General features: G+C 71.8%; 118 protein-coding genes and 3 pseudogenes (1 of these 121 cut by a window edge). 66 read left to right on the forward strand and 55 right to left on the reverse strand.

Features of this window, described 5'->3' with window-relative positions; all coding sequences use genetic code 11:
* The 9 genes and pseudogenes from C8E87_RS45085 to C8E87_RS00325 form a co-directional block, all read right to left on the reverse strand.
* Window positions 1-23,973 (reverse strand): type I polyketide synthase (locus tag C8E87_RS45085; protein ID WP_279536844.1); only part of this gene is annotated, 23,973 nt, incomplete at its 3' end.
* A 54-nt stretch (window positions 23,974-24,027) separates the two neighbouring features.
* Window positions 24,028-24,243, reverse strand: a pseudogene (locus C8E87_RS47070) (phosphopantetheine-binding protein); the annotation flags it as partial.
* Window positions 24,238-42,708, reverse strand: a pseudogene (locus C8E87_RS45095) (type I polyketide synthase); the annotation flags it as partial. The pseudogenes C8E87_RS47070 and C8E87_RS45095, both read right to left, overlap by 6 nt.
* A gap of 53 nt (window positions 42,709-42,761) precedes the next feature.
* Window positions 42,762-85,520, reverse strand: coding sequence for a type I polyketide synthase (locus C8E87_RS45100; RefSeq protein WP_243755135.1), 42,759 nt, complete (start codon window positions 85,518-85,520; stop codon window positions 42,762-42,764).
* A 50-nt stretch (window positions 85,521-85,570) separates the two neighbouring features.
* Window positions 85,571-86,899 (reverse strand): crotonyl-CoA carboxylase/reductase, encoded by a 1,329-nt coding sequence (ccrA, locus tag C8E87_RS00300; RefSeq protein ID WP_133871194.1) that lies wholly within the window; start codon window positions 86,897-86,899, stop codon window positions 85,571-85,573.
* A gap of 15 nt (window positions 86,900-86,914) precedes the next feature.
* Window positions 86,915-87,253 carry a hypothetical protein gene (locus C8E87_RS00305; protein ID WP_133871195.1) on the reverse strand — a complete coding sequence of 113 codons (339 nt, stop codon included), beginning with the start codon at window positions 87,251-87,253 and terminating at the stop codon, window positions 86,915-86,917.
* Window positions 87,254-87,700: 447 nt separating this feature from the next.
* Window positions 87,701-88,471 (reverse strand): hypothetical protein, encoded by a 771-nt coding sequence (locus C8E87_RS00315; RefSeq protein WP_133871196.1) that lies wholly within the window; start codon window positions 88,469-88,471, stop codon window positions 87,701-87,703.
* 203 nt (window positions 88,472-88,674) lie between these two features.
* Window positions 88,675-89,544, reverse strand: a complete 870-nt coding sequence (locus C8E87_RS00320; protein ID WP_133871197.1) for an oxidoreductase — start codon at window positions 89,542-89,544, stop codon at window positions 88,675-88,677.
* 2 nt (window positions 89,545-89,546) lie between these two features.
* Window positions 89,547-90,299 (reverse strand): alpha/beta fold hydrolase, encoded by a 753-nt coding sequence (locus tag C8E87_RS00325; protein WP_133871198.1) that lies wholly within the window; start codon window positions 90,297-90,299, stop codon window positions 89,547-89,549.
* A gap of 95 nt (window positions 90,300-90,394) precedes the next feature.
* On the opposite strand from C8E87_RS00325, the gene C8E87_RS00330 reads away from it, so the two are divergent.
* Window positions 90,395-91,288: a LysR family transcriptional regulator gene (locus C8E87_RS00330; RefSeq protein ID WP_133871199.1), complete on the forward strand. Its 894-nt coding sequence runs from the start codon at window positions 90,395-90,397 to the stop codon at window positions 91,286-91,288.
* Window positions 91,289-91,722: 434 nt separating this feature from the next.
* Here the strand turns inward: C8E87_RS00330 and C8E87_RS00335 are convergent, their stop codons facing one another.
* The 3 genes from C8E87_RS00335 to C8E87_RS00345 form a co-directional block, all read right to left on the reverse strand.
* Window positions 91,723-92,193 (reverse strand): SRPBCC family protein, encoded by a 471-nt coding sequence (locus tag C8E87_RS00335; RefSeq protein ID WP_133871200.1) that lies wholly within the window; start codon window positions 92,191-92,193, stop codon window positions 91,723-91,725.
* 172 nt (window positions 92,194-92,365) lie between these two features.
* Window positions 92,366-92,602, reverse strand: a complete 237-nt coding sequence (locus C8E87_RS00340) for a hypothetical protein (protein WP_133871201.1) — start codon at window positions 92,600-92,602, stop codon at window positions 92,366-92,368.
* 242 nt (window positions 92,603-92,844) lie between these two features.
* Window positions 92,845-93,813, reverse strand: coding sequence for a glycoside hydrolase family 6 protein (locus tag C8E87_RS00345; protein WP_133871202.1), 969 nt, complete (start codon window positions 93,811-93,813; stop codon window positions 92,845-92,847).
* 544 nt (window positions 93,814-94,357) lie between these two features.
* Here C8E87_RS00345 and C8E87_RS00350 point away from each other — a divergent pair.
* The 3 genes from C8E87_RS00350 to C8E87_RS00355 all read left to right on the forward strand — a co-directional run bounded on the left by C8E87_RS00350 (window position 94,358) and on the right by C8E87_RS00355 (window position 98,741).
* On the forward strand, window positions 94,358-95,329 hold the full coding sequence (locus C8E87_RS00350; protein WP_239080637.1) for a LacI family DNA-binding transcriptional regulator: 972 nt from the start codon (window positions 94,358-94,360) through the stop codon (window positions 95,327-95,329).
* A gap of 111 nt (window positions 95,330-95,440) precedes the next feature.
* Window positions 95,441-95,563 (forward strand): hypothetical protein, encoded by a 123-nt coding sequence (locus C8E87_RS46220; RefSeq protein ID WP_275409159.1) that lies wholly within the window; start codon window positions 95,441-95,443, stop codon window positions 95,561-95,563.
* Window positions 95,564-95,696: 133 nt separating this feature from the next.
* A complete protein-coding gene (locus C8E87_RS00355) occupies window positions 95,697-98,741 on the forward strand; it encodes a putative bifunctional diguanylate cyclase/phosphodiesterase (protein ID WP_133871203.1) in 3,045 nt (1,014 codons plus the stop codon).
* 4 nt (window positions 98,742-98,745) lie between these two features.
* On the opposite strand, the gene C8E87_RS00360 is transcribed toward C8E87_RS00355, so the two are convergent.
* Both C8E87_RS00360 and C8E87_RS00365 read right to left on the reverse strand, forming a co-directional pair.
* Window positions 98,746-99,420, reverse strand: coding sequence for a class F sortase (locus tag C8E87_RS00360; RefSeq protein WP_133871204.1), 675 nt, complete (start codon window positions 99,418-99,420; stop codon window positions 98,746-98,748).
* Window positions 99,417-100,238: a DUF4397 domain-containing protein gene (locus C8E87_RS00365; RefSeq protein WP_133871205.1), complete on the reverse strand. Its 822-nt coding sequence runs from the start codon at window positions 100,236-100,238 to the stop codon at window positions 99,417-99,419. The genes C8E87_RS00360 and C8E87_RS00365 overlap by 4 nt, the downstream gene beginning before the upstream one ends.
* A gap of 159 nt (window positions 100,239-100,397) precedes the next feature.
* On the opposite strand from C8E87_RS00365, the gene C8E87_RS00370 reads away from it, so the two are divergent.
* From C8E87_RS00370 to ctaD, 3 genes are all read left to right on the forward strand, one after another.
* Window positions 100,398-100,976, forward strand: a complete 579-nt coding sequence (locus tag C8E87_RS00370; RefSeq protein ID WP_133871206.1) for an RNA polymerase sigma factor — start codon at window positions 100,398-100,400, stop codon at window positions 100,974-100,976.
* On the forward strand, window positions 100,930-101,658 hold the full coding sequence (locus tag C8E87_RS00375) for an anti-sigma factor (protein ID WP_133871207.1): 729 nt from the start codon (window positions 100,930-100,932) through the stop codon (window positions 101,656-101,658). The genes C8E87_RS00370 and C8E87_RS00375 overlap by 47 nt, the downstream gene beginning before the upstream one ends.
* Window positions 101,659-101,819: 161 nt before the next feature.
* Window positions 101,820-103,562: an aa3-type cytochrome oxidase subunit I gene (gene ctaD / locus C8E87_RS00380; protein WP_133871208.1), complete on the forward strand. Its 1,743-nt coding sequence runs from the start codon at window positions 101,820-101,822 to the stop codon at window positions 103,560-103,562.
* Here ctaD and C8E87_RS00385 read toward each other — a convergent pair.
* Window positions 103,544-104,767: a PP2C family protein-serine/threonine phosphatase gene (locus C8E87_RS00385; protein WP_239080638.1), complete on the reverse strand. Its 1,224-nt coding sequence runs from the start codon at window positions 104,765-104,767 to the stop codon at window positions 103,544-103,546. The two genes, ctaD and C8E87_RS00385, sit on opposite strands and share 19 nt — an antisense overlap.
* An 86-nt stretch (window positions 104,768-104,853) precedes the next feature.
* Window positions 104,854-105,705 carry a universal stress protein gene (locus tag C8E87_RS00390; protein WP_133871209.1) on the reverse strand — a complete coding sequence of 284 codons (852 nt, stop codon included), beginning with the start codon at window positions 105,703-105,705 and terminating at the stop codon, window positions 104,854-104,856.
* 144 nt (window positions 105,706-105,849) lie between these two features.
* Here C8E87_RS00390 and C8E87_RS00395 point away from each other — a divergent pair, with 144 nt between their 5' ends.
* From C8E87_RS00395 to C8E87_RS00420, 6 genes are all read left to right on the forward strand, one after another.
* Window positions 105,850-108,549, forward strand: a complete 2,700-nt coding sequence (locus C8E87_RS00395) for a cation-translocating P-type ATPase (RefSeq protein ID WP_133871210.1) — start codon at window positions 105,850-105,852, stop codon at window positions 108,547-108,549.
* A gap of 31 nt (window positions 108,550-108,580) precedes the next feature.
* Window positions 108,581-108,814: an acyl-CoA dehydrogenase family protein gene (locus C8E87_RS46745; protein WP_133871211.1), complete on the forward strand. Its 234-nt coding sequence runs from the start codon at window positions 108,581-108,583 to the stop codon at window positions 108,812-108,814.
* Window positions 108,732-109,166, forward strand: a complete 435-nt coding sequence (locus tag C8E87_RS00405) for an acyl-CoA dehydrogenase family protein (RefSeq protein WP_275409160.1) — start codon at window positions 108,732-108,734, stop codon at window positions 109,164-109,166. Before C8E87_RS46745 ends, C8E87_RS00405 begins: the two co-directional genes overlap by 83 nt.
* A gap of 89 nt (window positions 109,167-109,255) precedes the next feature.
* Window positions 109,256-110,413: a tellurite resistance TerB family protein gene (locus tag C8E87_RS00410; RefSeq protein WP_133871212.1), complete on the forward strand. Its 1,158-nt coding sequence runs from the start codon at window positions 109,256-109,258 to the stop codon at window positions 110,411-110,413.
* Complete coding sequence (locus tag C8E87_RS00415) at window positions 110,403-111,782, forward strand: hypothetical protein (RefSeq protein ID WP_133871213.1); 1,380 nt, start codon at window positions 110,403-110,405, stop codon at window positions 111,780-111,782. The genes C8E87_RS00410 and C8E87_RS00415 overlap by 11 nt, the downstream gene beginning before the upstream one ends.
* A 217-nt stretch (window positions 111,783-111,999) precedes the next feature.
* Entirely contained in the window at window positions 112,000-114,351 is a 2,352-nt protein-coding gene (locus tag C8E87_RS00420; RefSeq protein WP_133871214.1) for a glycoside hydrolase family 65 protein, read from the forward strand.
* A 328-nt stretch (window positions 114,352-114,679) separates the two neighbouring features.
* Here C8E87_RS00420 and coaD read toward each other — a convergent pair whose 3' ends face one another.
* Entirely contained in the window at window positions 114,680-115,093 is a 414-nt protein-coding gene (gene coaD, locus C8E87_RS00425) for a pantetheine-phosphate adenylyltransferase (protein ID WP_133871215.1), read from the reverse strand.
* Window positions 115,094-115,132: 39 nt separating this feature from the next.
* On the opposite strand from coaD, the gene C8E87_RS00430 reads away from it, so the two are divergent.
* Window positions 115,133-116,977: a serine/threonine-protein kinase gene (locus tag C8E87_RS00430; protein WP_133871216.1), complete on the forward strand. Its 1,845-nt coding sequence runs from the start codon at window positions 115,133-115,135 to the stop codon at window positions 116,975-116,977.
* Window positions 116,978-117,191: 214 nt separating this feature from the next.
* On the opposite strand, the gene C8E87_RS00435 is transcribed toward C8E87_RS00430, so the two are convergent.
* Genes C8E87_RS00435 through C8E87_RS00445 form a run of 3 tightly spaced genes read right to left on the reverse strand, consistent with a single transcriptional unit; the run spans window position 117,192 to window position 121,237 of the window.
* Window positions 117,192-117,860, reverse strand: coding sequence for a response regulator (locus tag C8E87_RS00435; RefSeq protein ID WP_133871217.1), 669 nt, complete (start codon window positions 117,858-117,860; stop codon window positions 117,192-117,194).
* The gene (locus C8E87_RS00440; RefSeq protein ID WP_133871218.1) at window positions 117,857-119,014 is read right to left on the reverse strand and encodes a sensor histidine kinase; all 1,158 of its coding nucleotides are present in this window, start codon (window positions 119,012-119,014) and stop codon (window positions 117,857-117,859) included. Before C8E87_RS00440 ends, C8E87_RS00435 begins: the two co-directional genes overlap by 4 nt.
* Window positions 119,015-119,047: 33 nt before the next feature.
* On the reverse strand, window positions 119,048-121,237 hold the full coding sequence (locus C8E87_RS00445) for an MMPL family transporter (protein ID WP_133871219.1): 2,190 nt from the start codon (window positions 121,235-121,237) through the stop codon (window positions 119,048-119,050).
* Window positions 121,238-121,415: 178 nt separating this feature from the next.
* Between C8E87_RS00445 and C8E87_RS00450 the strand changes: the two genes are divergently transcribed.
* Genes C8E87_RS00450 through C8E87_RS00460 form a run of 3 tightly spaced genes read left to right on the forward strand, consistent with a single transcriptional unit; the run spans window position 121,416 to window position 123,911 of the window.
* Entirely contained in the window at window positions 121,416-122,537 is a 1,122-nt protein-coding gene (locus C8E87_RS00450) for an acyltransferase family protein (RefSeq protein ID WP_133871220.1), read from the forward strand.
* Window positions 122,538-122,568: 31 nt separating this feature from the next.
* Window positions 122,569-123,123 (forward strand): RNA polymerase sigma factor, encoded by a 555-nt coding sequence (locus C8E87_RS00455; protein WP_133871221.1) that lies wholly within the window; start codon window positions 122,569-122,571, stop codon window positions 123,121-123,123.
* Window positions 123,120-123,911, forward strand: coding sequence for a hypothetical protein (locus tag C8E87_RS00460; RefSeq protein ID WP_133871222.1), 792 nt, complete (start codon window positions 123,120-123,122; stop codon window positions 123,909-123,911). The genes C8E87_RS00455 and C8E87_RS00460 overlap by 4 nt, the downstream gene beginning before the upstream one ends.
* A gap of 7 nt (window positions 123,912-123,918) precedes the next feature.
* On the opposite strand, the gene C8E87_RS00465 is transcribed toward C8E87_RS00460, so the two are convergent.
* Window positions 123,919-124,332, reverse strand: a complete 414-nt coding sequence (locus tag C8E87_RS00465; RefSeq protein ID WP_133871223.1) for a DUF3052 family protein — start codon at window positions 124,330-124,332, stop codon at window positions 123,919-123,921.
* Window positions 124,333-124,582: 250 nt separating this feature from the next.
* Between C8E87_RS00465 and C8E87_RS00470 the strand changes: the two genes are divergently transcribed.
* The 4 genes from C8E87_RS00470 to C8E87_RS00485 all read left to right on the forward strand — a co-directional run bounded on the left by C8E87_RS00470 (window position 124,583) and on the right by C8E87_RS00485 (window position 130,427).
* Window positions 124,583-125,353 (forward strand): CAP domain-containing protein, encoded by a 771-nt coding sequence (locus tag C8E87_RS00470; protein WP_133871224.1) that lies wholly within the window; start codon window positions 124,583-124,585, stop codon window positions 125,351-125,353.
* 210 nt (window positions 125,354-125,563) lie between these two features.
* Entirely contained in the window at window positions 125,564-127,669 is a 2,106-nt protein-coding gene (locus C8E87_RS00475; protein ID WP_166661001.1) for an MMPL family transporter, read from the forward strand.
* Window positions 127,670-127,887: 218 nt separating this feature from the next.
* Window positions 127,888-129,111: an epoxide hydrolase family protein gene (locus C8E87_RS00480; RefSeq protein WP_133871226.1), complete on the forward strand. Its 1,224-nt coding sequence runs from the start codon at window positions 127,888-127,890 to the stop codon at window positions 129,109-129,111.
* Window positions 129,108-130,427 (forward strand): epoxide hydrolase family protein, encoded by a 1,320-nt coding sequence (locus C8E87_RS00485; RefSeq protein ID WP_133871227.1) that lies wholly within the window; start codon window positions 129,108-129,110, stop codon window positions 130,425-130,427. The genes C8E87_RS00480 and C8E87_RS00485 overlap by 4 nt, the downstream gene beginning before the upstream one ends.
* A gap of 162 nt (window positions 130,428-130,589) precedes the next feature.
* On the opposite strand, the gene C8E87_RS00490 is transcribed toward C8E87_RS00485, so the two are convergent.
* From C8E87_RS00490 to C8E87_RS00505, 4 genes are read right to left on the reverse strand one after another with little or no spacing between them, the layout of a single operon-like run.
* A complete protein-coding gene (locus tag C8E87_RS00490; RefSeq protein ID WP_166661002.1) occupies window positions 130,590-131,033 on the reverse strand; it encodes a GNAT family N-acetyltransferase in 444 nt (147 codons plus the stop codon).
* The gene (locus C8E87_RS45110) at window positions 131,030-132,754 is read right to left on the reverse strand and encodes an ATP-binding cassette domain-containing protein (RefSeq protein ID WP_239080639.1); all 1,725 of its coding nucleotides are present in this window, start codon (window positions 132,752-132,754) and stop codon (window positions 131,030-131,032) included. Before C8E87_RS45110 ends, C8E87_RS00490 begins: the two co-directional genes overlap by 4 nt.
* Window positions 132,751-133,716 (reverse strand): ABC transporter substrate-binding protein, encoded by a 966-nt coding sequence (locus tag C8E87_RS00500; RefSeq protein WP_166661003.1) that lies wholly within the window; start codon window positions 133,714-133,716, stop codon window positions 132,751-132,753. Before C8E87_RS00500 ends, C8E87_RS45110 begins: the two co-directional genes overlap by 4 nt.
* Window positions 133,713-136,496, reverse strand: coding sequence for an ATP-binding protein (locus C8E87_RS00505; RefSeq protein WP_133871230.1), 2,784 nt, complete (start codon window positions 136,494-136,496; stop codon window positions 133,713-133,715). Before C8E87_RS00505 ends, C8E87_RS00500 begins: the two co-directional genes overlap by 4 nt.
* 123 nt (window positions 136,497-136,619) lie before the next feature.
* On the opposite strand from C8E87_RS00505, the gene C8E87_RS00510 reads away from it, so the two are divergent.
* Window positions 136,620-137,987 (forward strand): dihydrolipoyl dehydrogenase family protein, encoded by a 1,368-nt coding sequence (locus C8E87_RS00510; protein ID WP_133871231.1) that lies wholly within the window; start codon window positions 136,620-136,622, stop codon window positions 137,985-137,987.
* Window positions 137,988-137,989: 2 nt separating this feature from the next.
* Here the strand turns inward: C8E87_RS00510 and C8E87_RS00515 are convergent, their stop codons facing one another.
* The 4 genes from C8E87_RS00515 to C8E87_RS00530 form a co-directional block, all read right to left on the reverse strand.
* A complete protein-coding gene (locus C8E87_RS00515; RefSeq protein WP_133871232.1) occupies window positions 137,990-139,048 on the reverse strand; it encodes an LCP family protein in 1,059 nt (352 codons plus the stop codon).
* A 2-nt stretch (window positions 139,049-139,050) separates the two neighbouring features.
* Window positions 139,051-139,839 (reverse strand): polysaccharide deacetylase family protein, encoded by a 789-nt coding sequence (locus C8E87_RS00520; RefSeq protein WP_166661004.1) that lies wholly within the window; start codon window positions 139,837-139,839, stop codon window positions 139,051-139,053.
* Between the two features lie 152 nt (window positions 139,840-139,991).
* Window positions 139,992-141,611, reverse strand: coding sequence for a methyl-accepting chemotaxis protein (locus C8E87_RS00525; RefSeq protein WP_239080640.1), 1,620 nt, complete (start codon window positions 141,609-141,611; stop codon window positions 139,992-139,994).
* Window positions 141,612-141,700: 89 nt separating this feature from the next.
* Window positions 141,701-143,338 (reverse strand): methyl-accepting chemotaxis protein, encoded by a 1,638-nt coding sequence (locus tag C8E87_RS00530; protein ID WP_133871234.1) that lies wholly within the window; start codon window positions 143,336-143,338, stop codon window positions 141,701-141,703.
* A 124-nt stretch (window positions 143,339-143,462) separates the two neighbouring features.
* Here C8E87_RS00530 and C8E87_RS00535 point away from each other — a divergent pair, with 124 nt between their 5' ends.
* From C8E87_RS00535 to C8E87_RS00545, 3 genes are all read left to right on the forward strand, one after another.
* A complete protein-coding gene (locus C8E87_RS00535) occupies window positions 143,463-143,687 on the forward strand; it encodes a hypothetical protein (RefSeq protein ID WP_133871235.1) in 225 nt (74 codons plus the stop codon).
* Window positions 143,688-143,786: 99 nt separating this feature from the next.
* Entirely contained in the window at window positions 143,787-144,377 is a 591-nt protein-coding gene (locus C8E87_RS00540; protein ID WP_133871236.1) for a TetR/AcrR family transcriptional regulator, read from the forward strand.
* A gap of 79 nt (window positions 144,378-144,456) precedes the next feature.
* On the forward strand, window positions 144,457-144,828 hold the full coding sequence (locus C8E87_RS00545; RefSeq protein WP_133871237.1) for a hypothetical protein: 372 nt from the start codon (window positions 144,457-144,459) through the stop codon (window positions 144,826-144,828).
* A 35-nt stretch (window positions 144,829-144,863) separates the two neighbouring features.
* Here the strand turns inward: C8E87_RS00545 and C8E87_RS00550 are convergent, their stop codons facing one another.
* The 9 genes and pseudogenes from C8E87_RS00550 to C8E87_RS00585 form a co-directional block, all read right to left on the reverse strand.
* Window positions 144,864-145,334: a hemerythrin domain-containing protein gene (locus C8E87_RS00550; RefSeq protein WP_133871238.1), complete on the reverse strand. Its 471-nt coding sequence runs from the start codon at window positions 145,332-145,334 to the stop codon at window positions 144,864-144,866.
* Complete coding sequence (locus C8E87_RS00555; protein WP_133871239.1) at window positions 145,327-146,547, reverse strand: MFS transporter; 1,221 nt, start codon at window positions 146,545-146,547, stop codon at window positions 145,327-145,329. The genes C8E87_RS00550 and C8E87_RS00555 overlap by 8 nt, the downstream gene beginning before the upstream one ends.
* Before the next feature lie 102 nt (window positions 146,548-146,649).
* Entirely contained in the window at window positions 146,650-147,360 is a 711-nt protein-coding gene (narI, locus tag C8E87_RS00560; RefSeq protein ID WP_133871240.1) for a respiratory nitrate reductase subunit gamma, read from the reverse strand.
* A complete protein-coding gene (narJ, locus tag C8E87_RS00565) occupies window positions 147,360-147,986 on the reverse strand; it encodes a nitrate reductase molybdenum cofactor assembly chaperone (protein ID WP_133871241.1) in 627 nt (208 codons plus the stop codon). The genes narI and narJ overlap by 1 nt, the downstream gene beginning before the upstream one ends.
* On the reverse strand, window positions 147,983-149,662 hold the full coding sequence (gene narH / locus C8E87_RS00570; protein ID WP_133871242.1) for a nitrate reductase subunit beta: 1,680 nt from the start codon (window positions 149,660-149,662) through the stop codon (window positions 147,983-147,985). The genes narJ and narH overlap by 4 nt, the downstream gene beginning before the upstream one ends.
* The gene (locus tag C8E87_RS00575) at window positions 149,662-153,321 is read right to left on the reverse strand and encodes a nitrate reductase subunit alpha (protein ID WP_203720971.1); all 3,660 of its coding nucleotides are present in this window, start codon (window positions 153,319-153,321) and stop codon (window positions 149,662-149,664) included. The genes narH and C8E87_RS00575 overlap by 1 nt, the downstream gene beginning before the upstream one ends.
* A 240-nt stretch (window positions 153,322-153,561) precedes the next feature.
* Window positions 153,562-153,708: a hypothetical protein gene (locus C8E87_RS43420; RefSeq protein WP_166661005.1), complete on the reverse strand. Its 147-nt coding sequence runs from the start codon at window positions 153,706-153,708 to the stop codon at window positions 153,562-153,564.
* Between the two features lie 47 nt (window positions 153,709-153,755).
* Window positions 153,756-154,766, reverse strand: coding sequence for a zinc-dependent alcohol dehydrogenase (locus tag C8E87_RS00580; protein WP_133871244.1), 1,011 nt, complete (start codon window positions 154,764-154,766; stop codon window positions 153,756-153,758).
* Window positions 154,767-155,153: 387 nt separating this feature from the next.
* Window positions 155,154-155,506: pseudogene (locus C8E87_RS00585) on the reverse strand (IS701 family transposase); the annotation flags it as partial.
* Between the two features lie 551 nt (window positions 155,507-156,057).
* Between C8E87_RS00585 and C8E87_RS00590 the strand changes: the two are divergent.
* Window positions 156,058-156,975, forward strand: a complete 918-nt coding sequence (locus tag C8E87_RS00590; protein WP_133871246.1) for a phosphotransferase enzyme family protein — start codon at window positions 156,058-156,060, stop codon at window positions 156,973-156,975.
* A gap of 839 nt (window positions 156,976-157,814) precedes the next feature.
* Window positions 157,815-158,231: a GNAT family N-acetyltransferase gene (locus C8E87_RS00595; protein ID WP_239080641.1), complete on the forward strand. Its 417-nt coding sequence runs from the start codon at window positions 157,815-157,817 to the stop codon at window positions 158,229-158,231.
* A gap of 228 nt (window positions 158,232-158,459) precedes the next feature.
* Here the strand turns inward: C8E87_RS00595 and cydC are convergent, their stop codons facing one another.
* The 4 genes from cydC to C8E87_RS00615 are packed head-to-tail and all read right to left on the reverse strand — an operon-like array spanning window position 158,460 to window position 164,504.
* Window positions 158,460-160,118, reverse strand: coding sequence for a thiol reductant ABC exporter subunit CydC (gene cydC, locus C8E87_RS00600; protein WP_133871247.1), 1,659 nt, complete (start codon window positions 160,116-160,118; stop codon window positions 158,460-158,462).
* Window positions 160,115-162,112 (reverse strand): thiol reductant ABC exporter subunit CydD, encoded by a 1,998-nt coding sequence (cydD, locus tag C8E87_RS00605; RefSeq protein ID WP_133871248.1) that lies wholly within the window; start codon window positions 162,110-162,112, stop codon window positions 160,115-160,117. Before cydD ends, cydC begins: the two co-directional genes overlap by 4 nt.
* Window positions 162,109-163,104: a cytochrome d ubiquinol oxidase subunit II gene (cydB, locus tag C8E87_RS00610; protein WP_133871249.1), complete on the reverse strand. Its 996-nt coding sequence runs from the start codon at window positions 163,102-163,104 to the stop codon at window positions 162,109-162,111. Before cydB ends, cydD begins: the two co-directional genes overlap by 4 nt.
* An 11-nt stretch (window positions 163,105-163,115) precedes the next feature.
* Complete coding sequence (locus C8E87_RS00615) at window positions 163,116-164,504, reverse strand: cytochrome ubiquinol oxidase subunit I (protein ID WP_133871250.1); 1,389 nt, start codon at window positions 164,502-164,504, stop codon at window positions 163,116-163,118.
* A 255-nt stretch (window positions 164,505-164,759) separates the two neighbouring features.
* On the opposite strand from C8E87_RS00615, the gene C8E87_RS00620 reads away from it, so the two are divergent.
* From C8E87_RS00620 to C8E87_RS00635, 4 genes are all read left to right on the forward strand, one after another.
* A complete protein-coding gene (locus C8E87_RS00620; protein ID WP_239080642.1) occupies window positions 164,760-165,713 on the forward strand; it encodes an Acg family FMN-binding oxidoreductase in 954 nt (317 codons plus the stop codon).
* Window positions 165,714-165,822: 109 nt separating this feature from the next.
* Window positions 165,823-166,413 (forward strand): DoxX family membrane protein, encoded by a 591-nt coding sequence (locus C8E87_RS00625; protein ID WP_133871251.1) that lies wholly within the window; start codon window positions 165,823-165,825, stop codon window positions 166,411-166,413.
* A gap of 63 nt (window positions 166,414-166,476) precedes the next feature.
* Entirely contained in the window at window positions 166,477-167,364 is an 888-nt protein-coding gene (locus tag C8E87_RS00630) for a universal stress protein (protein WP_133871252.1), read from the forward strand.
* Window positions 167,361-168,224, forward strand: a complete 864-nt coding sequence (locus tag C8E87_RS00635) for a universal stress protein (protein WP_133871253.1) — start codon at window positions 167,361-167,363, stop codon at window positions 168,222-168,224. The genes C8E87_RS00630 and C8E87_RS00635 overlap by 4 nt, the downstream gene beginning before the upstream one ends.
* Before the next feature lie 4 nt (window positions 168,225-168,228).
* Here the strand turns inward: C8E87_RS00635 and C8E87_RS00640 are convergent, their stop codons facing one another.
* Entirely contained in the window at window positions 168,229-169,320 is a 1,092-nt protein-coding gene (locus C8E87_RS00640; RefSeq protein ID WP_133871254.1) for a response regulator, read from the reverse strand.
* A gap of 105 nt (window positions 169,321-169,425) precedes the next feature.
* On the opposite strand from C8E87_RS00640, the gene C8E87_RS00645 reads away from it, so the two are divergent.
* Both C8E87_RS00645 and C8E87_RS00650 read left to right on the forward strand, forming a co-directional pair.
* Window positions 169,426-170,559: an FIST N-terminal domain-containing protein gene (locus C8E87_RS00645; protein WP_133871255.1), complete on the forward strand. Its 1,134-nt coding sequence runs from the start codon at window positions 169,426-169,428 to the stop codon at window positions 170,557-170,559.
* Window positions 170,560-170,567: 8 nt separating this feature from the next.
* The gene (locus C8E87_RS00650) at window positions 170,568-172,760 is read left to right on the forward strand and encodes a PAS domain-containing sensor histidine kinase (RefSeq protein ID WP_133871256.1); all 2,193 of its coding nucleotides are present in this window, start codon (window positions 170,568-170,570) and stop codon (window positions 172,758-172,760) included.
* A gap of 18 nt (window positions 172,761-172,778) precedes the next feature.
* Here the strand turns inward: C8E87_RS00650 and C8E87_RS00655 are convergent, their stop codons facing one another.
* From C8E87_RS00655 to C8E87_RS00670, 4 genes are all read right to left on the reverse strand, one after another.
* Window positions 172,779-173,975 (reverse strand): HDOD domain-containing protein, encoded by a 1,197-nt coding sequence (locus tag C8E87_RS00655; RefSeq protein ID WP_133871257.1) that lies wholly within the window; start codon window positions 173,973-173,975, stop codon window positions 172,779-172,781.
* Window positions 173,972-176,065: a two-component system sensor histidine kinase NtrB gene (locus C8E87_RS00660; protein WP_133871258.1), complete on the reverse strand. Its 2,094-nt coding sequence runs from the start codon at window positions 176,063-176,065 to the stop codon at window positions 173,972-173,974. The genes C8E87_RS00655 and C8E87_RS00660 overlap by 4 nt, the downstream gene beginning before the upstream one ends.
* 136 nt (window positions 176,066-176,201) lie before the next feature.
* Window positions 176,202-176,528: an HPF/RaiA family ribosome-associated protein gene (locus C8E87_RS00665; protein WP_133871259.1), complete on the reverse strand. Its 327-nt coding sequence runs from the start codon at window positions 176,526-176,528 to the stop codon at window positions 176,202-176,204.
* Window positions 176,529-176,739: 211 nt separating this feature from the next.
* Window positions 176,740-177,354 (reverse strand): helix-turn-helix transcriptional regulator, encoded by a 615-nt coding sequence (locus tag C8E87_RS00670; RefSeq protein ID WP_133871260.1) that lies wholly within the window; start codon window positions 177,352-177,354, stop codon window positions 176,740-176,742.
* Window positions 177,355-177,453: 99 nt separating this feature from the next.
* On the opposite strand from C8E87_RS00670, the gene folE reads away from it, so the two are divergent.
* From folE to C8E87_RS00715, 9 genes are all read left to right on the forward strand, one after another.
* Window positions 177,454-178,044 carry a GTP cyclohydrolase I FolE gene (folE, locus tag C8E87_RS00675; RefSeq protein WP_133871261.1) on the forward strand — a complete coding sequence of 197 codons (591 nt, stop codon included), beginning with the start codon at window positions 177,454-177,456 and terminating at the stop codon, window positions 178,042-178,044.
* A gap of 184 nt (window positions 178,045-178,228) precedes the next feature.
* On the forward strand, window positions 178,229-179,470 hold the full coding sequence (locus C8E87_RS00680; RefSeq protein ID WP_133871262.1) for an NAD(P)/FAD-dependent oxidoreductase: 1,242 nt from the start codon (window positions 178,229-178,231) through the stop codon (window positions 179,468-179,470).
* A 4-nt stretch (window positions 179,471-179,474) separates the two neighbouring features.
* Window positions 179,475-179,888 carry an adenylate kinase family protein gene (locus C8E87_RS00685; protein ID WP_133871263.1) on the forward strand — a complete coding sequence of 138 codons (414 nt, stop codon included), beginning with the start codon at window positions 179,475-179,477 and terminating at the stop codon, window positions 179,886-179,888.
* 247 nt (window positions 179,889-180,135) lie between these two features.
* On the forward strand, window positions 180,136-181,491 hold the full coding sequence (locus tag C8E87_RS00690; protein WP_133871264.1) for an extracellular catalytic domain type 1 short-chain-length polyhydroxyalkanoate depolymerase: 1,356 nt from the start codon (window positions 180,136-180,138) through the stop codon (window positions 181,489-181,491).
* 102 nt (window positions 181,492-181,593) lie between these two features.
* On the forward strand, window positions 181,594-182,574 hold the full coding sequence (locus tag C8E87_RS00695) for a PaaX family transcriptional regulator (RefSeq protein WP_133871265.1): 981 nt from the start codon (window positions 181,594-181,596) through the stop codon (window positions 182,572-182,574).
* A 336-nt stretch (window positions 182,575-182,910) separates the two neighbouring features.
* On the forward strand, window positions 182,911-184,008 hold the full coding sequence (locus C8E87_RS00700; protein WP_438865997.1) for a ricin-type beta-trefoil lectin domain protein: 1,098 nt from the start codon (window positions 182,911-182,913) through the stop codon (window positions 184,006-184,008).
* A gap of 2 nt (window positions 184,009-184,010) precedes the next feature.
* Window positions 184,011-185,645, forward strand: a complete 1,635-nt coding sequence (locus C8E87_RS00705; protein ID WP_133871266.1) for a glycoside hydrolase family 27 protein — start codon at window positions 184,011-184,013, stop codon at window positions 185,643-185,645.
* Entirely contained in the window at window positions 185,642-187,009 is a 1,368-nt protein-coding gene (locus tag C8E87_RS00710) for a glycoside hydrolase family 43 protein (RefSeq protein WP_133871267.1), read from the forward strand. Before C8E87_RS00705 ends, C8E87_RS00710 begins: the two co-directional genes overlap by 4 nt.
* Window positions 187,010-187,099: 90 nt before the next feature.
* Entirely contained in the window at window positions 187,100-188,317 is a 1,218-nt protein-coding gene (locus C8E87_RS00715; protein WP_133871268.1) for an alpha/beta hydrolase family protein, read from the forward strand.
* 28 nt (window positions 188,318-188,345) lie between these two features.
* On the opposite strand, the gene C8E87_RS00720 is transcribed toward C8E87_RS00715, so the two are convergent.
* Window positions 188,346-189,971, reverse strand: coding sequence for a PQQ-dependent sugar dehydrogenase (locus C8E87_RS00720; RefSeq protein ID WP_133871269.1), 1,626 nt, complete (start codon window positions 189,969-189,971; stop codon window positions 188,346-188,348).
* A 226-nt stretch (window positions 189,972-190,197) separates the two neighbouring features.
* Window positions 190,198-191,367 carry an SMP-30/gluconolactonase/LRE family protein gene (locus C8E87_RS00725; RefSeq protein WP_239080643.1) on the reverse strand — a complete coding sequence of 390 codons (1,170 nt, stop codon included), beginning with the start codon at window positions 191,365-191,367 and terminating at the stop codon, window positions 190,198-190,200.
* 211 nt (window positions 191,368-191,578) lie between these two features.
* On the opposite strand from C8E87_RS00725, the gene C8E87_RS00730 reads away from it, so the two are divergent.
* From C8E87_RS00730 to C8E87_RS00775, 10 genes are all read left to right on the forward strand, one after another.
* Entirely contained in the window at window positions 191,579-192,988 is a 1,410-nt protein-coding gene (locus tag C8E87_RS00730; protein ID WP_133871270.1) for a non-reducing end alpha-L-arabinofuranosidase family hydrolase, read from the forward strand.
* A gap of 133 nt (window positions 192,989-193,121) precedes the next feature.
* Window positions 193,122-194,114 carry a LacI family DNA-binding transcriptional regulator gene (locus tag C8E87_RS00735; RefSeq protein WP_133871271.1) on the forward strand — a complete coding sequence of 331 codons (993 nt, stop codon included), beginning with the start codon at window positions 193,122-193,124 and terminating at the stop codon, window positions 194,112-194,114.
* A 368-nt stretch (window positions 194,115-194,482) separates the two neighbouring features.
* Window positions 194,483-195,823, forward strand: coding sequence for an ABC transporter substrate-binding protein (locus C8E87_RS00740; RefSeq protein ID WP_239080634.1), 1,341 nt, complete (start codon window positions 194,483-194,485; stop codon window positions 195,821-195,823).
* 3 nt (window positions 195,824-195,826) lie between these two features.
* Window positions 195,827-196,753, forward strand: a complete 927-nt coding sequence (locus C8E87_RS00745; RefSeq protein ID WP_239080633.1) for a carbohydrate ABC transporter permease — start codon at window positions 195,827-195,829, stop codon at window positions 196,751-196,753.
* On the forward strand, window positions 196,750-197,574 hold the full coding sequence (locus C8E87_RS00750) for a carbohydrate ABC transporter permease (RefSeq protein ID WP_133871272.1): 825 nt from the start codon (window positions 196,750-196,752) through the stop codon (window positions 197,572-197,574). The genes C8E87_RS00745 and C8E87_RS00750 overlap by 4 nt, the downstream gene beginning before the upstream one ends.
* A 16-nt stretch (window positions 197,575-197,590) precedes the next feature.
* Window positions 197,591-198,424 carry an SGNH/GDSL hydrolase family protein gene (locus C8E87_RS00755; protein ID WP_133871273.1) on the forward strand — a complete coding sequence of 278 codons (834 nt, stop codon included), beginning with the start codon at window positions 197,591-197,593 and terminating at the stop codon, window positions 198,422-198,424.
* 47 nt (window positions 198,425-198,471) lie between these two features.
* Window positions 198,472-199,011, forward strand: a complete 540-nt coding sequence (locus tag C8E87_RS00760) for a DM13 domain-containing protein (protein ID WP_133871274.1) — start codon at window positions 198,472-198,474, stop codon at window positions 199,009-199,011.
* A gap of 96 nt (window positions 199,012-199,107) precedes the next feature.
* Entirely contained in the window at window positions 199,108-200,097 is a 990-nt protein-coding gene (locus C8E87_RS00765) for a carboxypeptidase-like regulatory domain-containing protein (RefSeq protein WP_239080632.1), read from the forward strand.
* A 127-nt stretch (window positions 200,098-200,224) separates the two neighbouring features.
* Window positions 200,225-201,436 carry a pectate lyase gene (locus tag C8E87_RS00770; protein WP_133871275.1) on the forward strand — a complete coding sequence of 404 codons (1,212 nt, stop codon included), beginning with the start codon at window positions 200,225-200,227 and terminating at the stop codon, window positions 201,434-201,436.
* Window positions 201,437-201,580: 144 nt separating this feature from the next.
* Window positions 201,581-202,783, forward strand: a complete 1,203-nt coding sequence (locus C8E87_RS00775) for a PQQ-dependent sugar dehydrogenase (RefSeq protein ID WP_133871276.1) — start codon at window positions 201,581-201,583, stop codon at window positions 202,781-202,783.
* 100 nt (window positions 202,784-202,883) lie between these two features.
* Here C8E87_RS00775 and C8E87_RS00785 read toward each other — a convergent pair whose 3' ends face one another.
* The gene (locus C8E87_RS00785) at window positions 202,884-204,053 is read right to left on the reverse strand and encodes a hypothetical protein (RefSeq protein WP_133871277.1); all 1,170 of its coding nucleotides are present in this window, start codon (window positions 204,051-204,053) and stop codon (window positions 202,884-202,886) included.
* Window positions 204,054-204,149: 96 nt separating this feature from the next.
* Here C8E87_RS00785 and C8E87_RS00790 point away from each other — a divergent pair, with 96 nt between their 5' ends.
* The 4 genes from C8E87_RS00790 (at window position 204,150) to C8E87_RS00805 (ending at window position 213,157) form a co-directional block, all read left to right on the forward strand.
* Window positions 204,150-209,402: a diguanylate cyclase domain-containing protein gene (locus tag C8E87_RS00790; protein ID WP_133871278.1), complete on the forward strand. Its 5,253-nt coding sequence runs from the start codon at window positions 204,150-204,152 to the stop codon at window positions 209,400-209,402.
* Window positions 209,403-209,548: 146 nt separating this feature from the next.
* Entirely contained in the window at window positions 209,549-211,828 is a 2,280-nt protein-coding gene (locus tag C8E87_RS00795; RefSeq protein ID WP_239080631.1) for a putative bifunctional diguanylate cyclase/phosphodiesterase, read from the forward strand.
* A 151-nt stretch (window positions 211,829-211,979) separates the two neighbouring features.
* Window positions 211,980-212,777 (forward strand): hypothetical protein, encoded by a 798-nt coding sequence (locus tag C8E87_RS00800; RefSeq protein ID WP_133871280.1) that lies wholly within the window; start codon window positions 211,980-211,982, stop codon window positions 212,775-212,777.
* A gap of 5 nt (window positions 212,778-212,782) precedes the next feature.
* The gene (locus C8E87_RS00805; RefSeq protein ID WP_133871281.1) at window positions 212,783-213,157 is read left to right on the forward strand and encodes a GntR family transcriptional regulator; all 375 of its coding nucleotides are present in this window, start codon (window positions 212,783-212,785) and stop codon (window positions 213,155-213,157) included.
* On the opposite strand, the gene C8E87_RS00810 is transcribed toward C8E87_RS00805, so the two are convergent.
* Window positions 213,154-213,564: a DUF6326 family protein gene (locus tag C8E87_RS00810; RefSeq protein ID WP_133871282.1), complete on the reverse strand. Its 411-nt coding sequence runs from the start codon at window positions 213,562-213,564 to the stop codon at window positions 213,154-213,156. The genes C8E87_RS00805 and C8E87_RS00810 overlap by 4 nt on opposite strands.
* Window positions 213,565-213,726: 162 nt before the next feature.
* Here C8E87_RS00810 and C8E87_RS00815 point away from each other — a divergent pair, with 162 nt between their 5' ends.
* Complete coding sequence (locus C8E87_RS00815) at window positions 213,727-214,842, forward strand: sensor histidine kinase (protein ID WP_133871283.1); 1,116 nt, start codon at window positions 213,727-213,729, stop codon at window positions 214,840-214,842.
* Window positions 214,839-215,492, forward strand: a complete 654-nt coding sequence (locus C8E87_RS00820) for a response regulator (RefSeq protein WP_133871284.1) — start codon at window positions 214,839-214,841, stop codon at window positions 215,490-215,492. Before C8E87_RS00815 ends, C8E87_RS00820 begins: the two co-directional genes overlap by 4 nt.
* A gap of 43 nt (window positions 215,493-215,535) precedes the next feature.
* Here C8E87_RS00820 and C8E87_RS00825 read toward each other — a convergent pair whose 3' ends face one another.
* Window positions 215,536-216,033: a hypothetical protein gene (locus C8E87_RS00825; protein WP_133871285.1), complete on the reverse strand. Its 498-nt coding sequence runs from the start codon at window positions 216,031-216,033 to the stop codon at window positions 215,536-215,538.
* A 208-nt stretch (window positions 216,034-216,241) separates the two neighbouring features.
* Between C8E87_RS00825 and C8E87_RS00830 the strand changes: the two genes are divergently transcribed.
* The 3 genes from C8E87_RS00830 to C8E87_RS00840 all read left to right on the forward strand — a co-directional run bounded on the left by C8E87_RS00830 (window position 216,242) and on the right by C8E87_RS00840 (window position 219,162).
* Window positions 216,242-217,987, forward strand: a complete 1,746-nt coding sequence (locus tag C8E87_RS00830) for a sensor histidine kinase (RefSeq protein WP_166661007.1) — start codon at window positions 216,242-216,244, stop codon at window positions 217,985-217,987.
* Window positions 217,978-218,649 (forward strand): LuxR C-terminal-related transcriptional regulator, encoded by a 672-nt coding sequence (locus C8E87_RS00835; RefSeq protein WP_133871287.1) that lies wholly within the window; start codon window positions 217,978-217,980, stop codon window positions 218,647-218,649. Before C8E87_RS00830 ends, C8E87_RS00835 begins: the two co-directional genes overlap by 10 nt.
* Window positions 218,650-218,742: 93 nt before the next feature.
* Window positions 218,743-219,162: a hypothetical protein gene (locus C8E87_RS00840; protein ID WP_133871288.1), complete on the forward strand. Its 420-nt coding sequence runs from the start codon at window positions 218,743-218,745 to the stop codon at window positions 219,160-219,162.
* Between the two features lie 7 nt (window positions 219,163-219,169).
* On the opposite strand, the gene C8E87_RS00845 is transcribed toward C8E87_RS00840, so the two are convergent.
* Together C8E87_RS00845 and C8E87_RS00850 are read right to left on the reverse strand one after the other, a co-directional pair.
* Entirely contained in the window at window positions 219,170-222,034 is a 2,865-nt protein-coding gene (locus tag C8E87_RS00845) for a PE-PPE domain-containing protein (protein WP_133871289.1), read from the reverse strand.
* 207 nt (window positions 222,035-222,241) lie between these two features.
* Entirely contained in the window at window positions 222,242-224,440 is a 2,199-nt protein-coding gene (locus C8E87_RS00850) for an MMPL family transporter (RefSeq protein WP_133871290.1), read from the reverse strand.
* A gap of 172 nt (window positions 224,441-224,612) precedes the next feature.
* Between C8E87_RS00850 and C8E87_RS00855 the strand changes: the two genes are divergently transcribed.
* The gene (locus tag C8E87_RS00855; RefSeq protein ID WP_166661008.1) at window positions 224,613-226,643 is read left to right on the forward strand and encodes an ATP-binding protein; all 2,031 of its coding nucleotides are present in this window, start codon (window positions 224,613-224,615) and stop codon (window positions 226,641-226,643) included.
* Entirely contained in the window at window positions 226,640-227,320 is a 681-nt protein-coding gene (locus C8E87_RS00860; RefSeq protein ID WP_133871292.1) for a response regulator, read from the forward strand. The genes C8E87_RS00855 and C8E87_RS00860 overlap by 4 nt, the downstream gene beginning before the upstream one ends.
* 275 nt (window positions 227,321-227,595) lie before the next feature.
* Here C8E87_RS00860 and C8E87_RS00865 read toward each other — a convergent pair whose 3' ends face one another.
* A complete protein-coding gene (locus C8E87_RS00865) occupies window positions 227,596-228,777 on the reverse strand; it encodes an MFS transporter (RefSeq protein ID WP_133871293.1) in 1,182 nt (393 codons plus the stop codon).
* Between the two features lie 77 nt (window positions 228,778-228,854).
* Between C8E87_RS00865 and C8E87_RS00870 the strand changes: the two genes are divergently transcribed.
* The 3 genes from C8E87_RS00870 to C8E87_RS00880 all read left to right on the forward strand — a co-directional run.
* On the forward strand, window positions 228,855-229,442 hold the full coding sequence (locus C8E87_RS00870) for a CGNR zinc finger domain-containing protein (RefSeq protein WP_133871294.1): 588 nt from the start codon (window positions 228,855-228,857) through the stop codon (window positions 229,440-229,442).
* A gap of 135 nt (window positions 229,443-229,577) precedes the next feature.
* Window positions 229,578-230,333, forward strand: a complete 756-nt coding sequence (locus C8E87_RS00875; RefSeq protein WP_133871295.1) for a YbaB/EbfC family nucleoid-associated protein — start codon at window positions 229,578-229,580, stop codon at window positions 230,331-230,333.
* A 54-nt stretch (window positions 230,334-230,387) separates the two neighbouring features.
* Window positions 230,388-230,686 carry the 5' portion of a hypothetical protein gene (locus tag C8E87_RS00880; RefSeq protein ID WP_133871296.1) on the forward strand. It continues 19 nt past the right edge of the window, so 299 of the gene's 318 nt are visible here — the first part of the coding sequence; the start codon lies at window positions 230,388-230,390; its stop codon lies beyond the right edge, outside the window.

Genomic DNA, 230,686 nt, shown 5'->3' on the forward strand with positions numbered 1-230,686 from the left:
CGCCTGCCCCGCCATGTGCAAGGCGACCAGCGACGACGAACAGGCCGTGTCAACCGAGACCGCCGGACCCTCCAACCCCAGCGTGTACGCAAGCCGGCCCGACATCACACTCGCCGCGTTACCCGTACTGAGGAAACCCTCGCCATCGGAACCGGGCCAACCCGAGGAGCACCGGATAGTCCTGACCGTTGGTGCCCACATACACACCGGTGTCCGAACCCCGCAACCCCACCGGATCCACCCCGGCATCCTCCAGAGCCTGCCACGCCGACTCCAACAGAAGCGCTGCTGCGGATCCATCGCCAACGCCTCACGCGGACTGATCCCGAAGAACCCCGCATCAAAACTCACCGCACCAGCCAGGAACCCACCCTGATCCGGCACCCTCAAACCATCCGGCAACACCGACAGATCCCAACCCCGATCCGCCGGGAAAGCACCAATCCCATCACCACCCGCCGCCAGGAACTCCCACAACTGCGCAGGCGACGACACACCACCCGGGAACTGACAACTCATACCCACAATCGCGATCGGCTCGTCGAGCAGCGCGACCGCGGGCGCGGCTGGAGCGGCCTGAACGACCGAGCCGGCCAGCTCGGCCACCAGGAACTCGGCCAGCGCCAGCGGCGTCGGGTAGTCGAACACCAGCCCGGCCGGCAGGGTCAGCCCGGTTGCGGTGGCCATCCGGTTGCGCAGCTCGACCGCGGTCAGCGAGTCGAAACCCATCTCCCGGAACGCCGTGCCGGTCTCGACCGCTGCCGTCTCGCCGTGGCCCAGGACAGCCGCCGCCTGTTCCCGGACCATCGTCAGCACGATGCCCGGACGCTGGGCCGGGGCCGCCGCCCGGACCCGTCCCGCCAGGCCGCTCGTGGGCGCGTCAGCGGCCGGTTCCGCGGCTGCCAACGCGGTGCGTACCTCGGGCAGGTCGCCCAGCAACCGGCTCGGCCGAGCCACCGTGAACACCGGAGCGAACCGCGCCCAGTCCACGTCCGCCACGCACACCGAGCTCACACCCTGACCGACCGCTTCGGCCATCGCCCGGACCGCCAGGCGCGGGTCAATCGTCCGTACGCCGCGGCGGCGCAGCTCGGCGGCCACGTTCGCCCCGGCCATGCCGTCGCCCGCCCAGGGTCCCCAGGCCACGCTGGTGGTGTTGGGGTGGCCGGCAGCGTAGTCGTCAAGGAAGGCGTTGGCGGCCGCGTACATGGCCTGCCCGCCGCTGCCCCAGATCCCGGCGATCGACGAGAACAACACCACCGCCTCCAGCGGGTGGCCGCCGTCGACCAGCACCTCGTGCAGGTTCCTCAGCCCGTCGACCTTGCCCGACCACACCTCGGCCCGGGCAGCCGCGTCGAGTTGGTCGATCACTGTGGACTGTTCGACGCCGGCCGCGTGCACGACAGCGTTGATCGGGCCGAGCGGAGCCAGGACAGCCGTCAGGGCCTGACGATCGGCGACATCACACGCCAGCACCGTCACCCGCTTGCCCGACTCCGCCAGCTCCGCCACCAAAGGACCGGACGTGATACCGCGCCGGGACGTCAACACGACATGCTCGGCGGTAACCCAGCGCGCCACATGACCACCCAGACCACCCGTACCACCAGTGATCAACACCGTCCCACGCGGCCACCACACTTGTTGCGACGCGCTCGCCGGGGCGTGCACCAGACGCCGGGCGAACACACCATCAGGACGTACCGAAACCTGATCCTCACCACCACCGCCGGCCAGCACCGCCGCCACCGCGCTGCTGAGCGGGCCGTCCGGAACCTCGACCAGACCACCCCACCGCTGCGGATACTCCAAAGCCGCCACCCGGCCAAAACCCCACACCGCAGCATCCCGGCTCAACACCCACACCCGGGCCGTACCAGGCTCTTGAAGCAGCGCGATCAGCTCACCGATCGGATCCCCACCTGGCACCACCACCACACCGACCGGGTCGTCACCCTCAACCGAGGCGCCCGCCTCGACCAGCATCCGCCGCACACGACCATCCACGTCATCACCGTGAACCAGCCATGTGCCGTCCAGACGAGCAGCCGGAACAGTGACCGGCGACCACGTGACCTGATAACGCCAGCCATCCAGCAACGCGCGATCCTTGCGGCCCTGCCGCCACCGCGCCAACGCCGGCAGCAGCGCGGTCACGCCCTGCTCGTCGACCCCCAAAGTGCCCGCCAGCGCCGCGCCGTCACCCTGCTGCACCGCCTGCCAGAACTGGGCGTCCGCCGGGTCGGTGGCCGCCGGGCGGACCAGATTCGACTCCAGCCAGTAGCGGCGGCGCTGGAAGGGGTACGTCGGCAGGTCCAGCCGCGGCACCGGGGCCGAGCCCAGCAGCGCGGTCCAGTCGACCGGGCCGCCGTGTGCCCACACGCCGCCGAGCGCCACCACCGCCGTGTGCGCCTCGTCGCGATCCCGGCGCAGCACCGGAAGCCAGGTCCCCGTGTCGGCCGCCATCGCCGACAGCGTCGCGTCCGGACCGATCTCCACAAACAGGTGCCCGTCGAGCTCGGTCACCATGTCGTGGAACGGCACCGCCTCACGCGCATGCCGCACCCAGAACTCCGGCTGATCCACCTCCCCACCGACCACCGGCAACTGCGGCGCATGCCAGGTCAGCTCGGCCAGAACGTCGGCGAACTCGGCGAGCATCGGCTCCATCAACGGCGAATGGAACGCATGGCTCACCTTCAACCGCCGCGAACGGCCCGCCCACCGAGCCGCCAACTGTTCGACCACGGCCTCGTCGCCGGAGATGACGGTGGACTTCGGGCCGTTCACCGCCGCCACACCAACCCGATCGGTGTGCCCGGCAATCAACGCTTCCGCTTCGGCCTGCGAGGCGTCCAGGGCCACCATCGCCCCACCAGCCGGGAGCTGCTGCATCAACCGGCCCCGGGCTTTGACCAGTCGCGCCGCGTCCGCCAGATCGAGAACCCCGGCCACGTGAGCCGCCGCGATCAAGCCGATCGAATGACCACCCAGCGCCGCCGGGCGCACACCCCACGACTCGTACAGCCGGAACAAAGCCACCTGCACCGCGAACAACGCCGGCTGCGTATACGAGGTCTCGTCCAGCGAATCGCCGACGATCACCTCCCGCAACGGCATGTCCAACGCCGCGCACACCTCGTCGAACGCCGCCGCGTACACGGGAAACGCCTCGTAAAGGCCGAGACCCATCCCCGGACGCTGACTGCCCTGCCCGGAGAACAGGAACGCCACCCGGGCGTCGGGGGTCGCCACGCCGCTCGCCGAGTCGGAGCCGACCAGCACCGTCCGGTACGGCAACTGCGCCCGGCCGAACACCAGCGCCCGGCCGACCTCGTCGCCGGTCACCTCGGGCCGCGACGCCACGAACTGGCGCATCCGGGCCACCTGCTCGGTCAGGGCCTGCTCGCTGCGAGCCGACAGCGGCATCGGGACGACCGGCAGGTTCGCGGGTGAGGCCACCGGCGCCGGCTCGGGCTCCTCGAGGATCACGTGGGCGTTGGTGCCGCTGATGCCGAACGAGGACACGCCCGCGCGGCGCGGCCGGCCGTTGGCCTCCCAGGGGCGGGACTCGGTCAGCAGCTCGATCGCGCCGGCCGTCCAGTCGATCTGCGAGGACGGCGTGTCCACGTGCAGCGTCTTGGGGAGCCGGCCGTTGCGCAGGGCCAGCACCATCTTCATGATTCCGGCGACGCCCGCGGCCGCCTGGGTGTGGCCGATGTTCGACTTGATGGCACCCAGCCACAACGGCCGATCCTCAGGCCGGCCCTGGCCGTACGTCGCCAGCAACGCCTGCGCCTCGATCGGGTCACCCAGCTTGGTGCCGGTGCCGTGCGCCTCCACCGCGTCGATGTCAGCGGCGGTCAGCCCGGCGTTGGCGAGCGCCTGGCGGATGACCCGCTGCTGGGACGGGCCGTTCGGGGCGGTCAAGCCGTTGGAGGCGCCGTCCTGGTTGATGGCGCTGCCCCGGACCACAGCCAGGACCTGGTGCCCGTTGCGGCGAGCGTCGGAGAGCCGTTCCAGCGCGAGCATGCCGACGCCCTCGGCCCAGTTGGTGCCGTCGGCGGCGTCGGAGAACGGCTTGCACCGGCCGTCGGCGGCCAGGCCACGCTGCCGCGAGAACTCGATGTACGCGCCGGGCAGGGCGCTCACCGTGACGCCACCGGCCAGGGCCAGGCTGCACTCCCCTGAGCGCAGCGCCTGACTGGCCAGGTGCAGGGTGACAAGCGAGGACGAGCAGGCGGTGTCGAGCGACACGGCCGGGCCCTCAAGGCCGAGGGTGTACGCGACCCGGCCGGACGCGACGCTCGTGCTGGTGCCGGTCAGCAGGTGGCTCTCGCTGTCGTCGGCGCCGAATCCGTAGCCCACGGAGGCGATGCCCACGTACACGCCGGTGTCCGAGCCGCGCAGGCCGGTCGGGTCGATGCCGGCGTCCTCCAGCGACTCCCACACGGATTCCAGCAGCAGGCGGTGCTGCGGGTCCATGTCGACCGCCTCGCGGGGGCTGATGCCGAAGAAGCCGGCGTCGAAGCCCGCCACGTCGGTGACGAAGCCACCCTGGTTGATGTAACTGGTGCCGGGGCGTTCACCGGTCGGGTCGTACAGGGTGGCCAGGTCCCAGCCGCGGTCGGCCGGGAAGTCGCTGATCGCGTCCCGGCCGTCGGCCAGCAGCTGCCAGAGCTGCTGCGGAGAGTCCGCACCGCCGGGGAACCGGCAGCTCATGCCCACGATGGCGATCGGCTCGTCGATCAGCGCGACGGCCGGGGCCACCGTGGCGGCGCCGGCCGCCGAGCCGGTCATCCCGTCGAGCAGGAACCGGGCCAGCGCTCGGGGGTTCGGGTAGTCGAACAGCAGGGTGGCCGGCAGCCGCAGCCCGGTCGCCGTGGCGAGCCGGTTGCGCAGTTCCACCGCGGTCAGCGAGTCGAACCCGAGGTCGCGGAACGCCGCGTCGCTCTGCACGGCCTGGCTCCCGGCGTGGCCGAGCACCACGGCGGCCTGAACGCGCACCAGGTCGAGCACGGTGCGTTCGCGCTCGGCGGCCGACAGCGCGGCCAGCGTGCCGAGCAGGTCGGTGGCCCGGCCGGCGGCGGTCCGGCGTACGGTCCCGGCCAAGCCGCGCAGCAGCGGCGGGATTCCGGCCCCGGCCCGCCGCAGCCCGCCCAGGTCGAGCCGGATCGGCACCAGCGCCGGGCGGTCGTCGGCCACCGCCGCGTCGAACAGGGCAAGGCCCTGCTCCCGGGAGAGCACGCCGATTCCACCGCGGGCGAGCCGGGCCAGGTCGTTGCCGCCCAGGTTGCCGGTCATCGAGGACCGCTCGGCCCACGGACCCCAGGCCAGCGACGTTGCGGGGCGGCCGGCGGCCCGGCGGTGCTGGGCCAGCGCGTCCAGGTAGGCGTTGGCGGCCGCGTAGTTGCCCTGCCCCGGCGCGCCCAGCGTGGCGGAAGCCGAGGAGTACAGGACGAACCACGCCAGGTCGGCGTCGAGGGTGAGCTCGTGCAGGTTCCAGGCGGCGTCGGCCTTGGCCCGCAGCACGGTGGCGAGCCGTTCGGGGGTCAGCGATTCAACCGTGGCGTCGTCGAGCACACCGGCGGTGTGCACCACGCCGGTCAGTTCCTCACCGGCCAGCACTTCTGTGAGGGCGGTGCGGTCACCGGCGTCGCAGGCCGTCACCTGTACGCGCACGCCGGTCTCGGCCAGGTCGGCCGCCAGCCGCGACGTACCGTCCGCAAGCGCACCTCGGCGGGACAGCAGCACCAACCGGCCGACCTCGCGGGTGGCGGCCACGTGCCGGGCCAGCATCGCCCCGAGCGCGCCCGTGCCGCCCGTGATCAGCACCGTGCCTGTGGGCTGGGCGGCCGAGGTGCCGGACGGGGTGGCCCGGACCAGGCGACGGGTGTGCAGGACGTCGTCGCGCAGCACCAGTTCCGGCTCGCCGGACGCCACGATCTGCCGCAGCAACTCCTCCGACGGCTGATCCGGCCGATCGGTGTCGACAAGCACGAACCGATCGGGATGCTCGGACTGCGCCGACCGCACCAGACCCCACACCGCCGCCGCGCCCAAATCGGTGCCGTCCGAGGCGCCCCGGGTCAGCACCACCAGACGCTTGTCCGCCGACCCCGGATCAGCCAGCCATTCCTGCACACGCCGCAACGCCGCCTCGGCCTCCGGCGCAGCCGGACTCCACACCGTCACCCCGAGGGGACCCGCCCCCCGCACGGGGCCGGCGGCTCCCGGCAGCGGGAACAGCTCCACCACGAACAACGACCGGGCCGCGTCGGCCGCCGGATCGCTCATCTGATCGGTGGTCACCTCGCGCATGACCAGCGATTCGGCGGCGAGCACCGGTTCGCCGCGAAGGTCGAACGCCGCCACCGTGACCGCGCCGGGGATCTGCTCGTGGCGGGTCAGTTTCACGCGCAGCGTCTTGGCGCCCGCGGCGTACAGGCGGACACCGTTCCACGCGAACGGCAGCTGGGTGCGGTCGCCGCCGAGCAGCCCGCCGACGCCGATCGCGTGGGTGGCGGCGTCCAGCAGCGCGGGGTGCAGGCCGAACCGGTCGGCGTCGGCATCGTCGGGCAGCGAAACCTCGGCGTACACCTCGGACCCGGACGTCCACACGGCGCGCAGGCCCTGGAACGTCGGGCCGTAGCCATATCCGCCGGCAGCCAGTCCCTCGTACGCGTCGTCGATGTTCACCGGCTGCGCCTCGGCCGGTGGCCATGCCTGCGAGGCGGGCGTCTCGGCCGCGCCCTGCGAGGCCAGGACGCCGGTGGCGTGCCGGACCCACGGCCCGTCGCCCTGTTCGGGACGGGCGTAAACGTTTATCGGGCGGCGGCCGCTCTCGTCGGCGTCCCCCACCCAGACCTGCACCTGGACGCCGCCCTGGGGCGGAACAACCAGCGGCGCCTGCAGGGTGAGCTCGTCCACCACGGCGCATCCGACCTGGTCGGCTGCCCACACCCCGACCTCGACGAACGCCGTGGCGGGCAACAGCACCGAGCCGAGAACCACGTGGTCGGCCAGCCAGGGCTGGGCGGTCAGCGAGAGGCGGCCGGTCAGCAGGACGCCGTCGCCGTCGGCCAGCCACACCGCCGCGCCCAGCAGCGGGTGGTCGGCGGCGGTCAGGCCCAGGCCGCCCGCGTCGCCGGATCGTGCGCCGGCGTTGCGCGGCCAGTAGCGGACGTGCTGGAACGGGTACGCCGGCAGGCCGGCCCGGCGGGCCGGGCCGGCGCCCAGCAGGGCGGTCCAGTCCAGCGGGCCTCCGTGCACGTGGACCCCGGCAGCGGCGGTCAGCGCCGCCTGCGGTTCGTCGCGGTCGCGGCGCAGCGCCGGAAGCCAGGTCCCGGCGTCGGCGGCCATCGCCGACAGGGTCGCGTCCGGGCCGATCTCCACGAACACGTGGCCTTCGAGCTCGGTCACCATGTCGTGGAAGGGCACCGCCTCACGAGCGTGCCGCACCCAGAACTCCGGGTTGTCCACCTCCCCGCCGACCACCGGCAACTGCGGCGGGTTCCAGGTCAGCTCGGCCAGAACGGCGGCGAACTCGGCGAGCATCGGTTCCATCAGCGGCGAGTGGAAGGCGTGGCTCACCTGCAGCCGACGCGAACGACCCGGCCACCGCGCGGCCAACGCCAGCACGGTCTCCTCATCACCGGAGATGACCGTGGACGACGGGCCGTTCACCGCGGCGACACCGACCCGGTCGGTGTGCCCGGCGATCAGTTGCTCCGCCGCAGCCTGCGAGGCGTCCAGGGCGACCATCGCGCCGCCGGCCGGGAGCTGCTGCATCAACCGGCCCCGGGCCTTGACCAGTCGCGCAGCGTCGGCCAGGTCCAGCACACCCGCCACGTGGGCCGCCGCGATCAAGCCGATCGAGTGGCCGCCGAGCGCCGCCGAGCGAACACCCCACGAGTCCAGCAGCCGGTACAGCGCCACCTGCATCGCGAACAGCGCCGGCTGGGTGTACGCGGTCTGGTCGAGCAGCCCCGGCCGGCCGGCGATGACCTCGCGCAGCGGCATGTCGAGCTCGGCGCACACCTGGTCGAAGGCGGCCGCGTACACCGGGAAGGCGTCGTACAGGCCGAGACCCATCCCGAGGCGTTGCGAACCCTGGCCGGAGAACATGAACGCCACCCGAGCACCGGCAGCGGCCACGCCGGTCACCATCTCGGAGCCGACCAGCGCCGCGCGATGCGGCAGCTGGGCCCGGCCGAACGCCAACGCCCGGCCGACCGCCATCGGATCCGCAGCCGGGAACTCCCGCAACCGGGCCACCTGCTCGAGCAGGGCCGCCTCGCTGCGGGCCGACACCACCCACGGCACCACCGGCAGCGGCGTCACGGGCGCATGCACCGGCTCCGGCGCGGCCTCCTCCAGGATCACGTGCGCGTTGGTGCCGCTGATGCCGAACGACGAGACGCCCGCGCGGCGCGGACGGCCCTCGGTCTCCCACGACTGGGCGGCGGTGAGCAGCTCGATCGCACCGGCCGACCAGTTCACGTGTGACGACGGCGTGTCCACGTGCAGCGTCCGGGGCAGCCGGCCGTGCCGCATGGCGAGGACCATCTTGATGATGCCGGCGACACCCGCGGCCGACTGGGTGTGCCCGATGTTCGACTTCACCGAGCCGAGCCACAGCGGCCGGTCGGTGGTCCGGTTCTGGCCGTACGTCGCCAGCAGCGCCTGCGCCTCGATCGGATCACCGAGCCGGGTACCCGTGCCGTGCGCCTCGACCGCGTCCACGTCCGAGGCGTTGAGCCCGGCGTTGGCCAGGGCCTGGCGGATGACCCGCTGCTGGGACGGCCCGTTGGGGGCAGTGAGGCCGTTCGAGGCGCCGTCCTGGTTGACCGCCGTGCCGCGAACGACGGCCAGCACGTCGTGGCCGTTGCGACGCGCGTCCGAAAGCCTTTCCAGCACGAGAACGCCGACGCCCTCGCTCCAGCCGGTGCCGTCCGCGGCGTCGGCGAACGGCTTGCACCGGCCGTCCGGCGCCAGGCCGCCCTGCCGGGTGAACTCCACGAACACCGCCGGGCTGGTCAGCACCGTGACGCCGCCGGCCAGCGCCAGCGAGCACTCGCCGGACCGCAGCGCCTGTCCGGCCATGTGCAGGGCAACCAGCGAGGACGAACACGCGGTGTCGACCGAGACCGCGGGGCCTTCCAGGCCGAGGGTGTACGCCACCCGGCCGGACGCCACGCTGGTCGTCGAACCGGTAAGCCCGTGGCCCTCGCCGGTGTCGGCGCCAATGCCGTACCCGGACGCCGAGACGCCCACGTACACGCCGGTGTCCGAGCCGCGCAGCCCGACCGGGTCGATCCCGGCATCCTCGAGGGCCTGCCACGAGGTTTCCAGGAGCATCCGCTGCTGCGGGTCCATGGCGACCGCCTCGCGCGGGCTGATCCCGAAGAACGCGGCGTCGAACCCGGCCGCGTCGGCCAGGAAACCGCCCTGACCGGTGGCGCTGGAACCGTCAGCCACCACGCTCAGATCCCAGCCCCGGTCGGCCGGGAACCCACCGATCCCGTCACCGCCGGCCGCCAGCAGCTCCCACAGCTGTTCCGGGGACGACACACCGCCCGGGAACCGGCAGCTCATGCCCACGATCGCGATCGGCTCGTCGATCAGCGCGACGGCCGCCGTCACCGGGGCCGCCTGGGCCGCCGAGCCGGTCAGCTCACCGAGCAGGAACTCGGCCAGCACCGCCGGCGTCGGATAGTCGAACACCAGGGTCGCCGGCAGGGTCAGACCGGTCTCGGCAGCCAACCGGTTACGCAACTCCACCGCGGTCAGCGAGTCGAAACCCATGTCCCGGAAAGCCGTTCCGGCCTCGATCGCGGCGGCGTCCCGGTGCCCGAGAACCGTGGCCGCCTGCTCCCGAACCACCGCCAGCACCATGGCCGGACGCCGGTCCGCCTCGGTCTGCAGCACCCGGGTGGCGAACTCGCCGCGCGCGGGTCCGCCGGCCGGGACCACGGGCCGGGCCTCCGGCAGATCGGCGAACAGCTTGCTCGGGCGGGTCACGGTGAAGACCTCGGTGAACCGCGCCCAGTCCACGTCGGCCACGCACACCGAGCTCACGCCCCGGCCCACCGCGTCGGCCAGCGCTTGCAGAGCAAGACGCGGATCCAAAGCGCGTACGCCACGACGACGCAACTCGGACACGGTCCCGGCGTCAGCCATCCCGTCGCCGGCCCACGGGCCCCAGGCCACACTGGTGGTGTTGGGATGAGTGGCGGCATAGCCGTCCAGGTAGGCGTTGGCCGCCGCGTACACGGCCTGACCGCCGCTGCCCCAGACCGCCGAGATCGAGGAGAACAGCACCACCTTGTCCAACGGGTGCCCGCCCTCGACCAGCACCTCGTGCAGAGCCCGCAGACCCTCGACCTTGCCCGTCCAGACCCCGGCCAGCACCTCGCTTCCGGTCTCCGCGATCGCAGTCGCCTGCGAGACTCCGGCTGCGTGCACCACAGCGTTGATCGCACCGAACGGGGCCAGGGCAGCCGTCAAAGCCTGACGATCGGCGACATCACAGGCAAGCACGGACACCCGCGTGCCGGACTCCGCCAGCTCCGCCACCAGCGAACCCGACGTGACGCCCCGCCGCGACGTCAGAATCACGTGACCGGCACCGTTGGCGGCCACCCACCGCGCCACATGACCACCCAGACCACCCGTACCACCAGTGATCAACACCGCCCCACGCGGCTGCCAAACCTGAGCCGCGGCCATCGCGGGCACGCGCACCAGACGCCGGGCGAACACACCATCCGGACGCACCGAAACCTGATCCTCACCACCACCGGCCAGCACCGCCGCCACCGCGCCGCCGAGCGGACCATCCGGAACCTCGACCAGACCACCCCACCGCTGCGGATACTCCAAAGCCGCCACCCGGCCAAAACCCCACACCGCAGCATCCCGGCTCAACACCCACACCCGAGCCGTACCAGGCTCCCGAAGCAGCGCGATCAGCTCACCGATCGGATCCCCACCCGGCACCACCACCACACCGACCGGATCATCACCCTCAACCGACGCGCCCGCCTCGACCAGCATCCGCCGCACACGACCATCCACGTCCTCACCGCGAACCAGCCACGTGCCCTCCAAACGAGCAGCCGGAACAGTGACCGGCGCCCACGTGACCTGATAACGCCAGCCGTCCAGGACTTCGCGGTCCTTGCGGCCCTGCCGCCACCGCGCCAACGCCGGCAGCAACGACGTCAAACCCTGCTCATCAACCTGCAACGTGTTCGCCAACGCAGCACCATCACCGCGCTGCACCGCCTGCCAGAACTGCGCATCGACCGAATCCACCGCCGGCACGAACTCACGCATCCGAGGCCAGTACCGCTCGCGCTGGAAGGCGTACGTGGGCAGGTCGAGCCGCGGCACGGGGCCGGTGCCGAGGAGGGCCGTCCAGTCCACCGAGCCGCCGTGCGCGTGGATCCCGGCCGCGGCGGCCAGCGCCGTCAGGGGTTCCTCCCGGTCCCGGCGCAGCACCGGAAGCCAGGTCCCGGCATCGGCCGCCATCGCCGACAGCGTCGCGTCCGGACCGATCTCCACAAACAGGTGCCCGTCGAGCTCGGTCACCATGTCGTGGAACGGCACCGCCTCACGCGCATGCCGCACCCAGAACTCCGGCTCGTCCACCTCCCCACCGACCACCGGCAACTGCGGGGCGTGCCACGCCAGCTCCGACAGGACCGCTGCGAACTCGGCCAGCATCGGCTCCATCAACGGCGAATGGAACGCATGGCTCACCTTCAACCGCCGCGAACGACCCGACCACCGCGCCGCCAACTCCTCCACCAGCACCTCATCGCCCGAGATCACCGTGGAGGACGGCCCGTTCACCGCCGCCACACCGACCCGATCGGTGTGCCCGGCGATCAGCGCTTCCGCCTCGGCCTGGGAGGCGTCCAGGGCCACCATCGCCCCACCAGCCGGGAGCTGCTGCATCAACCGGCCGCGGGTCTTGACCAGCCGCGCCGCATCCGCCAGGTCCAGCACCCCCGCAACGTGGGCCGCCGCGATCAGACCGATCGAATGACCACCCAGCGCCGCCGGAGTGACACCCCACGACTCGTACAGCCGGAACAAAGCCACCTGCACCGCGAACAACGCCGGCTGCGTATACGAGGTCTCGTCCAGCGAATCGCCGCTGATCACCTCCCGCAACGGCATGTCCAGCGCCGCCGACACCTCGTCGAACGCCACCGCGTACGCGGGAAACGCCTCGTACAAACCGAGACCCATCCCCGGACGCTGACTACCCTGACCGGAGAACATCAACGCCACCCGCGCGCCCGCACCCGCGACACCGGTCACCACGGCCGGCGAACGGTCCAGATCGGCCAGGCCGTCGAGCAGCATGCCACGATCGGAGCCCAGCACCACCGCCCGGTGCGGCAACCGGGCCCGGCCGCTCAGCAACGCCCGGCCCACCTGCGCAAGGTCCAGAACCGGCCGCTCCTCGACAAACCGCCGCAACCGCAACGCCTGCTCCCGCAAGGCGCTCTCGCTGCGGGCGGACACCAGCCACGGCACCACCGGCAACGCCGGGCCTTCCGAAACCGGCGACGGCCCGGCCTCCTCCAGAATCACGTGCGCGTTGGTGCCACTGATCCCGAACGACGACACACCCGCCCGGCGCGGACGGCCATTCACCGCCCACGGGCGGGCAGCAGTCAACAGCTCGATCTCGCCTGCCGACCAGTCCACGTGCGACGACGGAGTCTCCGCGTGCAGCGTCTGCGGCAGAACACCGTTCCGCATCGCCAACACCATCTTGATGATCCCGGCCACACCAGCCGCCGACTGGGTGTGCCCGATGTTCGACTTCACCGAACCGAGCCACAGCGGCCGATCCTCGGGGCGGTCCCGGCCGTAGGTCGCGAGCAGCGCCTGCGCCTCGATCGGGTCGCCCAGTTTGGTGCCGGTGCCGTGCGCCTCGACGGCGTCGACATCGGCCGGGTTCAGGCCCGCGTTGGCGAGCGCCTGACGGATGACACGTTGCTGTGAGGGGCCGTTGGGAGCCGTCAGCCCGTTCGAGGCGCCGTCCTGGTTGACCGCGCTTCCCCGTACGACCGCAAGGATCTGGTGGCCGTTACGACGAGCGTCCGAAAGCCGTTCCAGCACCAGAATGCCGACACCCTCACTCCAACCGGTGCCATCCGCCTCGTCCGAGAACGCCTTGCAACGGCCGTCCGGGGAGAGGCCACCCTGCTGGGCGAACTCGACGAAGATGCCGGGCGTGGCAAGCACCGTCACGCCACCGGCCAGCGCCATCCCGCACTCGCCGGAACGCAGGGCCTGGCTCGCCAAGTGCAACGCCACCAGCGATGAGGAACAGGCGGTGTCGACCGAGACCGCGGGACCCTCAAGGCCCAGGGTGTACGCGACCCGGCCGGACGCCACGCTGGTCGTCGAACCGGTCATCACGTGGCCCTCGCCGATGTCGGCGCCGAGGCCGTACCCGGACGAGGCGATGCCCACGTACACGCCGGTGTCCGAGCCACGCAGCCCGACCGGGTCGATCCCGGCGTCCTCCAGGGCCTGCCAGACGCCTTCCAGCAGCAGCCGCTGCTGCGGGTCCATCGCGAGCGCCTCGCGGGGGCTGATGCCGAAGAACCCGGCGTCGAACCCGGCGACGTCGGTCAGGAACCCACCACGGGTGGCGTCATCCGTTTCCGGCCAGCCGCGGTCGGCCGGGATCGCCGTGATGCCGTCGCCGCCGGCCGCCAGCAGGTTCCACAGCTGCTGCGGGTCCTCGACACCGCCGGGGAAGCGGCAGCTCATGCCCACGATGGCGATCGGCTCGTCGATCGGCGCGGCGGCCGCGACCGCAACGGCGGTCTGCGGGCCGGAGCCGGTCAGCTCGTCGATCAGGAACCGGGTCAGCACGCGCGGGGTCGGGTAGTCGAAGACGAGAGTTGCCGGCAGCCGGACGCCGCTGGCCGCGCCGAGCCGGTTGCGCAGCTCGACGGCGGTCAGCGAGTCGAAGCCGAGGTCCCGGAACACCGCGTCGGCGTCCACCGCCTGACCGTCGGCGTGCCCGAGAACGACGGCGGCCTGCGCCCGTACGAGTTCCAGGACCGTACGTTCGCGGTCCGGGCCGGTCAGGCCGGCCAGCTCCCCACTCAGCCCGGCCACGGCGGCCGCCCGGCGGGACTTCCCGGCCAGCGCGCGCAGCAGCGGCGGAACCTCGGTGGCGGCGGTACGCCGCAGCGCGGACACGTCCAGCCCGATCGGCACCAGCACCGGGCGGCCGTCGCCGATCGCCGCGTCGAACAGCGCCATGCCCTGCTCGCGGGAGAGCGCGTGAGCACCACCGCGATCCATCCGGGCCCGGTCCGACTCACCGAGGTGCCCGGTCATCGCCGACCGGTCCGCCCATAGGCCCCAGGCGAGCGACTGACCCGGCAGGCCGAGCGCCTGACGGTGCTGCGCGAGAGCGTCCAGGAAGGCGTTGGCGGCCGCGTAGTTGCCCTGCCCCGGCGAGCCGAAAGTGGCCGACGCCGACGAGTACGACACGAACCAGGCCAGGTCGGCCTCGCGGGTCAGCTCGTGCAGGTTCCACGCCGCGTCGGCTTTGGCCCGCAGCACGGTCGCTACCCGTTGGGGCGTCAGCGATTCCACGGTGGCGTCGTCGAGCACCCCGGCGGTGTGCACCACACCGGTCAGCCTCCGGTTGGCGAGCAGCGTTCGCAGTCCGGCCTGCTCGCTCGCATCGCACACCATCACGTGGACCCGTGTACCCGCCTCGGCCAGATCGGCGGCCAGCGCGGCCGTACCGTCGGAATGCGGGCCCCGGCGGGACAGCAGCAACAGCTCACCGATCCCGTGGCTGCCGGCGAGGTGCCGGGCCAGCATCGAACCCAGGACGCCGGTGCCGCCGGTGATGAGCACCGTGCCGTCCGGGTCCGGCGCCGGGTAACGCAGCACCACCTTGCCGACGTGCCGGGCGGCCTGCAGATAACGCAGCGCGGCAACGGCGCGCGACACCTCGAAGACGGTCATCGGCAGCAACTCGGCACCACCGTCGGCGAACATGTCCAGCAGCTCGGCCAGCATCTCACCGAGACGCTCGGGGCCGGCCTCCATCAGGTCGAACGCGCGGTAGTTCACACCTTCCGGGTCACGCAGGTCCGCCTTGCCCATCTCCAGGAACCAGCCGCCAGGCGCCAGCACATCCAACGACGCATCAATGAACTCACCCGTCAACGCGTTGAGCACCACATCAACGCCACCCGCGAACTTCTGGCGGAACCCCAGATCCCGCGACGAAGCCACCCGCTCCCGCGCAACACCCAGCCCATACAACACCTCCCACTTACCAGGACTCGCCGTCGCATACACCTCAAGACCCCACGCCAACGCCAGCTGAATCGCCGCCATCCCCACGCCGCCCGCACCCGCGTGAATCAGAATCCGCTGACCAGGCCGGACACCAGCCAAATCCCGCAACGCATAAAACGCGGTCAAAAACACCACCGGAACCGAAGCCGCGTCCGTCAACGACCAACCACCCGGCACCCGCGCCACCAACCGCGCATCCGTCACCACCACCGGACCCAAACCGGCACCAATACCGAACACCCGATCACCGACCGCAAGCGTGTCGACATCGGAGGCGACCTCCAGCACCACACCCGCCAGCTCGCCACCCATCACCGCACCCGGATCCGGATACATCCCCAACCCGACCAGCACATCCCGGAAATTCAAACCCTGCGCACACACGGCCACCCGCACCTGACCACCAGCCAAAGGAGCCAAAGCCTGCGCATACGGCACCGCGGTCAAATTGTCGAGCGCACCCGGCTCCGACATCGCCAACCGCTCACCCGCCCGAACCGCCAAAACCCCGCCAGCCACCCGAACCAGCCGACGGGCGTGCAGCACACCGTCACGCAAAACCAACTCCGGCTCACCGGAGGCCACAACCACCCGCACCAACTCATCCGACGGCTCCCCCGGTCCGTCGGTGTCGAGCAACACGAACCGGTCCGGATGCTCCGACTGCGCCGACCGCACCAAACCCCACACCGCCGCCGCGGCCAGATCAGCGCCGTCCGAGGCGCCGCGGGTCAGCACCACCAGGCGGGCGTCGTCCGACGACGGGTCGGCCAACCACTCCTGCACCCGGCTCAGCGCCGCCGACACCGAGGCCGCCACGTCACCTGCGGGCGGGCTCCAGACGACGACGCGGGAAGTGCTGAGGGGATCGGTCCCGGCGGCTCCCGGCGCCGTCGGCAGCGGGAACAGTTCCACCGCGAACAGCGACCGGGTGGCGTCGGGCGCCGCCGCCGGGGAGGAAGGCGCGCGCAGCAGCAGCGACTCGGCGGTCAGCACCGGCTGGCCCGCCAGGTCGAACGCCGCCACCCGCACAGCGTCGGGGATGTCCTCGTGGCGGGTCAGCCGCACCCGCAGCGTGTTCGCGCCGGAGGCGTGCAGGCGGACGCCGTTCCAGGCGAACGGCAGCAGCGCCCGTTCGCCGTCGAGCAGGCCACCGACGCCGATCGCGTGGGTGGCGGCGTCCAGCAGGGCCGGGTGCAGGCCGAACCGGTCGGCTTCGGCCTGGTCGGGCAGGGCCACCTCGGCGTACACCGCCGCATCGGATCGCCACACGCCGCGCAGGCCCTGGAACACCGGGCCGTAGGCGTAACCGGCCTGGTTGAGCCGCTCGTACGCGCCGTCGATGTCGACCGGCTCGGCGGTCGGCCACGCCAGCGGCTCGACCGCGAGGGCGGCCTCTTCGGGGCTCAGGACGCCGGTGGCGTGCCGGGTCCACGGGCCCTCACCCTGCTCGGGGCGGGAGTAGACGTTGACCGGGCGGCGGCCGGACTCGTCGGCGTCACCCACCCACACCTGGACCTGGACGCCGCCCTGGGCCGGTACGACCAGCGGCGTCTGCAGGGTGAGCTCGTCGATCACGGCGCACCCGACCTGGTCGGCGGCCCAGATGACCATCTCGGTGAACGCCGTGCCGGGCAGGATCGCCGAGCCGAAGACGATGTGGTCGGCCAGCCAGGGCTGGGCTGCCAGCGAGAGGCGACCGGTCAGCAGGACGCCGTCGCCGTCGGCCGGCCACACGGCCGCACCCACCAGCGGGTGGTCGGCCGAGTTGAGGCCGAGCGCGCGAGCGTCTCCGGACCAGGTGCCCGAGACGCGGGGCCAGAACCGTTCGTGCTGGAACGGGTAGGTCGGCAGGCCGGGTGCCAGGGTGGGGCCGTCGCCGAGGAGCGCCTTCCAGTCGACGGTGCCGCCGTGGGCGTGGATCCCGGCCAGCGCGGCCACTGCCGTACGCGGCTCGTCCCGGTCCCGGCGCAACGCCGGGAGCCAGACCCCCGCATCGGCCGCCATCGCCGACAGGGTCGCGTCCGGGCCGATCTCCACAAACAAGTGACCGCTCAACTCAGTCACCATGTCGTGGAACGGCACCGCCTCACGAGCATGCCGCACCCAAAACTCCGGCCGGTCCACCTCCCCACCAACCACCGGCAACTCAGGCGCGTGCCAGGTCAACTCGGACAAGACAGCAGCGAACTCGGCCAGCATCGGCTCCATCAACGGCGAATGGAACGCATGGCTCACCTTCAACCGCCGCGAACGACCCGACCACCGAGCCGCCAACTCCTCCACCACAGCCTCGTCACCCGAGATCACCGTGGACTTCGGCCCGTTCACCGCCGCCACACCAACCCGATCGCTGTGCCCGGCAATCAACGCCTCCGCCTCGGCCTGGGAGGCGTCCAGGGCCACCATCGCCCCACCAGCCGGCAGGTCCTGCATCAGACGGCCACGCGCCTTCACCAACCGCGCCGCATCCGCCAGATCCAGCACCCCCGCAACGTGAGCCGCCGCGATCAAACCGATCGAATGACCACCCAACGCCGCCGGACGCACACCCCACGACTCGTACAGCCGATAGAGAGCCACCTGCACCGCGAACAACGCCGGCTGCGTAAACGACGTCTGATCCAACTGCGACGCCTCCGAGATCACCTCCCGCAACGGCATGTCCAACGCCGCACACACCTCGTCGAACGCCGCCGCGTACACCGGGAAGACCTCGTACAGGCCGAGACCCATCCCTGGACGCTGACTGCCCTGCCCGGAGAACATCAACGCCACCCGAACATCGGCAGCCGCCACCCCGGTCACCGTCTCGGAACCGACCAGCACCGCCCGATGCGGCAACAACGCCCGCCCGAACGCCAACGCCCGCCCCACCGCCACCGGATCAGCCGCCTCGAACTCACGCAACCGGCTGACCTGCTCCTCGAGAGCCCGCTCACCACGCGCCGACACCAGCCACGGCACCACCGGCAGCACCCGGCTCTCCGAAACCGGCGACGGCCCAGCCTCCTCCAAAATCACATGCGCATTCGTGCCACTGATCCCGAACGACGACACACCCGCCCGACGCGGCCGACCGCCGGCCTCCCACGGCCGCTGCGACGTGAGCAGCCGAACGTTGCCCGCGGACCAGTCCACGTGCGACGACGGCGTGTCCGCGTACAGGGTCTTGGGCAGGACGCCATGGTGCATGGCCAGCACCATCTTGATCAGACCGGCCACACCCGCCGCCGCCTGGGTGTGCCCGATGTTCGACTTCACCGAGCCGAGCCACAGCGGCTTGTCCTCGGGGCGGTTCTGGCCGTAGGTGGCGAGCAGGGCCTGAGCCTCGATCGGGTCGCCCAGCTTCGTTCCGGTGCCGTGCGCCTCCACCGCGTCGACGTCGGCCGCGTTCAGGCCCGCGTTGGCCAGGGCCTGCCGGATGACGCGCTGCTGGGACGGGCCGTTGGGGGCGGTGAGCCCGTTCGAGGCGCCGTCCTGGTTGATCGCCGTGCCGCGGACGACGGCCAGCACCCGGTGGCCGTTGCGGCGGGCGTCCGAGAGCCGTTCGAGAACCAGGACGCCCACACCCTCGCCCCAGCCCGTGCCGTCGGCTTCCTCCGCGAACGCCTTGCAGTGGCCGTCGGCGGCCAGCCCACCCTGGCGCGAGAACTCCACGAACAGCCCGGGTGTCGCCATGACCGTGACGCCGCCGGCGAGAGCCAGCCCGCACTCGCCGGAACGCAGCGCCTGCCCGGCCATGTGCAGCGCCACCAGCGAGGACGAACAGGCGGTGTCGACCGAGACGGCCGGGCCTTCCAACCCCAGGGCGTACGCCAGGCGGCCGGAGATGACGCTGGCGGCGTTGCCGGTGCCGACGAACCCGTCGCCGTCCGAACCGGCCATGCTCAGCAGCGCCGGGTAGTCCTGGCCGTTGGTGCCCATGTAGACACCGGTGTCGGTGCCGCGCAGGCCGACCGGGTCGACTCCGGCGTCCTCGAGGGCCTGCCAAGAGGTTTCCAGCAGAAGGCGCTGTTGCGGGTCCATGGCGAGGGCCTCGCGGGGGCTGATCCCGAAGAACGCCGCGTCGAACCCGGCCGCGTCGTCCAGGAAGCCGCCCCGGTCGGTGGCGCTGGAACCGTCGGACAGGACGCTCAGGTCCCAGCCGCGGTCGGCCGGGAACGCCGTGATGCCGTCGCCCTCGGCCGCCAGCAGGTCCCACAGTTGCTGCGGGGAATCCACGCCGCCCGGGAAACGGCAGCTCATGCCCACGATCGCGATCGGTTCGTCGAGCAGCGCCACGGCCGCGGTGGCCGGCGCGACCTGCGCCGACGCGCCGGTCAGCTCGGCCACCAGGTGCTCGGCCAGGATCAGCGGCGTGGGGTAGTCGAAGACCAGGGTGGCGGGCAACGCGAGCCCGGTCACGGCGGCCAGCCGGTTGCGCAGCTCGACCGCGGTCAGGGAGTCGAAACCCAGTTCCCGGAACGCGGTGCCGGCCTCCACGGCGTTGGCGTCGGCGTGCCCGAGAACGACCGCCGCGTGCCGGCGGACCACCCCGAGCACGATGGCCGGGCGCTCCCCCGGATCCGCCTGGCCGATCTGGGTGGCGAGCGGGGATTCCTCGCCCACGACCGGGCCGACGTCCGGCAGCTCGCTCAGCCAGGCCGGAACGCCACGGCCGTCGGCCACCAGCCGGGCCCAGTCGGCTTGCACCACGGCGAGATAGCCGTCGCTGTCCAAGGCGTGGGCGAGCGCGGTCACTGCGACCGCCGGGTCCATCCCGGGCCGGCGTCCCCGGACCAGGTCGGAGTCGCCGAGCCCGCCACCGGCCCAGGCGCCCCAGCCGATCGACACCATCGGGGCGCCCTGCGCACGGCGGTGGAGGGCGTACGCATCGAGGAAGCCGTTGGCGGCGGCGTAGTTGCCCTGTCCGGGCGACCCGATCAGTGCCGCCATCGACGAGAACAGCACGAACGCCGACAGGTTCCGGTCGGCGGTCGCGTCGTCCAGTGCCCGTACGGCGTCGACTTTCGCCCGTGCCACGGTCGCCAGCCGCTCCGGCGTGAGCGTGCCGATCATCCCGTCGTCGAGCACGCCCGCGGTGTGCACGACCGCGTCCAGGCCCGGTGTCCGGGCGACGATCGCGTCCAGCGCCGCCCGGTCCGCGACGTCGGCCGCCACGACTTGCACGGCGATGCCGGCCTCCGCGAGTTGCCGCACGGCGTCGGCCGCGCCGGGGGCCGTGATCCCACGCCGGGACAGCAGGACCACGCGCTGGGCGCCTTCCGCGGCGGCCCACAACGCCGTCCGTACGCCCAGTGCACCCGTCCCGCCGGTGATCAGAACCGTGCCGGACGGACGCCAGCCGGTGCCGGACGTGGTTGCCGCCGGGCGCAGCCGCAGCCCGAACACGCCGTCCGGGCGTACCGCGACCTGGTTCTCACCGCGCCGACCGGCAAGCATCGGCACGGCGTCGGCGGGGCTCGACGAGGCGGACAGGTCGATCAGGCCGCCCCAGCGGTCCGGCGACTCCGAGCCGAACACCCGGCCGAGGCCCCACAGCTGGCCCTGCCAGGGGTCGGTCACCGGCTCGACCGCGCCCTGGGTGACCACCCACAGCCGGGCCGGCTCCGGCATCGAGCGCATGACCTCGAGCAGCTCAGCCGCGCAGTCCGGACCCGACCCGGCCAGGAACACGGCACCGGCCAGGCCGGGCGGCCACTCCCCGGCCACGACCTGCGCACCGGCCGCGGTCAGGGCTTCCGTCCACTCCTCGCTCCGGGCGTTCTCGCCGCCGAGGACCGCCCAGCTGCCCGACAACCGGGCCTCGGGCGCCGCCAACCGGGACCACTCCAGGCGGTAACGCCACCCGGCCAGCTCGGACCGGGTCTGCCGCTCCCGCAACGAGGCCAGTGCCGGCAGAACCGCGTCGGCGTCCTGCCGCCGGACCGCTTCCCAGAAGTCGGCGGTCAGGCCGGTGAGCCCGTCCACTGACGTACGCGGGGAGAGCTCTGGCCAGTACCGCTCGCGCTGGAACGCATACGTGGGGAGGCCGAGCAGCTGGGCGGGGCCCCCGCCGAACAGCTTCGCCCAGTCCACCGTGCCGCCGTGGACGTGGATCCCGGCCAGCGCGGCCATCACCGACTGCGGCTCGTCCCGGTCCCGGCGCAGCGTCGGAACCCAGTCCCGGCTTTCGGAGGCCATCGCGGTCAGGGTGGCGTCGGGGCCGATCTCCACGAACAGGTGCCCGTCGAGCTCGGTCACCATGTCGTGGAACGGCACCGCCTCACGCGCGTGCCGCACCCAGAACTCGGGGTTGCCGACCTCGCCACCGACCACCGGCAACTGCGGGGCGTGCCAGGTCAGCTCGGCCAGAACGTCACCGAACGCGGCCAGCATCGGTTCCATCAGCGGCGAATGGAACGCATGGCTCACCTGCAACCGCCGGGAACGACCCGGCCACCGAGCAGCCAACTCCTCAACAAGCGCCTCGTCACCGGAAATCACCGTGGACTTCGGGCCATTCACCGCCGCCACACCAACCCGATCGGTGTAACCAGCGATCAACGCTTCCGCCTCGGCCTGGGAGGCGTCCAGGGCCACCATCGCCCCACCCGCCGGGAGGTCCTGCATCAGACGGCCACGCGCTTTGACCAGCCGCGCCGCATCCGCCAGATCCAGCACCCCGGCCACGTGAGCCGCCGCGATCAGGCCGATCGAGTGACCGCCCAACGCCGCCGGCGTCACACCCCACGACTCGTACAGCCGGAACAAAGCCACCTGCACGGCGAACAACGCCGGCTGCGTAAACGAGGTCTGATCCAGCGAATCGCCGACGATCACCTCACGCAACGGCATGTCCAACGCCGCGCACACCTCGTCGAACGCCGCCGCGTACGCGGGGAACGCCTCGTACAAACCGAGACCCATCCCCGGGCGCTGACTGCCCTGACCGGAGAACAGGAACGCCAGCCGGGTGTCACCGGTCGACACGCCGCGGACGACGCCGGGCCCGTTGTCCAGGTCGGACAGGGCGCCGGCCAAGGCCGTACGGTCGGCGCCGAGGACCACCGCGCGGTGCGCCAGATGCGCCCGGGTGGTGGCCAGCGCCCGGCCAAGCCAGACCAGGTCGAGGTCGGGCTCGTCGGTCACGAACTGGCGCAGCCGGGCCGCCTGGTCGTGCAGCGCCTCCTCGACGCGGCCCGAGAGCATCCACGGCACGACCCCGCCGGGCAGCACGGACGGGCCCGCGTCGACCGCCGGTTCCGGCTCGGCCTCCTCGATGATCACGTGCGCGTTGGTGCCGCTGATGCCGAACGCCGAGACACCCGCCCGGCGCGGACGCCCGTCCACCTGCCACGGCTGGGTCTCGGTGAGCAGCTCGATCGCACCGGCCGACCAGTCCACGTGGGACGACGGCGTGTCCACGTGCAGCGTCCTCGGCAGGACGCCGTTGCGCATCGCGAGAACCATTTTCATGACCCCGGCGACACCGGCGGCGGCCTGCGTGTGGCCGATGTTCGACTTCACCGAGCCGAGCAGGAGCGGACGGTTCTTGGGCCGCTCCTGGCCGTACGTGGCGAGCAGGGCCTGCGCCTCGATCGGGTCACCGAGCCGGGTGCCGGTGCCGTGGCCCTCGACCGCGTCGACCTCCTCGGCGGCAACCCGGGCGTTGGCCAGCGCGGCCCGGATGACCCGTCGCTGGGAAGGGCCGTTCGGGGCGGTGAGGCCGTTCGAAGCGCCGTCCTGGTTGACCGCGCTGCCCCGCACCACGGCGAGCACGTGGTGGCCGTTGCTGCGGGCGTCCGAAAGGCGTTCCAGCACCAGCACACCGGCACCCTCACCCCAGCCGGTGCCGTCGGCGGCCTCGGCGAACGCCTTGCACCGGCCGTCGGGGGCCAGGCCGCCCTGCCGCGAGAACTCCATGAACACGGCGGGCGTCGACATCACCGTGACGCCGCCGGCCAGCGCCAGGTTGCACTCCCCCGCCCGCAGCGCCTGTACGGCGAGGTGCAGCGCCACCAGGGACGAGGAACACGCCGTGTCGACCGAGACCGCCGGGCCTTCGAGCCCCAAGGTGTAGGCCAGCCGGCCGGACAGCAGGCTCGCACCGGTTCCGGTCAGGCCGTAACCGTCGTTGCCGGCGACCGCGGCGCTCAGCAACGCGGCGTAATCCTGGTTGCTGATGCCGACGTACACGCCGGTCTTGGAGCCCTTCAACCCGGTCGGGTCGATGCCCGAGCGTTCGATGGCCTCCCACGAGATCTCCAGGAGCAGCCGCTGCTGCGGGTCCATGGCCGTGGCCTCGCGGGGGCTGATCCCGAAGAACGCCGCGTCGAACCCGGCCGCGTCGCTCAGGAATCCGCCCTCGGTGACGAAATCACCGCCGGTGATCTGTTCCCCCCACCCCCGATCGGTGGGGAACCCAAGCGCGGCGTCGCGCCCCTCGGAAAGCAGTTCCCACAATTGTTCCGGAGTGTCAGCCCCGCCCGGGAAACGGCAGCCCATTCCTACGATCGCGATCGGCTCGCGCAGCCTGCCCTCAACATCAGCCAGGCGTGAGCTGGTCTCATGGAGATCCATGGTGGCCCGCTTGAGGTATTCGCGAAGCCTGTCCTCGATCGTCATTACCTGCCACCCACTATTCTTCGTCAGGCCCGGAGGAGAAAGTCAGTCTTTGGTTCAGCGATTGTCGAGAAAGTCGAAGAGGTCGTCGTCCGAGGCGTCTTGAAGCCGTTCCAGGACGCTCTCCTCGCCGCCGCGATCGACATCCCGCCACGTTGACAGCAGGGCCTTCAATCGCTCGGTGACTTCTTTTCGAAGTTCCGTCCCGGAGTCCTCGGCGGCCAGGGCCGTCAGCGAGTTCTCCAGCTTGTTGATCTCGTCGAGCACTGTCGGTGCCGCGTCCTCGGTCTCGTCGCCGGCCAGCTGCCGGCAGAGGTGGTCGGTGAGTACCAGCGGCGTCGGGTAGTCGAACGCCAGCGTCGCCGGCAACGAGAGCCCGGTCGCCGAGGCGAGCCGGTTGCGCAGCTCCACGGCGGTCAGCGAGTCGAACCCGAGGTCCCGGAACGCGCTGCCGGCCCCGACCGCCGCGGCGTCGGCATGTCCGAGAACGACGGCCGCGTGTTCCCGTACGGCGGCGAGAACGATCGGCTGTCGCTGCGCCGGGGCGGCCTGGCCGACCAGTGACGCCAGCGACGACTCCCGGGTGGCGACCCGTGGCACGTCGGGCAGTTCGCTCAACCAGGCCGGGACGCCCCCGGCGCCCGCCAGCTGGGACCAGTCGATCCGGGCGACCACCAGGTAACCGTCGTTGCCGGCCAGCGCGTGGGCCAGGGCTGCCACCGCCACTGCCGGGTCCATGCCGGCGATCCCGGATCGGTTGCCCCGGTCGTGGGCCATGCCGTCGCCGGCCCAAGCCCCCCAGCCGACCGACACCATCGGGACGCCTTGCGCCCGCCGCTGCTGCGCGTAGGCGTCCAGGAACGCGTTGGCCGCCGCATAGTTCCCTTGACCGGCCGCGCCGACCAGGGCGGCCACCGACGAGAACAGCACGAACGCCGACAGCCTGCGGTCCGAGGTCGCCTCGTCCAGGGCCAGCACCGCGTCGACCTTGGCCCGAGCCACGGTCCCCAGCCGCTCCGGCGTGAGCGACCCGATCATCCCGTCGTCGAGCACACCCGCCGCGTGCAGCACCGCGTCCAGATCCGGGATGCGGGCGACGAGGGCCGAAACCGCCGACCGGTCGGCGACGTCAACCACCACGACCTCGACCGCGGCGCCGGAACCGGTGAGCTGCTGAACAACCGCTGCCGCGCCGGGCGCCGCGATGCCCCGCCGGGACGCCAGCACCACCCGCCGCGCGCCTTCGGAGAGCGCCCAGGAGGCGACGCGAGCGCCCAGCGCCCCGGTTCCGCCGGTGATCAGGACCGTTCCCGAGGGCCGCCATCCCACCCCGGACGGCACGGGGGCCGCTCGCAGTCGCAACCCGAACACCCCGTCCGGACGAACCGCCATTTGCGTCTCACCGTGCTCTCCGCCGAGCAGGCGCACGACGTCCGCCGCGACATCGGATCCGGCCAGCCCGCCGATCCGGTCCGGCACGTCGATGAGCCCGCCCCAGCGGTCGGGCTGCTCCGAGCCGAACACCCGGCCCAGACCCCACAGCTGACCCTGCCAGGGGTCGGTCACCGGGGCGACCGCGCCCTGAGTCACCACCCACAGCCGGCCGGAGCCGTGCCACGTCTGCATCACGTCCAGCAAGCGGGCGGTGCAGTCCGGACCTGTGCCGGGAAGTACCACGCCGCCGGTCAGGTCGGCGGGCAGTTCGCCCGTCACGACCTCGGCGCCGGCCGTGGCGAGCGCACTCGCCCAGCGGCCGCTGTCATCCCCGATGACCGCCCACTTGCCTGACAGCCGGGTGCCGGGCGCCGCCAGCCGGGTCCAGCCGATCCGGTATCGCCAGGCCGTCGCTTCCGTCCGCGTCCGCCGTTCGCGCAGACCGGCCAGCGCGGGCAGGACAACGTCCGCGTCCTGACGTTGCACCGCCTCCCAGAACGCCGCGCCGAGTCCGTCCAGCGGCGCCGACGGCTGCAGCCAGTAGCGCTCGCGTTGGAAGGCGTACGTCGGCAGGTCGAGCCGCGGCACGGGGCCGCTGCCCAGAAGCGCCGACCAGTCGACCTGGCCGCCGTGCACATGTACTCCGGCCAGCGCGGTCAGCGCGGCCTGCGTCTCGTCTCTGTCCCGTCGCAGGACCGGCAGCCAGGTCCCGGCGTCGGAAGCCATCGCCGACAGGGTCGCGTCCGGGCCGATCTCCACGAACAGGTGCCCGTCGAGCTCGGTCACCATGTCGTGGAACGGCACCGCCTCACGCGCGTGGCGAACCCAGAACTCGGGGTTGTCGACCTCACCGCCGACCACCGGGATCTGCGGGGCATGCCAGGTCAGCTCGGCCAGGACGTCGGCGAACTCGGCGAGCATCGGTTCCATCAGCGGCGAGTGGAACGCGTGGCTCACCTTCAACCGCCGCGAACGACCCGGCCACCGAGCCGCCAACTGTTCGACAACGGCCTCGTCGCCGGAGATGACGGTGGACTTCGGCCCGTTCACGGCGGCCACACCAACCCGATCGGTGTGCCCGGCGATCAACACCTCCGCCTCGGCCTGCGACGCGTCCAGGGCCACCATCGCCCCACCAGCCGGCAGGTCCTGCATCAGACCGCCACGCGCCTTCACCAGCCGCGCCGCATCCGCCAGATCCAACACCCCGGCCACATGAGCCGCCGCGATCAAACCGATCGAATGACCACCCAGCACCGCCGGCGTCACACCCCACGACTCGTACAGCCGGAACAGGGCCACCTGCACCGCGAACAACGCCGGCTGAGTGAACTCCGTCCGATCCAAATCCGCGCCGCTGATCACGTCCCGCAACGGCATGTCCAACGCCGCACACACCTCGTCGAACGCCGCCGCGTACACCGGGAACGCCTCGTAAAGCCCCTCACCCATCCCCGGACGCTGACTGCCCTGCCCGGAGAACATCAACGCCACCCGAACATCGGCGGCCGCCACCCCGGTCACCATTTCCGAACCCAGCAGCACCGCGCGATACGGCAACAACGCCCGGCCGAACGCCAACGCCCGCCCCACCGCCACCGGATCAGCCGCCTCGAACTCACGCAACCGGCTGACCTGCTCCTCGAGAGCCCGCTCACCACGCGCCGACACCAGCCACGGCACCACCGGAACCACCCGGCTCTCCGAAACCGGCGACGGCCCAGCCTCCTCCAAAATCACATGCGCATTCGTGCCACTGATCCCGAACGACGACACACCCGCCCGACGCGGCCGACCGCCGGACTCCCACGGCCGCTGCGACGTGAGCAGCTCAACCGCCCCAGCCGACCAATCCACATGCGACGACGGCTCATCCACATGCAAGGTCCGCGGCAACACACCGTGACGCATCGCCAGGACCATCTTGATGACCCCGGCTGCGCCGGCCGCCGACTGGGTATGGCCGATGTTCGACTTCACCGAACCCAGCCACAACGGCCGATCCTCAGAGCGGTCCCGACCGTAAGTGGCAAGCAGCGCCTGCGCCTCGATCGGGTCACCCAGCTTCGTTCCGGTGCCGTGCGCCTCCACCGCATCGACATCGGCCGGGTTCAGACCCGCATTCGCCAGCGCCTGACGGATCACCCGCTGCTGCGACGGACCATTCGGAGCCGTCAGCCCGTTCGAGGCGCCGTCCTGATTGACCGCGCTCCCCCGTACGACAGCAAGGATCTGGTGGCCGTTACGACGAGCGTCCGAAAGCCGTTCCAGCACCAGAACCCCGACACCCTCACTCCAACCGGTGCCGTCCGCCTCATCCGAGAACGCCTTGCAACGGCCGTCCGGGGAGAGGCCGCCCTGGTGGGCGAACTCGACCACGATGCCCGGCGTCGCCATCACCGTCACGCCGCCGGCCAGCGCCAGCGAACACTCGCCGGAGCGCAGGGCCTGCCCGGCCAGGTGCAGGGCCACGAGCGAGGACGAGCAGGCGGTGTCGACCGAGACCGCCGGGCCTTCCAACCCCAGGGTGTACGCGACCCGGCCGGACGCCACGCTGGTCGTCGAACCGGTCAGCGCATGGCCCTCGCCGACGTCCGCGCCGAGGCCGTACCCGGAAGCCGCCACACCCACGTAGACCCCGGTGTCCGAACCGCGCAGGCCGGTCGGGTCTATCCCGGCGTCCTCCAGGGCCTGCCACACCGATTCGAGAAGCAGCCGCTGCTGCGGATCCATCGCGAGCGCCTCACGGGGGCTGATGCCGAAGAACCCGGCGTCGAACCCGGCGACGTCGGTCAGGAACCCGCCGCGATCGGTGCCGTCCGTTTCCGGCCAGCCGCGGTCGGCCGGGAACGCCGTGATGCCGTCACCGCCGGCCGCCAGCAGATCCCACAGCTGCCGCGGGGAGTCCACGCCGCCGGGGAAGCGGCAGCTCATGCCCACGATGGCGATCGGCTCGTCGATCGGCGCGGCGGCCGGGGCCGCCACGGCGTTCCTGGGGCTCGAACCGGCCAGTTCGTCGACGAGGTACCCGGTCAGCACCCGCGGCGTGGGGTAGTCGAAGACGAGAGTTGCCGGCAGCCGGAGACCACTCACCGCGGTGAGGCGGTTTCGCAGTTCGACAGCCGTCAGGGAGTCGAAACCGAGGTCCCGGAACGCGACGTCGGCGTCCACCGCCCGGCTGTCGGCGTGCCCGAGAACGACGGCGGCCTGCGCCCGTACGAGTTCCAGGACCGTACGTTCGCGGTCCGGGCCGGTCAGGCCGGCCAGCTCCCCGCTCAGCCCGGCCACGGCCGCCGCCCGCCGGGTTCCACCGGCAAGCGTCCGCAACAGGGCCGGCACCGCGGCGCCGCCGTTGCGCCGCAGCTGCGCCACGTCCAGCCGGATCGGGACCAGCACCGGCCGGGCGTCGGTGGCCGCCGCGTCGAACAGCGCCATGCCCTGTTCGCGGGAGAGGGCCCCGACGCCGCCGCGGCGCATCCGCGCGAGGTCGGCACTGTCGAGAGTCGCGGTCATGCCGGCGCCCGCTTCCCAGGCGCCCCAGGCGAGCGACTGACCGGGCAGCCCGGCGGCCTGGCGGTGCTGGGCCAGGGCGTCCAGGAAGGCGTTGGCGGCCGCGTAGTTGCCCTGCCCGGCCGCGCCGAGAGTGGCCGCCGCCGAGGAATACATCACGAACGACGTGAGCGCGGCCTGGCGGGTCAGCTCGTGCAGGTTCCAGGCGCCGTCCACTTTTGCCCGCAGCACCGTCGCGATTCGTTCCGGCGTCAGCGATTCCACGGTGGCGTCGTCGAGCACCCCGGCCGTGTGCACCACACCGGTCAGCCTTTGCCCGGCAAGCACCGTCGCCAGGGCGGCCCGATCGGCGGCGTCGCAGACCGCCAGCCGGACCCGCGCGCCGGTCCGGGCGAGATGAGAGACAAGTTCTGGTACGCCCGGCGCGTGCGGCCCCTGACGCGACAGCAGGAGCACCTCGCCGGCCGCGCGGGTATCGACCAGGTGCCGGGCCAGCATCGAACCGAGTCCGCCGGTGCCGCCGGTGATGAGCACCGTGCCGTCCGGGTCCGGCGCCGGGTAACGCAGCACCACCTTGCCAACATGCCGAGCCGCCTGCAGATAACGCAACGCAGCAACCGCCCGCGACACCTCGAACACCGTCACCGGCAGCAACTCGGCACCACCGCCGGCGAACATGTCCAACAGCTCGGCCAGCATCTCACCCAACCGATCCGGGCCGGCCTCCATCACATCGAACGCCCGATAGTTCACACCCGCCGGGTCACGCAGATCCGCCTTACCCATCTCCAGGAACCAGCCGCCAGGCGCCAGCAGATCCAACGACGCATCAATGAACTCACCCGTCAACGCATTGAGCACCACATCAACGCCACCCGCGAACTTCTCCCGGAAACCCAGATCCCGCGACGAAGCCACCCGCTCCCGCGCAACACCAAGCCCATACAACACCTCCCACTTACCAGGACTCGCCGTCGCATACACCTCAAGACCCCACGCCAACGCCAGCTGAATCGCCGCCATCCCCACCCCGCCCGCACCCGCGTGAATCAAAATCCGCTGACCAGGCCGAACACCAGCCAAATCCCGCAACGCATAAAACGCGGTCAAAAACACCACCGGAACCGAAGCCGCGTCCGTCAACGACCAACCACCCGGCACCCGCGCCACCAACCGCGCATCCGTCACCACCACCGGACCCAAACCGGCACCGACACCGAACACCCGATCACCGACCGCAAGCGTGTCGACATCGGAGGCGACCTCCAGCACCACACCCGCCAGCTCGCCACCCATCACCGCACCCGGATCCGGATACATCCCCAACCCGACCAGCACATCCCGGAAATTCAAACCCTGCGCATGCACCGCCACCCGCACCTGACCACCAGCCAAAGGAGCCAAAGCCTGCGCATACGGCACCGCGGTCAAATTGTCGAGCGCACCCGGCTCCGACATCGCCAACCGCTCACCCACCCGAACCGCCAAACCCCCGCCAGCCGCCCGAACCAGCCGCCGGGCGTGCAGCACACCGTCACGCAGCAGCAACTCCGGTTCACCAGCCGCCGCCACCATCCCGAGAACTTCGCCGGAAGGCTGGTCCGGTCCGTCGGTGTCGAGCAACACGAACCGGTCCGGATGCTCCGACTGCGCCGACCGCACCAAACCCCACACCGCCGCCGCGGCCAGATCAGCGCCGTCCGAGGCGCCCCGGGTCAGCACCACCAGGCGGCTCTCGGTGGTGGCCGGGTCGGCCAACCACTCCTGCACCCGGGCGAGCGTCGCCACCACGGCGGCCGACACCCCGGCCGCCACGTCCGTGTCCTCGCTGGTCGGCGGGCTCCAGACCGTGACCTGGGTGCCCCCTGTTTCCGCCGGCCCGGTGGCCCCCGGCACAGGGAAGAGCTCCACCGTGTACAGCGACTGCGCCGTGCCGGCCGCTGGATCCGCCGCCGAGGTTGCGGCCAGCTCGCGCAGAACCAGCGCCTCGGCGGTCAGCACCGGCTGCCCGGCCGGGTCGAACGCAGCCACCCGCACAGCGTCGGCGGTGTCCTCGTGCGGAGTCAGCCGCACCCGCAAGGTTGCCGCCCCGGAAGCGTGCAGGCGAACACCGTTCCAGGCGAACGGCAGCAAGGCCCGTCCGGGTTCGACCAGGCCGCCGGCGCCGATCGCGTGGGTAGCGGCGTCCAGCAGTGCCGGGTGCAGGCCGAAGCTCTCCGCCTCGGTCTGGTCGGGCAGGGCCACCTCGGCGTAGACCTCGGTCGCCGACTTCCACAGTGCTTTCAGGCCGCGGAACGCCGGGCCGTAGCCGTATCCACGCTGCTCCAAGCGGGGGTAGAGGCCGGTCAGGTCCACCGGTTCGGCGTCGGAGGGCGGCCAGGTCAGTGGATCGGTTGCCGGAACGGGCTCGGGGGTCAGGACGCCGGTCGCGTGCCGTGTCCACGGGGCGTCGCTCTGTTCCCGGCGCGAGTAGACGTTCACCGGGCGGCGGCCGGAGTCGTCCGCGTCGCCGACCCAGATCTGGACCTGAGCACCGCCGTGGGCCGGGATCACCAGCGGGGTCGGCAGCGTGAGCTCGTCGACCACGGCGCATCCGACCTGGTCGGCGGCCCAGACGAGCATCTCCACGAACGCCGTGCCGGGCAGCAGGACCGAGCCGAACACGGCGTGGTCGGCCAGCCAGGGCTGGGCGGCCAGCGACAGGCGCCCGGTCAGCACCACGCCGTCGCCGTCGGCCGGCCACACCGCCGCGCCGACGAGGGGATGGTCGGCCGAGCTGAGGCCGAGGGCGCCCACGTCGCCGCCCCAACCGCCGGAGGTACGCGGCCAGTAACGTTCGTGCTGGAATGGGTACGCCGGCAGCGAGTCCACCGGCCGGGCCGGGCCCTCGCCAAGGATCGCGGCCCAGTCCACCTTGCCGCCGTGCACGTGAACCCCGGCCAGCGCGGTCAGCGCCGCCTGCGGTTCGTCGCGGTCGCGGCGCAGCACCGGCAGCCAGGTCCCGGCATCGGCCGCCATCGCCGACAGCGTCGCGTCCGGACCGATCTCCACGAACACGTGGCCGTCGAGCTCGGTCACCATGTCGTGGAACGGCACCGCCTCACGCGCATGCCGCACCCAGAACTCGGGCTGGTCCACCTCCCCACCGACCACCGGCAACTGCGGGGCGTGCCACGCCAGCTCCGACAGGACCGCTGCGAACTCGGCGAGCATCGGCTCCATCAACGGCGAATGGAACGCATGGCTCACCTTCAACCGCCGCGAACGACCCGACCACCGAGCCGCCAACTCCCCCACCACAACCTCATCACCGGAGATGACGGTGGACTTCGGCCCGTTCACCGCCGCCACACCAACCCGATCGGTGTAACCAGCGATCAACGCCTCCGCCTCGGCCCGCGACGCGTCCAGGGCCACCATCGCCCCACCGGCCGGCAGGTCCTGCATCAGACGGCCACGCGCCTTCACCAACCGCGCCGCATCCGCCAGATCCAGCACCCCCGCCACATGAGCCGCCGCGATCAAACCGATCGAGTGACCACCCAGCGCCGCCGGCGTCACACCCCACGACTCGTACAGCCGGAACAAAGCCACCTGCACCGCGAACAACGCCGGCTGAGTGAACTCCGTCCGATCCAAATCCGCGCCGCTGATCACGTCCCGCAACGGCATGTCCAACGCCACGCACACCTCGTCGAACGCCGCCGCGTACGCCGGGAACGCCTCGTAAAGACCGAGACCCATCCCCGGACGCTGACTGCCCTGGCCCGAGAACACCAACGCCACCCGGGTATCGGCAGCCGCCACCCCGGTCACCGACTCGGAACCGATCAGCACCGCACGATGCGGCAACTGGGCCCGCCCGAACGCCAGCGCGCGGCCCACGTCCACGGGATCCGCCGCGGGGAACTCGTGCAATCGGGCCACCTGCTCGGCCAGGGCCTGGTCGCTGCGGGCGGAAACCACCCACGGCACAAGCGGCAGCGACGGACCCTCAAGAGCCGGAACCGCATCGGGTTCTTCCAGGATCACGTGCGCGTTGGTGCCGCTGATCCCGAACGACGACACACCCGCCCGCCGGGGCCGCCCACCGGCCTCCCACGGGCGAGGCGACGTGAGCAGCTGGATCGTTCCGTCCGTCCAGTCGACCTGCGATGACGGCGCGTCCACGTGCAGCGTCCGCGGCAGCACGCCGTTGCGCATCGCGAGCACCATTTTGATGATCCCGGCGACGCCGGCCGCCGCCTGGGTGTGGCCGAGGTTGGATTTCACCGAGCCGAGCCACAACGGCCGTTCCACCGGGCGGTGCCGGCCGTAGGTGGCCGCCAAGGCCTGCGCCTCGATCGGGTCGCCCAGGCGGGTGCCGGTACCGTGCGCCTCCACGGCGTCGACGTCGGCCGCGTCGAGCCCCGCGTTCGCCAGCGCCTGCCGGATGACCCGCTGCTGGGAGGGGCCGTTGGGGGCGGTGAGGCCGTTCGAAGCGCCGTCCTGGTTGACCGCGGTGCCGCGGACGACCGCCAGGACCCGATGGCCGCGACGGTGGGCGTCCGACAACCGTTCCACCACCAGGACGCCGACGCCCTCACCCCAGCCGGTGCCGTCGGCCGCGTCGGCGAACGCCTTGCACCGCCCGTCGGGAGCCAGTCCGCCCTGCTTGGAGAACTCGACGAAGAGCGCCGGAGTCGACATCACCGTGACGCCGCCGACAAGCGCCAGGCCGCATTCGCCGGACCGCAGCGCCTGCCCGGCCAGGTGCAAGGCCACCAGCGACGACGAGCACGCCGTGTCGACCGAGACGGCGGGGCCTTCGAGCCCCAGCGTGTATGCCAGCCGGCCGGAGATGACACTTGCCGCGTTGCCGGTCAGCAGGTGGCCGTCGCCGCCGGTCTGCGGCCCCGCGAACAGGGCGCCGTAGTCCTGGCCGTTGGTTCCGACATAGACGCCGGTGTCCGAGCCGCGCAACCCGGTCGGGTCGACACCCGCGTCCTCGAGCGCCTGCCACGAGGACTCAAGCAACAGGCGCTGCTGGGGGTCCATCGCCACGGCCTCGCGGGGGCTGATCCCGAAGAACGCGGCGTCGAACCCGGCCACGTCGTCCAGGAAGCCACCCCGGTCGGTGTCGCTCGCGTCCAGGCCGGCGTCCCAGCCCCGATCGACCGGGAACGCTGTGATGCCGTCGCCGCCGGCCGCCAGCAGCTCCCACAGTTGCTGCGGGGAGCCGACCCCGCCCGGGAAACGGCAGCTCATCCCGACGATCGCGATCGGCTCGTCGAGCAGCGCCACGGCTGCCGCAGTCGGCTCCATTTGCGCCGGCGCGTCGGTCAGCTCGGCCAGCAGGTGCTCGGCCAGGACCCGTGGGGTCGGGTAGTCGAACACCAGCGTCGCCGGCAACGAGAGCCCGGTCGCGGAGACCAGGCGGTTACGCAGCTCGACCGCGGTCAGCGAGTCGAACCCGAGGTCCCGGAACGCCGCGTCGGCCTGCACCGCCGCCGCGTTCGCGTGTCCGAGGACGGTCGCCGCACCCTCACGGACCACGGCCAGGACGATGGCCGGCCGTTGTTCGGCGGACGCCCGTCCGACCCGGGCCGCCAGCGACGAATCCGGAACGACGATCTCGCCGGCTTCGGGCAGTTCGCTCAGCCACGCCGGGATGCCGGAGGCGCCGGCCAGCAGGCGGGTCCAGTCGGCCTGGGCAACGGCCAGGTATCCGTCGCCGTCCAGAGCGTGGGCCAGCGCGGTCACCGCCGCCGCCGGGTCCATCCCGGTCAGCCCGGAACGGTTCGCCCGCCCGCGGACCAGATCGTTGTCGGCCAGGCCGCCACCGGCCCAGACGCCCCAGCCGACCGACACCATCGGCCCACCCTGCGCCCGCCGGTGCAGCGCGAAAGCGTCCAGGAAGCCGTTGGCCGCAGCGTAGTTGCCCTGCCCGGGCGCGCCCACGAGCGCCGCCATCGACGAGAACACCACGAACGCCGACAGGTCCCGGCCGGCGGTCGCCGAGTCGAGCGCCAGCACCGCGTCGATCTTGGCCCGCGCCACCGTCGCCAGCCTGTCCGGCGTCAGCGAGCCGATCATCGCGTCGTCGAGCACGCCCGCCGTGTGAATGACCGCGTCGAGGCCGGGGATGCGGCCGACCAGGGCGGCTACGGCTGACCGGTTCGCGACGTCGACGGCCACCAGCTGCACGGCGACCCCGGCCTCGGTCAGCCGGGCCACCGCCTGCACCGCTTCCGGCGCCTCGATTCCGCGGCGGGACGCGAGCACCACCCGCCGGGCGCCTCGCGACGCCACCCATTCCGAGGTCCGCACGCCCAGCGCACCGGTGCCGCCGGTGATGAGAACCGTTCCGGACGGACGCCACCCCGGGCCGGACGGCACCGGCGCCGGGCGCAGGCGCAGCCCGAACACGCCTTCCGGGCGTACCGAAACCTGGTTCTCGCCGCGCCGGCCGGCCAGAACCGCGACTGCCTCCCACGGGTCCGAGGCGTCGATCAGGCCACCCCATCGGTCGGGCGACTCCGAGCCGAACACCCGGGCCAGGCCCCACAACTGGCCCTGCCAGGGGTCGGTCACCGGCTCGACCGCGCCGTTGGTGACCACCCACAGCCGGCCCGTGTCCGGCCACGCCTGGAGCACGTTCAGCAGGCGTGCGGCGCAGTTCGGGCCGGTGCCCGCGAGCACCACGCCGCCGGTCAGCCCGCGCGGGATCGGTCCGGCCGGATCGGCCACGACGACCTCGGCCCCGGCCGCCGCCAGTGCCTCCGCCCACTCGGGACCGCCGCCGATGACCGCCCACCGGCCGGACAGGCGGCCCTCCGGCAGCGTCAGCCGCGACCAGCCCAGGCGGTAACGCCAGCCGGCCACCTGCGACCGCGACTGCCGTTCCCGCAGCGACGCCAGCGCCGGCAGGACCACGTCCACGTCCTGGCGCCGGACCGCGTCCCAGAACGCCGCGTCCAGCCCGTCCACGCCGGCCACCGTCGACGGCTGCGGCCAGAACCGCTCGTGCTGGAACGGGTACGCCGGTAGACCCATCGGCCGGGCCGGGCCCTCGCCCAGAATGGCGGCCCAGTCCACCTTGCCGCCGTGCACGTGAACCCCGGCCAGCGCGGTCAGTACCGCCTGTGGTTCGTCCTTGTCTCGCCGCAGCACCGGCAGCCAGACCCCGGCGTCGGCGGCCATCGCCGACAGCGTCGCGTCCGGACCGATCTCGACAAACAAGTGACCGCTCAACTCGGTCACCATGTCGTGGAACGGCACCGCCTCACGAGCATGCCGCACCCAGAACTCCGGCTGGTCCACCTCCCCGCCGACCACCGGCAACTCAGGCGCGTGCCAGGTCAGCTCGGACAAGACAGCAGCGAACTCGGCCAGCATCGGTTCCATCAACGGCGAGTGGAACGCGTGGCTGACATTGAGCCGCCGCGACCTGCCCGGCCACCGCGCGGCCAGTTCCTCGACCACAGCCTCGTCACCCGAGATCACCGTGGAGGACGGGCCGTTCACCGCCGCCACACCGACCCGATCGGTGTAACCAGCGATCAACGCTTCCGCTTCGGCTTGGGAGGCGTCCAGGGCCACCATCGCCCCACCCGCCGGGAGGTCCTGCATCAGGCGGCCACGCGCCTTCACCAGCCGCGCCGCGTCGGCCAGGTCCAGCACCCCGGCCACGTGAGCCGCCGCGATCAGGCCGATCGAGTGGCCGCCGAGGGCAGCCGGAGTGATGCCCCAGGATTCCAGGAGCCGGTAGACCGCGACCTGCACCGCGAACAACGCCGGCTGCGTATTCGAGGTCTCATCCAGCGAATCGCCGACAATCACCTCCCGCAACGGCATGTCCAACGCCGCGCACACCTCGTCGAACGCCGCCGCGTACACCGGGAACGCCTCGTAAAGGCCGAGACCCATCCCTGGACGCTGACTGCCCTGACCCGAGAACATCAACGCCACCCGGGAATCGGGGGTCGCCATGCCGGTCACCGTCTCAGAACCGACCAGCACCGCCCGATGCGGCAACAACGCCCGCCCGAACGCCAACGCCCGCCCCACCGCCACCGGATCAGCCACCGGGAACTCCCGCAACCGAGCCACCTGCTCCTCGAGAGCCCGCTCACCACGCGCCGACACCAGCCACGGCACCACCGGAACCACCCGGCTCTCCGAAACCGGCGACGGCCCAGCCTCCTCCAAAATCACATGCGCATTCGTGCCACTGATCCCGAACGACGACACACCCGCCCGACGCGGCCGACCGCCGGACTCCCACGGACGCTGCGACGTGAGCAGCTCAACCGCCCCAGCCGACCAATCCACATGCGACGACGGCTCATCCACATGCAAGGTCCGCGGCAACACACCGTGACGCATCGCCAGGACCATCTTCAGGATCCCGGCCACACCGGCAGCCGCCTGCGTGTGGCCTAGGTTCGATTTCACCGAGCCGAGCCACAACGGGCGTTCGGCGGGCCGGTCCTGCCCGTACGTGGCCACCAAGGCCTGCGCCTCGATCGGATCCCCCAGGCGGGTGCCGGTGCCGTGCGCCTCCACGGCGTCGATGTCGGTGGCGTCGAGCCCCGCGTTCGCCAGGGCCTGACGGATGACCCGCTGCTGGGACGGGCCGTTGGGCGCGCTCAGCCCGTTCGAGGCACCGTCCTGGTTGACCGCGGTGCCGCGGACGACCGCGAGAACTTGATGCCCGTGGCGGTGGGCGTCCGAGAGCCGTTCCACCACCAGGACACCGACGCCCTCACCCCAGCCGGTGCCGTCGGCCGCGTCCGCGAACGCCTTGCACCGCCCGTCCGGCGCCAGCCCGCCCTGCCGCGAGAACTCGGCGAACAGCTGGGGCGTCGACATCACCGTGACACCGCCGACAAGCGCCATCGAGCACTCGCCGGACCGCAGCGCCTGCCCGGCCAGGTGCAAGGCCACCAGCGACGACGAGCACGCCGTGTCGACCGAGACAGCCGGGCCTTCGAGACCCAACGTGTACGCCAGCCGGCCGGACAGCACGCTCGCCGCGTTGCCGGTCAGCAGGTGGCCCTCGCCGCCGGTCTGCGGCCCCGCGAACAGGCCGCCGTAGTCCTGGCCGTTGGTGCCCATGTAGACGCCGGTGTCCGAGCCGCGCAACCCGGTCGGGTCGATCCCGGCGTCCTCGAGCGCCTGCCACGCCGATTCCAGCAGGATCCTCTGCTGGGGGTCCATGGCAAGCGCCTCGCGGGGGCTGATCCCGAAGAACGCGGCGTCGAACCCGGCCACGTCGTCCAGGAAACCGCCCTGGCCGGTGGCACTCGACTCGACGACCGTGTCCCAGCCACGGTCGGCCGGGAACGACGTGATGCCGTCCTCTCCCGCGGCCAGCAGCTCCCACAGTTCCTCCGGCGATCGCACGCCGCCCGGGAAACGGCAGCTCATTCCCACGATCGCGATCGGCTCGTCGAGCAGCGCCACCGCAGCCGTGACCGGGGCGGCGCCGGCCGCTGTTCCGGTCAGTTCCGCCAGCAGGTGCTCGGCCAGGACCTGCGGGGTGGGGAAGTCGAACACCAGGGTCGCCGGCAGCGTCAGGCCGCTCGCCGCGGCCAGCCGGTTACGCAGTTCCACGGCGGTCAGCGAGTCGAACCCCAGGTCCCGGAACGCCGCGCCGGCCTCCACCGCGCCGGAGTCCGCGTGCCCGAGAACGGACGCCGCGTGCCGGCGCACCAGGTCCAGCACGATCGCCGGGCGCTGGGCCGCAGCCGACTGCCCGAGCTGCGCCGCCAGCGAGGAGGTGGTGACCGGGCCGAGGTCCGGCAGCTCGCTCAGCCACGCCGGAACGCCCCGGCCGTCGGCCAGCTCGGTCCAGTCGATCTGGGCCACCGCCAGGTACGGGTCGCCGTCCAGCACGTGGGCCAGCGCGGTCACCGCCGCCTCGGGGTCCATCCCGGCCATCCCGCGTCGGCTACGCACCACGTCGGAGTCCGCCAGGCCGCCACCGGCCCAGACGCCCCAGCCGACCGACACCATCGGCACGCCCTGTGCCCGGCGGTGGGCGGCGTAGGCGTCCAGGAACGCGTTGGCCGCCGCGTAGTTGCCCTGCCCCGGCGAGCCGACCAGGGCGGCCATCGACGAGAACAGCACGAACGCCGACAGTTTCCGGTCCGCCGTCGCGTGGTCCAACGCCCGTACCGCGTCGACTTTCGCCCGTGCCACGGCCTGCAGCCGCTCCGGCGTCAACGAGGCGATCATCCCGTCGTCGAGCACGCCGGCGGTGTGCACGACCGCGTCCAGGCCCGGGATGCGGGCGGTCACGGCCTCGAGCGCTGCCTGGTCGGCGACGTCGGCCGCCACCACTTCGACCGCGACGCCGGCGTCGGCCAGTTGCCGCACCGCGTCGATCGCACCGGGGGCCGCGATGCCCCGGCGCGACAGCAGCACCACACGCTGAGCTCCCTCGGCAGCCGTCCACAACGCCACCCGTACGCCCAGCGCACCAGTGCCGCCGGTGATCAGGACCGTCCCCGTCGGGCGCCAGCCCGCACCCGACGGCGCCGGCGCCGGGCGCAGCCGCAGCCCGTAGACGCCGCCGGAGCGGATCGCGACCTGATTCTCGCCGTTCCCGCCGGCCAGCACCGGCACGGCGTCCGCGGGATCGGCCACGTCGATCAGGCCGCCCCAGCGGTCCGGCGACTCCGACCCGAACACCCGGCCCAGACCCCACAGCTGTGCCTGCCAAGGATCAGTCACCGGCTCCACCGCGCCGCTGGTGACCACCCACAACCGGCCCGTCTCCGGCCCGGCCTGCATGACTGCCAGCAGCCGGGCCGCGCAATCCGGTCCGGTGCCCGGGATGACCACGGTCGCGTGCCGGTCCGAACGTGAGTCCACGATTTCAGCACCGGCCGCCGCCAGCGCGGAAGCCCATTCCCCGGTGTCGTCGCCGATGACCGCCCACCTGCCCGACAACCGGGAGCCGGGCGTCGCCAGCCGCGTCCAGCCCACCCGGTAGCGCCAGGCAGCGACCTGCGAACGCGCCCGCTTGTCCCGCAGCGCTGCCAGGGCCGGCAGCACCACCCCGGCGTCCTGCCGCTGCACCGCCGCCCAGAACGCCGAGTCCAGCCCGTCCAGTCCACCGGTCGCCGCCGAAGGTTCCGGCCAGTAGCGCTCGTGCTGGAACGGGTACGTCGGCAGGGCCACCGGCCGCACCGGGCCGTCCCCGAGGGCCGGCGTCCAGTCCACCTCGACACCGGCCGCGTGCAGTGTGGCCACCGCGTGCATGAACCGCCGCCGGGTGTCCTCCCCGCGGCGCAGGCTGCCGGTCACCACCAGGCCGTCGGCGGCCGCCTCGACCGCCATGGTCAGAACAGGGTGCGGGCTCAGCTCGACGAACGTCCGGTGCCCGGCGGCGATGAGCGCCTGCACGGTGTCGGCGAACCGGACGGTCCGGCGCAGGTTGGTGTACCAGTACGCGGCGTCCAGGCCGGCGGTCTCGGTGATCGCGGCGTCGACCGCGGACCAGAACGCCACGTTGCCGGCCATCGGCGCCAGGTCGGCCAGTTCCCGTTCCACCTGCTCCCGCAGGGGCTCGGTGGCAGCGGTGTGCGATGCGTAGTCGACGGCGATCCGCCGTGCGCCCAGGGCGGTGTGTGCCGCCACGAAACGGTCGCATCCGTCGGCCGGCCCCGCCACCACGATCTGCGACGGGCCGTTGACCGCGGCGATCGACAGCCCGAACGGTTCGAGCAGCGGCGTGACCTCGCTCAGCGGCGCCCGGACCGACACCATCCCGCCCTGCCCGGCGATGGCGGCGATCACCTTGCTGCGCAGGACCACTGCCCGCGCGCCGTCGTTCAGTGACAGTCCCCCGGCGACGACAGCCGCGGCGATCTCGCCCTGCGAATGCCCGACCACGGCGGCCGGTTCGACGCCCCAGTGCCGCCACAGGTCGGCGAGCGAAATCATCATCGCCCAGAGCGCGGGCTGAACGACATCCACGCGATCCAGCGCCCGGGCGTCGCCGAGCACCTCTCGCAGCGACCAGTCCACCAGCGGCGCCAGGGCGGAGGCACAGCGTTGCATCGCGGCCGCGAAGACCGGCTCGGACTCCCACAGGGCGAGGCCCATGCCGACCCACTGGGCGCCCTGGCCGGGAAAGACGAACACCACGCCGCCGGTGCCCGCGCCGGTCGTTCCACGCACCGCGTCGATGTCGTCCAGCGCGGCCAGCAGTTCGTCGCGGCCGTCGCCGAGGAATACCGCCCGGTGCGGCAGGCGGGCGCGGCCGGACAGCAACAGCCGGCCGACGCGAACCGGATCCAGATCGCCGGCCGCGCCGGCCACATGCTCACGCAGGCGGGCCACCTGCTCGGTCAGTGCCCGGTCGGTGCGCGCCGACAGCACCCAGGGCACGACGCCCCCGATCGGTGCGGACGGCTCCGGCTCCGGCTCCGGCGGAGCCTCCTCGAGGATCAGGTGCGCGTTGGTGCCGCTGATGCCGAACGCCGAGACCCCGGCCCGGCGTGGCCGGTCGTCCGCAGCCCACGGCTGGGGCGAGGTCAGCAGCTCGATCGCACCGGCCGTCCAGTCCACGTGGGACGACGGCGCGTCCACGTGCAGCGTCCGGGGCAGCACGCCGTGCCGCATGGCCAGGACCATCTTCATGATGCCGGCGACCCCGGCCGCCGCCTGGGTGTGGCCGATGTTCGACTTCACCGAGCCCAGCCACAGCGGCTTGCCACCGGGGCGGTCCTGGCCGTACGTGGCCATCAGGGCCTGCGCCTCGATCGGGTCGCCGAGCGTGGTGCCGGTGCCGTGCGCCTCGACCGCGTCCACCTGCTCGGCGCTCAGCCGCGCGTTGGCGAGCGCCCGGCGGATGACCCGGCGCTGCGAGGGGCCGTTGGGAGCGCTCAGCCCGTTGGAGGCGCCGTCCTGGTTGACCGCGCTGCCGCGGATCAGGGCCAGCACCTGGTGCCCGTTGGCGCGTGCGTCGGCCAGCCGTTCGAGCAGCAGGACGCCGACGCCCTCGGCGAGCCCGAACCCGTCGGCCGCCTCGGCGAACGGCTTGCAGCGGCCGTCCGGGGCGAGCGCCCGCTGGCTGCTGAACATGACGAACGGACCGATGCTGGGGATTACCGTGATGCCGCCGGCCACTGCCAGGCCGCACTCCCGCTGCCGCAGCGCCTGGCAGGCCAGGTGGACGGCGACGAGCGAGGACGAGCACGCGGTGTCGATCGAGACGGCCGGGCCCTCGAGGCCGAAACTGTAGGCCAGCCGCCCGGAGATGACGCTCATGGCGTTGCCGGTGCCCAGGTAACCGCCCAGGGTTTGAAGGATCTCGGGCGAGGCGTGGTCGAACAGGTTGAAGTAGTCGAGGTTGCTGGCGCCCATGAACACGCCGGTGCCCGGCCCGCGAACCGCGGCCGGGTCGAGGCCGGCCCGTTCGAGCAGTTCCCACGTCACCTCGAGCAGCAGCCGCTGCTGGGGGTCCATGGCGACGGCCTCGCGGGGGTTGATGCCGAAGAACGCCGCATCGAACTGGTCGACGCCGCTCATGAACCCGCCGGAGCGGGCGTAGCTGGTGCCCGGGTGGCCGGGGTCCGGGTGGTAGAGGTTCTCCAGGTCGTACCCGCGGTCGTCGGGCAGCGGCGTGACCGTGTCGGTCCCGGCCGCCAGCAGCCGCCAGTAGTCCTCCGGGTCGTTCACCCCGCCGGGAAGCCGGCACGCCATCGAGACGATCGCGATCGGCTCCTGCGCTGCCTCCTCGATGCTCCGCAGGCGCCGGTTGGCATCCCGCAGGTTAGTGGTCACCAGCTTCAGATACTCGCGAAGCTTGTCGTCGCCTGCCACCGGACGTCCCCTTTCGAACTGAGGGCTGGTCACTCGTCGCCTTCGTAAAGCCCCAGCTCGACATCGATGATGCTGAACATTTCCTCGTCATCCGCGTCGGCGACGTCACGGTCCGTGGTCGCCGACGCGCCCTCGCCGCGCCATTCGTTCACGATCGAGCTCAGCTGCGAGAGCACCGCCAGCCGCTCGGCGCCGTCCAGCGCCGCGCCGGCGAGACTGGTGCGCAGACGCTGCAGGTCCCGCAGCACGTCCTGCGAGGTGACCTCCACGGTGCCGAGCAGCTCACCGCGCAGGTAACCGGCCAGCGCGGCCGAGGTCGGGTGGTCGAAGACCAGGGTCGCCGGCAACCGCAGCCCGGTAACCGTGGTGAGCCGGTTGCGCAACTCCACCGCGGTCAGCGAGTCGACGCCGAGCGACTGGAAGGTGCCGTCCGCGTCCACGTCGCCGGCGCCACTGAGGCCGAGCACCGTGGCCGCGCTCGACCGCACCAGGTCCAGCACCAGCTGTTCGCGATCCGCCTCGTCGGACTCGGTGAGGCGCTGGCGGAACAGCAGCGTGTCCTCGGCCGTGGAGTCCACCGTCCGCCGGGCGGGGGCCGCCGACAGGCCTGCCACCCGGTGCAGCAGCGGCGGCACGTCGGCGTGGTGCTGACGCTTGCGGAGCAGCGCCACGTCCAGGTGCAGCGGCACCAGGTAGGCGTCCTCGAGCCGGCCGGCCGCGTCGAACAGGGCCATCCCTTCATCGGCGGTCAGCGGCACCATGCCGTTGCGGCGCATGCGTTCCACGTCCGACGCGGTGAGGTGGCTGGTGAGGTTCGAGCGGTCCGCCCAGAAACCCCAGGCCAGCGACTGCCCGGTCCGGCCGGTGGAGCGCCGGTGCAGGGCGAGCGCGTCGAGGGTCGCGTTGGCCGCCGAGTAGTTGCCCTGCCCGGCCGCGCCGAGGGTGGCCGCCGCCGCGGAATACAGGACGAACGCCGTCAGGTCCGCGTCGCGGGTCAGCTCGTGCAGGTTCCAGGCGGCGTCGACCTTCGCCCGCAGCACGGCGTCGAGCCGGTCCGGCGTCAACGATTCCAGCAAGCCGTCGTCGAGAACCCCGGCGGTGTGCACGACCGCCGTGAGCGGGTGCCCGGCGGGGATCTCTGCCAGCACCGCGGCCAGGGCCTCCCGGTCGGCCGCGTCGCAGGCCACCAGCCGCACCCGGGCGCCGAGCGCGGTCAGTTCGCCGGTCAGTCGGGCCGCCCCCGCCGCAGCAGCTCCACGCCGCGAGAGCAACAGCAATTGCCGTACGCCGTGCGCGGTCACCAGGTGGCGGGCCAGGATCCCGCCGAGCGTGCCGGTGCCGCCGGTGATCAGGACGGTGCCGTCGGGGTCGAGCTCCGGCGCAACGGTCAGGACGACCTTCCCGACGTGCTTGGCCCCCTGCAGGTACCGCAGTGCGTCAACCGCCCGGGACATGCCGTGCACAGTCAACGGCAACGGCCGTACGGTCCCGGCCTCGAACATCGCCATCAGGTCGGCGAACATCTCGGTGATCCGGTCCGGACCGGCGTCCAGGAGGTCGAACGCCTGGTACGCCACCCCCGGGTGGTCGGCGGCCACGGTCGCGGCGTCGCGGATGTCGGTCTTGCCGAGTTCCAGGAAACGGCCACCGCGCGGGAGCAGGTCGAGCGAGGCGTCGACGTACTGCCGGGCGAGCGCGTTCAGCACGACGTCGACCCCGCCCGCGAACTTCTCCCGGAAGTCCAGGTCGCGCGAGGAGGCGACGTGCGACGGCGGGATGCCCATGCCGTACAGGACGTCCCACTTGCCGGCGCTCGCCGTGGCGTACACCTCGAGGCCCCAGGCCTGGGCCAGCTGGGTCGCCGCCATGCCGACCCCGCCGGCGCCGGCGTGGATGAGAACGGACTCGCCGGACCGGACCGCCGCCAGGTCGTGCAGGGCATAGTAAGCGGTCAGGAACACGACCGGGACCGAGGCCGCGGTGGTGAACGACCAGCCGTCCGGGATGCGGGCCAGCAGCCGCTGGTCGACGGTCGCCGCCGAGCCGATGCCGCCGCGCAGCACACCCATCACCCGGTCGCCGACTGCCACCGTGTGCACACCCGGCCCGACCTCGGTCACCACGCCGGAACCCTCGCCGCCCATCAGCGCGTCGGGGTCCGGGTACATGCCGAGGCCGACCATGACGTCCCGGAAGTTGAGGCCCACGGCCCGGATCGCGACCCGTACGTGCCCGGCCTCGAGCGGCGCCGCCACATCGGGTGCGTCGACAACCGCGATGCTGTCGAGTGTCCCGGTGTCGCCGGTCGCCAGTCGCCACGGTCCGCGGTCGGGGGCGGGCAGGGCCAGCGTGCCTGTTCCGGCCCGGGTCAGCCGCCGCACGTGCAGTCGCCGGCCGCGCAGTGCCAGCTCGCCCTCGCCGCTGCCGGCCGCCAGGGCCAGCAGGGCGGTCAGCTCGTCGTCGTCCGGGAGGTGCCGGTCGAGGTCGACAAGCTGGAAGCGGCCGGGGTGCTCGGCCTGGGCCGACCGGACCAGCCCGGCCACCGCGGCGTGCGCCGGGTCGGCTCCGGTGCTCGCCCCGCTGGTGAGGATCACCAGGCGGGAGCCGGCGTGCGCCGGGTTCGCCAGCCACTGCTGCAACTGCTCGAGGACGTACGCGGTGAGCGAGCGCGCCGCGGCGGGCAGCGGGCCCTCGGCGGCCGGCACGCGGGTCACCACGACCGGGGGCACGTTGCCCGCTGTCCGGTCGTACCACGACCACTCGGACGGCACCGGCACGGTCGTCTCCGGCACGGCCGTCCAGTCGACGGCGTACAGCGACTGGGTGAGCGCTGCTTCCGCCCCGCCCAGCTGTTCCTGGGCGACGGCCCGCAGGGTGAGGGATCCGGCTTCCAGCACCGGGCGGCCGGTGGTGTCGAACGCCAGCATCGAGACGCCGCCGTCGGCCGGGGTGAGCCGCACCCGCAGCGTGGTGGCGCCGGTGGCGTACAACCGCACCCGGTCCCAGCTGAACGGCAGCATCACCTGTCCGCCGGGAGTGCCGAGGGCGTGCAGGACGAGCGCGTGCAGGGCGGAGTCGAGCAGGGCGGGGTGGGCCCCGAAAGCAGCCGCGTCCGGCCCGGCCGACTCCGGCAGCGCCACCTCGGCGTACACCGTCCCACCGGCCGACCAGGCGGCCCGCAGTCCCCGGAACACCGGCCCGTACTCGTATCCCTGCCCGGCGAGCATGTCGTACATGCCGTCCACAGGCATCGGTTTCGCCCCGGCCGGTGGCCAGGTCTCCTGCGCGGCGGGCGCCGGTCCGTCGCCGGTGGCAAGCATGCCGGTGGCGTGGCGGGTCCAGGCGTCGCCCTGCTCGTCGCGGGAGAACACGCTGACCGGGCGGCGTCCGGCGTCGTCGGCCGCGCCCACCTTGACCTGCACCCGCACGGCGCCGTCCCTGGGCAGCACCAGCGGCACCCCGAGCGTGAGCTCTTCCACCAGGTCGCAGCCGACCTGGTCGCCGGCGTGCAGGGCCAGCTCCACGAACGCCGTGCCGGCGAACAGCGTCGAACCGAGGATCGTGTGGTCGGCCAGCCAGGGCTGGGTCGCCGGGGAAAGCCGGCCGGTGAGCAGGACGCCGTCGCCGTCGGCCAGCGACACGGCGGCACTCATCAGCGGGTGGTCGAGAGCGTGCTGGCCGAGGGCGCGGGCGTCACCGGTACGGATGCCTGCCGTCCGCGGCCAGTACCGCTCGTGCTGGAACGGATAGATGGGCAGGTCCAGCGGCCGGGCCGGGCCGGCGCCCAGCAACGCGGTCCAGTCGACCGGGCCGCCGTGCACGTGGATCCCGGCGAGGGCGGCCAGGGCGGCCTGCTTCTCGTCCCGGTCGCGGCGCAGGACGGGGAGCCACGTCCCCTCACCGGCGGCCATCGCCGACAGGGTTCCGTCCGGTCCGATCTCGACGAACAGGTGGCCGTCGAGCTCGGTCACCATGTCGTGGAAGGGCACGGCTTCCCGCGCGTGGCGCACCCAGAACTCGGGGTTGTCCACCTCACCGCCGACCACCGGCAACTGTGGCGGGTTCCAGGTCAGGTCGGCCAGAACGGCGGCGAACTCGGCGAGCATCGGTTCCATCAGCGGTGAGTGGAAGGCGTGGCTCACCTGCAACCGACGCGACCGGCCCGGCCATTGCGCGGCCAGCGCCAGCACGATCTGTTCGTCACCGGAGATGACCGTGGACGACGGACCGTTCACCGCGGCGACACCAACCCGGTCGGTGTGGCCGGCGATCAATTCTTCCGCCGCAGCCTGCGAGGCGTCCAGGGCGACCATCGCCCCGCCCTCGGGGAGCTGCTGCATCAACCGGCCGCGGGTCTTGACCAGTCGCGCCGCGTCCGGCAGGTCCAGCACGCCCGCCACGTGGGCCGCCGCGATCAGGCCGATCGAGTGGCCGCCGAGTGCCGCCGGAGTGACGCCCCAGGACTCGTACAGCCGGAACAGGGCCACTTGCACCGCGAACAGGGCCGGCTGCGTGAACTCCGTACGGCCCAGGTCCGCGCCGCTGATCACCTCGCGCAACGGCATGCCGAGCGCCGCGCACACCTCGTCGAACGCCGCCGAGTACACCGGGAACGCCTCGTAAAGGCCGAGACCCATCCCCGGACGCTGCGAGCCCTGCCCGGAGAACATGAACGCCACCGGCGCCTCCGTGGCAGCGACGCCGCTCACCACCTCGGAACCCAGGATCACCGCCCGGTGCGGCAACTGTGCCCGGCCGAACAGCAGGGCCCGGGCGACCGCCCCCGGATCGGCCGCCGCGAACTCGCGCAGCCGGTCCACCTGGTCGCTGAGCGCCTTGTCGCTGCGGGCCGACACCAGCAACGGCGCAACTGCGACCGCCGGGCTGTCGGGAACCGGGCCGGGCGTCGCCTCCTCGATGATGACGTGCGCGTTGGTGCCGCTGATGCCGAACGCCGAAACCCCCGCCCGGCGCGGCCGCCCGTCCGCCTCCCAGGGGCGCGGCGCGGCCAGCAGCTCGATCGCACCGGTCGTCCAGTCCACATGGGATGACGGCGCGTCCACGTGCAGGGTCTTCGGCAGCAACCCGTTTCGCATGGCGAGGACGACTTTCATGATTCCGGCCGCGCCCGCCGCCGCCTGCGTGTGGCCGATGTTCGACTTCACCGAGCCCAGGAACAGCGGCCGGTCGGAGGGGCGGTCCTGACCGTAGGTGGCCAGCAGCGCCTGCGCCTCGATCGGGTCGCCGAGTCTGGTGCCGGTGCCGTGCGCCTCCACCACGTCGACCTCGGTGGCGTCGAGCCCGGCGTTCGCGAGCGCCTGGCGGATCACCCGCTGCTGGGCGGGTCCGTTCGGCGCGGTCAGCCCGTTCGAGGCGCCGTCCTGGTTGACGGCGCTGCCGCGAACCACGGCGAGGACCTGATGACCGTTGCGGTGTGCGTCGGAAAGGCGTTCCAGCACCAGGACGCCCGCGCCCTCGCCCCAGCCGGTGCCGTCGGCCGCGTCCGCGAACGCCTTGCACCGCCCGTCGGAGGCCAGCCCGCCCTGCCTGGTGAACTCGGTGAACACGCCGGGCGAGGCGATCACCGTGACACCGCCGACCAGGGCCAGGCCGCACTCGCCGGACCGCAGCGCCTGGCCGGCCAGGTGCAGGGCCACCAGCGAGGACGAACAGGCGGTGTCGACCGAGACCGCGGGGCCCTCAAGCCCGAGGGTGTACGCCAGCCGGCCGGAGATGACGCTGGTGGAGTTGCCGGTCAGCCCGTACCCCTCGCTGCCGGTGTTCTCGCCCAGCAGCAGCGAGGCGTAGTCCTGGCCGCCGGTGCCCATGTAGACACCGGTGTCCGAGCCGCGCAGCCCGATCGGGTCGATGCCGGCGTCCTCCAGCGCGTGCCACGAGGTCTCCAGCAGGAGCCGCTGCTGGGGGTCCATGGCCAGCGCCTCGCGGGGGCTGATCCCGAAGAACGCGGCGTCGAACCCGGCCACGTCGCTCAGGAAGCCGCCCCGGTCGGTGGCGCTCGCACCGTTTGCCAGCTCGGCGAGGTCCCAGCCGCGGTCGGCCGGGAATCCGCCGATCCCGTCCCGGCCCTCGCTCAGCAACTGCCACAGTTGCGCCGGGGTGCCCACCCCGCCCGGGAACCGGCAGCCCATGCCCACGATGGCGATCGGCTCGTCGATCGGGGCCACCGCTGCGGTCACCGGCGCCGCCCGCACCACCGAACCGGTCAGCTCGGCGAGCAGGAAGTCGGCCAGCGCGGACGGCGTCGGATAGTCGAACACCATCGCGGCCGGCAGGGTCAGCCCGGTCTCGGCGGCCAGCCGGTTGCGCAACTCCACCGCGAGCAGCGAATCAAAGCCCATGTCCCGGAACGCCGTGCCGTCCTCGATCGCCGACACGTCCGGCTGCCGGAGCGCGGCGGCCGCCTGTTCGCGGACGGCGGTCAGCACCATCGCCCGCCGCCGGTTGGTCGTGGCCGCCCGGACGCGGGCCGCCAATCCTTCGCCCCCCGGGTCGCCGGCCGGTTCGGCAGGTGCCGGCGTGGCGTGCAGTTCGGGCAGGGCCGCCAGCAGCTCGCTCGGGCGGCCCATGGTGAACACCGGGGCGAACCGGGCCCAGTCCATGTCCGCCACACAGATCGTCGCCCGGCCGTGGCCGACCGCCTCCGCCATGGCCTGGACCGCCAGCCTCGGATCCAGCGGGCGCAGCCCTCGGCGGCGCAGGTCGTCGGCCGAGTGGCCGTCGGTCATGCCGTCGCCGGCCCACGGGCCCCAGGCCACGCTCGTGGTTCCGGGATGGGCGGCGGCGTAGGCATCCAGGTAGGCGTTGGCCGCCGCGTACACGGCCTGCCCGCCGCTGCCCCAGATGCCGGCGATCGACGAGAACAGCACCACCGCGTCCAGCGGCCCGCCGCCCTCGATCAGCACCTCGTGCAGGGCCCGGAGGCCGTCGACCTTGCCCGTCCAGACCTCGGAGAGCACGGTCGCGCCGGTGTCGGCGATGGACGCAGCCTGGGTGACGCCGGCCGCGTGGACCAGGGCGTCGACCGGGCCGATCGAGGCCAGGGCCCGCCGATCGGTCACATCACAGGCCAGCACGGACACCCGCGCGCCGGACTCCGCCAGCTCCGCCACCAGCGAACCCGACGTGACGCCCCGCCGCGACGTCAGAATCACGTGACCGGCACCGTTGGCGGCCACCCACCGCGCCACATGACCACCCAGACCACCCGTACCACCAGTGATCAACACCGTGCCGCGCGGCTGCCAGGCCCGTGGCGAGACGACCGCGGGCGCGTGCACCAGCCGCCGGGCGAACACGCCGGTCGGGCGTACCGCGACCTGGTCCAGGCCGTCCGTTCCGGCCAGGACCGCCGCCACCGCGCCGCTCAGCGGGCCGTCCGGAACATCGATCAGGCCACCCCATCGCTGCGGGTGCTCCAAGGCCGCCGTACGGCCGAAGCCCCACACCGCCGCGGCCAGCGGATCCGTCACGGACTCGCCCCGCCCGGTCGCGACCGCCCCGCGGGTCAGCACCCACACCTTGGCGGTTCCCGGCGACTGCAGCACCGCGAGCAGCTCGGCCAGCGGGTCCTCACCGGGAAGGACGACGATCCCCTCCGGCTCCGGCCCTTCCCCGGCGGCTCCGGCATCGGTCAGCATCCGCCGGACCCGGCCGTCCGGGTCGTCGCCGAGAACCAGCCAGGTGCCGTGCAGGCGGGCGACCGGGACGGCCGGCTGCGGTGCCCAGGTCACGTCGTACCGCCAGCCGTCGAGGACCCGCCGGTCCTCGCGGGTCTGCCGCCACTGGGCCAGGGCCGGGAGCAGCGTGGCCACGCTGTCCTCGTCGACCTGCAGGGTGCTGGACAGCGTGGCGCCGTCGCCCCGCTGCACGGCCTGCCAGAACGGCGCGTCGAATCCGGCGTTCGCGGCGATCGCTTCCGCCCGGCGCGGCCAGTAGCGCTGGTGCTGGAACGGGTACGTCGGCAGGCCGGTTCGTGGCACCGGGCCCGCGCCCAGCAAGGCCGTCCAGTCGACCGGGGCGCCGTGGACGTGGAGCCCGGCCAGCGCGGCCAGCACAGCCTGTGGTTCCTGACGGTCCCGGCGCAGAACAGGAATCCAGGTACCCGCGTCAGCGGCCATCCCGGAGAGGGTGGCGTCCGGGCCGACCTCGACGAACAGATGGCCGCTCAGCTCGGTCACCATGTCGTGGAACGGCACCGCCTCACGAGCATGCCGCACCCAGAACTCCGGATCATCCACCTCACCACCGACCACCGGCAACCGCGGCGGATTCCAGGTCAACCCGGCCAGCACACCAGCGAAGTCGGCAAGCATCGGCTCCATCAACGGCGAATGGAACGCATGACTCACCCGCAACCGGCGAGCCCGGCCACCACCGGCCTGCCACCGAGCGGCCAACTCCAGCACGGCGTCCTCCTCACCGGAGATCACCGTGGCTTGCGGCCCGTTCACCGCCGCCACACCCACCCGGCCGGTGTGGCCGTCGACAAGCGCTTCGGCCTCGTCACCCGACGCGTCCAGCGCAACCATCACGCCGCCCTCGGGGAGTTGCTGCATCAACCGGCCACGCGCCTTGACGAGGCACGCCGCATCGGCGAGGTCGAGCACACCCGCCACGTGAGCCGCCGCGATCAGGCCGATCGAATGACCACCCAACGCCGCCGGATGCACACCCCACGACTCCAGCAACCGATACAGAGCCACCTGCACCGCGAACAACGCCGGCTGCGTGAACTCGGTCTGGTCCAGCTGCGACGGCTCGGCGATGACGTCCCGCAACGGCATGTCCAACGCCGCGCACACCGCATCAAACGCCGCCGCGTACGCGGGAAACGCCTCGTAAAGGCCAAAACCCATCTCCGGGCGCTGACTGCCCTGCCCGGAGAACATCAACGCCACCCGGGCGTCAGGGGCCGCCACACCGGTCACCGACTCGGAACCCAGCAGCACCGCCCGATGCGGCAACTGCGCCCGGCCGAACGCCAGCGCCCGCCCCACCGCCGGCGCATCCGCCGCCGGGAACTCCCGCAACCGCGCGACCTGCTCCGCCAGCGCCTTCGAACTACGGGCCGACACCAGCCACGGCACCACCGGCAACGACACCCCGGACGAAACCAGCGGCAACGCCGGCTCCGCCTCCTCCAAGATCACGTGCGCGTTGGTGCCGCTGATCCCGAACGCCGACACCCCGGCCCGGCGCGGACGGTCCGATTCCCAGGCCCGCGACGACGTCAGCAGCCGCACCGATCCGGTCGTCCAGTCGACCTGGGCCGACGGTCGGTCGACGTGCAGGGTCCGGGGCAGCACGCCGTGGCGCATCGCGAGCACCATCTTGATGACCCCGGCGACACCGGCCGCCGCCTGCGTGTGGCCGATGTTCGACTTGACCGCCCCGAGCCACAGCGGCCGGTCAGCGCTACGGTCCCGGCCGTACGTGGCGAGCAGCGCCTGCGCCTCGATCGGATCGCCGAGCCGGGTTCCGGTGCCGTGCGCCTCGACCGCGTCCACATCCGAGGCGTTCAGCCCGGCGTTGGCGAGCGCCTGGCGGATCACCCGCTGCTGCGCGGGACCGTTCGGCGCGCTGATGCCGTTGGAGGCGCCGTCCTGGTTGATGGCACTGCCGCGCATCACGGCCAGGACGTCGTGGCCGTTGCGGCGCGCGTCGGAAAGCCGTTCCAGAACCAGCACGCCGACACCCTCGCCCCAGCCGGTGCCGTCCGCCGCGTCCGCGAACGCCTTGCAGCGCCCGTCGGCCGCCATGCCGCCCTGCCGGGAGAACTCCACGAACAGCCGGGACGTCGCCATCACGGTGACACCACCGGCCAGGGCCAGGCCGCATTCGCCGGACCGCAGTGCCTGACCGGCCAGGTGCAGGGCCACCAGCGAGGAGGAACACGCGGTGTCGACCGAGACGGCCGGGCCTTCCAGACCGAGCGCGTACGCGAGCCGGCCCGAGATGACGCTGGCCGCGTTGCCGGTCAGCAGGTGGCCGTCCACGCCGTCCGGCGAGTCGATGATGATCGAACCGTAGTCCTGGCCGTTGGTGCCCATGTAGACGCCTGTGGTCGAGCCGCGCAGCCCGAGCGGGTCGATGCCGGCGTCTTCGAGGGCCTGCCAGGTGCCTTCCAGCAGGAGCCGCTGCTGGGGGTCCATGGCCAGCGCCTCGCGAGGGCTGATCCCGAAGAACCCGGCGTCGAACCCGGCCGCGTCGGCCAGGAAACCGCCCTGGTCGGTGGCGCTCCCGTCGGCCATCGCGATCGGGTCCCAGCCGCGATCGCCGGGGAACGAGGTGACCGCGTCCCCACCGGCCGCCAGCAGGTCCCACAGCTGCTGCGGCGAGTCAGCCCCGCCCGGGAACCGGCAGCTCATGCCCACGATGGCGATCGGCTCGTCGAGCAGCGCCACGACCGGGGCGGCCGGGGCCGCGGCAACGGCCGAACCGGTCATCTCGGCCAGCAGGAACTCGGCAAGCGCCAGCGGGGTCGGGTAGTCGAACGCGAGCGTGGCCGGCAGCGTCAGCCCGGTCACCACGACCAGGCGGTTGCGCAGCTCGACCGCGGTCAGCGAGTCGAAACCGACCTCCCGGAACGCCGTACCGGCCTCGATCGCGTTGCCGTCCGCGTGGCCCAGCACGGTCGCGGCGTGTTCGCGGACCACCGCCAGGACCAGGTCGATCTGCTGGTCGGCCGGGGCCTGGCCGACCCGGGCCACCAGCGCGGGCTCCCCTTCGGCGTCGGCAGCGGCCACCACCTCCCGGATCTCCGGCAGGTCACGCATCCAGGCCGGGACGTCCGCGCCGGGGCCGTCAGCCACCAGCCGGGCCCAGTCGGCGTCCGCCACGAGCAGGTAGCCGTCGCTGTCGAGCGCGTGGCCGAGGGCGCCGACCGCGACCGCAGGGTCCATGCCGGTCACCCCGAACCGGTCGCTGCGGTTGCGTACGAGGTCGGTGTCGGCCAGGCCGCGGCCCGCCCACAGGCCCCAGCCGATCGACACCATCGGCTTGCCCTGCGCACGGCGCTGCTGCGCGTAGGCGTCGAGAAATCCGTTGGCGGCCGCGTAGTTGCCCTGCCCGGGCGCGCCGGCCAGCGCCGCCATCGAAGAGAACACCACGAACGCCGAGAGGTCCCGGCCGGCGGTTGCCTCGTCCAGCGCGATCACCGCGTCGACCTTGGAACGGGCGACCGTGGCCAGCCGTTCCGGGGTCAGCGAACCGATCACGCCGTCGTCGAGCACACCGGCCGTGTGCACCACCGCGTCCAGCTCCGGCACCCGGGCGACGAGAGCATCCAGGGCCGGCCGGTTGGCGACGTCGACCGCCACGACCTCGACCGTGACGCCCGCCGCGGCCAGCCGTTCGACCGCAGCCGCCGCGTCCGGGGCCGCCATTCCGCGCCGGGAGACAAGGACCACGCGGTCGGCACCCTGTTCGGCGGCCCAGAGCGCGGATCGTACGCCCAGCGCCCCGGTTCCGCCGGTGACCAGCACCGTTCCGCGCGGCCGCCAGCCGGCGCCGGCCGGCGCCGGGGCCGGGCGCACCCGCAGGCCGAACACCCCGTCCGAACGGACCGCCACCTGCGTCTCGCCGGACCAGCCCGCGAGCACCGCGACACCGTCGGCGGCGAGCTCCGGGTCGGCCAGGTCGATCAGGCCGCCCCACCGGTCCGGCGACTCGGCGCCGAACACCCGGCCCAGACCCCACAGCTGGCCCTGCCACGGGTCCAGCACCGGTTCGACCGCACCGCTGGTGACCACCCACAGCCGGCCCGACTCCGGCCACGCCTGCATGACTTCGAGCAGCCGGGCGGCGCAGTCCGGGCCGGTGCCCGGCAGCACCACGCCACCGGCCAGGTCGGACGGCAGTTCGCCGGCGACCACGTCGGCACCGGCCGCAGAGAGGGATCGCGCCCACTGACCGCTGTCGTCGCCGATCACCGCCCAGCGTCCCGACAGCCGGGTGCCTGGCACCGTCAGCCGGGACCAGCCCAGCCGGTAGCGCCAACCGGCCACCCGCGACCGGGTCCGGCGTTGCCGCAGCGCGGTCAGCGCGGGCAGGACCGCGTCGGCGTCCAGCCGTTCGACCGCCTCCCAGAACTCGGCGTCCAGGCCTTCCAGCCCGGCGGCCACCTCGGACTGCTGCGGCCAGTACCGCTCGTGCTGGAACGGATAGGTGGGCAGGGCCAGCGGCTGCACCGGGCCGGCGCCGAGGGCCGGCGCCCAGTCCACGTCGACCCCGGCGGTGTGCAGGACCGCCGCAGCGCGCAGGAACCGATGCCGGGTGTCGTCGTCGCGGCGCAGGCTGCCGGTCACCACCAGCCCGTCGGCCGCCTGCTCAACCGCCATGACCAGCACCGGGTGCGGGCTGAGCTCGACGAAGACGCGGTGCCCGGCCGTGATCAGCGCCTGCACGGTGTCGGCGAACCGGACCGTACGGCGCAAGTTCGTGTACCAGTACGCGGCGTCCAGCGCGGTGGTGTCGATCGGCTCTGCATGCACGGTCGAGAAGAACGGAACGGCTCCCTCGACCGGCGTCAGGCCCGTCAGGTCCAGGCGTTCCCGCAGCGGTTCCATGCCGGCGGTGTGCGAGGCGTAGTCAACGGCGATGCGCCGGGCGTTCAGCCCGGGATGCGCCGCGAGGAAACCGTCACAGCCCTCGGCCGGACCGGCCACGACAACCTGCGACGGACCGTTCACCGCCGCGACCGCCAAGCCGAACGGCTCCAGCAGCGGCCGAACCTCGTCAGCGGGTACGGGTACCGAGACCATCCCGCCGTCGCCGGCGATGGCCGCAATCGCTTGGCTGCGCAGCGCCGCCACCCGGGCGCCGTCCTCCAGGGACAGCCCGCCGGCGACCACGGCGGCCGCGATCTCACCCTGCGAGTGGCCGATGACGGCGGCCGGCTCCACTCCCCAGTGCCGCCACAGTTCGGACAGCGACACCATCACTGCCCAGAGCGCGGGTTGAACCACGTCGACCCGTTCCAGCATGGCCGGGTCGCTCAGCACCGCACGCAGGGACCAGTCCACGAACGGCGCCAGGGCCTGCTCGCATCGGGTCATCGCCGCCGCGAAGACCGGTTCCGAATCCCACAGGCCGAGGCCCATGCCGACCCACTGCGCGCCCTGGCCGGGAAAGACGAACACCACACCGCCTGCGCCCGGACCTGACTGACCCCGCACGGCGTCGCCGCCGGCGAGCGCGTCGAGCAACTCCTCGCGGCCGTCGCCGAGGAACACCGCGCGGTGGGTCAACTGGGCCCGGCCGTTCAGCAGCATCCGGGCGACCCGGACGGGTTCCGCGTCCGGCCGTTCGGCGAGGAATCCGCGCAGCCGGGTCATCTGTTCCCGCAGGGCGGTCTCGCTGCGGGCCGAAAGCACCCACGGCACCATCCCGGCCGGGGGTTCGACAGGCGGCTCGGCGATCGGGGCCGGGCCGGCCTCCTCCAGGATCACGTGGGCGTTGGTGCCGCTGATCCCGAACGACGACACGCCCGCCCGCCTCGGCCGCCCGTCCGCCTCCCAGGTCCTCGCCGAGGTCAGCAGCCGCACCGCGCCGGCCGACCAGTCCACGTGCGAGGACGGCGTGTCCACGTTCAGCGTCTTGGGCAGCACACCGTGCCGCATGGCCAGGACCATCTTGATGAGCCCGGCCGCGCCGGCGGCGGCCTGTGTGTGGCCGATGTTCGACTTCACCGAGCCCAGCCACAGCGGCTGGTCGGCGGGGCGGCCCTGGCCGTACGTGGCGAGCAGTGCCTGCGCCTCGATCGGGTCGCCCAGCGTGGTGCCGGTGCCGTGCGCCTCGACCGCGTCGACCTCGCCGGCGGCGAGCCCGGCGCCGGCCAGCGCCTGCCGGATCACCCGCTGCTGCGAGGGCCCGTTGGGGGCGGTGAGGCCGTTCGAGGCGCCGTCCTGGTTGACCGCGCTCCCCCGGACCACGGCCAGCACCTGATGACCGTTGCGACGGGCGTCCGACAGCCGTTCCAGCACCACGACGCCGACGCCTTCGCTCCAGCCGGTGCCGTCGGCCGCGTCGGCGAACGCCTTGCAGCGCCCGTCGGCCGAGAGCGCGCCCTGCCGGGAGAACTCGGTGAAGACCTGTGGCGTGGACATCACCGCGACGCCGCCCGCCAGCGCCAGCGAGCACTCCCCCGAGCGCAGCGCCTGACCGGCCAGGTGCACGGCGACCAGGGCCGACGAGCAGGCGGTGTCGATCGAGACGGCCGGGCCCTCCAGGCCCAGGGTGTACGCCAGCCGGCCGGAGATCACGCTGGTCGCGTTGCCGGTGATGCCGAAGCCCTCGCTGCCGCGCACCGCGCCGGACAGCAGCCCGGCGTAGTCCTGCCCGCCGGTGCCCACGTAGACGCCGGTGTCCGAGCCGCGCAGGCCGGTCGGGTCGATCCCGGCGTCCTCGAGGGCCTGCCACGAGGTCTCCAGCAGCAGCCGCTGCTGCGGGTCCATCGCCGTCGCCTCGCGAGGGCTGATCCCGAAGAACGCGGCGTCGAAGCCGGCCACGTCGTCCAGGAACCCGCCGCGGTCGGTGATGCTGGCGCCGTCGGCCAGCTGGGCCAGGTCCCAGCCGCGGTCGGCCGGGAACTCGCCGATCCCGTCGCCGCCGGCCGTCAGCAGCTCCCACAGTTGTTCCGGCGAGCTCACCCCGCCGGGGAAGCGGCAACTCATGCCCACGATGGCCATCGGCTCACCGACCGGCGCGGCGACCGCAGTCACCGGCTCCGGCCGGGTCACGGCGCCGGTCATCTCGGCCAGCAGGAACTCGGCGAGCGCCAGCGGCGTCGGGTAGTCGAAGACCAGCGTCGCCGGCAGCGTGAGGCCGGTCGCGGCGGCCAGGCGGTTGCGCAGCTGGACCCCGGTCAGCGAGTCGAAACCCAGGTCCCGGAACGCGGTGCCGGCCTCGACCGCGGTCTCGCCGGTGTGGCCCAGCACGCCGGCCGCGTCGCGTACGACGGCCGCGAGAACCAGCGCCTTGCGTTGCCCGGCCGGCGCGCGGCGGATCCGGGGCACCAGCGGCGGTTCCCCGTCGCCGGCCGGGTCCGCCTCGGCGAGCGCCGCCCGCACCTCGGGCAGCTCGCTCAGCCAGGCCGGGACACCGGCGGCCGTACCGTAGGAAGTCAGCTTCGACCAGTCGGCGCGGGCCACGGCGAGGTAGCCGTCGCTCTCCATCGCGTGCGCCAGGGCGGTGACGGCCACCGCCGGGTCCATGGCCGCCATCCCGAACCGGTCGGCGCGGCCGCGGACCAGGTCGGTGTCGGCCAATCCGGCCCCGGCCCACAGGCCCCAGCCGATCGCTGTCATCGGCACGCCCTCGGCCCGGCGCCGCTGCGCGTAGGCGTCCAGGAACGCGTTGGCCGCCGCGTAGTTGCCCTGTCCGGCGGCACCAGCCAGGGCGGCCACCGACGAGAACAGCACGAACGCCGACAGCTTGCGTGCGGCGGTCGCCTCGTCGAGGGCGAGCACCGCGTCGACCTTGGCTCGGGCCACCGCGGCGAGCCGGTCCGGCGTCAGCGAGTCGATCACGCCGTCGTCCAGCACGCCCGCCGTGTGCACGACCGCGTCCAGCGACCGGATCCGGGCGACCACCGCGTCCAGCCCCGGCCGGTCGGCGACGTCGGCCGCCACGACCTCGACGGCGACCCCGGCCTCGGCCAGCTGCTGCACGACGGCCGCCGCGCCGGGCGCCGCCGGCCCGCGCCGGGACAGCAGGACCACCCGCTCGGCGCCTTCCGAGGCGGCCCACGACGCGACCCGGGCACCCAGGGCGCCCGTACCGCCGGTGACAAGCACCGTCCCGGTGGGCTGCCATCCTCGGCCGACGGGCGCCGGCGCCGGACGCAGCCGCATCCCGAACACCCCGTCCGGGCGTACCGAAACCTGGTTCTCCCCCTGCCATCCGGCCAGCACCGGCACGGCATCGGCCGCGCCCGACGAGACGGCCAGGTCGATCAGGCCACCCCAGCGGTCGGGCGACTCCGAGCCGAACACCCGGCCCAGGCCCCACAGCTGACCCTGCCAGGGGTCGAGCACCGGTTCGACCGCGCCGCGGGTGACCACCCACAGCCTGCCCGGCATCAGCCCGGTCTGCATGACCTGCAGCAATCGGGCTGCGCAGTCCGGGCCGGTGCCGGGGAGGAAGACGACACCGTCCAGGTCGGAGGGTGTGTCCACGACCTCCGCGCCGGCCGCCGCCAACGCGGACGCCCACTCGTCGGTGTCGTCGCCGATGACCGTCCAGCGGCCCGACAGCCGGCTCTCCGCCGGCAGCGTCAGCCGCGACCAGCCGACCTGGTAGCGCCAACCGGCGATCCGGGACCACGCCTGCCGCTGCTGCAACGACGCCAGCGCCGGGAGCACCACCGCGGCGTCCTGCCGGTGGACGGCGTCCCAGAACCCGGCGCCCAGGGCCGCCAGGCCCTCGACGCCCCGGTCAACCGGCGTCTGCGGCCAGAACCGCTCGCGCTGGAACGGGTAGGCCGGCAGTGGTGTCGGACGCACCGGGCCGCGGCCGAGCAGCCCGGACCAGTCCACCGGGGCGCCGTGGACGTGGAGCCCGGCCAGCGCGGCCAGCACAGCCTGTGGTTCCTCACGGTCCCGGCGCAGGACAGGAATCCAGGTACCCGCGTCAGCGGCCATCGTCGTGAGGGTCGCGTCCGGGCCGATCTCGACGAACAGATGGCCGCTCAGCTCGGTCACCATGTCGTGGAACGGCACCGCCTCACGAGCATGCCGCACCCAGAACTCCGGATCATCCACCTCACCACCGACCACCGGCAACCGCGGCGCATGCCACGCCAACTCCGACAGAACGGCGGCGAAGTCGGCAAGCATCGGCTCCATCAACGGCGAATGGAACGCATGACTCACCCGCAACCGGCGAGCCCGGCCACCACCGGCCTGCCACCGAGCGGCCAACTCCAGCACGGCGTCCTCCTCACCGGAGATCACCGTGGACCGCGGCCCGTTCACCGCCGCCACACCCGCCCGATCGGTGTGGCCGTCGACAAGCGCTTCGGCCTCGTCACGCGACGCGTCCAGGGCAACCATCACGCCGCCCTCGGGAAGCTGCTGCATCAACCGGCCACGCGCCTTGACGAGGCGCGCCGCATCGGCGAGGTCGAGCACACCCGCCACGTGAGCCGCCGCGATCAGGCCGATCGAATGACCACCCAACGCCGCCGGCGTCACACCCCACGACTCGTACAGCCGGAACAGGGCCACCTGCACCGCGAACAACGCCGGCTGCGTGAACTCCGTCCGATCCAAATCCGCGCCGCTGATCACCTCCCGCAACGGCATGTCCAACGCCGCGCACACCTCGTCGAACGCCGCCGCGTACACCGGGAACGCCTCGTAAAGCCCCTCACCCATACCCGAGCGCTGACTGCCCTGCCCCGAGAACATCAACGCCACCCGAGCATCGGCAGCCGCCACACCACTCACGGTTTCGGAACCCAGCAGCACCGCCCGATGCGGCAACTGCGCCCGGCCGAACGCCAGCGTGCGACCCACCGCCACCGCATCCGCCGCCGGGAACTCCCGCAACCGCGCGACCTGCTCCGCCAACGCCTTCGAACTACGGGCCGACACCAGCCACGGCACCACCGGCAACGACACCCCGGACGAAACCAGCGGCAGCGCCGGCTCCGCCTCCTCCAAGATCACGTGCGCGTTGGTGCCGCTGATCCCGAACGACGAGATGCCCGCCCGGCGCGGCCGCCCGTCCGCCGCCCAGGGCCGGGCCTCGGTCAGCAGCTCGACCGCGCCTGCCGACCAGTCCACCCGGGAGGACGGCGCATCCACGTGCAAGGTCTTGGGCAGGACGCCGTTGCGCAGGGCCAGGACCATCTTGATGATGCCGGCAACCCCGGCCGCCGACTGGGTGTGGCCGATGTTCGACTTCACCGAGCCCAGCCACAACGGCTTGTCCTCCGGCCGGTCCTGGCCGTACGTCGCCAGCAATGCCTGCGCCTCGATCGGGTCGCCCAGCGTGGTGCCGGTGCCGTGCGCCTCGACCGCGTCCACATCCGCCGGCTCCAGACCGGCATTCGCGAGCGCCTGACGAATGACCCGCTGCTGGGACGGGCCGTTGGGGGCGGTCAGCCCGTTCGAGGCGCCGTCCTGGTTGATCGCACTGCCCCGCAGGACCGCCAGCACTTCGTGGCCGTTCCGCCGGGCGTCCGAGAGCCGTTCCAGCACCAGCATGCCGACACCCTCGCCCCAGCCGGCGCCGTCGGCGGCGTCCGCGAACGACTTGCAGCGCCCGTCCGGCGCCTGGCCGTTCTGCAGGGTGAACTCCTCGAACACCCGCGGCGTGACCATCACCGAGACGCCACCGGCGACCACCAGCGAACATTCGCCGGACCGTAGCGCCTGGGCCGACAGGTGAACCGCGACCAGCGACGACGAGCAGGCCGTGTCGACCGAGACGGCCGGCCCTTCCAGGCCGAGGCTGTACGCGACGCGGCCGGACGCCACGCTGGTGGTGGTGCCGGTCATCCCGTGGCCGTCGCCGAAATCGGCCTCCATGTCGTACGCCGAGGACGTGATCCCGACGTACACACCGGTGTCCGAGCCGCGCAGCCCGACCGGATCGATCCCGGCGTCCTCAAGCGCGTGCCACACCGATTCCAGCAGCAACCGCTGTTGCGGATCCATGGCCAGCGCCTCGCGCGGGCTGATCCCGAAGAAGGCGGCGTCGAAGTCGGTGGCGTCCGGGACGAACGACCCTCGATCGGTGTTGCTCCGGCCGCCGGCCAGCGCGCTCAGGTCCCACCCGCGGTCGACCGGCAGTTCCCCGATGCCGTCGCCACCGGCCGCCAGCAGCTCCCACAGCCGCTCGGGGTTGTCCGCGCCGCCCGGGAACCGGCAGCTCATGCCCACGATGGCGATCGGCTCGTCGCCGGTCCTGACGGCCGCCGTGACCCGCCTGGCCTCGGCTCCGGATCCGGTCAGCTCGGCCACCAGGTGGGCGGCCAGCAGGCGCGGGGTCGGGTAGTCGAACACCAGGGTCGCGGGAAGCGTGAGGCCGGTGGCGGTGGCGAGCCGGTTGCGCAGCTCGACGGCGGTCAGCGAGTCGGCGCCCAGATCCCGGAACGCGGCGTCGGCGGACACTGCGGAGCCGGCCGCGTAGCCGAGCACGATGGCTGCCTGGGCGCGTACCAGGTCGAGCACCACGTGTTCCCGCTCGGCGGCCGGCAGTGCCACCAGCTCGGCGGCCAGCCGTCCGGCCTGGCCGGCGGTCGCCGCCGTCCGGCGGGACGACCCGGCCAGCGCCCGCAGCAGGGGCGCCACGGTCGCACCGGGCTGCCGCAACCCGGCCGTATCGAGCCGCATCGGCACCAGCACCGGACGGCCGTCGGCCATCGCCGCGTCGAACAGCGCCATGCCCTGCGCCCGCGACAACGGCAGGATGCCGCCGCGCCGGCCGCGGGCGATGTCGACGTCGCCGAGGTGCGCGTTCATCGCCGACCGGTCGGCCCAGAAGCCCCAGGCCAGCGACTGACCGGGCCGGCCCTGCGCTCGGCGGTGCTGGGCGAGGGCGTCCAGGAAAGCGTTTGCGGCGGCGTAGTTGCCCTGGCCCGGGGTGCCGAGCGTGCCGGCCGCCGAGGAGTAGAGCACGAACCACTTGAGCGGTGCGTCGCGGGTCAGCTCGTGCAGGTGCCAGGCGGCGTCCACCTTGGCCCGCAGCACGCCCGGAACCCGGTCCGGGGTCAGCGTCTCGATCGTGGCGTCGTCGAGCACACCGGCCACGTGCACCACGCCGACGACGGGATGGGCCGCCGGTACCCGGTTCAGCGCCGCCCCGAGGCCGGCCCGTTCCCCGGCGTCGCAGGCCACCATCTGGACCCGCGCGCCCGCCCCGGCCAGCCGTTCCATCAGCTCCGGAACGCCTGCCGCGTGCGGACCCTGCCGGGACAGCAGCAGCACGTTCCCGACCCGGTAGCTGTCGACGACGTGGCGGACCAGCATCGTGCCGAGCGTCCCGGCACCACCGGTGATCACCACCGTGCCGGTCGGGTCCGGCGCCACGGGCTCCGCCGCGCCGCTGCGGGTGGCCCGCGCCAGGCGCCGGGCGTGCAGCACGCCGTCGCGCAGCACCAGCTCCGGCTCGCCGCTGGCTGCCGCCCAGGCCAGGAGCTCCTCGGACGGCATGCCCGGCTCGTCGGAGTCGAGCAGGACGAATCGGTCCGGGTGCTCGGTCTTCGCCGTTCGGACCAGGCCCCACACCGCGGCGGCGGCCAGATCCTCGCCCTCGGTGGCGCCCCGGGTCAGGATGAGCAGGCGGCCTCCGGCGGTGTCCGGGCCGGCCAGCCACTCCTGCAGCCGGGCGAGCGTCGCCACCACGGCGGCCGACACACCGGCCGTGACGTCCGCACCCGCGTCGGCCGGCGGGCTCCAGACCGTGACCTGGGCGGCCCCTGTTTCTGCCCCCGCGCCGGCCCCGGGCACCGGAACCGGCACCAGCTCCACCGCGTACAGGGATCGGCTCACGTCCGCCGTGTGGTCGGCAGACTCGGTCGTCAGCTCCCGCATCACCAGCGACCCGGCGGTCAGCACCGGCTCCCCGGCGAGGTCGAACGCCGCCACCGCGACCGCGTCGGCGATCACCGGGTGGCGGCTGAGCCGTACCCGCATGGTGGTCGCGCCGGTGGCGTGCAGCTGGACGCCGTTCCACCCGAACGGCAGCACCGGGCGGTCCTCGATCAGCCGACCGGCCCGGACGGCCTGGGTGGCGGCGTCGAGCAGGGCCGGGTGCAGGCCGAACCGGTCGGTCTCGGTACGCTCGGGCAGCGTGACCTCGGCGTACACGGCCGAGCCGGACCGCCAGACCGCGCGCAGGCCCTGGAACACCGGGCCGTACTGGTAGCCGTCGGCGGCCAGCCGTTCGTAGGCGCCGTCCAGCTCGATCGGTTCGGCGTCGGCCGGCGGCCAGGTCAGCGGCTCAACCGGATCGGCGGTGGCCGACTGGCTGAGCACACCGGTTGCGTGCCGGGTCCACGGGCCGTCGGCCTGTTCGTGCCGGGAGTAGACGTTCACCGGGCGGCGACCCGACTCGTCGGCGTCGCCCACCCAGACCTGGACATGCACGCCGCCGGACGCCGGGATCACCAGCGGGGACTGCAGCGTGAGTTCTTCGACCACCGCGCAGCCGACCTGGTCAGCGGCCCAGACCACCATCTCGACAAACCCGGTGCCCGGCAGCAGGACCGAACCACGCAGGACATGGTCGGCCAGCCACGGCTGGGCAGCCAGCGAAAGACGACCGGTCAGCAGCATGCCGTCACCGTCGGCCAGGCGCACGGCCGCACCGACGAGCGGGTGGTCGGCGGCGCTCAAGCCGAGGGCGCCGGCGTCGCCGGCCCAGGCGTCCGACACCCGTGGCCAGTACCGGTCGTGCTGGAACGGATAGGTGGGCAGTGAGAGCGGCAGCGCCGGGGCGTCGCCGAAGAGCCGCGACCAGTCGACCTCGACGCCTGCGGTGTGCAGGTTGGCCACCGCGCGCAGGAAACGCGCCGGGGTGTCCTCGGCACGACGGACGCTGCCGGTCACCACGAGGCCGTCGCCGGCCTGGTCCACCGCCGACGTCAGCACCGGATGCGCGCTCAGTTCCAGGAACACGCGATGCCCGGCGGCGACCACGGCCTGCATCGTGTCCGCGAACCGGACCGTCTGGCGCATGTTCGCGAACCAGTAATCGCCGTCCAACGTGCCGGTCTCCACCACCCCGGCGTGCACGGTCGAATAGAACGGCACCTCACAATCGACGGGTGACAACGAAGTCCACTGCGGGGCCAGGCCGTCTCGCAACCGGTCCATCTCGGCCGAGTGACCGGCGATGTTCGAGGCGATCCGGCGTGCGTTCAGATCGGGGAACGCGGTCAGGAACTGCTCGCAGGCGTACGCGGTTCCCGAGAGCACCACCTGCGACGGGCCGTTGACCGCCGCCACGTCAAGGCCGAACCGGCCCAGCAACGGCTCGACCTCAGCCAACGGCCGGGGCACCGAGACCATCCCACCGTCACCGGCAATGCTCGCCATCGCCTTACTCCGCAACACCACGACCCGGGCGCCGTCGGCGAGCGAGAGCGCACCGACCGCACAGGCCGCCGCGATCTCACCCTGCGAATGACCGATCACCGCAGCCGGTACGACACCCCAGTGCCGCCACAACTCAGCCAGCGAAACATTGATGGCCCAGAGCGCGGGCTGGACGACGTCGATCCGTTCCAGCATCGCCGCGTCGCCCAGCGCCTCCCGCAACGACCAATCGACCAACGGTTCCAGAACCGCAGCACAGCGTTGCATCGCCGCCGCGAAGACTGGTTCCTGCTCCCACAGACCGAGGCCCATGCCGGTCCACTGGCCGCCCTGGCCCGGGAACACGAACACCAGGCCGGTCCCGGCGACCGTCTGGCCACGCACGGCGTCCACGTCGGCCAGGCCGTTCAGCAGCTCACCACGATCGGCGCCCAGCACCACCGCCCGGTGCGGCAGGCCGGCCCGGCCGGTCAGCAGCACCCGGGCGACCCGCGCCAGGTCGGCGTCCGGCCGCTCGTCGAGGAACTCCCGCAACCGGGCCGCCTGATCGGTCAGCGCCTGCTCACTGCGGGCCGACAACACCAACGGAACCACCGGCAGTGCTTCCACGGGCGCCGGAGACGGGGCCGCCTCCTCCAGGATCACGTGGGCGTTCGTGCCACTGACGCCGAACGACGACACACCAGCCCGCCGCCGCCGTCCGTCCGCCTCCCACGGCCGGGACGCGGTCAGCAGCCGTACGGCGCCGGCCGTCCAGTCCACCTGCGACGTCGGCGCGTCCACGTTCAGCGTCTGCGGCAGGACCCCGTTGCGCATCGCCAGGATCATCTTGATGACCCCGGCGACACCGGCCGCCGCCTGCGTGTGGCCGATGTTCGACTTGATCGAGCCCAGCCACAGCGGCCGATCCGCGGGCCTGCCCTGCCCGTACGTGGCCATCAGCGCCTGCGCCTCGATCGGGTCGCCGAGGCGGGTGCCGGTGCCGTGCGCTTCGACCGCGTCGATGTCGGCCGGTTCGAGGCCGGCGTTTGCCAGCGCCTGCCGGATCACCCGCTGCTGGGACGGCCCGTTGGGCGCGGTCAGGCCGTTGGAGGCGCCGTCCTGGTTGACCGCGCTGCCCCGCATGACCGCCAGCACCCGGTGGCCGTTGCGTTCGGCGTCCGAGAGCCGTTCCAGCACCAGGACGCCTACGCCCTCACCCCAGCCGGTGCCGTCGGCCGCGTCGGCGAACGCCTTGATCCGGCCGTCCGCCGCCAGGCCGTTCTGCTTGGCGAACTCGACGAACGTCCACGGCGTGGTCATGATGGAGACGCCACCGGCCAGCGCCAGCGAGCACTCGCCGGAACGCAGCGCCTGACCGGCCAGGTGCATGGCGACCAGCGACGCCGAACAGGCCGTGTCGACAGACACCGCCGGGCCCTCCAGACCCAGCGTGTACGCCACCCGGCCGGACATCACGCTGGCGGCGCTGCCGGTGCCGCCGAAGCCCTCGCCGTCGGTCTGGGAGGCGTTGAGCAACATCGGGTAGTCCTGGCCGTTGGTGCCGACGTACACGCCGGTGCCGGATCCGCGCAGCCCGGCCGGGTCCAGACCGGCGTCCTCGAGCGCGGCCCAACTGGTCTCCAGCAGCAGCCGCTGCTGCGGGTCCATCGCCAGGGCCTCACGCGGACTGATCCCGAAGAACCCGGCGTCGAAGCCTGCCACGTCGACGATGTACGAGCCCGGCTCGCCGCCGCTGGGACCACGGTCGGCGGGGAACGGCGTGATCGCGTCCCGGCCCTCGCTGAGCATCTCCCACAACCGCTCCGGGGTGTCCACATCGCCCGGGAACCGGCAGCTCATGCCCACGACGGCAATCGGCTCGTCGAGCGCCGCGGCCACCGTCCGGGCCTGTCCGGGGCCGCTCGCGGTGCCGGTCAGCTCGGCCAGCAGGTGATCGGCAAGTGTCAGCGGGTTCGGGTAGTCGAAAACAAGCGTGGCCGGCAGGTGCAGACCGGACGCCACCGCCAGACGGTTACGCAGCTCCACCGCGGCCAGCGAGTCGAAACCCATCTCCCGGAACGCGGTGCCGGGGCGTACCGCGGCGGCGTTCGCGTGCCCCAGCACCACCGCGGCCTGTTCCTGCAGCAGGGCCAGCACGACCGCCGCCCGCTTGCCCTCGGGCGCCTGGCGCAGCCGGGCCACCAGCGCCGGTTCCTGGCCGCCGGTCAGGGCCGCCGGGGCAACCGCGCGGGCCTCGGGAAGTTCGCTCAGCCATGCCGGCACGACCCCGGCTCCGGCCTCCACCAGGCGCGCCCAGTCGATCCGCGCGACCGTCAAGTACCCGTCGCTGCCCGCCGCGTGGGCCAGCGCGGTGACCGCCACCGCCGGGTCCATCTCGAGGGCGCCGATCCGGGTCGTACGCTGCCGGACCACCAGGCTGTCGGCCAGCCCGGCGCCGCCCCACATGCCCCAGCCGACCGAAACCATCGGTACGCCTTCGGCCCGGCGTTTCATCGCGTAAGCGTCGAGGAAGGCGTTCGCGGCGGCGTAGTTGCCCTGCCCAGCCGCGCCGATCAGCGCCGCCAGCGACGAGAACACCACGAACGCGCTCAACGACGTTCCGGAGGTCACCTCGTCGAGCGCCAGCAGGCCGTCGATCTTGGCGTGGGCCACCGTCATCAGCCGGTCGGCGGTCAAGGCGTCGATGACCCCGTCGTCCAGCACGCCCGCCGTGTGAACCACCGCGTCCAGGTCCGGAATGCGGCCGACCAGCGCGGCCAGCGCCTGCCGGTCGGCGACGTCAACCGCCGTCACCTGGACGACGACCCCGGCCTCAGCCAACCGGGCCACCGCCTCGGCCGCACCCGCCGCCTCGATGCCGCGGCGCGACAACAGGACCACCCGCTGCGCGCCCTCGGCGGCCGCCCACCGTGCCACGCGAACGCCGAGAGCGCCGGTGCCGCCGGTGATCAGGACCGTGCCGGAGGGGCGCCATCCCGGGCCGGCCGGCGCCGGGGCCGGACGCAGGCGCAACCCGTGCCGGCCGTCCAGGCGTACGGCAACCTGGTTCTCCCCCAGCGGATCGCTCAGCGCGGCGACGAAGTCCCCGGCCAGCGACTCGGCCCAGCCGGTCGCGGGCAGGTCGATGAGGCCACCCCAACGGTCGGGCGACTCCGAGCCGAACACGCGGCCCAGACCCCACAGCATGCCCTGCCAGGCGTCCACCACCGGGTCGACCGCGCCCTCGGTGACGACCCACAGCCGGGTGCCGTCCGGCCACGCCTGCAGGACCTGCAGCAGGCGGGTCGCGCACTCCGGCCCGGTCCCCGGCACGACGACCCCACCGGCCAGCTCCATGCCTTCCAGCCGGGCCGGGTCGTCGACCGGGACCACCTCAGCCCCGGCGGCAGCCATCGCCTCGGCCAGGCCGCCGGTGGCCGGAGCGCCGATCAGCGCCCACACGCCCGAGAGCGCGGCCGGGCCGGCGCCGGTCAGCGGCGCCCAGTCGATCCGGTACCGCCAGTCGCGGGTCTGGGCGTACGCCTGCCGCTCCCGCAGCGAGGTCAGGGCCGGCAGCACGGTGGCCGCGTCCTGCCGCTGGACCGCCGCCCAGAACTCGGCGTCCAGCCCGGCCAGCCCGTCGACAACCGGACGCGGCGGCTGGACCCAGAAGTGTTCGTGGTGGAACGGGTACGCCGGCAGCCCCGCCACCGGCCGGGCCGGGCCCTCGCCGAGCAGCGTCTTCCAGTTCACGTCGCCGCCGTGGGCGTGGATCCCGGCCAGCGCGGTCAGCGCGGCCTCGGGTTCGTCGCGGTCGCGGCGCAGCACCGGCAGCCAGGTCCCGGCGTCGGCCGCCATCGCCGACAGCGTCGCGTCCGGACCGATCTCCACGAACAGGTGCCCGTCGAGCTCGGTCACCATGTCGTGGAACGGCACCGCCTCACGCGCGTGCCGCACCCAGAACTCGGGGTTGTCGACCTCACCGCCGACCACCGGGATCTGCGGGGCATGCCAGGTCAGCTCGGCCAGAACGTCGGCGAACTCGGCCAGCATCGGCTCCATCAACGGCGAATGGAACGCATGGCTGACATTGAGCCGCCGCGACCGACCCGGCCACCGCGCCGCCAGTTCCTCGACCACAGCCTCATCGCCCGAGATCACCGTCGAGGACGGGCCATTCACCGCCGCCACACCAACCCGATCGGTGTGCCCGGCGATCAACGCCTCCGCCTCGGCTTGGGAGGCGTCCAGGGCCACCATCGCCCCACCGGCCGGCAGGTCCTGCATCAGACGGCCACGCGCCTTCACCAGCCGCGCCGCGTCCGCCAGATCCAGCACCCCCGCAACGTGAGCCGCCGCGATCAGGCCGATCGAATGACCACCCAACGCCGCCGGCGTCACACCCCACGACTCGTACAGCCGGAACAGGGCCACCTGCACCGCGAACAACGCCGGCTGAGTGAACTCCGTCCGATCCAAATCCGCGCCGCTGATCACCTCTCGCAACGGCATGTCCAACGCCGCGCACACCTCGTCGAACGCCGCCGCGTACACCGGGAACGCCTCGTAAAGCCCTTCACCCATCCCCGGACGCTGACTGCCCTGACCCGAGAACATCAACGCCACCCGAACATCGGCAGCCGCCACACCGGTCACCGTCTCGGAACCGATCAGCACCGCCCGATACGGCAACAGCGCCCGCCCGAAAGCCAGTGTGCGGCCCACGGCGACCGGATCCGCGGGTTCGAACTCGCGCAGCCGCGCCACCTGCTGGGCCAGGGCCTGCTCGCTGCGGGCCGAGACCAGCCACGGCGTCACCGGCAGCGACGACACGCTCGAAACCACCGGCTCCGGCGCAGCCTCCTCCAAAATCACGTGCGCGTTGGTGCCGCTGATCCCGAACGACGACACACCCGCCCGGCGGGGCTGCCCGTCCGCCTCCCACGCCCGCTGCGACGTGAGCAGCTCGACATCGCCTGCCGACCAGTCCACATGCGACGACGGCTCGTCCACGTGCAGGGTCTGCGGCAGCACGCCGTGGCGCATCGCCAGCACCATCTTGATGACCCCGGCCACACCGGCCGCCGCCTGCGTGTGCCCGATGTTCGACTTGATGGAGCCGAGCCACAGCGGCTTGTCCGCCGGGCGATCCTGGCCGTACGTCGCCAACAGGGCCTGCGCCTCGATCGGGTCGCCCAGCGTGGTGCCGGTGCCGTGCGCCTCCACCGCGTCGACGTCGGCGGCTTCCAGACCGGCACTTGCCAGCGCCTGCCGGATCACCCGTTGCTGGGACGGGCCGTTGGGAGCCGTCAGCCCGTTCGAGGCGCCGTCCTGGTTGACCGCGCTGCCTCGAACGAGAGCGAGCACCTGGTGGCCGTTGCGGCGCGCGTCCGAAAGCCGTTCCAGCACCAGGACGCCGACGCCCTCACCCCAGCCGGTCCCGTCGGCCGCCTCGGCGAACGACTTGCAGCGGCCGTCCGACGCCAGGCCGCCCTGCAGCAGGAAGTCGTCGTAGACCTTCGGGGTGGCCATCACGTACACGCCGCCCGCAAGCGCCAGCGAACACTCGCCGAGCCGGAGCGCCTGGCCGGCCATGTGCAGCGCCACCAGCGACGACGAACAGGCGGTGTCGACCGAGACGGCGGGGCCCTCGAGGCCCAGCGTGTAGGCGACCCGGCCGGACACCACGCTCGCGGTGCCGCCGGTCATCCCGTGGCCGTCGACGACGTCGGTTCCCAGGCCGTACGCCGAGGTGATGATGCCGGCGTACACACCGGTGTCGGAGCCGCGCAGGCCGGTGGGGTCGATCCCGGCGTCCTCCAGCGCGTGCCATGACGCCTCAAGCATCAGGCGCTGCTGCGGGTCCATGGCCAGCGCCTCTCGGGGGCTGATCCCGAAGAATCCGGCGTCGAAACCGCCCGCGTCCCGGAGGAACCCGCCGAGCTGTGCGTACCGCGGCTCGGACTCCTCGGGCCAGCCGCGGTCGGCCGGGAAGCCGCCCATCGCGTCGACGCCGCCGGTCAGCAACTCCCACAGCTGCTGCGGGTTGTCCACACCACCGGGCAGCCGGCAGCTCATGCCCACGATGGCGATCGGCTCGCCGATGGCGGCCACCGCCGGGGCCGCCGTTCCGACCGCCGCGTCCGTATCGAACAGCTCGCCGAGCAGGAAGTCGACAAGCACGCGTGGTGTCGGGTGGTCGAACACCAGCGTGGCCGGCAGCCGCAGCCCGCTCGCGGCGGCCAGCCGGTTACGGAACTCCACCGCGGTCAGCGAGTCGAAGCCCTGGTCGCGGAACGCCGAACCGGCGTCCACCGCCGACGCCTCGGCGTGGCCGAGCACCAGCGCCGCCTGCGACCGGACCAGGTCCAGCAGCGTGCGTTCGCGTTCCGGGCCGGTCAGGGCGGCCAGCGCGGCGGCGAACTCTCCCGCCTTGCCGGTGGTGGCCGCCGTCCGGCGGGCCGGCCCGGTCAAGGCCCGCAACAACGGTTGTACGGCCGAGCCGCCCGCCCGCCGCAGCGCGGCCACGTCGAGCCGGACCGGGACCAGTGCCGCGCGGCCGTCACCGATCGCCGCGTCGAACAGCGCCAGGCCCTGCTCCCGGGACAGCGCGCCGATGCCGCCACGGTTCAACCAGCCGAGGTCGTTCTCGGCGAGGTGCCCGGTCATCGCCGACCGGTCGGCCCAGAAGCCCCACGCCAGCGAGAGCCCAGGCAGCCCGGCCGCCTGCCGATGCCGGGCCAGGCCGTCCAGGAAAGCGTTGGCTGCAGCGTAGTTGCTCTGGCCGCCGGTGCCGAATGTGCCGGCCGCCGAGGAGTACAGCACGAACATGGCCAGCGGAAGGTGCCTGGTCAGCTCGTGCAGATGCCACGCCGCGTCCACCTTGGTCCGCAGCACCGACGTCACTCGCTCCGGCGTCAGCGACTCCACCGTTGCGTCGTCAAGCGAACCGGCCGTGTGCACCACTCCGGTCAGCGGAACGCCTGCCAGCAGCCGGCCGAGCGCGGCTCGATCAGCCGCGTCGCAGGCCGTCACCCGGACCCGCGTGCCGCCCTCCGCGAGATCGGCCGCCAGCCGCGCCGCGCCTTCGGCGTGCACACCCTGCCGCGACAACAGCAGGAGCTCACCGGTTTCCCGGGTACGGGTCAGATGCCGGGCCAGCATCGAGCCGAGCACACCGGTGCCCCCGGTGATCAGCACGGTGCCGTCCGGGTCCAGCGCGGGGTGCCGGAGCACGACCTTGCCGACGTGCCGCGCGGCCTGGATGTGCCGCAGCGCCGCAACCGCGCGCGAGACCTCGAAAACGGTCACCGGCAACGGTTCCAGCACACCTTCGGCGAACATCGCGACGAGCCGGGGCAGCATCGCGCCGATCCGCTCCGGGCCGGCCCGCAACAGGTCGAGCGCCCGGTAGTTCACGCCCTCCGGGTCGCGGATGTCGGCCTTGCCCATTTCCAGGAAGTAGCCACCGGGCGCCAGCAGTTCCAGTGAGGCGTCGATGAACTCGCCGGTCAGCGCGTTGAGGACGACGTCGACGCCACCAGCGAACTTCTCCCGGAAGTCCAGGTTCCGCGACGAGGCCACCCGTTCGGCCGGGACGCCGAGGCCGTGGAGGACTTCCCACTTGCCGGGGCTCGCAGTGGCGTACACCTCGAGACCCCACGCCTGGGCGAGCTGGATCGCAGCCATGCCGACGCCGCCGGCCCCGGCATGGATCAAGATCTTCTGACCGGGCCGTACGTCGGCCAGCTCCCGCAGCGCGTAGAAGGCCGTGAGGAAGACCGCAGGCACCGAGGCCGCGTCCGGGAACGACCAGCCGCCCGGGATTCGGGCCAGCACCCGCGCGTCGGTCACCACGACCGGCCCGAACCCGATGCCCATGCCGAACACCCGGTCACCGGGTTTCAGATCGGTGACGTCGGGGGCGGTCTCCACCACGATGCCGGACAGCTCACTGCCCATCAGGGCGTCCGGATCCGGATACATGCCCAGCCCGATCAGCACGTCCCGGAAGTTCACACCCTGCGCGTGTACGGCGACCCGCACCTGCCCGGCGGCCAGCGGCGCCACGGCGGACGGGTGGGACTCGGCTTTCAGACGGTCCAGCGTGCCCGGGGTGGCGACGTCCAGCCGCTGCCCGGCCACCAGCGACGGTCCGGCAGGCACCGCCCGGGTCAACCGCCGGGCGTACAGCAGGCCGTCGCGCAGCAGCACCTCCGGCTCACCGCTCGACGCGGCTCGTTCCAGCAGCTCGTCCGGAAGGGTCCCGTCCCGATCGGCGTCCAGGAGCACGAACCGGTCCGGGTGCTCGGTCTGAGCCGAACGCACGAAACCCCACACCGCGGCGGCGGCCAGATCAGTACCCTCGGTAGCGCCCCGGGTCAGCACCAGCAGCCGCCGGTCGGCGGTGTCCGGGTCGGCCAGCCACTCCTGCACCCGGCCCAGCGCAGCTGTCAACGCGGCCGAAACACCCGCCGCCTGGTCGGTGTCCCCGCCGTCCGGCGGGGTCCAGACCGTGACGTGGGGGTGCCCGGCTACTCCCGGCTCCGGCTCCGGCAGCGGGATCGGCTCCACCGCGTACAGCGACCGGGTCACGTCGACCGCGGCCTCCGCCGACTGCTCCCGCAGCATCAGCGACTCGGTGGTCAGGACCGGCTGCCCGGCCATGTCGAACGCCGCCAGGCTCACCGCGTTCGAGGCGTCCGCGCGCAGCTCCAGCCGTACCCGCAGGGTGCTCGCGCCGGTGGCGTGCAGCTGGACGCCGCTCCACCCGAACGGCAGTACCGGGCGGTCGCCCTCGACCAAGGCGCCGGCGACGACGGCTTGGAGCGCGGCGTCGAGCAGGGCCGGGTGCAGGCCGAACCGGTCGGTCTCGGTACGCTCGGGCAGCGTCACCTCGGCGTACACGGCCGAGCCGGAGCGCCACAGCGCGCGCAGGCCCTGGAACACCGGGCCGTACTGGTAGCCGTCGGCGGCCAGCCGTTCGTAGACGCCGTCGAGAACCACCGGCTCCGCGTCCGTCGGGGGCCAGGTGAGAGTTCCGGCCGGTGCGGAACCACCGGGGCTCAGCACACCGGTTGCGTGCCGGGTGTAGGGGCCGTCGGCCTGTTCGTGCCGGGAGTAGACGTTCACCGGGCGGCGGCCGTTCCCGTCAGCGTCGCCCACCCAGACCTGGACATGCACGCCGCCGGACGCCGGGATCACCAGCGGGGACTGCAGCGTGAGTTCTTCGACCACCGCGCAGCCGACCTGGTCAGCGGCCCAGACCACCATCTCGACAAACCCGGTGCCCGGCAGCAGGACCGAACCACGCAGGACATGGTCGGCCAGCCACGGCTGGGCAGCCAGCGAAAGACGACCGGTCAGCAGCATGCCGTCACCGTCGGCCAGGCGCACGGCCGCACCGACCAGCGGATGATCGGCGGCGTTGAGCCCCAGCGCACCGGCGTCACCGGCCCAAGTGCCCGTCGTACGCGGCCAGTACCGGTCCCGTTGGAACGGATAGGTCGGCAGCGACATCGGGCGTACCGGACCCTCGCCGATGGCCCGCGACCAGTCGACCTCGACCCCTGCGGTGTGCAGGTTGGCCACCGCGCGCAGGATACGCGCCGGGGTGTCCTCGGCACGACGCAGGCTGCCGGTCACCACAATGCCGTCGCCCGCCTGCTCGACGGCCATCGTCAGCACGGGGTGCGCGCTGACTTCCAGGAACACCCGGTGCCCGGCAGCGACCACGGCCTGCATCGTGTCCGCGAACCGCACCGTCCGGCGCATGTTCGCGAACCAGTAATCGCCGTCGAGCGTGCCGGTCTCCACGAGCCCGGCATGCACGGTCGAATAGAACGGCACCTCGCAATCGAACGGTGAAAGCGTCGTCCACTGCGGGGCGAGGCCGTCGCGCAGCCGGTCCATCTCGGCCGAGTGACCGGCGATGTTCGAGGCGACGCGTCGAGGGCTGAGTTCCGGGAAAGCGGCCAAGAAGGCTTCACACGCGCGCGCGGTTCCCGAGAGCACCACCTGCGCCGGCCCGTTGACCGCCGCCACGTCCAGACCGAACCGCTCCAGCAAGGGCTCGACCTCGGCCAGTGGCCTGGGCACCGACACCATCCCACCGTCACCGGCAATGCTCGCCATCGCCTTACTCCGCAACACCACCACCCGGGCACCGTCGGCGAGCGAGAGCGCACCGACCGCACAGGCCGCCGCGATCTCACCCTGCGAATGACCGATCACCGCGGCGGGCTCGACGCCCCAGTGCCGCCACAACTCGGCCAGCGAAACCATGACGGCCCAGAGCGCCGGCTGGACGACGTCGATCCGTTCCAGCATCGCCGCGTCGCCCAGCGCCTCCCGCAACGACCAGTCGACCAGCGGTTCCAGAACCGCAGCACAACGTTGCATCGCCGCCGCGAAAACTGGTTCCTGCTCCCACAGGCCCAGGCCCATACCCGTCCACTGACCACCCTGGCCCGGGAACACGAACACCAGGCCGGTCCCGGCGACCGTCTGGCCACGCACAGCCTCCACGTCGGCCAAGCCGTGCAGCAGCTCACCACGATCCGCGCCCAGCACCACCGCCCGATGCGGCAGGCCGGCCCGGCCGGTCAGCAGCACCCGGGCGACCCGCGCCAGGTCGGCGTCCGGCCGCTCGTCGAGGAACTCCCGCAACCGGACCGCCTGATCGGTGAGCGCCTGCTCACTGCGGGCCGACAACACCAACGGCACGATAGGCATCGGGTCGGCGGGGGACGGCGCAGCCGCGGCCTCCTCGATGATCACGTGGGCGTTCGTGCCGCTGATGCCGAACGACGAGATGCCGGCCCGGCGTGGGCGGCCGTCCGCCTCCCACGGCCTCTCCGAGGTGAGCAGCTCGACGTTTCCGGCCGTCCAGTCCACGTGCGACGTCGGCGCGTCCACGTTCAGCGTCCGGGGCAGGGCGCCGTGCCGCATCGCCAGGATCATCTTGATGACCCCGGCGACACCGGCTGCCGCCTGCGTGTGGCCGATGTTCGGCTTGATCGAGCCCAGCCACAGCGGCCGGTCCTCCGGCCTGCCCTGCCCGTACGTGGCCAGCAGGGCCTGCGCCTCGATCGGGTCGCCCAGCTTGGTGCCGGTGCCGTGCGCCTCGACCGCGTCGACGTCGGCGGCGGCCAGGCCGGCGTTTGCCAGCGCCTGGCGGATCACCCGCTGCTGGGAGGGGCCGTTGGGGGCGCTGAGGCCGTTGGAGGCGCCGTCCTGGTTGACCGCGCTGCCCCGCATCAACGCCAGCACCCGATGGCCTCGGCGCTGCGCCTCGGACAACCGTTCCAGCACCAGCACGCCGACGCCCTCACCCCAGCCGGTGCCGTCGGCCGCCTCGGCGAACGCCTTGATCCGGCCGTCGGCGGCCAGGCCGCCCTGCTGGTTGAGGTCGTCGTAGATCTTCGGGGTGGCCATGACGTAGACACCGCCCGCCAGTGCCAGCGAGCACTCGCCGGAACGCAGCGCCTGCCCGGCCAGGTGGATGGCGACCAGCGACGACGAACACGCGGTGTCCACCGACACCGCCGGGCCCTCCAGGCCGAGGGTGTACGCGATCCGGCCGGAGGCGACGCTGGCGGTGTGCCCGGTCAGGCCGTGGCCCTCGTCGGCCTCGGTGTGCATGTAGTCCGAGGAGATGATGCCCGCGTACACGCCGGTGTCGGAGCCGCGCAGACCGGTCGGATCGATCGCCGCGTCCTCCAGCGCCTGCCACGACGCTTCGAGCAGCAACCGCTGCTGGGGGTCCATGGCCAGCGCCTCACGGGGACTGATCCCGAAGAACCCGGCATCGAAACCGGCGGCGTCGTCCAGGAAGCCGCCCATCCGGGCGTACCGCGGCTCGGACTCCTCCGGCCAGCCGCGGTCGGGCGGGAAGCCGCCCATCGCCTCCACACCCCCGGTCAGCAGATCCCAGAGCTCGTCCGGGCTCTCCACCCCGCCGGGCAACCGGCAACTCATGCCGACGATCGCGATCGGCTCGTCCATCGCGGCGGTCACCGGGACCACCACGTCGGCGGCTTCGCCGGATCCGAACAGCTCGCCCATCAGGAAGTCGACCAGCACGGCCGGTGTCGGGTAGTCGAACACCAGCGTTGCCGGCAGCGCCACGCCGGTCGCGGTGGCCACCCGATGACGGAACTCGACCGCCGTCAGCGAGTCGAAGCCCTGTTCCTTGAAGCTGTGCTCCAGGGTCACCCGTTCGCCGTCGGGGTGGCCGAGCACCACCCCGGCGTGCGTACGCACCAGGTTCTGGACGAATCCGCGACGCTGCGCCCCGGGCACCGCGGCGAAACCCTCGGCCGCCGAACCCGGCCGCCCGCTGTCAGCCGTCCGCCGGGCCACCGTCGTACCCGGCCCGCGCAGCACACCGGACAGCACCGGGGAGACCGGTCGTCCGCCCATCGCCGCGGCGTCGAACCGGGCCAGGACCTGAACCGGGTGGTCGAGGCCGATGGCGGCATCGAACAGGGCCAGCCCTTGCTCACCCGGCAGCGTGCCGATGCCGCCGCGTCCCATCCGGGCCACGTCGGCCGCACCGAGGTGGCCGGACATACCGGCGCTCTGGGTCCACAGCCCCCAGGCCAGCGACTGGGCTGCCAGCCCGGAAGCCCTGCGGTGGACCGCCAGCGCGTCGAGGAACGCGTTCGCGGCGGCGTAGTTGGCCTGGCCCTGGGTGCCGAGCAGGCCCGCCACCGAGGAGTAGGACACGAACCACGCCAGATCCGATTCGCGGGTCAGCTCGTGCAGGTGCCAGGCGGTGTCCGCCTTGGCGCGCATCACCCGGGTCACCCGCTCCGGCGTCAACGACTCGACCGGCGCGTCGTCCAGCAGGCCGGCGGCGTGCACCACGCCGGTCAGCGGAACTCCTGTCAGCACCTCGCTGAGCCCGGCCCGGTCGGTCGCGTCGCAGGCCGTCACCCGTACCCGCGTACCGGCTTCCGCGAGATCGGCCGCCAGGCGCGGCACACCGGAAGCGTGCAGGCCCTGACGCGAGAGCAACAGCAGTTCGCCGATCTGCCGGGTGCGCGTCAGGTGCCGGGCCAGCATCGAACCGAGGTCACCGGTGCCGCCGGTGATCAGCACGGTGCCGGCCGGGTTCAGCGCCGGATAGCGCAGAACCACCTTGCCCACGTGGCGAGCCGCCTGCAGATGACGGAACGCGGCGACCGCATGCGACACCCCGAACACGGTCACCGGCGGCAGCGTCAACGTCCCGGCGAGGAACAGGCCGGTCAGCTCGGTCAGCATGGCGCCGATCCGGTCGGTGTCGACCTCGAGCAGGTCGAACGCCCGGTAGTTCACCCCTTCGGGATCCCTGATGTCGGCCTTGCCCATCTCGAGGAAGTGCCCGCCGGGCGCGAGCAGATCCAGCGAGGCGTCGATGAAAGCTCCGGTCAACGCGTTCAGAACCACGTCGACACCGCCCGCGAACTTCTCCCGGAAGTCCAGGTCGCGCGAGGACGCCACATGTGACGGCGGGATGCCGAGACCGTGGAGAACTTCCCACTTGGCGGGGCTCGCGGTGGCGTACACCTCGAGACCCCACGCCTGGGCGAGCTGGATCGCCGCCATGCCGACCCCGCCGGTGCCCGCGTGGATCAGAATCCGCTGGCCCGCCTGGACGTCGGCGAGGTCCCGCAAGGCGTGGAAGGCGGTCAGGAACACGATCGGTACGGCCGCGGCGTCCGCGAACGACCAGGACGCGGGCATCCGGGCCAGCCGGCGCACGTCGGTGACCACCACCGGCGACAGCCCGGCGCCGAGGCCGAACACCCGGTCGCCGGGTTTCAGATCGGTCAAGTCGGCAGCGGTCTCGACCACCACGCCGGCGAGCTCGCAGCCCATCGTTCCGCCGCCCGGGTACATCCCGAGGCCGATCAGCACGTCCCGGAAGTTCACGCCGTGGGCGTGGGCCGCGACCCGCACCTGGCCGGCCGCCAGCGGCGCGACGGCCGCCGGGTCGGCCAGCACGGCCATGCTCCCGAGGGTGCCGGGAACCGTGACGTCGAGCCGCTGGCCGGGCAACGCGACCAGGCTGTCCGCAGCCGCCGGAACCAGCCGCCGAACCTGTACGGCGCCGTCGCGGAAGCGGACCTCCGGCTCGCCGGTGGCCAGGATCATCGCGAGGACGTCCGGCCCGGCGGTCGCAGAGCCGACGTCGGCCAGCACGATCCGGCCGGGGTGTTCGGCCTGCGCCGACCGGACCAGGCCGGACACCGCGCCGCCCGCGAGGTCGTCGGCGGCCAGCACGACAAGCCGGCGGCCGAGCGATCCCGGTTCCGCCAGCCACTGCTGGAGCACGTCCAGCGCGCGAACTGCCGCGTCGTGGGCGGCTTGCGGCATCGGCGTTCCGTCGGCGGGCGCCCTCAGATCGGCGACTTCCGCATCGACCGGGTCGGCCGCGGCCGGGCTCACCGTCTGCCAATCCACTCGGTAGACCGGATCGCTCGCCGCCTTGGCCGGCGTGGCCGACCGCAGGGTCACCTCGCCGACGCTCACCACCGGCTGGCCGGTCTGGTCGAACGCCTCGAGGCGCATCCGGTCCCCGCGCACGTCCAGCCGGGTCCGCAGCGCCGTCGCGGCGGCCGCGTGCACCTGGACGCCGGTCCAGACGAACGGCAGGCGCGGACCCTCGCCGGGGGCCGGTGCCATCGCCTCGACCAGGGCGCCGTGCAGGACCGCGTCGAGCAGGGCCGGATGCAGCGTGAAAGCACCGGGCGCCTCGAGCAGTGCCGTCTCGACCCACCACCGGCCGTCGCGACCCCGCCACAGCCCGGTCAGGCCCCGGAACAGCGGCCCGTACTCGTATCCCCGGAGTTCCAATTGGCGGTACGCGCCGGCCAGGTCCACCGGCTCGGCATCGGCGGGCGGCCAGGTGGTGATCGGCGCCGGGGCCGGTTCGGCCCGCGAACCGAGCACCGCGGTGGCGTGCCGCGTCCACGGCCCGTTGCCTTGCTCGGGGCGGGAGTAGACGTTCACCGGGCGGCGGCCGGACTCCTCCGGTTCACCGACCCACACCTGAACCTGTACGCCACCGTGGTCCGGGATCACCAGCGGCGTCCGCAACAGGAGTTCGTCGACCACCGGGAAGCCGACCTGGTCGGCGGCCCACACGACCATTTCCACGAACGCGGTGCCGGGCAGCAGCACCGAACCTCCGACCGCGTGGTCGGCCAGCCACGGCTGCGCCGCCAGCGACAGCCGCCCGGTCAGCACCACCCCGTCGCCGCCGGCCAACCACACCGCCGCGCCGACCAGCGGATGACCGGCGGCCTCCTGACCCAGCGCCGATGCGTCACCCGACCAGGTGGCCGGTTTCGGCCAGAACCGCTCCCGCTGGAACGGGTAGGTCGGGAGGCCGGGGACCGGCGCCGGGCCGTCGCCCAACAGGGCCGCCCAGTTCACGTCGCCGCCACGAACGTGGATTCCGGCCAGCGCCGTCAGCGCCGTCAGCGGCTCGTCGCGGTCCCGGCGCAGCCCCGGCAGCCAGGTCCCGGCATCAGCCGCCATCGCCGACAACGTCGCGTCCGGACCGATCTCCACAAACAGGTGACCCTCGAGTTCCGTCACCACGTCGTGGAACGGCACCGCCTCACGCGCGTGGCGAACCCAGAACTCCGGCTGGTCCACCTCCCCACCGACCACCGGGATCTGCGGCGCATGCCAGGTCAGCTCGGCCAGAACGTCGGCGAACTCGGCGAGCATCGGCTCCATCAACGGCGAATGGAACGCATGGCTGACATTGAGCCGCCGCGAACGACCCGGCCACCGCGCGGCCAACTCCTCAACAAGCGCTTCGTCACCGGAGATCACCGTGGACTTCGGGCCGTTCACCGCCGCCACACCGACCCGATCGGTGTAACCAGCGATCAACGCTTCCGCTTCGGCTTGGGAGGCGTCCAGGGCCACCATCGCCCCACCAGCCGGCAGGTCCTGCATCAACCGGCCACGCGCCTTCACCAACCGCGCCGCATCCGCCAGATCCAGCACCCCCGCAACGTGAGCCGCCGCGATCAAACCGATCGAATGACCACCCAACGCCGCCGGCGTCACACCCCACGACTCGTACAGCCGATAGAGAGCCACCTGCACCGCGAACAACGCCGGCTGCGTATTCGAGGTCTCGCCCAGCGAATCGCCGACAATCACCTCCCGCAACGGCATGTCCAACGCCGCGCACACCTCGTCGAACGCCGCCGCGTACACCGGGAACGCCTCGTAAAGCCCTTCACCCATCCCCGGACGCTGACTGCCCTGCCCGGAGAACATCAACGCCACCCGAACATCGGCGGCCGCCACCCCGGTCACCATTTCCGAACCCAGCAGCACCGCGCGATGCGGCAACAGCGCCCGCCCGAACGCCAACGCCCGCCCCACCGACACCGGATCCGCCGACTCGAACTCCCGCAACCGGCTGACCTGCTCCTCGAGAGCCCGCTCACCACGCGCCGACACCAGCCACGGCACCACCGGAAGCACCCGGCTCTCCGAAACCGGCGACGGCCCAGCCTCCTCCAAAATCACGTGCGCGTTGGTGCCACTGATCCCGAACGACGACACACCCGCCCGACGCGGCCGACCGCCGGCCTCCCACGGCCGCTGCGACGTGAGCAGCTCAACCGCCCCAGCCGACCAATCCACATGCGACGACGGCTCATCCACATGCAAGGTCCGCGGCAACACACCGTGACGCATCGCCAGCACCATCTTGATGACCCCGGCCACACCGGCAGCCGCCTGCGTGTGCCCGATGTTCGACTTGGCCGAGCCGAGCCACAGCGGCCGGCCGGCGGGGCGGCCCTGGCCGTACGTCGCCAGCAGCGCCTGCGCCTCGATCGGGTCACCCAGCTTGGTGCCGGTGCCGTGCGCCTCGACGGCGTCGACGTCGGCCGGGTTCAGGCCCGCGTTGGCGAGCGCCTGGCGGATGACCCGCTGCTGCGACGGACCGTTCGGGGCGCTCAGACCGTTGGACGCGCCGTCCTGGTTGACCGCGCTGCCCCGCATGACCGCGAGCACCTGGTGTCCCCGGCGGCGGGCGTCGGAAAGCCGTTCCAGCACGAGAACGCCGACGCCCTCACCCCAGCCGGTGCCGTCCGCCCCGTCCGCGAACGCCTTGCACCGCCCGTCCGGCGACAGACCGCCCTGCCGGGAGAACTCCACGAAGATGTGCGGTGTCGACATCACAGTCACGCCGCCGACAAGAGCCATCGAGCACTCGCCGGCCCGCAGCGCCTGCCCTGCCATGTGCAAGGCCACCAACGACGACGAGCACGCCGTGTCGACCGACACCGCCGGGCCTTCCAACCCCAGCACGTACGCGAGACGGCCGGACGCCACGCTGCCGGTGGTGCCGGTCAGCGCGTATCCCTCGGTGCCCTCCGGATCGCCGGCGACCTGGGAGGCGTAGTCGTGGTGCATGAGCCCGACGTAGACGCCGGTATCGGTACCGCGCAGGGTGTCCGGCACGATGCCGGCCCGTTCCAGCGCCTCCCACGAGGTTTCCAGGAGCAGGCGCTGCTGCGGGTCCATGGCGACGGCTTCCCGGGGGCTGATCCCGAAGAACTCCGCGTCGAACATCGTGGCATCGCCGAGGAAAGTGCCGAATCGGGTGTAGCTGGTGCCGTCCCGCTCCCGGTCCGGGTCGTACAGGCGGTCCAGATCCCATCCGCGGTCGGCTGGGAACTCGCCGACCACGTCACCGCCGTCACGCAGCAGCGTCCAGAAGTCCTCGGGGGTCTCCAGGCCACCGGGCAGGCGGCAGCTCATGCCGACGATGGCGAGCGGCTCGTCGGCCGCCCGGGCCGCGGCCGGTGTCGCGGCTGTCCCGGCGGTTCCGCTCCGGCGTTCCTCGAGATAGGCGGCCAGGACGCGCGGCGTCGGGTAGTCGAACAGAAGTGTGGCGGGCAGGTCGAGCCCGGTGGTGACGCCGAGCAGGTTACGGAGGTCGACCGCGGTGTACGACTCGAAGCCCTGTTCCCGGAAACTACGGTCGACCGCGATGTCGGCGGCCGAGGCGTACCCGGCAACCGATGCCGCGTGCCGCTGGACCAGGTCGAGCAGGTCCTCGGCAGGCGCGTCGGGCTGCACGACCGGCTCCCCCGGCCAGGTCGAGGTCGTCGCAGGCGGAGCGGCCACCGGCAGAACAGGCGTGGTCCCGTCCGGGAGCCAATACTGCTGCCGCTGGAACGGGTAGGTGGGCAACGGGATCCGGCGCGGCGGCGTGCCGGGGAAAGCCCGCGTCCAGTCGACGTCGGCCCCGGCGGCGTACACGGCTCCGAGCGACCCCAGCCACCGCCGCCGGGTGTCCTCGCCGCGGCGCAGGCTGCCCGTCACGACCAGGCCGGTGGCCGCCTGTTCGACCGCCATGGCCAGCACCGGATGCGGGCTGACTTCCACGAACGTACGGTGGCCGGCCTCGACCAGACCGGCGATGACCTCGGCGAACCGGACCGGCTCCCGCAGGTTGGTGTACCAGTAACCGGCGTCCAGCTCGGCGGTGTCCGTCACCCGGGTGGTGACCGTCGAGTGGAACGGCACGGTGCCCGACGCCGGGTGCAGGCCCGCCAGGTCGGTGAGGATCGCGTCCCGGATCTGCTCGATCTGGGCCGAATGGGAGGCGTAGTTGATGCCGACCCGGCGCGCGCCGATGCCGTGATGGGCGTCGAGGAAGGCGTCGACCGCCTCGATCGGGCCGGCGATGACGACCTGGACCGGTCCGTTGATCCCGGCGACCGTCAGCTGCCCGCCCCACGGCTCGATGAGCGCTTCCACCTCGGCGAGGCGGGCCGGCACCGAGACCATGCCGCCGATGCCGCCGACCGCCAGCACCGCCTTGCTTCGCAACGCCACCGCGCGGGCGCCGTCCTCGAGGGAAAGTCCGCCCGCCACGCAGGCGGCCGCGATCTCGCCCTGGCTGTGCCCGACGACGGCCGCCGGGCGTACGCCCCAATGGGACCAGAGTTCGGCCAGCGACACCATCATGGCCCACAGCGCGGGCTGAACGACGTCGTCGCGGCGCAGGAGCTCGGCGTCGGCCAGCACCTCGCGCAGCGACCAGTCCACGTACGGCGAAAGGGCTTGCTGGCAACGGGCCATCGCGGCGCCGAAGACCGGTTCGGCGTCCCACAGCGACAGGCCCATCCCGGCCCACTGCGCGCCCTGCCCGGGAAAGATGAAGACGACCCCGCGGTCCTGAGCGACCGGGCGCGTGAGCGGCGCGAACTCCTCCAGGGCGGCAGTGCCGATGACCGCGGCCCGATGCGGAAAGGTTGTCCGGGCGGTGGCCAGCGTCCAGGCCGCGGCGCGCACCGGAACGTCGGGACGGTTCGTCAGGAACTCGCGAAGCCGGGCGGCCTGGTCGGCAAGCGCCTCCGCGCTTCGAGCCGACAAGAGGAGGGGAAGTTCCGCGGGCTCATCGGGGGAATCCGCCGGGCGGTCGGCCTCGACGAGCTCGCTGACAACCAGGTGGCAGTTGGTGCCGCCCATGCCGAACGAGCTCACCCCGGCCACCATCGGACGGCCGTCGGCGGGCCAGTCCGTGGTCCGGGTGACGACCGCCAGGTTCAGCTCGTCCAGCGGGATCCGCGGGTTGGGCTCGACGTGGTTGAGGCTGGCCGGGATCTGCCGCCGGTCCAGCGAGAGCACGACTTTCACCAGGCCGGTGATGCCCGCGGCGCACTCCAGGTGACCGATGTTGGTCTTCACCGAGCCGACCAGGACCGGGCCTTCGGAACGGCGTTCGCGGCCGAGCGCGGCACCCAGCGCGGCTGCCTCGATCGGGTCGCCGACCGGGGTTCCGGTGCCGTGCAGCTCCACGTACTGAACGTCGGCCGGCTCGACCCCGGCGCGTTCGTGGGCGAGGCGGATGACCTCTTCCTGGGCAGCGCCGCTGGGGACCGTCAGGCCGTCGCTGACGCCGTCGTTGTTGATGGCGCTGCCGCGGATGACGCCGTACACGTTGTCGCCGTCGGCCAGGGCGTCGGCCAGCGGCTTGAGCACCACGGTGGCGCCCCCCTCGCCACGGACGTAGCCGTTGGCGCGGGCGTCGAAAGTGAAGCAGCGGCCGTCCGGCGAGAGCCCGCCGAACCGGGAGACCCCGACCGCGGCCTGCGGGCTGATGTTGAGCAGGACGCCGCCGACCAGCGCGCTGGTGCACTCCCCGCGGCGGATGCTGTCACAGGCCAGGTGGACCGCGACGAGCGAGGAGGACTGTGCGGTGTCGACGGTGATGCTCGGACCGGTCAACCCGAACGTGTAGGAGACCCGGTTGGCGATGATGCCGGCCTGGAGCCCGGTGTTGCTGTGGGAGGTGATGGCGTCCGGACCGCGGGTGTACGCCAGGGTGGCGTAGTCGTTGCGGTTGGCCCCCACGAACACGCCGACCTTGGTGCCGCGGACCCGGTCCGGCACGACCCCGGCGTCCTCCAGCGCCTCCCAGCTCAGCTCCAGCATCAGCCGCTGCTGGGGGTCCATGGCGGCGGCTTCCCGGGGCGAGATGCCGAAGAACGACGCGTCGAACCGGTCGATGCCGTCCAGGAAGCCGCCGTACTCGGTGCCGATGGGCGCGTCGTCCAACCCGGCCAGGCGTTCGGCCGGCGTCGGCCCGATCGCATCGATCCCTTCGCTCAGCAGAGTCCAGAACGCCGCCGGGTCGGGGGCCTGCGGCAAGCGGCAGGACAATCCGACAACGGCGATCGCATCGTCCCGACGCAAAGACACCTTCGACATCACGACCCTCTTGGTTGTGCCTGCGGCGGTGAGAAACTTGTTCAGATACGGAAACGGTTGATCGCCGGAAGGTGCCGCTCACGCATTTCGGCATCCTCGACACCAAGGCCCGGCTCCGGCGCCCCGCAGAGCACCGCGATCTTGCCTTCGTGGCTGTTGGCGTGGACCCGGCTGACCGCGACACCGGTCGAGTCCAGGTCGAACACCGACGACAGGGTGGGGTGCACCATGCCGCGGGCGATCAGCCGGTTGGCCTCCCAGGCCTCCCGGTAGTTGGCGAAGTGGGTGCCGATGATCCGCTTGAGCCGCATCCACAGGTGCCGGTTGTCGTACATGTGCTCGTGCCCCGACGTGGACGCGCAGGTGACCACCGTGCCGCCACGGCGCGCCACATAGACGCTGGCCCCGAACGTCTCCCGGCCGGGGTGCTCGAACACGATGTCCGGGTCGTCGCCGCCGGTGAGCTCGCGGATCCGGGCGCCGAGACGCTTCCATTCGCCCGGGTTCTGGGTGTTCTCGTCGTCCCAGAACTGGAACAGCTCCGCGCTGCGGTCGATGACAAGCGTGGCGCCCATCGAGCGGACCAGTTCCGCCTTGCGGGGGCTGGAAACGACGCAGACCGGGATGCCGCCGCCGTTGAGCACGAGCTGGGTCGCGTACGAGCCGAGACCACCGGCCGCACCCCAGATCAGGACTACGTCCCCCTGCTTCATCCGTGCGCCGTTGGGCGAGACCAGCTGCCGGTACGCCGTCGAGTGCACGAGCCCGGACGAGGCGGCCTCCTCCCACGTCAGGTGGGCCGGTTTGGGCATCAGCTGGTTGGCCTTGACCAGGGCCAGCTCCCCCATCCCGCCGTAGTTGGTCTCGTAACCCCAGATGCGTTGCTCCGGGTCGAGCATCGAGTCGGCGTGCCCTTCCGGGGCGGTCAGCTCGACGTTGAGGCAGTGCGCCACGACGCGGTCACCCGGGCGTACGTTTCGGACCGCGACCCCCGTCCGCAGGACGACGCCCGACAGATCCGAGCCGAGCACGTGGAACGGCTGGTCGTGCTTCTCCGCACCGGCCACCGACTTGGCGTACCGGCGCAGGAAGCCGAACGTGGGCATCGGCTCGAAAATCGCCGACCACACGGTGTTGTAGTTGACACAGCTGGCCATCACGGCCACCAGGACCTCGTCGGCGCCGACCTGGGGAGTCGGCACCGACCGCACGTGAATCGACTTCGAAGGATCCCGGTCGCGGGTCGCCATGCCGGCGAACATCTCGGTCTCACCGGCCAGAATGACGGCGGCCCGATAGCTCTCCGGCAACGGCAGAGCCGCCACGTCTTCGGCCGAGCCCCCTTCGAGGGCGTCAAGCACCGCTCTCACCAAGGCCTCCTTCGGCTAGTTGCCGGCGGCCGCGTCCTCGGTGACCGGATCCTCGTCTGCCAGGTCGCCCTCGATCACACCCTCCTGCTCGGCGGCGGGCTTGACGACCGGCTCGACGGTCAGGCCGGGAACCCGCAGCTCCGGGATGCTGGTGACGGCGGCCAGGGCGGCCTCGATCGACTCGGCAAGCGTCGGCGAGACGTCGTCGTCGAAGTCCAGCTTCGTCACCGGGACGCTCGCATCGGTCGGCAGCGTGTCGGACCCGAAGGTGGCACCCAGCGCCGTCTCCTTCAGCAGCGTCGACTCCTCTTCCGTGATCTCCCGGTTCAAGATCATCGTGAACTTGTGACCCATTGATCTCACCCTCTCAACGTGGACTTCGGGGGGTCCAGCCGGATCAATATCCATCGCCGGGAGTAAGACATCCCCTAGACTTTCGCTCCCCGGCCCGGTCACCCGCCGTTTCGCGCCGGCCCGCCGGCGTGCCGCGTTGAGCTTCCAGCACCACGCCGAGGTGGCCGGCCTGCCCGCCGAACAGCAGGATCGATGGCTGGATCGGGCCGAAGCGCGGCTGGTCGCGCAACGAGCTACGCCGGAACCTCCGGGCCGCCCGCCGGCCGGCCCCGCTTCAGTACGGAGGAGCGGCGGTTGCGTTGGCAGACAGCGGCGGAGCGCACCACAGCGAGTCTCGAGCACTGGATCGTGCAGAGCCTCGACGCCGCCACCGACGCGGTACTCGAAACGGCCGCTCGCCGGCCGGATGCTCGATAGCCTGCCCGACTGTGCGATTCAGGCCTTCGGTCAGTAGGTGCTGTGGTAGGCGAGTTGCCGGACGCCGCAGGCGAGCACCAGGCGGGGATCCAGCCGGCCGGCGAGCCGGGTGACATCGAACTCGTACGTGTAATGCCAGGCGCGGAACCGCTGACGAATCTGAGCCACCGGTTGCCCGTCGACGGTGAAGGTGAACCTGGCCGCCCCCGCCTTGGAGTTCATCGGCAGCCACGAGCGTACGCTCGACGCCGCCGTCTCGCGCATTTCGCCGAGCAGCCGGCCCGCCGGATCATGGATCCGGATCCGGGCGCGCATGAGCGGGCCGTCGGTGAGCTGAAGCCGGCCGATGATGACGTTCAGCCGGTTGTCCAGCACGTCCACCGTCCGTGCCCTGACGCGGGCGGCACGTGAGCCCGGATGTGCCGCCGTCGGAGCTCGGTGCCCCGCCGCCCACCAGGTCAGCCACCCGAACGCGCCGGTCGGGTGCGACAGCGGGACAGCCGGATCGTCCCGCGACAGCAGGGTGAGCAGCGGGCCAGGCGGGTCGAACTGGTAGAGCTTCGGACCGGGCGGCAGTTGAGTGCGGCGCGCGGCCGGATTCCGCAGCACCGCCATGACGGGCCGGCCGGCGACGCACACGTGCAACTGCTTGCTGGTGCGGGGGTTCAAGGCGTCCATGCTGACCTCGCGCACCACGTCGGCGAGGGACTCGGCGAGGTCGTCGCGCCGCCTGGTGCGAAAGGTGTAGCGCCCGCTCAGAACCGCTGCGGGCCAACCATTCCGGAGCGCATCGACGTCCACACCGGAAAGGTAAGTGATCGTCGCAAGGAAACGCTCGAGGACGCGGCCGCGCCCATACGCCCGGATCCGTTGCGGGGTGTGTCCGGCCAGCCGCAGGTGCTGGTGGCCGCGCGTGCCCGGGCGTTCGCCGAACCGATCTCGCCGGCGGCTCGGGCGTCGCCGTGTCGGTCTCCGATATTGTGCTGTATCGGGCGCGGGCTGGCTCAAACGCCGGCCGACAGTGGAAATTCGGTGCCGGTGAGGCGCTGGGAGACCTCCCACAGTCGTCTTGCGATATCGTCGTCGAGCGCTTCGCCGGACACCTTTGCGAGGGCGGCCGCACCGCGCACGCCGAACAGACCGGGACTCGAGAGACTGGCTCCGGGCACCTCACCCACGGTGGCCAGCAGTGTCGGGCGGGCACCGCCCTCGGCGCTCTGGGCCAGGAGCCGTGTACCCAGCACGAGCATGCGGTCGAGGATCCGCCGGCCGGTGGTCATCGTGAATCCGGTGGCGGCCCAGCCGGGTTCCGCCGCGGTGGCCCGGACCGGTGAGCCGGCCTCGATCAGGCGGCGTTGCAGCTCGCGGGTGAACAACATGTTGGCCAGCTTCGTCTGCCCGTAGGCGCCGAACGGGCGGTAGGGCCGCCGCTCCCATTGCAGGTCGTCGAAGTCGATGTGAGCGTTGCGGTAGTTGCGCGAGGTCACCGTGACCACCCGTCCGGTGATCCGGCCGACGAGCAGGTTTGTCAAGGCGAAGTGCCCGAGATGGTTGACGCCGAACTGTCCTTCGAAACCGTCGGCGGTCGCGCGCCGGGTGGCGGTCATGAAGCCGGCGTTGTTGATCAGATAGTCGATCGGGCCGTCGATCATTGCGGCGAACTCACGTATCGAGGTCAGGGAAGCGAGGTCGAGCGGGCGGGACTCCGCACGGGCGCCGATCTCGGCGGCGGCCGCGCGGCCGCGGGTCTGGTCGCGTACCGCAACGATGACGCGTGCGCCCTTGGCGGCCAGCTCGGTAGCGGCGGCCTTGCCGATGCCGCTGCTGCCGCCGGTGATTATCGCGGTGCGGCCGGTCTGATCCGGGATGTGCATGGTCACAGCCCGGTCCAGAAGGATGTCAGCATGCGGGCGGCCCGCGCCGGGTCCTCCAGCATCCACCAGTGACCGAGCCCGTCGAGGTCGACGGCGCGGGCGCCGGCCCGCTGGGCGGCGCGGTGGCGCAGGGCGACGCTGCCGCCGGTGTCGTCGCCGGTGGCCACCGGTACGAGACCGGGCCGGGCGGCGGCTGCGGGCAGGTCGCGTCCGCGCTGGACCAGCGTGTTGCCGGGCAGCGAACGGTACAGCGACAGGATGGCCCGGCCCATCTCGGGGCCCTGCGCGAGGGCCACTTCACCGGCCGTCGGCGAGGGGATGCCCCACGCGTTCATCCGCGCTGTCCGTTGGGCCACGTCACCCGCGAAGGTCTCCTCGACATGGCGTTCGCCGTCCCCGGGTGTCTGCCAGATCTTGGCGGTTTCGTGCCACGCGTAGTCCGGCTCGTATCCGCCGATGGTGTCGCAGACCCAGCTGCGTACCAGGTCGGGGCGGGCCATCGTGGCCTCCAGCACGTACCCGCCGGCGAGGCTGTGCCCGACCAGGTCGACGGGTGTTTCCAGCCGGGTCAGCTCCCCGATCAGCCAGTCGCGGTAGTCGAGGAAGGTAGCGCCGAAGCCGGCTGGGAGGGCAGCGCCGAAGCCCGGCGGCGACAACCGGACCACCTGCGCCTGCTGGGCCGCGGGCAGCTCACCGATCAGAGGCGTCCAGACCGCGGTGGTCACCGGGACGCCGTGGACGAAAGCAATGGTCATACCCGCAATGACACCAACGGGGCGGCCTCGTCGTCCAAGACCTGTACCGCACCTCGTAATGCGGGAAATGCATAACGGGAGCTAGCTTTGGGGTCATGCTTCCCGATCTGGACCTGCGGCTGGTGCGGTACTTCACGGTTGTCGCCGAGCAGCTGAACTTCGCCCGCGCGGCCGATGAGCTGCGCGTGGCCCAGCCGTCGCTGAGCCGGCAGATCCAGCGTCTGGAAAACGTGCTCGGCGTACGGCTGCTCGAGCGCACCACCCAGGGCAGCCGCCTCACCGCCGCCGGCGCCGCCTTCATGCCTCAGGCTCAGCGCCTGCTACGGGAAGCCGAGCGGGCGATTCAGGCCGCGGTGGCCGCGGCGCCGTCGCGCACGATCACCATCGGGTACGCTGAAGATCTCGTCGTTACGTCGGCGGTCCGCGACCTGCGCCACCGCTTCCCCGACGCGCACGTCCGTACCCGTCATCTCGCCGCCCAGGACGCCGCTACCCTGCTCGACCGGCGGGTCGACGCCCTGGTCACCCGCACCCCGCTGCCGATCCCGGCCGAGGACCTCCAGGTGACGGTCCTGTACGACGAGGCGCGGGTCCTGCTCGTGTCCGCGTCGCACCCGTTCGCCGGCAAGGACGTGGTCACGGCCGAGGACATCGCCGCCGAGCGGCTCGTGGGCTGCACCGGCATGGGCGCCGAGTGGACGACGTTCTGGCGGCTCGAACCCCGGCCGGACGGCGAACCGGCCCAGCTCGGTCCCACGTTGGCCGAAACGTACCAGGACAAGCTCGAAGCCATCGCCGACGGCACCGCCGTCGCCGTCGTCCCAGCCGGCGACCACCGCCACACGCTACGCCCGGGCCTGACGACCGTGGCCCTCGATGGCGTCGAGCCGTGTCAGGTGGTCGTGGCCGTCCGGGCGGCCGACCCGAACCCGCTCGTACCCGAATTCGTGCGGTCCGCCAGCGCCCTGACGCAACCCGAGGCGACATAGCGGGCAGTTGCGCTCGGCCCCGGAAGTCCAGACCGGCAACCACAGATCCAGCAATGCCTCCACTCCGGCGAGCTCGGGCCTTGCCCGGAACTGTCAGCCTGACCAGAAGGCGAGGGCTTCGCAGGATTTGAACCTGCGGCCCCCTTGACCCGGCCAGCCGCCGCCAAAGGGCCGACTGCGCTCAAGAGTTGGCGTGGGCGGCGCGTTCGGCGCAGCCAGCACCGCGGAATGACTGCGAAATCTGGCCGGCACCACAGACGGCGCCTGCGGAGTGGCGCGGACAGCCCATCCGATATCACCCGCCGGCCCACACGGAACGACTGCACCGCGGGCGGCACTTACGGGGCGGCGGGGGTGTTGCGGGCCGGTACGCGCAAGACGGGGCCGAAGCCCAACCACAGCACGGGCGGGCGCACACCGGGCTGGGACACAGGCTACGGGGTGGCGGGGGTGGCGCGTTCGACGTCGCGAGCCAGGGCGCGCAGGGTGGTGGCGAAGCCGAGCCGGCCGGCGACGGAGAGCAGCGGGGCGGCGTAGCGGGTGAGGGCCCGGGGCGACACGGTCACGTCCTCGAACCAGACGACGCGGCACCGATCTCCCGGCAACGGCGTCACCGTGAACCAGGCCCGTCCGTGGACGACCCGGCCCGACTTGACCACCTCGCAGCGCGCCACCCGGTTGTCCTTGGGCGGTTGCCAGGCGGTTACGGTCATCGGGTCGTTGAACGCCAGCGGCCCCACGCCCGTGCGGGCCACGAAGCCGGCGCCTGCGCCCTCCGAAGGCCCGGGAAGCCGCCGCACCACGGTCAGCGGCGCCCAATCGCCGTGTCGGGGCCAGTCGACCAGCGTCGCCCACACGGCTTCGGCGGGGGCGTCGACCTCTTGAACGACGGTGAACTGTGCCATCGGCGACTCCCTCCGCAGCCTGCCAGGCAACACTACGTCCGGGCGGCCGGCCGGATGGCACGCAGCCGAGCTGCGGTGGCCCGTTTCCCGGCCGGCTCCCGGCTGCTCCGGCTCGTCGACGCGTCGAAACAGATCAGCACCACATTGCGAGGGCCGCGCGACGAACATGACGTCACAGATCCCGGCGGCCGGGCGGTGGCGGGCCGCGAGCCGGGCCGACCAGCGGGACCAGGGCGGCCGACGACAACGTGACCAGGATGCCGTCGGCGGGCAGGGGTGAGCAACAGCGTCGGCCCGAAGTAGGTGAGGCGGGCGGGGTGAGGTCGTCGTCGGGAGCGCGGCCGGGCACGGCCAGCAGGGTGCTCGACGGGTGGAGCGCGGCCGCGCCGAAGACGGCGTACGCGGCCATGAAGATCACGTTGGGCCGGTCGGGGCGTTCGCCGTTGGCCGTCGCCCGTCAGTGCGCCGGCAACGTCGGCGGCCAGGGTCAGCGCCGCGCCGACCGTGAAGAGCCGGATCGAGGTAGTGCGCCCGGCCGGGGACACCAGCGCGACCCGCAGCATTCCGCCGAGTGTGCCGAAGAGCGCGATGACCGAGACGAGGACGCGCCGGCCGGGTGCGGCACCCGGCCGGCGCTACCGGTGACACGAGTCAGTAGCCGTAGATCAACTTGTACGCGACCTCCGGCAGGAACTGGCCGGCGGAGGAGCCGCCGCCGACGCCGCAGTTGCCGTCTGACTCGCCCGGCGTCTTGAGCCAGAGGAGCATTTCCGCTCCCCCGCCGAGCTGGGTGGGCGTGCCGATCCGACGGCCGGCCGGGTTGCACCATTCGCCGTTCGAGCCGTTGCCGTTGCGGCTGGTGTCGATCACGAACGGCTTGCTGTAGCCGTAGTTGCGCAGGGCGGCGGCGACCCGGTTGCCGTAGTTGGCGTTGTCCGAGGTCGGGAAGTAGTTCGACACGTTGAGCGCGAACCCGCGGGCGTTGGCGACACCGGCGGAGTTCAGGCGCTGCGCCATCGTGTTGGCGTCGACCCAGCCGGGGTTGCCCGCGTCGAGATAGGCCCAGGTGTTGGGCGCCTTGGACCGGAACTGGGCGACCGCCCGCGACAGCATCCCGAGCCGGTCGTTGATCTGGGACTGGCTCATGCAGCCGAAGTCACCCAGCGAGTCCGGTTCGAGCACCACGACGGCGGGACGGTTGCCGATCGCGGAGGCGAACGACGAGATCCACGAGTCGTAGCCGCCGACGCTTCCGGCGCCGCCGCCGGAGTGCCCGCCGCAGGCGTCGCGCCCGGGGATGTTGTAGGCGACCAGGATGGGCAGTTTGTCGACGGCGTCGGCGGCCCCGACATAGCGTCCGACGGCCTGCGAGATGTCGCCGCTCCAGTTGCCGAACCAGCTGGCCATGGGCCGCTGGGCGATCTGGGAGCGGATGGCGCCGGCCCGCCCGTCGCCGGGGTTGGCGGCGACCCAGGCGGCTGGGCTGGACTGCGGGTTGACGTAGAAGCCGCTGGTCTGGTCGATGGGGCCCGCGTGGGCGGCGGGCGCGCCGAGCAGCACGGTGGGGATGGCCAGCGCCAGGGCGGCGACGAGGGTGCGGGGACGGATCGATCGTGTCATGGGACGGGTCTCCTGAGCGTGCGGATGCCGGGGCCTCGGTGGGAAGCCCGATGATCGAACTGGAAGCGCTTCCAGCGAGAGTCATCAATCGGTGGTCTTCACATGCTCGACAGTGGTTCCCGATTAGTCAATAGTTTGTCGTGAATGCCTGGGACCGCTTCCAGCAGTCTGGGCGATTCCGGAAATCGTTACGATGCGTTCGGCGACCGGCAGCGACGTCGCCACGACAGCAGGCAGGAGCGCCCTCGACATGGTGGCAGAAACACCGCCCCGGCGACCCGTCCCGGTCCGGGCAGCACCGGCAACGCGCCGGCGGCCCCCCTCGGTCCGAAACGAGGGCTCGCAGACAGAGGCAGCGCACCAACAACCCACCGCCGGCCACGACACGGACGCGGGAGCAGAAAAACCGCGAAGCGAAGGCGCCAGGGCGGGGACACCTCGCCGGCGACCCGGACCGAGCCAGGGCTTGGGTTCAGAGGGAGAGCAGCCGCGGGGCGAGGGTGCGAGGGCGGAGGCCGTGCGGCGGCAGCCCACGCTGGATGAGGTGGCTGCGCGGGCCGGGGTGTCCCGGTCGGCCGCGTCGCGGGTCATCAACCAGGCGCCACACGTCAGCCGGACCACCCGCGAGGCCGTCGAACGTGCCGTCAAGGAGATGGGCTACCTGCCCAACCGGACGGCTCGGGCCCTGGCCAAGCAGCAGACCGGGATCGTCGCGCTGGCCGTGTCGCACGACGATCCGGAGCTGTTCGCCGATCCGTTCTACGCCCAGGTCATCGTGGGTGTGTCGGCGGTGCTGGAGGAGACCGACCTGCACCTTTTGCTGTCGCTGGCCAGCGCCGGGCGGGGCCGCACCCGCCTGACCAACCTGCTGCGCACCAGGGGCGTCGACGGGATCATGCTGATGGCCATGGGTGAGAACGACCCGCTGCACACGGTGGTGCGGGAGGCCGGGTTGCCGGCGGTCTACGGCGGGCGGCCGCCGCGGATGGAGCCGCGGTGGTATGTCGACTCCGACAACCTCGGCGGGGCGCGGGCCGCCACCGAGCACCTGATCGGCCTCGGCCGCACCCGGATCGTCACGATCATGGGGCAGCCGGGAACCGAGGCCGGCGAGACCCGGCACCGCGGGTACCGGGAGGCGATGATCATGGCTGGCCTCACCCCGTACGGGATGGCCGAAGGCGATTTCACCGAGACGGCGGGCGCTGCCGCCATGCGGACCCTGCTCGAGCGTCATCCCGACCTCGACGCGGTGTTCGCCGCGAGCGACAACATGGCGGCCGGGGCGTTGCGGGTGCTGAGCGAGGCGGGCCGGTCCGTGCCGGGCGACGTGGCCGTGGTGGGCTTCGACGACCTGGGCATCGCCCGGCGCACCGGCCCGCCGCTGACGACGGTGCACCAGTCCATTCAGGCGCTGGGCAAGGAGATGACGCGGATGCTGCTCGACCTGATCGCCGGGCGCGACCGGACGCCGCTCATCCTGCCGACCCGCCTGGTCCACCGCGGCTCGGCCTGACGGGGGCAGGCGGCGGATCGCCTGCGTCAAGCAGCTGTCCTACGGTCGCGGTGTGCGAGCCTTCGTCCGGCGCCGGTCAGTGGGCGGCGGGTGTGCCCGAGGAGCGGGCCGATGATCATTCAGGGCGCGGACGAGGCGGTCGCCGGCATCGCGGGCGGCAGCACGGTGCTGGTCGGCGGGTCCGGCTCATCGACGCGTTGGGCACGAGAAGCATGGGGGCTCTCGGACGGGTGACGCAGAACATGAGAACCAGGCGCACGGGCAGCGCCGACTGTGGTACCGCACACGTCGGTCACACTCAGACAATCGGCTGACCGGCCGATTCTGCTCCTGAGGGACTTTCCGTACGAGCCGGATGGGAGCGCGAATGACCTCGCGAACCGCCTATGCGTGTTACGCGGGCTGGGTCGTGGTCGTCGCCGCGGCGTACTACGCGTTCCCAGAGGCCCACCTGTACACCTGGGCCGCGCTCGGGTACTCCAGCGCCGCCGCGATCGTGGCCGGCGTACGGCTGAACCGGCCGTCCCGGCAGCTGCCGTGGTATCTCATCGCGCTCGCGATCGTCTGTTTCACCACGGGTGACTCGCTCTACAACCTGATCCTCGCGCGCGGGCACCAACCGCCCTATCCGGGTGTCAACGACGCGCTCTACCTGCTGGTTTATCCGCTGCTCACCGTCGGCTTCCTGTACTTCGTGCGGGCCCGCTCCGGCGGCGGCAACCGGACCGCCCTGCTGGACGCGCTGGTGCCGACGGTCGGCTTCGGGCTGCTGGCCTGGATCTACTGGATCGCGCCGTTCACCCGCTCGGAAGAGCTGTCGATGCTGCAGAAGCTGGCCTCGATCGCGTATCCGGTGGGCGACGTGCTCGCGCTGGCGATGATGCTGCGGATCATCACCACCTCGGGGCGGCGACCGGGTGCGCTGACAGCGATCGGCACCGGCATCGTGGGCCTGTTGCTGTCCGACGTCTTCTACGGCCAGTCGCAGCTCAACAGCGCCTGGGTCCTGGGCGGCCCGGTCGACCTGGGCTGGATCGTGTTCTACGCGGCCGTGGGCTTCGCCGGGCTGCTGCCGTCGATGCGCGAGCTCACCGAGCCGTCGCCGTCCAGCGGCGCCGACAGCTCGCCGCGGCGGATCATCTGGATGGCGTCGGCTGCGCTGATCGCTCCGGTGGTGCTCCTGCTGCAGTGGGCGCAAGGCCTCGATGACGACGAGCTGGGACCGCTCACGACCGACCTGCCGGTCATCGCCGCCGCCTCGGCGCTCATGTTCGTGCTGGTGCTGGCCCGGGTCAACGGCCTGGCCAACGTCAACCGCCGGGCCCGCGACCGGGAACTGGCCCTGCGCGAAGCCGGGGCGCTGCTCTCCTCCGCCGCCACCGAGCAGGACGCGGTCCAGTCGGTGCGGCAGGCCGTGGCCACCCTGATGCCGGCGAGCCAGCCGTGTCACGTACGGCTGCTCGAGAGCGTCGGCCTGCCACCGGGCCGCGGCGTCCGGGTGGCCCCGGTCGCCGACGTGCCCGAACTGCCGGTGCCCCCGGAGTACGACCACGTCGCGTACGCGACGATGGAACTTCCGGGCGAGAACCCACGGGTCGTCACGGTGCTCGTGGCGGCGCCGTTGTTCGTCCTGCGGGAGCTGCGGCCCTCGTTCGAGGCGCTGTTCGACCAGGTGGCCGTGGTGCTCGAGCGGATCAACCTGACCGGTGAGGTGAGCCGCCGCGACACCGAGGCCTATTTCCGCACCCTCATCCACAACGCGTCCGACGTCATCCTGATCGTGGACGACGAGGACCGGATCCGGTACGCCAGCCCGTCGGCCGCCGGGGTGTTCGGCTACCCCGACCTGACCGGCATGCCGCTGGCGACGCTGACCGACCAGCCCGTGGCGCTGGGCCGGATCCTCGCCGGCATCCGGGCCGGGCGCCCGCTCGACCTCGACGGGCTCGACGTGACAGCCGTCTGTGCCGACGGACGCTCGCTGCACGTCGACTTCACCGCCCGCGACCTTCGGGACGACCCCACCGTACGGGGTCTGGTGCTGACGATCCGGGACATGACCGACCGTTACGTGCTCGAGAAGGACCTGTACCAGCTGGCGTTCTACGACGAGCTCACCGGCATGGCCAACCGCGTGCTGTTCCGCGACCGGCTGGAACAGGCGTACGGGGAAGCGCAGCGCGACGACGCCGAGCTGGCTGTGCTCTTCGTCGACGTCGACGACTTCAAGGAGGTCAACGACACCCTCGGCCACGCCGTCGGCGACGAGCTGCTGGTCATCGTGGCCAAGCGGATCACCGAGGCGGTGGGGACGGGACGGACGGCCGCGCGGCTGGGCGCCGACGAGTTCGCCGTCCTGGCCGAGCGGATCACCGACGCGTCGGAAGCCGAGGAGCTGGCCGCGCGCATCGTCGCCGCGCTGGCCGCGCCGGTCGAGGTCAGCGACGGCTCGGGCCGCACCCACATCGTCAGCGGCGCCTGCAGCGTCGGGGTGGCGAGCAGCCGGGACGCCCACAGCGGCCCCGAGCTGCTGCGGCACGCCGATCTGGCGCTGCACCAGGCCAAGGGCGCCGACAAGGGGACCTGGCAGCGCTACCGCGGCGAACTGCACACCGACATGGCCCAGCGCCTGGAGACCCGGGTCGCGCTGCTCGACGCGATCGACGCCGAGCAGTTCCGGCTGCTGTACCAGCCGATCGTCAACCTGCGGACCAACCGGGTCGAGGGTGTCGAGGCGCTGGTCCGATGGCAGCACCCGACGCGCGGCCTGCTCGGCCCGTACCACTTCATCGAGCTCGCCGAGGAGAGCGGCGCCATCGTCGCGATCGGCAACTGGGTGTTGCGGGAATCGCTGGCGCAGTTCGCCCGGTGGCACGCCGACGACCCGTCCGGGAGCCCGAGCTACGTCAGCGTCAACGTGTCGGCGCGGCAGTTCCGCACCCCCGGTTTCGTCGACCGGGTCCGCGCCGCGCTCACCGAGGCCGGGGTCGAGCCGCCACGCCTGCTGCTCGAGATCACCGAGAGCCTGGTTCTGCGCGACGCCGACCAGGTCTGGGCCGACCTGCGCACGCTGCGGGCGCTGGGCGTGCGGATGGCGATCGACGACTTCGGCACCGGCTACTCGTCGCTGAGCTACCTGCGGGAGATGCCGGTCGACGTACTGAAGATCGACAAGTCGTTCATCGACGACGTGCTGCACAGCGAGAAACAGCGCGTCCTGGTCGAGACGATCGTGGCCCTGGCCCACAACTTCGAGCTGCGGGTGGTCGCCGAGGGTATCGAGGACCATGGTCAGCGCGCGGTGCTGACCGCCATGGGCTGCGACTACGGCCAGGGTTACCTGTTCGCGAAGCCGGTCCGGCCGGAGGAGATCCCCGCGCTGACCCGCGTCGAACCGGCCCTCGTGAAGTAACCCCTCAGGACCGGGCCACCGCCGTGACGACGACGTTGTCGCGATAGTGCCTGGTCTCGGCGTCGAACGGCCCGCCGCAAGTGATCAGGGTGAGCCGGGCGGCGCCGTCGCGGGCGAAGTACTTCTCCAGCGGGATGGCGGTTTTGCGGTACCGCTCGCGGGCGACCACCTCGAACCGGCGGTCCCGGCCGTCCGGGCCGACGAGGGTCACGGCGTCCCCCGCGTTCAGCGTGCCGAGCTTGAAGAAGGCGCCCTTGCCCTCGGCCGCGCTGTCCACGTGCCCAGCGATGACGATGGAACCGGCCGGCGCCGAGAAACCCGGCCCGTACCGGTACCAGCCGACCTTGTCGACGCTGGGCGGTACGGCGAAGTCGCCGGTCCTGGCGTCGATGCCGACCGCGTCGACGGCCGCGTCCAGGTCGAGGGCGGGGACGCGCAGGCGGGACGGCACGTCGGAGTCGCCGGCCTTGGCCGGTGCGCCGTCCTGGATCGGCACTCGCGCTGCCGGGCCGGAAGCCGGCGCGGAGGACGGCATCATGACCGCCGGGTCGCCGAAGTCGGCGGCCGGCTGCGACTGGCAGGCAACCACGCCACCGGTGACGGCCAGCGCCACGCCGAACAGGGTGAGGGAAAGGGCACGCCCCGGACGGGTCCGGGGCGTGCCGCGAAGTGAGCTCATCGCCGGCTGGTCGCCAGCCGGGTGAGGCCGAACAGGGCCAGCAGGAGGCCGGTCGCGGCGGCGTACCAGGGCAGCGAGCCGTTGCCGTCGGCCTGGCCGCCGTCGCCGCTGGGCACGCCGTCCGGCGCCGAGTGCAGCCCGGTGATCGACTGCGAGACGATGTCCAGGGTCTCGTCCTCGGCCGAGCCGACCGCGTACACGATGGTCGCGGCCCCCTCCTTGAGGTCGAGGTCGGCCGGGCCGAGCACCCGGGTGCCGGTGCCGGCCAGCACCACGTCGGCCGAGACCGTGCCCGCGTCCAGGTCGGCCTTGCCCTCCTCACCGTTGGTCACGTCCTCGAAGACGGGCTGTCCACCGGCCCGGATGTCCACGGCCGGGGCGGCCGCGGCGTGCCGCACGATCAGGCGGGTCTTGCCGGCCGCCAGCTTGGCGGTGTCGTTGGCGAACGGCGTCAGCGCCGGCTCGCCGTCGGCGCTCAGGTGGGCGACCAGGCTGATGTTCGCGTCGCCGGGAACCTCCGCGTTGTCGACCTTGAGCAGGGCGCTGCCGATGGCCTCGCCGGGCTCGGTCAGGGCGATGTCGTACTCGCCGGCGGGCAGGCTCAGCGGGCCGGCGACCTTGCCGGGCTGGAAGTCCGGGATGGTCTTCTCACCGTTGACGTAGACGTCCACCGCCTGGCCGGGGATGCCGTGCACCACCGTGACCTCGGAGTTCGCCTTGGCGTAGGCCGGCGCGGAACCCAGCGCCCCGGCGACGCCGAAGCCGATCAGGGTGACGGCGCCGAGCGCGGCGACGCGGCGGAAGGGCGAGATGCGCATCAGATCTCCTGTGAGGGGAAGGTCGTTGATTCGGTACGCCCGGTCCTTCGCCGGCCCGGCGGCGATTGGATGCGGCGAGAAAAAAGTTCTTCCGGCTGCATCCGCCGACGGGCCGGGGAACGAACCACCGGGGAATCCCTGTGCCCAGGAAGGAGGTCGATGAGCTCCGACGACGAACTCGCCGAGCGGTTACGCGCCGGCGACGAGACGGCTCTACGAGTGGCGTACGAGCGGCACGGCTCGGCCGTGCTGTACCTGGCTCAGCGCCTGCTCGGCAACCGGGCCGACGCTGAGGACGTCACTCAGGTGACATTCGTGGCCGCCTGGTCCGGCCGGGACGGTTTCGATCCGCAACGCGGCACGATGCTGGGCTGGCTGCTCGGCATCGCGCGGCGCAAGGCCGTCGACCGCCTCCGGGCGGCGGCCCGCGACCAGCGGACGACCGAGACCGTGCAGGCCCAGACGACCGTGCCGACCGTCGAGGAATCCCCGGAACGGATCGTCGACCGGCTCGTCATCGCCGACGAGCTGGGGCGGCTGCCCGACGAACAACGACGCACACTGGAACTGGCATTTTTCGACGATCTGACCCACCCCCAGATAGCGACCGTCACCGGACTGCCACTGGGCACTGTCAAGAGCCATATCCGGCGCGGAATGGCGAACCTGCGACGCCGTTGGGAGGTGGACGGTGCAACATTTGGATCCCGATCGGCTGGTCCTTCTCGCGCTCTCTGAGGAGATCGAAGAGCTGAACGAATCCGATCACCTGGCGCAGTGCGAGGGCTGCCGGCAGGAGATCGAAGCCTTGCGCCACGTCGCCGAGATCGGCTCGCAGTCCCAGGACCTGCGTGACCTGCCGGCGCCGCCGGAGCACGTGTGGCAGGCCATCGAGGCCGGCATCGCCGGATCCCCGGCCCCCGCCGAACAGGCGGCGCCGGTGGTCGACATGGCGGACCGCCGGGCCCGGCGCGAGCGCCCCCGGCCGCGCTGGCTGTTGCCGGCGGTCGCGGCGGCGGCAGCGGCGGTCATGGCGGTGGCCGGCACAGTGGCCGTCGACAGGTTTGCCGATCGCACGCCGGACGCGCCGGTGACGGCCCGGGCGACGCTGACGCCGCTGAAGGAGGTGCCGCCGAACGCGGGTGGTGACGTGCGGGTGCTGGCCGACGGGCGGTTGCAGGTCGACGTCCACAACCTGCCGCTGACCACCGGCTTCCACGAGGTGTGGCTGCTCGACCCCGACAACCCGGGCAAGATGGTGGCCATCGGCAGCCTGACCGACAAGCCGGACGTGGTGCTGCCGGTGCCACCGGGCACCGACCTCAACCGCTATCGCCTGGTCGACATCAGCGACGAACCGCACGACGGCGACGCCACCCACTCGGGTCGCAGCCTGCTGCGCGGAACGCTGACGTACTGATCGGAGAACGCCGGGGCCGCCACCCCCGGCGTTCTCCGTCCTGCTGGAACAGTGGCCTGAGAATCGGGCGAAGTCGATCACCTTCGATACTCGCGCGGCGTTGCCGAGGGGCGTAACGTCGGCTTCCGACCGCACAGCCGCGTGGCGCATCGGAGGTCGACATGACCGCTGTCGTACCGAAGCCCGTCGAGCCCCACCCCTGGCCCGTACGGCGGCAGGTGAGGGGCTCGGCGCTGGCCCGGGTGCTGCGGACGACCGACGCGAAGCAGATCGGGATCATGTACATGATCACCGCCTTCGTGTACTTCATGATCGGCGGGGTGATGGCGCTGGTCATGCGGGCGGAGCTGGCGCAGCCGGGCATGCAGCTGCTCTCCCCCGAGCAGTACAACCAGCTCTTCACCATGCACGGCACGATCATGCTGCTGTTCTTCGCCACGCCGATCGTGTTCGCGTTCGCCAACTTCGTCGTGCCCATCCAGATCGGCGCGCCCGACGTGGCGTTCCCCCGGCTCAACGCCTTCGCCTACTGGTTGTTCCTGTTCGGCGGCGCGATCGCCATCGGCGGGTTCTTCACGCCCGGCGGCGCGGCAGACTTCGGCTGGACGGCGTACGCGCCGCTCAGCGACTCGATCCACTCCCCCGGCCTCGGGGGGAACATGTGGATCGTCGGCCTCGCCCTCTCCGGCCTCGGCACCATCCTCGGCGGCGTCAACATGATCACCACGATCCTGACGCTGCGCGCCCCCGGCATGACCATGTTCCGGATGCCGATCTTCACCTGGAACATCCTGCTGACCAGCGTGCTCGTGATCCTCATCTTCCCGTTCCTGGCCGCCGCGCTGTTCGCCCTCGCCGCCGACCGCATCCTCGGCGCGCACGTCTACGACGCGGCCACCGGCGGGCCGATGCTCTGGCAGCACCTGTTCTGGTTCTTCGGCCACCCCGAGGTATACGTGGTGGCGCTGCCCTTCTTCGGCATCATCACCGAGGTCATCCCGGTCTTCAGCCGCAAACCGGTCTTCGGGTACAAGGGCCTGGTCGCCGCCACCCTGCTGATCGCCGGGTTGTCGATGTCGGTGTGGGCGCACCACATGTTCGCCACCGGCCAAGTGCTGCTGCCCTTCTTCAGCCTGCTCAGCTACCTGATCGCCGTGCCGACCGGCATGAAGTTCTTCGTCTGGATCGGCACCATGTGGCGCGGGCAGATCAGCTTCGAGACCCCGATGCTGTTCGCGATCGGCTTCCTCGTGACGTTCCTGCTGGGCGGGCTCACCGGGGTGCTGCTGGCCTCGCCGCCGATCGACTTCCACGTGCACGACAGCTATTTCGTGGTCGCCCACTTCCACTACGTGCTGTTCGGCACCATCGTGTTCGCGGTGTTCGCCGGCATCTACTTCTGGTTCCCGAAGATGTTCGGCCGCATGCTCGACGAGCGGCTGGGCAAGGTCCACTTCTGGCTGACGCTGGTGGGTTTTCACACGACGTTCCTGGTGCAGCACTGGCTCGGCGCCGAGGGCATGCCCCGCCGGTACGCCGACTACCTGACCGGCGACGGCTTCACGGCGCTGAACACAGTGTCGACGATCGGCGCGTTCGTCCTCGGGGCGTCCACATTGCCGTTCATCTACAACTGCTGGAAGTCGTACAAGGTCGGCCAGGTCGTGACCGTCGACGACCCGTGGGGCCACGGCAACTCGCTCGAGTGGGCCACCTCGTCCCCGCCACCACTGCGCAACTTCGACCGCATGCCCCGCATCCGGTCCGAACGCCCCGCCTTCGACGCCAAGTTCCCGCACCTCGCGGCCGGCGAGCGCACCGAGGCCGGACCGCCCGAGGGTGGCTCACGGCCGCTGACCGGCGAGTCCGACGGTGGCGCGAGGTATCAGGAGGACAAATCCTGAGCGTTGCGCTGGACGGCGATCAGGGCGACGTCATCGACGGTTTGCTGCCCGCCCAGGCTCGTCATGATCGCGGAGACGCAATCGGCGGGGCTGGCGGGCTCCACGATGTCGAGCAGCCGCTTGATGCCGACATCGATGATCTCGCCACGGCGTTCGACCAGCCCGTCGGTGTAGCCGAGCAGCAGCGCCTCGGGTGGCATGCCGACCACCGCGCTGCGCCGCGCCCCCAGACGGCCGAGGCCGAGAGGAGCGTCCACCGGCACCTCGACCAGCGAGGCCGGCCGGCCGGGCAGGGCGAGGATCGGCGCCAGATGCCCCGCCGACGACATGCGGACCGTCGTTCTGTCCGGTGAGATCATCGCGTAGAAGGCGGTGGTCAGCAGGCCCGCCTCGAAATGCCGGACCTTGCGGTCGAGCAGCGCCAGCACCTCGGCCGGGTCCTCGCTGATCAGCGCGTACGCGCGCAGGGCACTGCGGATGCGGCCCATCACCACGGCCGAGGCCAGGCCGTGGCCCGACACGTCACCGATCACCAGGCCGGCCCAGCCGGACGGCAGCTGGAACAGGTCGTACCAGTCGCCGCCGATGCCGAAATCCTGCCCCGGCGCGTACCGGGCGGCCACCTGCAACCCGGGAAGAGCCGGCAGGACCGGGGGCAACAGGCTGCGCTGCAGCGACATGGCCGCGGCCTGATCGAGCCGGTGGGAACGGATCTGCTCGGCGGCGCCGGCCCGATCGGCCGCCACCTCGAGGAACCGGACATCGTCCTCGGTGAACTGCCGCATCGAGCGGGCGCCCACGAGCATGACGCCGATGACGTCGCGGCCGGCGAAGACGGGCACGCCGAGCAGCGAGCGGATGCCCGAGGCCAGCAGGGCGGAGCTGACCACGTCGGCGTCGGTCACCCGGGTCAGGACGAGCGGCTTGCCGCCCTGGGCGACCCGGCCCGCGAAGCCACGGCCCACCGGAATCCGGAGGCCGTCACGGATGTCCTGTTCCAGGCCCTTGGCGGCGGCGACGGAGAGATGCTGATCGTGCGGGTCGAGGAGCAGAACGGCCGCGGTGTCGGCTCCCAGCAGATCCCGTACGCGGTCAAGAAGCTCGTCGAGGAGGTCGGGCACCTCGAGGCGGGAAAGGGCGGCGTCGGTCATCGCGTCGAGCCGGCGCAGCCGCTCGACGGCGGAGAGCACGCCATCGGATTCCACGTGAACACCTTAACCGTCGTCCAGTGGCTTCCGGCCTCGCATGTCCGGGTGAGGCGGGCGCCGAGATCCACCCTCGTACATCCGGGTCAGGCGTCTCCCGAGCGGTTGCCCGGGACGACCAGGACCGGCCGGTGCGCCCGGTGCAGGGTCGCCATCGCCACGCTGCCCAGCAGGATCTCCCGGATCATCGAGCGGCCCCGCGACCCGACCGCCACCACCGCGGCCCTGCGCTCGCGGGCGTCGCCGGCCAGCACCTCCGCCACCGCCCGCGCGGACGCCCCGCGACCGGCCGGAAGACGAACCACGTCACGGTCCTCGGAGTCCGCGCTGTCACCGACCGCGACGAGCACCTTCTCCCGCTTCGGAAACAGCCGCTCGACCGCGGCCAGGGCGGACCGGGCGCCGTCCGAGTCGTCCCAGCCGATGACGACCGGACCGTCGGCCAGGGCCTCGTACTCGTCGATCAGCAGCGGGTGCGGCAGCACCAGAACCGGGGCCGGGCTGTAGTGCACCACCATGTCGGAGACGCTGCCCAGCACCGCTTTGGCGCCGCCGAGGCCGCGGGAGCCGAGGAGCACCAGATCGGGGCGCAGCTTCTCGGCCAGTTGCGTGAACTGCAGTCCCTCACCGCCGAAGCTGCGCTCGACCAGCGGCTCGGCCTCCCAGCCGGCGGCACGCGCCAGGGTGGTGCCGACTCCGGCCACACGGTCCGCCTCGAACCGGCCCTCGCGTTCGACAGCAGCCACGAACTCGTTGACATGGGCGGTGCCCCGCCACAGGCGACGGCGCATCTCCTCGCTGGCGAACGGCGGCGTCCACAGATGAGTGATCCACGCCTGGGCGCCGGGGAACAACCGTGCGCCGGCCTCGATCGCGGTGGTCGAGGCCGGAGAACCGTCGTACCCCACGATCACGCGAATGCCGGTGGGTTCCACCATGGCGCTGCCTCCTCTTTCCGTCTTCCCAGGTTCAAGTATGGCGGCGCCCCAGGTGCCGCAGACAGGTCTTTCGGCCCTGGCCACGCCGTGGTGGGAGATCACAACGGGTACGCGCCCGACTGCGGCTTGGGGAAGGATGAGGCGATGAGATGGCACGCCCTTCCGGTGGCCGAGGCCGTAACCGAGTTCGGCGTCGATCCCGTACGGGGTCTGACGGCCGCCGAGGCGGAGCGCCGGCGCGACGAGTACGGTCCGAACCAGCTCGCCGAGACGCCGAGGGAGCCGCGCTGGCGGGCCTTCGCGCGTCAGTTCCAGGACCTGCTGATCATCATCCTGCTGCTCGCCGCGGTGGTGTCCCTGCTGGTCAGCCGGGAGTGGGAGACGCCGATCGCGATCGCGCTGGTGGTCCTGCTCAACGCCACCATCGGTTTCGTGCAGGAGTCCCGGGCCGAGGCGGCCCTCGACGCGCTGCGCAAGCTGAGTGTGACCACCGCGACCGTACGCCGTGACGGACGTGTCCTGCGCCTCGACGCCGGCGAGCTGGTTCCCGGCGACGTGGTGCTGCTCGATGCCGGCGACCGCGTGCCGGCGGACGGGCGGTTGCTGACGTCGGCCTCGCTGGAGGTTCAGGAGTCGATGCTGACCGGCGAGGCGCAGCCGGTGGCCAAGTCGTCCGGAGCGACGGTCGACGAGGACGCGTCGCTGGGCGACCGGTTGACCGTCGTCCACATGAACACGGAGGTCACCCGGGGCCGGGGCGAGATGGTGGTGACCGCCACCGGGATGCGCACCGAGACCGGCCGCATCGCCGATCTGCTGCACCAGGCCGAGCCCGGCCCGACGCCGCTGCAGCGGCAGATCGACAAGCTCAGCCGTACGCTGGCCGTCATCGCCGGCGCGGTGATCGCGGTGGTGTTCGTCCTCGGGCTGATCCGCGGGCAGGAGTTCGACGAGCTGTTCGTCAGCGCCGTGTCGCTGGCCGTGGCCGCCATCCCCGAGGGCCTGCCCGCGGTGGTGGCGTTCACCCTGGCCATGGGCACCGGCCGGCTGGCGCGGCGCGGCGCCATCGTCAAACGGCTCGCCTCCGTCGAGACGCTGGGCAGCACCTCGCAGATCTGCACCGACAAGACCGGCACGCTGACCCTCAACCAGATGACCGCCCGCGAGCTGGTGCTGGCGGGCCGGCGCTTCACGGTCTCGGGCGAGGGATACGCCACCGACGGACGGATCCGCACCACCGACGGCTCCAAGCTGCCGGCGACCCTCGACCAGGCCCTGCACGGCATGGCGCTGTGCAGCGAGGCGGTGATCCGCGACGGCGAGGTGGTGGGCGACCCCACCGAGGGCGCGCTGGTGGTGCTGGCCGAGAAGGGCGGCGTCGACGTCACGGCGCTGCGCGAGCAGACCCCGAGACTGCTCGAGATCCCGTTCGACTCCGACTACAAGTTCATGGCTACCTTCCACGCGTGGACCGACGACGACGGGCAGGAGGTCGTCCGCTGCTTCGTCAAAGGCGCGCCCGACGTGCTCGCGGCCCGCGCCGACCGCTACCTCGGCGGTGACGACATCACGCCGTTCGACGACGCCGCCCGCGAGCGTTACGAGCAGGCGAACGCCTCACTGGCGGCCCAGGGCATGCGCGTCATGGCCATCGGGATCGAAGATTTCCCCGTACGGGATTTCGCCGCCCCCGACGACCCGAAGCAGATGCTCGACCGCCTCGTGCTGGTCGCGCTCGTCGGCATCGTCGACCCGCCCCGCCCCGAGGCGCGGCAGGCCATCGCCGAGTGCCGGGACGCCGGGATCCGCGTCCGGATGCTCACCGGCGACCACGGGGTCACCGCCGGGGCGATCGCCGGCGAGCTGGGCATCCCGGGCGAGGCGGTCACCGGCGCCGACCTCGACGCCATCGAAGACGACAAGGCGCTGGCGGCCCGGCTCGACGAGGTGGGCGTCGTCGCCCGGGTGTCGCCCAGCCACAAGATCCGGATCGTCCGCGCGCTGCAGGACCGCGGCGAGGTGGTCGCCATGACCGGCGACGGCGTCAACGACGCGCCGGCGCTGCGCAAGGCCGACATCGGCGTCGCGATGGGGGTGACCGGCACCGAGGTCACCAAGGAAGCGGCCACCATGGTGCTCACCGACGACAACTTCGCCACCATCGTCTCCGCGGTCCGTGAGGGCCGCGGCGTGTACGCCAACATCGTCAACTTCACCCGCTTCCAGGTGTCGACAGCGCTCGGCTTCGTCATGACCTTCCTGGTCGCCTCGCTCACCGGCATCGCCGGCGGCGCGCCGTTCACCGCCCTGCAGATCCTCTTCGTCAACCTGGTGATGGACGGGCCGCCCGCGATGTCGCTCGGCATCGACCCGGTCAGCCCGGACGCGATGAAACAGTCGCCCCGCCGGCACGACGAACACATCCTGAACCGCAAACGCCTGATCCGTATCCTGCTGGCCAGCCTCGTGATGGCCACGGGCACGCTTGCCGTGCTGGTCTGGGCGCCCGGCCCGGCGCCGGAACTGGGTGAGGCCACCGTCGCGGGCACCATGGCGTTCGTGACGTTCGTGCTGTTCCAGGCGTTCAACCTGCTCAACGTGCGGCACGACACCCGCAGCGTGTTCAGCCAAGAGACGCTGACCAACCGTTCCGCGTTCGCCGCCACCGGCGTCGTCGTGCTCCTGCTCGTGCTGCTCGTCGAGATGGACGTGCTGCACGGCCTCTTCGCCACCACCGATCTGACCTCCGGGCAGTGGCTGACCTGCGCCGGGGTGGCCTCCACGATTCTCGTCGCCGGCGAGATCGTGAAGGCCTTCCTCCGCCGGTCCTCTCGTTCTCGTTGAGGAGAGTCTCCCGTTCTCGTTGAGGAGAGCAATGAACGACCCGTACGGGACGGACGAGCGCGACGCGTTGCGCAAGACGATCGCCGAGTTCGTGCGCCGCGAGATCACGCCGAACATCGACGAGTGGGAACGGGCCGGTGAATGGTGGTCAGCGCCGAAAGCCTCCTCGAGGCGGGCGGTTCGTGCCGGAACGCATCATCATGGCGGTGCACGCCTACTCGGTGGCGCAGCGCTGCCTCGACCTGACCCTCTCGTACGTCCGTGACCGCTCCACCTTCGGCAAGCCGCTGATCACCCGGCAGGTGGTGCGGCACAAGCTGGTGCAGATGCGGCAGCGCATCGAACTGGCCCGCACCTATACCCGGCTGGTGGCCGCCCGGCACGCCGCGGGTTCGTTCGTCGCCGGCGAGGCCTGCCTGGCCAAGAACGCGGCTGTCGAGGCCGGCAAATACGTGGTCGACGAGGCCGTCCAGCTGCACGGCGGGACGGGCTACATGCGCGAGTCGGAGGTGGAACGCCACTACCGAGACATGCGCATCCTCGGCATAGGCGGCGGCGCCACCGAGGTCATGACCGACTTGGCCGCAAAACTCTTCGGCTACGACCGTCTCCCGTGACGTTCGAGGCGGCTCCCAGTCCGTTCGGAGGACATCGTTCTGTCGGTGGTGGCCGATAGCCTTTCGTAAAGCAGGTGAAAGGGACGACGATGAACCCGCGAAATCTCGGGCTGGGACGCCTGAAAGCTGTTGCTGACGCGGCCGGGCGAAAGGTTGCCGACGGCACGAACGCAGCCCGGCAGCTGGTCGCGGACGCCGCCGGTGATGCCCAAGGGGTGGTGAAACACTCCGCCGGGCAGGTGATGGCGAAGGTGGCGGACGTCAAGGGCGGCCTGTCCCGCCAGTCCGAAGAATCCGTTGATCTGTCCGCGCTTCCCTGCGCAGTGAAGTTGCTCTATTGCCGCACGTTGGTAAGTCTGGCGCTGGTCGACGCCGTGCTCGATCCTCGCGAGATCGCCAATCTGTACCTGTTCGCATCGACGATCGGTCTCGATGACGGAGCGCGATCGGCATTGCGCGGCGAAATCACGGCGGCACAGCACGGCGCGGAGACACTGGACGTCACCGAGGAACTGGCCCGAGAACTGCGCGGCCTTCTCGATGAGGGTCAACGCCAACCGGTGTTCACCATGCTGGTACGCGACCTCGTGCGGATCTCGCGTGCCGACCGGCATGCCGCCGACGTCGAGCGTGAGCGGATCGTGCTGGTCGCCGGGCTCGTGTTCGCCGAGTCCGCCGGCGAGGTGGTGCGGGCGACCGAGCGGCTGGTGGCCGCCGAGGAGGACTTCGCGTCCGGCAAGCTCACAACCAGCCAGATGGAGACCACCACCAAGGAGATCGTGGCCAAGGTGGCCGCGTTCGGCGCCCCGATCGCCGCCGTCAGTCTCGCCGGCAGCGTTACCGGGCTCGGCGGGGCGGGCATCACCACGGGTCTGGCGGCGCTCGGATTCGGGGGCCTGCTGGGCCTGAGCGCGATGGTCACCGGCATCGGCACGGTGGTGATTCTCGGGGTCGCGGTGCATCAGGGCACGCGCTACCTGCTGGCCACCAACGAGCGGGAACGCGAGAAGCGCCGCGAGTACCTGATCCAGCAGGTCCTCAAGCATCACCAGCAGGCAATGGCTGAGCTGACCGACGACATCGCGGGCCTCGCCCACCGGATGGAGGCCGGTCTTGCCCAGACCACGAGGAACGAGGAACGGCTCACCGTGCTCAAGGCCGAGCTGGACGCGTTCCAGCAGGCCTTGGCGAGTCTGCAGATCAGTCAGGAGTCCTTCGAACGGCGGGAACCGATCAGTGCCGGGTGACCCGCTGACGACCGCCGCCACCGTCGTGGCCTACCAGGCCGTCACGCTGACCGAACTTCACGGCCTGCTCGACCAGGTGGAGTTCGACCTCGAGGATGTCCTCGCACGCGAACGTCACGTCAGCTACTGCCTGGACTCGGTCGAGTCCGAGTTCGACACCGTACGAGCCCAACTCCGGGCACTGGGCATCACCGTGCCGACCCCCGGTCCGGCCGCACCTGCGGTGTTCGCTCCGAGCAGCCCGCGTTACGCCGTGCCTGTTGTCCCCGTTGAGGGCGACTTCGATCGGCTCGTCAGGCTCGCCGAGGCCCGCTTGGATCTGCTGGGCATCGATCTCACCCGAGATCCGCTCCCGCAGGTCGTTCCCCACGGCCAGATCGCAAACAGCCTGCGTCTCTACGCCGCGGAACACGGCGACGTCAGCTGGGACGAGACCGACTGGACGGTGGTCCTGCTCGCCGGGACCATCGCGACCCTGCTCGACATCGTGCTCGTCCGCATCCCCCAGGATGCCACCTTTCTCGGCAAGAAGTACACGGGCTCACCCCTCACCAAGTGGCTGCAGGACGGTGACCGTGCCAAGAAGATTCACGGCCACTACCTCAAAAGGTTCGAGAAGCTGGCCAAAGTGCCCTACGACGCCCCCACCACGGCGTCCACCGGCGGTCTGGTCGCGGGCATGCGGCCGGCCACCCATCGGCTCCAGAGCCTCGGCCATGACCCGGGCGTGGGTTTCCTCGCCGGCATAGCCGACCTGATGCGCGGCACCGGCACCTACATCGACAAAGCCGGGCAACTGATCCAGGTCCAGACCGGGGCCGACCCGGTCGGCCTGATCACCGCTCTCATCACCCAGGTGCGCCATCTGCTTTCGGACGTCTACACGCCCGCCGGCCTGCAGCCCCCGTTCTTCAGCCTGCTCCAGCTGGGCCAGATCAACTCGCCGTTCGCGCTGGGCCCGTCCGGCGTCAAGGTTCCTTGGACAGACGTCGCCCGCCACATGTACACGAACGGCTACGACCTGCGCCATTTCTTCACCATGGGCATCACGCCGGGCGTCGTGTCCGCGACCATCCGGGGCTATTGGCTTCTCAAGAGCTACGCCACCGGCGGCACCGCGGAACAACGGAAACTGGAGCACGCCAAGCTCACGTCCATGCTGCTGCTCGGGCACGCCATCGCCACCTCGGGCACGCTCCTCAAGACGGGGCTGGTGTTCGGCCTGAACCCGGCCGCCCTCAACTACAACCAGATCCTCGCCATGGCGCCGGCCACCATCGCCTGGTTCAAGGAAGCGGTCGCCCGCGACCATCGGATCAATGCGGCCCTCGCTCGAGAGTGGGAAGTCCTCGGTCAAGGATTGCGTTGATCGTCGGCCCCACTCGCACGCGACAGCACCATCTCGACGCCGAGCGGTGTCGTCAGCGGGTCGCGTACGGAGTCGCATGATGGATGTGAAGGTCAAGCGCCTATCGTGGTGACGTGTGGAACATCAGGTCGATCCGGGAAGCCGCCGCGCTGCAGCGCCGCATCGACGGGCTGGCCACGCGCCGGGCGGCCCTTCTGCGTTACGCCGCCGAGATCGTGTGAAGTCACCCGCCGTGTATCCGGTCGAGCCGTGGCAGGTCCGCGAGCCGGCGTTGGACCTCGAGCGCCTGGCTCAGGCCGAGTCGGTGTTCGCGGTGGCCAACGGGCACATCGGGCTGCGCGCCAACCTGGACGAGGGTGAGCCGCACGTCATCGCCGGCACCTACCTGAACTCGTTCTACGAGCAGCGGCCGCTGCCGTACCCGGAGGGCGGTTACGGCTACCCGGAGCAGGGCCAGACCCTGGTCAACGTCACCGACGGCAAGCTCGTCCGGCTCATGGTCGACGACGAGCCGTTCCATGTGGCGCACGGTCGGCTGATCGCCCACGAACGGGTGCTGGACCTGCGCGACGGCGTGCTGCGGCGCACGGTCGACTGGGAGTCCCCGGCCGGGCGGCGGGTGCGGATCCGTACGTCCCGGCTGGTTTCCTTCACGCAGCGGGCCGTGGCCGCCGTCGACTACGAGGTGGAGGCGGTCGGCGGCCCGTTGCGCATCACCGTGCAGTCGGGGCTGGTGGCCAACGAGGAACAGCCGCATGAGTCCTCCGATCCCCGGGTCGCGGCGGCGCTCGACCGGCCGCTCGTCGCGGTCGCGCAGGACACCGAGCAGCACGGCGCGGTGTTGCTGCACCGCACCCGGGCCAGCAAGCTGCTGATGGGCGCGGGCACGGACCACGTCGTCGAGGCGCCCGGCGACTACGACGAGGAGACCGACGTCCGCGAGGACTGGGCCCGCACCACCGTCGTCACGGTCCTGCGGCCGGGCGAGCGGTTACGCGTCACCAAGTTCCTCGGGTACGCGTGGAGTTCGAGCCGCTCCCCGGAGGCGCTGCGCGACCAGGTGGCCGGGGCGCTGACCGGGGCCCGGTACGCCGGCTGGGACGGCCTGGCCGCCGAGCAGCGCGCCTACCTCGACGACTTCTGGGACGCGGCCGACGTCGAGGTCGAGGGCGACCCGGTGCTGCAGCAGGCCGTACGGTTCGGCCTGTTCCACGTGTTGCAGGCGGGTGCGCGGGCCGAGCGGCGCGCGATCGGGGCCAAGGGGCTGACCGGCCCGGGGTACGACGGGCACGCGTTCTGGGACACCGAGGGTTTCGTGCTGCCGCTGCTGACCTACGTCGCGCCGCAGGCCGCGGCCGGTGCGCTTCGCTGGCGGCACAGCATCCTCGACCAGGCCCGCCTGCGAGCCCGTACGCTGGGACTGGCCGGCGCCGCATTCCCGTGGCGCACCATCCACGGCGAGGAATGCTCGGCGTACTGGCCCGCAGGCACCGCCGCCCTGCACCTCAACGCGGTCATCGCCCGCGCCGTCGACCGGTACCGTCAGCTCACCGGTGACGAGTCGCTCGACGAGGAGTGCGGCCTCGAGATCCTGGTCGAGACGGCCCGCCTGTGGGTGTCGTACGGCCATCACGATGCCGCCGGCGTCTGGCACGTCGACGGGGTCACCGGGCCGGACGAGTACAGCGGGGTGACCGACGACAACCTGTTCACCAACGTGATGGCGGCCCGCAACCTGCGCGCGGCGGTCGAGGCGTGCGCCCGCCGGCCCGAGGCTGCCGCCCGGCTCGGGGTCCGTCCCGCCGAGACAGACGCGTGGCAGGCGGCGGCCGACGCGGTGCACATCCCGTACGACGAACGACTCGGCGTGCACGAGCAGTCGACCGGTTTCACCCGGTACGCGCCGTGGCACTTCGCCGCTGAACACCCGGGCGAGCCGCTGATGCTGCGAGCGCCGTACTTCCAGCTGTACCGGCGGCAGGTGGTCAAGCAGGCCGACCTGGTGCTGGCGATGCACTGGTGCCCCGAGGAGTTCACCGCCGAGCAGAAGGCCCGCAACGTCGACTACTACGAGCGGATCACCGTACGGGATTCCTCCCTGTCGGCCTGCACTCAAGCGGTGATGTGCGCGGAGGTGGGCCACCTGGAACTCGCGCACGACTACGCCTGCGAGGCGGCCCTGGTCGACCTGCGCGACCTGCACGCCAACACCGGGTACGGGCTGCACCTGGCCTCGCTGGCCGGGGCCTGGTCGGCGATCGTCGAGGGGTTCGGCGGGTTGCGCGAGCAGGGTGGCGAGCTCGCGCTGGCGCCCCGGCTGCCCGAGGGAATCACCGGGCTGCGGTTCCGGCTCCGCCGCCGGGGTCTGCGGCTGCTGGTGGAGGCGGACCAGCAGACCGTACGGGTGACGTTGCTCGACGACGGCGGGGCGCGGCTGCCGCTGCGCCTCTACGACGAGCCGGTCGAGGTGGTGGCCGGCGAGCCCGTGGAACGTACGGTCGTGCCGTTGAAGCCCCTGCTGCCCGCCCCCACGCAACCGCCCGGCTACGCGCCGCAACGGGTGCGGTAGCGTCGGCTGACGAAGGACAGGCCCGACGAACGGTGGCCGGCCGACGTCGCCTCCGCCGCCGGCCGGGAAGCCGGTGACCTGCCGGTCGAGCTGCTCGGTCACTACCCGCGGCTGCCGGCCGACGCCGCCATCACCGGCAGAGCCTCGAGCAGATCACGGTGCGCTGCGCCGCCTCGCCGACGGCGCCTACGGCGACTGCGAGAAGTGCGCCCGGCCGATCCCCGCCGAACAGCTCGAGGTGCTGCCCCACGCCCCAGTTCTGCGTCCCGTGCCCGCAGAATGGCGGCTCATCATGACCATCACCGGCGTAGTCACGCCGTAGCGCCGGTCAGGTGCGCAGGGCGCGCATCGCGGTGGAGGAGACCGTCGCCAGTGCGGGGCGGGCCGGCAGCAGCAACGTCGTCATGCCCATGTCCTGGTTCATCGCGGCCAGCTGACACTCGTACCGCAGATCGGCGGGGTTGCGAACGCCACGGACGATGACGCCGGCCCCGTGCTCGTGGCAGAAGACGGCGGTCAGCCCCGCCCATGCCGCCACGCTCACATTGCCCCACTCCGCCGGGAGCTGACCGCGCAGGGCCGCCAGCCGCTGCTCCAGCGCCGCCGGTTGTTTGTCCCCGTTCACTGCCACCAGCACGGTGACCCGGTCGAACAAGTGCCGGACCCGGTCCACCACATCGGCGTGCCCGACGGTGAACGGGTCGAACGTTCCCGGATACACCGCGTGCGTCGGGTCGGCCATCGGCTCAGGCTAACCTCCGTACGGCTTAAGCTCTGCGGCATGCTGCAGATCGGCCACAGGCTCGGCGACCGCTATCGGCTGGTGGACAGGATCGGCGCAGGCGGCATGGGCGAGGTGTGGCGGGGCGTCGACGAGGTGCTGGGGCGGCCGGTCGCGGTGAAGGCGATGCTGCCCGCGGTGGCCGGCGACCCCGACTTCGCCCGGCGGTTCCTGGCCGAGGCGACCGCGATGGCCCGGGTCAACCATCCGGCGGTGGCGTCCATCCACGACTACGGCCGCAGCCACGACGTCGCATACCTGGTGATGGAGTTCGTCGAGGGCGAGTCGCTGGCGCAGGCCCTGGCCCGATCGGGGCGGCTCGGCCCCGCGACGACGATGCGGGTCATCGCGCAGGCCGCCGACGGGCTGCAGGCCATCCACGAGCAGGGCATCGTGCACCGCGACATCAAACCGGCCAACCTGCTGATCCGCCGCGACGGGGCCATCCTCATCACCGACTTCGGCATCGCCCGGCACGACGACGCGAGCCGGCTGACCGCCTCGGGCGCGATCCTGGGCACGCCCAGCTACCTGTCGCCCGAGCAGGTGCTGGGTCAACCGGCCACGGCCCGCAGCGACGTGTACTCGCTCGGGCTGACCGCCTACGAATGTCTGGCCGGGCAGCGTCCGTTCGAGGGCGACAACCCGTACGCGGTGGCCCTGCAACGCCTCCAGTCGGCGCCGCGCACCATCGGCATCCACCTGCCCGCTCCGATCCTGCGTGTTGTCGAGCGGGCTCTGGCCACCGACCCGGCCCACCGCTGGCCGACCGCTGCCGCTCTGGCCCACGCCGCTCGTTCCGCCGTCTCGCCTTCTTCCCCGTACGCCGCCACAGGCCCCGCACCCGCACCAGCCTTTCCTCGTGATGCGGCTCCCCGGACGGGTTCCCTTGCTCCGCCCGGTCCCGCGCCGTGGCCCACCCCCGGTTCCACCACTCCGTCCGGCGGCGGTGGTCCCGCGTCCTGGGCCACCCCGGACTCCCCTGCCCCGTCCAGTGGCGGTGTCGGCAGCGGTCCCGCCTGGGCCACCCCGGGCTCCCCTGCCCCGTCCAGTGGCGGTGTCGGCAGCGATCGCGCCTGGGCCACCCCGGGCTCCCCTGCCCCGCCCGGCGGTGGTCCTGGGTCCTGGGCGACCCCAGGTCCTGCTGCTGCCGACAGCGGTCCCGCGTTTGACCCTTGGGCCGCCACTTTTCCCGTGCCCGCCCCCTCTGCTGGTGCCAATCCCGCTCATGCCCCGGGCCCCGCGCGTTCCCCCGACGATCCCGCGGCCGGGCGTGTGCGCCGGTCGGGCCGGGGACGTCGGCTGCTCGTGGCCGTGGCCGCCCTCGTCGTGATCGGCGGCGCGGCCGGCTGGGGCGTCAGCAAATTCGGCGGCGGCCCCGGCACCGGCGCGGCCAAGGCCGATACCCCCACCGGCGCAGCCCCGGCCGGGGGCGCGGGTCGCCTGGGCACGCCCACCGGATCCGTCCCTCTTCGCGAGTGCGGAAACGGGCTCTGCCCCACCGAGCCGCTCTGCTGGGGCGGCATGACGGCGATCAACGGCCAGGCCCACCCACCGTCCCGCATCGACTGCGCCCAGGAACACAGCTGGGAGACGTTCGTGGCCATCCCCATGCCGGCCGGTGCCGTCGCCGCACGCCAGGACTCCCTGATGAGCCGCGCCGACATCGCCAAGGCCTGTTCCGCCGCCGTCATGGCCGCACAGTCCCGGGACGCCGCCGCGATCCGCTCCTGGCGACGCGACGCTTGGCCGATCACCCTCCCCGGCAGCGACGGCCCCCTGCTGCACTGCCTCGCCGCCCCCGCCCTGGGCGACACCACCGGCGCGGCGTTCAAAACAAGCTGACCCCCGCCCAGCAAACGCCACGGGCCCAGCACTCCAAGCAGCCGGCACCCGCCCAACAGTTCGCCGTAGGCCCAGCACTGCAAACGCCCGCCACTCGCACAACAGCTCGCCACCGGCCCAGCACTCCAAACACCCAGCACCCGCCCAACAGCTCGCCACGGGCCCGGCGCTGGAAGCGGCCGGCGCCCCACGGCAGCTACGCCACAGGCGCGGGCTAGTCGCGCGGAACCCGGACCAGGCCCTGCTGGTAGGCCAAGACCACCAGCTGGGCGCGGTCGCGGGCCCGCGCCTTGGTCATCGCGCGGTGGATGTGCGTACGGACGGTCAAGGGGCTCACCACCAGCCGCTCGGCGATCTCCTGGTTCGACAGTCCGTGGGCGGCCAGGGCGGTGATCTCCCGTTCCCGGTCGGTCAGCGCGGCCAGCGGCCCCGCGGGCAGCTTGCCGATGTGGCCGGGGCCGGACAGGAACCGGTCGATCAGCGCGCGGGTTGCCGACGGCGACAGCAACGCCTCCCCGCCGACCACGGTCCGGATCGCCGCCAGCAGCCCCTCGGGGGTGACGTCCTTGCCGAGGAAGCCGCCGGCCCCGGCCTCGAGGGCACGGGCCACGTGCTCGTCGGTCTCGAACGTGGTCAGGATCAGCACCCGCGTGCCGGTCGGGCCGGGCGCCGAGCAGATGCGCCTGGTCGCCTCGACCCCGTCGAGGACCGGCATCCGGATGTCCATCAGCACCAGGTCGGGCCGGTGCAGCAGGGCCAGCCGGGCCGCTTCCTCGCCGTCCGCGGCCTCGGCCACGACCGTCATGTCGTCGGCGGAGTCGATCAGCATGCGGAACGTCGAGCGCAGCAGCGCCTGGTCGTCGGCGAGAAGAATCGTGATCATGCGAGTGCCGGGTCTTCCTGCCATGGGGCCAGCGGGATGGTGAGGGCGACCGCGTACCGGCCGGGACCGGCCGGGCCGGACTCCACCGACCCGCCGACCGCGAGCGCGCGTTCGCGCATGCCGATCAGCCCGTACCCGTCCGTCCCGGCCGGACCTGGGCGTACGGAGGTGTTGACCACCCGGGCCGAGAGGGTGTCCTCGCCGTACGCCAGCGAGATCGTGACCGTCGGGCGGACAGCGTGTTTGGTGGCGTTGGTCAGGGCCTCCTGAATGATCCGGTACGCGGTGACCTCGACCAGCGGTGGCAGCGGGCGCGGCGTTCCGCCGGTGGTCATCGACACCTCGAGCCCGCCCGCCCGGCACGTCTCGATCAGCGCGGGAAGCTGGTCGAGACCGGGCGCCGGCGTGGTTCCGGCCGGGGAGTCGTCGCCGGGCATGCGCAGCAACCCCACGGTCGCCTTGAGCTCGCGCAGGGCGGCCGAGGTGGAGTCGCGCAACCCGAGGAGCAGCTCGTGTGTCTGCTCGGGGCGACGCGTCAGCAGGTGAGCCGCGGTGCCGGCCTGCGCGTTGGCCACGGTCAGGTGATGCGCCACGACATCGTGCAGGTCACGCGCGATGCGCAACCGTTCCTCGCTCAGCCGGCGGCGCAGGTCGTCGTCGCGGCCGCGTTCGGCGTCCTCGGCCCGCGCCTGAACCATGCGCAGGTACGCCCGCTGAGCGCGGGTCATCCGGCCGGCCAGCACCGCCGGCAACAGCCACAGAGCGACGCCCACGGTGCGCAGCAACAGGGAACCGGCCGTCGGGGTGGTGTCGCTCGCCACGCCGCCCACGATCACGGCGCTCGCCGCGAACCCGGTCCACCACCCGGCTGTCCGGCCCCCGCCGAGCACGGTCAGCCGGTAGAGGCAACCGATCAGCGGGGCCAGCAGCAACGGGGTGGGCAGGTAACCGGCCGCGCAGGCAGCCGCCTCGCACCCGGTCGCGACGAGGGTGGCCGTGCGCGGCCACCGCGCGGACAGGAACAGGGCCACGCTCGCGAGCAGGCTGAGCAGCGTGCCGGGAAGCAGCTCGGCCGGGCGGAAGATGCCCTCGGTGCTCAGGCTCGCACCGAGGGCGGCGAAGAGGAACGCGACGAGCGCGGCCACCACGTTCACCGGACCGACGGTACCCGGCTGATCAACGCGCGCTCAGGCATGAGCCGGTTCCGGTTCCGGCTCGGGCTGCGCCCCGTTCAGCGCCTCGCCCTCCACGTCGACCCGGGGCAGCACCCGGCCGAGCCATCGCGGCAGCCACCAGGCCCGCTCGCCGAGCAGCTGCAGGACGGCGGGCACCAGGGTCAGGCGTACGACGAAAGCGTCGAGGAAAACCGCGACGGCGAGTCCCAGACCCACCATCTTGATCAACGGTTCGCCGGCGGCCGCGAACCCGCCGAACACCGCGACCATGATGACCGCGGCGGCGACCACCACCTTCGAGCTCTGCTCGAAACCGGTGACGATCGCGTCGTGGGCCGGCCGGCCGTGCGCATGGGCCTCACGCATCCGCGACACCAGGAAGACCTCGTAGTCCATGGCCAGCCCGAACACGATGCCGACCAGCAGGATGGGCATCAGGCTCAGGACCGGTCCGGTCTGCTCGACACCGAGCGGACCGGCCGCCCAGCCCCACTGGAACACCGCGACGATCACGCCCAGCGCGGCGAACAGCGACAGCAGGAAGCCGAGCGCCGCCTTGACCGGGACCCAGACCGACCGGAACACCACCAGCAGGAGCAGCACGGCCAGGCCGATCACGATCGCCACGTACGGCACGAGGGCCGACTGTGTCTTGCGGGCCATGTCGATGTCGAGCGCGGTCGCGCCGGTGATCTCGTACCGGGCGTTCGCCGCCGCCTCCACGTCCGGTCGCGCGGCCCGCAACGCCTCAACCAGATTCTCCGTACGCTCGTCGGCCGGGCCGGTCGACGGCACGGCGGTGAGGACGGCCGTGTCCCCGGACGGGTTGAAGGTCGCCTTCGACACCGACACCACGCCGCTGGTGGTCCGGATCCGGGCGGCCACCGTCGCGACCGCGTCCTGCGGGTTCGCCGCTCCGCGCGCGTCGACCACCACCGTCAGCGGGCCGTTGAAACCCGGACCGAACGCGGCCGCGCGCAGGTCGTACGCGCGTCGCTGGGTCTCCGTCACCGGCAACGAGGCGTCCCCGGGCGTGCCGAGCTGCAGCGACAGGGCCGGGACGGCGATCGCGGCCAGGAGCGCGACCCCGGCCGACGTGATCAGCAGCGGACGGCGCAGCACCAGCCGCATCCAGGGGCGGGCCACCGGACGGCGTACGGCTCGGCGGTCACCGCCACGGCGGCGCGCTCGCGCCAGGACCTTGTCCGGGGCGAACCCGAGCAGCGCCGGAACCAGGGTCAGCGCCACCAGGACGGCCACCACCACGGCGCCGGCCGCGGCCAGGCCCATCTTCGCCAGCGACGGGATGCCGACCACCGACAGCCCCGCAAGCGCGATCACCACTGTCGCCCCGGCGAAGGTCACCGCCGAACCGGCCGTTCCCACCGCGCGACCGGCCGCCCACTCGCCGCCTCCGTCCTCCGCTCCGCCCCGTTCCTCCCGGAACCGGGAGACCACGAACATCGCGTAGTCGATGCCGACCGCCAGCCCCAGCATCAGCGCGAGCATGCCGCTGGTGATCGCCATGCCCAGCGGGCCCGCCACCGCCCACACCCCGAGGAACGAGACGGCCACCCCGATGACCGCCGTGAGCAGCGGCAGACCGGCCGCCACCATCGAACCGAACGTCATCAGCAGCACGACCGCGGCGATCGCGACCCCGGCCAGCTCCACGACGCTCATCCTGGTGCCGGTCCTGAGCGCCGAGCCGGACATCTCCGCGGTCAGCCCGGCCGTACGTGCCCGCTCCACCGCACCGGCCAGCGCGGCGCGCGACTCCTCGGTGACCTCGGAGGAGGGCACCCGGTAGGACACCGACGCGAACCCGGTCGAACCGTCGGCGCTGATGCTCACCCCGGCCGTGGGCGGGACGACCCGCGACACCTGGGGGCCGCCTTCGATCGGCGCCAGCGCCGCCTCGACGGATCGGGTCTGCTCCGCCGACGTCAGCGCCCGGCCCGGCGGGGCGACGAACACGATGGTCGCCGACGCCCCGTCCGCCGCCGCGCCGGGGAAGCGCTCGGCGATGAGGTCGAACGCCTGCTGCGACTCGATGCCCGGCATCGTCGCCCGGGTGTTGACCGGCCCCTCGGACTTGACGGCGAGCAGCACCGTGCCCCCCAGCGCGAGCAGCCACACCGCCACGACGAGCCACCGCCGTCGATACGAAAAGCGGCCGAGACGACTGAGCATGCCTGCCATGACGCAACACTCCACTCCACTTGCGGACGTTGCGCTCAGCCTCCCGGCCCGGCCCCCTTGCCGTCGTCGTGCCGATGCAGGCCCCGCATACGGCAATCGCAGTACTCCGGATGTAGCCGATCACCGTGCGCCGGACATGTACCTGCCGGGTGTACCCCCAGCGCCCGGGAAGCAGGACATGATGACGCTGATCGCCGAAGCCGCGGCAGCAGCAAGGCCCGCGACGGCACACCCGCCCCGCTTGCCGGCCCTCGACGGGCTCCGCCTGATTTGCGCGCTCGCCGTCGCGGGCTACCACTTCGGCGATTCGTGGCGCTTGGACGGCGTACGGCCTCCCGCGCACTTCCTCCCGCACGGCGCGCCGGTGCTGATCTACGGGTTCCTCGGAGTCGAGGTCTTCTTCCTGATCAGCGGGTTCGTCATCTGCATGAGCGCCTGGGGCCGGACCGTTCGCGGGTTCGTCGCCTCGCGGATCGCCCGGCTCTATCCCGCCTTCTGGACCGGCGTGCTTCTGACCGCCACGGTGGTCACGGCGGTGCCGCTCACCGCCGGTGTGCCCGTTTCCGGCGTGCCCGGCCTACGGGAAATTCTGGTGAACCTGACCATGTTGCCCGAGCCGCTGAACACACCCCTGGTCGACACGGTCTACTGGACGTTGTGGATCGAGCTGCGCTTTTACCTGGTCATCGCGTGCCTGGTGGCGAGCGGTGGGCTGACCGACAGGCGGCTGCGGCTGCTGGGCACGGGATGGCTGATCGCCGCCCTCGTGCTGCCCGCTTTCCCCGGCGCGCCGCTGCGCGAGGTGGTGATGCCCGACTTCGCGCCGTACTTCATCGCCGGGATGACGATGTTCCTGCTGCGCCGTTCACCCGCGGACTGGCGGTCGTGGGCGCTGCTGGGCGGTTGCTGGCTGATCAGTCTGCAACGAATCACCGTACGGGCCCTCGATCTGAAACCCGGGTTCGAGGTGCCCGTCTGGCCGGCCCTGGCGCTGATCACCGTCGCCTACGCCGCCCTGCTGGCCGTCGCGCTGGGCCTCACCGACCGGCTCGACTGGCGCCGGCTCACCACCGCGGGCGCCCTGACGTACCCGTTCTATCTGCTGCACCAGCGCATCGGCTACAGCATGATCCGCACCGCGCACACGCACACCGGCCTGCCCGCGCCGGTGCTGATCGCCGGGGCCGTGGGCGTGCTGCTGGCGGCGGCGTGGCTGGTGCACCGCTGGGTCGAACGTCCGCTCGCGCCGGTGCTGAAACGCCTGGTTCTCGGCGCGGGTGATCCACGACACAGCAAGTAGCAGGCGCCGCCGTGCCGCACATGGGGGAGGCATGGACCGAAGTACGACCGACGCTTTCCGCGAGCTGTACCGGGCGACGTACGACGACCTGCTGGTCTTCGTGGAGCGCAGGGTGCACCTTGCGGTCGCCGACGACGTCGTGGCCGAGGTCTTCCTGACCGCGTGGCGGCGGTTCGCGGACATCCCCGCCGCCCACGACCAGGCCCGCGCGTGGCTGTTCACGGTCGCCCACAACGTGCTGCGCAACCGCTACCGCAGCGACGACCGGCAACAGGGGCTCGCGCTGCGCGTCGTCCGGGAACCGGCCACCCACCCCGGCCCCGAGGCCGACGGCGTGGCCGCCCGCGTCGACCTCGTACGGGCCTGGCAGCGCCTGTCCCGCGACGACCAGCAGGTGATCACCTTGACCGCCTTCGAGGGGCTCACCGGCCGGCAGGCCGCCCAGGTCCTCGGCATCACCCGTCCCGCCTTCAGCCTGCGGCTGCTGCGCGCCCGCCACCGCTTACGGCAGCACCTGCAGGCCGCGACTCCCGCTCCTCACCGACCCCACCCCACGGCAACACCCGAGACCGGAGCCTCGAGATGAACCTGAACGAAGCACTGCGGGACGCAGCGGAGTCCCTGCCACCACGCGTCGCCGGGCCGCGGGCTCAAGCCCTGCTCGACAGCATCGTCGCCTCGCCTTCGCCGGCCCCCGCACCCCGGGCCGGCCGGCGTCCGCGCAGGGTCGCCGTCGCCGTCCTCGCCGCCCTCACCGCCACCGCGGGCGTTTTCGTGCTGCCGTCGTTGCGCTCCGAGGCGGCGTACGCGTCCTGGAGCCCCCAACCCGTCGCGCTCACCGCCGCCGACGAACGCGCGCTGGCCGACAGCTGCGTCACCCGCGTACGGGACCAGTACCACTACAGCGAGGCCAACCCCGCGGCTCGTGTCGTCCGCGGCGAACGCCGGGGCGACTACGCCTTCCTCAACGTCGTCACCCCCGGGTGGGCGGCGCTGTGCTTCCGCGACCGCGACGGCGCACTGGCCAACTCCAGCATCATGATGGACCCCGTCGGCGGGCCGGCCCTGGGCCGCGCCGGCATCGAACTGCAGGGCTGGCCCCAGATGCGTACGGAGGAAGGCTTCTGCCGCCTCCTGGCCGGCCGGGTCGGTTCCCAGGTCGTCGCCGTCGGCATCACCATCCACAACAGCGCCCGCACCGACAGCGAAACCGTCCGGGCCACCGTCGACGACGGCTACTTCCTGGCCTGGTATCCGGAACCGGCCGCAGACGCCGACACCAACTCCACCACGCTCACCCTGACCTTGACCGACGGCACCACTGTGGATGGACTGTCGGCCCGCCGCCTGATGGAGGCCCCCCGCCTGAAGTGACCCCGCGTCATTTGCGGTTCTCGCGGCGGATGACCAGCCGCAGGCCCGACCAGATCTCGTCGATCGCACACACCTTGTTGTCGACCAACCCGGTCGGCAGCGCGACCTCGCGAACGACGTCCTCGGTGATGTCCGTGGGCACCTTCGACGCCCGCTTCGGCCAGGCGACCCAGAACCCACCGTCCTGAGCCATGCCCGCCCTGACCTGGTCGAGGCGGGCAAGCAACTCCTGGCGTTCGGTCACGAACAGCACGATCACGTCGGCCGCGGCGTCAACGGCCAGACCGGACACCTGGACGACCCCGGCAGGCAGGCCATCAAGAGCGCCCGCGAAACTGGCCGGCGCGTCGAGCAACACGACCCGGTGCCCCGGCTTGATGCCAAGCTTTCGATACAACGGCGTGCCCGAATAACCAGCCATGTCAACCCTGCTGCCATCGTCGGATACCCGCAGATGGTAGCCGCGTGACCGAGGCCTGCACGCACAGCCACACCGGCGGAGCCTGGCGGCGCCCGGAAGACCGGGAAGTGAGAGCTGCCGCTCGTCAAGCTCATGGATGAAGATCGTTAAAGTCCGCTGAGCGGGACTTTAAGGGTTCCTTATCTATCAGCCCGGGTGGGGGCTCGGGTCGATACGTTGACTCGCCACCCCCACACCGAGGAGATCCCCCGTGCCCGCGCATGCCGCCCGTAGCTTCCGTCCCGTCCTTGTCGCCGCCGTCGCGGTCGGGGTGATCGGGGTCAGCTTCGCCGGCATCGCCGCGGCGCGTTCCTCGTCGGACGAGGGCGCAGCTCGCGCCTCCGTGGACGCGCCCCTCGACACCACCCCGGGCGCCCCTGAGGAGGAGCCGAGTTTCGCGGCCGAGCCGCTGACGCCCACGTCGTCGGCGGCCGTCACGCCGTCGGCAAGCAAGCCCGTCGCCACCCCGACGGCGACTGCGAAGCCGACCGCCACCGCCCGGCCGACCCGCACGGTCACGAAGCGCCCGACCAGGACCAAGGCGCCGACGACGACCAAGGCCCCGGTGTCCGACGAGACGACGAACCCCCCGTCCGACGACACCGTCTCCGAGGTGATCCGCCTGGTCAACGTGGAGCGCAAGGAGGCCGGTTGCGGCTCGCTGACCGGCGAGTCCCGCCTGCACCGCGCGGCCCAGAAGCACTCCGACCGGCAGGCCGACCAGGACACCATGTCGCACCAGCTGCCCGGCGAGGCCTCGATGGGCGACCGGGTCACCGCCGAGGGCTACCGCTGGAGCGGTGTCGCCGAGAACGTCGCGGCCGGGTACCGCACGCCGGCGGCGGTCATGGACGGCTGGATGAACAGCCCGGGCCACAAGGCCAACATCCTGAACTGCGGCTACAAGAACATCGGCGTCGGTGTGACGAAGTCCGGCGACGGCACCCTCTACTGGACGCAGAACTTCGCCTCACCGCTCTGACGGTGTCCGGGCCCGACATCGGCATCCAGCCCATCGTTGCCGCGTGTCAGGCCCGCTTTCGCCGGCCGAGCGCGACGGGGCTCCCAGGCCCGCGAGCTGCAGGGCGACACCCGCGGCGGCGGAGCGCGGCCCCCGACAGGTTGCGTTTCGGCGGGCGTCGATGGTTGCATGTGCCGCGGCTGCCCCTCCGGCGCCGGTCGGGAGGGCATCATGCTGGCTGGGCTCGGTCGCGCGATGTATGTCCGGCGCTTCGTCGTCATCGCCGTGTGGGTGGTGGTGGCGGTGGCCGGCGCGGTGTTCGGTGGCGGCGTCTACGACCGTACGGAGTCAATGGGGACGCTGCCCGCGGACGCCCCAGCCGCTGTCGCGCAGCACCGCCTGGACGAGCTGGCGCCCGAGGGCGAACGGCTGGTGGCGGTGATCTCGGGCCGCGAGGTCGGTGCGATCGCGCTCATCAACAGCGTCACCCGGATCGCGTACGAGATCCGCGCCCTGCCCGGTGTGGCCGAGGTCGACGATTCCTACACCACGGGCAACCGGCGGATCTCCACCGACCAGCGCGCCTCGCTCATCACGGTGGAGTTGCGGCCGGGCCTGAGCGATGACGAGGCGTCACGGGTTGCCGAGCAGGTGAGCGCCGCCCTGCGCCGGATCGACGCGCCCGAGATTCTGATCGGTGGCGAGTTGCCGGCCGAACGGGACTTCGCGGACCAGGCCGTACGGGATGCCGCGGTGGGCGAGTCCGTCGCGCTGGTGTGCGTCGCGCTGCTGCTGATCGTGCTGCTGGGTGGCGTGCTGGCCGGTTTGCTGCCGTTGGCGGCCGCTGTCGGCGCGGTCACCGCGACCCTGCTGGCCCTGATCGGTCTGGCGAGCCTGCTGCCGGTCAGCGACTACACGGTCAACGTGGTCACGCTGCTCGGCATCGGCCTGGCGGTCGACTACAGCCTGCTGATGATTGCCCGGTTCCGCGAGGAGCGAGCCGCCGATCCGCGCGTGGCTGTCCCCGAGCTTCTTGCCCGTACGGTCGGCAGCGCAGGCCGGGCGGTGCTGGTGTCCGGCTCGGCTGTCGCCGCGGCTCTGGTGGGGTTGTTCGCGTTCGGTGGTCCGCTGCTGTCCGCGATGGCGCTGGGCGGGGCGCTGGTGGTGGTGCTGGCGACGGTGGCGGGGCTGACGCTCGTGCCCGCGCTGATCGCGATCGCTCATCGGCGCATCCCGGCCCGCGGCCGGTGGCGGCAACGTGGGCCCGGCCTGCTGGCCCGTCTGGCCGGGTTCGCCCAGCGCCGGCCGGGTGCGGTCGCTCTGACCGTGACAGCCGGACTGCTGGTGCTGAGCGCCCCGCTGTTCTTCGTGCAGTTCGGCAACTCCGACGTGCGGGTGCTGCCCAGCTCGAGTGAGGCCCGTCAGACCCATGACGCCGTACGGGAGAGGTTCGCCGACCCGCCGAAGCAGCCGCTGACCGTGGTCGTCGAGGCGGCCCCGGACCGGCCGGACGTGCAGCGGCTGTTCGACATCGTGGAGCAGCTGCCGGGCGTCTCCGATGTCTACCCGCGTTCGGGTCTGCCGCCGGGGGTGAGCGCGGCCGACGTGGTGCCGGCCGGCGCCGAGGACGGTCCGCAGGCGCAGAAACTGGTGGCCGACCTGCGAGCCCTCGACACGCCCGCTCCCCTGCTGGTGGCCGGTCCCGCCGCCGAGCTGGCCGACGCGAAACGGTCGGTGGCCGCGCGCCTGCCCGTGGCGCTGGCGATCATCGTCGTGGCCACCGGGGCGCTGCTGTTCGCCCTCACCCGTTCGGTGGTCGTGCCGGTCAAGGCCATCGCGATGAACCTGCTGACCCTGCTGGCGACCATGGGTGTGCTGGTCGCGGTCTTCCAGTGGGGCTGGGGCGCCGGGGTGCTGGGGTTCGAGCCGTGGGGCGCGCTCGACCTGACGACGCCGTTGCTGCTGTTCGTCTTCGGGTTCGGGCTCTCGATGGACTACGAGGTGTTCCTGCTGGCCCGGATCAAACAGGAGTGGGACCGGCGTACGGGCGATGACGCGGCCGCCAATGATCGGGCCGTGCTGGCCGGGATCACCGCAGCCGGTCCGGTGGTCACCACGGCCGCCCTGGCGATCGGGATCGTGTTCCTCGGTTTCGTGCTGGGCGAGCTGGTCGCGGTGAAGGAGATCGGCGTCGGCATGGCGGTGGCGGTGCTGCTGGACGTCACCGTGGTGCGCGGTCTGCTGCTGCCGGCCACGATGTCGCTGCTCGGCCGCTGGAACTGGTGGCGTCCGGGCGCGAGGACCGAGGCTCCGCCGCCACTCGTCCCGGCCGGCTGAGCAGGTCAGGCGCGGTAGCGGGACGCGGGCTCGGAGCTCTGGCCGTTTCCTGGGATCGCCGTTCCCATGTTCGGCGGCGGCCCGTGGTGGGGGCGGGTAACTCGTGTACGGGGGTCTGTGTGCCCGTGTGCTGACCCGCGTCTTTCACGGGTCCGAGGCGGGGGCCGGCGCTGCGAGGCTGAGGCACGCCGCATCCCGGACGAGAGGCTGTGCCTGCCATGACCACGACCGAGCAACAGACCAGACGGACCATCGAACCGTTCACTGTGCACTTCCGGAGGGAAGCCCTCGACGACCTGCGCCGCCGGCTCGCGGTGACCCGGTGGCCGAGCCCGGAACTTGTCGGCGACCGCTCGCAGGGCGTGCAGCTGGCCACCATGCGAGCGCTGCACCGCTACTGGGCCGAGGACTACGACCTGGGCCGAGTGCCCGCCCGGCTGAACGCGTTGCCGCAGTTCCGGACCGAGATCTACGGCGTGGACATCCACTTCGTGCACGTGCGCTCCCGGCACCGCGACGCGCTCCCACTGATCATGACGCACGGGTGGCCGGGCTCGATCGTGGAGATGCTCGGCTCGATCGGCCCGTTGACCGACCCCACCTCGTACGGGGGAAACGCCTCCGACGCCTTCGACCTGGTTCTGCCGTCGCTGCCGGGGTACGGGTTCTCGGCGGAACCGGCCGAGGTCGGGTGGGATCTCGTGCGCACCGCGAAGGCCTGGGCGGAGCTGATGCGGCGGCTCGGCTACACCCGGTACGTGGCGCAGGGCGGTGACGTCGGCGCGGGTGTCACCGACGCGATCGGCCGGCTCGGGCCTCCCGGACTGGCCGGCATCCACACCAACCTGCTGGTGCCGGCGCTGAACGATCCCGCGTCGCTGCCCAGCGGCTCCGAGGAGGAACAGGCGGCGCTGGCGGCCATCAAGGTCTTCCAGACCAGCGGGAACGGCTACTTCGTGGAGATGGCGACCAGGCCCGAGACGATCGGGTACGCGCTGCTCGACTCCCCCGCCGCCCTCGCCGCGTGGATGATCGACCACGACACCGACTCGTACTACAAGATCGCCGGGGCTTTCGTCGACGGCAGGCCCACGGGCAACCTCACCCGGGACCACATTCTCGACAACGTCACGGCGTACTGGCTGACCGGCACGGGCGCGTCCACGGCACGGTCCTATTGGGAGGCGTACGGGGCTGACGCGCCCGCCGCCGGTCGGCCACCGCTGCCCGATCCCCGGGTTCCGGTGGGGTTCAGCACGTTCCCGGGCGAGATCTGGCGGACGCCGCGCAGCTGGGCCGAGAAGGCGTACCCGACGCTGAACTACTACGGGGTGGCCGAGCGGGGCGGGCACTTCGCCGCCTGGGAGGAGCCGGTGCTCTTCGCCGAGCAGGTGCGGGCGGCGTTCCGGCCGCTGCGCGCGGGAAACGGGGGCGCACGATGACCTCGGCCACTCGACGGCAGTTGCTGCAGGGCTCGCTGGCCGCGGGTCTCACCGTCGCCACGTCCGCCGCGCTGGGCTCGACGCCGGCGATCGCGGGACCGTCCGCCGGGATCCGTCCGTTCCGGGTCAGCGTGGGACGGGAGCGGGTGGCCGAGATGCGCCGCCGGGTCGCCGCGACCCGCTGGCCGTCCCGCGAGCTGGTCGCCGACCGTTCGCAGGGCGTGCAGCTGGCGACCGCGCGTGCCCTTGCCGAGTACTGGACGACCCGGTACGACTGGCGCAGGTTCGAGGCCGAGCTCAACGCGTTGCCGCAGTTCCGCACCGAGATCTACGGCGTGGACATCCACTTCGTGCACGTGCGCTCCCGGCACCGCGACGCGCTCCCACTGATCATGACGCACGGGTGGCCGGGCTCGATCGTGGAGATGCTCGGCTCGATCGGCCCGTTGACCGACCCCACCTCGTACGGGGGAAACGCCTCCGACGCCTTCGACCTGGTTCTGCCGTCGGTCCCCGGGTACGGCTTCTCCGGCAAGCCGGCGGAACTCGGCTGGGACACCAACCGGACCGCGCAGGCGTGGGCCGAGCTGATGCGCCGTCTCGGTTACACCCGGTACGTCGCCCAGGGTGGCGACATCGGCGCGGCGGTCACGGACGGGATGGGCCGCCTGGCACCGGCCGGTCTGCTCGGCATCCACCTCAACCTGCTGGTCCCGGCGCTGGGCGGCACCGCGAACCTGCCGAAGAACACCGCCGGCGAAAAGGCCGCGGCGGCCGCGTTGCAGATCTTCGCAACCACCGGCAACGGCTACCTGGTCGAGCAGGGGACGCGGCCGCAGACGATCGGGTACGCGCTGCTGGACTCCCCCGTTGCCCTGGCTGCCTGGATGCTCGACCACGACACCGACAGCTACTCGAAGATCTCACGCGCCTTCCTCGGCGGCCCGGCTTCGGGCAACCTCACCCGCGAGCACGTTCTGGACAACATCTCGCTCTACTGGCTGACCGGCACCGGGGAGTCGGCCGCCCGCACGTACTGGGAAAGGAAACAGAGTGCGGGGCAGAGCATGCCGCCGGTGACCGTGCCGGTCGGGCTGAGCGCGTTCCCCGGCGAGATCTTCCAGGCGCCCCGGAGCTGGGCGGAGATCAGCTATCCCACGCTGCGGTATTACAACAAGCCCTCGCGGGGCGGGCACTTCGCCGCTTGGGAGGAGCCCGGGGTGTTCGCTTCCGAGGTCCGGGCCGCTTTCCGCTCGCTCCGGCAGGGCCGGACCGGGTCGTCACAGGCCGAAGGCGCGCCGCCCTCATGCTGTTGATGAGGACGCGCGGACACTGGTGACACCGCCGGCGGGCCGGCTGGGGTGCTCGGCGGGGTCGTGGGCGCTGCCGGTCAGCCGGCTCTGCCCGCCGGCCGGTAGTGGCTGAGCTGCTCCGCGCGGTGGCCGTCGAGGCTGTCGCCGACGCCATCCGGGCCGCGGTCACGTCAGTGTGAGCGCGTAATGCTTGTACTGCCCCTGGTCGTGGGTGTGCTCGAAGCCGTGCCGGACGTACAGCGTTTCGGCCGGGTTGCCGCGGAGGACCGCCAGCGCCAGAGCCTTGTGCCCGAAGGTCCGGGCGTCGTTCACGTACGCCTGGAGGAGTGCACCCCCGCGCCCGCGACGCCGAAACGCGGCGAAGACGTGGATCGTGGTCAGCACCGCCCGGCCGTCGGTGACGGCCCACGCCGCGTAGCCGGCCGGCTCGCCGTCGGCCTCGAGGATCAGCGTGCGCTCCAGGCCCGCGATCCAGCCGGCCAGGTTCCGGTCGGCCGCGGCAACCCATCCGGCCTCATGCTCCGGTTCGACCTGTTTCATGTAAGCGGCTTCGCCCCGCCACATCAAGGGAAGGTCCTCGACACGAGCCCGACGCAGCACATCGCTCACGCCCTCCATCTTGTCAGGGGGCCGAGGCGCCGGTGGACCGGGCTGCTGGTGGCGGGGGAAGCATCCGGGGCGAGGTCGACGGCCGGGCCGGTGGTGGGGACGGGGTCGGGGGCGAGGTCGGCTCGGAGGTGGTCGTGCAGCGTGCGGTAGTCGGGGCGCGCCATCAGGGCCTGTTGGTCGCGGGGGCGGCCGTAGGGAACCCGCACGTCGCTGCGGATGGCGCCGTCGGCGAGCGTGATCACACGGTCGGCCAGCAGCAGCGCCTCGGTCAGGTCGTGGGTGACGAACAGGACGGTTCTGCGGTCGGTCCCCTGGTCCCAGAGCTTGAGCAGCATGTCCCGGAGCGTGGAGCGGGTGATGGCGTCCAGGGCCGCGAACGGCTCGTCCATCAGCAGCAGCGACGGGTCGCAGGCCAGGGTTCGGGCCAGCGCCACCCGTTGCCGCATGCCCTGGGACAGCTGGGACGGATAGAGGTCGGCGGCCGTGGACAAACCCACCACGTCGAGCATTTGCCGCGCGTGCTCCCGAGAGGTGCTCCCCCGCAGTTCCAGGCCCAGTTCCACGTTGCGGCGGGCGGTTCGCCAGGGCAGCAGGGCGTCACGCGCGAACATGTAGCCGACGTCCGGACGTCCGGCGTCCGGGGGACGGCCGAAGACGGTGACGTCCCCCGCGTCGGCCGGGGTGAGGCCGGCGACGACGTTGAGCAACGTCGACTTGCCCACGCCGCTGGCCCCTACGACGGCGACGAACTGCCCGGCCGGCACGGTCAGTGTCAGCTCGCTGAGCACGCTCGGTGAAGCCCCGAATCGCACCGACACCGACCGTATTTCGAGGACATTCGCCTCCGTGCGGGATCGGACGGCGGCCCCGGCATCCGCCGCGCTGCCCTCCCCCGTACGCGATCCCGCAGTAACCGCCGCGCCCCGAGCGTCGCCGTCTCCCGTACGGGATCGGGACCGCCCAGGGGAAGGGTCGGCGCGTTGCCAGCGGAGCAGGACACCCTCGACCGCGCCCACGAGTGCGGTGAGCAGCGAGGTGAAGACGGCGATAACAAGCAACAACGCGTAGACGGGGGCCATGGTCAGCGTGGCCGAATACGTCGTGATCAGCTGACCCACCCCGGCGCGGGAGGCGATGATCTCGGAGCCGACCACGCCCAGCAGCGCGAAGACCACGCCCAGCCGCACGGCGGTGAAGATGGCGGGCACGGCGACGGGCACGTACAGCTTGCCGAACAGCTGCAACCTCGAGGCGCCGAGGACGGCGAACAGCCTGCGATGGTCGTCGTCGGCGCTGAGCACCCCGATGCGGGCGTTCATCAGGAACACGAAGACGGCGACGCTGAACCCGAGGGCGGCCTTCGACCCCTGCCCGATGCCGAACGCGACGAAGAACACCGGCGCGAGGGCGATGCGCGGCATGCTGTTGACCGCGTTGAGGTAGGGCGCGAGCACGGCCCACGTACGCGGGAGCATGCCGAGCAGCACGCCCAGCGGCACACCGACGACGGCCGAGAGCACAAGCGCCCCGAGGGCCGCGCTGAGCGTCGACCACAGGTTGGGCCAGAGCTCGCCGGAACTGTGCAGCCGCAGCCCGGCCTCGGCGACGGCGCGCGGGCTGGGCAGCAGGACGCCGCTCGCCAGTTCGAGCTGGTACGCCACCTGCCACAACCCGACCACGACAAGCGGTACGGCGGCGCGCCAGAGCCAGCGGGCGGTCACGCTGTCGCACACCCGTCGACGACGTGTTCCGAGAAGTCCGGCGCCGTGGCCCCCGCGGCGAACTTCGCCTGATGGTCCCAGTTCTCCTCGGTGAGCGGCGGAACCGTCACGACCGGGTAGCGGTGTTTCTGCCACACCGTTCTCGCCTGGTCGAGGTCGGGGGCGAGGCCGAGGTGGACGAACGCCCGCGGCCCGGCGTCGGGATTCCGCGCCAGCTCCTGGAATCCCTGGTTGAGCGCGTGGCACAGCTTCAGCACCGTCTCGTGGTTCTTGTCGGCCCAGTCACAGTTCGCGACGGCCACCGACTGCCAGAACGCGCCCAGCGGCGATTCCGGGCCGGCGAGGTCGACCAGCTTGTCGAAGCCGGCCCGCAGGTTCATCTCGAGCTGCGGGTACGACATGGCCGCGTCCACCTGTCCGGAGGTGAAGGCCGTGACGGCGGCCGGTCCGGCGCCGATCGCCACCCAGGTGACGTCGGTGTCCGGGTTCAGCCCGGCGTCGGTCAGCAACGAGCGCAGCACGAGTTCCTGGGCGGCCCCGCGTGCCGGGACCCCGACCGTCTTTCCGCGCAGCTGGGTGAGGACGCCCGGGTAGGGCCGGGTGGTGTCGAGGCGCAGGCCGGGCCGGGCGACCACACCGTATGCCGCGCCTTGGGTGGGACGCAGCACCCGGGCGCACGCACCATTGCGGAGGGCGCCGTAGAGCTGCGCCGGGCCGAGGGTGGCCACGTCGAAGTCGCCGCTCACCAGCCCCTGCAGGATCACGGTTCCGGAGGTGGCCCACGTCGGCGACCAGGTCAGGCCCGCCTCGGCGGTGAAGCCTCCCAGGTCGGCCGCGACGAACGCGGCGGCGCTCTGGTCCCGGATTCCGCCGTACGCAACTGTTGCCGAGGCGGGGCTGCCACAGGCGCCGATCGCCACCAGGAGGGTCAGCACCAGCAGCCGGACCCCGCGGGCTCTCACAGGTCCGGTCCGGCCGGGACGCGGGCCGGCAGGGCGCCCTTGAGACCGCGTCGCGAGCTGATCCCGAGTTTGGTGAACACCTTGCGCAGATGCCATTCGACCGTACGGGTGCTGATGTAGAGCTCACCCGCGATCTCGGGGTTGGTGTGCCCGTCGCGGGCCAGCCGCGCGATGTGCAGCTCCTGAGCGGTCAGCTCCGCCCTTTGCCCGGTCTGCTTGCGCCGTACGTGTTCCCCGGTGGCCAGCAGTTCCCGGCGGGCCCGCTCGGCGAACCCGTCGGCCGACATCGCGGCGAACATGTCGTGGGCCGTCCGCAGGTGTTCCCGGGCGTCGCCACGCCTGTTCTCGCGCCGCAGCCACTCGCCGAACACCAGGTGCGCGCGGGCCTGTTCGCCCCGCACCCCCGTCCGGCCCAGCTGCTCGACCGCCTCGGTGAACAGGCCCTCGGCCGCCTCGCCCTCGCGGAGCATGGCCTCCGTGCGTGCGGCGATGCCCCGGCCCCAGCCCTGCTTGCCCGGGTTGGCGGTGGACTCGAACTCCGCCCACGCGGCGCGGGCCAGCTCGGGCTCCCCGCAGCGGATCGCCGCCTCGATGCGCTCGGGCAGCATCCAGGTGGAGACGAGCAGACCGGGTGCGCACGGGTCGGCGGGCCGAGCGGCCGCCAGGGCCTCCGCGTACCGTCCCAGGCTGTTGTTCAGGATCGCGGCGCACCACCCGGCGTAGTCGGCCCCGCGCCCTTCGCCCCGGCTGGTCGCGTCCTCGGTGGTCGCCTCGATCAGCGCGGACGCGTCGTCCGGATGCCCCCGGTACGCGGCGAGCAGCAGGGCCCCGTACGGCACGATCCGGCTTCCCGTCGCCTCGGTGACCGCGTCGTGCTCGGCGGTCAGCCGGGCCGCGGCCTCGAAGTCGCCCCGCAACGTGGCGACCACCGCCATCTCGCTCAGCGTGGTGGGCAGGACGGCGAGCGCGCCGAGCTCACGAGCCAGGGTGACCTGCCGGGTGCTCACCTGGCTCCAGGTGTCCAGGTCCCAGACGGCGGCGGCGGCCGTCGCGGCCATGACCCCGTGGTGCAGCCAGTTCTCGGCGGGAAGCCCGGTGACCAGCAGCGAGGCGAGCGCGTCGCGCAGCATCGGCTCCGCCGCCGTCCGGCCCTCGGTGACCAGGACGAGCAGCCCTTCCAGGAGGCGGCCGAACGGACGGAGCGGCACGTCCGGCTGCGGGCCGGCCCGCGCGGCCGTGCACACCTCGAGCAGCCGGCCCCCGGGCTCGGCGAGGTGGCCGGCGAACATCGCGGCGTTCCAGGCGTCCGAGTACGTGCGGCGGGACAGCGCGGTGTCCAGGCGTTCCAGGCGCCGGGCCGCCTTGACCAGCTGCAGGGGCGCGTCGCCGCCGGCGTCGGACGCCGAGGCCACCTGCCCGCGCAGCAACGCGACGCGGGCCCCGGCCAGGTCGTCCGGGGTCTCGGCCTCCGCCGCCGCGAGCAGGGCCAGCGCCGTGTCGAAGGCGCCGGCGCGCAGGTGCGACCGGACGGCCGCCAGCCGGCGTTCGAAGCGCACGGCCGGTTCGAGTGTCAGGCCGGCCGAGCGTTCCAGCAGGGCGGCGGCCGCGGCGAACCCGCCGCGCGCCTGGGCCCTGCCGGCGCTGCGCTCGAGCTCGCGCGCGACGTCCTCGTCGGGGCCCGCGGTGGCTTGGGCACGGTGCCAGGCGCGGCGATCAGGGTCGGTGGTGGCGTCGGTGGCCTGCGCCAGCGCCTCGTGGGCCGCCCGGCGTTCCGCCACCGAGGCCGAGCGGTAGACGGCCGAACGGACCAGGGAGTGCCGGAACCGGACCTGAGCGCCGATCTCGAGCAGGCCGTCGGTCACCTCGGGCCGGGCGGCGTCGAACCCGATGCCGAGCCCGGCCGCGGCACGCCAGACGGTCGTCACGTCACCGGCGCCGTCGCAGGCGGCCAGCAGCATGAGTTGCTGCGTCGGGGCGGGGAGAGCCCGGACCCGGTTGGCGTAGTGGCTCTCGAGGCCCGCCGCGGCGCCGCCGACCGCGGGCAGCCCGAAGCCGGCGGCGAGTTCCGCGGGGCTCATTCCCCGTGGCAGCTCCAGCAGCGCCAGGGGGTTGCCGCCCGTCTCGGCCACGACCCGGTCGCACACGCGCGGGTCGAGCCGGCCCGGCACCACAGTGGCCAGCAGAGCCCGCGCGTCCGCGCCGGCGATGCCGCCCAGCGTCATCACCGGCAGGCCGGCCAGCCGGCCGTCGTCCGGCCCGCCCGGCTGGGCCCGTACGGCGAACACCATGGCCACCGACTCGGCGGCCAGCCGGCGCGCCACGAACCCGAGGATCTCGCTGGACGCGGCGTCCAGCCATTGCACGTCGTCGATCAGGCAGATCAGCGGCCTGCTGCCGGCCACCTCGGCGAGCAGGCTCAGGGTGGCCAGGCCCACCAGGAAGCGGTCGGGAGCCTGGCCGGCGGCGAGTCCGAACGCGACCCGCAGCGCCGACCGCTGGGGTTCCGGGATCGCGTCGAGGTGATCGAGCATCGGCGCGCAGAGCTGGTGCAGGCCGGCGTACGCCAGTTCGGCCTCGGCCTCGACCCCGGCGATCTGACCCGTGCGGAAATGCGGGGTGGCCCGCTGAGCCGCGTGCCGCAGGAGGGCGGTCTTTCCCACCCCGGCCTCGCCGCGGATGATCAGAACGGCGCTATGACCTGTCCGCACGCTGTCGAAGAGCTGGTCCAGCGCGCGAATCTCATCGTTCCGTCCGTGCAGCAGCACGGCATGCCCGGACACTCCGTCAGCATAAAGGCCGATCGCGGGTTGGTCTGCCCTCGATCACCTGGCGGACACCGGTTCCCTTGTGACCAGTACCACCCCCGGGTTCGCCGGGCGCCGGCGCCGCGCGAGGCTCGGCCCATGACATCGACGGACACGGTGCGCGGCTACGACGTCATCGTGATCGGTGGCGGCGCGCCGGGCCTGCACTGCGCGGAAACGCTCGCCGAGGGTGGCGCCCGCGTCGCCGTGGTGGAGCGCGAACTCGTGGGCGGCACCAGCGCGTACTGGGGCTGCGTCCCGTCGAAGACGCTGCTGCGGCCGGGTGACGCGCTGGCCGCCGTCCGCAATGTCCCGGGGGCGGCGGAGGCGGTCAACGGGACGCCGCTGGACGCGCGGGCCGCGCTCGCCTGGCGGGACTTCATGGTCACCGCGTACGACGACCACGGCCCGGCCCGGTGGATCCGGGAGGCCGGTGTCGACGTCCTGCGCGGACACGGCCGGCTGGCGGGTCCCCGTACGGTGGATGTCGACGGCGCCCGATATCGCGCCGGCCACGTCGTCGTCGCGACCGGGTCCGACCCGGCCGTCCCCGAGGTCCGCGGCCTGCGCGAGCTTCCCGGCATCTGGACGAACCGGGAGGTCACCGCGCTCACCGAGCTGCCCGGCCGGCTGGTGGTGCTCGGCGCCGGCCCGGTCGGGGTGGAGTTGAGCCAGGCCCTGGCGCGGCTGGGCACGGCGGTCGTCCTGGTCGACCGCGGCGACCGGGTGCTGCCCGGCGAGCCGCGCCCGCTGTCCGAGGCCGTCGGGTCGGCGCTGCTCGGCGACGGGGTGGAGCTCCGTCTGCGCCGGGCGGCGACCAGTGCCCGGATTGACGGCGCCGAGTACGTGCTCGGGCTGGCCGACGGCACCGCCGCCCGCGGCGACCGGATCCTCGTGGCCACCGGCCGCCGTCCGCGGGTCGCGCGGATCGGGCTGGAGACGGTGGGCATCCAGGCCCGGCCGAGGGGTATCCCGGTGGACGAGCGCATGTCCTGCGGCGACGGCCTGTGGGCCATCGGCGACGTCACCGGGCTCTGGCCGTTCACCCATGCCGGGCAGTACCAGGCGCGCGTCGCCGCGGCGAACATCCTGGGGCGCCACCGGACCGCCGACTACGCGGCCATGCCCCGGGTGGTGTTCAGCGACCCGCAGGCGGCGGCCGTGGGCGAGACGACCGGCGAGTTCACCGCCACCGTTCCGCTGTCCGGGGTGGCCCGCACGGCCACGTACACCCGGGCGTACGAGGCTCACCCCGGCTTCGTCACCCTGGTGTCGGACGGCCGGCGGCTGATCGGCGCGTACGCGGTCGGGCCCGACGCCGTCGAGTGGCTGCAGCAGGCGACCCTGGCGATCCGCGCCCGCGTCCCGCTGCCGGTGCTCCTGGACGTCGTCCAGCCCTTCCCCACGTTCTCGGAGGCGCTGTTCCAGGCCCTGCGCGACCTGGAAGCCCAGCTCACCTCCGCGTGAGTTCACCGCCCGTGCCGTACGTCGTTGGGCGGGTGTTCCCGCACGTACGCGTCGAGCCGGCCCTCGCGCAGCGCGGCGAACAGCTCCCGGCAGCGCGCCGCGTCCGGGACCATCACCGCGCCGACCCCGGGCACGTCCCGGTTCTCGGCGATCGGCAGCGTCAGGAACGTCAGGTCCTTCGACCGCAGGTGCCGCAGCGTGAACGCCAGGCGCTGCACCGGCATGCGCCGGTCGACGGTGAGCATGCCCGCGGCCGTACGGACCAGCCGGTCCAGCTTCCGCGGGTCGGTGAGCAGGTTCTCCTCGGCCATCTTGTCGGCCAGCGCCCGCAGGTACTGCTGGTGACGCCGGGACCGGTCGAGGTCGTCGTGGGGCAGGCCGCGCCGCTGACGCACGTAGTACTCGGCGAGCTTGCCGTCGAGGTGCACCCGGCCGGCGGGAAAGGCGACGCAGCGGCGGGACCGGCCCTGCGGGTCGGTGCAGGGCGCGGACGGGTACGGGCTGTCGTCGGGCAGGAACCTGTACCTGTCGACACTCTTCTTGTCGATGGTGACGTCGACGCCGCCGACCAGGTCGGTGAGCTCACGGATGCCGGCGAAGTCCACAATCACCGGCCAGTCGATCGTGATGCCGCCGAAGCGGTTGACCGTCTGCACCAGACGCGGCGCCCCGCCCCAGGCGAAGGCCGCGTTGACCTTGTTGCGGGACCCGCGCCCGCCGTCGGCGGTGGCGATCGGAAGGTACGTGTCCCGCGGGATCGAGATCACGTAGGCCTGCTTCGTCGACTTCGGGATGTGCACCAGGATCACGACGTCGCTGCGCCCGTCCCCCGGTTCGCCGCTCGTCCGGCTGTCCGAGCCGATGAGCAGCAGGTTCATCGGTCCCCGGACCTTGGGCGGCTCGGTCGGGGAGTTCTTCGGGGCGGGCGGCAGCAGGTCGGCCCGGTCGACCGCGTCCTCGTAGCGGTTCGACAACGCCCGCATCCCGGCCACCGCGCCCACCGACCCCGTGACGAGCACGGCGAGCACCACGCCGAGCACCATCCACCAACGACGGCGCATGCTCACACCCCCACGAACCGGTAACCGGAATCGATCAGCACGGGAAGGACACCGCGCAGAGCCCGTACGGTCGGGGAACGGTCACCGCCGCCGTCGTGGGTGAGCACGATCGACCGGTTGCCGACCTGGTTCAGGATCCTCGAGCGGATCCGGGCCACGCCCGGGTTGTCCCAGTCGCGCGGGTCCACATCCCACGCGATCGAGGTCTGCCCGAGCGCCGCGCACGTCTCGAAGACCGTTTTCGACCAGTTGCCGTACGGGGCGCGGAAGAGCTCGGGGATACGCCCGGCCGTCGTGGCGACGGTGTCCACGGCCCGGCCCACCTCGCTGCGGACCCGCGCGGCGGACAGCTTGCCGAGGTTCGCGTGCGACCAGGTGTGGGTGCCGATCGTGTGCCCGTCGCCGACGATCGACCGCACCAGGTCGGGGTGGGCCGCCGCCTGCTGCCCGATCACGAAGAAGGTGGCCTTGACGTGGTGTTTGCGCAGCAGTTTGAGGACCTGCGGGGTGTACGCCGGATGCGGGCCGTCGTCGAAGGTCAGCGCCACGACCTTGTCGCCGTTGCTCACCGACGCGGGCGGCACCACGTACCGGGGCGCCTTCTGCACCGGAATGCGGGGAAGCCCGGTCGGCGAGGGTGGCGGCGGCGGTGCCGAAGGGGTCGCGGCGTCGGGTGGAACGGGCGATTCCGGCTGTGGCCGTGGCTGTGGCTTGGCACAGGCGCTGAGCAGAGACAGACCACCGAGGGCGAGGAGCACCCGCCGGCTGCCGGTCCACGGTTGTTGCGTCATCGACATCACCTCCGGCTCCGCGGGTTGTTCGCGGAGAACCGAAAGTGTTGCGAGGAGATGTCAGGAACTCATGAGGCGCCCGGACGCCGCGGCTTTCTCACATTCGCGCCCGAGAGGTAACCGGAAAGCCGGTTCGGAACGTCAGCCGCCCGTCAGACCCGGAAGCGGGACACCACCGACTCCAGTTCGGACGACATGCGGGCCAGCTCCTGGGCGGAACGCTGGGTGTCGGCCACCGTGGCGGTCGTCGTCCGGGCGGCCTCGGCGACCCCGGCGATGTTGCCCGCGATGCCGGCCGAGCCGCTCGAGGCCTCGCTGATGGATCGGCTCATCTCGTTGGTGGTGGCGGTCTGCTCCTCCACCGCCGAGGCGATGGTCGTCTGGTAGTCGTTGATCTGGGCGATGATCGACGAGATCCGCCCGATCGCGGCCACCGCGCCGTCGGTGTCGGCCTGGATCGCCTCGACCCGCCGCGAAATGTCCCCGGTGGCCTTGGCCGTTTCCTGCGCCAGCTCCTTGACCTCGTTGGCCACCACGGCGAAGCCCTTGCCGGCCTCGCCCGCCCGCGCCGACTCGATGGTGGCGTTCAGGGCGAGCAGGTTGGTCTGCTCGGCGATCGAGGTGATCGTCTTGATGACGTTGCCGATCTCCGCCGACGACTCGCCCAGCTTGGCGACGGTGGCGTTGGTGGCCGCGGCCTCCGTGACCGCCTGCGACGCGACCCCGGCGGCGTCGTTGGCCGACTGCGAGATCTCCCGGATCGCCGATCCCATCTCCTCGGTGCCGGCGGCCACCGTCTGCACGCTACGCGACACGTCCTCGGAAGCGGTGGCGAGCATGCCGGTCTGGGTGGACGTCTCGTGGGCATTGGCGGCGATCGCCTCGGCCGACGCCGACAACTGGGTGGAGGACTGGGCCAGCAGGCGGGAAGAGTCCGCGAGCGTGCTGACCGTCTGCCGGATGGAGGTGGTGGCCCGGTTGACCGCTCCCGCCATCATGCCGACCTCGTCGCCGCCGTCGGCCGCCGCCTGCCTGGTCAAGTCGCCGTCGGCTACCGCGTCCAGGACCTCCCGGACGCCGCCCAGCCGGCGGGAGATGTTGCGTCCGATCATGACGGCCAGCGCGACGGACAGGGCCACGCCCGCCAGCACCACGATCAGGATCGTCCGGCGGGCGCCGGCCGCCTCCTCATGAGCCTGGGTGCTGTCCTCGAGCGCCTGGCTGCGTTCGAGGGTCATCAGCTCGCCGATGGCGGTATTCATGGTCTTCTCGGCGCTGCCCCACATCGCGTACTGCTCGGCCTGCGCGGTGGGCAGGTCGATCCCGGGCGGCGCCGCGTCCTGGAACAGCAGGAAGTTGACCAGCGCCTTGTAGTTCGCCCAGGCGCCGCCGAAGGCCGCGGTCTGGGTCTTCCACACCTCCGAGTCGTCCGGCGCGGCCACGTACCGGTCGCCGGCCGCGTCGACGGCGGCCTGCCCGGCCTTGGTCTCGTTCTCGAACTGGGTCTTGTCCGCGGCGGTCCGGGCGCCTTGGAAGAGGAACAGTCCGCGGTACATGTCGGCCATGCCGTCCTGGACCCCGACCAGCGCGTCCAGCCGTGTGATGTTGTCGCTCTTGAGGCCCTGGATGCGGTCGTCCAGCGAGCCGAGCCGTACCCAGGCCACGCCGGCCGTGCCCAGCGCGACCACGGCCACCACCGCCACCGCCGCGATGACCTTGGCGCCGACGCCCATGTTGTTGAGGCGGCCACCCGGCCCGGACGTGCTCGACATGTCGATATCTCCTGAACCTCGCGGCACGTACCGGCAGTGCCCTCTTCCTGCCGATCGGCCGATTCGGGCAGCTACTGAGACATTCACCCTCAGATACGGAAGGTGGACACCAGGCTGCTGAGCTCGGTCGACATCCGGGCCAGCTCGGCAGTGGCCTGCTGGGTCTCGGCCACACCCTGGCTGGTCATCCGGGCTGCCTCGGCGACTCCCGTGATGTTCTGCGCGATCTCGCCGGACCCGGTCGCCGCCTCGGCGACACTGCGGTTCATCTCGGCGGTGGTCGCCGTCTGCTGCTCGACCGCCGAGGCGATGGTCGTCTGGAAGTCGCTGATCCGTTCGATGACGATCGAGATCTCCTCGATCGCCGCGACCGCGCCGCTGGTGTCGGCCTGAATGGCCTCGACCCGGCGGGAGATGTCCTCGGTGGCGCGGGCGGTCTCCTGGGCCAGGTCCTTGACCTCGGAGGCGACCACGGCGAAGCCCTTGCCCGCGTCCCCCGCCCGGGCGGCCTCGATGGTGGCGTTGAGAGCGAGCAGGTTGGTCTGCTCGGCAATCGAGGTGATGGTCTTGATGACGTTGCCGATCTCGGCCGACGACTCGCCCAGCTTGCCCATGGTGGCCGAGGTGGTGGCGGTGACGCTGACCGCCTCGGCGGCGACCCGGGCGGCCTCGGCCGCGTTCTGCGAGATCTCGCGGATCGACGCGCCCATTTCCTCGCCTCCGGCCGACACGCTGTCGACGCTGCGCGAAACCTGCTCGGCGGCGGACGACACGGCCATGGCCTGTACGGAGGTCTCCTCGGCCGACGCCGCGATGTTGGCGGCGGTGCCGGTCATCTGCTCGGTCGCGCCGGCCAGCGACGCCGCCGACCCCTCGATGGTCGCCACCGTGCGGCGCAACCGTTCCATGGCGGCGTCCAGCGAGCGGCCCATCCGCCCCGGCTCGTCGGCGGTCTGCAGGCCGGTCGTGCGGGTCAGGTCGCCGTCGGCGAGACCGTCACAGACGTAGGTGACCTTCGTCAGCGACTGCACGATCTTGCGAGCCGTCCAGAAGCCGAGCCCCAGAGCCACCGCCAGACCCACGATCAGGGTGATGATCGCGATCATCCGGCTCGACTCGAATCCCGACTTCGCCGCGGCCGCGTTCTTCGCCGCGCTGGCGGTCTCGGCCGCGTCCATCGTCGTGAGAAGCTCGCTGATCCGCGCGAGCAGGGGCAACACCTCGGCGTCACGGATCCGGGACCACTCGGCCAGCGCGTTGCGCTCGCCGGCGGGCAGGAGCTTTCCGGTCGCCACCTCGGCGTAGGAGTCCCAGGTGGTCTGCAGTTCGTCGATCACGCCACGGTCCGATGCGGGACCGCTGGCCCGGTAGTCGGCCATGGCGGTCTTGAACAGCTCGAGGTCGTTGTTGAAGGACTCGCCGAACTGCCGGGTCTTGGCAGCGTCGACCGACAACGCCTGGTTGGCCGTGTCCACCCGGGCCTGCGCCACGACCCACTTCAACTGGCCGACGGCCTTGATCGAAGCCACGTTGCTCGTGTAGATCAGCTGAGCGGAGTTGCTGGCGTTGCCCAGCGACACCAGTCCCACGATGCCCACGATCAGAGCCACCAGCGCCGCCGCTGCCACCGCGGTCAGCACCTTGACGTTGACACTGAGATCGCCGAACGTGGTGCGACCTTTCGCGGCCTCCACGCCGGGTTGGGCGGTGATCGTCGACGCGCTCATCAAAGTCCTCTTCTGGATGCATTTGGAGAGTTCAAGTCCGTTCGTCGTCTCACTATGCGTTCGGATGCGCCGGGCCGGGTTCGGTTCGCCGAATTTCCGGGCCGCGATGACCTACATTGAGGCGATGACCCCGCACGAGGCCTCGGCGCTCATGCAGGCACGCGCCTCGGCTTCGGAGGCGTTCGGTTCGCTGCAGGTCCTGCTGCTGCGCGACCTGGTGACGCGGCTCAAGGGCCAGGGCCAGCCGGCCGAGCGGACCCTGCCGCTGGAGGCCTGCACCGACCAGCTCGAGGCCGCCGTCCGCACGCTGCGGGCCCGCCGGCCCTCCCCCTCCTCACCCGGCCGGTAGGACTGAGGGCCAGTTACCACCGGTCCAGCGGCCCTTGTCCGCCGCCCCAGCCGCTTGACGATTCCGAGACGACCGGTCATATTAGTTGCGGAGGTCATCATGGCTCGCAGAATCAGCGCCGCTTCCGCCGACACCAAACGGCGCCTGGCGGACGCGGCGCTCGATCAGTTCCACCTCAAGGGCTACGTCGGCACCAGCGTGCAAGATCTGGTGGCCGCGGCCGGCGCCCCCAAGGGCACGTTCTACAACCACTTCGCCAGCAAGGAAGACCTCGCCGTGCAGACCGTGCGGCGTTACAGCGACACGTTCCGCGTCGGCACGCTGACCGATCCCGCCGCCGGCCCGGCAGTGGAACGGCTGCGCCGGCACTTCGAGGCACTGGTCGCCACGGGCCTCAGCAAGGCCGCGCAACGCGGTTGCATGATCGCGAACCTGGCCGGCGAGGTGCCCGCACACAGCCCGGCCGTCGCGGCCGCCGTGGCCGAGCATCTGGAGAAGTGGACCGCGGCGCTCACCAGCGCGCTCGACGAGGCCAAGCAGGCCGGCGACCTGAAGACCGACCTGCCCTCGCCGGATCTCGCCGAGTTCATAGTGAACGCCTGGCAGGGAGGCGCCGTGCACGCGAAAGCGACCGGCTCCCTCAAGCCGGTCCACAGCTTCGAGCGCATGGTCGCCCTCCTGGTCCGATAACGCCCCGAGCCGCCGGCCCTCGCCCACCCTGCGGACCCCGTGGGACAGGCTGCACGCCGCTTACTTCAGCGGGTACGCCATGTGGAACTACCTGACCGAGCCGTTCCTCTTCACGAGCCCCGGCTTCGAGTTCACCGAGCTCGGCCCGTGGCACGAGGACGGCGAAACCTGGCGCCGCCTCCAGGTCACCTTCCCCGAGTCGATCCACACGCATTCCCGTGTGCAGACCTTCTACGTCGACGCCGACGGGCTGATCCGCCGACACGACTACTTCGCCGAAGTGGTGGGCCCGGCAGATCTGCCGTCCGCGCACTACAGCTCGGACCACCGCCACTTCGACGGTTTCGTCTTCCCCACCAAGCGCCGCGTGCACCGCATCGACGCCGCCGGCCACAAACAGCCCGACCCGATCATGGTCGCCATCGACATCGACCACATCGCCCTCGGATAGACCGGCGTTCTCTCCGGGGCGGCACACGCTTCCGGTCAGGCCGTCGATTGGGGAAGGCCGCTGCCGACGCGGGAGCGAACGGCGTCGACGGTGTCCCAGTCGGCGCCGGTGAGGGTGGTGAGCGCGGCCGGGAAGACGCCGTCCTGTTCCTTGAGGATGTGGACGCGCAGTTCCTGCAGGGCGTCCATCAGCGCGGCCGGCCACGCGGGGTCGGTGGGCGTCGTGGTGGCGGCGCCGAGCACGGCTTCGATGTGCCGGTGCTCGGACCGCAACTGAGCCACCTGCGCGGGGAAGTCGCCGGCCATCAGGGGGAAGAGTCCTTCCTCCTCGACGGCCGTGTGGGGGGCCAGAATCCCGGCCATCCTGCGGGCGGTGGCTGCCATCGTGCCGACGTCGCCGGCCGCGTAGGCGTTGCGTACGGTAGCCATGAGGCCGACGATCTCGTCGTGTTCGCGGGTGAGCTCGCCGATCGCTTCTATCTCCTGGCAGCCGCAGTACTCACACATGAGCGGCCCTCCCGCCGCGGGCGACGGACATGAGGTCGAGCAGCAGGGCCGCGGCGGCGACCAGGGCGAGCAGGATCAGGCCCAGGGCGTACGAGTCGAACTGGCCGTAGATGCCGCCCATCACCAGCGGCGGGACGAAACCGCCGAGGCCGCCCGCGGCGCCGACCACGCCGGTGACCGAGCCGACCTGGTTGGCGGGCGCCGACTGGGCGACGAAGGCGAAGGTGGCGCCGCTGCCGGCTCCGAGGGCGGCGGCCATGGCCAGGAAGGCCACCGTGCCGATCGGGGCGAGGCCAGGGGTGAAGGACTGCACCACGGCGCAGGCGATGACGACGCCCAGGCTGATCGCGAGGATGCGGCTGGGGGCGATCCTGTCGGAGAGCCAGCCGCCGACCGGGCGCATGATGACCGCCAGCACGACGAAGCCGGCCATCCGGTTGGCGGCGTCGGCCTGGGTCAGCCCGTACGCGGTCTTGAGGTAGGCGGGCAGATAGACCGAGAAGGCGACGTACCCGCCGAACGCGACGGCGTACAACGCCGAGGCCTGCCAGGTGACTTTCAGACGAACGGTGGCGGCCAGGCGGGACGCCAGCGGCGCGGTCGGCACGGACCGGTTCGGGGCGTCCCGCAGCACCAGCCACGACACCACGGCGTAGACCGCGAGCACCCCGGCCGTGAGCAGGAACGGGGTGGCGGTGGTGCCCGCGTCCACGAGCCGGACGGTGGTGAGGGCGCTGATCGCCGTGCCGCCCATGCCGGCGCCGAACACGCCGACGGCGAAACCGCGGCGGTGCGGCGGGAACCAGGCGTTGACGAAGGGCACGCCGACGGCGAACGCGGTGCCGCCGATGCCGAGGAAGAACCCGCCGATCAGCAGGGCCGCCAGCGATTCCTGCCCGAGCAGGCCCAGGTAGAGCACCGGGATGATGGTGACCAGCGAGATCAGCGGGAACATGATGCGGCCGCCGAACCGGTCGGTGAGCGCCCCGACCGGGATCCGCCCGACCGAGCCGACGACGACGGGCACCGCCACCACCAGCGCCTGCTGGAAGGAGCTGAGGTCGAGGGCGCTCTGGAACCGGACGGCGAGCGGGCTCAGCAGCGCCCACGCCCAGAAGTTGACGGCGAAACCGACGGTGGCAAGGGCCAGCATCAAGCCCGGCCGGCCGGGTGTGTCGGATTGTCCCGCGCTACGGGCCGGGGCAGTGCTCATGATGACTCCGCTGTTTCTCCGGTGAGAAGGTCGTGTTTCAGCCTGCTGGACCCAAGTCACCCGCACCAGGGACCTTGTACCTGTCTCCGCAGGTCAGAGGGGTCAGCCGACCCGTTCCCAGCCGCGCTTGGCCGGGCGCTCGTCGCGGCTGCGATAGACGATGTACGGGCGGGTGAGGTAGCCCAGCGGCGCCGAGAAGACGTGCACGAGCCGGCTGAACGGCCAGAACGCGAACAGCACGAAGGCGGCGAGCGCGTGCAGCCGGAAGCCGATCGGCGCGGCGGCGATCAGGTCGGTGTCGGGCTGGAAGTAGAAGATCGAACGGAACCAGGGCGAGACGGTCTGCCGGTAGTCGTGCGGGTGCTCGGTGAGGTTGCCCAGCACGGTCGTGCCCAGCCCCAGCACGATGGTGCCGATCAGCAGCACGTACATGATCTTGTCGTTGACCGTGGTGGCGGAGAAGACCGGGCCCACCGTACGGCGTCGATAGATGAGGATGGCCGCGCCGCCGAGGGTGCAGATGCCGGCGAGGGTGCCCAGTCCGACCGCGACGACGTGGTACGCCGTCTCGCTGATCCCGGCCGCCTCGGTCCAGGAATCGGGGATGAGCAGGCCGCCGACGTGCCCGACGGCGACGAGCAGGATGCCGAAGTGGAACAGGGGGCTGCCGATGCGCAGCAGCCGCCGCTCGTAGAGCTGGGAGGAGCGGGTGGTCCAGCCGAACTTGTCGTAGCGGTAGCGCCACACATGCCCGCCGACGAAGATCGCGAGGGCGACGTACGGGACGACGACGAACAGAAGCGTGTTGGTCATCACCGTGCTCCTTCGGTCTGCGGCATGTATTCCGGCGGGGCGAACGGGGCCAGCCCGACCTGTTCCGCCGGTGGCCCCTCGGCCGCGAGCTTCGCGACGGCCTGCCGCTGATCGCCGATCAGCGGCGGCAGGGTCGCGGACACCGATTCCAGGACGTCCGCCCACGGCGAACGGGCGTCGCGCAGGGCGAGCCGGAGCAGTTCCAGCCCGGCGCGGTGCTCGAGGAGCAGGGTGCGGCCCTGGCCGGGCTGGGCGGCGGCGAACTCGAGGACGACCGCGAGGTGGTCGGGGAGCTCGTCGTCGACCAGGTGCAGCCCGGCCGCGGCGTACGTCTGTTTGAGCTGCAGCAGGGCCATCCCGCGTTTGCGGGTGTCGCCGTGGGCGTAGTAGGTCAGGAACAGGCAGCAGCGTTTGCGGTGGTCGAAGGTGGCGACGTAGTCGGCGGCCAGCTGCGCGGGCGGGGTCGCACGCAGGTGGCCGACGAAACGGGCCAGCGGCGCGTCGCCGAGGCTCGTAGCCGCTTGCGTCAGCAGGTCGAGGCGGCCCAGCAGGTGCTCGTCGGGGTAACCGAGCAGCAGTGACTGGGTCTGCCAGGCGCGGGAGAGCCGAGCGTGGCCGGCTGTCATGACTTCGGCTCCGCCGGCGAAGAACCGTCGGGCCGGGGCGGGAACAACCCGGCGGGCCGGCCCTTGCCGTCCCAGTTGAGCAGGTTCACCCGCAGCTCCTTGTCCCCCGGGTCGACAAGGGTGTCGCTGGTCTGCCGCTCCACGAGCATGTGGAAGTTCTCGACGGCGATCGGCGTGACGCCGCCGGAGGACTCGCCGAACGGCCCGGAGCCGCCCATACCCGGCCCGCCCTCGTAGTCGAGGCTGCACTCGGTGGCGAGCTCCTCGAGGCTGTGCGCCTGTTCGGCGTGCGCGGGCGGGATCACGTAGCGCTCGTCGTACTTGGCCAGGGCGAGCAGCCGGTACATGTCGTACACCTGCTCGCCGGTCATGCCGACGGCCGCCGGGATCGATTCGTCGGCGTCGCGGCCCAGGTTGAGGTCGCGCATGTACGAGCGCATGGCCGCGAGCTTGCGCAGCACCGCGTCGACCGGCGCCGGGTCGCCGGCGGTGAACAGCTGGGCGAGGTAGTCGACCGGGATGCGCAGCGCGTCGATGGCGGCGAACAGGTTCCCGCGGTCCTCCGCGTCGTAGCCGGTGTCCCGGACGACGTCGACGACCGGCGACAGCGGCGGGATGTACCAGACCATCGGCATGGTGCGGTATTCCGGGTGCAGCGGCAGCGCCACCTTGAACGTGTTGATCAGGGCGTGGACCGGTGAGCGTTGCGCCGCCTCGATCCAGTCCCGGGGGATTCCGGCCCGTTCCGCCGCGGCGACGACCGCCGGGTCCCTGGGGTCGAGGAACACCCGGCGCTGGGCCTCGTACAGGTCGTGCTCGTCGGTGGTCGCGGCCGCCTCGAGCACGGCATCGGCGTCGTACAGCATCAGGCCGATGTAACGCAGCCGGCCGACGCATGTCTCGGAGCAGACGGTCGGGATGCCGACCTCGATGCGGGGGAAGCAGAACGTGCACTTCTCGGCCTTGCCGGTGCGGTGGTTGAAGTACACCTTCTTGTACGGGCAGCCCGACACGCACATCCGCCACCCGCGGCACCTGTCCTGGTCGACCAGCACGATGCCGTCCTCGGAACGCTTGTAGATCGCGCCGGACGGGCACGAGGCGGCGCACGACGGGTTCAGGCAGTGTTCGCAGATGCGCGGCAGGTAGAACATGAACGTCTGCTCGAACTCGAACTTCACCTTGTCGGCGATGCCCTTGAGCAGCACGTCCTTGTCGCCGTGGTCGGGCGAGCCGCCGAGGTTGTCGTCCCAGTTGGCCGACCACGAGACCTTCATGTCCTCGCCGGAGAGCAGCGACTTGGGCCGGGCGACCGGGGTGTGCTCCTGCAGCGGCGCGTTGGTCAGCGTCTCGTAGTCGTACGTCCAGGGCTCGTAGTAGTCCTGGATCGACGGCAGCTTCGGGTTGGAGAAGATGCTGAACAGCTTCTTGATCCGGCCGCCGCCCTTGAGCGTCAGGCGGCCCCGGCGGTTGAGCGTCCACCCGCCCTTCCAGGTCTCCTGATCCTCGTACCGGCGGGGATAGCCCTGCCCGGGGCGGGTCTCGACGTTGTTGAACCACACGTACTCGACGCCGCTGCGGTTGGTCCAGGCCTGTTTGCAGGTGACCGAGCAGGTGTGGCACCCGATGCACTTGTCGAGGTTCATCACCATCGCCATCTGGGCCATCACACGCATCAGTACTCGACCTCCTGGTTGCGGCGGCGGATGACGGTGACCTCGTCGCGCTGGTTGCCGGTCGGGCCGAGGTAGTTGAACGCGAAGCTGAGCTGCGCGTACCCGCCGATCAGGTGCGAGGGTTTGATGAGCAGGCGGGTCAGCGAGTTGTGGATGCCGCCACGCCGGCCGTTGGTCTCGGTGCGCGGCACGTCGATGAGCCTGTCCTGCGCGTGGTGCATGTAGACGGTGCCCTCGGGCATGCGGTGCGAGACGATCGCGCGGGCCACCACGACGCCGTTGCGGTTGACCGCCTCGATCCAGTCGTTGTCCCGTACGCCGATCTTGGCCGCGTCCTCCTGCGACATCCAGATGTTCTGACCGCCGCGCGACAGCGAGAGCATGAACAGGTTGTCCTGGTACTCGGAGTGGATGGACCATTTGTTGTGCGGGGTCAGGTAGCGCACGGTGATGCCGAGTTCGCCCTTCTCGCCCACGTGTGGCTCGCCGAACAGGGCGTGCATGTTCAGCGGCGGACGGTAGACCGGCAGCCACTCCCCCAGCTCGGCGATCCAGTCGTGGTCGAGGTAGAAGCTCTGCCGGCCCGACAGCGTGTGCCAGGGTTTGAGCCGTTCGACGTTGATGACGAACGGGGAGTAGCGGCGGCCGCCGGCCTCCGAGCCCGACCATTCCGGTGACGTGATGACCGGCGTCGGGCGGGACTGGGTGTCGGCGAACGTGATCTGTTTGCCCTCGTGCTCGGCGGCGAGGTCGGCCAGCTCCACCCCCGTACGTTTCTCAAGGGTCTTGAAGCCCTGGGTGGCGAGGTGGCCGTTGGTGGTGCCCGACAGCGCGAGAATCGCCTCGCACGCCTGCACGTCCCGGGCGATCGCGGGCCGCCCGTTGGCCGCCACCCCGTTCTTGCGCCGCAGATATTCGAGCTCGCGGCCCACGTCGAAGGTGATCCCCTTGGTGGCGGCGCCGAGCGAGTCCAGCAGCGGCCCCAGCGAGGCCATCTTGTCGGCGATCGCGGCGTAGTCCCGTTCCACCGTCACGAACTTCGGCATCGTGCGGCCCGGAATCGGCTCGCACTCGCCGTTCTTCCAGTCCAGGACCTTCCCGTACGGGTTGGCCAGCTCGTCGGGGGTGTCGTGCAGCAGCGGGGCGGCGACGACATCCGTCCGGGTGCCCAAATGCGTGGCGGCCAGCTTGCTGAACGCCTGAGCGATGACCATGAAGGCGTCCCAGTCGGTGCGGGTCTGCCACGGCGGGGCGATCGCCGGGTTGAACGAGTGCACGAACGGGTGCATGTCGGTGGTGTTCAGGTCGTGCTTCTCGTACCAGGTCGCGGCGGGCAGCACGATGTCGGAGTAGACGGTCGTCGAGGTCATCCGGAAGTCGAGCGTGAGCAACAGGTCGAGCTTGCCGGTGGGCGCCTCGTCGTGCCACACCACGTCGCGGGGGCGCGCGTCCGGCGGGGCCTCGGTGGCCCGTACGGCATGGTCGGCGCCCAGAAGGTGCCGCAGGAAGTACTCGTTGCCCTTGGCCGAGGACCCCAGCAGGTTGGCCCGCCAGATCGTCAGCACGCGGGGGAAGTTCTCGGGCGCGTCCGGGTCCTCGCAGGCGAACCGCAGATCACCCGACCGCAGCCGGCGCACCACGTGCTCGGCGACCGGCTCACCGGCGGCCTTGGCATCGTCGGCGACGTCGAGCGGGCTGCGGTTGAAATGCGGCACCGACGGCATCCAGCCCATCCGCGCGGACGCCGCGATCAGGTCGGCGGTGGACCGGCCCGCGAACGAGCCGCCGCCGTCCGCCGCGGTCAGCGTGGCTGCGGAGAACGGGTCGTACCGGTACTGGTCGGTGTGCAGATACCAGTACGCGGTCTGGATCATCTGGCGTCCCGGCCGGCTCCAGTCCGACGCGGTGCCGAGCACGGAGTAACCGGTGATCGGGCGGACCTTCTCCTGCCCGACGTAGTGCGCCCAGCCGCCGCCGTTGACGCCCTGGCAGCCGGTCAGCGTGGTCAGGGTCAGGAACGAGCGGTAGATGGTGTCGGAGTGGAACCAGTGGTTGGTGCCCGCCCCCATGATGATCATCGAACGGCCGCGGGACTCCTCGGCGTTGGCGGCGAACTCCCGCGCGATCCGGGCGGCCTGCGGGCCGGGCACGCCGGTGACCGTCTCCTGCCAGGCCGGCGTGTAGGGCTGGCCGGCGTCGTCGTACCCGCTCGGCCAGTCGCCCGGCAGCCCGTCACGCGCCACGCCGTACTGGGCCAGCAGCAGGTCGTAGACCGTGGTCACCAGGTGGCTGCCGATACGCCGGACCGGGACACCGCGGCGCATCGGCCGGGCCTCGCCCGAGGCGCTGTCGAAGCGGGGCAGCGTCACCGCGACCGCGGGTTCCTTGCCACCGGCGGCCGACAGCAGCGGACGCGTGTCGCCCAGGTCGAGGTTCCACTTGCCCACCCCGGCGTCGCCGTACCGGAAACCGAGCGAGCCGTTGGGCACCACCGGCATGCCGTCGGCGTCGAGCAGCACGGTCTTGAAGGCGGCGTTCTCGGTGTCCGCGAGCGCGCCGGGCAGCTGCGCGGCCGTCAGCATCTTGCCCGGCCGGTACGCGCCGTCGGCCGCCTCGTCGAGGGTGACCAGGAACGGCAGGTCGGTGTACCGGCTGACGTAGTCGGTGAAGTACGGCGCCGGCCGGTCGACGAAGAACTCCTTGAGCACCACATGGCCCATCGCCATGGCCAGGGCGCCGTCGGTGCCGGGGGCGGGCGCGACCCACTCGTCGGCGAACTTGACGTTGTCGGCGTAGTCGGGCGCCACCGCGATCACCTTCTGGCCGCGATAGCGCGCCTCGGCCATCCAGTGCGCGTCCGGGGTGCGGGTCACCGGCAGGTTCGAGCCCCACATGATGAGGTAGCCGGCGTCCCACCAGTCGCCCGACTCGGGCACGTCGGTCTGGTCGCCGAACATCTGCGGCGAGGCCACCGGCAGGTCGGCGTACCAGTCGTAGAACGACAGCATGGCGCCGCCGACGAGGTTGTAGAACCGGGCGCCTGCCGCGTGCGACACCATGGACATGGCCGGGATCGGGGAGAACCCGGCGAGCCGGTCCGGCCCGTACGCCTTGATCGTGTGCACGTGGGCGGCGGCGATCATCTCGGTCGCCTCGTCCCAGGTGGCCCGGACCAGGCCGCCCTTGCCGCGTACGGACTTGTAGCGGCGCGCCTTCTCGGGGTCGCCGGTGATCTCGGCCCACGCCGCGACGGGGTCGCCCAGGCGCTTGCGGGCCTCGCGGTACATCTCGAGCAGCACGCCGCGCACGTACGGGTACCGCACGCGGGTCGGCGAGTACGTGTACCAGGAGAACGCCGCTCCGCGGGGGCAGCCGCGCGGCTCGTACTCCGGGCTGTCCGGCCCGACACTCGGATAGTCGGTCTGCTGCGCCTCCCAGGTGATGATGCCGTCCTTGACGTACACCTTCCACGAACAGGAGCCGGTGCAGTTCACCCCGTGCGTCGAGCGGACGACCTTGTCGTGCGACCACCTGTCCCGGTAGAACGTGTCGGCCTGGCGCCCGCCGATCTGGAACAGCGTCCGATGATCCGCCGACACCTCACCGCGCGTGAAGAACCGGCGCGTGCCCACCAGCGCCTCGGTCAGGGGATCATCCATGGCCGCGCCCGCGGGACGCGTTTCCGGACGGCTCGACATTCGCGAAGTCCTTTCCGGCGCCCGTGAGCGCGGTCGACTTTCCGCCTGCTGAAGGTCACGTTACGTCCAAGAAGCGGTCACAGGGGGGCCAACCGGTGGAGATGTCGAAGGAGTGGAGCGAGCCGGCGACCATCAAGGTCCGCCGTGGAAGGGTCGCCGGAGAGCAGCTGGTCGTAGTCGGGGGTGAACTGCGGGCGGCTTTCACGTCGGCGGGGTAGGCGTGGTCAGGAGCTCCGGCCGGCCCGCGTACGGCTCGATGTTGTCGTGGACGAACCCGCCGACATCGATCGTGGTGCGCCGGCCGTCGCCGCGGAACCCGTGCCAGGCGTTCTGGGGTGTGGTGGCCATAGGCCCCAGCCTCGCCCACGCGGGCCCCGCGGACAGGGCCAGAGGTCCTAGGGCAACAGGACAACCCGGGCCGGGACGCGGCCGGCCAGGACGTCCTCGACGGCGTCGTTGATCTCGGCCAGCGGGCGCGTCTCGAGGAACACCCGGGTACGCCCGGCGGCGTGCAGCCGGAACACCTCGGCCAGGTCGGCCCGGGTCCCCACGATCGAGCCGATCACCTGGATGCCCTTGAGGACGGTCTGGAAGATCGGCAGCGACATCGCGTTGTCCTTGGGCAGCGACACCAGGATCAGCCGCCCGCCGCGGCGCAGCGACGCGTGCGCCTGCTCGAGCACCTTCGGGTCGGCGGCAAGCACGACAGCGACATCGGCGCCGCCCAGTGCCTCGATCGCGGCGACCGGGTCGGTGGTGGCGGCGTTGACGACGTGGGCCGCGCCGAGCTGCTTGGCCAGGGCCAGCTTCTCCTCGGTGACGTCGACCGCGATGGTCTCGCCGCCGAAGATCTGCGCGTACTGCTGGGCCAGGTGCCCGAGCCCGCCGATCCCGAAGATCGCGACCCGGTCTCCGGGGGTGACGCCGCCGACCTTGACCGCCTTGTACGTGGTGACCCCGGCGCAGGTCAGCGGGGCGGCCTCGACCGGTTCGATGCCGGCCGGCACAGCCACTGCGAAGCGGGCGTCGGCGATCAGGTATTCGGCGTGCCCACCGTCGAGGGCGTAGCCGGTGTTGAGCTGGGCCTCGCACAGCGTTTCCCAGCCGGTGAGGCAGTACTCGCACGAGCCGCAGGCGTACCCGAGCCACGGAACCGCGACCCGATCGCCGACGGCGTGCCCGGTGACGCCCGGACCGGCCTTCTCGACGATGCCGACACCCTCGTGACCGGGCACGAACGGCGGGGTGGGCTTGACCGGCCAGTCGCCGCGGGCGGCGTGGATGTCGGTGTGGCACAGGCCACTGGCCTCGATCCGGACCCGGACCTGCCCGGCGCCCGGCTCGGGAACCGGCACGTCCTTGACCTCCATCGGCTGGTCGAAACTGGTGACCACAGCTGCACGCATGACGTCCTCCTTTTGATCTCTGCCCCTTGAGCGTGGTCGGCAACGAAGCCCTGCCAGTAGGGCCGGAAGACCTGAACACCGCAGGAAGGGCGGACAGGGCAGCCCAGCCCCGATCCCCGCGCCGCACCGGCGTCACCGTGCTGGTCACGGCCTTCTGCTGACGGGTGGTGGCCCGCCCCGCTTCGAGGCGGACGATCGCCACGCGAAACGGCGGGTTGGTCTCGCGACGCCGGATCTGCCGCAGACGCCGTCGGTTGTGCCTCGCAGTTGCGAACGCTGTGGCGAGGGGACTCGTCAAGCCGCTCATGACCGATCGGCGGGAAACGGGACAGAAACGCGTTATCACCGGTGTGCCCCGAAATGGGCTAGTACGGCAGCCGCCATTTGCTAGTTGGCCAGGGAATACTCTCGGTTGAGTCGGGTGCGTTGGTGGAACCAGCGTGCTCGGGCCTGGTGGCGGCGTCGCCAGTTGCGCCAGTGGGTGTCGTGGTCGGCGGGTTTCGGCCGGTGCCAGGTGTGGCGAGTAGACGTGCGGTCTCGGGGATGGTCAGCGGGATCATGCCGGGCTCGGCCGGTGGCCGCTGATCGGGTGTGTTCGGTGCCGGGGCTTGGGTGTCGGTGCGGGTCTTGAGGCTGGCGGCGACGATCGCGCAGATGGCCAGGGCGGTCATGACCAGCACGGTGTGCCGGGTGATCGCGGTGTGTAGCCGGGCTTGGCATTGGTCGAGGCCGAAGGAGTTCGTGTCCGTAAAGCTGTTGTTCGCCATGTTCGATCATGAAAGCCGAGATGATCAGCGGCCGATCGTCCGGGATGATCAGCAGACGGTCCCAGACCATCGGCGGACGTCCCGGACGTCCCGGAGATCGTCCGGCAGCGCGGAGGGGACGATGCGGCGCCGTCCGCGACCGGTCGGGCCGACCGGCCCGCCGACCCGACAGCGAGCCGCGCCGCCCGCACCCGCGCCGGGCGGCACCGGGGCGCCCGGCCGTCCCGGTGGCACCTGTCGATGCGCGCACCGTGGCGCACCTGATCCCGGCGGCGCGGGCGGCCCGCGCCACTCTCGCCGAGACCAGCCTGTCGCTGAACCAGATGCCCGACCAACGCGGCGGTGTCCCACAACTGCGGACCGGACTCAGAACGACCCTGCATCCACCTATTATCGATCAAACCCGATTAAAGCGGGAGAACGGCACGCCGGATTGTTCAGTGGTCTCCTAGCGGCCACTCGGGCTCATCCTGCCAACGAGGAGGCCGCCGACCTGGTACGTCGCATTGTTACCCTTCGAGGGGATGACGAGCGAGGCAACATCGCCCCAGGGGCGAATTACGGACAGGCGGCTGCGCACCGTGCTTGATGGCGTGCGGAAGGTTGCTCATGTCGACGTACGTGACGCGCAGTTGCTGAAGTTCACCAATAACGCCGTATTCTCCCTCCCCCACGCAGGCGTCGTCGTACGCATCGCAGGTTCAGCAACCATGAGCGCGCGGGTCGGGAAAGTCATTCAGGTCGCACGGTGGCTACAGCGCGGCGGCGTACCCGCGGTACGGCTTCTCGATCAAGAACAACCTCTGATCGTCGACGGTCTCCACGTGACGTTGTGGGACGAGGTTCCAGAGACCGGCGTAACTCCAACGGGCTCCGACCTCGCAGTGATCCTTCAGCGTTGGCATCAGCTCGACCCGCCAGAGGACAACCTGCCTGGCTGGGCTCCGATGGCTGAGATCCGCAGCCGCCTGGCCGAGCCGGATGGGGTAAGCGACGACGACCTGGCATACCTGCGGGACGAGTGCGATCGGATCGAAGATCAGCTTCCTGGCCTCCCATACGAGCTACCCCACGGTCCGATTCACGGCGATGCCTTCATGGGCAACGTGATCGGCGGTGAAGCCGGACCGGTGATCTGCGACTTCGACTCAAGCTGCGACGGACCGCGAGAGTGGGACCTCGTGCCGCTCGCCGTCGGCAAGCTGCGCTTCAACTACCCGGTCGACGACTACGGCGCCTTGGCCCGCCAGTATGGATTTGACGTACTCCGATGGCCAGGCTTTCCAATCCTGCGTCGACTACGAGAGCTTAAGCTCGTCACCAGTTTGGTCCCGGTACTTGGGAGCCGTCCGGTACTGCGCCCGCAGTGGCAGACACGAATGGACAGCTACCGCGGCGGAGACCAGACGACCCGCTGGTCCACCTACGTGCGAGCCGCCTGAACGAGTAGCAAAGCTTCGCTGGCGGTACAGGTTTTGGGCAGGCCAGTCGTGACTCGCTCGCCCCGCCGGCGCCGAGGCAGCCGTCCGGGCTGGCGCAGCCCAACGCCCAACCACCAACCTGCGGCCTGCCGGTAACGCTGTCGTGCGCCGCAAGCCACAGGTCATTCGCTGACCATGTCCTGCCAATCAGCGACGCAAGGTCGTCAGCGGCCACCTGCGGCCTGCTTGCAGGACGAGCCCAGGCCCTCTCACTCGAAGGAAGGCACCAAGAAGCAATTGTTACAGTGCAGCAATTGGGGGATGTCGTCGAACGTCTTCCTGGCTCTGTTCTTGACGACGTCAAGTCACTCTGGGGTTGGCCAGAGCATCGACTACGCCACACCGAGGCCTGGGTATTCGGACACGCAGGAGATCTTGTACGGGCTACCCAGGCGCAGGAGAGAGCTGTTGACCTCTACCCAGCTGAGATGACTCGGCTGAGCTCACAAGTGCAACTTCACCACGCCGCAGCACTCATCCGTAGCGGCCACATCCCCGACGGCCTACGCCAAGCAGCAGACGTGCTCGACGAGCTGCCCTCTGACCAGCACAACGAGCTGTTGCGCACGGTCGCGCGACAGGTCGTCGAAGCCGTACCAACGACGGAGCGTCGTCGACCGACCTACCGGGAGCTCGCTGAACGCGTAGACCTCTAGATTCAAGGACATGACCACTTATAGCTACCTTGTCGGAGCGTCCGCCGATCCGGTGTCCAGCGAGCTGGTCGATCTCTATGCCACGGTCTACGCCGAGCCCCCTACGAAGAAGGTCCTGAGCAGGTCGAAGGTTTCCGTACACGCATGCTCGAGGACACCTCGCGCGCCGGGTTCACCTTGGTCACGGCGCGAACAAATGATCAACTCGTCGGAGCGGCATTCGGCTGGACGATGCCGGCCGGGACCTGGTGGTCGCGAGCGGACGCACAGCCCAGCCGGGATGTCCTCGACGCCGACAAGTTCGCTGTCATGGAGTGGATCGTCCGACCCGACCGGCGAGGCAAAGGCATAGGCGCCCAGCTCATTCGCCGGCTTCTCACGGGCCGCCCGGAGTCCTACGCGACCCTCGCCTCCGATCCCCGCTCTGAGGCGCGAGAGATCTATGAACGGGCAGGCTGGCGACAGGTAGCGCGAACAACTCTCACGTGGGGACCCGCCATGGACCTGCTCGTCATCAACCTGCCCCTGAGTATCACGGACGGTGACAGAACCGCTGGATGATTCTTCAAGCGTTGCCAGTGACTATGCCACGATCTTGCGTTTCTCCCGGCTCGCCGCCGGGCTGACCCTCGACCAGCTCGCCGCAGCCAGCGGCTACTCGGCGTCGACTTTGTCGCGGTTGGCTGCGCAGGACACACGTGAGGACAGGACGAGGACCCGGCTGGTGACCGGCGCTCGAGCCCGCGGTGGCCCTGGCCAGTGGTATCGGCTGAGCGCGTACGCCTGTCCTCAGGCCGGCACGGCGATGCGTGGCCGGGTCAGGTCCACCACCTCGTCGACCCGGCCGGCGATGTCCGTGCGGTGGGTGATGATCAGGACGGTGCGGTTGCCGGCGGCGGCGAGCAGGTCGTCGAGGAGGGCGGCGGCCGTTTCGTCGTCGAGGTGTTCGGTCGGCTCGTCGAGGATGAGGACCTCGAAGCCGCCGAGCAGGGCGCGGGCCAGGGCAAGACGGCGGCGCTGACCGCCGGACAGTTCGCGGCCGTGTTCGCCGACCAGGGTTTCCAGGCCCTCGGGGAGGGTGGTGACCCAGTCGAGAAGGCGAGCCTCGGCGAGGGCGTCACGCAGTTGCTCGTCGGTGGCGCCGGGGCGGGCGATCCTCAGGTTCGCGGCGATCGTGGTGTCGAAGAGGTACGCGTCCTCGGGCAGGTAGCCGACAATCCGGCGGACCCTTTCGGGGGCGATGCGGCGCAGGTCGACGCCGTCGAGGGTGACCCGACCGGCGGTGGGGTCGAGGAAGCGGACCAGCAGCGCGGCGACGGTGCTCTTGCCGCTGCCGCTCGGCCCGACCAGCGCGACCCGAGCGCCCGGTGGCAGGTCGAGGTCGACGTTGTGCAGCACGGTGCGGCCCGGGGTCCAGGCGGCGTCGACTGCCTCAAGGCGGAGCGTGTGCGGGCCGTCGGGAATCTCGACCGGCGTCGTGGGCGTGGTGATCCGTGCGGGGGTGGCGAGCACGTCGGCCAGCCGGCGCAGCGACGCGCGGGCGGCGGCGAAGTGCTGGGCCGCGGCGGGCAGGCCGCCCACGGTCTCGAACACCGCGAGCGGGGTCAGCACGACGACGGCCAGCAGTTCGCCGTCGAGGGCGCCCGAGCGGACCGCGTACGCGCCGGCGGCCAGACCCACGAGCAGGCAGAGGCCGGTGGCCAGGGTGGTGACCGCGGCGGAGACCCCGGCCATGGCGCTGGAGCGTTGTTCGGCCTGGCGCAACCGGGCGTCGGTGTCGGCGAGACTGGCGAGACGGGGACCGGTCGCGCCGTACGCGAGCAGGTCGGGCAGGCCGTGCAGCAGGTCGGTCGTGCCGGTGGCGAGCTCGGCGCGCAGCGGGGCGAGCCGTCCGTCGGCGCGGCGGCCGGCCCGCGCCTGCAGGATCGGAACGACCATGCCGACCAGCAGGATTCCGGCGGCGAGGGCGAGGCCGGCGGGTTTCGAGTACGCGCCGACCAGCACCACCGAGCCGAGGCCGACCAGGGTGGCGACGGCGTACGGCAGCACGACCCGGGTCAGCATGTCGAGCACCGCGTCCACGTCGGCGGCGAGGCGCCGAGCGAGGTCGGCCCGGCGGTAACCGGCCAGCCCGGCCGGGGCGAGCTCGGCGAGGCGGGTGAAGATGCGCGCCCGGAGGCGGCCGAGGACCCGCAGCGCGGCGTCGTGACCGGCCAGCCGTTCGACGTAGCGCAGCACGCCGCGGCTGAGGCCGAACGCGCGCACCGCCACGATGGCGACCATGAGGTGCAGCACCGGCGGGTGCAGGGCGGCCCGCGAGATCAGCCACGCGGAGACGGCCATCAGCCCGACCGCCGCGCCGGCCGCTCCCGCCCCGGCGAGGACGGCCAGCGCCAGCCCACCGGAGGCGGGGGCGGCCGCGCTGCGAAGAAGACGGAACCAGCTCATCGCACGACCTCCGACGGCACGAGACGATCATCCGCGGGCGGCACAGCAGCGGCATCCGCCGGCAGCACGCGACCCGCGTCCGGCGGAAGCGGGACTGGCGGCGCGGCTCGATCGTCAGCAGGCGGCACGACAGCAGCAACGGGCCGCAAGAGGGGCGCGGCCGGCGACGACGCCGGGGTGAGGTTGATGACGCGGTCGGCGAGGGCGATCAGTTCCGAGCGGTGGGCGGCCATGATGACCGTACGGCCGTGGGCGAGCCGCCGGATCGCTGCCATGACCTCGTCGGCGGTGTCGGTGTCCAGGTTGGCCGTGGGTTCGTCGAGCAGGACGATCGGCGCGTCGCGCAGGAACGCGCGGGCCAGGGCGAGACGCTGGCGCTGACCGGCCGACAGCCCGGCGCCGTCGTCGCCCAGCACGGTGTCGTAGCCGTGCGGCAGCGCGGCGATGAACCCGTCAGCACCGGCGAGCGAAGCGGCAGACGCAACGTCGACGCCGGCGAGTGAGCCCGCGGACGCGACGTCAACGGCCGTGACCGAAGCCGCGCGAACACCGTCGACGCCCCCGTCCGGAGCAGCGGAAGCATCGTCGACACCGGCGCGTGGGGCTTTCAACAGCGAGTCCGCAGTGGTGGGGGCGGCGGTCGGAGCCGGGATGGTAGGAGCGGCCGTGAAGCAGTGCGCGAATGCCGTCGGCGGCGAAGGCAGGGAAACCGGCTCGGCGCCGAGGGTGACGTTCTCGCGTACGGTGCCTGCGAACAGGTACGGCCGCTGCGGCACCCAGGCGAGAGCCGACCGCCACGCCGCCGGGTCGACGTCAGCGAGGTCAGTGCCGCCGACGGTGACCCGGCCGCGGTCGGGAGTGGCGAAGCCGAGCAGCACGTTCAGGGCCGTGGACTTGCCGCACCCGCTCGGCCCGGTCAGCGCGACGACCTCACCGGGCGCGATCGTGGCGGTCAGGCGCAGCGCCTCCCGGTCGCGGTAGCGCACCACCACGTCGTCGAAGGCGATCACCCCGTACGGGACGGGGGCGGAGCCCGCGGCGGGAACCGGGGTCTCCAGCAGAGCGAAGGCCTCCTCGGCGGCGGCCAGGCCCTCGGCGCTTGCGTGGTAGTGCGCGCCCACTTGCCGCAGCGGCAGGTACGCCTCGGGGGCCAGGATCAGCACGAGCAGCGCGGTGGTCAGGTCGAGGTTGCCGGAGACCAGGCGCAGGCCGATGCCGACCGCGACCAGCGCCACCGACAGCGTGGCCAGCAGTTCCAGAACCAGCGAGGAGAGGAACGCGACCCGCAGCGTGCGCATGGTGAGCCGGCGCTGCTCGTTGCTGACCCGCCGGATCGTGGCCGCCTGAGCCCCGGCCCGGCCGAAGATCTTCAGCGTGGTCAGCCCGGCGACCACGTCGAGGAAGTGGTGCGACAGGCGGCCGAGCAGGCGGAACTGGCGGCGGTTGGCCGCCTCGGTGTGCAGCCCGACCAGCGCCATGAAGATCGGGATGAGTGGCAGGGTCAGCACGATGGTGACAGTCGCGGTCAGGTCGGCGGGGAGCAGCCGGGCCAGCACGACCGCCGGGACGAGCGCGGCGAGCACCAGTTGGGGCAGGTAGCGGGCGAAGTAGGCGTCCAGGGCGTCGAGGCCCCGGGTGATCAGCGTGGTGACCGCCCCGGTGCCGGGCGCCCGGCCGGGGCCGAGCGCCGCCAGGTGGGCCAGCAGGCGTCCACGCAGTTCGCTTTTCACGGCGGCGGACGAGCGGGCGGCGACGGCCTCCTGCGCCCACGCCACGACGGACCGGCCGGCGATCACGGCGGCCAGCGCGAGCAGCGTCGGCGTCAGCTCACCGAGGTCGGCGCCGTCGAGGAACACCGCGGTGATCCCGTACGCGAGAAGGGTGGCCTGCGCGACGATCAGCCCGGCCAGGACCACCCCGAGCACGACCGTGGCGGCCAGGAACCAGCGGGCGCTCCTGGCATGGCGCAGCAGCCGTGGGTCGAGGGGCTTCACACCGGGATCCGTTCGACCGTGAGCCGCTTGCGGAACACCCAGTACGTCCAGCCCTGGTAGGCCAGCACGATCGGGGTGAAGGCGACCGCCACCCAGGTCATGACCTTCAGCGTGTACGGGGTGGACGAGGCGTTGTCGACGGTGAGGCTGTTGGCGGCGGCGATGCTGGACGGCATCACGTCGGGGAACAGCGTGACGAACAGGCCGAACACCGCGAGCACGAGGGTCGCGCCGGTGGCCAGGAACGCCCAGCCCTCACGGCGTACGCGGGTCGCGATGACCGCCCCGGCCAGAGCGAGCGCCGCCGCCGCGAAAAGCAGCCAGCCGGCGACGTCGTGGTGGGTGCTCGCCGTCCACGCCAGGAAACCGCCCGCGACCAGGACAGCCGCCGGGGCCACCCGCTCGGCCAGCCGTCCGGCCCGCTCCCGCATCTCGCCGCCGGTCTTGAGGGCCAGGAACACCGCACCGTGCAGCACGAACAGCGTCAGCGTGGTCAGGCCGCCGAGCAGCGCGTACGGGTTGAGCAGGTCGAAGAAGCCACCGACGTACTCGTGGTTCGCGTCGAGCTTGACGCCGCGCACGATGTTGCCGAACGCCACGCCCCACAGGATCGCCGGGACCAGGCTGCCGCCGATGATGCACCAGTCCCAGCGGCGGCGCCAGCGGTCGTCGTCGCGCTTGCCGCGGTACTCGAACGCGACCCCGCGCAGGATCAGCGCGACCAGGATGAGCAGCAGCGGCAGGTAGAAGCCGGAGAACAGGGTGGCGTACCACTCGGGGAACGCGGCGAAGGTGGCGCCGCCGGCGACCAGCAGCCACACCTCGTTGCCGTCCCAGACCGGGCCGATGGTGTTGATGAGCAGGCGGCGCTCGCGGTTGTCGCGGGCCAGCACGGGCAGCAGGATGCCGACACCGAAGTCGAAGCCCTCGAGCAGGAAGTAGCCGGCCCAGAGGATCGCGATGAGCGCGAACCAGACAGTCGTGAGTTCCATGTCGTTCCCGATCAGTAGGCGAAAGCGAGCGGGCGGTCGGGGTCATCGGTGGGTTCTTCCACCTCGGGGGCGCCGGCTCGGGCGTACTTGACGAACAGCCCGACCTCGATGACGGCGAGCACGCCGTAGAGCAGCGTGAGCACGATCAGCGAGGTGGCCACCGAGCCGGCGCCGACCGACGGCGAGACACTGTCGGCGGTCTTGAAGACGCCGAACACCGTCCAGGGCTGGCGGCCCATCTCGGTGAAGATCCAGCCGAACGAGTTGGCGGCCAGCGGCATGCCGATCGAGGCGATCGCGGCGAGCCACAGCCAGCGGTTCGCCGGTGTCCGGCCGCGGCGGGTGAACCAGAGCGCGGCCGCGGCGACCAGCATGGCGAGCCCGCCGAAGCCGATCATCAGGCGGAACGACCAGTAGGTGACGGGCACCGAGGGCACGTAGTCGCCGGGACCGTACTTCTCGACGTACTCGGCCTGCAGGTTGTTGATGCCCTCGACCTCGCCGCTCGGGCTGCCGGTGGCCATGAACGACAGCAGCGACGGGATGCGCACGCTGGCGAGTTCCTCGCGGCCGTCCAGCGACCCGATCGTGAAGATGGAGAAGCTCGCGGGCTTGGAGGTGTCGTACAGGGCCTCGGCGGCGGCCATCTTCATCGGCTGCTGCTCGGTCATGACGCGGGCCTGCAGGTCACCGGTGATCAGCACGCCGACGCCGGCGATCAGCACCACCCAGGCGCCGAGCTTGAGGCTGGGACGGAAGACGTCGGTCTGGTTGTGGCGCTTGAGGTGCCAGGCGCTGACCGCGAGCAGCACCGCGCCGCCGGTCAGGAAGCAGGCGGTGATCGTGTGCGGGAAGGTGACCAGCGTCGTCGAGTTGGTCAGCACCGCCCAGATGCTGGTCAGTTCGGCCCGGCCGGACTCGGGGTTCACGGTGTAGCCGACCGGGTGCTGCATCCACGAGTTCGCGGCGAGGATGAAGTACGCCGACAGCAGCGTGCCGATCGAGGCCAGCCAGATCGTCGCCAGGTGCACCTTTCGCGGCAGCCTGTCCCAGCCGAAGATCCACAGGCCCAGGAAGGTCGACTCGAGGAAGAACGCGAGCAGGCCCTCGATGGCGAGCGGAGCGCCGAAGACGTCGCCGACGAAGCGGGAGTAATCGCTCCAGTTCATGCCGAACTGGAACTCCTGCACGATGCCGGTGACCACGCCCATCGCGAAGTTGATCAGGAACAGCTTGCCCCAGAACTTGGTGGCCCGCAGGTAGTGCTCCTTGCCCGTCCGGTACCAGGCGGTCTGCAGGCCGGCTACCAGGGCCGACATGCCGATGGTGATCGGCACGAACAGGAAGTGGTAAACGGTGGTGATGCCGAACTGCCATCGGGCAAGGTCGAGCGCGTCCACGGTGGGATCCTTTCCACGGATGCCCCCGAGTCTGGTGATCGCCCCGGCGGCGGATCAGGGCCGAAAGTCCCGTGGGGTCCCGGCCATGGTCCCGATCCCAGGCCTCGCGGCCGGTTGTTTCGCGGGGGCGGAAAAATCCTAACGTGGTGCGTCCCGACCGGCGGGTGAAACAGGACCTTCGGCCCTGAACACCCACGGCGGCAGGGCGGCACGGTTGGGGAATCCCTTTCCCCGGCCACCGCTAAGGAGACCGCCGTGAACCACTACGACGACGCGGATCTGCGTGCGGCGGCCGAGGCCGGCATCCGCGCGCCGTCGATGCTCAACAGCCAGCCGTGGCTGTTCCGTCTGCGCGACGGCGGCGTCGAAATCCTCGCCGACCCGGCCCGCCAGCTGGACGCCCTGGACCGGTCCGGCTGGGCGACCCGCCTGGCCTGCGGCGCCGCCACCTACAACGCCCGTCTCGCCCTCGCCATGCGTGGCCGGCCCGCCGAGGTGCACCTGCGCCCGTACCCCGCCGAGCCCGACGTCGTGGCCCGGCTCGTTCCGGGCCGGGAGAGGCCACCGACGTACGCCGAACAGGACCTGTACGCCGCCATCGCTCGCCGGCACAGCAACCGGGCGCCGTTCTGGCCCGACCCCGTGCCGGCCGAAACCCGCAAGCGGCTCATCGAGGCCGCCCGCAGCGAGTCCGCCTGGCTCGACCTGCTCGTCGGCATGACCGCCCTGGCCGGTTTCGCCGAGATCGCCCGCAGCGCCGACCGGGTGCTGCGGCGCGACGACCGGTACCAGACCGAGCTGATCGGCTGGCTGCACGCCGACGACGCGCCCGACGGTGTCCCGGTGGGCGCCGGCGCTCCCCTGCCCGAACCTCAGGACCTGCTCCCGCAGCGGGTCTTCGGCACCCGCCGCCGGGCGCCCGGCCGCGACTACGAGCCCGAACCGCTGGTCGCCGTCCTCGGCGTGCCCGGCGACTGGCCGGCCGACCAGATCACCGCGGGCCAGGCCCTGCAGAAGGTCCTGCTGACCGCGACCGACTCCGGGCTGACCACCTCGATGATCTCCCAGCCGATCGAGGTCCCCGCCGCCCGCGACCAGCTGCGGCGCTCCCTCGGCCGCACCGGCCACCCGCAGCTGGCCCTGCGCCTCGGTCACGGCACCCCCGGACCGGGCACGCCCCGCCGCGACGTCGCCGAAGTCCTCCGCTAGAGCCGGCGGGACGGGACCTTCGTCCTGCCGAGGTCGGGTCCATGGCCTCCGGACTCCTGCCCCGGATCGGCGCAGGCTCAAGGTACAGACATCGATGAAGGAGGACACCATGACAACCATCGGCCGGGGCGCTGCCGCTCATCTGGAGCACGTGGAGGCTCCCGGCGCGGTCCTTACCAAGGCCGCCGCGAGGGCGCTGGCCGTGCTGCGCATCTCCACCGGCTTCGTCTTCCTGTGGGCGTTCTTCGACAAGACCTTCGGGTGGGGTTTCGCCACCCCGGCGGAACGGGCCTGGATCAACGGCGGATCGCCCACCAAGGGCTTCCTGTCCGGTGTCGAGGTCGGCCCGAGCTGGCTGCAGACGTTCTTCCACAACATCGCCGGCGACCCGTGGGCCAACTGGGCCTTCATGCTCGGCCTGCTCGCCATCGGCCTGGCCTTCGTGCTCGGCATCGGCATGCGGCTCGCGGCCGGCGCCGGCGCGCTGATGATGCTCCTCATGTGGGCCGCCGAATGGCCGCTCGACAAGACCACCGCCGGGGGCGAACCCAGCGGGTCGACCAACCCGATCGTCGACTACCACATCATCTACGGCCTCGCCGGCATCGTGCTGGCCCTGACCTACGCGGGGCACACCTGGGGCCTGGGCCGGTGGTGGGCGTCGCTGCCCATCGTCCAGAAGAACCGCTGGCTCATCTGACCCGCCACGTCCGGCCGCGCTCGGCGCGGCCGGACGCGCCCGTCCCACGAGGGAGGCAACGTCGTGAACACCAGGCCCATCGTCGTCGGCGCCGACGGCACCGAATCCAGCACGATCGCCGTCGACTGGGCGGCCCGTGAGGCCCACCGCCGCAACCTGCCGCTGCGGATCGTGCACGCCTTCGACTTCGACTGGCAGGGCGCCCGCTACAACATCGGCACCGATTTCATCGACATGGCACGCAAGGTCGCCGAGGCGGTCGTGGCCGCGGCCTGGGACAGGGCCCGCGACATCGCGCCGGACATCACCATCGAGACCGAGACGGTCATCGGGTCCGCCACCCCGCGGCTGCTCGAGGTGGCCGGCGAGGCGGAATCGATCGTGGTGGGCAGCCGGGGCCGGGGCGGCTTCACCGGTCTGCTGCTCGGTTCGGTCAGCCAGCGCGTCGCCACGCACGCCGCCTGCCCGGTCGTCGTCGTACGCGGTCACTCCGCCGCCGACGGCCCCATCGCGGCCGGTGTCGACGAGTCGCCCGCCGCCGACCTCGTACTGGAAACGGCTTTCGACGCCGCGACCGAGCAGAACTGCCCGTTGACCGTCGTGCGCGCGTACCTGCCGGTGATCCCGCTGTGGCTGTCCGATGTGGCGCCGCCGACGGTCGACACGCCGGAGCAGGACGCCGCCGAGAACGAGCGGCTGGACGAGCAGCTGGTCCCGTGGCGCGCCAAGTACCCCGACGTGCCGGTCACGACCGTGGTGACCCACGAGAGCGCCGCCTACGCGCTCGAACGTGAGTCCCGGCGGTCCCGGCTGGTCGTGGTCGGCAACCGCGGTCACGGGCTGCTGGCGGGCGCGTTCCTCGGCTCGACCACCCTGCAGCTGCTGCACCACGCCGGATCCCCGGTCCTCGTCACCCGCCCGCGACAGTCGAAGAAGGAGACGTCGTCATGACCGCCCGCAGAATCATCGTCGGTTACGACCGCTCCACCGACGCCAAGGCCGCCGCCCGCTGGGCTCTGGACGAGGCGTTGCGCACCGGCGCCGCGGTGGAGTTCCTGTACGCGTACGAGTGGCCGGCCTGGCTGCCGGCGACCTCGACGGTTCCGGCGCCCTCCGTGTGGCCCGACGGCGAGACCGACCGCGCCATCCAGGGCGCGCTGAACGAGGCCGCCGCCCTGGCCAAGCAGAGCCACCCGTCCGTGCCCACCCACGTCACGTTCGTGCACAACAGCGCCGCGCTCGAGCTGATCGGCCGCTCCGCCGGCGCGAGCCTGGTCGTGCTCGGCTGCCGGGGGCACAGCGGCGTCACCGGGTTGCTGGGCTCGGTCAGCGTGGCCGTCAGCGCCCACGCCAAGTGCCCCGTGGTCGTGGTGCGCGGCGAGCCGGCCGGGGAAGCGCCCGTGGTGGTCGGCGTCGACGACTCCCCGTCGGCCCAGGTGGCCCTGGTCTTCGCGGTCGAGGCCGCGCTGGCGCGCGGCGTCGGGTTGCGGGTGATCCGCGCCTGGCCGCAGGTGACCGGCCTGTGGGAGCAGAGCCAAATCGTCACCCGGGTGGTGACCGAGCAGGAGCGGCGTCCCTTCGACGAGCTGATCGCCGGCTGGCAGCGCAAACACCCCGAGCTGACCATCTCGGCCGAGGCCGTGGTCGCCCACCCGGCGGCCGCGCTGGCCGAGGCCGGCCGCGACGCGCAACTGCTGGTCGTCGGCACGCGCGGACGCGGCGCGATGCTCGGGATGGTACTCGGCTCGGTCAGCCAGCACGTGCTGCGCCACTCCCCCTGCACCGTGGTCGTGGCGCACGGCGAGCAGTAGGACGTCAGACGAGAACCGAGATGGGCTCGACCAGGCCCACCCCACCCGCGAAGTACCGGAGCCGGATGGCCATCGACTCGCTGAGCACCTCGCCCTGACGCAGGAGGAGAAGCCCGGTGGTCGTCAGCACGTCCTGGTCGACGACCATGCCCACCATGAGCTCGCTGCCCGGCAACCGCCGGGGTGAGCGGGCCTGGGAGGTGGCGAAGGCCTGCAGGATCCGGGCGACAAGGTCCTTCGGGTACTCGGTCAGGCCGCCGGCGACCTGAGCCGGCGGCCGGCCCCCGTCGATGCCGGTCAGGAAGGCGGCGGCCGTCGCGTACGGCGCCTGGTCGTCGTCCATGCCGGCGGGGGGCTTCTCGCCGAAGACGACCGGCTGCTCGGCGACCCACTCGGCCACGCGTTCGAGCCGGGGGATCCGCCGGATCAGGTCGTACGCCAGCCGCGGGTGGCTGCGGAGCAGTTCCTCGTTGCCGGGGTCCAGCGTCTCACCGCTTCGCGCCTGGGCCAGCACCGGTTCCGGGATGGCCATCAGCCCCACCTGCCCGAGCATTGCGGCGATGCGGGGCTCCCACGCGTCGGCGGGGGCCACGGCGTCGACCAGCATCCGCAACCGCTCGGTGCGCATCGCCGCGTACGGGTTGGTCGCCTTCATCAGGTCGATGAGCAGCTCGACCGCGCCGTCGAGCGTGCGTTGCAGCAGCTCGCGCTCGGCCATCACCAGGCGGTGCTGCTCCAGCGCGGCGTCCAGCGCCCGGGTGAGGTCGGTGGTGTCGCAGGGCTTGGTGAGGAACCGGAACAGATTCCCGTCGTTGACCGCCGCGATGGTCGAGGTGAGCTCCGCCTGGCCGCTGAGGATGATCTGCACCGAGTCGGGGCTGGCGGTCCGGGCCCGGGCGAGGAACTCGGCGCCGTCCATGACCGGCATCTTCATGTCGGAGACGATCACCGCGTACGGTTCGGCGGCCTCGGCGACGCGGGTCAGCCCCTCGGCCCCGGAGACGGCCGCGTCGATCTCGTAGCGGCCGCGCAGGGTCCGCCGTATGCCGTCGAGGATTCTCGGCTCGTCGTCGACCATCAAGATGCGCTCGGCCACCTCGGCAGCATATGTCCGCTCAGTGCCTTAGGTTAGATTTGTCCTCAACTTCTGGTGGCCGTGGCCGAACGGAACGTCGGGGACTCGGAAAAATCGGAGGTGCACGTGCCGACGCCGGTCATATCCCGTACGAGGCAGCACACGGCGGTGGCGTCCGCCGACTCGCACCGGCCAGACCCGGTCGCTGCCGTCGCTGAGCTCGCCGACGCCCTCGGCACCCGGGCCGGCCTGTACGCGGTCTTCGTCACCCCGGGATACGACCTTCCCCTGGTGGGCCGCGAGCTGAAGCGCCACTTCGGTGACCGCGTGATCGGCTGCACCAGCTCGGGCAACATCGGACCACGCGGGTACGACAGCGCCGGCCTCTGCGCCGTCGCCTTCACCGGCGGCCTGCGGGCCCGGACGGTCACTGTCGGCCCCCTCGACGACGCGCCCGGCGCTGTCGAGCGCGCGGCGCCCGAGCTGGCCGACCTTCGCTCCGAGGTGGGCGACGGTGAAGGTTTCGCGATCCTGCTCACCGACGGGCTGACCCGCAACGAGGACCTGCTCGCGGCGAATCTGATGGCCGCGCTGGGCGACGTGCCGATCGTCGGCGGCTCGGCCGGTGACAACCTGACCTTCGAGCACACGGCTGTTTACCACGACGGGGAGTTCCTGCCGAACCTCGCGTCGGTCACCGTGGTCCGCACCGATGTGCCGTTCCGGCTGATCCGCCTGCAGCATCACGAGCCGACCAGCACCCTGCTGATCGCGACCGACGTCGACCCCGACCGGCGCGTCGTCCGGGCCTTGAACGGGCGGCCGGCCGCGCAGGCGTACGCGGAAGCGGTCGGGACCCGCGTCGCCGACCTGAACTTCTCCGTCTACTCCAGGCATCCCCTGCTGCTGAACGCGGGCGGATCCGCCTGGATCCGCGCCATCGCCGCCGCGAACGCCGACGGCACGCTGAGCATGTTCGCCCGGGTTGACGTGGGCGACGTCCTGCGGGTCGGGCGCCCGACGGGCCTGCTCGACCATCTGGAGCAGCAGTTCGCCGCCCTCGAGGCCGACCTCGGACCGATCGGCGGGATGCTCGCGTTCGACTGCGTCCTGCGACGGCTGGAGACGGAGGAGCATCAGGTCGCCGACCAGGTGGGCGGCTTCCTCGCGGAGCGCGGCGTGGTGGGTTTCAGCACCTACGGCGAGCAGTTCAACGGCATGCACATGAACCAGACCCTTGTCGCGGTTGCGTTCGCCTGAGGAGCAGCATGGTCGACACCGGCACGACGCTCACCGAGCAGTCGGCGGACCAGTTACGGCGCATCGTCGAGGAGCAGCGGCGCACCATTGAGGCGCTGGTCGTGGCCGCGGAACGCCGCACCGCGGGGGAGCCCGACAGTTCCGCCCTGGCCACCTGGCAACGGAACCTGACGCTGCAGCGGCGGCTCGCCGAGCGCACCCAGCGCATCCGCGCGGCAGAGCAGCTTCTGCGCGCCGTCACCGACTCGATCGACGCCGGCCTCTGCATCCTCGACGACGCGGGCGGGATCGTCGACACCAACCAGGCGTGGAACGCCATGCTGGCCCGCGTGCCTGGGGGCGCCCCGGAGGCGACCTCCTTCTTCGACTACGCCGTCAGCCGCGTGAACGGGCTGGGCGAGCTCTTGCGCGACGCCGGCGACACCGTCAGGCGGGTGCTGGCCGGGCAGCCGAGCCGGGCCACACCCAACTACGAGGTCGCCACGGAGTCCGGGCCGCGCTGGTGGCGGATGCGCGTCGATCCCGTGCGCGGTCACGGCGCCGCCCGGGCTGTCCTGACGCTCACCGACGAGACCGCGGCTGTGCGGACGCAGGAGGAACTGCGCCGGGCCACCCGCGACGCCACCCGGCTGGCCCCGATCGTCAGGCACATGGAGGACGCTGTCGTCATCGCCGACGCCGACGGCCGCATCGAGTGGGTCAACGACGCGTTCACCCAGTTGAGCGGCTACACCTTGGCCGAGTGCGAGGGCCGGCGCCGGATCGACATGCTCGGCGACGCCATGCCGGAGGTGGACGTCAAGGCCGTGTCCGAGCGCGGCTCCCACGTGTTCAGTGAGTTCGAGACCCGCACCAAGGACGGGCGGCCGCGCTGGTTGCGGGTCGCGCTCTACCACGTCGCCGACGACGAGGACGTGGTCCGCTGGGTCACCATCGAGCGCGACGTCACCGGCCGGCGCAACGCCGAGCAGGCCAGCCTCGCGGCCCGGGAGCGAGCCGAGGCTCTGGCGCACGAGCTCTCGGTGGAGAAGGCCGTGCTGACGGGAGTGATCTCCTCGATCCCGCACCTGATCTTCTGGAAGGACGCCCACGGCTTCTACCAGGGCCACAATTCCGCGTTCCTGGCCATGCGAGGGATCAGCACGGACACCGACCTGACCGGCAAGCTGGAAAAGAACATCGACGCCGGCGACGACCTCGGGCCGATCCTGGCCGAGCTCGAGGCCCAGGTGCTGGCCAGCAACCAGCCCGTCGTCGACCATCACGTCACGGTGACCGGGCCGGACGGTTCGCCCCGCACGATCCTGATGAGCGTGCTGCCGCAGCCCATGGCCGGCGGAGTCATCGGCATCGGGGCCGACGTCACCCGGATCAGCGATCTCGAGCGTCAGCTCAATCAGACCAACCGGCTGGAGGCCATCGGGCAGCTGGCCGCCGGCATCGCCCATGAGATCAACACGCCGATCCAGTTCGTCTCGGACAACACCCGTTTCATCGAGCAGACGTTCGGCCAGATCCTGGAGCTGGCGCAGGACGCACGGGAGAGGTTCGCCGCGACCGACGAGGACTTCGCGGAGCGGCTGCGCGACATCGACCTCGAGTTCCTGCTCGCCGAGGTGCCGACCGCGATCACCGAGTCACTCGAGGGCCTCAGCCGGGTGGCGCAGATCGTCCGGGCCATGAAGGACTTCTCCCACCCCGGGCACGGCCGCGCCGACGTCGACATCAACCGGGCGGTCGAAAGCACCGCCCAGGTCGCTCGCAACGAGTGGAAATACCATGCCGTGCTCAGCCTCCAGCTGGGCGAGGACGTCGGCATGGTGTCGTGTTACGAGGGCGAGCTCAAGCAGGTCATCCTGAACCTCATCGTCAACGCCGCCCACGCCATCGAGGCGGCCGCGGCCCGGCGCGAAGGCGTCCTCGGCAACATCACGATCCGCACCGCGCGCACCGCCTCCACGGTGGAGATCGTCGTGAGCGACGACGGCACCGGCATGGACGAGAGCACCCGGCAGCGCATCTTCGACCCGTTCTTCACCACCAAGGAGGTCGGCAAGGGCACCGGCCAGGGGCTCAGCATGGCGTACGCCAGCATCGTGCAGAAGCACGGCGGCACGATCCAGGTGGACTCCGCCCCCGGAGCCGGCACGACCTTCACCGTCGCCGTTCCCCTGCAGCCGCCGGCCGGTCAGGAGGATTGAGGTCCGCCCGGCCGCGGATCATCGGGGATGAGTTGCCCGCCAGCGTTCGATGACTTCCTGCTCCGCCCCGGCGATGTCCGTTCCGGCGAGGCTGTCGTCGTGGCCGGGGGCCTCGCACACGGCGCCGAAGTCGGCCTCCACGATGCGGTGGGCCAGAGCGACCGCGGAGCTGGGATCGTGAGCCTTCGGCCCCACAGGTGCGGTGGAGTGTCCCGCCACGGCGGACACGACCGTGGCGGGCAGGCCCCACAGTTGCAGCAGGTTGGCGCCGGCCTCGCTGTGCGAGGTGCCGAAGGCGGCATGCTCGGCGGCGTCCAAGGGGAGCGCCGGGGCCTCGGCGTCCTCCCACACGAGCAGGACCGCGGGGTAGGCATCGGCCCGCGACGACGCCAGCACCAGCTGCCCGATCTCGTGCAGCAGTCCGGCGGTGAAGGCTTCGTTCTCCCACGGCGCGCCGCCGGCCAGCATCCGGGCCAGGCGTGAGGTCCGTACGGAATGTTCGGTGAGCTCCTGGATCCAGCGGGCCGGGAGCTGCCCCTCGGGGTCGAGGCTTCGCACCACGTCGTGCATCAGCACCAGGCCCCGTACGGTGGGCGGACCGAGCAACGCCACCGCCTGGGACACGTCGCTGATCTGCCGGCCCACCATGCTGGCGGAGGAGTTCGCCAGCTGCAGCACCTTGGCGGCGGCGGCCGGGTCGTGCTCGATGACGGCCGCGACCGACCCGGCGGACGATCCCTCCGCGTCCAGCACCGTGATCAGTTCCGGCAGGATGCTGGGCGCGCTCGGCAGGGACTGCACCATGGCGGCGTCCCGGCGGGCGGAGTCGTCCCCCGAGGCCGCCTGGGCCTCGAGCAGCCGGTCGACGGTCTGCACCAGCTGCTCCCGGCTGGTGGGTTTGCTGAGGAACTGGTGCGACAGCGCGATGACACGAAGCACGTTGTCCTCGCCGGTCTGCCCGGAGAGGATGACCCGGGCGGTGCCGGGGTAGAGCGCGCGAACCCGGTCGAGCAGGTCGCCGCCGTCCATGCCGGGCATGCGGAAATCGGTCACCACCACGTCGCACGGCCGGTCCTGCATGGCGGCCAGCGCTTCCGCGCCGCCGGGCGCGAAGGACATGTCCCAGCGGTTCCGCTCGGTCCGCAGCATGCGCCGCAGGCCGTCGAGGATGCGTGGCTCGTCGTCGACGAACATCACGTGGGGCTTGCCGGTCATGCGGGAACCTCCGCCTGTGCCGCCGTGGATACGAGTGCCGTGCGCGGATCGACGGGCAGCCGGACGGTGAAGACCGTGCCGGCCCCGGGCTCGCTGGTGAAGCCGATGGATCCGTGGTGCCTGTCGACGACGAGGTTCCGGATCAGGGACAGACCCTGTCCCGTCCCTTTGCCGACCGTCTTGGTGGTGAAGAACGGGTCGAAGAGCTTGTCCGCGATCTCCGGGGGCACTCCCGTTCCGGTGTCGGCCACGTCGATGACCACCTCGCGGCCGTCGAGCCGGGTGCTGACCCGGATCTCGCCCCGGCCCGCGTCCGCCGCCTCGATCGCGTGTGCCGCGTTGACGAGCAGATTGAGCACGACCTGGTTGATGTCCCCGACGTGGCACATCACCAGCGGCAGCTCCGCCAGGTCGGTCCGGACGTCCGCCACGGTTCTGATCTCGTTGGCCGCGACGATCAGCGCGTTCCTGATCGCGTCGTTCAGATCGGCCGGGCTCTTGGCGTCGCTGCCGCGGTGCCCGAACGCCTTCATCGCTTGCACGATGGTGGCCACCCGGTCGACGCCCTCCAGGGTCTCGCGGATCGCCGTCGGCGCCTCCTCCAGGAGGAAGTCGACGTCGAGTTCCACCATGCGCCGGGCCAGGTCGGTGTCGTCGCCCAGGCTCCGCCGGACCTCGGCCACCACGGCCAGCAGGTCGGCCAGGGACTCGTCGAGAAATCTGACGTTGTCGCCGATGAACTGCATCGGGGTGTTGACCTCGTGAGCGATGCCGGCGGCCAGACGGCCGACGGACTCCAGCCGCTGGGCGTGCCGCAGCTCCAGTTCCAGGCGCTGCCGTTCCGAGATGTCCCGGGCGTTGAAGATCAGGCTGCGCGACCCGTCGTGCTCGGTCACGTAAGCCACCAGCACCTCGAACTCGATCCACGACCGCGGGTCCGGACCACGCAGCCGGCGGATCTGCGCGCCCTTCTGATCCGGGGCCAGCACCTCGGCGAGGTCGTCGGGATGGATGAGGGAGCGCAGGTCCCGGCCGATCAGGGATTCGCGGGGAACGCCGAGCAACCGGGCGGCGGCCGGGTTGGCGAACCGGATCGTTCCCTGTTCGCCGCAGAGCAGCAGGGCGTCGTGCGAGTGCTCCACGACGACGTTGAGCCGTGACCGGGTCAGCAGCTGGTCGAGGGTCAGCGCGGCCTCGTCGGCCAGCGTGGAGAGGGAGGCGGACAGGTCGTCCTGCGGACGCCGGTCGTACGAGACGACCAGCAGGCCGAACACGCGACCGTCGGCTGCGAGCGGCACCAGGTCCACCCGACAGGCCGGCGGCAGTCCCAGCTGCTCGGCGAACGAGGCCGCCTCGGCTCCGGTGATCCGGGCATAGCCGCCGGGACGCAGCGCCGACGCATGTGCCGGGCCGCTCGCGGCGAGGTTCACCGCACGGCCGGCCACGCCGGGGCGGGCGTCGCCGGCGTGCCCGATCGGCCGGAGGTCTCCCGAGGCGATCGTGGCGAGCACGGCGGCGTTGATCCGCCGGTCCAGGGCGACGACCGCTTCGGCGGCGACCCGCGCAGCGTCCCGGCGGTCGGTGGCCGCGGCGAAACCCGCGCCCGCCGTGGCCACGACCTGCTCCCGCAGCGCGGCCCTGTCGCGGGCCGCGATCCCCAGGGCCAGGGTGTGATTGATGACGAGGCCGATCAGCGCCGTCACCGTCAGCGGCACGGCGGAGGAAACGGCGACACCGTTGAACGCCACCCCGCATCCCATGATGGCCGTGACGCACGAGGCCCCGATCAGCTGGTCCAGCCGGCCGCCGTACAACGCGCGGCAATTGATCCAGACGTAGAGCAGGCCGACGGTGACGCCGAAATCCGAAGCCGCCGCGACCACGTACACGCAGGGGGCCTCGACCAGCCACAGTGCCCGGGGATACCGGCCACGCCGGTATCCCCAGCACAGGCAGAGCTCGACCACGACGATGGCGGCGACCGTCGCGGCGCGGAACCCGGCGCCGGCGCCCTCCTTGACGCCGAAGACGCCGATCAAGGACCAGAGAAGGCAGAACAGCAGGAACAGGGCGCGCACCTGTCCCAACATCGAGCCACCGTCGGCACCCCACCGGCCTAGGTTGATCAAAGGAGTTCTCCCTGGATTTCCGGTTCCCCAGGGTTCCTATCGGCACGGCCCGCCGGTTGTGAAGCCGCTTGACCTTCTTACGCCGCTCAGCGAGGGCTCACTGCTTCGGCGTGTCGGGGCCCTGCTGCGGGCGGCGGCGGATGCGCCGCAGGCGGGAGCGGAGCCTGTCCTGCATCAGGTCGGTGGCCTCCTGGAGCGACTCCCCCACCGCGTGCACGTGCAGCCCCACCCCGTTCACGTCGACGTGCGCGTCGACCCGGTCGCCGGGGGCCGCGGCGTCCAACGTCAGCGACGTACGCAGAACCGGGCCGGGCGCGTGGTGCAGCGCCGCCTCCAACTTGCCGACCGCATACGCCGTGGCGTCCGGGCCGACCTCGCCGTGGGTGTACACCTGAGGACTGATGACCAGATCAGCTCGCGTCATGACGCCTCCTCGGACCGGGCCCGGGTCGTCCACCCGGACGCACCTAAATGATCAACTCCTGGCCGGTCCGGCAACAGGGCCTTAAGGCCTGTCGTCATCGTGGGGACCGCCGGCACCGGGCCGGGCGCGTGCGCGCCTTGCGAGCAGATCCGCCACGACGTCCCGCACGCCTGTGCTCGTCGCTCATGGCCGCCAGTGCGATGAACGCGTTTCAAACCCGGATCTCCACGCAGCAGAAGCCGGGCCGGGGAACGAGACGCGCCTCGGCGCCCTCGGCGCCGCACCCGTCGATCACTCCGGACAGGAACGCCTGGTTGAGCCCGCACACCAGGTCGGTGTATCGGGAGGCGAGCGCGTGGAACGGGCAGTTGTGCAGCAGGACCGCCTCGGGACCGGGCTCCGGCTCGAACCCGAGACCATCGAGGACCTCGGTGAGTCCGGCGTCCGGGGTGGCGACCCCGTGGCCGCGGCGGCAGGCCACGGTGGCCGGCTCCTCCCCGCTCGACATCGCCTCGGCGAGGATGTCCGCGATGATCTCGTAGCGGCGCGCGGGCAGCGTGAAGGCCACCCCGTCGGCATGGAGGCGATAGACCTTCGGCGTACGCCCCCGGCCGCGCGGCTGTCCGTGCGGGGTCTCGTAGTGCGCCTGGAGCAGGCCCACGTCGACGAGTTTGTCCAGGTGGAAGGCGGCCAGCCCGCGCGTCATGCCGGTCGCCCGGGCCGCGTCGTCGCGGGTCACCGGGTGCGGCCGGCGCCGGACGTAGTCGTAGAGCGCCCGGCGCGAGGTGTCCGTGAGCGCCTTCATGGCCGTCCAGCCGTCCGTCACTCGCAGATATTAACACCAACGCTCGCTATTGAAATACCGGCGGCAACGGAGCACGATGCGGAGTAACACCAGCGAGCGTTGGTGAATTGGAGCCGTCTCATGACCATCGAAGCCGATCTGCGGTGGGACCTCGTCACGCAACGTGACATGCCTGCCGCCGAGCAAGCCGCCACGGCGTTCCTCGAAGCCCTCGGGGTGGACCTGACGGCGCCCGGCCTGGCCGAGACACCGGGGCGGATGGCACGGGCGTACGCGGAAATGCTCACCCCGCGCGAGTTCGCGATGACGACGTTCGACAACGACGAGGGCTACGACGAACTGGTCCTGGCCAAGTCGATCCCGGTGCGATCGCTGTGCGAGCACCACCTGCTCCCGTTCGTCGGCGTCGCCCACGTCGGATACCTGCCGGCCGACCGGATCCTCGGGCTGTCGAAGCTGGCCCGGGTCGTCGAGATGTTCGCTCACCGCACCCAGGTGCAGGAGCGTCTGACCAAGCAGATCGCCGACTGGCTGTCCATGCGGCTGCGTCCGCGCGGTGTCGGGGTGGTCATCGAGGCCGACCACATGTGCATGAGCCTGCGCGGCGTACGCGCGCCCGCCGCTCGTACGGTCACCTCGACGCTGCTCGGCAGCCTGCGGGACGACCCCCGGTCACGGGCCGAGTTCTTCGCCGTCGCGGGCCCGGGCTGACCACAGCCGAGCCGTCGCGGGCCCGGGCTGACCACAGCCGAGCCGTCGCGGGCCCGGGCTGACCACAGCCGAGCCGTCGCGGGCCCGGGCTGACCACAGCCGAGCCGTCGCCGAGCCGGGCGCTCGCGGACCACCACCGGGCCGGGCGCTCGCCGACCACCACCGACAACGATGGGAGCAAGCCATGACCGCTGACCGCACGTTCGTCATCGTGGGAGCCGGACAGGCCGGGGCGAACGCCGCCGAGACCCTGCGCGCCGAGGGCTTCGCGGGCCGTGTCGTCCTGCTGGGGGCCGAACCGCATTTCCCGTACGAACGTCCGCCGCTCTCCAAGGCGGTGCTCCTCGGCAAGGACGAGCCCGACAGCGTCTTCCTGCACGACGACGCCTGGTACGCCGAGCAGGACGTCGAAGTGCACATCGGCGCGGCGGCGCACGCCCTCGACCGGGCCGCCCGGCAGGTCTCGACCCGCGACGGCAGGACATTCCACTACGATCGGCTGCTCCTCGCCACCGGGTCCTCGCCGAGGTCGTTGCCGGTGGCCGGCGCCGACCTCGATGGCGTCGTGCGCCTGCGGACGCTGACCGACAGCCGACGGCTCGCCGGAAGACTGCGTACGGGCGCCCGCCTGGTGATCGTCGGCGCGGGGTGGATCGGCCTGGAGGTCGCGGCCGCCGCCTCGGCGAAGGGCGCGGACGTCACCGTCGTCGAGGCCGCCTCCCTCCCCCTGCAGCGCGTGCTCGGCGAGCGCATGGCTCGTTACTTCGCCGGCCTGCACACGGGGCGCGGGGTTCACTTCCGCTTCGGCAACCAGGTCACCGAGATACGCGGCGACGGCCGGGTCTCCCAAGTCGTGCTGGCCGACGGTTCCGTGCTCGGCGCCGACACGGTTCTCGTGGCCGTCGGCGTGCGCCCCGACATGGAATTGGCCGAGACGGCGGGCCTGGCCTGCGACGACGGCATCCTCGTCGACCAGCGCCTGCGCACAAGCGACCCGCTGATCTTCGCCGCCGGTGACGCCGCCCGCGTCGGTCATCCGCTGCTCCGCGCCCGTGTGCGCTCCGAGCACTGGGACAACGCCGTGCACACCGGAACGACGGCGGCGCGGGCCATGCTGGACCAGGACGTCGTTCACGACCGGGTGCCGTACTTCTTCAGCGACCAGTACGACCTGGGCATGGAGTACACCGGCTGGGTGCCGCCCGGCCACGACGCCGGCCTCGTCATCCGTGGCGATCTCGGCAGTGGTGAGTTCCTGGCCTTCTGGACCGAGCGGGGCCGGGTGCTCGCCGGTATGAACGTCAACGTGTGGGACGTCGCCGACCGGATCGAGGCGCTGGTCCGGGCGGGGCTGCGCGACGGCCTCACCGTGCCGGCCGACCGGCTGGCCGACCCCGCCGTCCCGCTGAGCGACCTCCTCAGATGAGGTCGTGCGGCGGCATCGCCCCGGCCACCCCGGGTTGCGCCGCATCATGGCGTCGAAGATCGGCTCAAGCTTGTCCGGCGTGTTCACCAGGTTCGTCGCCCTGCACCTGGAGGCCGACGACGAGGAACTGACCCGCCGGCTGCTGGCCCGGGCGGCTCTGGAGGGCCGGTCGGACGACACCGAGCCGGTCATCCGCCGCCGGCTCGCGCTGTATCACGAGGTCACCCATCCGATCGCCGACTGGTACGCCGCGCGCGGCATCCTGGTCTCGGTCGACGCCGTCCAGCCGGTGGAGCGGGTCGCCCGCCAGATCCTCACCGCCCTCGAGGCGATGCGGCCGCTGATCGAGCACGTCCCGGAAAGCGCCCGCCGCCCGATCGACCTCACCGGCCTGGGCCGCGCCTTCGGCCGGAGCTGACCGGGCGCCCTATCGGCACTCGTCGATTGACAGTTTGTTGGGTCGGGTGCACGATAAGTGCTACACAACGCGCGCTCGCCGGTGCGCGCGACACGGCCGGGGCTCAGCGGCCGGCGCCGGTCTCCGGCGTCCGCGCGGGAGGACAGGGCAGATCACCCCGCCGTCATCCCCGGCCTTCCCCCTGGGCTGTGCGCAGCCGTTGTTCCCCTCTGCGCGCGGCTCCACCCTGTCCTCAGGAGTGACAAGCATGAAGATCAAACGCCAATTGCTGTACGCCGTGGCCGCCGCACTGCTGGCCGTGGCCGGTCTTGCCCTCACGGCGCCCCGGGCGGCGTTCGCGGCCTCGCTGACCGAGGTGACCAGCTTCGGCAGCAACCCCGGCGGGATGCGCATGCACATCTACGTGCCGGACGCGCGCCCGTCCAACCCGGCCATCGTGGTCGCCATGCACGGATGCGGCGGCTCGGGCCCCGGCTTCTACTCCGGCAGCGAGTTCGCCTCGCTGGCCGACCGGTACGGGTTCATCGTGATCTACCCGTCCGCGATGCAGGAGGCCGGTTTCGGCAAGTGCTTCGACACCTGGTCGGCCGCGTCCAAGCAGCGCAACGGCGGCAGCGACCCGGTCTCGATCGCGTCGATGGTGGCGTACGCCGGTCAGCGCTACGGCGGCGACCAGAACCGCGTGTACGCCACCGGAAGCTCGTCCGGCGGCATGATGACCCAGCACATGCTCGCCCTGTACCCCGACCTGTTCAAGGCCGGCGCGTCGTTCATGGGCGTGCCGTTCAACTGCTTCGCGAACGCGGCCGACTACCCGCCCGGGGGCCAGTGCACCGGCGGCAACATGAACCGCACACCGCAGCAGTGGGGTGACGCCGTCCGCCAGGTCAACCCGGGCTTCAGCGGCCCCCGTCCCCCGATCCAGCTGTGGCACGGCACCAACGACACGCTCGTGCCGTACTCGCTGCTGCAGGAGTCGGTCGAGCAGTGGACCAACGTCTTCGGCCTCAGCACGAACCCGACGTCCAGCGACACCCCGCAGGCCAACTGGAACCGCCGCCGCTGGGCCGACGGGACCGGCAAGGTGCAGGTCGAGGCGTACAGCATCCAGGGCGCCGGGCACTCCCTGCCCAGCAGCGGAATGGCCGCGGCCGCCATCGCCTTCTTCGGCCTGACCACGCCCACCACTCCGCCGACCACTCCCCCGACCACCCCGCCCACGACCCCTCCGACGACCCCTCCCACCACTCCACCGACCACTCCCCCGACGAGCCCGCCGACGACCTCGGCGTGCCGGGTCACCGCCGCGGTCAACGCCTGGAACAACGGGCTGACCGCGAACCTCACCATCACCAACACCGGCGCCGCCGCGATCAACGGCTGGCGGCTCGCCTTCGACCTGCCCTCGGGCCAGACCATCACCGGCGGCTGGAGCGCCTCGTACGCGCCGTCCTCGGGCCGCGTCACGGCGACCAACGTCGGCTACAACGGGAACCTGGCGCCCGGCGCCTCCACCACGATCGGTTTCCAGGCCACCCACTCCGGTAACAACGGCGGCCCCACCGGGTTCGCGCTCAACGGCTCCGCCTGCGTCACCGGCTGACGAACCCCGGTGTGGGCGGCGAGGTGGCGCGCCGTCCACACCGGCCGGCGGCATGGGAAGATCGTCGGAGTCGTCAGCCCCCGACTCTGCCGGAGCCGTCGCGTGACCAGCCCGTACGACATCGACGAGATCTTCCCGGACGACGCGGCGGACGCCGTACGCCTGCCACGCCGCCAGGCCGGGAACTCGCCGCAGGACCTCACCGTGACCCTGCTCGCCGACTACACCTTGAGCACCGGGGGTGAACTGCCGTCTGCGGCCATCGTGGCCCTGCTGGCCGAGGCCGGGGTGAGCCAGGCCGGCGCCCGGACGGCCATCAGCCGCCTCGCCCGTCGCGGGGTGCTGCAGGTGAGCCGGCAGGGACGGCGCAGCGCGTACCGGCTCACCCCCGAGGCGGCCGAGTTCCTCTCCGTCGGCGGCAGCTCGATCGTCTCGGCGGCCACCGGGGCCGAGTCGTGGGACGAGCACTGGACGCTGATCGCGTTCTCGCTGCCGCAGGGTGAACGCGCCCGCCGGCAGGAACTGCGCAACAAGCTGCGCTGGATGGGCTACGCCCCGCTGTACGACGGCCTGTGGATCTCGCCGCACGACCTGTCCGACAAGGCCCGGGCCCAGCTGGCGCTGTTCGCCCCCGGCACCATGACGGTGTTCCGCGCCCGGCACGTCGACCTCGACGCGAACCCGCAGCGCCGGCCCGTCCAGGCGTGGGACATCGCCGGCATCGCCCGCGAGTACGAGGCCTTCCTCCAGCATTGGGGCGGCGTCCCGGCCCGCATCACGGCGGACGCGCTCGCCGGGCCAGAGGCGGTGCAAGCCCGTACGGAGGTGATGGACACCTACCGGCGCCTGCCCGTCCTCGATCCCCGCCTGCCGTTGCAGCTGTTACCGCCCGGGTGGCCCCGGAAGACGGCCCGGGACTTGTTCGTCGCCGTTTACGACGGGCTGGCCGGGATCGCGCAGGAACACGTCCGTGCGGTCGCGGCCACTTCCGCCGACGGCCCGGTCGACGGCATCCGGGCTCACACCGTCGCCGCCCTGGCCGCCAGGTTGCCCGCCCGCCCAGCCGCTCGCTCGTCCTCCTGAACGGCGACCGATCGCCACCCCGCAGCTCGTACGCCGTTGTCAGCGCTCACCTACGCGAACCGAGGCGGGACATCGCGGCGCTCGGGTCCGGTGGGCTGTGCCCGGATCGCCGGCTCGCATTTCTCCGACCGGGCGGCTGTTTGATTCGTATCGGCGTAACACTTTTTCGCGGAACAAATTTGAAAGCCGATACACATTTCCGCACTTGAATGTCGCAGAACATTCTGGCAACGTCTTTCACACGCGCTGTTAACGTTCACCTGGATCTCGTGCGGCTATTACGGCCGCACTGTTTGGCGTGCCGCGTCCACCGGCGGCCCGCCGAAAGGAGCACCTGTGCACAAACGAAGAAACAGCATTCTCGCCGTCGCCCTGGCTCTGGGGCTGGCGCTCGCCGGTGCGGCCGCTCCCGCCGCCGCGGCCGAGTCGAACGGCGGCGTCAAGGTCATGCCGCTGGGCGATTCGATCACGGAGGGAACGCAGGTTCCCGGCGGTTACCGCATCGGGCTGTGGCAGCGGCTGGCCGGCGCCGGCTACCGGGTCGACTTCGTCGGCACGCAGTCCAACGGCCCGGCCTCCCTCGGCGACCACGACCACCAGGGACACCCGGGCTGGCGGATCGACCAGATCGACGCGAACATCACGCGCTGGCTGGCCACCGCGAACCCCCGCACCGTCCTGCTGCACATCGGCACCAACGACATCCTGCAGAACTACAACGTCGGGTCCGCGCCGAGCCGGCTCTCGACGCTGATCGACCGCATCACCACGGCCGCGCCCGCCGCCGACGTGTTCGTGGCGACGATCATTCCGCTCGCCAACTCCGGCCAGGAGGCGGCCGCGCGCACCTTCAACGGCGCGATCCCGGGAATCGTGCAGAGCAAGGTGAACAGCGGCAAGCGGGTGCACCTGGTCGACATGCACGCCGCCCTGACCACCGCCGACCTGATCGACGGCGTCCACCCGACCGCCGGCGGTTACGACAAGATGGCCGCCGTCTGGTACGCCGCGCTGCGTTCGGTCCCCGGCACCATCGGCGATCCCGGCGGCTCCACCACCGGCGGGGCCCTGGTCGGCGCCGGCTCCGGGCGATGCCTGGACGTACCGGGCAGCAACACCGCCAACGGCACCCAGCCGATCATCTGGGACTGCAACAACGCCGCCAACCAGCGCTGGACCACCTCCGGCCAGACCCTGCAGTCGCTGGGCAAGTGCCTCGACTCCCCGACCGGCGCCACCGCCGGCACGAAGGCGCAGCTCTGGGACTGCTCCGGGGCGGCCAACCAGCGCTGGAACCGCAACGCCAACGGAACCATCAGCAACGCCGCGTCCGGCCTGTGCCTGGACGTGCGAGCCAACGCCACCGCCAACGGCAGCCAGGTCCAGCTGTGGACCTGCACCGCATCCCCCAACCAGGTCTGGACCGGTCGATAACCATGAGACGTTTGAAGACCCTGCTCGCGACGGCGGTGCTGCTGCTGTCGGCAACCGCGTTCGTGGCCACCGCCACGCCCGCCCAGGCCCTGGACAACGGGGTGGGCCGCACCCCGCCGATGGGCTGGAACAGCTGGAACACGTTCTTCTGCAACATCAACGAGTCGCTGATCCGGGGCATGGCCGACAGCATGGTCAGCAGCGGCATGCGGGACGCCGGCTACCAGTACGTGGTGGTCGACGACTGCTGGATGAGCCCGAACCGCGACTCCAGCGGCAACCTGCAGGCCGAACCCTCCCGCTTCCCCAGCGGCATGAAGGCGCTCGGCGACTACATCCACAGCAAGGGCCTGAAGTTCGGCATCTATCAGGCGCCGCTCGACAGGACCTGTGCGCAGTACTTCGGCAACTACCCGGGCGCGACCGGCAGCCAGGGGCACGAGGCCCAGGACGCCCGGCAGTTCGCCGCGTGGGGCGTCGACTACCTGAAGTACGACTGGTGCTCGCCCTCCGGCAGCATCAACGACCAGGTCACCACGTTCGCCAAGATGCGCGACGCGCTCGCGGCCACCGGACGGCCGATTCTGTACAGCATCAACTCGAACAGCATCCACTCCAAGACGGGCCCGCAGCGCAACTGGGGCGACGTGGCCAACATCTGGCGCACCACCGAGGACATCCAGCTGGTGTGGAAGACCGACCAGGTCAACGACTACCCGATGGGCGTGCAGAACATCATCGACGTCAACGTGCCGCTGGCCGGGTACGCCAAGCCGGGCGGGTTCAACGACCCGGACATGATGGAGGTCGGCCGGGGCACGCTGACCGACACCGAACAGCGCTCCCACTTCGCCATGTGGGCGATCATGGCGGCGCCGCTGATCGCGGGCAACGACCTGCGTAACATGTCGGCCGCGACCCAGACGATCCTCAAGAACCCGCGGCTCATCGCGATCAACCAGGACACCCTCGGCCGCCAGGGCGCTCAGGTCGCGGGCGACGCCAACTTCCGCGTACTGGCGAAACGCCTGTCCAACGGTGACGTGGCGGTCGCTCTTTTCAACCAGAGCAACAGCACCCGTACGATCTCCACCACCGCCGCCGCCATCGGCAAGTCCGGGGCCTCGTCGTACTCGCTGGTCGATGCCTGGACCGGCGCGACGAGCAGCACCAGCGGCACGATCAGCGCGAGCGTGCCCGCGCACGGCACGGCCGTCTACCGGGTGAGCGGCGGCACCACCGGCGACCCGACCACCCCGCCCACGAGCAGCCTGGTCAGCGCCTCGTCGGGCCGCTGCCTGGACGTGCCGAACAGCAACACCGCCAACGGCACCCAGCCGGTCATCTGGGACTGCAACAACGCCGCCAACCAGCGCTGGACCACCTCCGGCCAGGCCCTGCAGGCGCTGGGCAAGTGCCTCGACTCCCCGACCGGCGCCACCGCCGGCACGAAGGCGCAGCTCTGGGACTGCAACGGCGGCGCCAACCAGCAGTGGACGTTCCAGTCCAACGGCACGATCCGCAACAACCAGTCCGGCCTCTGCCTGGACGTCAACAACAACCAGACCGCCAACGGCACGGTGACGCTGCTGTGGACCTGCACGGGCGCAGCCAACCAGCAGTGGAGCCGGCGATGAGGGCCCGGTGGCGGCGGATCGCCGCCTCGCTCGTCGCGTCCGTCTGCGTGCTGGTGACGCCCGCCTTCGCCGGGACGGCGCGGGCCGACAACCCGATCGTGCAGACGGTCTACACCGCCGACCCGGCGCCGCTGGTGCACAACGGGCGGGTGTACCTCTACACCGGTCACGACGAGGACAACTCGACCTGGTTCACCATGAAGGAGTGGCGGGTGTACTCCTCAGCCGACATGGTGAACTGGACCGACCACGGCTCCCCGATGAGCCTGGCCACGTTCAGCTGGGCCAGCGCCGACGCGTGGGCCGGGCAGGTCATCAGCCGCAACGGCAAGTTCTACTGGTACGTGCCGGTCAAGAACCGGGCGACCGGGCGGATGGCCATCGGCGTGGGGGTGTCGTCCAGCCCGACCGGGCCGTTCACCGACGCGCTCGGGCGGCCGCTGGCCGAGAACGGTGAGATCGACCCGTCGGTCTTCATCGACGACAACGGGCAGGCCTACCTCTACTGGGGCAACCCGAACCTGTGGTACGTCCGGCTGAACTCAGACATGATCAGCTACAGCGGCGGCGTCAACCAGATTCCGCTCACCACGGCCGGCTTCGGAACCCGTACGGGAGATGCCTCTCGCCCGACGCTCTATGAGGAAGGCCCTTGGGTCTTCAAACGGAACGGCCTGTATTACAACGTGTTCGCGGCGAAATGCTGCTCGGAGTTCATCGGGTATTCCACGGCGCCCGGACCGACCGGACCGTGGACGTATCGCGGCACGATCATGCCCACCCAGGGCAGCAGTTTCACCAATCACGCCGGCATAATCGACTTCAACGGCGGGTCGTATTTCTTCTACCACAACGGCGCGCTTCCCGGCGGTGGCGGTTTCACCCGTTCGGTGGCCGTCGAGAAGTTCACCTACAACGCCGACGGCACCATCCCGACCATCAACATGACCACTTCCGGCGCCCCGCAGAACGGCACCCTCAACCCGTACGTACGGCAGGAGGCCGAGACGATCGCGTGGAGTTCCGGGGTCGAGACCGAACCGTCGTCCGAGGGCGGGATGAACGTCGGGTACATCGAGAACGGCGACTACATCAAGGTGAAGGGCGTCGCCTTCGGTAACGGCGCCGGCTCGTTCACCGCCCGGGTCGCCTCGGCCACCAGCGGCGGGCGTCTCGAGCTGCGCAGCGGAAGCCCGACCGGCACCCTGGCCGGTACGTGCACGGTGCCCGGCACAGGCGGCTGGCAGGCGTGGACGTCGGTCTCGTGCCCGGTGTCCGGGCTGACCGGCAACCGGGACCTCTACCTGCGGTTCACCGGCGGCAGCGGTTATCTGTTCAACCTGAACTGGTGGCAGTTCTCGTAGCGACGGGCCTCCGGGGTACAGCCTGCTGTACCCCGGAGAGGCCAGTTACCTGGATCGATCCGACAGGGCCGGCGAAATAGCGTTTCCGGCATGACCACGACGAAGAAATACCGCAATGTGACGGTGGGTCTCACGGCTGCCGCCATCCTCGCCGCGGGCGTCGGAGTCGCCCACGCCGACATCGCCGAAAGCGCGATCGCCCGGGCCGCGGCGCCGGCCGGCTGGGCAGGCGTCACCCGCGAGCAGGTACGCATCGACTTCGGCCAGGGCTGGGTCACCGACGCCGAGCTCACCTATCCGGCCCGGTCCACCGGGCGCCTGCCGCTCGTCATCTTCCTGCACGGCAGCGGCCACAACGACATGAACCAGACCCTGCCGGAGGGCAAGGGCGCGACCTTCGTCCCGCTGTCCCAGGCCGCGAGCCACGAAGGGTTCGCGACCCTGCGGTTCAACAAGCGCGGCGTGACCGGCGTCGGCCCCGTGCTGACCGACGACCCGGCCCAGCTCCTGCCGAAGAACCCGTACGAGCAGATCCAGCGGGACGCCGCGGCGGTGGTGCGTTTCGCCGCGAGCTCGCCGAGGGTGGACCCGTCGAAGATCTTCCTGCTCGGCCACAGCGAGGGCACCAACGTGGCCGCCAACCTCGCCGCCACTCCGGCCAAGTTCGGCATCCCCGAGCCCGCCGGGGTGATCGAGATGGGGGTCGTCGGCCTGCCCATCGAGCAGTTGCTGACGTTCCAGATCTACGGCCGCCTGCTGGCCGAGCTGCACGACGAGTTCGACGTCAACGGCGACGGGCAGCTGACCGCGACCGAGGCGACGCACGGCCTGATCGGCCACCCGAAGGAGCAGGCCGACCAGTTCCGCTCGGTGCTGCTCGACGGCAAGAAGGTCCGCGCCGGCACCGACCGCAACCGCGACGGCCGGATCGCGATCGACGCCGAGGCCGGCCCGGTGTTCCGCAAGCTGACCAACATCGACCTGTACCCGAACCTGCCCGACCTGGACGAATACACGATCGCCTACGCCAAGGACATCGCCCGCTTCCCGACCGTGTCGCAGGCGCTGCCCAAGTTCCGGGGCCCGGCCCTGCTGCTCAACGGCGAGGGCGACATCCAGACCCCGGCCCGCGCCGCGATCGTGGCCGACGCCGCCGTGGCCGCGTCCGGCAACAAGGACCACAAGCTCGTCATCTACCCGGGCATGGGGCACACGATGAACATCACCTCGAAGTTCCACCCGGTGTTCGGCGACCCCGACCGTCAGGTCATCACCGAGATCCAGGGCTGGCTCAGGGCCCGCCGCTGACGAACGCCCCTGGTGGGCCGGTGATCGCTCACCGGCCCACCGTCACCTTCAGGACGCGTTCGTTGCTGTTGTTCGGAACGCTGTCCTTGTCGCCGCCGCTGCTGGTGGTCAGCCACAGGTTGCCGTCGATCGACGGCTCGACGGTGCGCAGCCGGCCGTACGTGCCGACGAAGTGCTGCTGGACGTCGGTCAGGGTGTCCCCGCTGATCACCGCACGGTAGAGGCGGGCCCCGCGCAGGCAGGCGATGTACAGCACGTCCCGCACGATCGCGATCCCGCTGCACGAGGCCGAGGCGACCGGGTACGTGCGTACCGGCGCCACCAGGCCCTCGCCTGCGCAGTCGCCGGTGGTGCCCTCGCAGGCCGGCCAGCCGTAGTTGCCGCCCTTCACGATGAGGTTCGTCTCGTCCATGACGTTGTTGCCGAACTCCTGCTCCCACAGCCGGCCCTGGGAGTCGAACGCGAGCCCCTGCGGGTTGCGGTGGCCGTAACTCCAGACGTAGCTGCCCGCGAACGGGTTGTCGCCGGGCACGCCACCGTCGGGTCGCAGCCGCAGCACCTTGCCGCCGAGGTTGCCGAGATCCTGGGCCTGGTCGGGGTCCTGACCGTCACCGGCCGCGGCGTACAGCATGCCGTCGGGCCCGAACCGCAGCCGCCCGCCGTTGTGGTACTTGTTGCGGGGAATCCCGGTGAGCAGAACCTCCACAGTGTCGGTGCGCAGCTCGGTGTCGTAGCGGATCCGCACGATCCGGTTGTCGGTGGCGCTGGTGTGATAGATGTACAGCCAACGGTCGGTGGTGAAGTCCGGCCCCACGGCCAGCCCCAGCACCCCACCCTCACCATTGGTTCCCTGTACGCCGGGCACGATGCCGATGCTGTGCTTGTTCCCGCCGTCCGGGTCCATCGCGATGATGTCGAAGACGTCGCGCCGTCCGTAAAGGACGGTGCCGTCGGGCAGCTGCACCAGCCCCCACGGCAGGTCCGTCTCGGTGGTCACCAGGGTCGTGCCGCACACCGCGTTGGTGCAGCTCGCACCGGTGGTGACGGCGACCGTGGCGCTGCGCGCCGAGATGTTGCCCTGGGCGTCGCGGGCGGCCACGGCGTACCGATATCGCGTCTGCGGCTGCAGCCCGCTGTCGGTGAACGCGGTCGCCGGCGGGGTGGCGGCCGAGCCGGTGACAGTGCCGATCGCCGTTCCGCCGCGATACACCACGTACGCGGTCACCGCCACGTTGTCCGTCGCGGCCCGCCACGACAGGGTGGCTGTGGTCCCGCTCGCCCGGCCGGTCAGCCCGGTGGGAGCGGCCGGCGCCTGGTCGTCCTCCTCGCAGAACGGCGGCGTGACCGAGACCGTGGGCCCGGCCTGCGAGACGTTGCCGGCCGCGTCGCGGGCGTTGACGTACCAGCCCCAGGTGGCCCCGCCGACCACCGGCAACGTGGCCGACGTCGTGGCGCCCGGCACCGAGGTCACCAGCTGGCCGTCGTGGTAGAGGTCGTAGGCGTCGACCCCGACGTCGTCGGTCGCGGCCGACCAGGTCAGCGTGACCGATTCGCAGGTGAGCGCGCCGGCTTCCAGATGGGCCGGGGCCGTGGGCGGGGTGGTGTCGGTCGCTACGAGCGCCGGGAGGATCAGGGTCAGCGCGGCGAGGCGCATGGCAAGAACCTTTCAGTACGGGTGGTCGGGCACGCGGTTCACCACGCGTGTGTCGGTGGCCGGGCGTGCGTGCGGGTGGCCGGGTTTGCGAGTGTCTGGGTTTGCGGGTGGCCGGGTTTGCGGGTGGCCGGGTTTGCGAGTGTCTGGGTTTGCGGGTGGCCGGGCGTGCGGAGTGGGTGGGCATGTGGAGTGGCGGGGCCTGCGGGTAACCGGGCGTGGCCGGCTCTCAGTACGGGTAGCCGGGCACGCCCAGCTCGATGGCTGAGATGCCGTAGTCGCCGGTGCGTCCGGCCGTGATGTAGAGGGTGCGCCGGTCGGGGCCGCCGAACGCGGCGTTGGTGGCATTGGGGCCGGCAGTGATGGTGCCGAGCTCGACGCCGGCCGGGGAGAAGATGTGCACCCGGCCCTCGTTGTGCGACACCCAGTAGATGTTGCCCGCGCAGTCGACGGTGACCCCGTCCGGGCTGCCGACGGACGCGAAAACCGTGCGCTCGCCGGTGCTGCCGTCCGGGTGCACGGCGTACGCGTAGATGAGGTTCTCGCCGAAGGCGCCGACGTACAGGGTGCGGCCGTCGGGTGACAGGGCGATGCCGTTGGGCTGGCGCACGGTGTCGTCGACGAGCTCGACCTGGCCGTCGACGACCCGGAACACGCCGGTCCGGCCGCCCATCTCGTCGGCGCGGCGGCCCCGCTGGAAGTTGGGGTCGGTGAAGTAGACGACGCCGTCGGCGCGGACCGTCACGTCGTTCGGCGAGTTGAACGCCCGGCCCCCGAAGTTCCCGGCAATCACCGTACGGGCGGCGTCGGCCAGCCGGTACGCGGAGACGTTGCGGTTGTCGTGCGTCGCCGCGACGATCTGCTGGCCGTCCGGGCTCAGCGCCAGGCCGTTGCTGCCCGAGGCGGCCACGAACGTCTTGGCCGGCGATCCCGGGGTGAGCTGGTGGATGGCGGAGGGCTGGACCTGCTCGGGGCCGGTGGCCGGGCGGAGGTCGGAGACGAGCAGGGCGCCGAGCCGATCGATCCACACGGGGCCCTCGAGGAACGTGAACCCGCCCTGGAGCCGTGGGGCCGTCAGCGTGGGGCCGGGCAGGGGCGGCTCGGCCGGGGCGCCGGGCTCGCACACGCCGGGCGGGGCTCCGGGCGGCGTGTCCGGATCGGCCCCAGCCACCAGCGGCGTGTCCGGATCGGCCCCAGCCACCAGCAGCGTGTCCGGGCCGGCACCAGCCGCGGCCACCAATGGCGTGTCCGAGCTGGTCCCAGCCGGCGCCGCGGCTACCGGCGGACCATCCGGGGCGGTGGCGGCCGCGGCGGCGGGGATCGCTGCCAGGAGCACGGAGGCGGCACCGATCACGGCTGTCACGGGCCGGGACAGGTTTCGCGACATATTGACGGACATGATTGTGAACGTAGCATTTGAGGGCGGACCCGCAAGCTCGATGGCCGACCGTTTCGGCATAACACTTTTTCAGCGTCAAGCAGCTGTTATCGACCGGCATGATTCACCGCTTGAGCCCATGGGAGCGCTCCCGTAACATGCCCGAAAAGCGTGTGAACGGTAACACGCACGGATCTTCGCTCCCGAACTCATCCCCGGTCAGGAGAACTCCATGAACCTGTCGAGATCGAGCAAGATCGCCTGGGGGTCGGCCGGCGCCGCCCTGCTGGCGACGACCGCTGTGGTGGCGGCCGCCCCCGCCGGCGCCGCCGCGGCCGGGTGCTCGGTGAACTACGCCGTGTCGTCGCAGTGGCAGGGCGGGTTCGGCGCCAACGTGTCGATCACCAACCTGGGCGACGCCGTGAACGGCTGGACGCTGACCTGGTCGTACAGCGCCGGGCAGACCGTGACACAGGCGTGGAACGCTACGGTGACCCAGAGCGGCTCGAACGTCACCGCCAAGAACGCCAGTTACAACGGGTCGATCGCGACCGGCAGCTCGGTGTCGTTCGGCTTCAACGGCTCGTGGACCGGCAGCAACCCGGTCCCGTCGAGCTTCGCGCTGAACGGTGTGACGTGCACGGGAGGAACCGTGCCGTCGAGCCCGCCCCCGTCGACCACGCCTCCGACGAGCCAACCGCCGACGAGCCCGCCCCCGTCCGATCCTCCCGGTCAGACGTGCACGCTGCCGTCGAGCTATCGCTGGTCGTCGACGGGTGCGCTGGCCGAGCCGAAGAACGGCTGGACGTCGTTGAAGGACTTCACCAACGTGGTCTACAACGGCAAGCACCTGGTGTACGCGTCGAACGTGAACAACGGCTCGTACGGGTCGATGAACTTCGGCCTGTTCGACGACTGGTCGCAGATGGCCTCGGCCGGCCAGAACCCGATGAACCAGGGCACCGTCGCACCCACCCTGCTGTACTTCGCGCCGAAGAACATCTGGGTGCTGGCCTACCAGTGGGGCCCGACCTCGTTCAGCTACAAGACCTCGACCGACCCGTCCAACGCCAACGGCTGGTCCAGCGCGCAAACCCTGTTCACCGGCACCATCGCGGACGCCCCGTACGGGGTCATCGACCAAACCCTGATCGGGGACGGCCAGAACATGTACCTGTTCTTCGCCGGCGACAACGGCAAGATCTACCGGGCGAGCATGCCGATCAGCAACTTCCCCGGCAGCTTCGGCGCGAACTACACCACGATCATGACCGACACCCGCGACAACCTGTTCGAAGGCGTCGAGGTCTACAAAATCGCCGGGCAGAACCAGTACCTGATGCTCGTCGAAGCCATCGGCAGCCAGGGCCGCTACTTCCGCTCCTTCACCGCCACCAGCCTCAACGGCACCTGGACCCCCAACGCCGCCACCGAGAGCAACCCGTTCGCCGGCAAGGCCAACAGCGGCGCCACCTGGACCAACGACATCAGCCACGGCGACCTGGTCCGCACCAACCCCGACCAGACCAAAACCGTCGACCCGTGCAACCTGCAACTGCTCTACCAAGGCAAGAACCCCAACGCCGGCGGCGACTACAACAACCTGCCCTGGCGCCCAGGCCTGCTCACCCGGCAGCGCTGACATGAGAGGACGGCAGCGGCAGCGGCACCAGGTCACCCGCGCCGGGAGCTGACAGCCACATGTAGAGTGCTTCAGGTAAAGCTTTTGTAGGACACGGGCGACTCGGTGCGCCCGCCGGACACGGGGCAGGGCGTTGGCGGCGGGGCATCGAGTCACCATCTACGAGGTCGCCGACCGCGCGCAGGTCAGCATCTCGACCGTCTCCAACGTACTCAACAAGCCCGACCGGGTCAGCCGGGCAACCCGGGAACGGGTGCTGGCGGCGGTCGACGAGCTGGGCTTCGTCCCCAAGGTGCAGGCGGTCAGCCTGGCCCGCCAGGGCACCGGGCGGATCGGCGTGATGGCGCCGTTCACCTCGTACGGCTCGTATCTGCGCCGGTTGTCCGGCCTGCTGACCGCCGCCACCGAACTCGAGATCGACGTGCTGGTCTTCGACCACGAGTCGGCCGCCCTGGCCTCCTCACCGGTGCTGGCCAGCATGCCGGTGCACGGGCGGCTCGACGGCCTCGTGGTGATGGGCCTGCGCATCGAGGACGCCATCGCCGACCGGCTGCGTCAGCGGCGCCTGCCCACGGTGGCGGTCGACGCCGACAGCGCCCTGTTCAGCCGGGTGGTGATCGACGACCGGGCGGGCGGCCGGACGGCGGCCGAGCACCTGCGCGACCGCGGCCATCGCCACGTCGGCTACCTGCTCGAACGGCAGGTCTCCGACTACGAGTCGCAGGCGATCAAACGGCTGGCCGGCTTCCGCGAGGTGATCGCGGCGGCTGGCGGGTCGGTCACCGTGGCGCGCAGCGACAACTCGGTCGACAACGCCCGCCGGGCCGCCGCCGAGCTGCTCGACGCGGCGGACCGGCCGACCGCGATCATGGCGCACCATGACGCGCTCGCCGTGGGAGTCCTGCTCGCGGCCCGCGACCGCGGGTTGCGGGCGCCGCAGGACGTGGCCGTGATGGGATTCGACGACGGAGACATGGCCGTGGCGGCCGATCTGACGACGGTGCGTCAGCCCTTCGAGGAATCGGGCAGCACAGCGTTGAGCGTGCTGCTGGGGCATCTCGGCGGATCCGAGCTGCGGTCGACGACCGTGCTCGACGTCAGCCTGGTCCAGCGATCCACCACCTGACCCGGCACGGACCCCACCGGTGCGCTTCCGCACCCGACCCGAGCTTCATGGCCCGCCCTTGCGCACCCGACGCCGGCCGTGCCGGCCCACTCCCGCGCACCCGACGCGGCCGTGCCGGCCCCCACTCCGCACCCGACGCCGGCCGCGCCGGCCCACTCCTGCGCACCGCGACGCGGCCGTGCCGGCCCCCCACTCCGCACCCGATCCTGGCGCTGGCAGTTCGTCACTTCGCCGTCTGCAAAAAAGTGCTTCTATAGAATCTGTTGACACTGCCCTGGCGATGAGGTTTCGTGCTTGTTACGCACCCGGGCCACGCTTTCCCGGCCGGGATCCCACTGTCCCAGGAGATAAAAGTGTTCGCTGACCATATGAAACGTCCCGTCATGGCGGTGCTGGCCTGCGCCGGCCTGCTGACCGCGGCAGCTTGCAGCGCGCCCGGCAGCGACTCCAGTTCCTCCCCCACCACCACCGGCAGCGCGGCAGCCGTGGCCACCAGCTGCGGCAGCGACCCGGTGACCCTCAGGGGATACTTCGAGACCGGCTTCCCCCTGCCCAAGGAGCTCGCCGACGAGTTCACCAAGCAGTTCCCCAACGTCAAGTGGGACATCCGCGAGGACCAGTTCGCGGTGATCACGCAGAACGCGCCGCGGGTCCTGGCCGACGACCCGCCGGACCTCATGCGCCTGCCGCAGGTGTCCGAGCTCGTCAAGGACGGCCTGCTCAAGCAGCTGGACGGCTACGCCCAGGCGTACGGGTGGGACAAATGGCCCGCCTCGCAGCTGGAGCAGATGCGGGTCAACGCGAACGGGCAGCGCGGCGACGGCCCGCTCTACGCCCAGGGCCTGAACTTCAGCATGACCGGCATGTTCTACAACAAGAAGCTGGCCGCGCAGATCGGCATGACGCAGCCGCCGGCCACGCTGGCCGAGCTGGACACCGTCCTGCAGAAGGCGAAGGACGCCGGCCTGGTGCCGATCAACCAGTTCAACGGCGGCGCCACCGGCGGTCTCGCCTTCCCGCTGCAGAACCTCATGGCGGCGTACGGGGAACCGGGGCCGATCAACGACTGGATCTACCAGAAGCCCGGGGCGACCATCGACACCCCCAGCAACCTGCAGGCCACCCAGCACCTGGAGCGGTGGATCAAGGCCGGGTACTTCGCCTCCGACATCAACTCGCAGGACTACGCCACCATGATGAGCCGGTTCATCGGCGGCAAGGCGCTGTTCATGTTCGACGGCGACTGGGAGTCGGGCAACCTCGACAAGCAGATGGCGGGCAACGCCGGGTTCTTCCTGATGCCTCCTGCCAACGCGGGCGGCAAGCGGGCCGCGATGTCGGCGCCGCTGACGTTCGGCATCAGCGCCAAGGCCCCGAACGCCGACTGCGCCGCGTTCTTCCTCAACTGGGTGGCCACCAACCAGCAGGCCCGGGACATCACCGTGAAGGTCGGCGGCTCGCACCCGATGGGTCCGTCGGACGCCTACATGCCGCCGGTCCAGGAGGGCACCGTCACGGCCGCGACGCTGACCGCCGGCGCCACCATCGCCCAGGACAACGGCGCGATGGACTTCATCGCCAACGCCACCGGCGCCATCTACGCCAAGAGCTGGACCCCGCAGCTGCAGAAGCTCGCCGCCGGCCAGCAGAGCCCGGACGCGCTGCTCAAGTCGGTGCAGAAGGACTACGAGAGTCAGGTCAAGGGCTGACCTGTGGCCATCCGATCCGGTTCCGCGCCGCGGACACCAGCCGCGCCGGGGCGGCGTACTCGTCGCCCCGGCGCCTGGCTGGGCTGGCTGTTCGTGGCCCCCGCGGCCCTCATGTACACCGTCTTCGTCCTGCGACCGCTGCTGTTCACCGTCCAGTACTCGTTCTACGACTGGAACGGGATCGGGGCCTCGACGTGGGTGGGCCTGGAGAACTACACCCGCCTGTTCACCGATGCCGAGCAGTTCGCGCCGATCCTGCACGCGTTCGAGCTGATCCTGTTCTTCAGCGGGATCCCGGTGGTGCTCGGCCTGTTCGTGGCGGCCACCATCCGCGGCATCGCGACCAGCCGGCTGGCGCTGGTCGCCCGCACCGTGCTGTTCCTGCCGCAGGTCATCCCGTTGGTCGCGGCCGGCATCATGTGGACCTGGCTGCTGTCCTCGACCGGCCTGGCCAACGAACTGCTGAGCGCGGTCGGGCTGGAGGGGCTGACCCGCGCCTGGCTCGGTGACTTCGGCACCGCCCTGCCGGCGGTCGGCGTGATCGGCGCCTGGGTGCTCGTCGGCCTGTGCACGCTGCTCCTGCTCGCCGGCATGAGCAAGATCGATCCGGCGCTCTACGAGTCGGCGCGGCTTGACGGCGCCGGGCCGATCCGCGAGTTCTTCGCCATCACGCTGCCCAGCCTCCGCCAGGAGATCGGCGTCTGCGTCACGGTGACCGTGATCGCCGCGCTGGCCAGCTTCGACATCGTCTACATCGCCACTCAGGGCGGACCGGGCAACTCCACCATGGTTCCCGGACTCGAGATCTTCTACCTGGCGTTCTCGGAACGCGAGGTGGGCCGGGCCTCCGCGCTGGCGGTCGTGCTCGTGGCCCTCGTGCTGGTCTGCGTTCTGCCCATCCAACGGTTCACCAGGGACGGCAACCGATGATCGTCAACCGCCGGGAGACCCTGACCGGGCGTGTCCTGCTGATCCTGCTGATGGTGATCACGGTGGTGCCGTTCATCAGCCTGTTCGTCACCGCCCTGCACCCGTCGGGCACGTACCCGGACGGGCTGTCCTGGCCCGACAGCCCGCAGTGGGGCAACTTCGCCGACGCGTTCCGGTCCGCGCACATGGGCGAGCTGCTGCTCTCCAGCGCCCTGATCGTGGCCGGCGTCGTGCCGGTCTCGTTGCTGCTCGGGACGATGGCCGGCTTCGCCTTCGGCCATCTGCGGATGCCCGGTCACCGCATCGGCTTCCTGATCTTCGTGCTCGGCCTGACCCTGCCCTTCGAGGGCATCATCACGCCGCTGTACTACCAGATCCGCGACATGGGCCTGCTCAACACGCGGTGGGCGATCATCCTGCCGCTGATCGGCCTGTTCATGCCGTTCTCGGTGCTCTGGATGCGCGCGCACTTCGTCACCATGCCCGAGGACATCTCCGAGGCCGCGCGCATCGACGGCGCGACGACCTGGCAGCTCTTCCGGAGCGTCCACGTCCCGCTGGCCCGCCCCGCCCTGTCGTCGCTGGCGATCCTGCTGTTCCTGTGGACCTGGAACCAGTTCCTGCTCGCCATCGTGCTGGTCGACGACCCGGCGAAACGGACGATGGCCGGCGCGCTCGGCGCCTTCCAGGGCCAGTGGGGCACCGACATCCCGCTGCTGTGCGCGGGCTCGCTGCTCATCCTCGCGCCGACCCTGACCGTGTTCCTGATCTTCCAGCGCCGCTTCGTGGCCGCGCTGCTGCAAGGCTCTGTCAAGGGCTGACGGGCGGAATCGACGTATGACAACCACGCAGAGCCTCACCGACGACGAACGCCGGGCCTTCATCCGGTACACCCATACCCGGCTCTGGCCGCTGCTGCAACGTTTCCCGGTCGCCGGCGACCTGCACGACGAACTGCTCGCGCAGATGGTCGGCTGCCCGGCACAGACCGTACGGGACATCGCCGCCGAACTGGCCGGCCAGGCGCGGGACACCGCCGCCGAGATGCTCACCGACCACCGGTTCCGGGACATGCTCGACACGCTCCCGTTCCGCCCGGAGGACCGGATCGTCGCGGTCGGCGACTCGATCACGGCCGACCGTATCGGCTGGTTCGAGCTGCTGTCCGCGGCGCTGCCGTCGCACACCACGGTGAACCTGGGCGTCAGCGGCAACACGACGGCCGACGTGCTGGAACGGTTCGACCTGCTGGAGGCCGCCCGCCCCGGCCACGTCCTGCTCATGCTGGGCACCAACGACGTCCGTACGCACGGACGGGCCACCGGTCACCGCATGGCCACCGGCGCCGAGACCGAACGCAACCTGCGGGCCCTCGTCGACCTGATCGCCGGCATGGGGGCCACGGTCACCGCGATCACCCCACCCGCCGTCGACCAGCGGCGCATCGACGCCACGTTCGCCGCCGGCCCGGTCCGCTGGCACGCCGCCGACATCGCCGAGGTCGCCGAGATCACCCGCAAGGTCGCCCCGGCGTGCGTGGACCTGCACACGGCGACCGCGAACGAGGATCTGGACGCCTTCCTGGAGGCCGACGGGGTGCACCCGTCAGCGACCGGGCAGCGCCTGATCCTCACCCGCATCGTCGAACACCTCACGAAGCGAGCTCCGTAAGGGAACGGTAAGCGGCACATCGGGGTTTCTGGGGTTGGGTGGGAGCCATGGTCCGCAAACTGCTCTCGAAACCCCTGACCTGGATCGTCGTCGCGCTGGTGGGCGCCGGAGGGCTCTACTGGTTCCAGCCGTGGCGGCTGTTCACCGACACGACCGTGGCCGACACGCTGGCTGTGGTGGCGAGCGCTGCGCCGCCCTCCGAGCAGCCGGCCTCCGAGCAGCCGGCCCCCGTACGGGCTGCCGTTGTGCTCGCGCGGGGAAGCTTCGTCACCCACGAGCACGACACCAGCGGCTCGGCCCGGATCGTGCGCAACGCCGACGGCAGCCACCAGCTGGAGCTGATCGATCTCGACACCTCCGACGGGCCGGACCTGCGGGTGTGGTTGTCCGATCAGCCCGTACGCACGGGTTCCGGCGGGTGGCACGTGTTCGACGACGGCGCGTACGCGGAAGTGGGGAAGTTGAAGGGCAACCACGGCAACCAGGTCTACCGTCTGCCGGCCGGCATCGACCCGGGCGACTTCCGCAGCGTCAGCATCTGGTGCAAACGGTTCTCGGTGTCGTTCGGCGCTGCCGCTCTGGCGTGAACGTCACTCCGGGTCGCGCGAGGCGGGCCGGACAGGGCATAGTGGCGCGCGGCTTCATCGACCGGTGTGGCTGTCCCACGAGAAGGTGGTTCCGACGTGACGCGCTTACGAGCGGCCGCAGTGCTCACGCTGATCGGGGCGTCGCTCGTGGCGCCGGCAACGCCCGCGGCGGCGGCCCCGGCGCCCGTACGCATCCTGAGCGTGTCCGCCGAGAACGTGAAGCCGGGCGACAAGGTCCGGGTGCGGTTCCGCGTCACGAACACCGGGCAGCGGGCCGAGACGGCGATCGTGGTGGTCGGCGGCGGACTGGAGTGCGCGAGCGGATGCCGCGCCGAGCCCAGCCTGGGCGGCGGTGCGAGCAAGGACTTCTCGGCGACGGTGGTGGCGCCCAAGGCACATCCGGGTGAGATCACCGGGCTCAACATCTCGATCGGCGTGCGGCTGGGCGGGCAGAACCACTTCGACTTCAAGATGGTGTACGTCCACGGCCCGGGGGCGTCGGCGCCGGGCACGGAGAAACCGAAGTCCGAGGTGGACCGCGTGTCCGGCCGGGTCCGTGACGCCGACGGGAAGGCGGTCGGCGGGGTCTCGCTGACCGTCCGGGACAGCGCGGGGCACGAATACCGGACGACGACCGACCGGAAGGGCCGGTTCTCGATCACGTCGACCGCTGCCAAGCCGATCGCCGACGGCCGGATCACCGTGGTGGCGAGCATGGACGGCTATCGCGAGGCTCGCAAGACCGTACGGGCTGCCGCCGGCGACAAGGCGAGCGTGCAGCTGGTGCTGGCCGCCGTGGCCGCGCCTGCCACCGCAACGGCGTCGCCCCTGGCCGTAGCGGAAGAGACCGCGGAGCCCGAGACGAGTGCGGCCGCGGCGCCGCCTGCTCTCCAGACCGTCAGCGACGAGGGCAACGGTCCGCTGCTGTTCATGATTCTGGGCGGGCTGCTGGTCGCGGCGGGCGTGGCCGCGCTCCTGCGAGTGGTGGTGCGCCGGCGGTCCACCCCGTCGTCCCCGAGTGACGCCCCCACCGCGGTGCTGCACCTGGGCCACGCGGCCGACCGGTACGGGAACCGGGGCCGCTGACCGGGTGCAATGCAAATCCTGCAACTCCTTGTCTTGATATCGACGCATGCCTATCGTCCGGTGGTAAGCGCTTTCCTGTCGTGGGGAGGGCGGCGCGACGCATCCCCGACATGGAAGCGAGACAAGGATGAAACGATCAGTCGCCCTGCGATGGTCGGCGGCAGCCGCCACCGCGCTCACCGCCGCCGCGATCATGCTGACGCTGCCCGCCACGCAGGCCCTGGCGGCCGACAACCTGAGCCTCAACGGCGGCGCCGACGGCTCGAGCAAGGCCGGCGGCACCAGCTACGGCAACGTCAAGGACGGCAACACCGGCACCTACTGGTCACCATCCGGCTCGACCGGTTACGTGTCGGTCAAGTGGGGCAGCGCCACCACGGTCTCGTCGGCCGTCATCCGGCAGGCCTCCGGCGGCGGCTCGATCAGCGCCTGGCGCCTGCTCAACGCCGACACCGGGGCCGTGCTGAGCAGCGGCAGCGGCAGCCCGAGCACCATCTCGTTCGCCTCCACCGCGCTGAAGAAGCTCACGTTCGACATCACCAGCGCGTCCGGCGCGCCGCGGATCGCCGAGTTCGAGACGTACGGCAGCGGCGGCACGACGCCGACCACCGGTCCCACCACGCCCACCCCCACGCCGACCTCGCCGGGCGGCTCCGGCGGCACTCCGACCGGCGCGTGGCCGTCCTCGGCGGGTTCGGTGAGCATCTCCGGCACGGTCAACGTCTCGGGCACCTTCGACGGCGGCATGAAGACGTACTGCTGCATCGGCGACGGCTCGCAGAGCGAGTCCCAGGACCCCATGTTCAAGATCGCCAACGGTGGCACGCTGCAGAACGTCATCCTCGGCTCCCCCGCCGGCGACGGCGTGCACTGCGAGGGGACGTGCACGATCCGCAACGTGTGGTGGAACGACATCGGCGAGGACGCCGCCACCTTCAAGGGCACCGGCGGCGGCACCAGTTACGTCATCGGCGGCGGCGCCCGCAACGGCAGCGACAAGACGTTCCAGCACAACGGCAACGGCACCGTCAACATCTCCGGCTTCTACCTGAGCGGCTCGGGCAAGCTGTACCGCGCCTGCGGCAACTGCTCCAGCTCGTACACCCGGCACGTGCGGATCGACAACGTGCTGCTGAACGACATCGACATGGTGGCCGGCATCAACTCCAACTGGGGCGACACCGCCACCATCACCCGGGTCACCCTGAGCAACGCCTCGAACGCCACGGTCTGCGGCAAGTATCAGGGCGTCGCCAAGGGCAGCGAACCCAAGTACCTGGGCGCCGGCTGGAACGACAGCAACTGCAAGGTGAGCCAGAGCGACATCACGTACCGATAGCAACGAGCCGTGTCACGGGAGGGGCACCCGTCCCTCCCGTCCGGCCGTCGGCAGGGCCGAAGGACCCCCTTGGACATCGGTGTGCATCGATGTAAAGTGGGAGCGCTCCCAGCTTGCATCCCCACAAGAAACGAGGAGCTGGACATGTCGAGAAATCGTTGGCGCCCGGCCGGGCTGCTCGTCCTGGTGCTGTCGGCGCTCCTGCTGACCTCGGTCCCCGCGGCCGGCAAACCCCACACCCGCGCGGCGCCCCTGGCCGAGCTCACCGTGGTGTCCGAACAGGTCGCCTCCGGCCTGCGCCGCCCCATCGGGATCACCGGGCTGCCCGACGGCCGGATGCTGATCGCCGAGAAGGACGGGACCGTACGCTCGTACCATCCCGACACCGGCCTGGCCCCCGAGCCGGTGCTCGACCTCTCGGCCCGCATCGACACCTCGGACAACGAACGCGGCCTGCTCGGCATCACCCCAGCGCCGAACTTCACGCGTACGGGAATGCTCTACGTGGCCTACACGAGCCTGCCGGACGGCGCGCTGACCCTGGCCCGCCTGCCCCTCAACGCCTCCGAGCGGCTGCAGGTCCTGCTCACCCAGGAACACTCCGAGTACGGCAACCACAACGGTGGCCAGGTCGCGTTCGGACGTGAGGGCTACCTCTACTGGTCGCTCGGCGACGGCGGCCACGCCAACGACCCGTTCAAGTCCGGTCAGGATCTCGGCACGCTGCTCGGCAAGATCGTACGGATCGACGTGAACCGCGCCTGCGGGGCGAGGCCATACTGCGTGCCGACCGACAACCCGTTCGTCCGCACGCCCGGCGCGCGACCGGAGATCTGGGTCTACGGGCTGCGCAACCCGTGGCGGTTCTCGATCGACCCGGCCGACAACTCGCTGTGGATCGGCGACGTCGGCCAGGGCCTGATCGAGGAGGTCAACCACATCCGCCCGGCGCAGCGCGGCGCCAACCTCGGCTGGTCGTGCCGTGAGGGCACCCCGGTCTTCGACGAGCAGCAGTGCCGGCCGGGCGTGAAGTACACCGACCCGGTCTTCGAGTACGAGCACTTCATGACCGAGGGCTGCTCGGTGATCGGCGGCTTCGTGTACCGCGGTTCCCGCACCCCCGAGGCCCGGGGCACGTACATCGCCAGTGATTACTGCAACACTGCCGCTTTCGCCGTACGCCCGAAGCCCGGCGGCGGCTACGAATCGGCCACGATCGGCAACTTCCCCACCCAGCCGACCGCGTTCGGCGTCGACGTCCAGGGCGAGCTGTACGTGCTCAGCGACTACCCGGGGTGGCTGAACCGCGTACGCATCGAGCACGTCCCACCCGCCACGGCTCGATGACGGCCTTGCCGCGCACGTGCCGTCCGGCCTGAAGCCCGACCGCGGCGTGGATCTCCCGCACGGGGGACCACGCCGCGACCGGCACCCGGAGCCGGCTGCTTCACTCCCCCGAGGACGGGCGACGCCGTCGCCGGCCGGTCAGTGCAAGCGCCGCGCCGGCCGCGACAAGCAACCCGCCGCCCACCGCGAGCGCGACCACCGGGGCGCCGGTGACGGGCAGGCCGCCGCCGGAGCCGCCGTTGTCGTCACCGTCGGCCGGGCCGGTCACGCCGGTTGTGGTGGTGACGGCCGTGGCGGCGAACACCTGGGCCGTCCGGCCGGGAGCCAGTGAGACCGCCGGGGCGACGACGCGATAGTCGCGGGTGCCGGCGAACGGCGTGGCGAGGGCGTACGTGCCGTCCTTGCGGGCCTTCGTAGTCGCGACCGTCCGCCACTCGGCGGTGGCCCCCGTACGCTCCTGCAGCCGCAGCTCGCGGCCGGCGTCGTCCTCCTCGTACGTCGGGCACGGCCCCGGGTCGCACAGCCGGTTGAGCTTGACCGCCTTGCCGGTCACCGTCACCGTGCCGCCGATCGTGGCCCGGCGCGGAATCGTCACGGTCAGCCGGTTTCCCTGGACCGACCGGTTGGCGCCGGTGTAGCCGTACCAGCCGTTCGGCGTGGTGCGCAGGCCGACGTTGACCGGGGCCTGGCGCGGCGGCACGACGAACGAGGTCGCGGTGGTCGGCGGGGCAAGGTCTTCGTACTCGTTGAACTCGAACAACGAGGCCACCGGGATGTAGCGGAACGGGCCGGTGGTGTCCAGCGGGTCGCCCGGGTTCCGGTCGGTGAGTGTGCCCGGCCGCCACGTCATGAGGATCGACCCGTCCTCGCGCGGCGCCACGCCGACGATGCGCGGCGCCGGGTCGCGGTCGGTGTCGAAGACCGGGGAGAACGCCGGCTCGCTGATCTCGGCGCCGTCCGCGTCGATCGCCACCACGCGCACGCGGTAATCGTTGTCGTAGAGACCCTGCCACAGCAACGCCCGGTCGGGCCGGTCGGCCTCGACGATTTTCGGCTCCACGTTCATGACGGGGCCGTCGCGGAGCGGCACGAGGGTCAGCCGGTTACGCGCCGGAACACTCTCGTCCCAGGTGATCTCCACGTCGGTGTGCTCGGTGGAGGTCCACGCCACGCGGACGTCAGTGGGCGCGGCCACCGCGGGGGCGAACGCCGCGGGCAGCCCGGCGGCGGCAGGGGTCAGGGCCAGCACGGCCGCCAAGTTCACGATCACCCGCGGGAGCCTAGCGCCCGGCGGGCCACGGCGGGGCCCCGGTCCGTACCGGCGCGATTCGGCTCAGGTCCGGCGCGGAGCGGTCGATAGCCAGGCATGGCCGTCGCATCACCCTTCACCGGCACGGCACCGCCGTGCCCACCGGCGTACACGGTGCTGGGTACCTTGGGCCAGGGGCGCCAGGGCACGGTCTACCGGGTCGAGCGCGACGGCGCCGAGTACGCGTTGAAGGTCCTCGGCCGCGAGGAGGAGACCGGCACGACCCTTGAGACCGTACGGCGGGAGGCCGCGAAGCTGGCGACAGTCCGCTGCCCCGGCGTGCCCCGGGTGTACGACGTCGGGTCGGACGAGGGCCGCCCGTACCTGGTCATGGAGGTGGTGGAGGGGCGCCCGCTCAGCGACGCGCTGCGTACAGGGCCGATGCCGCAGGACATGTTGCTGCGGACCGCCATCGGCGCCGCGATCGCCCTGGCTGCGGTGCACCGCAGCCATCTGCTGCACGGCGACGTCAAACCCAGCAACATCATCCTCGGTGCGGACGGCATCGTCCGGCTCATCGACTTCTCGCTGGGCGCCCAGCTGTCCGCCGCCGACGACGACGGCCGGGTCGCCGGCAGCGCGCTCTACAGCTCGCCCGAGCAGAGCGGGATGCTGGACCGGGCGCTGGACGCCCGCGCCGACCTCTACTCGCTGGGCGCGGTGCTGTACGAGGCCGCCACCGGAACCCCACCGTTCACCGCGTCCGATCTCGGGCAGCTGCTCCGGCAGCACGCGCTGGCGCCGGTGCCCGACCTGCGGCAGGCCGCCCCGCATCTGCCGGCCGCGTTCACCCGGATCGTCGAGCGGCTGCTCGCCAAGGAACCGGACGATCGGCACCAGAGCGCCGCCGAGCTGCTGGCCGACCTGCGCGAGGCGGCCGGGATCGAGGCCGCGCCACCGGTACGCGACGAGGTCCCGCTGATCGGCCGGGACGCCGAGCTGGAAACCCTGCGGGACAGCTGGACGCGTGCGCAGCACGGCCGGGGCGGCCTGGTCATGGTGACCGGGGTCTCCGGCGCCGGCAAGAGCCACCTGGTCCGCGAGCTGGCGCACAGCCTGCCGGCCGGGCGGCTCGTGCTGCACGGCGCGGGCGCGCACGGGACGAAGCAGCCCCTGGCGCCGCTGCGTGCGGCCGTCGACGAGCACCTTCGCGAGCTGGCCCGGCTCCCGCGCGACGAGGCGGAAGCTGCCGTACGGGTGCTGCGGGCGGCGGCCGCCGACACGGCCGACATCATCGGCCACCTGTCCGACGGGCTCAGGAGCCTGCTGGGCACGCCCGCGTCCACCGGCGCCGCCGTCGACGAGACCCGTTACACCGCCGCCGTGGCCGGTTTCCTGCTCGAACTGGCCCGTCGCAGCCACGGCCTGCTGCTGCACCTCGACGACCTGCAGTGGTACGACCATTCCACCGTACGGGTCCTGGAGCACCTTGCCGCCGAGGCCGACCGGGCCCCGCTGCTCGTCGTCCTCACCGTCCGCTCGGAGGAGACCGATGCCGAGCCGGTGGCCGCCGTCCGGGACATGCTGGGCGAGCAGCCGGTCACCGTGGCGCTGCCACCGCTGGCGGTCGCGGCGACCGCGGCGCTGGTCACCGCGGTCAACGGCGGGCTGGCGATCACCGACCGGCTCGCCGCGCAGCTGGCGGCCCGCAGCGGCGGCAACCCGTTCATCCTCACCGAGTACGTCCGGGCGATCATCGACGCCGGCGTCGCGACCGTCAGCTGGGGCCGATGGCAGGTCGACGCCGCCGTGCTCGACGCCCTCACGCTCCCCCAGGACGTCTCCGACCTGGTCCGGCAGCGCGTCGACGCGCTGGACGCGGCGAACCGGCACGTGCTCGGGATCGCCGCCACCGCCGGTATCCGGTTCCGGGCCGAGGTGCTGGCCGCCGCGGGGGACCTCCCGCACCGTTCCGTCGTCGCCCTGCTCGCCGACGCGACCCGGCTCGGCCTGGTCGAGCAACAGGACCAGGGCGCGTACGGGTTCCTGCACGAACGCATCCGCGAGGCCTTGCTGGAGCAGTTCGACGACGTGACCCGGCAGAGCCTGCACGACCGCATCGCCGACGTGCTGGACCGGGGCGTCCCGGCGGACGCGGCGGCCGTGTACGCGCTCGCCCACCACCGGATGAGCGGCACCCCCGGGCACGACGCGGCCGCCACCTTCACCGCGTGCCGGGCGGCCGGCGAACTGGCCCTGGCCGAGTGGGCGCCGGAGACGGCCGTGGCGTTGCTGGAGCACGCCGCGGCGGTCGCCGACGAGGCCGGCCTGCCGGCCGATGACAGCTTCGGCGAGTTGCTCGCCATGGGCTACCACCTGTCGGCCCGGCTGGACGAAGCCGTTGCCGCGCTGAACGGCGCATTGCGCCAGGCGACCGATCCCCTCCGGCGTGCGCACCTGCTGCACCTGCTGAGCCTGGTGCACCAGTCCGCCTGGGACAGCGAGCGCCAGATCAGCGCGGGCGAGCAGGCGCTGGCCGAGCTCGGGCGGCCCCTGCCCCGCCGCGGCGCCGGCCGGGCGGTCTCCTCCGCCGGCTACTTCCTGCTGAGCCGGCTGATCCGGATCACCGGCATCGGCAGCACCCGGGATCCGCGCAAACGCGAGCGTTACCTGATGCAGTGCGCCATCTACGAGAGCCTGGGCTCGGCGTACATCCGGGAGCTGCAGCCGGCCAAATCCGTGATCTTCGCCTTGCGCGCGCCCTACCTCGCCGGCCGCACCGGCCTGTCCGTGGAGGGTGTGCGCGCGATGACGGCGGTCGCGTTGCTGCTGGAGTTCAACGGGCTCAGTGGGCCGGCGCGCCGGGTGTCGTCCCGGGTGCGACGCGACGCCGCCGCGCTCGGCGACCAGTCGTTGATCGCCTACGTCGCCTGGAGCCGGGCCATCGCCCTGCACGGCAGCGGCCGCGACGACGGCACGCAAGTGATCCGGATGCTGGAGGAACAGGACCACCGGCTCGACTTCGGCCTGGCGCTCGACGCGTACGCGGTCCTGTCCTGGGACTGGTTGCTGCGCGGTGACATGGTGGCCGCGGAGGCCGGGCTCGACCGGGCCCGGCGGCTGGCCGTGGCGAGCGGGCAGAGCAGCCGCAGCGCCGTGGTGGCGGCCGACGCGTGCCTGCTCGCGCTGCGCGGACGCGCGGGTGAGGCGGCGCTGAAACTCAACACGATCGCCCAGGGCGAGATCCCGCTGCACCAATGGGTCGACGTCCTCATCGGCCGCGTGCAGACGGCCATCGAGCGCGGCGACTTCGGCGAGGACTTCGAGCGGGCGATGGCGGAGTTCGACGCGTACGGGCTCACGCCCCGGGACCTGCTGCCCGCTCAGCACACCTTCTACTGCCTGCGGGCCTACGCCGAGCTGGAACGGTGCCGGACGGTTGCCGACGAGGACCGGCCGGCGCAGCTGATCGCCACGCGGGCGGCCCTGGAGACCCTGGGCAAGGTCGCCCGCCGGCCGATCCTGCGCGCGTATCACCGGGTCGGCCAGGCCGCGCTGGCCGTGCTCACCGGCGCCCCGGAAGAGGCGCTCAAGCGGCTCGCGAAGGCCGCTGCCGACGTACGGGCCGTGGACGCGCCGCTGCTCGAGTACGAAGCGGCACGGGTGCAGGCGTACGCCCTGGCGGCCCTGCGGCTGCCCCAGCACGCCGTCCGGCAGGCCGGTTTCGCCGCGACCGTGGCGCACTTCCAGGGCTGGCCGCACCGCATCCAGCGGCTCATGGCCGAGTTCGGCTTCGCGGCGTCGGCCGAGGAGACCACCGTACGCTCCGGCGCCGCCCGATACCGTGACGCCCAGCGCCAGTCCGCGCTGCAACAGGTCAGCCTGGCCGCGGCGCGAGTGCTCGACCCGGCCCAGCTGGTGCGGATCGCCCTGGACGAGGTGATCCGCATCCTCGGCGCCGAACGCGCGTTCCTGCTTCTGGAAGGCGAGACCGCGGCCGGCCTGGGAACCCATGTCGGCCGGGACGCGTACAGCCAGGATCTGGCCGAGGCGCACGGCTACAGCACCCACATCGTCGACCAGGTCCGCACCCGGCGGCGGGCCGTCGTCGTGACCGGAACCGACCGCGGCGAGGTGACCCGCTCCGACAGCATGATCGAGTACGGCCTGCGCAGCATCGTGGCGGCGCCCGTCGTGCTCGACGACCGGCTGCTCGGCGTGGTCTACCTGGACAGCCGGCTCGCCAAGGGCGTCTTCACCGAGGGCGACCTGGAACTGCTGAGCGCGGTCGGCCACCAGATCGCGATCTCGCTCGAGACCTCCCGGGCGGCGCAGCTGGAGGTGGCGGTGGCCACCGCACAGCACCAGCGCGACCTGGCCGAACTGCTGCGCAAGGCCATGACGTCGTTCGCCGCGACGCTGGACCCTGAGGACGTGCTGGACCGGCTGATGGCCGCGGTACGCCAGAGCGGGGCCACCGATCGCCCGTGCCTGATCACCGCGACCGAGGACGCCTCCGCGGTGACGGTGCGCTACCAGGCCGGCGAGGAGGTCCGGCGGCTGCGGGTCGAGGGTGTGCCGGACGAGATGGCGGCGTTGCTGCGGCACGTCGACCCGGCGCCCCCGGAGCACGGTCCGGCGGCCTCCGCCCTGCAGCGGATCCGCGCGGCGGTGGCCGAACGTGGCATGTCACCGTCCGGCAGTCGCCGGCTCCTCCCCCTGACGGTTCGCGACGGCCAGCTCGGCCTGCTCGTGCTCGGCAACACCGCGCCCTCCGGCGGCACCGCCGACCCGCAGGTCATCGCGACGCTGGCCGGCCAGGCGATGACCGCGTACGAGAACGCCCGGCTGTTCGCCCAGGTGCACCACATGGCCGCCGTCGACAGCCTGACCGGCCTGGCCAACCGGCGTTCCTTCTTCGACCGGGCCCGGCAGGAGTTCGCCACCGCCGGCGACCGCCACGAGGGCGCGGTGCTGATGATCGACGTCGACCACTTCAAGAGGATCAACGACGGGTACGGCCACCACGTCGGCGACGAGGTGCTGCGCGAGGTGGCCGCACGGCTGCGGGCCGGTTGCCGTCCCACCGATCTCGTGGCCCGCTACGGCGGCGAGGAGTTCGTCGTCCTGCTGCCCGACCGGGGCGAGCAGGCCGCCGCCGTCGCCGAACGGATCCGCCGCGAGGTGGCCGGCGCGCCGATCGCCACCTCGGCCGGCCCGGTGCCGGTGACCGTCAGCGTGGGCGCCACCGCCACAGCGGGCGCCACCGCCGTCGACACCGCCCTGACCCGCGCCGACGCCTGCCTCTACGAAGCCAAACACGCCGGCCGCAACCGCGTCGTGGTCGCCGAACCCGGCCGGCCACAGTAGACAAGCACCTCCCGGCGTGACGAGCGCCCGACCGGCACCGGCGTGCCTGGACACGCAGGCGGCGGCTTCCGGCACGAATTCTCACGCCGGCCGCTGCGGTGCCGATGTCACAAGAGATGGATCGGGAGCCGTGGAGGAGCAGCAAGGTGACACGAGCGTGGGAGCGGGCCGGCCCGGACCGCCGGATCCGCTTCGCTGTGACGGCCGCCACCGTGGCGGTCGTGGCCGAGGTCGCGCTGACAGCCGCCGGTCTGGTCGCCGGGTTGCCACCGTTGCTGGTATGGCTGCCCGCCGTCGCCGGTGTGGTGATGGCCGCTCAGGCCTGCCTGTTCGCGGCCGCGGACACGCACGGCGCCTTGCGCAGGTTCTGGCGGCGCCTGGCGGCGGGCCTGGCCGTCATCGCCCTGGCGGGATGCAGCCAGGCGGTCGACGTGGCGACGGCGCCGCAGGGCGTGCTGCCCCCGATGAGCCAGCGCACCCTCCTCACCTACGTCGCCGCCGTCCTGGTGCTCGCGCTGGCGGTCCTGCGGCTGCCCACCGGCAGCCGGCACTGGCGGCACCGGCTCACCGAGGCCCAGGACATCGCGATCGTCATGGTCGCCGCCGCGGTGGCGGCGGCACAGTACCTGCGATCCTTCACCGATGTCAGCTCCGGTGTGCCGGCCTCGTGGCTGAACCTGGGCATGCTGGCCATCGGCGCCGCCGGGCTGATAGCGGTCGTCAAGTCGATGGTCGCCGGCCACGGCCTCCTGGCCCGTCCCGTGCTCTGGTACGGGGCCGCGGCCGGCGCGCTCGGACCGCTGTCCGTGCCGATGATGTCGGTGCTGAAGCCCTGGCCGCACCTCAACGGCAGCGCGGTCGTGCTGCCCGCCGCCGGGTTGCTGTTCTGCCTGGCCGTACGGGAGCAGATCAGGGCGGCCCCGGCTCCACGGCGTTCCTCCGGCAACTTGGCGAAGGTGGGGGTCCGGCGCGACTCGTACGTGCCGCTGGTGGCCACCACGCTGACCACCGGCCTGCTGCTGACGGTCTACCTGCGCACGGGTGACCTGCCGCCGATCCTGCTGGGCGGCGCCGCCGTGCTGATGATGATGGTCGTGGCCCGCCAGGCCGTCGCGCTGTCCGGTCAGGCCGCCCTGCTCGGCCGGCTCGCTCACCAGGCGTCGCACGACACCCTCACGGGGCTGCCGAACCGGCGCGCCTTCACCGCGGCGATCGAGGACCGGGTCGCCGACGGCGAGGACCTGACCGTGCTGTTGCTGGACATCAACGCGTTCGGCGCGATCAACGACGGGCTGGGCGCGGCCTCGGGCGACGCGCTGCTGCGGGCGTACGGGGAAAGGTTGCTCGCCACCGCGGGCGCCGGCGCCCTTGTCGCCCGGCTCGGCAGCGACGAGTTCGGTCTGCTGGCGCCGGCCGGACGCGCGGGCACGCTGCCGGAGCAGGTGCTGACGGCGACGCGCCTGCCGCTGGAGATCAACGGCCATGACCTGCTGATGGAGACGGCCATCGGCGTGGCCACCGCCGCGGCCCCGCAGACCGGCGACGTCTTCCGCCGCGCCGAGGTGGCCCTGCGAGCCGCCTCCGCCGCCGGCGGGCACCGCGTGGTCTGCTACGACACGCTGCTCGACCAGCAGTCCGGCACCCACGCCCGGCTCGCCGCCGAGCTGCGCCACGCCCTCGACGACGGCGAGTTCCACCTGCTCTACCAGCCCATCATCGACCTCGGCAGCGGGCACGTGACCAGCGTCGAGTCGCTGATCCGCTGGCAACGGGCGGACGGCCGGGTCGTCTCGCCGGCCGACTTCATCCCCGTCGCCGAGGAGACCGGCCTGATCGTCGAACTCGGCGCCTGGGTGATCGACACGGCCTCCGCGCAGGCCGCCGACTGGCACGACCGGCACGGCCCGCACGCGCCGAAGGTCGCGGTCAACGTCTCCGCCCGGCAGCTGCTCGATCCCGCCCTGCCGCGCACCGTCGCGGCCGCCCTCGCGCGGCACTCGCTGCCGCCGCACCGGCTCACCGTGGAGCTCACCGAGACCGCGGTCTTCGGCGGCGGCCCGGCCCTGGCCACGGTGCGGGCGCTGGCCGAGCTCGGTGTCGCCATCGCGCTGGACGACTTCGGCACCGGCCACTCCTCGCTCAGCCTGCTGCGCACCTGCCCGGTGGACGTGCTGAAGGTGGACAAGTCCTTCATCGACGGGCTCAACGGCGCGCCCGAGCAGGAGGCGATCGCGGTCGCGCTGTCCGGCATCGCCACCTCGCTGCACCTGCGCACCGTCGCCGAAGGTGTCGAGACCGCCGCGCAGGCCGACCGGCTGCGCGACCTGGGATACCACCACGCGCAGGGCTTCCACTTCTCCCGCCCGATCCCCGCGGACGCCGTCGACGCGCTGCTACCGGCCGCCGAACCCGCCGCGCTGCGCTGACTTCACGTTCGAGCCTCGCCCGATGCCGGGCCACTGGGCGGCAGAACGATCGTGGCCGCGCCGCTGACGCTCGCAGGCCGCCCCGGTTGACTTGTCGCAAGCTTTGTCGCAGGATGATGAGACAAAGCTTGCGACAAGCGGGGAGGCCGCCATGGTTCGTCCTACGGAACTCGAGACAGCCCGCCTGTGGCTGGCCGGGCGCGGCCTGACCGACGTCACGCCGGCACCGATGCTGGCCGCCCGCCTGACCGTCCGGCGACGCGCGCGGCTGGCCGCCGCCATCCTGCCGGCCGCGTTCCTCATCGCCACCGCCCTCGTCTACGTCTCGGCCCTGCCGTTGCGTTCCACCGGCGGCGGGCTCGGCACGCAACAACGGTGGGGGCTGGTGGCGCTGACCGCCCTGGTGGCCGCCCTGGTGCTGGGACTGTCCCTGCTGGACCGCTGGGTGCGCCGGGTCGATCAGCGGGCCGGCGCCGAGTTGCCGCGACGAGCGGCCCACACCGTACGGCCCGGCTGGCGAACCGTGCTCGGTGTGCCCCGGGCCGCGTTCCTCGCGGTCACCTACACGGGCGCGGCCGTGCTCGCCATCGCGGCCTTGATCACGCGGGACGGCGCCGCCCGGTACGCGGCGGTGATCCTGCTCATCGGCTTGGGCGGGGTCGCCGCGGGCACGGCCGTCCAACTGCGCCACGTGCTCACGCACCCGGTGGTGGCCGACGACGAGAGCTCGCTGAAGGCCGACTTCCTCATGCGCGTCGAGGACGCCCACGCCGTGGCCCTGCCGACCGTGGTGTGGTCGCTGCCGGTCGTGTCGGTCTTCGACACCGGCCTCGACCCGTGGAACACGGGCTGGCTGGTCTTCATCGTCCTGAGCGTCATCGCGCTCGCCCTGATCACAGCCCGCGACGCGCGGAGCGCCCTGGCCGCCCAGCGCCCCGGCGCCCGGTGAGACGCATGATCGTCATCGACTCGGCGTCGCCCGTCCCGCCGTTCGAACAACTCCGCGCCCAGCTCGCCGGGCAGATCCAGGAAGGCACGCTGGCCGTGGGCATCAGGCTGCCGACCATCCGCCGCCTGGCCGCCGACCTGGGCCTGGCGGTCAACACGGTCGGCCGGGCCTACCGGGAACTGGAGGAGGCCGGGCTGATCGAAACCCGCGGCGCCGCCGGATCCTTCGTGTCGGCGGCCGGGGCGCAGGGTCGCGAACGGGCCCGCCGCGCCGCCGCCGAGTACGCCGCCGTCATCGCCAGCGTCGGCATCGACACCACCGAGGCCGTACGCATCGTCCAGGCGGCCCTGGCCAAGGGCGTACCCGAGGCGGCGGGCTAGGTGTTCCGCGGCCACGTCCACGCCACCCGGGTGATGAGCAGCAGCAGCGCCATCTGGATGGAGATGCCGACGATGTAGTACGCCCAGGTCTCCCCTGCGAGCGAGACCCCGGCGGTCACCGCGTAGAACAGGCTGACCACGATGTTGGCGATCCGGTTGAACCGGGCCGGGGCGAGCAGCGAGACGGCGACCATCAGCGACGCGACCGCGACGTACAGCGTCGTGAGCACCAGGAACACCTGGTCGACCACGAACCCGCCCACCTCGCCGGCGAGCACACCCCGGACCAGGTCCGCGCGATAGAAACCGAACAGGTCGACGTAGGCGAACACGAGCAGAGTGGTGGCCCACAGACCACCGAGCACAACCTTGACGTCAACGGCGAGATCCCGAAGCTGACCCTTCATGCCCTGTTCTCCTCCTCCACGGGGCGAGCCGTTTCAGTCTCGGCGGCGCCGGCAGCGGACGCCCTCTGCCTGAGGCCGGGATCTCCCTGGCTCATCGGCCAGGCTGGTTGCCGGCAGTACGACCGGGGCGCGCCCTACGCCCGGATCGCTACTGTGGCAGTCGTGTCGAACGCCGCGGCATCTCCGCCGCCCGCCTGGCGGGACTGGACACTCGCCGCGTTCGTGCCGGCTGCGCTCGTGGCCGATGTGGCCTTCCGCGACCTCGCCTGGTGGCCCGTCGCCGTGGTGTTCAGCTGCGGCCTGGCGGTGGCAGTCCTCGTCCGGCGTACCCGTCCGCTGCTCGCGGTGGTGTACGCCTTCGGCGGGTTCGCGGTGCTCGAGGTGGTCTCCGTCGTCGCGGGCAGCGAAGCCTTCGACCTGACCAGCGGATGGGTGGTGCTCCTGCTGGCGTACTCGCTGCTGCGGTGGGGCGCCGGCCGCGACGCCGCCATCGGGGTCGCTGTCGTGGTGGCGGCGCTGGCCGTCATCGTGACCGTCAACTTCCCCGGGACGGCGGAGGCCACCGCCGGGATCGCGATCGTGCTGCTGGCGGCCGCGCTCGGAACGTCCGTACGCTACCGGAACGCGGCCCGCGCGCAGCTGATCATGCAGGCGAAGCTCCAGGAACGCGAACAGCTGGCCCGGGAACTGCACGACACCGTCGCCCACCATGTCTCAGCGATCGCGATCCAGGCGCAGGCGGGCCTCTTCCTCGCACGATCGTCGTCACTGAGCGGCGCCACCGAGGCCCTCGAGATCATCGACCGTGAGGCCGCCCGGACCCTGGCGGAGATGCGCACCATGGTCAGCGCGCTGCGGGACCGCGGGCAGGCGCCGGCCGTGGCCGGCCGGCGCCGGATCGGCGACATCGTGGACCTCGCCACCGACGGCGCCGACGCGCTGCGCATCGGGGTCGAACTCCGCGGTGACCTGACGAACCTGCCACCGGCCGTCGAGAGCGCCCTGTACCGCGTGACGCAGGAGTCGATAACCAACGCTCAGCGCCACGCACGGCTGGCCACCCGGGTCATGGTCGAGGTGACCGGCACCGCCAACGACGTCCGCCTGACGGTCACCGACGACGGCGCACCCGGCGCGTCCGCCGCCGGCCCGTCCGGCTTCGGGGTGGCCGGCATGACCGAGCGGGTCGAGCTGCTGGGTGGCACGCTCTCCGCCGGGCCGAACCCGGATCGTGGCTGGAGCGTCCGGGCCGTCCTCCCCCGCCGGGGTGTGGCATGAGCATTCGCGTAGTCATCGCCGATGACCAGGGCATCGTCAGAGCCGGCTTGTCGACGATCCTCACCGGTCAGCCCGGTATCGAGGTCGTCGGCCAGGCCCCCGATGGGCTCGCGGCGGTCTCGCTCGCCCGGCGTCTGCGTCCGGACGTGTGCCTGTTCGACATCCGGATGCCCGCCCTCGACGGCATCGAGGCCACCCGGCTGCTGGCCGGGCCGGACGTCGCCCAGCCACTGGCCGTCGTCGTGATCACCACCTTCGACACCGACGAGAACATCTACGGCGCCCTGCGCGCGGGGGCCCGCGGCTTCCTGCTCAAGGGCGCCGAACCGGACCAGCTGGTGCAGGCCGTCCACGCCGCGGCGAAGGGCGACGCGCTGATCGACCCGGCCGTCACCGGCCGGCTGCTGGCCACCTTCGCCCGCACCCACCCGGCGGTCACACCCGCGCAACCTGTCACGCCGCTGACCGACCGGGAGGAGGACGTGCTGGGCCGGGTCGCCCGGGGCGCCACCAATGCCGAGATCGCCCGGGAACTGCACATCAGCATGAGCACGGTCAAGTTCCACCTCGCCGGCCTCATGACCAAGCTGGCAACACGCAACCGGGTCGAGCTCGCCCTGTGGGCCTACCAGACAAACCGCCTCTCGTGACCGGCCGAGGCCGGTCACGAGAGGCGGGCAGCTCAGCCCGGATCTAGGGCTGGGAGAAGTGGTCGCGGCTGCAGAGGAAGGCGACCGTGTGGCCCAGGTGTGCCTCGACGTCGAGCACCTGGGTCGTCACGTAGCTGCCCGAGTTGAAGAGACCGGCCTTCCAGAAGTCCAGTTTCAGGGTGCCGGACTGGGCGTCCGCGAGCGTCAGGTCGACCGAGGCGGACTTGGTGTCGTTCGCGGTCTCCAGCCGGCGGATCCAGAACCAGTGGCCGAAGAACTCGGTGTGCACCTCGATGCGTTTCCACCAGGTGATCATGTCGGCCACCTGGAGGCGGAGCGTGAGGGTCCCCGGCTTGCCGGGCAGGACGAGGTAGTGCCAGCGGTCCCACCCGTTGTCGACGAACGTGCCGTTGCCGGTCAGCCGGGGGGCGCTGGTGACGGCCGACGCCGTGACCGCGGCCATCGGGTGGTCAGCCGCGGCGGCGCCGTTGCCGGCGGTTGCCGTCGCGGTGGGGAGTGTGCTGATTGCCTGCTGGTTCATGGTTTTCTCCCTGTGAGTCGGGTTGCGGAGGGGTCGGTTCCCGGCCTCCGTGACTGAGCGTCCGCCCTCCGGCGTCCCGGGTGATCCGGGCTGACCCGCCACATCTCCGAGGGTTTTCCCTCGCGGCCGGCAGTCGGTTTTCGGACAGACGAGGCGCGCGACGGCAGCGACAATGGGTCGACGATGGGCGGCCGACATGCACGTTGCCGTGAACAGCACAGCAGTGGCTCAGCCGGTCGGGGCGAAGGCCGCCATCGGTTGGATCGGCGCGGCTCTGGTCACTGCCGTGGCCGTTGCCGGGGTGCTGCCGGTCGCGTCGCAATGGCCGGTCATCACCACCGCCGCGGTCCTCACCAGCACGGCGTGGGCATCGACCGGCGCGGTGCTCGCCGCGGTGCCCGGCCAGGGGGTCAACGCGGCCCTGTTTCAGCTGGTCGGTCTGTTCTGGGCGATCAGCTGGCTCGACAACCATGAGGCCGGGCCCTTCCCCGCGCTGGCCTATCTGGCCGGTCCGGCCCAGCTGGTGGCCGCGGCCACGGTGCTGCTGCGGTACCCGCACTCCCGGCTCGAGCCCTGGAGCCGGGTCTACGTCCTGGTCGCGGCGGGCTGGCTGCTGCCCCTGCGGCTGCTCACCATGCTGTTCTCGGAGCCGGAGCGGCTGCAGCACGACGCCCGCGTGTGGTGGCCGACGATCGCCCACGACGACCGGGCTTACCACGTGCTTTCCGACCTGTTCTGGTTCGGCTCGGCGATTCTGCTGCCGCTGTTCGTGGTGGTCCTCACGAGGCACCTCTGGCGGGCGGCCCGCATCGATCGGCGGATGCTGGCGCCGCTGATCGTCGCCGCGGCAGGCGCGGCGGTCACCGTCATCATCCGGGTGCCGTTGCGCATCGTCGCCCCGTCCGTGACGACTCCGATGGTGCTCGTGGCGCTGGAAAGTGCCGGCTTGTTGTGCATACCGCTGGCGTTCCTGTGGAGCGCTGTGAACCGGCGGCTGGCCCGGGGCACCATAGCCGACCTGGTGGTGGCGCTGGCCCGGCTGCGTACGCCGGTGGAGATCCGAGGGCTGTTGCGCGCCACACTGCACGACCCCCGGCTGGAGATCCTTTACCGGTCCCCCGGCCTGGACGGGCTGGTGAGCTCGACGGGTTCTCCCGCCGACGCGCCGGATCCCGACCGCAACGTCCTCGTCGACGTCCACGGACACGACGGCAGCCTGCTCGCCACCGTCGTCGCCGATCGCGCCCTCGAGCGGTACCGGCCACTGCTCGACGCGGCGGTGTCCGCGAGCGGCATGGCGATCGAGAACGCGCGGTTGCAGGCCGTCGCCGAGGGGCAGATGCGGGAGGTTCACGAGATCCGGTCGCTGCTGGCCGGGGCGGGGCCGGCGGAGCGACGCCGCATCGAGCGGGACCTGCACGACGGGGTGCAGCAGCGTCTGCTCGCCCTAGCGATGAGACTCGAGGTGGTCCGGCAGAGCACACGCGAGCCGGCGGTACGGACGATCGTGGACCAGACCCATGAGGAGGTGCGCGCGTCGCTGGCGGAGCTGCGGAGGCTGGCCCACGGCATCCGCCCGTCGGCGCTCGACGCGGACGGGCTGCGGGCGGCCGTCCTCGACCTGGCAGCGCGCATGCCCGTGCCGGTCCGGGTCGATGTGCCACCGCGGCGCTGGCCACCGGCGGCGGAGGAAACCGCCTACTTCGTGGTCTGCGAGGCGTTGGCGAACGTCCTGAAGCACGCCGAGGCCGGCACGGCGACCGTGGTCGTCACCGATCGTGGGGAGAGGCTCGGCGTCGAGGTCGGCGACGACGGCCGTGGCGGCGCCGACCTCCGGGCCGGTACGGGCCTGACCGGCCTGGCCGCGCGTGTCGAAGCGACCGGCGGCACCCTGACAGTGCGGAGCCCTCCCGGCGGAGGAACCTTGATCGTGGCGGAGGTCGCATGGACGTGACCCCTCGGCGGGTCGCGCTGGTCGACGACTCGACGTTGTTCCGGGGTGGCCTCGCCATGTTGCTGGGCAGCGTCGGTGTCGAGGTCGTGCTCGAAACGCCGCCCGGCGACGGCGTTCCGGCAGCGTTGACGACCGCGTCCCCGGATGTGGTGATCCTGGACATCCGCATGCCGCCCACCTTCACCGACGAGGGGATCGCGCTCGCCCGGGAGGTGCGCCGCGTCCGGCCCGCGACCGGAATCCTGTTGCTGTCCACGTTCGGCGACCCGGCGTACGCCGCCGATCTGCTGACCATCGGCTCCACCGGCACCGGATACCTGATCAAGGACCGGGTCACCGACGTCGGGGCGCTCCGTGACGCGATCGAGCGAATCATGGCCGGGGAGTGCGTGATCGACCCGGACATCGTGGCCCAGCTGCTTCTGCGCAGCCGGGCCGCCGGACTGCTCGAGCGGCTCACCGCGCGTGAACTCGAGGTTCTGAAACTCGTCGCCGAGGGCCGGTCGAACCGCGCCGTGGCCGGCAAACTCCACATGAGCATCAAGACCGTCGAGGCCTACATCGCCTCGATCTTCACCAAGCTCGACCTGGCTCCGGCCGAAGAGGACAACCGGCGCGTCCTCGCCGTCCTCACCTGGATGCGCGCCACACCCGGACACTAGGGAAAACCCTGGCGTGACGGCGGGATCGCCCGGATGTCCCGGCCGGGCCCGGCGGCCCACGCTCGGTACATGACACTCTCACGTTCGTCACTGATGAAAGCTGTTGTTCCGCTCTGCATCGCGCCGCTGCTGCTTTCGGGGTGCGGCCGCGCGGCGAGGTCGGCCTCCGAGGTCGCCGGGCCGGCCGCGCGAGAAGCCGGTGAACCCCTCGCACGCGGTGGCGGCGAGGTGGGGGAGCGCCAGGCCACCCGCGCGGCGGTCGAGGCTGAGGCCGAGGCCATCGTCGCCCCCTACGGGCGGCGGGTCGTCGACACCGCCTGCCGGCTCAAGGACTCCTACGATCTGCTGACCGCGGAGGACTTCGAGGAGCGGGCCGCTGCGGTCGCGGGGCTGGCCAACGTGGGCCAGGTGCGATCCCTCATCGAGGACCTCAAAGAGGCGAAGTCGTCCGGGGAAAGGGTACGCGTCTTCGCGGTCGCCTTCGCGTGCCAGTCGGCGCAGCCGGTGGAGTGAACCGTGTTCAGATCTCCTGGCGCCGCTGCACTGTGCCGCCGCTCAGCTCGCGGATCCGTTCGACCAGGGCCAGCACGAACGGGTCCCGGTCGAACGGCGCGGAGCCGAAGATGGACGTGCCCGTCCACCTGTGCTGTCGCTGCGCCCCGGCAAGAGCCGCCCGTAACGTCTCGAGGTCCCCCTCGATGCTGCCGGTCTGCTCCCACCTCGACAGCGCCTGGGCGTAGAGGTCCGCGTCAGGCGGACAGGTAAGAGCGAATGCGATGAGGGCCTCCTCGCCGGCGCCCGCCTCGGGGACCGCGACCTGCTCTGTCATCGGGCTGCTCCTTCGGGTCAGGGATTCCAGTCGATGTGCTTCGTGCACGAGGTGGGCTGCTGCCGCGGACTGCCACAGGTAACCACCGTTGCCGTGCTGCCGGATCCGGGGCGGGCCGTCACCGGGCCGCATGAGGTCGGTGGGCGGGTCGGGAAGCCAGCAGTCCCGACCGGCAGCCGGCTCGGTGGCCCGGCATTCCGGGGACGCCTTCCGGAACAGTTCCCGGCCGACCGGGTCGGTGTGCCGGTAGAAGTTCACCCAGCTGTTCCCGGCCGGCACCGCCAGGCATTCGTCGACAAACGCCTCGTTGACGTACGTGGGGAACCACCGCATGTAGAGATGGCCCAGCGGGTTGCCGTACGTGACGACCGACAGCCTGGCACGGTGCTCCTCCTCGAGCCCGGTGAGCTGGGCCAGAGCGGCCGCGGTGAGCGCCGCGCCCTGGCTGTGGCCGCAGAGCAGCACCGCGTTGCCGTTGCTCAGCAGGGCCGTCGTCCGGTGAACCAGGTCGGGCACGGCGCGCTGGGCATAGCTGGGCGGGGCGAGCGGGTGGAAGCCGCGTGGCCAGAACGTGGTGATGTCCCAGGCGACACCCACGGCCCGGCGGGTGCTGTCGCTGCGGATGGCCCGGCGCAGCAGCAGCACGCCCGCGACCGGAATGAGGGCCAGCACCGTCGTGGCGATCGCCTCGCCGAACAGCCAGGGAACGTCGAGCGGGGGTGGGTCGGCGCCGGCCTCCGGAAGCCCGCGATCAGCCACCCGGACGACCAGTGCCAAGCCCGCGGCGAAGGCGGTGATCGCGCCGAGACGTACGGCGTGGGGATGCCTCGCCGTGCCGGCCGCGGTGAAGGCGCACACCCCGGCGCCGAACAGCAGGACGATGCCACAGATCGCGAGGGTGACCGGGAAACCGGACCCGCGCCACTCGGCGAAGGCCCAGACCGCATAGGCCACCAGGCAACCACTGCTCAGCAGCACGACCGCGATCACCAGGTTCTCCAGCCACCGTGCCGCGCCGGCCAGCCAGAGCCACGTACGGACAGAACGCAGCCAGCGACCGTCCCGTTCGTCGCCGGCGAGGTGCTGCCAGCCCGGCAGTGCCTCGTACCGCTTCCAGACCGCGAACTCCGCGGCCAGCGCGACGTCCGGTTCGCGGCGCCGGCGCCGCACAGAGATCCCGGCCACGACGGCGAAACCGACCACGACCGCGAGAACGCCGGTCACGTTGAGCTGCGCCGACGCCGTGTACGACACCGGGTAGCTCAGCTGCCACAGCTGTTCGCCCGAGGTCGGCGCCGCCTCCGGGCTCAACCAGCGGGCGACCCACACCACGATGCCGGACCCGACGGCCAAGGTCATGGCCACGGCCACGACCAGGGCGACGATCGGCGCCGGGAACCAGGCGGGTTTGGCCCAGTTGTTCAGCGCGCGCACCTGGCGGAGACCGGCGACGGCCACGACGCCGTGCAGGAGCCCGGCCAGGTAGATGACCACGAGCACCACGTCGAAGAAGCCGACGATGCCGGGCATGATGCCGGCCTCGGCCGGCGTGCCGGCGGGCTGGACGGAGACGGCGAGCCAGGCTGCCCCCAACGCCAGCCCGGCCGTCGCGTACACCGGCGCCGCGGAACGCTCGGCCACCACCCGGCGCAATCCGTCCCACGCCGCGCAGACCACGGCGACGGCCAGCAAGGCCCCCACCACGAACCAGGCGGCCCGGACCACATCGGAGAACTTTCCGCCCGCCTTCGCCACCGACAGGAGCAGGAACGCGATGACCAGGACAGACGAGGCCAGGTGGATGCGGCGGGCCGGCTCGTCATAGGTGCGGGCGGTCCAGAAATGGGGGCTGCTCATCGTGATCCGGGCCAGATCGGCGGGTGCGACCCGCTCCGTCGCCGGAGTCGAAGTGGCCGGCGCCCCGTGTTCGTCGTACCGCCGTTTGGAGACCGCGGTGAGCCGTGCCATCACCAAGATCTGCGCCACGGGGATCACCGCCGCCACGGCGGCCGCCCCATGCGGATGGCCGTCCAGGTGGAGCCACTTCCACACCCCGTCCGCGCGGCAGGTTGTGCGGGCGCACTGCCAGGCGCCGAGATCCATCGACATCTGGGCGGAGAAGATCAGGTAAAGCCAGGTGACGCCGAGACCGACCACCCGGGTCATGTTCTGCTGGACGACGATCAGCCAGTTCGCCGGCCCTGTCTCCCGCCCGCGCCCGCCGAGGGCCATCCAGCCGGCCAGGTTGACCAGCGCGAACGGCAACAGGATGAGCCACAAGGCACTCGACAGCGCCTTGGACGTGAGCCCGCCCCAGGAGTAGACCTCGCGATGCCACCGGGAGCGGCCCTCGACACGCCAGTCGAGGCCGCGCCAGACGCCGGCCACCCTGTCCCCGGTGATCTGCCGGGCAGTGGGATCATCCAGCATGGCCGTCGGTGAGCCGCCGCCCACGCCGTGGACGCGGATCTCGGTGACGCCACGTTCGTCGACGGTGACCGGCCAGTCGAGGTCGCCCTCGGCCGGTTGTCGCGAAGGTCCGGATGTGCCGGTCATGAGGTGACCTCGATCCTGGAGGTACCCCTTTTCATACTCCCGCGTCACCGACGGCCGGTGGGTAGTGTCCGCATCCGGACGGGACCGTGGCTGTGCGCGCGGCTCCGACGTCACGTCTGGAACGCAGCATCGCCGCATCGGGCGACCGGACGGACACCTGCTGCTTGTGCCCGGCGGAGCGGCACAAGCAGCAGGGTGTCCTCGCCGTCAGCGACCGGCGCCGACCGGCTCGGGCAGGACCGGGGGTTCGTCCGGCACGGTGTCGCGCAGACGTTCACCCTCCACGTCGACGTTGGGAAGCATGCGGTCGAGCCACTTCGGCAACGCCCACGCGCGGCGGCCGAGCAGCGCCATCACCGCGGGCACGATCGTCATCCGTACGATGAACGCGTCGAGCAGGATGGCCGCGGCCAGCGCGAAACCGATGGACTTGATCAGCGGGTCGGGCGCCAGGATGAAGCCCGCGAAGACGCTGATCATGATGATCGCCGCGGCGGTGACCACGCGGGCGCCGTGCGCGTAACCGACGGTCACCGCCCGGGTCGGCGGCGCGCCGTGCACGTACTCCTCGCGCATGCGGCTGACCAGGAAGACCTCGTAGTCCATGGCCAGGCCGAACACGATGCCGATCAGGATCACCGGCAGCAGGCTGACGATCGGGCCGGTCTGGTCGACGCCGAACAGCTCGGCCAGCCAGCCCCACTGGAAGACCGCCACCACCGCGCCGAACGTCGCCACCACCGAGAGCAGGAACCCGGCGATCGCCTTGAGCGGCACCAGGATCGAGCGGAACAGCACGGTCAGCAGCAGCAAGGCCAGAACGACGATCACAGCCAGGTACGGCAGCAGCGCCCCGCCCATTTTCGCGGCGATGTCGATCGTCACCGCCGTCGTGCCGGTGACCGAGAGGTCGGCGCCGGTGCTCGAGCGCAGGCCTGCGTCGGTGTCGCGGATCGCGTGCACCAGATCGGTGGTCTCGGTGCTGTCCGGCGCGGCGGCCGGCACGACCTGGATCATCGCGGTGTCGCCGGCCTCGTTGAACGTCGGCGGACTGACCGACACCACCCCGGGCAGTGCCTTGATCGTGTCGGACGCCGCCGTCGCCGCCGCCTTGGGGTCGCTGCTGCCGGCGCCGTCGACAACGACCAGCAACGGCCCGTTGTAGCCGGCGCCGAACCCCTCGGTCACCAGGTCGTACGCCTTGCGCTGGGTGGTGTCGGGGGCGGCCATGTTGTCGCCCGGCAGCCCCAGCCTCAGGTCGAGAGCGGGCAGGGCCAGCACCCCCAGCGCGGCCACCGCCGCCACGACGGTCAGCACCGGCCGCCGGGTGATGCCCTGGGCCCACCGCAAACTCAGGGTCGGCTTGTCGCCGTCGGCCTCGATGTCGCGGGCCCGTCCGCCGCGCCCGGTGACGCGCCGCCCGGCAAAACCGATCAGGGCGGGCAACAGGGTGAGGGCGATGAGCACGGCCACCGCGACCGCGCCGGCCGCGGCCAGGCCCATCTCGGTGAGCACCGGGATGTTCACCACCGCCAGCGCGGTCAGCGCCACGACCACGGTGAGCCCGGCGAACGTGACCGCCGACCCGGCGGTGCCGACCGCGCGCCCGGCCGCCTCCGCGCCTGGCCGGCCCAGGGCCAGCTCGTGTCTGTACCGCGACACGATGAACAGGGCGTAGTCGATGCTGACCGCGATGGCGAGCATCAGCGCGAGCGTCGACGTGCTGCTGCTCAGGTCGAAGAAGCCGGACGCCAGCTGGATGCCGGCGATCGAGGCGCCCACCCCGAGCAAGGCGGTGAGCAGGGGCAGCCCGGCCGCGACGAGCGAGCCGAACGTGATGGTCAGGACGACCGCGGCCACGCCGAAGCCGATCACCTCGCTGAGGCCCTGCTCCGGCTCGCTCTGCAGGGCGTCTCCCCCGGCCTCGACGGTCAGCCCGGCGTCACGCCCGGCCTCCGTGGCCTGCAGGAGCGCCTCACGGTCGGATTCCGCCACCTCGGCGGCGGGAACCCGGAACGAGACCTGGGCGTACGCGATGGTGCCCGCCTCGTTGATCGTGTTGCTCAGCGGGTCGCTCACCTCGGCCACCTGCGGACCGGCGCGCAGTGCCGCCACCGTACGGGAAACGATGTCCTTGTTGGCGGGGTCGGTGAGCTTTTCGCCGGGCGGGGCGGCGAAGACCACCCGGGCCTCGGCGCCGGCGCCCGGTGACTGGCCGAAGCGCTCGCCCAGCAGGTCTTGCGCCTGTTGCGCCTCGGTGCCGGGAATGGTGAAGTCGTCGGAGGTCGGCCCGGACAGCGTCAGCGCGCCCACGCCGAGCAGCCCCAGCATCGCCAGCCAGATCGCCAGGACCAGCTTCCGCCGGTGGAAGCTGAACCGGCCGAGCCGGTACAGATAGGTTGCCATCGGATCCTCCGAGCAGCCGGTGTCAGGTCTGCTCAACGGTCGCGAAACGTACGCCGGAAGTCGTCCTCCAGCCGCAGACAGTTCGCTACTGCGGTTGCGGTAGCCGAAACCGCGGCGAACTACTGCATCGAGATGACGCGGCCGGTGATGCCGCCGCGTAGCCTCGGCAATGATGGACACGACCGAGGGACACGTGCTCGGACGCTGGCGGGTCTTCGCCGAGCGTCCGATGCTGGTCGACTTCCTGCTGGCGCTGGTGCTGGCGGCCGCGGTGTTCAAGGCCGCTCTGCCCGAGTCGACGCACCGGCCCAACGGCTGGGACGTGCTGATCGCGGTGGTGGCGTTCGTGGCGGTGCTGGGCCGCCGCAGCCGGCCGATGCTCGCGCTGGCGATCGCCACCTCGGCCACGGCCACCGGGGTGGTGCAGGACGTACGCAACCCGGGGCTGATCCTGGCGCTGATCGTCATCACCTACTCGATCGCGGCGCACACCGACCGCCGCCGCGGCTGGATGTGCGCCGCGGCCGCGTCGTCGGTCGTCTACCTGACCGTGGTGCTGCTCAACCGCGATGCCTGGCTCCGGGCCGACGTGCTCGGGCTGTTCGCGTGGATCTTCCTGGCCGCCGCGGTGGGCGACGCGGCCCGCACACACCGGGCGTACGTGCGTGAGGTGGAGGAACGCGCCCGCCGGGCCGAGCAGAGCCGTGAGGAGGAGGCCCGCCGCCGGGTCACCGAGGAGCGCATGCGCATCGCCCGTGAGCTGCACGACGTGGTGGCCCACCACATCGCGGTGATCAACGTGCAGGCCGGGGCGGCCACGCACATCCTCGAACGCCGGCCCGAGCAGGTGGCGCCCGCGCTGGCGCACATCCGGGAGGCGTCCAACAGCGTGCTCACCGAGATCCAGTCCGTGGTGGGCGTGCTGCGCAACGCCGACGAGCCGGCCGACACCGAGCCGGTGCCCGGGCTGGCCCGGCTGCCCGAGCTGCTGGGGGGACTGGCGGCGGCCGGCTTCACGGTGGAGTTCCGGCGGTTCGGCGACGACGCCGAGCTGCCCGTCGTGGCCGACCTGGCGGCTTACCGGATAGTGCAGGAAGCGCTGACGAACGCGTACAAACACGGCGACGGCGCGGCCCGGCTCACCGTGCGGCGCACCCCCGAGACGGTCGAGATCGAGGTGGTCAACACCCTGCCCGCGGGAACGCCGCCGACCGGCTCGGGATACGGGCTTCTCGGCATGCGCGAACGCGCCAACGCGGCCGGTGGCGCCCTCAGCGCCGGGCCGGTCGGCGACGAGTTCCGGGTCGACGCGGTGCTGCCGGCCTGCGCTCCGGCGCCGGCCGACATCGTCCCGCCTCCGCCCGGACGGTCGCGGGCCGTCAGCGCCCTGCACGACGCCGTGACCGCCCACGTCTCGTCGATCCACGAGCAGGCCCACGCCTCCCTGCGCCTGGCCGGCCGGCCCGAACAGGTGGCGCCGTCACTCGCCGTGGTCCGTGAGACCTCCGACAGCGTGCTCACCGACATCCGCTCGGTCGTCCGCCTGTTCCGCTGCACCGGCGAGCCCGGCGCAGAAACCCCAGACCCGGCCGGCGCATCGCCGGACGCCGTACGCGCGGACGACGCACCGTCGCCGGGTTCCGCACGCGCGGACCACGCCCTGCCGAAGAACACACCACCAGACTCCGCACGCGCGGACCTGCCGAGGAGCACACCGCCGGACTCCCTACGGGTGGGCGACGCGCGGTCGGAGGGCGAACGGCCGGGCGGTGAGTGGACCACCGTCGCACGATCGAACGACGCACCACCGGACGGCGCACATGCGGGCTCGCGGCCCGGCGGGCGGGAGCCGGGCATGGGGCGGCGGGATGGCGCCGGGCCGGGATTGGGTGATTTGCCCGGGCTGATGGCCGAGCTGGGTGACGCCGGCCTGGTGGTCGATCTTCAGCTGCTCGGCGAGCAGTGGCCGCTGCCGGCGGCGACCGACCAGGAGGCGTACGGCGTGATCGTCGAGGCCCTGGTCGGGGCCTACCGGCACGGCGTGCGTGACGTCCGGCTCGCGGTGCGGCACCGGCCCGGCGCGGTCGACATCGACGTGGCGGGCATGAGCGGGGACGAGTTCCGGGTGCACACGGTGCTGCCTACCGGGTCGGCGGCGCTCGCTGCCTCAGCCGCTGCCGCCACGGTGGTGCGGCCGGCGTGACCATCCGGGTGTTGCTCGCCGACGATCAGGCACTGATCCGGGCCGGCTTCCGCATGATCATTGACGCCGAGCCGGGGTTCGAGGTGGTCGCCGAGGCCGCCGACGGGCGGGAGGCACTGGGCCTGGCCCGCGAGACCCGTGCCGACGTGATCCTCATGGACATCCGGATGCCGCACATGGACGGCCTGGAGGCGACCCGCCGCATCGGCGCCGATGACGACCTGGCCGGCGTACGGGTGCTGGTTCTGACGACGTTCGAGAACGACGACAACGTGGTGCTGGCGCTGCAGGCGGGCGCGAGCGGGTTCCTCGGCAAGAGCGTGGCCCCGCAGGACCTGTTGCACGCCATCCGGGTGGTGGCCGCGGGTGAGGCGCTGCTGTCGCCGAGGGCCACCCGTGCGCTGGTCGGCCGGTTCCTCGACCATCTGGGGCCCGGGACCCCGTCCGCGCCGGCGCTGGACGACCTGACCGAACGGGAACGCGGCGTCCTGATGCTGGTCGCCCACGGACTGTCCAACGCCGACATCGCGGCGCGGCTGTACGTGTCGCCGCTGACGGTGAAGACCCACGTGAACCGGGCCATGACGAAACTGGGCGTCCGCGACCGCGCCCAGCTCGTCGTCATCGCGTACCAGTGCGGCCTGGTCCGCCCCGGCGACGCCCTCCCGGCGGAGTGATCCCCTACCCGCGTACGGGGTCGGCCCGCGGCACCTCCCGGCAGCGCGATCCCCACCCCGTACGGAGTCGGCCCGCGCCGCCCTCCCCGCAGAGCGATCCCCACCCCGTACGGAGTCGGCCCGCGCCGCCCTCCCCGCAGAACGATCCCCACCCCGTACGGAGTCGGCCCGCGCCGCCCTCCCCGCAGAACGATCCCCACCCCGTACGGGGTCGGTCCGCGGCACCTCCCGGCAGAGTCATCCCCGCCCCCGTACTCGGTTGGCCCGCGCCGCCCTCAGCGTGCGAGTGAGAGGTCGGCGACGAGGGGTGGCCGTGGGAGAAACCGTTCGCCGAGGGCCAGGAGCAGCGCGGCGAAGCCGAGCAGGACGCCGATCAACACGGTGCTCTGCACGCCGCGGGCCGGCAGGGCGAGACCGCCGAGGAAGGCGCCGGCTGTGATGCCGACGTTGACGGCGGCCGAGAGTGTGGCCGCGGCGACGTCCGAGCGACCCGGCGCGACCTGCAGGACGAGGCCGCCGAGGGACGCGGTGAAGCCGGCGAACGCGAGACCCGCCAGCCCGATCAGGGCCACCGCCACAACCGGCAGCGCACCGAACACGTACAGGCCGAGCAGGGCCACGAACTGCAGCGCGACCGTCGTGATCAGCGTGGTCCAGGGGCTGCGATCGACCATCGGCCCGACGGCGAGCACACCGAGGACGCTGACGATGCCCCGCGCCAGCAGGACAACCCCGATCGACGAGGCCGCGAACCCGCTGACCTCGGTGACGAACAGCGCGATGTAGGTGTAGGCGGCGATGGCTCCGGCCGTCGTCAGGACAGCCACCCCGACCAGCAGCCAGTATCGCCGCAGGTCAGGTGTTGTCCCCCGCGCGGCGTGCCCCTGCTCCGGACGTGTCGAAGGCAGCAGCGTGGTGACCATGCCGAAGACCACCAGGCCGAGAGCGGCGACCGCCAGGAAGGCCGTCCGCCAGCCCGCCCGCTCCCCCAGCCAGGTGCCCGCGGGCACGCCGAGAACCAACGCGATCGTCCCACCGGCGAACACGACAGCGACAACCCGCCCGCGCAGGGCAGGCCGGAACAACTCCGCCGCCGCCGGCACGACCACCGCCCAGAACAGGGCATGCGTGGCCGCGGTCGCGATCCGGGCCGTCATCACCAGCGTGAACGTGCCCGCGACCAGCGTGATCAGGTTGCTCAGGACGAACCCGGCGAGCAACGCCGACAACAGCAGCCTGCGCGGAACCCGGCGCACCGCAACGGTCAACGGCACCGAGGCAAGCATGACCACGGCCCCGTACGCGGTGACGAGCGACCCGACCCGCGACGGCGGGACAGCGAGGTCGGCGGAGATCGGGAGCAGCAGCCCGACCGGCAGCGCCTCGGCCGTGGTGTAGAGGAACGTGCCACCGGCCAGGCCCATGAGGGCGCCCACCGCACGCCGTGATCCCACCATCGTTACCTCCTAAACGCGTTATGCAGGTAACGCTAGAAGCTGGCCACAACCACGGTCAACCGGTAAAGTGACTTTTGATGGAAACACGGATGCGTCTCGTGGGCGGCAACCTCGCGCTGGACTTCGTCAACACCCGTTCCGGGCCCGACGACGACGTCCTGACCGACTACCCGTCCTTGATCAGCTGGGGCCTCTACGCGGGCGCCCTCACTGAAGCCGAGGCAGCACAGCTGAGCCCCCGCGCCCAGGCGGCCTTCACGCGAGCGCTGCACACCCGCGACTACCTCGACGAGGTGTTCCGTTCCGTCGCCACCGGCGCCGAGCCGGCCCCGTCCGCGCTCACCCGGCTGCGCGACGACGAGGCGGAGGCGCTCGCCCACGCTCAACTCGAGCGCGGGGACACGTTCACCTGGTCATGGCGTGACGACCACTCGCCCGACCGCCCCCTGAGACCCGTCGTGCACGCCGCGATCGAGCTGCTCACCCTGCGCGACCTGGCCCGCGTCAAGGCCTGCGGGGGTTGCCTCTTCCTCTTCTACGACGAGACCAAGAACCGCAGCCGCCGCTGGTGCAGCATGCAGGACTGCGGAACCGACGCCAAGATGCGCCGCTACATCGCCACCCGCCGCATACGGTCGTCGCCGGATCCGAGGCGGGCGGAATGATCCGGTCGGCGCCGGCGATCGCCACGACTCCTCGCATGCGCGGGGTTGCGCCGGGCACCGATGATTGAAAAGGTCACTCGGGTGTTTCAGCGGCACTGCTGAGAGTCAGCGCACCAGGCAAACGGGGATTTCTTGATGGCACGTGATCCATGGGAGGCATTCGCGCACCTCGTCGAGGAGGGCGAGTCGCTCACGAACCGTGCGCGGGCCGCGGACGAGGTGAGCGCCGAGCCGGGTTCGGACAGCACTGCCTCGGTGCGGGTGACGTTGGACGGGCAGGGCCGGGTCGCGGGTGTGACCGTGGCCGCCGGCTGGCGGGGGCGGGTGGGCGCCGACGGTTTGCCCGACGCGGTGCTCGAGGCGGCGCGGGACGCGGCCACCAAGCGGTTCACCGCGTGGGGAGACGCCTACGGCGATGATTCCGGCGACACGACCGGCTCGGCTGGTCCGGATGTCCTGGCCGAGCGCCTCGACTTCCAGCGGCGGCTGCAGGAGGCCGCGTCCGGCGAGATGTCCCCGCAGGACAGGCAGGCGGCGCTGACCGAGCTGCTGGCGCTGGTGCAGGCGATCGAACGCGGGATCGACGAGGTGTCCGAGGGGCTGGACGACACGCTGAACGCGACGCATCGCGGCCAGAGCCCGGATCGTCATGTCACCGTCACCGTCACGGGGGCCGGCGAGGTGACCGCTGTCCGCTACGACCGGTCCTGGCTCCGCGACGCGCACGAGATCAACATCGGGCGGCAGACCACGGCCGCTTTCCGGGCAGCGTACGAACAGGTCGCCGAGCGGGGCGTGCGGAAACTGATCGCCGGCAGCGGGCTCGGTGAGGCGCAGCGGGCCACTCAGGACCCGTACGGCCTGGCCCGAAGACTGCGCCTGACCGACTGAGCTTCGTCTGCTCGTCTTGAGCTTCGTCTGATCGTCTGAGAGGGGGACACGCCGATGACGGTGAAAGCCGCGATCGACGCCTTACGCCACGACTCCGAACTGTGGGACAACGTCGCCCGCGTCACCAACCGGGCCGGGCAGGAAGCCGGCGCGCTGACATTGGGCGAGTCCGAGCTGTCCTGGGCCGCCGTGCCGACGGGTCTGCTCAGCACCTACGCCGAGATCCAGCAGAAGACCGCCATGCTGCTCGGCGAGGCGACCACCGTCTACACCGGCCTGAGCACCGCGCTCGACAAGGTCGCCACCGCGTACGAGGTCAGTGACGAGAACGCCGCAGCACAGCTCAAGGGAGT

The organism is Paractinoplanes brasiliensis (assembly GCF_004362215.1).
Lineage (GTDB): Bacteria > Actinomycetota > Actinomycetes > Mycobacteriales > Micromonosporaceae > Actinoplanes > Actinoplanes brasiliensis.

Bases quoted from the DNA above. Each gene is read 5' to 3' on its own strand.
- C8E87_RS00305 (WP_133871195.1), bottom strand. From the start codon at position 87,253: ATGGGTCACAAGTTCACGATGATCTTGAACCGGGAGATCACGGAAGAG.
- C8E87_RS00320 (WP_133871197.1), bottom strand. From the start codon at position 89,544: ATGCACATCCCGGATCAGACCGGCCGCACCGCGATAATCACCGGCGGC.
- C8E87_RS00325 (WP_133871198.1), bottom strand. From the start codon at position 90,299: ATGACCATTGCTTTCGTCCACGGCGTCCCGGTGACCACCGCGGTCTGG.
- C8E87_RS00330 (WP_133871199.1), top strand. From the start codon at position 90,395: ATGCTTCCCGATCTGGACCTGCGGCTGGTGCGGTACTTCACGGTTGTC.
- C8E87_RS00335 (WP_133871200.1), bottom strand. From the start codon at position 92,193: ATGGCACAGTTCACCGTCGTTCAAGAGGTCGACGCCCCCGCCGAAGCC.
- C8E87_RS00340 (WP_133871201.1), bottom strand. From the start codon at position 92,602: ATGGCCGCGTACGCCGTCTTCGGCGCGGCCGCGCTCCACCCGTCGAGC.
- C8E87_RS00345 (WP_133871202.1), bottom strand. From the start codon at position 93,813: ATGACACGATCGATCCGTCCCCGCACCCTCGTCGCCGCCCTGGCGCTG.
- C8E87_RS46220 (WP_275409159.1), top strand. From the start codon at position 95,441: ATGATCATTCAGGGCGCGGACGAGGCGGTCGCCGGCATCGCGGGCGGC.
- C8E87_RS00355 (WP_133871203.1), top strand. From the start codon at position 95,697: ATGACCTCGCGAACCGCCTATGCGTGTTACGCGGGCTGGGTCGTGGTC.
- C8E87_RS00360 (WP_133871204.1), bottom strand. From the start codon at position 99,420: ATGAGCTCACTTCGCGGCACGCCCCGGACCCGTCCGGGGCGTGCCCTT.
- C8E87_RS00365 (WP_133871205.1), bottom strand. From the start codon at position 100,238: ATGCGCATCTCGCCCTTCCGCCGCGTCGCCGCGCTCGGCGCCGTCACC.
- C8E87_RS00370 (WP_133871206.1), top strand. From the start codon at position 100,398: ATGAGCTCCGACGACGAACTCGCCGAGCGGTTACGCGCCGGCGACGAG.
- ctaD (WP_133871208.1), top strand. From the start codon at position 101,820: ATGACCGCTGTCGTACCGAAGCCCGTCGAGCCCCACCCCTGGCCCGTA.
- C8E87_RS00390 (WP_133871209.1), bottom strand. From the start codon at position 105,705: ATGGTGGAACCCACCGGCATTCGCGTGATCGTGGGGTACGACGGTTCT.
- C8E87_RS00395 (WP_133871210.1), top strand. From the start codon at position 105,850: ATGAGATGGCACGCCCTTCCGGTGGCCGAGGCCGTAACCGAGTTCGGC.
- C8E87_RS46745 (WP_133871211.1), top strand. From the start codon at position 108,581: ATGAACGACCCGTACGGGACGGACGAGCGCGACGCGTTGCGCAAGACG.
- C8E87_RS00410 (WP_133871212.1), top strand. From the start codon at position 109,256: ATGAACCCGCGAAATCTCGGGCTGGGACGCCTGAAAGCTGTTGCTGAC.
- coaD (WP_133871215.1), bottom strand. From the start codon at position 115,093: ATGGCCGACCCGACGCACGCGGTGTATCCGGGAACGTTCGACCCGTTC.
- C8E87_RS00430 (WP_133871216.1), top strand. From the start codon at position 115,133: ATGCTGCAGATCGGCCACAGGCTCGGCGACCGCTATCGGCTGGTGGAC.
- C8E87_RS00435 (WP_133871217.1), bottom strand. From the start codon at position 117,860: ATGATCACGATTCTTCTCGCCGACGACCAGGCGCTGCTGCGCTCGACG.
- C8E87_RS00445 (WP_133871219.1), bottom strand. From the start codon at position 121,237: ATGGCAGGCATGCTCAGTCGTCTCGGCCGCTTTTCGTATCGACGGCGG.
- C8E87_RS00450 (WP_133871220.1), top strand. From the start codon at position 121,416: ATGATGACGCTGATCGCCGAAGCCGCGGCAGCAGCAAGGCCCGCGACG.
- C8E87_RS00455 (WP_133871221.1), top strand. From the start codon at position 122,569: ATGGACCGAAGTACGACCGACGCTTTCCGCGAGCTGTACCGGGCGACG.
- C8E87_RS00460 (WP_133871222.1), top strand. From the start codon at position 123,120: ATGAACCTGAACGAAGCACTGCGGGACGCAGCGGAGTCCCTGCCACCA.
- C8E87_RS00465 (WP_133871223.1), bottom strand. From the start codon at position 124,332: ATGGCTGGTTATTCGGGCACGCCGTTGTATCGAAAGCTTGGCATCAAG.
- C8E87_RS00475 (WP_166661001.1), top strand. From the start codon at position 125,564: ATGCTGGCTGGGCTCGGTCGCGCGATGTATGTCCGGCGCTTCGTCGTC.
- C8E87_RS00480 (WP_133871226.1), top strand. From the start codon at position 127,888: ATGACCACGACCGAGCAACAGACCAGACGGACCATCGAACCGTTCACT.
- C8E87_RS00485 (WP_133871227.1), top strand. From the start codon at position 129,108: ATGACCTCGGCCACTCGACGGCAGTTGCTGCAGGGCTCGCTGGCCGCG.
- C8E87_RS00510 (WP_133871231.1), top strand. From the start codon at position 136,620: ATGACATCGACGGACACGGTGCGCGGCTACGACGTCATCGTGATCGGT.
- C8E87_RS00515 (WP_133871232.1), bottom strand. From the start codon at position 139,048: ATGCGCCGTCGTTGGTGGATGGTGCTCGGCGTGGTGCTCGCCGTGCTC.
- C8E87_RS00520 (WP_166661004.1), bottom strand. From the start codon at position 139,839: ATGACGCAACAACCGTGGACCGGCAGCCGGCGGGTGCTCCTCGCCCTC.
- C8E87_RS00525 (WP_239080640.1), bottom strand. From the start codon at position 141,611: ATGTCGAGCACGTCCGGGCCGGGTGGCCGCCTCAACAACATGGGCGTC.
- C8E87_RS00530 (WP_133871234.1), bottom strand. From the start codon at position 143,338: ATGAGCGCGTCGACGATCACCGCCCAACCCGGCGTGGAGGCCGCGAAA.
- C8E87_RS00535 (WP_133871235.1), top strand. From the start codon at position 143,463: ATGACCCCGCACGAGGCCTCGGCGCTCATGCAGGCACGCGCCTCGGCT.
- C8E87_RS00540 (WP_133871236.1), top strand. From the start codon at position 143,787: ATGGCTCGCAGAATCAGCGCCGCTTCCGCCGACACCAAACGGCGCCTG.
- C8E87_RS00545 (WP_133871237.1), top strand. From the start codon at position 144,457: ATGTGGAACTACCTGACCGAGCCGTTCCTCTTCACGAGCCCCGGCTTC.
- C8E87_RS00550 (WP_133871238.1), bottom strand. From the start codon at position 145,334: ATGTGTGAGTACTGCGGCTGCCAGGAGATAGAAGCGATCGGCGAGCTC.
- C8E87_RS00555 (WP_133871239.1), bottom strand. From the start codon at position 146,547: ATGAGCACTGCCCCGGCCCGTAGCGCGGGACAATCCGACACACCCGGC.
- narI (WP_133871240.1), bottom strand. From the start codon at position 147,360: ATGACCAACACGCTTCTGTTCGTCGTCGTCCCGTACGTCGCCCTCGCG.
- narJ (WP_133871241.1), bottom strand. From the start codon at position 147,986: ATGACAGCCGGCCACGCTCGGCTCTCCCGCGCCTGGCAGACCCAGTCA.
- narH (WP_133871242.1), bottom strand. From the start codon at position 149,662: ATGCGTGTGATGGCCCAGATGGCGATGGTGATGAACCTCGACAAGTGC.
- C8E87_RS00575 (WP_203720971.1), bottom strand. From the start codon at position 153,321: ATGGATGATCCCCTGACCGAGGCGCTGGTGGGCACGCGCCGGTTCTTC.
- C8E87_RS43420 (WP_166661005.1), bottom strand. From the start codon at position 153,708: ATGGCCACCACACCCCAGAACGCCTGGCACGGGTTCCGCGGCGACGGC.
- C8E87_RS00580 (WP_133871244.1), bottom strand. From the start codon at position 154,766: ATGCGTGCAGCTGTGGTCACCAGTTTCGACCAGCCGATGGAGGTCAAG.
- C8E87_RS00590 (WP_133871246.1), top strand. From the start codon at position 156,058: ATGACGAGCGAGGCAACATCGCCCCAGGGGCGAATTACGGACAGGCGG.
- C8E87_RS00595 (WP_239080641.1), top strand. From the start codon at position 157,815: ATGCTCGAGGACACCTCGCGCGCCGGGTTCACCTTGGTCACGGCGCGA.
- cydC (WP_133871247.1), bottom strand. From the start codon at position 160,118: ATGAGCTGGTTCCGTCTTCTTCGCAGCGCGGCCGCCCCCGCCTCCGGT.
- cydB (WP_133871249.1), bottom strand. From the start codon at position 163,104: ATGGAACTCACGACTGTCTGGTTCGCGCTCATCGCGATCCTCTGGGCC.
- C8E87_RS00625 (WP_133871251.1), top strand. From the start codon at position 165,823: ATGACAACCATCGGCCGGGGCGCTGCCGCTCATCTGGAGCACGTGGAG.
- C8E87_RS00635 (WP_133871253.1), top strand. From the start codon at position 167,361: ATGACCGCCCGCAGAATCATCGTCGGTTACGACCGCTCCACCGACGCC.
- C8E87_RS00650 (WP_133871256.1), top strand. From the start codon at position 170,568: ATGGTCGACACCGGCACGACGCTCACCGAGCAGTCGGCGGACCAGTTA.
- C8E87_RS00655 (WP_133871257.1), bottom strand. From the start codon at position 173,975: ATGACCGGCAAGCCCCACGTGATGTTCGTCGACGACGAGCCACGCATC.
- C8E87_RS00660 (WP_133871258.1), bottom strand. From the start codon at position 176,065: ATGTTGGGACAGGTGCGCGCCCTGTTCCTGCTGTTCTGCCTTCTCTGG.
- C8E87_RS00665 (WP_133871259.1), bottom strand. From the start codon at position 176,528: ATGACGCGAGCTGATCTGGTCATCAGTCCTCAGGTGTACACCCACGGC.
- folE (WP_133871261.1), top strand. From the start codon at position 177,454: ATGACCATCGAAGCCGATCTGCGGTGGGACCTCGTCACGCAACGTGAC.
- C8E87_RS00680 (WP_133871262.1), top strand. From the start codon at position 178,229: ATGACCGCTGACCGCACGTTCGTCATCGTGGGAGCCGGACAGGCCGGG.
- C8E87_RS00690 (WP_133871264.1), top strand. From the start codon at position 180,136: ATGAAGATCAAACGCCAATTGCTGTACGCCGTGGCCGCCGCACTGCTG.
- C8E87_RS00705 (WP_133871266.1), top strand. From the start codon at position 184,011: ATGAGACGTTTGAAGACCCTGCTCGCGACGGCGGTGCTGCTGCTGTCG.
- C8E87_RS00710 (WP_133871267.1), top strand. From the start codon at position 185,642: ATGAGGGCCCGGTGGCGGCGGATCGCCGCCTCGCTCGTCGCGTCCGTC.
- C8E87_RS00715 (WP_133871268.1), top strand. From the start codon at position 187,100: ATGACCACGACGAAGAAATACCGCAATGTGACGGTGGGTCTCACGGCT.
- C8E87_RS00720 (WP_133871269.1), bottom strand. From the start codon at position 189,971: ATGCGCCTCGCCGCGCTGACCCTGATCCTCCCGGCGCTCGTAGCGACC.
- C8E87_RS00725 (WP_239080643.1), bottom strand. From the start codon at position 191,367: ATGTCCGTCAATATGTCGCGAAACCTGTCCCGGCCCGTGACAGCCGTG.
- C8E87_RS00730 (WP_133871270.1), top strand. From the start codon at position 191,579: ATGAACCTGTCGAGATCGAGCAAGATCGCCTGGGGGTCGGCCGGCGCC.
- C8E87_RS00740 (WP_239080634.1), top strand. From the start codon at position 194,483: ATGAAACGTCCCGTCATGGCGGTGCTGGCCTGCGCCGGCCTGCTGACC.
- C8E87_RS00750 (WP_133871272.1), top strand. From the start codon at position 196,750: ATGATCGTCAACCGCCGGGAGACCCTGACCGGGCGTGTCCTGCTGATC.
- C8E87_RS00755 (WP_133871273.1), top strand. From the start codon at position 197,591: ATGACAACCACGCAGAGCCTCACCGACGACGAACGCCGGGCCTTCATC.
- C8E87_RS00760 (WP_133871274.1), top strand. From the start codon at position 198,472: ATGGTCCGCAAACTGCTCTCGAAACCCCTGACCTGGATCGTCGTCGCG.
- C8E87_RS00770 (WP_133871275.1), top strand. From the start codon at position 200,225: ATGAAACGATCAGTCGCCCTGCGATGGTCGGCGGCAGCCGCCACCGCG.
- C8E87_RS00775 (WP_133871276.1), top strand. From the start codon at position 201,581: ATGTCGAGAAATCGTTGGCGCCCGGCCGGGCTGCTCGTCCTGGTGCTG.
- C8E87_RS00790 (WP_133871278.1), top strand. From the start codon at position 204,150: ATGGCCGTCGCATCACCCTTCACCGGCACGGCACCGCCGTGCCCACCG.
- C8E87_RS00800 (WP_133871280.1), top strand. From the start codon at position 211,980: ATGGTTCGTCCTACGGAACTCGAGACAGCCCGCCTGTGGCTGGCCGGG.
- C8E87_RS00805 (WP_133871281.1), top strand. From the start codon at position 212,783: ATGATCGTCATCGACTCGGCGTCGCCCGTCCCGCCGTTCGAACAACTC.
- C8E87_RS00810 (WP_133871282.1), bottom strand. From the start codon at position 213,564: ATGAAGGGTCAGCTTCGGGATCTCGCCGTTGACGTCAAGGTTGTGCTC.
- C8E87_RS00820 (WP_133871284.1), top strand. From the start codon at position 214,839: ATGAGCATTCGCGTAGTCATCGCCGATGACCAGGGCATCGTCAGAGCC.
- C8E87_RS00825 (WP_133871285.1), bottom strand. From the start codon at position 216,033: ATGAACCAGCAGGCAATCAGCACACTCCCCACCGCGACGGCAACCGCC.
- C8E87_RS00835 (WP_133871287.1), top strand. From the start codon at position 217,978: ATGGACGTGACCCCTCGGCGGGTCGCGCTGGTCGACGACTCGACGTTG.
- C8E87_RS00840 (WP_133871288.1), top strand. From the start codon at position 218,743: ATGAAAGCTGTTGTTCCGCTCTGCATCGCGCCGCTGCTGCTTTCGGGG.
- C8E87_RS00845 (WP_133871289.1), bottom strand. From the start codon at position 222,034: ATGACCGGCACATCCGGACCTTCGCGACAACCGGCCGAGGGCGACCTC.
- C8E87_RS00850 (WP_133871290.1), bottom strand. From the start codon at position 224,440: ATGGCAACCTATCTGTACCGGCTCGGCCGGTTCAGCTTCCACCGGCGG.
- C8E87_RS00855 (WP_166661008.1), top strand. From the start codon at position 224,613: ATGGACACGACCGAGGGACACGTGCTCGGACGCTGGCGGGTCTTCGCC.
- C8E87_RS00865 (WP_133871293.1), bottom strand. From the start codon at position 228,777: ATGGTGGGATCACGGCGTGCGGTGGGCGCCCTCATGGGCCTGGCCGGT.
- C8E87_RS00870 (WP_133871294.1), top strand. From the start codon at position 228,855: ATGGAAACACGGATGCGTCTCGTGGGCGGCAACCTCGCGCTGGACTTC.
- C8E87_RS00875 (WP_133871295.1), top strand. From the start codon at position 229,578: ATGGCACGTGATCCATGGGAGGCATTCGCGCACCTCGTCGAGGAGGGC.